General features: G+C 47.6%; 146 protein-coding genes and 1 tRNA gene (1 of these 147 only partly in view). 95 read left to right on the top strand and 52 right to left on the bottom strand.

From position 1 onward, the window contains the following. The 6 genes from GWC95_RS08220 to fusA all read left to right on the top strand — a co-directional run. The coding region (locus tag GWC95_RS08220) for a tail fiber domain-containing protein (RefSeq protein WP_161818204.1) at positions 1 to 1865 on the top strand (1865 nt) is incomplete at its 5' end. Positions 1866 to 1887: 22 nt separating this feature from the next. Next, a complete protein-coding gene (locus tag GWC95_RS08215; protein WP_161818203.1) occupies positions 1888 to 6774 on the top strand; it encodes a beta strand repeat-containing protein in 4887 nt (1628 codons plus the stop codon). A gap of 106 nt (positions 6775 to 6880) precedes the next feature. Then, a complete protein-coding gene (locus tag GWC95_RS08210) occupies positions 6881 to 7570 on the top strand; it encodes an FKBP-type peptidyl-prolyl cis-trans isomerase (protein WP_161818202.1) in 690 nt (229 codons plus the stop codon). A 54-nt stretch (positions 7571 to 7624) separates the two neighbouring features. Continuing rightward, positions 7625 to 8311, top strand: a complete 687-nt coding sequence (locus GWC95_RS08205; protein ID WP_161818201.1) for an FKBP-type peptidyl-prolyl cis-trans isomerase — start codon at positions 7625 to 7627, stop codon at positions 8309 to 8311. Positions 8312 to 8500: 189 nt separating this feature from the next. Next, positions 8501 to 9181, top strand: a complete 681-nt coding sequence (locus tag GWC95_RS08200; RefSeq protein ID WP_161818200.1) for an FKBP-type peptidyl-prolyl cis-trans isomerase — start codon at positions 8501 to 8503, stop codon at positions 9179 to 9181. Between the two features lie 282 nt (positions 9182 to 9463). Further along, complete coding sequence (gene fusA, locus GWC95_RS08195) at positions 9464 to 11614, top strand: elongation factor G (protein ID WP_161818199.1); 2151 nt, start codon at positions 9464 to 9466, stop codon at positions 11612 to 11614. Positions 11615 to 11813: 199 nt separating this feature from the next. Here fusA and GWC95_RS08190 read toward each other — a convergent pair whose 3' ends face one another. After that, the gene (locus tag GWC95_RS08190; RefSeq protein ID WP_161818198.1) at positions 11814 to 14324 is read right to left on the bottom strand and encodes an O-antigen ligase family protein; all 2511 of its coding nucleotides are present in this window, start codon (positions 14322 to 14324) and stop codon (positions 11814 to 11816) included. A 262-nt stretch (positions 14325 to 14586) separates the two neighbouring features. On the opposite strand from GWC95_RS08190, the gene rpsJ reads away from it, so the two are divergent. The 25 genes from rpsJ to GWC95_RS08065 all read left to right on the top strand — a co-directional run bounded on the left by rpsJ (position 14587) and on the right by GWC95_RS08065 (position 31623). Further along, positions 14587 to 14892 (top strand): 30S ribosomal protein S10, encoded by a 306-nt coding sequence (gene rpsJ, locus GWC95_RS08185; protein WP_068242832.1) that lies wholly within the window; start codon positions 14587 to 14589, stop codon positions 14890 to 14892. 300 nt (positions 14893 to 15192) lie between these two features. After that, positions 15193 to 15810, top strand: coding sequence for a 50S ribosomal protein L3 (gene rplC / locus GWC95_RS08180; protein WP_161818197.1), 618 nt, complete (start codon positions 15193 to 15195; stop codon positions 15808 to 15810). A 21-nt stretch (positions 15811 to 15831) separates the two neighbouring features. Next, complete coding sequence (rplD, locus tag GWC95_RS08175; protein ID WP_161818196.1) at positions 15832 to 16464, top strand: 50S ribosomal protein L4; 633 nt, start codon at positions 15832 to 15834, stop codon at positions 16462 to 16464. A gap of 27 nt (positions 16465 to 16491) precedes the next feature. Beyond that, the gene (gene rplW / locus GWC95_RS08170; protein WP_161818195.1) at positions 16492 to 16791 is read left to right on the top strand and encodes a 50S ribosomal protein L23; all 300 of its coding nucleotides are present in this window, start codon (positions 16492 to 16494) and stop codon (positions 16789 to 16791) included. 45 nt (positions 16792 to 16836) lie between these two features. Beyond that, positions 16837 to 17676 carry a 50S ribosomal protein L2 gene (gene rplB, locus GWC95_RS08165; RefSeq protein WP_161818194.1) on the top strand — a complete coding sequence of 280 codons (840 nt, stop codon included), beginning with the start codon at positions 16837 to 16839 and terminating at the stop codon, positions 17674 to 17676. Positions 17677 to 17728: 52 nt separating this feature from the next. Beyond that, positions 17729 to 17998 (top strand): 30S ribosomal protein S19, encoded by a 270-nt coding sequence (rpsS, locus tag GWC95_RS08160; RefSeq protein ID WP_161818193.1) that lies wholly within the window; start codon positions 17729 to 17731, stop codon positions 17996 to 17998. An 86-nt stretch (positions 17999 to 18084) separates the two neighbouring features. Beyond that, entirely contained in the window at positions 18085 to 18429 is a 345-nt protein-coding gene (gene rplV, locus GWC95_RS08155; protein ID WP_161818192.1) for a 50S ribosomal protein L22, read from the top strand. Between the two features lie 13 nt (positions 18430 to 18442). Beyond that, on the top strand, positions 18443 to 19252 hold the full coding sequence (gene rpsC / locus GWC95_RS08150) for a 30S ribosomal protein S3 (RefSeq protein ID WP_161818191.1): 810 nt from the start codon (positions 18443 to 18445) through the stop codon (positions 19250 to 19252). Between the two features lie 66 nt (positions 19253 to 19318). Continuing rightward, positions 19319 to 19738, top strand: coding sequence for a 50S ribosomal protein L16 (rplP, locus tag GWC95_RS08145; RefSeq protein WP_161818190.1), 420 nt, complete (start codon positions 19319 to 19321; stop codon positions 19736 to 19738). 21 nt (positions 19739 to 19759) lie between these two features. Further along, on the top strand, positions 19760 to 19975 hold the full coding sequence (gene rpmC / locus GWC95_RS08140; protein WP_161818189.1) for a 50S ribosomal protein L29: 216 nt from the start codon (positions 19760 to 19762) through the stop codon (positions 19973 to 19975). A gap of 97 nt (positions 19976 to 20072) precedes the next feature. Beyond that, positions 20073 to 20333: a 30S ribosomal protein S17 gene (rpsQ, locus tag GWC95_RS08135; RefSeq protein WP_161818188.1), complete on the top strand. Its 261-nt coding sequence runs from the start codon at positions 20073 to 20075 to the stop codon at positions 20331 to 20333. 110 nt (positions 20334 to 20443) lie between these two features. Then, positions 20444 to 20812 (top strand): 50S ribosomal protein L14, encoded by a 369-nt coding sequence (rplN, locus tag GWC95_RS08130; RefSeq protein WP_116849282.1) that lies wholly within the window; start codon positions 20444 to 20446, stop codon positions 20810 to 20812. A gap of 104 nt (positions 20813 to 20916) precedes the next feature. Then, positions 20917 to 21255, top strand: a complete 339-nt coding sequence (gene rplX, locus GWC95_RS08125; RefSeq protein ID WP_161818187.1) for a 50S ribosomal protein L24 — start codon at positions 20917 to 20919, stop codon at positions 21253 to 21255. Continuing rightward, the gene (gene rplE, locus GWC95_RS08120) at positions 21255 to 21830 is read left to right on the top strand and encodes a 50S ribosomal protein L5 (RefSeq protein ID WP_161818186.1); all 576 of its coding nucleotides are present in this window, start codon (positions 21255 to 21257) and stop codon (positions 21828 to 21830) included. The genes rplX and rplE overlap by 1 nt, the downstream gene beginning before the upstream one ends. Positions 21831 to 21836: 6 nt before the next feature. Then, positions 21837 to 22106, top strand: coding sequence for a 30S ribosomal protein S14 (gene rpsN, locus GWC95_RS08115; protein ID WP_161818185.1), 270 nt, complete (start codon positions 21837 to 21839; stop codon positions 22104 to 22106). A 137-nt stretch (positions 22107 to 22243) separates the two neighbouring features. Further along, positions 22244 to 22642, top strand: coding sequence for a 30S ribosomal protein S8 (gene rpsH / locus GWC95_RS08110; protein WP_161818184.1), 399 nt, complete (start codon positions 22244 to 22246; stop codon positions 22640 to 22642). A 153-nt stretch (positions 22643 to 22795) separates the two neighbouring features. Next, positions 22796 to 23350: a 50S ribosomal protein L6 gene (gene rplF, locus GWC95_RS08105; protein ID WP_161818183.1), complete on the top strand. Its 555-nt coding sequence runs from the start codon at positions 22796 to 22798 to the stop codon at positions 23348 to 23350. A 113-nt stretch (positions 23351 to 23463) separates the two neighbouring features. Further along, complete coding sequence (rplR, locus tag GWC95_RS08100) at positions 23464 to 23814, top strand: 50S ribosomal protein L18 (RefSeq protein ID WP_161818182.1); 351 nt, start codon at positions 23464 to 23466, stop codon at positions 23812 to 23814. Between the two features lie 30 nt (positions 23815 to 23844). Continuing rightward, on the top strand, positions 23845 to 24366 hold the full coding sequence (gene rpsE, locus GWC95_RS08095; protein ID WP_161818181.1) for a 30S ribosomal protein S5: 522 nt from the start codon (positions 23845 to 23847) through the stop codon (positions 24364 to 24366). A 50-nt stretch (positions 24367 to 24416) separates the two neighbouring features. Next, a complete protein-coding gene (gene rpmD / locus GWC95_RS08090) occupies positions 24417 to 24596 on the top strand; it encodes a 50S ribosomal protein L30 (protein WP_202630238.1) in 180 nt (59 codons plus the stop codon). Between the two features lie 166 nt (positions 24597 to 24762). After that, on the top strand, positions 24763 to 25212 hold the full coding sequence (rplO, locus tag GWC95_RS08085) for a 50S ribosomal protein L15 (RefSeq protein ID WP_161818180.1): 450 nt from the start codon (positions 24763 to 24765) through the stop codon (positions 25210 to 25212). Between the two features lie 72 nt (positions 25213 to 25284). Further along, positions 25285 to 26631: a preprotein translocase subunit SecY gene (gene secY / locus GWC95_RS08080; RefSeq protein WP_161818179.1), complete on the top strand. Its 1347-nt coding sequence runs from the start codon at positions 25285 to 25287 to the stop codon at positions 26629 to 26631. 82 nt (positions 26632 to 26713) lie between these two features. Next, the gene (map, locus tag GWC95_RS08075) at positions 26714 to 27517 is read left to right on the top strand and encodes a type I methionyl aminopeptidase (protein WP_161818178.1); all 804 of its coding nucleotides are present in this window, start codon (positions 26714 to 26716) and stop codon (positions 27515 to 27517) included. A gap of 113 nt (positions 27518 to 27630) precedes the next feature. After that, positions 27631 to 28884 carry a BaiN/RdsA family NAD(P)/FAD-dependent oxidoreductase gene (locus GWC95_RS08070; protein WP_161818177.1) on the top strand — a complete coding sequence of 418 codons (1254 nt, stop codon included), beginning with the start codon at positions 27631 to 27633 and terminating at the stop codon, positions 28882 to 28884. A gap of 147 nt (positions 28885 to 29031) precedes the next feature. Beyond that, positions 29032 to 31623, top strand: coding sequence for a zinc-dependent metalloprotease (locus GWC95_RS08065; RefSeq protein WP_237722099.1), 2592 nt, complete (start codon positions 29032 to 29034; stop codon positions 31621 to 31623). A gap of 79 nt (positions 31624 to 31702) precedes the next feature. On the opposite strand, the gene GWC95_RS08060 is transcribed toward GWC95_RS08065, so the two are convergent. The 12 genes from GWC95_RS08060 to GWC95_RS08005 all read right to left on the bottom strand — a co-directional run bounded on the left by GWC95_RS08060 (position 31703) and on the right by GWC95_RS08005 (position 48822). Then, positions 31703 to 32827, bottom strand: coding sequence for an endo-1,4-beta-xylanase (locus GWC95_RS08060; protein ID WP_161818176.1), 1125 nt, complete (start codon positions 32825 to 32827; stop codon positions 31703 to 31705). A gap of 11 nt (positions 32828 to 32838) precedes the next feature. Further along, a complete protein-coding gene (locus tag GWC95_RS08055) occupies positions 32839 to 34155 on the bottom strand; it encodes a gluconate:H+ symporter (protein WP_161818175.1) in 1317 nt (438 codons plus the stop codon). Between the two features lie 35 nt (positions 34156 to 34190). Then, the gene (locus tag GWC95_RS08050) at positions 34191 to 35021 is read right to left on the bottom strand and encodes a fumarylacetoacetate hydrolase family protein (protein WP_161818174.1); all 831 of its coding nucleotides are present in this window, start codon (positions 35019 to 35021) and stop codon (positions 34191 to 34193) included. Positions 35022 to 35036: 15 nt separating this feature from the next. Further along, the gene (locus GWC95_RS08045) at positions 35037 to 36041 is read right to left on the bottom strand and encodes an SMP-30/gluconolactonase/LRE family protein (RefSeq protein WP_202630237.1); all 1005 of its coding nucleotides are present in this window, start codon (positions 36039 to 36041) and stop codon (positions 35037 to 35039) included. A 48-nt stretch (positions 36042 to 36089) separates the two neighbouring features. Next, positions 36090 to 37163, bottom strand: coding sequence for an alpha/beta hydrolase (locus GWC95_RS08040; protein ID WP_161818173.1), 1074 nt, complete (start codon positions 37161 to 37163; stop codon positions 36090 to 36092). A gap of 18 nt (positions 37164 to 37181) precedes the next feature. After that, positions 37182 to 39797, bottom strand: a complete 2616-nt coding sequence (locus GWC95_RS08035; protein WP_161818172.1) for a glycoside hydrolase family 3 C-terminal domain-containing protein — start codon at positions 39795 to 39797, stop codon at positions 37182 to 37184. A 33-nt stretch (positions 39798 to 39830) separates the two neighbouring features. Continuing rightward, on the bottom strand, positions 39831 to 41351 hold the full coding sequence (locus tag GWC95_RS08030; RefSeq protein WP_161818171.1) for a TolB family protein: 1521 nt from the start codon (positions 41349 to 41351) through the stop codon (positions 39831 to 39833). A 55-nt stretch (positions 41352 to 41406) separates the two neighbouring features. Further along, entirely contained in the window at positions 41407 to 42945 is a 1539-nt protein-coding gene (locus GWC95_RS08025) for an alpha-N-arabinofuranosidase (RefSeq protein WP_161818170.1), read from the bottom strand. A gap of 34 nt (positions 42946 to 42979) precedes the next feature. After that, positions 42980 to 44032 carry a glycoside hydrolase family 43 protein gene (locus GWC95_RS08020; RefSeq protein WP_161818169.1) on the bottom strand — a complete coding sequence of 351 codons (1053 nt, stop codon included), beginning with the start codon at positions 44030 to 44032 and terminating at the stop codon, positions 42980 to 42982. Positions 44033 to 44056: 24 nt separating this feature from the next. Then, positions 44057 to 46624: a glycosyl hydrolase 115 family protein gene (locus GWC95_RS08015; protein WP_161818168.1), complete on the bottom strand. Its 2568-nt coding sequence runs from the start codon at positions 46622 to 46624 to the stop codon at positions 44057 to 44059. 83 nt (positions 46625 to 46707) lie between these two features. Next, positions 46708 to 47739, bottom strand: coding sequence for a LacI family DNA-binding transcriptional regulator (locus GWC95_RS08010; protein ID WP_161818167.1), 1032 nt, complete (start codon positions 47737 to 47739; stop codon positions 46708 to 46710). A gap of 54 nt (positions 47740 to 47793) precedes the next feature. Further along, positions 47794 to 48822, bottom strand: coding sequence for a LacI family DNA-binding transcriptional regulator (locus tag GWC95_RS08005; protein WP_161818166.1), 1029 nt, complete (start codon positions 48820 to 48822; stop codon positions 47794 to 47796). 660 nt (positions 48823 to 49482) lie between these two features. Between GWC95_RS08005 and GWC95_RS08000 the strand changes: the two genes are divergently transcribed. The 12 genes from GWC95_RS08000 (at position 49483) to uxuA (ending at position 68907) form a co-directional block, all read left to right on the top strand. Beyond that, on the top strand, positions 49483 to 52593 hold the full coding sequence (locus tag GWC95_RS08000) for a SusC/RagA family TonB-linked outer membrane protein (protein ID WP_237722098.1): 3111 nt from the start codon (positions 49483 to 49485) through the stop codon (positions 52591 to 52593). A 12-nt stretch (positions 52594 to 52605) separates the two neighbouring features. Then, the gene (locus GWC95_RS07995; protein WP_161818165.1) at positions 52606 to 54585 is read left to right on the top strand and encodes a RagB/SusD family nutrient uptake outer membrane protein; all 1980 of its coding nucleotides are present in this window, start codon (positions 52606 to 52608) and stop codon (positions 54583 to 54585) included. Positions 54586 to 54874: 289 nt separating this feature from the next. Next, entirely contained in the window at positions 54875 to 56356 is a 1482-nt protein-coding gene (locus GWC95_RS07990) for a xylulokinase (RefSeq protein ID WP_161818164.1), read from the top strand. Positions 56357 to 56396: 40 nt separating this feature from the next. Further along, positions 56397 to 57725: a xylose isomerase gene (gene xylA / locus GWC95_RS07985; protein ID WP_161818163.1), complete on the top strand. Its 1329-nt coding sequence runs from the start codon at positions 56397 to 56399 to the stop codon at positions 57723 to 57725. A gap of 133 nt (positions 57726 to 57858) precedes the next feature. Next, on the top strand, positions 57859 to 58527 hold the full coding sequence (locus GWC95_RS07980) for an HAD family hydrolase (RefSeq protein ID WP_161818162.1): 669 nt from the start codon (positions 57859 to 57861) through the stop codon (positions 58525 to 58527). 3 nt (positions 58528 to 58530) lie between these two features. After that, positions 58531 to 60255, top strand: a complete 1725-nt coding sequence (locus tag GWC95_RS07975; RefSeq protein ID WP_161818161.1) for a ribulokinase — start codon at positions 58531 to 58533, stop codon at positions 60253 to 60255. Between the two features lie 99 nt (positions 60256 to 60354). After that, positions 60355 to 61053 (top strand): L-ribulose-5-phosphate 4-epimerase, encoded by a 699-nt coding sequence (locus GWC95_RS07970; RefSeq protein WP_161818160.1) that lies wholly within the window; start codon positions 60355 to 60357, stop codon positions 61051 to 61053. 27 nt (positions 61054 to 61080) lie between these two features. Further along, entirely contained in the window at positions 61081 to 62208 is a 1128-nt protein-coding gene (locus tag GWC95_RS07965; protein WP_161818159.1) for an aldose epimerase family protein, read from the top strand. Between the two features lie 52 nt (positions 62209 to 62260). Continuing rightward, the gene (locus GWC95_RS07960) at positions 62261 to 64261 is read left to right on the top strand and encodes a glycoside hydrolase family 127 protein (RefSeq protein ID WP_161818158.1); all 2001 of its coding nucleotides are present in this window, start codon (positions 62261 to 62263) and stop codon (positions 64259 to 64261) included. An 18-nt stretch (positions 64262 to 64279) separates the two neighbouring features. Continuing rightward, entirely contained in the window at positions 64280 to 65770 is a 1491-nt protein-coding gene (araA, locus tag GWC95_RS07955; RefSeq protein WP_161818157.1) for an L-arabinose isomerase, read from the top strand. Positions 65771 to 65869: 99 nt separating this feature from the next. Beyond that, a complete protein-coding gene (locus GWC95_RS07950) occupies positions 65870 to 67543 on the top strand; it encodes a sodium/sugar symporter (protein ID WP_161818156.1) in 1674 nt (557 codons plus the stop codon). A 203-nt stretch (positions 67544 to 67746) separates the two neighbouring features. After that, on the top strand, positions 67747 to 68907 hold the full coding sequence (uxuA, locus tag GWC95_RS07945) for a mannonate dehydratase (RefSeq protein WP_161818155.1): 1161 nt from the start codon (positions 67747 to 67749) through the stop codon (positions 68905 to 68907). Between the two features lie 112 nt (positions 68908 to 69019). Here uxuA and GWC95_RS07940 read toward each other — a convergent pair whose 3' ends face one another. Beyond that, positions 69020 to 69895 carry a 3-keto-disaccharide hydrolase gene (locus tag GWC95_RS07940; protein WP_161818154.1) on the bottom strand — a complete coding sequence of 292 codons (876 nt, stop codon included), beginning with the start codon at positions 69893 to 69895 and terminating at the stop codon, positions 69020 to 69022. 147 nt (positions 69896 to 70042) lie between these two features. Between GWC95_RS07940 and GWC95_RS07935 the strand changes: the two genes are divergently transcribed. Beyond that, positions 70043 to 70435, top strand: coding sequence for a hypothetical protein (locus tag GWC95_RS07935; protein ID WP_161818153.1), 393 nt, complete (start codon positions 70043 to 70045; stop codon positions 70433 to 70435). Here the strand turns inward: GWC95_RS07935 and GWC95_RS07930 are convergent. Further along, positions 70432 to 71085 (bottom strand): class I SAM-dependent methyltransferase, encoded by a 654-nt coding sequence (locus GWC95_RS07930; RefSeq protein WP_161818152.1) that lies wholly within the window; start codon positions 71083 to 71085, stop codon positions 70432 to 70434. The two genes, GWC95_RS07935 and GWC95_RS07930, sit on opposite strands and share 4 nt — an antisense overlap. Before the next feature lie 228 nt (positions 71086 to 71313). Here GWC95_RS07930 and rpsA point away from each other — a divergent pair, with 228 nt between their 5' ends. From rpsA to GWC95_RS07880, 10 genes are all read left to right on the top strand, one after another. After that, positions 71314 to 73218, top strand: coding sequence for a 30S ribosomal protein S1 (rpsA, locus tag GWC95_RS07925; RefSeq protein WP_161818151.1), 1905 nt, complete (start codon positions 71314 to 71316; stop codon positions 73216 to 73218). A gap of 180 nt (positions 73219 to 73398) precedes the next feature. Further along, complete coding sequence (locus GWC95_RS07920; RefSeq protein WP_161818150.1) at positions 73399 to 74226, top strand: outer membrane protein assembly factor BamD; 828 nt, start codon at positions 73399 to 73401, stop codon at positions 74224 to 74226. Next, entirely contained in the window at positions 74195 to 74539 is a 345-nt protein-coding gene (locus tag GWC95_RS07915; protein ID WP_161818149.1) for a DNA-directed RNA polymerase subunit omega, read from the top strand. Before GWC95_RS07920 ends, GWC95_RS07915 begins: the two co-directional genes overlap by 32 nt. A gap of 118 nt (positions 74540 to 74657) precedes the next feature. Next, positions 74658 to 75860, top strand: a complete 1203-nt coding sequence (gene coaBC, locus GWC95_RS07910; protein ID WP_237722097.1) for a bifunctional phosphopantothenoylcysteine decarboxylase/phosphopantothenate--cysteine ligase CoaBC — start codon at positions 74658 to 74660, stop codon at positions 75858 to 75860. Then, positions 75850 to 76773 (top strand): type IX secretion system protein PorD, encoded by a 924-nt coding sequence (porD, locus tag GWC95_RS07905; protein WP_161818148.1) that lies wholly within the window; start codon positions 75850 to 75852, stop codon positions 76771 to 76773. Before coaBC ends, porD begins: the two co-directional genes overlap by 11 nt. Then, positions 76770 to 77126, top strand: coding sequence for a DUF4296 domain-containing protein (locus GWC95_RS07900; protein ID WP_161818147.1), 357 nt, complete (start codon positions 76770 to 76772; stop codon positions 77124 to 77126). The genes porD and GWC95_RS07900 overlap by 4 nt, the downstream gene beginning before the upstream one ends. An 81-nt stretch (positions 77127 to 77207) precedes the next feature. Then, positions 77208 to 77900 (top strand): CoA transferase subunit A, encoded by a 693-nt coding sequence (locus GWC95_RS07895; RefSeq protein WP_161818146.1) that lies wholly within the window; start codon positions 77208 to 77210, stop codon positions 77898 to 77900. Positions 77901 to 77972: 72 nt separating this feature from the next. Further along, positions 77973 to 78629 (top strand): CoA transferase subunit B, encoded by a 657-nt coding sequence (locus tag GWC95_RS07890; RefSeq protein ID WP_161818145.1) that lies wholly within the window; start codon positions 77973 to 77975, stop codon positions 78627 to 78629. Between the two features lie 69 nt (positions 78630 to 78698). Then, entirely contained in the window at positions 78699 to 79172 is a 474-nt protein-coding gene (locus GWC95_RS07885) for a redoxin domain-containing protein (protein ID WP_161818144.1), read from the top strand. Between the two features lie 114 nt (positions 79173 to 79286). Beyond that, on the top strand, positions 79287 to 79634 hold the full coding sequence (locus GWC95_RS07880) for a T9SS type A sorting domain-containing protein (RefSeq protein WP_161818143.1): 348 nt from the start codon (positions 79287 to 79289) through the stop codon (positions 79632 to 79634). Between the two features lie 100 nt (positions 79635 to 79734). Here GWC95_RS07880 and GWC95_RS07875 read toward each other — a convergent pair whose 3' ends face one another. Beyond that, entirely contained in the window at positions 79735 to 80910 is a 1176-nt protein-coding gene (locus GWC95_RS07875) for a class I SAM-dependent rRNA methyltransferase (protein WP_161818142.1), read from the bottom strand. A gap of 224 nt (positions 80911 to 81134) precedes the next feature. Between GWC95_RS07875 and GWC95_RS07870 the strand changes: the two genes are divergently transcribed. Both GWC95_RS07870 and dnaJ read left to right on the top strand, forming a co-directional pair. Then, positions 81135 to 81704, top strand: coding sequence for a nucleotide exchange factor GrpE (locus tag GWC95_RS07870; RefSeq protein ID WP_161818141.1), 570 nt, complete (start codon positions 81135 to 81137; stop codon positions 81702 to 81704). A 79-nt stretch (positions 81705 to 81783) separates the two neighbouring features. After that, complete coding sequence (gene dnaJ / locus GWC95_RS07865) at positions 81784 to 82953, top strand: molecular chaperone DnaJ (protein WP_161818140.1); 1170 nt, start codon at positions 81784 to 81786, stop codon at positions 82951 to 82953. A 50-nt stretch (positions 82954 to 83003) separates the two neighbouring features. On the opposite strand, the gene GWC95_RS07860 is transcribed toward dnaJ, so the two are convergent. The 5 genes from GWC95_RS07860 to GWC95_RS07840 all read right to left on the bottom strand — a co-directional run bounded on the left by GWC95_RS07860 (position 83004) and on the right by GWC95_RS07840 (position 89000). Then, positions 83004 to 84758: a vWA domain-containing protein gene (locus GWC95_RS07860; protein WP_161818139.1), complete on the bottom strand. Its 1755-nt coding sequence runs from the start codon at positions 84756 to 84758 to the stop codon at positions 83004 to 83006. A gap of 245 nt (positions 84759 to 85003) precedes the next feature. Next, positions 85004 to 85546: a hypoxanthine phosphoribosyltransferase gene (hpt, locus tag GWC95_RS07855; RefSeq protein ID WP_161818138.1), complete on the bottom strand. Its 543-nt coding sequence runs from the start codon at positions 85544 to 85546 to the stop codon at positions 85004 to 85006. 29 nt (positions 85547 to 85575) lie between these two features. Then, positions 85576 to 86679 (bottom strand): glucosaminidase domain-containing protein, encoded by a 1104-nt coding sequence (locus GWC95_RS07850; protein ID WP_161818137.1) that lies wholly within the window; start codon positions 86677 to 86679, stop codon positions 85576 to 85578. After that, positions 86680 to 87321 carry an O-methyltransferase gene (locus tag GWC95_RS07845; RefSeq protein WP_161818136.1) on the bottom strand — a complete coding sequence of 214 codons (642 nt, stop codon included), beginning with the start codon at positions 87319 to 87321 and terminating at the stop codon, positions 86680 to 86682. A 128-nt stretch (positions 87322 to 87449) separates the two neighbouring features. Then, positions 87450 to 89000: a sodium:solute symporter gene (locus GWC95_RS07840; protein ID WP_161818135.1), complete on the bottom strand. Its 1551-nt coding sequence runs from the start codon at positions 88998 to 89000 to the stop codon at positions 87450 to 87452. Positions 89001 to 89140: 140 nt separating this feature from the next. Between GWC95_RS07840 and GWC95_RS07835 the strand changes: the two genes are divergently transcribed. Continuing rightward, positions 89141 to 89680, top strand: a complete 540-nt coding sequence (locus GWC95_RS07835) for an LOG family protein (RefSeq protein WP_161818134.1) — start codon at positions 89141 to 89143, stop codon at positions 89678 to 89680. On the opposite strand, the gene GWC95_RS07830 is transcribed toward GWC95_RS07835, so the two are convergent. After that, positions 89661 to 90260, bottom strand: a complete 600-nt coding sequence (locus GWC95_RS07830; RefSeq protein WP_161818133.1) for a hypothetical protein — start codon at positions 90258 to 90260, stop codon at positions 89661 to 89663. The two genes, GWC95_RS07835 and GWC95_RS07830, sit on opposite strands and share 20 nt — an antisense overlap. Before the next feature lie 376 nt (positions 90261 to 90636). Between GWC95_RS07830 and pckA the strand changes: the two genes are divergently transcribed. Next, positions 90637 to 92223 carry a phosphoenolpyruvate carboxykinase (ATP) gene (pckA, locus tag GWC95_RS07825; RefSeq protein WP_237722096.1) on the top strand — a complete coding sequence of 529 codons (1587 nt, stop codon included), beginning with the start codon at positions 90637 to 90639 and terminating at the stop codon, positions 92221 to 92223. 259 nt (positions 92224 to 92482) lie between these two features. Here pckA and GWC95_RS07820 read toward each other — a convergent pair whose 3' ends face one another. The 3 genes from GWC95_RS07820 to trpS all read right to left on the bottom strand — a co-directional run bounded on the left by GWC95_RS07820 (position 92483) and on the right by trpS (position 94915). Next, positions 92483 to 92848 (bottom strand): hypothetical protein, encoded by a 366-nt coding sequence (locus tag GWC95_RS07820; protein WP_161818131.1) that lies wholly within the window; start codon positions 92846 to 92848, stop codon positions 92483 to 92485. Positions 92849 to 93168: 320 nt separating this feature from the next. Further along, entirely contained in the window at positions 93169 to 93804 is a 636-nt protein-coding gene (locus GWC95_RS07815; RefSeq protein ID WP_161818130.1) for a deoxynucleoside kinase, read from the bottom strand. Positions 93805 to 93907: 103 nt separating this feature from the next. Further along, on the bottom strand, positions 93908 to 94915 hold the full coding sequence (gene trpS, locus GWC95_RS07810) for a tryptophan--tRNA ligase (protein WP_161818129.1): 1008 nt from the start codon (positions 94913 to 94915) through the stop codon (positions 93908 to 93910). Between the two features lie 330 nt (positions 94916 to 95245). Between trpS and recG the strand changes: the two genes are divergently transcribed. From recG to GWC95_RS19970, 5 genes are all read left to right on the top strand, one after another. Beyond that, entirely contained in the window at positions 95246 to 97336 is a 2091-nt protein-coding gene (gene recG / locus GWC95_RS07805; RefSeq protein ID WP_161818128.1) for an ATP-dependent DNA helicase RecG, read from the top strand. 173 nt (positions 97337 to 97509) lie between these two features. Beyond that, the gene (locus tag GWC95_RS07800) at positions 97510 to 101193 is read left to right on the top strand and encodes a DUF7948 domain-containing protein (protein WP_237722095.1); all 3684 of its coding nucleotides are present in this window, start codon (positions 97510 to 97512) and stop codon (positions 101191 to 101193) included. 10 nt (positions 101194 to 101203) lie between these two features. Then, complete coding sequence (locus GWC95_RS07795; RefSeq protein WP_161818126.1) at positions 101204 to 102229, top strand: PorP/SprF family type IX secretion system membrane protein; 1026 nt, start codon at positions 101204 to 101206, stop codon at positions 102227 to 102229. A gap of 172 nt (positions 102230 to 102401) precedes the next feature. Beyond that, positions 102402 to 103010, top strand: a complete 609-nt coding sequence (locus GWC95_RS07790) for an outer membrane beta-barrel protein (protein ID WP_161818125.1) — start codon at positions 102402 to 102404, stop codon at positions 103008 to 103010. A 337-nt stretch (positions 103011 to 103347) separates the two neighbouring features. After that, the gene (locus tag GWC95_RS19970) at positions 103348 to 104826 is read left to right on the top strand and encodes a T9SS type A sorting domain-containing protein (protein ID WP_161818124.1); all 1479 of its coding nucleotides are present in this window, start codon (positions 103348 to 103350) and stop codon (positions 104824 to 104826) included. Positions 104827 to 104978: 152 nt separating this feature from the next. Here GWC95_RS19970 and GWC95_RS07780 read toward each other — a convergent pair whose 3' ends face one another. After that, on the bottom strand, positions 104979 to 105752 hold the full coding sequence (locus GWC95_RS07780; protein ID WP_161818123.1) for a hypothetical protein: 774 nt from the start codon (positions 105750 to 105752) through the stop codon (positions 104979 to 104981). A 275-nt stretch (positions 105753 to 106027) separates the two neighbouring features. On the opposite strand from GWC95_RS07780, the gene GWC95_RS07775 reads away from it, so the two are divergent. From GWC95_RS07775 to rsmI, 4 genes are all read left to right on the top strand, one after another. After that, a complete protein-coding gene (locus tag GWC95_RS07775) occupies positions 106028 to 107326 on the top strand; it encodes an aminopeptidase P family protein (protein ID WP_161818122.1) in 1299 nt (432 codons plus the stop codon). A 71-nt stretch (positions 107327 to 107397) separates the two neighbouring features. Continuing rightward, entirely contained in the window at positions 107398 to 108162 is a 765-nt protein-coding gene (locus tag GWC95_RS07770) for a CDP-alcohol phosphatidyltransferase family protein (RefSeq protein ID WP_161818121.1), read from the top strand. Then, positions 108159 to 108407 (top strand): phosphoribosylformylglycinamidine synthase subunit PurS, encoded by a 249-nt coding sequence (purS, locus tag GWC95_RS07765; protein WP_161818120.1) that lies wholly within the window; start codon positions 108159 to 108161, stop codon positions 108405 to 108407. Before GWC95_RS07770 ends, purS begins: the two co-directional genes overlap by 4 nt. Before the next feature lie 66 nt (positions 108408 to 108473). Continuing rightward, the gene (rsmI, locus tag GWC95_RS07760; protein ID WP_161818119.1) at positions 108474 to 109139 is read left to right on the top strand and encodes a 16S rRNA (cytidine(1402)-2'-O)-methyltransferase; all 666 of its coding nucleotides are present in this window, start codon (positions 108474 to 108476) and stop codon (positions 109137 to 109139) included. Positions 109140 to 109198: 59 nt separating this feature from the next. Here rsmI and GWC95_RS07755 read toward each other — a convergent pair whose 3' ends face one another. Next, positions 109199 to 109618, bottom strand: a complete 420-nt coding sequence (locus GWC95_RS07755; RefSeq protein ID WP_161818118.1) for a hypothetical protein — start codon at positions 109616 to 109618, stop codon at positions 109199 to 109201. 229 nt (positions 109619 to 109847) lie between these two features. On the opposite strand from GWC95_RS07755, the gene GWC95_RS07750 reads away from it, so the two are divergent. Beyond that, complete coding sequence (locus GWC95_RS07750) at positions 109848 to 111707, top strand: M1 family metallopeptidase (RefSeq protein ID WP_161818117.1); 1860 nt, start codon at positions 109848 to 109850, stop codon at positions 111705 to 111707. A 148-nt stretch (positions 111708 to 111855) separates the two neighbouring features. Here GWC95_RS07750 and rsmG read toward each other — a convergent pair whose 3' ends face one another. Next, positions 111856 to 112500: a 16S rRNA (guanine(527)-N(7))-methyltransferase RsmG gene (gene rsmG / locus GWC95_RS07745; protein WP_237722094.1), complete on the bottom strand. Its 645-nt coding sequence runs from the start codon at positions 112498 to 112500 to the stop codon at positions 111856 to 111858. Beyond that, positions 112470 to 113594, bottom strand: coding sequence for a glycosyltransferase (locus tag GWC95_RS07740; RefSeq protein ID WP_161818116.1), 1125 nt, complete (start codon positions 113592 to 113594; stop codon positions 112470 to 112472). Before GWC95_RS07740 ends, rsmG begins: the two co-directional genes overlap by 31 nt. Positions 113595 to 113755: 161 nt before the next feature. Here GWC95_RS07740 and tgt point away from each other — a divergent pair, with 161 nt between their 5' ends. The 10 genes from tgt (at position 113756) to GWC95_RS07690 (ending at position 120302) form a co-directional block, all read left to right on the top strand. Further along, positions 113756 to 114895, top strand: a complete 1140-nt coding sequence (gene tgt, locus GWC95_RS07735; RefSeq protein WP_161818115.1) for a tRNA guanosine(34) transglycosylase Tgt — start codon at positions 113756 to 113758, stop codon at positions 114893 to 114895. An 89-nt stretch (positions 114896 to 114984) separates the two neighbouring features. Beyond that, positions 114985 to 116076, top strand: coding sequence for an LptF/LptG family permease (locus tag GWC95_RS07730; protein ID WP_161818114.1), 1092 nt, complete (start codon positions 114985 to 114987; stop codon positions 116074 to 116076). 180 nt (positions 116077 to 116256) lie between these two features. Next, the gene (locus GWC95_RS07725; protein WP_161818113.1) at positions 116257 to 117579 is read left to right on the top strand and encodes a citrate (Si)-synthase, eukaryotic; all 1323 of its coding nucleotides are present in this window, start codon (positions 116257 to 116259) and stop codon (positions 117577 to 117579) included. A 197-nt stretch (positions 117580 to 117776) separates the two neighbouring features. Then, on the top strand, positions 117777 to 118283 hold the full coding sequence (locus tag GWC95_RS07720; protein WP_161818112.1) for a DUF1801 domain-containing protein: 507 nt from the start codon (positions 117777 to 117779) through the stop codon (positions 118281 to 118283). 18 nt (positions 118284 to 118301) lie between these two features. Next, a complete protein-coding gene (locus GWC95_RS07715; RefSeq protein WP_161818111.1) occupies positions 118302 to 118718 on the top strand; it encodes a DUF4345 domain-containing protein in 417 nt (138 codons plus the stop codon). Positions 118719 to 118788: 70 nt separating this feature from the next. Further along, positions 118789 to 119106 (top strand): hypothetical protein, encoded by a 318-nt coding sequence (locus tag GWC95_RS07710; RefSeq protein WP_161818110.1) that lies wholly within the window; start codon positions 118789 to 118791, stop codon positions 119104 to 119106. Positions 119107 to 119122: 16 nt separating this feature from the next. Then, a complete protein-coding gene (locus tag GWC95_RS07705) occupies positions 119123 to 119374 on the top strand; it encodes a hypothetical protein (protein WP_161818109.1) in 252 nt (83 codons plus the stop codon). Between the two features lie 16 nt (positions 119375 to 119390). Beyond that, positions 119391 to 119873 (top strand): YdeI/OmpD-associated family protein, encoded by a 483-nt coding sequence (locus GWC95_RS07700; RefSeq protein ID WP_161818108.1) that lies wholly within the window; start codon positions 119391 to 119393, stop codon positions 119871 to 119873. A gap of 48 nt (positions 119874 to 119921) precedes the next feature. Beyond that, a complete protein-coding gene (locus GWC95_RS07695; protein WP_161818107.1) occupies positions 119922 to 120170 on the top strand; it encodes a hypothetical protein in 249 nt (82 codons plus the stop codon). 58 nt (positions 120171 to 120228) lie between these two features. Continuing rightward, positions 120229 to 120302, top strand: a tRNA-Ala gene (locus GWC95_RS07690). A gap of 182 nt (positions 120303 to 120484) precedes the next feature. Here GWC95_RS07690 and GWC95_RS07685 read toward each other — a convergent pair. The 9 genes from GWC95_RS07685 to GWC95_RS07645 form a co-directional block, all read right to left on the bottom strand. Then, the gene (locus GWC95_RS07685; RefSeq protein WP_161818106.1) at positions 120485 to 121489 is read right to left on the bottom strand and encodes a YncE family protein; all 1005 of its coding nucleotides are present in this window, start codon (positions 121487 to 121489) and stop codon (positions 120485 to 120487) included. 11 nt (positions 121490 to 121500) lie between these two features. Then, entirely contained in the window at positions 121501 to 122472 is a 972-nt protein-coding gene (locus tag GWC95_RS07680; protein ID WP_161818105.1) for a DUF1259 domain-containing protein, read from the bottom strand. Between the two features lie 17 nt (positions 122473 to 122489). Next, the gene (locus tag GWC95_RS07675; RefSeq protein ID WP_161818104.1) at positions 122490 to 124646 is read right to left on the bottom strand and encodes a carbohydrate binding family 9 domain-containing protein; all 2157 of its coding nucleotides are present in this window, start codon (positions 124644 to 124646) and stop codon (positions 122490 to 122492) included. Between the two features lie 7 nt (positions 124647 to 124653). Next, positions 124654 to 125742 carry an efflux RND transporter periplasmic adaptor subunit gene (locus GWC95_RS07670; protein ID WP_161818103.1) on the bottom strand — a complete coding sequence of 363 codons (1089 nt, stop codon included), beginning with the start codon at positions 125740 to 125742 and terminating at the stop codon, positions 124654 to 124656. A 4-nt stretch (positions 125743 to 125746) separates the two neighbouring features. Further along, complete coding sequence (locus GWC95_RS07665; protein ID WP_161818102.1) at positions 125747 to 128893, bottom strand: efflux RND transporter permease subunit; 3147 nt, start codon at positions 128891 to 128893, stop codon at positions 125747 to 125749. Between the two features lie 4 nt (positions 128894 to 128897). Next, entirely contained in the window at positions 128898 to 130250 is a 1353-nt protein-coding gene (locus GWC95_RS07660; RefSeq protein WP_161818101.1) for a TolC family protein, read from the bottom strand. 38 nt (positions 130251 to 130288) lie between these two features. Next, entirely contained in the window at positions 130289 to 131542 is a 1254-nt protein-coding gene (locus tag GWC95_RS07655; RefSeq protein WP_161818100.1) for a sensor histidine kinase, read from the bottom strand. Then, positions 131539 to 132213 (bottom strand): response regulator transcription factor, encoded by a 675-nt coding sequence (locus tag GWC95_RS07650; protein ID WP_161818099.1) that lies wholly within the window; start codon positions 132211 to 132213, stop codon positions 131539 to 131541. Before GWC95_RS07650 ends, GWC95_RS07655 begins: the two co-directional genes overlap by 4 nt. Positions 132214 to 132282: 69 nt before the next feature. Continuing rightward, complete coding sequence (locus tag GWC95_RS07645) at positions 132283 to 133452, bottom strand: chromate transporter (protein ID WP_161818098.1); 1170 nt, start codon at positions 133450 to 133452, stop codon at positions 132283 to 132285. Between the two features lie 162 nt (positions 133453 to 133614). Between GWC95_RS07645 and GWC95_RS07640 the strand changes: the two genes are divergently transcribed. The 8 genes from GWC95_RS07640 to GWC95_RS07605 all read left to right on the top strand — a co-directional run bounded on the left by GWC95_RS07640 (position 133615) and on the right by GWC95_RS07605 (position 138548). Next, entirely contained in the window at positions 133615 to 134349 is a 735-nt protein-coding gene (locus GWC95_RS07640; RefSeq protein ID WP_161818097.1) for a hypothetical protein, read from the top strand. Positions 134350 to 134453: 104 nt separating this feature from the next. Beyond that, positions 134454 to 134762 carry a helix-turn-helix domain-containing protein gene (locus GWC95_RS07635; RefSeq protein WP_161818096.1) on the top strand — a complete coding sequence of 103 codons (309 nt, stop codon included), beginning with the start codon at positions 134454 to 134456 and terminating at the stop codon, positions 134760 to 134762. Between the two features lie 9 nt (positions 134763 to 134771). Beyond that, on the top strand, positions 134772 to 135689 hold the full coding sequence (locus tag GWC95_RS07630; protein WP_161818095.1) for a toprim domain-containing protein: 918 nt from the start codon (positions 134772 to 134774) through the stop codon (positions 135687 to 135689). Positions 135690 to 135789: 100 nt separating this feature from the next. Further along, positions 135790 to 136185 carry a plasmid mobilization protein gene (locus GWC95_RS07625; protein WP_161818094.1) on the top strand — a complete coding sequence of 132 codons (396 nt, stop codon included), beginning with the start codon at positions 135790 to 135792 and terminating at the stop codon, positions 136183 to 136185. Then, entirely contained in the window at positions 136175 to 137137 is a 963-nt protein-coding gene (locus GWC95_RS07620) for a relaxase/mobilization nuclease domain-containing protein (RefSeq protein ID WP_161818093.1), read from the top strand. Before GWC95_RS07625 ends, GWC95_RS07620 begins: the two co-directional genes overlap by 11 nt. Positions 137138 to 137146: 9 nt before the next feature. After that, positions 137147 to 137650: a hypothetical protein gene (locus GWC95_RS07615; protein WP_161818092.1), complete on the top strand. Its 504-nt coding sequence runs from the start codon at positions 137147 to 137149 to the stop codon at positions 137648 to 137650. A 19-nt stretch (positions 137651 to 137669) separates the two neighbouring features. Continuing rightward, on the top strand, positions 137670 to 137855 hold the full coding sequence (locus GWC95_RS07610; RefSeq protein WP_161818091.1) for a hypothetical protein: 186 nt from the start codon (positions 137670 to 137672) through the stop codon (positions 137853 to 137855). Next, positions 137856 to 138548, top strand: coding sequence for a hypothetical protein (locus GWC95_RS07605; protein WP_161818090.1), 693 nt, complete (start codon positions 137856 to 137858; stop codon positions 138546 to 138548). 22 nt (positions 138549 to 138570) lie between these two features. On the opposite strand, the gene GWC95_RS07600 is transcribed toward GWC95_RS07605, so the two are convergent. After that, the gene (locus tag GWC95_RS07600) at positions 138571 to 139350 is read right to left on the bottom strand and encodes a nucleotidyl transferase AbiEii/AbiGii toxin family protein (protein ID WP_161818089.1); all 780 of its coding nucleotides are present in this window, start codon (positions 139348 to 139350) and stop codon (positions 138571 to 138573) included. Beyond that, positions 139334 to 139960 carry a type IV toxin-antitoxin system AbiEi family antitoxin domain-containing protein gene (locus GWC95_RS07595; RefSeq protein ID WP_161818088.1) on the bottom strand — a complete coding sequence of 209 codons (627 nt, stop codon included), beginning with the start codon at positions 139958 to 139960 and terminating at the stop codon, positions 139334 to 139336. Before GWC95_RS07595 ends, GWC95_RS07600 begins: the two co-directional genes overlap by 17 nt. 171 nt (positions 139961 to 140131) lie before the next feature. Here GWC95_RS07595 and GWC95_RS07590 point away from each other — a divergent pair, with 171 nt between their 5' ends. Together GWC95_RS07590 and GWC95_RS07585 are read left to right on the top strand one after the other, a co-directional pair. After that, a complete protein-coding gene (locus GWC95_RS07590; RefSeq protein ID WP_161818087.1) occupies positions 140132 to 140794 on the top strand; it encodes a hypothetical protein in 663 nt (220 codons plus the stop codon). 3 nt (positions 140795 to 140797) lie between these two features. Further along, positions 140798 to 141118, top strand: coding sequence for a helix-turn-helix domain-containing protein (locus GWC95_RS07585; protein WP_161818086.1), 321 nt, complete (start codon positions 140798 to 140800; stop codon positions 141116 to 141118). A gap of 91 nt (positions 141119 to 141209) precedes the next feature. On the opposite strand, the gene GWC95_RS07580 is transcribed toward GWC95_RS07585, so the two are convergent. Continuing rightward, positions 141210 to 142442, bottom strand: coding sequence for a site-specific integrase (locus tag GWC95_RS07580; protein ID WP_161818085.1), 1233 nt, complete (start codon positions 142440 to 142442; stop codon positions 141210 to 141212). A gap of 204 nt (positions 142443 to 142646) precedes the next feature. Next, positions 142647 to 145193 (bottom strand): cation-translocating P-type ATPase, encoded by a 2547-nt coding sequence (locus GWC95_RS07575; protein WP_161818084.1) that lies wholly within the window; start codon positions 145191 to 145193, stop codon positions 142647 to 142649. 633 nt (positions 145194 to 145826) lie between these two features. Here GWC95_RS07575 and GWC95_RS07570 point away from each other — a divergent pair. Together GWC95_RS07570 and GWC95_RS07565 are read left to right on the top strand one after the other, a co-directional pair. Beyond that, the gene (locus GWC95_RS07570) at positions 145827 to 147482 is read left to right on the top strand and encodes an ArnT family glycosyltransferase (RefSeq protein ID WP_161818083.1); all 1656 of its coding nucleotides are present in this window, start codon (positions 145827 to 145829) and stop codon (positions 147480 to 147482) included. Between the two features lie 54 nt (positions 147483 to 147536). Then, on the top strand, positions 147537 to 148841 hold the full coding sequence (locus tag GWC95_RS07565) for a hemolysin family protein (RefSeq protein ID WP_161818082.1): 1305 nt from the start codon (positions 147537 to 147539) through the stop codon (positions 148839 to 148841). Between the two features lie 70 nt (positions 148842 to 148911). On the opposite strand, the gene GWC95_RS07560 is transcribed toward GWC95_RS07565, so the two are convergent. Further along, on the bottom strand, positions 148912 to 150249 hold the full coding sequence (locus GWC95_RS07560) for a S41 family peptidase (RefSeq protein ID WP_161818081.1): 1338 nt from the start codon (positions 150247 to 150249) through the stop codon (positions 148912 to 148914). Positions 150250 to 150352: 103 nt separating this feature from the next. Continuing rightward, on the bottom strand, positions 150353 to 150841 hold the full coding sequence (locus GWC95_RS07555) for a DUF6702 family protein (protein WP_161818080.1): 489 nt from the start codon (positions 150839 to 150841) through the stop codon (positions 150353 to 150355). Positions 150842 to 150895: 54 nt separating this feature from the next. Here GWC95_RS07555 and GWC95_RS07550 point away from each other — a divergent pair, with 54 nt between their 5' ends. The 3 genes from GWC95_RS07550 (at position 150896) to GWC95_RS07540 (ending at position 154837) form a co-directional block, all read left to right on the top strand. Then, positions 150896 to 151474, top strand: coding sequence for a HupE/UreJ family protein (locus GWC95_RS07550; RefSeq protein ID WP_161818079.1), 579 nt, complete (start codon positions 150896 to 150898; stop codon positions 151472 to 151474). Positions 151475 to 151489: 15 nt separating this feature from the next. Beyond that, positions 151490 to 153913 carry a M1 family metallopeptidase gene (locus GWC95_RS07545; RefSeq protein ID WP_202630236.1) on the top strand — a complete coding sequence of 808 codons (2424 nt, stop codon included), beginning with the start codon at positions 151490 to 151492 and terminating at the stop codon, positions 153911 to 153913. Between the two features lie 105 nt (positions 153914 to 154018). Then, positions 154019 to 154837, top strand: coding sequence for an alpha/beta hydrolase (locus GWC95_RS07540; protein WP_161818078.1), 819 nt, complete (start codon positions 154019 to 154021; stop codon positions 154835 to 154837). Positions 154838 to 155008: 171 nt separating this feature from the next. Here the strand turns inward: GWC95_RS07540 and GWC95_RS07535 are convergent, their stop codons facing one another. The 3 genes from GWC95_RS07535 to GWC95_RS07525 form a co-directional block, all read right to left on the bottom strand. Continuing rightward, positions 155009 to 156346 (bottom strand): outer membrane beta-barrel protein, encoded by a 1338-nt coding sequence (locus GWC95_RS07535; RefSeq protein WP_161818077.1) that lies wholly within the window; start codon positions 156344 to 156346, stop codon positions 155009 to 155011. Further along, positions 156339 to 156920, bottom strand: a complete 582-nt coding sequence (locus tag GWC95_RS07530; RefSeq protein ID WP_202630235.1) for an RNA polymerase sigma factor — start codon at positions 156918 to 156920, stop codon at positions 156339 to 156341. The genes GWC95_RS07535 and GWC95_RS07530 overlap by 8 nt, the downstream gene beginning before the upstream one ends. A 96-nt stretch (positions 156921 to 157016) precedes the next feature. Then, positions 157017 to 157703, bottom strand: a complete 687-nt coding sequence (locus tag GWC95_RS07525; protein ID WP_161818076.1) for a toxin-antitoxin system YwqK family antitoxin — start codon at positions 157701 to 157703, stop codon at positions 157017 to 157019. A gap of 97 nt (positions 157704 to 157800) precedes the next feature. Here GWC95_RS07525 and GWC95_RS07520 point away from each other — a divergent pair, with 97 nt between their 5' ends. Beyond that, entirely contained in the window at positions 157801 to 158022 is a 222-nt protein-coding gene (locus tag GWC95_RS07520) for a hypothetical protein (protein WP_161818075.1), read from the top strand. Here the strand turns inward: GWC95_RS07520 and GWC95_RS07515 are convergent. From GWC95_RS07515 to ggt, 5 genes are all read right to left on the bottom strand, one after another. Next, positions 158015 to 159097, bottom strand: a complete 1083-nt coding sequence (locus tag GWC95_RS07515; protein ID WP_161818074.1) for a PepSY-associated TM helix domain-containing protein — start codon at positions 159095 to 159097, stop codon at positions 158015 to 158017. The two genes, GWC95_RS07520 and GWC95_RS07515, sit on opposite strands and share 8 nt — an antisense overlap. A 17-nt stretch (positions 159098 to 159114) precedes the next feature. Then, a complete protein-coding gene (locus GWC95_RS07510; RefSeq protein WP_161818073.1) occupies positions 159115 to 159954 on the bottom strand; it encodes a maleylpyruvate isomerase N-terminal domain-containing protein in 840 nt (279 codons plus the stop codon). 3 nt (positions 159955 to 159957) lie between these two features. Next, entirely contained in the window at positions 159958 to 160428 is a 471-nt protein-coding gene (locus tag GWC95_RS07505; RefSeq protein WP_161818072.1) for a DinB family protein, read from the bottom strand. 190 nt (positions 160429 to 160618) lie between these two features. Continuing rightward, entirely contained in the window at positions 160619 to 161146 is a 528-nt protein-coding gene (locus GWC95_RS07500; RefSeq protein ID WP_161818071.1) for a DUF1572 family protein, read from the bottom strand. Positions 161147 to 161253: 107 nt separating this feature from the next. Further along, a complete protein-coding gene (gene ggt / locus GWC95_RS07495; RefSeq protein ID WP_161818070.1) occupies positions 161254 to 162975 on the bottom strand; it encodes a gamma-glutamyltransferase in 1722 nt (573 codons plus the stop codon). 153 nt (positions 162976 to 163128) lie between these two features. On the opposite strand from ggt, the gene GWC95_RS07490 reads away from it, so the two are divergent. Continuing rightward, positions 163129 to 164658, top strand: the 5' portion of a protein-coding gene (locus GWC95_RS07490; protein WP_161818069.1) for a M14 metallopeptidase family protein. The gene runs 963 nt beyond the window's last position; only the first 1530 of its 2493 coding nucleotides appear in the window; its start codon is at positions 163129 to 163131; its stop codon lies off the right edge, out of view.

Here is a 164658-nt window from a genome sequence, read left to right as displayed (position 1 = left end):
GAACATTCAGCGGCGTTCTTGGTGCAGGAGCTTTATCGAGCATCACAAGTCTCTCATTGAGCGCTTTAACCGTTACCGGAAACATCACAACGCAATCGCTCAGTGCAATCACTGCAACGGTTAACAACGCGAACGTTAACGGCAACCTTACATCTACCGGTACCGTAACATCGCAGGGATTGAGCACCGTAACCGGATTGATCGGTAACCTCACCGTTCCGGGTACATTAACTACTGCCAATGCAAGCATCAGCGGTAACATCACCTCTACCGGCACGATAACAGCACAGCGTTTCAGCGCCGTGGGCGGTATCAGCGCTAACAATGCATCTGTAGGCGGCAACCTTACCGTTACCGGCAACACCACTACCAGAACGCTTTCCGTAACCTATGGTGCTGAAGTGGGCAGCCTCACTTCGTCAGGCAACATATCAGCAGCATCGGCCAACATAACAGGAACGGTTGCGGCGGGTGTATTGAGCGGTGCGGTGATCAATGTTGGTAACATGGCACTGGGTGGTGTGTTAACGGCTACAGAAGTATCTGCCACAAGACTCATTACGGCGCCGTACGCAAGCATCCAAAGGATCTTCGTTAACAACCGTATCGATGGTGGTATCTTCTCCGGTAGCTTCGTGGGTGCGGTGAATAACACCGATACCGTCGCATTGTTAAGCGGTGATGTTAAACTCAACTACCAAAGCGCCGGCAACGTGCCGCTGGTTCAGGGCGATCCTGGTATTACCGATTCGAAAGGCTACGCACGATATGGTGAAGTGGTTAAATACAAGGATATCACTACCGAAGAATTTGCTGCAGAATACGCCGGCGCGCGTGAACTGGGTGATGTCGGAAAAATGGCGCCTAGAGCGGGCGGACTCCTTCCATTGATCGTGGGCGGAACCATCACAGCCAAAAACTACTTAACGTCGGGCGGAGCCATTGCTGCGGCGGGAACCATATCCACTACCGGGGTAACACTCGGAACGGGCATCTCAACAACGGGCGGCATATCCGCTACGGGAAGTATATTGGCGGCAGGGTATAAGGTTCACGGCGGAGCATCCACAGGTTTCCTTAAAGCAGATGGATCCGTTGACAATACCACCTACCTCTCTGGCAGTGGCGGCGGCGCCACGTTCGCCAACCTTTCTGTAACAGGTGGCTTCGAACTCGGCACATCGGCCACAACCAATACAACAACGATCGGGGGTGCATCGCAAACCTCTAACATCATACTCGGTCAGTCAAACTCCGGGCAGTCTGTAAACATTGCAACAGGCTCGGGTGCAAACGCGGTGAACATAGGAACCAATACAGGTAACACCGGTAAGATCCAGATCGCGGGTACGAACAGCAGCCAGGTGGTGGTGATCGGTGGCGCAGGCGCGGGCGGTACCACTTACAAACTCGAAGTAGTTGGTAAATTCAAGTCAACCGGTATCAACGAAACATCCGATATCAGGTACAAAAAAGACATCCATACACTTACCAATGCGTTGAGTAAAGTAAACGCGCTGCGTGGGGTAAGCTACCTGTGGAAAACAGAAGAGTTCCCGAACAACGGATTTGATTCGTTGAAACAGATCGGGTTCATTGCACAGGAAATTGAAAAAGTGCTTCCTGAAGTGGTTCGTACTGATGAGAAAGGATTCAAAACCGTTGAGTACTCCAAGATCACCGCGGTATTGGTAGAAGCGATCAAAGAACAAACCAGGATCATCGACGAGCTGAGGGCCGAGATCAAAACGTTGAAATCTGACTCTGAAAGGATCAATAAACTGGAAAAAGAAATGGCTTCGCTGAGAGCGTTGATCGAAGACATGGGTAAATCTGCGGCATCACAGAAAAAAACGGGAGAGTAGTTCCCCGTTTTAAAAAGACATTATGCAACCGGGCAATTCACCATATCCATTTTCTCCTTCGGAACAAAAAACAGGATCATTGCGTCGTGTGGTTGCCCTTTCGTTGTGTATGCTCTTTGCCATTTTGTTTTCGGGTGAAGCGTTTGCCATTACTTATACATGGACCGGCGCATCGGGCACAGCATGGGCGCTGGCGGGCAACTGGACCAACTCCGGCGGCGGAACTTTCCCCGGCACCAATGCAGCGGATGTTGTGATCATTCCGCAAACCACCAATGCGCCTACGATCAGCTCAACCCCTGCAACGGCCATCGCATCACTCACATTCAATTCTACCGGTACCTCCAAAACACTTACGATCAGCGCGGGTGTGGTGCTCACCGTTTCCGGTGCCGTGACACACAACAGTACCGTCAACAGTGCCTCCTTATGGACGCTCGCCGGAACAGGTACACTGAACTGCCAGTCGCTCGCAGTGGGCTCCGCGGGAACCGGCGCAACAGGATCGGCACGTGCCACCACGTTTACGATCACGCAGGTTACCCTGAATATTACAAACGGAATAACGCTCACCAGCAGCAACTCTACTTTTGCCAACAATGCAACCATTACGCATACCAGCGGTACGGTAAACGTAGGAACATCCATCACCACAGTAAATGCGGCCGCAGGCAATACATCAACTTATACATTGGGAGCCACCGCGCCCTATCTTAAAATTTCGGGCAGCACCCCTGTTGTAAAATCGGGAACAGGCACAAGCACCCTCACATTCAACGGCGCCACTTCCACGGTTGAGTACGCGGCCAACGCATCCTATACTTTCCTTACTACCCCTGCTGCCTATGCCAACCTGGTGATCAGCGGCGGCGGCGGAACAAAAACATTAGCTGCCAATACAACCGCAACCACTTTAACCGTGAGGGCAGGAACAACATTGGGACTGAATACATTTACCCTGGGCAGTCCGACCGTAACCCTGGAAAACGTAGGTGGCGGAACCGGCGCATCCATAACAGGCAGCGGTGCGATGACACTGGGTGGAACGCTTACGGTAAACTATACAGGTAGCGGCGCCATCACATCGGGGTGTACAATCTCATGCCCGGTTGCACTCGGTGCCAACCGTACGATGCTGGTCAATGAAGACGGAAGCGGAACACCATCCGTAGATCTGAATATTACGGGCCTTGTAAGCGGTGCGTTTACGCTTTTGAAAACAGGCGGAGGAGAGCTCAAACTGTCCAACGCAAACAGCAGTTTTTCCGGAGCCATCACTGTTGAGAACGGAACGCTGGTTGCCGGCGCCAATGCGCCCTCCGGTGCGGTAGGTGCTTTTGGTAATGCCACATCAACCATCACGCTTGGCAATGCCAATACAGCCACCAACAACTATCCCGTAGGATTGTGGATCGACGGCGCATTTACCGTAACCCGTACCATAACAATCGCCAACCAGGCCACCGCGGGCGGATACACGGTAGGTGGTATCGCAGATGCGAACGCAATTTATGCAGGGGCGATTACCTATAACCAATCGTTCACCGTTAACCAGGTAGCAACAACAGGTGCCAACAAACTAACTTTCACAGGGGGAATGGTATCGGCCACGAATGCCGCCAAAACCATCACGTTTGATATTACGGGCGATGCCACGATGACAACCACGGCCATTACCCAGCCAGCCAGTACCGGTGCAAACAGTCTTGTAAAACGGGGCAACGGTGCGCTTACGCTGAGCCTCGCCAACGCTTATACAGGCAATACGACGGTAAGCGGCGGTACATTGATCGCCGGGGCAAACGTGGTTGCTTCAACCAACGGGCCCTTTGGCAACTCTGCCAATGCAATAATCATGGGAGATGCGACCACCACTGCAAACAATGCAAACGTGGCGCTTTTAACAGGCGGTGCATTTTCAATAGGAAGAGGCGTGACGGTTACCGACAATGCCACATCCGGCACCTACAGCATTGGTGGAAACGCGGCAAGCACCTCATCTTTCACGGCCTCCATTGTGATCAGCCAGCCGGTCTCTGTTACACAGGTGAACGGTGGAACGACCAATATTACCGGTGGCATTACAGGGGGAACATCGGTTGTTCCGGCCAAACTCGTTACGTTTGATAATGTTGGTGCGGTAGTGGTATCTACAGGTTTGATCTCTAATGGAACGGGTACATTGTCGCTGCGCAAAGCAAATTCCGGCGCACTCACCCTTTCTTCTGCCAACACGTTCACCGGTTCTGCAACGCTGGATGCAGGAACACTGGGTTTTGGTATAGCGGGAGCAATAGGTACCGCAAGTTCACTGATCATCAATGGAGGGAACCTTCAAAATACAACCGCAGCGGCGCTCACCCTCACTTCGATACCGCAAACATGGGCGGGCAATTTCGGCCTCACGGGAACACAGCCATTGTACATGGGCGGTGCCATTACCATGTCTACCAGCGTAACGGTAACCGTTGCGGCCAACATCGGCTTGAGCAACACCGGAACGATCAACGACGTTACGAACGATCTTACCAAGGCAGGAACAGGCGTACTTGCTTTTGTGAGCCAGGCGATACAACTGCATGATCTCAACATCAGTGCAGGAACATTCTTTTCCACTTCCAACGACCTGAGCATCGCGGGCGATTTCAGCAACAGCGGAACCTTTACCCACAACAGCGGCACCGTATCGTTCAACGGAAGTGGCGCGCAGGCCGTTTCAGGATCGTCGACCACTGCATTTAATAACCTCAACACCGACCTGGGTGCCGTAGTAACCATGGGTGCGAACGCAACCGTTGCAGGAACCTTTACAGTGAACAACGGAACATCGATGACACTCGGCGCATTTAGTTTTGCCGTAACGGGAGCAACAACGATCGGCGGCGGATCATCCGGAACACTCACGATCAATTCCGCCACCGGCGCTAAAACTTTTACAGGCGATGTTACCGTGGCCGCGGGCGCTACATGGGACAATACAGCAGCCACCGTTAACATAGGCCTTTCCGGAAGTCTCACGAACAACGGCACCTTCAACGCAGGCAATGGCGTATACACATTCAGCGGAACAGCCAAGAACATCAGTGGTGCGCTCATTATACCCAACCTCACCGTTTCAGGAACAACAACAAACAACGCAGTACTCACGGTTACCACCGCCCTTGCCGGCGCCAGCACATTAACCCAGGGCACCAATGCAATACTTGCCTACAGCGGAACCACCATCGTTCCTACACTGGCAGCTTCGGCCAATGTGAATACCGTGAACTATTTCAACAACGGGGCGCAGACCGTAAAGGCAACAAGCTACAGCACGCTTATACTCAGTGGTACCGGCACAAACACCAAAACACTGGGAAGCATACCAAACATTGTTGACCTGTACGTGAGGGGTACGGCAGTAGCAGTTACAACGGCTACAATGGCCATCAGCGGCGACCTGGTTATCGAAGACGCGGGCGACTTTACCGCTGCAGCTTTTGCGCTGACGGTATCGGGCAATACAATTGTAGGAAACGGCGCCACCGGTAAACTCACCATCAGCAGCGCCACCGGAACAAAAGCCTTCAATGGCGATGTAACCGTAAACGCGGGCGCCACCTGGAACAACTCAGGTAATGCGGCATTGACATTGCCGGGCAACCTTGCCAACTACGGCCTCGCAACAGACTTTACCGCAGGTTCGGGCGCCTATACTTTCAGCGGAACAAATAAAACACTTAGCGGCTTATTGATCATACCGACCGTGAGCGTAAGCGGCGCTGTATCCAATACAGGAACACTTACCGTTACCACATCACTGGGTGGTGCGGGCACGTTGCGGCAGGATCCGGGAAGCACATTGAGCCTGGATGCGGCCGTAACCATCACCAACTTACTTGCAGAAGCGGTTGGCAATTACGTAAACTATACCAGCGCCTCTGCGCAGAACATCAAACTCGGAAATTATTACAACCTCGGTTTTTCAGGAACGGGAAATAAAACAACGGCAGCCGGCACATACAACGTAGCGGGAAACTGGAGCACATCGGGCGGAACCGCTTTGCTGAATACAAACAATACAAACCTTGCGGTAGCGGGCGATATCGTGGGAAGCGGCGCCATCACCATGGGATCAGGCACACTTTCTGTTGGCTCCGACTGGTTGAACAACGGAACCTTTACCGCCAACACAAGCACCGTAAACTACAACGGAACCGCGGCGCAAACCATTGGCGCGGTAAACTATAACAACCTCACCGTTTCCGGTAACAAAGGCGGCGGCGCGATCACACTCGCCGCGGGAACCATCGGCGTTTCGGGAACGTTCCTCACATCCGGCGCGAGCAATATCGGCAGTTATGTTACCACCGGCAACACCGTTAACTTTAATGGAACAGGTGCACAGACGATACCAACCTTCGGATTCAACAACATCACCATCTCCGGTAGCAAAGGTGGAAACGCAACCACCTTCCTGAATGGCGGAACCATTGGCATCGCGGGCGCATTAACCGTTTCAGGCGCATCAAATACATCGTTCGTATTTACAGGCAGCATCGTTGATTACAACGGGTCTGGCGCCCAGCAGATCGAAGCATTCAATTATGCAAATCTCTCCATCACAGGTGCACGCGGCGGCGCTACGGTTTCTTTTTCTACAACAGGAACCATCGGTGTGTCGGGTATATTTACTGCAACAGCATCGGGCGCTACATGGAGCGTAACCAACAGTACATTTGATTACAATGGTTCAGTGGGACAAACCATCTACGCTCCCTTTACTTATTATGCCCTGGTGGTGAGCAACAGCGGATCCAAAAGCATTGCATCGGGAACGGTAGTTACGTGCCGCACACTCGCCATCAACAACAGCGCTGTGATCACGGTGCCATCTGCATCTAATTCGCTCGTGGTCAACATACCTTAAACAACGCGTTAAAAATTACCCTATTAACCTTAATTAACTTCGTTGCGCGGCAACAGGCACTGCGATCTTGTTCATTTTTGTAAATTGCTGTATCAAATTTTTGTTGATGAAAAAATTGTTGCCCGCTCTTTTATTGTTCACCGCAAATGCATTCGGCCAGAAACCAGCTGTAAAAACGCCGGGTGCTCCTGTTGTTAAACTGGTTACGCGCAGCGACAGCATCCAATACACCATCGGTGCGTTCATGGCGTTGTGGATGACTAACAATGGCCTTACGTTCAGCAGCAGCTCGCCATTGTTTTTACGCGGACTGGATGATGTGTTGCTGAACCGCACGCGCACCATCCCGGACTCGCTCATCACGCCCAACCTGAACGGCTATGCGGAAGTTGCGTTGAAAGGGAAAGCGATGGCCGACGAACAGAAATTATTTTCATCGCTGAAAGAAAAGCCCGGCATGGGTATGTTTCCGAATGGTGTAAGGTACGCGGTGCTGAAAGCAGGCGCGGGCCCGCGGCCGTTGCGCACAGATTCGATCACCCTGCACATGATCGCAAAACTGGCCAATGGGAATATTGTAGAAGATACTTATCAATCAAAAAAACCATTCGAAACAAGAACCACCGCATTCTTTCCCGCATTGAACGAGATCCTGGAGATGATGCCGGAAGGATCTAAATGGCAAATCTATTTTCCTGCAGCACTGGCCTACGGAGAAGCAGGTACGGCAATGATACCACCCAATGCGCCGCTGGTGCTCGAAGTTGAAATGGTGAAGGTGCGTAGCATAAAATAAAAAGTATTGCCTGGTGGTGATCATTTTTTAAGTGATGATCAAATTACATTTCATATGAAAGGATCTCTGCTCACAATATGCACGATACTGTCTTTTTCCACCGCGGCCAACGCGCAGCAGAAAAAAGACGTGGTGATGCCCGCCGTAAAACTCGAAACAAAAGAAGATTCCATACAATATGCACTCGGCACCTACATGGGCAACTACCTCCTGCGTGGCGGGTTTTCGTCGATCAACCTCGAATTGTTTTTGGCAGGGCTGAACGATGTGTACCGGAGCAAGCCGCGCCTCATGAAAGACAGCCTCGCGTATGCAATGCTGTCTGCCTACCAGGACGAAACATCCATACAGCGAAGCAAATATTTAGAGGAGCAGATGTTTCTTGCGCTCAAAGACAAACCCAATGTGGGCCGGCTGCCGAGCGGTGTTCAGTTCATCGTGATCAAACCCGGAAAAGGGCCGAAGCCTTCGGATACAGACACGGTGGTGATCCATTACAAAGGCAGTTTACCCGGTGGCGAAATTTTCGAAAACACTTATCCCGCATCACCGCTTACCGCGGTGGTTGGCAAACTCGTAACAGGATTAAGCGAAGCGGTTCAGCTGATGCAGGCAGGCGCAACCTACCAGGTCTTTGTTCCATCGGCACTCGCCTTCGGCTCAAAAGGCGCAGCGAATATACCGCCCAACAGCGCGCTGATGGTAACCATTGAATTACTGGAGATCAAACGCCGCCTTTGATTTTTTTCTGACCTGTTAAAACGATCCTATACCGGAACGGTTTAATGTGCCGCAATCTTCTGAAAGAAAGATCCTGCGGCTTTTGCGCCGTGTAATGTGTATTCTTCAATTAACCTTAATTAACTTGAAATAACCAGCCATACCCCGTGTTTTTTCTATCTTTGCCACACTTATAAACAAAACAGTAACATGAAAAAAATTGTGGTTCTTTTTACGTGTCTTTTAATGCTTGTGTGTGGGGCCTCGTTCGGCCAGGGTAAAGGAACTGCGAGGCCGAGCGCGGTAGAAGACACGATCCAATATAGCCTTGGTGTGTATATGATGCAGCAGTTTTTTGCGAAAACGGGATTTGTGGTGAACAATCCTGCACTTTTTACCAAAGCCATCAACGATGTGCTTTCGAATAAAAAACTGATGGTGGATCCGGAAAAAGTACAGGCCCGCCTGTTTCAGTACCAGGCCACTTTCCAGAAAGAAAAAAACAAACAGCTCGAAAAGATCCTGTTCGATAAAGTGAGGGCAGAAAAAGGCTTCCAGGTATTGACAACAGGTGTTTATTTCTCTGTTCAGAAACCCGGCTCCGCGGTCAAGATCACCACAAAAGATACCGTGGTGCTCAATGTGATCATTACATTGCCTGAAGGGAAGGAGATCGAAAACTCCGAAAAGTCCGGTTCGTCCTACATGACACTCGTTGGAGAAGTGATACCCGGGTTGCGCGATGTATTGGTTAGGGTGGGAGAAGGGGCCATATTCCGCGCCATCATTCCTGCCGCGCAGGCTTACGACGAAACAGGCACCGCAACCATACCTCCGCATTCAGCGCTCATCTACGATGTGGCGGTGGTAAGTGTGAAGGCTAAAAAATAGCTGATTATCAATGATATAGGGTTTGAATTCAGGTAAAATAGCTTGAAAGGGATCAGGATGGTTAACAGGCAGGGAAAGCTTTTTAACCGTCCTGGTCCCTTTGTTCATCGAGGGCCTGTTCAAGGGTTTTGTCGTATATAACCTCAAAGGTGGTAAACCAGCGCCTATCTTTTTTTCCACAACATAATTTTATCATTTCCCAATCGCTATAATTCCTACCTTTGCCGCTCGAAAATTGGGCTTAAAAATCCAGGACAAAAAAACTTAAACGATAACTTTTTTATGGCGGACCTTAAATTACAACGGAACTTTGGTATTGCCGCGCACATTGATGCCGGTAAAACCACCACTACCGAGCGTATCCTGCGCTACACAGGTATGATTCACAAGATCGGGGAGGTGCATGATGGTGCGGCTACCACCGACTGGATGGAACAGGAAAAAGAGAGGGGTATCACCATTACCTCAGCCGCAGTAAGCTGCCAGTGGAACTTTCCAACTGTAAAAGGTAAAGCTGACGCGAATACCAAATCTTATTATTTCAATATCATCGATACTCCGGGCCACGTTGACTTTACCGTTGAGGTAGAGCGTTCCATGCGCGTACTGGATGGCCTGATCGCCCTTTTCTCAGCGGTGGATGGCGTAGAACCACAGTCTGAAACCGTATGGCGCCAGGCAAACCGTTACAAGGTTCCGCGTATCGGGTTCGTAAACAAAATGGACCGTTCAGGTGCAGACTTCCTCATGGTGGTTAACCAGGTAAAAGAAATGCTCGGTGCGAAAGCCGTTCCGCTGCAGTTGCCGATCGGTGCCGAAGATAATTTCAAAGGCGTGGTTGACCTGATCAAAATGAAAGGGATCATCTGGCACATGGAAACAGAAGGAATGACCTTTGATGAGATCGATGTTCCCGAAGACATGGTACAGGAAGCCAACGAATGGCGCCAGAACCTCGTGGAAGCCGTAGCTGAATACGATGATTCATTGATGGAGAAATTCTTCGATGATCCGAACAGCATCACAGAAGACGAAATGCACGCTGCGATCCGCAAAGCATGTATAGACCTGAGCATCGTTCCGATGATGTGCGGTTCTTCATTCAAAAACAAAGGCGTACAAACCGCGCTCGACGCAGTTTGCCGCTACCTGCCTTCACCGGTAGACGTAGAAGATACAGTAGGTACAGATCCAGACAGCGGTGAACCATTGGTTCGCAAACCGGATCCGAAAGAGCCGTTTGCTGCGCTGGCATTCAAGATCATGACCGATCCTTTCGTGGGACGTCTCGCGTTCTTCCGTTGCTATTCAGGACACCTGGATGCGGGTTCTTATGTATTGAACGTAAGAAGCGGAAAGAAAGAGCGTATCAGCCGTATCATGAAAATGTTCGCGAACAAACAGAACCCGATCGATTTTATCGAAGCAGGTGATATCGCGGCAGCGGTTGGTTTCAAAGAGATCAAAACAGGAGATACCTTGTGTGATGAGAACCATCCGATCACACTCGAAAATATGTTCATTCCTGAGCCGGTAATCGCAATCGCGGTTGAACCGAAAACGCAGGCAGACGTAGATAAAATGGGTATGGCCATCGCCAAACTGGTTGAGGAAGATCCAACCCTGCGTGTGAATACAGACGAAGACACAGGACAAACCATCCTCCGTGGAATGGGAGAGCTTCACCTTGAGATCATCATCGACCGTATGCGTCGTGAGTTCAAAGTGGAAGTGAACCAGGGTGCGCCGCAGGTGGCTTACAAAGAAGCATTCGGAACAACGATCGAACACCGCGAAGTGTTGAAAAAACAATCGGGTGGTCGTGGTAAGTTCGCAGATATCCAGTTCTCGATCGGCCCTGCTGATGAAGAATGGCTGAAAGAAAACGAAGGAAAAACCTTCCAGTTTGTGAACGACCTGTTTGGTGGATCTATCCCTAAAGAGTTTGTTCCGGCTATCACCAAAGGTTTTGAAACAGCAATGTCAACCGGTGTACTGGCAGGTTTCCCTGTCCGCGATATGAAGATCCGCGTATTCGATGGTAGCTACCACGATGTGGATTCTGATGCAATGAGCTTCGAGCTTTGCGCAAAAGCAGGTTTCCGCGAAGCGGGCCGCAAAGCAAAACCAACCCTGCTCGAGCCGATCATGAAAGTAGAAGTACTTACACCAGATCAGTACATGGGAGATGTTACCGGTGACCTTAACCGTCGTCGCGGTATGCTCGAAGGTATGGACAGCCGTGCCAACCTCCAGGTGATCAAGGCCAAAGTTCCGTTGAGCGAAATGTTCGGTTATGTAACCCAACTGCGTTCATTGTCTTCAGGCCGTGCAACTTCAACCATGGAGTTCAGCCACTACAACCCGGCTCCAAACAACATTGCCGAAGAGGTAATGGCGAAGAGCAAGGGCAAGGTGAAGATTGAAGAATAGTGTTTAATTGATAATTAGTAATTAATAATTGTCGATTCGGAAATAACAGGAACCCCGCGCAGCAATGCAGCGGGGTTTTCTTTTTTGTCCAATCAGAAGGAAAATAAGGTTGCCGTTTTGTGCAGGTTGGCCCCGATAGAAACAGGCTGCCTCACTTACATGAGACAGCCTGTTCCAACGGCCTGTTAACAGGCGATCGTTATTTCCCGCAATTCGCTTTCAACAGCACTTCAGGGGATTTTGTAGGATCGCCGGAATTGTATTTTTTGTTGGCGGCAAGCTGCAGGAACTTACAGCCATCTTCTTTTTTCCCGAGATTGATCAATGCAATGGCCTTGTAATACTCAGGCTTACCATCGCCCGATAAATTGAGCGCAAGCTCCCTGTCAAATAAACTGATCGCCTTTGGATATTGCCGAAGGTTGAAATAACAGATCGCTGCATTTTCAAGTGCGGCGAGATTGGAAGGATTGAGATCGGCCGCCTTCAGAAAGGCCTGCCCTGCTTTTTCAAGCTGGCCGCTGCCGAACGCGGCAACCCCCGCCGCGTAGTGCCGTGCAGATTCGTTGATCACGTTGAGGTTGCTGCCTGGCATCCGGTTGAAGATGGCGAGGTTGGCAAGTATCTCCTGTCTTCTCTTCACCAGGTCGCTGTCGTGCGGGAAAATGGTCAACCCGCTGTCTACGATCCTGAGCATTCGCGAAGGCATTCTTCCCAGATTCACCTCGGCATTGATCATTCCCAACAGGTACATGTTCCAGCCAAACGGGTAGTGGCGGTACTTGTCGAACTCAAGGAACGCTTTTTCAATGCCCGTCGTATCCCTTCTCTTCGCCAGGATGGCAATATAGGTCTGGTAGTAAGTCTTTGCCTTCGGCCTGAGGTTGAACGAATAAGCACCGTTGCGCACCGCGCTGTCGAGCCAAACTTTCTCGTTCGCCGTATCGGTCAGCGCTTTTTTATAGTAAAGACCGGCTTTGAGGAACTCGCTGTAACCGATCACCGGGTTGGCTTTGGTGCCTTTGTCGAACAGCACCAGCGCTTCTTCCCATTTACCTGCTTCATACAAATATCTTCCCTTGATCGCCTCTATCGGCTGGGCCGTGGCGGAAAGGTTGGGGATAGAAGGAAAATCGCGGGTCACTTCCTTCCAGTCGAGCTTAAGCGGTTCATTGTTCAGGTCTCCCAGTACCGTTTTCTGAACGATGAGCGATTTATAGGTCTGGTACGTAACATAAAAAGAAGGGAGCAGTAAAAGGATCGATACAAAAGCAAACACGGCCTTGTAATTGGCGGCCTTGCTGGTAATAGGTTTTTCATCGCCCAGCTCTTCTCTTCCTTTGAAATAGGCGCCTATATTGAGTGCTACCACGAACGCAAAGAACATCTGGCTCACCGGGCGCTCTATGGGGAAGTTGAACATCGCATCCACCATATAGGTCACAAATGCGAAGAAAGAGAATACCGAAACCAGCTTGGTTTCTTCGGAAACGGTGGAAAAAAACGTTTTCCAGGTAAATACGATGATGCAGACGAACATCGCAATGTAGAGCAACCCGCCGGGTATACCGAGTTCCGCAAAAACCTCGAGGTAATCGTTGTGCGCATGGATCGGCACAAACAGGTCATTGGTAATGGTACGCTGGTAGGGGATGGAAGCGATCTTCCAGTTGCCGATGCCACAACCCATCAGGGGATTTTTAGTGGTGTAATCAACCGCGTGCGACCATAGCCTGAAACGTACCTGGTTGCTTTCATCGCCCGTAGCGGCGATAGAGGCCACCCTTTCGGTAACCGACCCGAAACTCTGCGGCTCCTGCTGTGCGCTCAATGTGTTGGAAAGTTCGATCTGGGAAATGAAGAATGCGATCACCAGCGGCACGATCACGATACCTGCACGCAGCAAAGCCTGGTCCAGTTTTTTGTCTTTTACATAAAGGATCACACAAAACGCGAGGTACATAACCAGCACCAGCACCAGGCTCAGGTAGGTTGCACGCGCGTTGAGGATGAGAATGGCCCAGGCGGCAAAGAAAAGGATCAGCGTATTGACCAGTTTACCCACCAGTTTGAACCGGTGCATGCAATAAAGCAGGAAGGGGATCTTGATGGCCAACCCCGCGGCGAAGATATTCTTGTTACCTGCAGTGCCCTTGATGCTCATGATCAGCGCGGTCAGGTCCGTATTCTCGTTACTTCCCTTGATGAACTGGGAAATGGTTTGAACGGATTCTATGAACAGCAGTACCGCAATCAGTTGGGCGATGACCTTCATCAGGTCGGTACGCCCCTGCAGCAGGATACCCATATTAAAGTAAGCTATCACCGTGGCGATCATCCGTACGTAGCAAACCCAGCTTTCGGTAGGATTGATCGCCGTAATGATCGATACCCCTGCCAATACAAAAAAGGCCAGGTAGAGCTTTGAAAACATATTTCCGAACTGTTTGGCCGTAGCAACCGCGTAATCGTTCCTGCGGGCCAGCAATACGGCGATCACGCCAAGATCGAGCAGTACCATGTAGATCCACTGTGCACCCATGGCGTCGTAAGCGCCCCAGTCGCCGATAAAATGGACCATGAAATACAGTCCGCAAGCCACCAACGGAAAAACATTCTTAAATCCCGAAGCAGAATAACCCGGTTCTTTGGCCTTTGCGGCCGCGGCGGGAGCCGCATTTTTCTCTTTGCCTTTGTAGTTTTTTGCCATGTTTCGATTCTTGCGGTAAATATACTTCGGGGAAGGTTAATTACCGTTAAAAGCTGCTTTAAGGGCGGTGCCGCAACACCCCGGCAAAAAAACTTCCCATACATTTGAACGGCCGGAGCCACGGCTGGCAACGGAAAGCGGCCATTTGGGGATAATTTTAGCCCAAAATCCCAGAAATACACAAAAAAACTTTCAAAATACTTGTCTGTTCGGTTACAGGCTCTTACCTTTGCAACCCCAATCAGAAAATTGGGTTTTGACTATGTCTCAACGAATCAGGATCAAATTACAATCATACGATCACAACCTGGTAGATAAATCTGCCGAGAAGATCGTGAAAACGGTACGCAGTACAGGTGCAGTGGTAACGGGGCCTATTCCTTTGCCTACACACAAGAGAATCTTTACTGTTTTGCGTTCACCGCACGTGAATAAGAAGAGTCGTGAACAGTTCCAGTTGTGTACGCACAAGCGTTTGCTGGATATCTACACTTCCTCTTCAAGAACAGTGGATGCGTTGAGCAAGCTCGATTTGCCATCGGGTGTTGAGGTTGAGATCAAGGCTTGATAAAGAAAGCTTTCAGCCGCAGGCTGATGGCAATAGTTCTTATAAAATTTTTCACCTGCCAAATCCGCGAAGCGGGCCAAAGCAGCTCTGATTCAGAAACAGTTCCGGAACAGCAGGTTGATACAACCGGCAGATCCGGGATTAACATATAAACAGGCCCTTCGAGGTTTGTTTGCTAACAGTACTTCCCCTCCCGCTACGGCAGGGAAACAACGGAAAAGGTTGTTAGAAAACAAGGATTGAATCCCGATTCATCGTCGGGATGTCCTCATAACCACGCGGGGCTATAAACCGCAAAAGATGAAAGGTATTATTGGTAAAAAGATCGGGATGACAAGCATCTTCGAAGCAGATGGCAAGCAGACAGCCTGCACCATCATCGAAGCAGCTCCCAACACGGTTACCCAGGTAAAGACGGTTGAGTCTGACGGGTACACCGCTATTCAATTAGGATTCGGCGACAAGAAAGAAAAGCACTCCACGAAGTCCGAATTAAATCACTACGCAAAAGCGCAGACCGCAGCTAAGAAATTCGTAAAAGAATTCCGCAATTATTCCATAGAAAAAGCATTGGGTGAGACCGTAACGCTCGACATTTTCGCTGAAGGCGATAAAGTTGAAGTGATCGGTACAACCAAGGGTAAAGGTTTCCAGGGTGTTGTAAAACGCCACGGATTCTCTGGTGTGGGTGAAGCATCCCATGGTCAGCACGACCGCCAGAGGGCGCCGGGTTCAATCGGCGGATCATCATATCCTTCACGTGTATTCAAAGGAATGAGGATGGCCGGCCGTATGGGTGGCGATCGCGTGAAAATGAAGGGTTTGAAAGTGGTTAAGATCTTCCCTGAAAAGAATTACATCCTGATCAGCGGTTCGGTTCCTGGCCATAACGGTTCAATCGTTTTAATCCAGAAGTAATCACACTTTAATTGAATTATCATGCAAGTAGACGTATTAGATATAAAAGGACAGAAAACAGGCAGGACGGTAGAATTACCAGCTGATGTGTTTGGTGTAGAGCCAAACGATCACGTGATCTACCTCGCTGTTAAACAGTATCTCGCTGCAGGCCGCCAGGGTACACACAAAGTGAAGACCCGTGCCGAAGTAAAAGGTGCGAGCCGCAAACTGCACAAACAGAAAGGAACCGGTGGTGCACGTAAAGGTAACATCCGTAACCCTTTGTACAAAGGTGGTGGTACCATCTTCGGGCCAAAACCACACTCTTACGCTTTCAAACTGAACCGTAAAGTGAAGGACCTGGCGAAGATCTCCGCACTCAGCTACAAGGCGAAAGACAATGCCATTTATGTGATCGAAGACATCAACATGGATGCACCGAAAACCAAACAGGTGGCAGAAGTAATGAACAACCTGAAAGTTGCGGACAAGAAAACATTGATCGTATTGCCGGAGTACAACGATAACCTGTACCTGAGCACACGCAATATTCCAAACATCACAAGTTCATTGCTCGCAGATGTGAATACATACGAGATCATGAATGCGGATGTACTGGTGATCACCGAGAACACGGCAAAGATCTTTACAGAAGAAGAAGCAACAGCATAATTTAAGTAACGTTTCAAACATATTCAGATGAAACTGACTGAAGTATTAGTAAAACCCATTTTAACTGAAAAGGCAAATGCCCAACAGGAAAAATTACGCAGGTATGCTTTCAGGGTAGACCGCAGGGCCAACAAACTGGAAATCAAAAAAGCGGTAGAAGAATTCTACGGAGTAAACGTAATAGATGTGAACACCGCAGTGGTTCCCGGAAAAAACAAAACACGTTACACCAAGGCGGGTTTCATACAAGGTATGAAGGGCGCTTATAAGAAGGCACTGGTAACCGTTGCCGAAGGTGAAACGATCGACCTGTATTCAAACATTTAATTATAGTTCGCGGAGCTGAAAATTCCGTGGTAAAAGAAAAAAACAATGGCACTTAAAAAGTACAAACCAATCACAGCAGGAACACGTTGGAGAATTGGAAATGCTTATGCTGAGATCACCACACACGATCCTGAGAAAAGCTTGCTCGAGCCGCAGAAGAACACTGCGGGCCGCAACTTCCAGGGCCGCCGCGTATCACGCTACATGGGTGGTGGAAACAAGCATCACTATCGTATCATCGATTTCAAAAGGAACAAAAGGGATATGTCCGCTACGGTTGTATCCATCGAATACGATCCGAACCGTACAGCGTTCATTGCACTTGTGCAATACACCGATGGTGAAAAACGATACATCATTGCGCCACAGGGATTACAGGTTGGTACAACCGTAGTTGCCGGCGACAATGTGGCTCCTGAAGTTGGTAATGCTTTGTTGATGAAGAACATGCCTTTGGGTACGATCATTCACAACATTGAGCTGCAACCCAACCAGGGTGGCAAAATGGTAAGAAGCGCAGGAGCCTCTGCACAGCTTGCGAACAAGGAAGAAAAATACGCAGTATTGAAAATGCCTTCAGGCGAATTGAGAAAAGTATTGATCAACTGTTATGCAACGGTAGGAGTGGTTTCAAACAGCGACCACAACCTCGAAACCGCAGGTAAGGCAGGTAAGAACCGTTGGAAAGGCATCCGCCCACGCGTACGTGGTGTTGCGATGAACCCGGTAGATCACCCGATGGGTGGTGGTGAAGGTAAAGCTTCAGGAGGCCATCCACGCAGCAGAACAGGTAAATATGCGAAAGGTGAGAAAACCCGGACAAAAGGAAAGGGAAGCGATAAACTGATCATCCAACGCAGAGACGGAAAAAAATTAGCCAAATAAGCAGTAAAGGCTGATCAACAAATAAACAACTAGACCAGTAAACTAAAATAATATGGGTCGTTCGATTAAAAAAGGTCCTTACGTAGACGCCAACTTAGAAGGTAAAGTGTTTGCAATAAACGACGGTAAATCAAAGAAAGGTGTAATCAAAACCTGGAGCCGCCGCAGCACCATCACTCCTGATTTTGTTGGTCACACATTTGCTGTGCACAACGGAAACAAATTCATCCCTGTTTATGTAACAGAGTTCATGGTAGGACACAAACTCGGAGAGTTTGCACCAACAAGGAACTTCAGAGGACATGCAGGATCTAAAAAGTAAAAACAGTTAGAAGTTAAAGGTTAGAAGTTAGAAGTGAAGAACTCCAACTCCAGACTCCAAACTCCAGACTCCAAACTAGATAAAAAATGGAAGCAGTAGCTAAACTGAACAATTACCCCACGGGCCCGCGCAAAATGCGTTTGCTGGCTGATGTGATCCGCGGAATGGAAGTAGAGAAAGCCCTGGCTATTCTCGAGTTCCACCCACAACACAATGCCGTTCCATTGGCAAAACTGTTGAAAAGCGCGATCAGCAACTGGGAACAGAAAAACAGCGGCGCGAGCGCAGCTGACAGCAGCCTGGTGGTAAAAACAGTATTTGTAGATGGTGGCCGTGTTCTGAAACGCATGCGCCCGGCTCCACAGGGCCGCGGATACAGGGTTCGTAAACGCAGCAACCACGTAACATTAATCGTAGATTCTAAAAACTAATTGAAACCATTATATGGGTCAGAAAGCAAATCCAATTGGTAACAGGTTAGGTATCATCCGCGGATGGGACAGCAACTGGTATGGTTCTAAAAAAGACTATGCAAACAAGCTGATCGAAGATCATAAGATCCGTACCTACCTGAGTGCCCGTATCAACAAAGGTGGAATCGCTAAGATCGTTATCGAGCGCACGCTCGGCAAACTGATCGTAACCATCCACACCTCTAAACCAGGTATCATCATCGGTAAAGGTGGTGGGGAAGTTGACCGTATCAAGGAAGAATTAAAGAAATTAACCGGTAAAGAAGATGTTCAGATCAACATCCTCGAGATCCGTCGCCCCGAACTGGATGCTACCATTGTTGGTGATACCATCGCAAGACAGATCGAGAACCGTATCAATTTCAAACGTGCCACTAAAATGGCGATCGCTTCTACACTCCGCATGGGCGCAGAAGGGATCAAAGTGAAACTCAGCGGCCGTTTGGGTGGATCAGAGATCGCACGTAGCGAAGAGTTCAAACAGGGACGTACGCCTTTGCATACCTTCCGTATGGACATCGACTACGCCAACGTTTTTGCACAAACCGTTTACGGAAAGATCGGTATCAAGGTATGGATCTGTAAAGGAGAAGTACTGGGCAAACGCGAACTGAACCCGAATTTCGTTGGTGGCAAGAACGACATGAGCGACAGGAGAGACGGTGGCGGACGACCAGGCGGTGACGACAGGAGAGCTGGCGGCGACAGGAGAGATGATCGTCGTGGCGGCGGAGACAGGGGCGGCCGTGGTGGAGACAACCGTGGCGGTGGACGCAGATAATTAATAATTATTAATTAGTAATTAGCAATTGATAATTACTAAGGATCATGGATTAAAAAATAAGAAATGTTACAGCCTAAAAGAAGTAAACATAGGAAGCAGCAAAAAGGACGTATCCGCGAGGTAGCAAAACGTGGAACTTCGATTTCGTTCGGATCATTTGCTTTGAAAGCGCTTGAGCCGATCTGGTTAACAAACCGCCAGATCGAGTCGGCCCGCCAGGCAATGACACGTGCGATGAAACGTGAGGGAAATGTATGGATCCGTATCTTCCCCGACAAGATCATTACCCGTAAACCAGCCGAAGTAAGGATGGGTAAAGGTAAAGGTAACCCTGAATTCTGGGCGGCTGTAGTGGAACCAGGACGTATCATTTTCGAATGTGATGGTGTTACAGAAGCTGTTGCAAAAGAAGCAATGGGACTGGCCGCACAGAAATTACCTATCGCAACCAAATTCATCGTAAGAAGAGATTTGCAAGCCTAATTTTTATAAACCGAATTTGCAATGGCAAACAAACAGACATACGAATTTAACAAGACGATCAAGGATTTGAACATCGCTGACCTGAAGACAAAGATCCAGGAAGACGAGTTGAGGATCAAGAAGCTTGAATTCGCACACGCGATTTCTCCGCTCGAAAACCCGATGACCATCCGCGGTCTCCGCAGGGACATCGCCCGTTTGAAGACGGAACTGAAGAAAAAAGAATTAGGCCTGTAAGAAGGCTGCGAGCTACGGGCCATGCGCTACGGGCTTTTATAAAAAACATTTGGCTCGCAGCTTGAAGCTTGCAGCTAAACGCTTAAAACACACAACAATGGCTGAAGTAAGAAATTTGCGTAAAACTAGAACAGGTGTTGTAACCAGCGACAAGATGGATAAGACCATCACCGTTGCGGTTGAAAGAAAAGTAAAACACCCGATCTATGGTAAGTTCGTAAAGAAAACCACCAAGTTCCATGCACACGATGAGAAAGGCGAGTGCACAATTGGTGACATCGTTAAGATCATGGAAACCCGTCCGCTGAGCAAAACAAAGCGCTGGAGACTGGTGGAGATCGTAGAGAAAGCAAAATAACCTGGCGAAAAGCCACATGCTGCAAGCTGCACGCAAACGCACAGTTTCAGCCTCTGTAATTAATAACTTCCCCGGTGCAGACCGGGGCTAACAGCTAAAAGCGAAACAAAATGATTCAGCAAGAAAGCAGGCTCAACGTAGCTGATAACAGTGGTGCAAAGGAAGTTCTTTGTATCAGGGTTCTGGGTAACAGCGGACAGGATTATGCAAAGATCGGAGACAAGATCGTTGTAACTGTAAAAGATGCCATCCCTGCAGGTGGTGTAAAGAAAGGTACTGTATCAAAAGCAGTTATCGTTCGTACAAAAAACAAATTGCGTCGTAAAGATGGTTCTTATATCCGTTTTGATGACAACGCCGTTGTGTTGTTGAACAACTCGGATGAGCCACGCGGTACACGTATCTTCGGACCGGTTGCCCGCGAATTGCGTGATAAGGGGTACATGAAGATCATTTCACTGGCGCCGGAAGTATTATAAAAACAAACCGCTTCCCCCGGGCCTCGCGCTGCGGGTAAAACGGAAGAAAGCATAAACAAAAATGGTTGGCTCGCAGCTCGCAGCTAACCGCTAAAAGCTAAAAGATGAGTACAAGATTTAAACCCAAATTCAGCATCAAAAAAGGCGATACAGTTGTTGTGATCGCCGGTGATGACAAGGACTTGAAAAAGCCGCGTAAGGTGTTGGAAGTTATCGTTGACAAAGGCCGTGTGGTTGTTGAAGGCGTTAACATTGCTACCAAGCACACCAAACCTTCTGCATCAAACACAAAGGGTGGTATCGTGAAAATAGAAGCGCCGATCGCGATCAGCAATGTAATGTTGTGGGATGCGAAAACAAGCGCTCCAACGAAGGCTAAACGCACTCGTGAAAACGGAAAATTAGTACGTGTATCTAAAAAATCAGGGGAGGTAATCAAATAATGAGTACAGCAAAATACACTCCGAGATTAGCAGACAAATACTCTAAAGAGGTTGTTCCTGCTTTAATGAAGAAGTTTGCTTACAAAACCGTAATGCAGGCTCCTAAACTGGAAAAGATCTGTATCAACCGTGGCGTTAACGGCGCGGTAACAGATAAGAAATTGGTGGATATCGCAGTAGAAGAACTGAACATGATCACCGGTCAGAAAGCAGTTCCAACCCTGTCTAAAAAAGATATCTCAAACTTCAAACTCCGTAAAGGCATGCCGATCGGCGCACGCGTTACGCTGAGAGGTGAGAAGATGTTCGAATTCCTCGACAGGCTCGTATCTGTGGCGCTCCCACGCGTACGTGATTTCAAAGGGATCAGCGACAAAGCCTTCGATGGCCGCGGTAACTACACTTTGGGCGTGACCGAACAGATCATCTTCCCGGAAATCGATATCGATAAAGTGAACAAGATCACCGGTCTCGACATCACATTCGTTACCACTGCGGGCACCAACGAAGAAGCTTACGAGCTCCTGAAAGAACTGGGTATGCCTTTCAAAAATGCTAAAAAAGAAAACAACTAATATCACATGGCAAAGAAATCAATAACAGCCAGGCAAAACAAGCGTGAAAGAATGGTTGCCCAATTCGCAGAAAAACGTGCGGCCCTCAAAGCAGCAGGCGACTATGCAGGTCTGGACAAACTGCCTAAAAACGCTTCACCTGTAAGGTTGAAAAACCGTTGTCAGTTAACAGGCCGCCCAAGAGGCTACATGCGTTACTTCGGTCTGTCAAGGATCATGTTCCGCGATATGGCGCTGAACGGACAGATCCCCGGTGTGAAAAAAGCAAGCTGGTAATATTGTTTATTCGTTTGCAGGTTGCATGGGTAATCCCATGACCAGGTAAACAAATGAACCAAAAACAAGACATGTTTCAAGGTGCTGCAAAGCAAACCGGTAACAAACAATTTTTGAAAAAGAAATAATTAATAAACATGGTAACTGATCCTATAGCAGACTTCTTAACCAGAATCCGTAATGCTCAGATGGCTGGACACAGGCTCGTTGAAATACCTGCTTCTAATTTGAAGAAACGTATGACCGAAATTCTGTACGAACAAGGTTATATCCTGAAATACAAATTTGAAGACGACAGCAAACAGGGATTGATCAAGATCGCATTGAAATATGATCCGCAAACCAAACAGGCTGCTATCCGTTCACTCGAAAGAGTTAGCCGCCCGGGTCTGCGCCAATACGCAAAGCCTTCAGAAATCAAACGCGTGATCAACGGTTTGGGTGTTGCCATCCTCTCTACATCTAAAGGTGTATTGACAGATAAGCAAGCCAAAGCGCAGAACGTGGGTGGTGAGGTTCTTTGCTACATCTACTAGAACAACATGCAGCTTACGGCCCCTGGCCGCAGCTGAAGAAAACGCCTCGTCTGACAATTAAGCTTTTTAGTCGGAGCTGAACACGGAGAGGAATATTAATAACATCGATCCACCTTCGCTGAAGCTTTGGTGGATACAAAAAACGAAACGACTATGTCACGTATTGGTAAAGCACTCATCGCAGTTCCTGCAGGAGTAACCGTTACGGTTAGCAACGATAATGTTGTAGCTGTTAAAGGTCCTAAAGGAGAATTGAAAGAAACAATCGACAGGGATATCACGGTATCTGTTGCAGACGGCCAGATTTCATTGGCGCGCCCTACAGACCAGATCCGCCACCGCGCAATGCATGGCCTGTACCGCTCCCTGGTGAACAACATGGTAAAAGGTGTAACAGAAGGATATACAAAGAACCTCGAGCTGGTGGGTGTGGGTTACAAAGCGGCAAACACAGGAAACACACTGGATCTTGCCCTGGGTTACTCGCACAACATCATTTTCGAAGTTCCGAAAGAGTTGAAAGTAACAACCGTTACAGAAAAAGGACAGAACCCAAAGATCTCGCTTGAAGGTATCGACAAGCAATTGATCGGACAGGTGGCGGCCAAACTCCGCAGCTTACGTAAACCTGAACCATACAAAGGAAAAGGTGTGAAATACGCTGGTGAGATCCTGAGAAGAAAAGCAGGTAAAGCAGCCGGTAAATAATAAAAGTTAAGGGCCGGGATCCGGGCGGGGTTGAAAAACTTCGCATTGGTTGCCAGGCTTACAATACCAAACTTAAACAAGCTCCGGCCGTATCGGGGTCAAAATAGAAAACAATGGGTAAATTAATTCAAAGACAGAAGATCCGCTACCGCATCCGTAAGAAAGTTGCAGGCACTGCAGTAAAGCCACGTCTGTCTGTATTCAGGAGCAATGCAGAGATCTATGCACAACTGATCGATGACGACAATGCCGTAACACTGGCCTCGGCATCATCACGTGATAAAGATATCGCTGCTCAAAAAGTAACCAAGACCGAAAAATCAAAACTCGTTGGTGAGGCGATCGCACGCAAAGCCATCGCGTTGGGTTTAGCTACCTGCGTATTCGACCGCGGTGGTAACCTGTACCATGGCCGTGTGAAAGCAGTTGCTGAAGGTGCAAGGGAAGGTGGTCTTCAATTCTAATTTTACGAACAACAATCAATCGTTAGATCAATGTCTAAAGTAAACGTAAATAAAGTAAAATCCGCTGGTGACATGGAACTGAAAGAGAAAGTGGTTTCCATCAACCGTGTAGTGAAAACTACCAAAGGCGGCCGTACTTTCAGCTTCTCAGCTCTCGTGGTAGTTGGTAACGACAATGGCGTAGTAGGCCATGGCCTCGGTAAAGCAAAAGAAGTTCAGGAAGCTATTTCAAAAGGTATTGAAGATGCTAAAAAGAACCTCGTAAAAGTTCCTGTGATGCACGGTACCATTCCCCACGACCAGTGGGCGAAAGATGGTGCAGCGAAAGTGCTGATCAAACCAGCTGCGCATGGAGCGGGTGTGATCGCGGGAGGCAGCATGCGTGCCGTTCTGGAAAGCGCCGGCGTTACCGACGTATTGGCAAAGAGCCTCGGTTCTGCCAATCCGCACAACGTGGTAAAAGCGACCATCAAGGCACTGGGGCTCCTGAGAGAACCGGTACAGGTTGCCAAGAACCGCAGCTTGAAACTGAGCAAAGTATTTAACGGATAATTTTTCGCGGGAGACGGTAAACGTTGATCGTGGATCAAATGACAGATATCATGAAAATCAAAATCACACAAATAAAAAGCGGTATTGACAGGTCAGAGCGTCAAAAGCAAACTTTGATCGCATTGGGTTTGAAAAAACTGAATGCAACCAAAGAAGTGGAAGCAACGCCACAGATCCTCGGTATGGTTAACAAAGTTAGCCACCTGGTGAAGGTTGAAGAGATCGCTTAGTCATTTAATAATTAGTAATTCATAATTAATAATGAATGATTGAAAAAGATGTTCGCATCCTTCTCAATGATTCATTTTTAATTTACCACAATTACTAATTACTAATTCCTGATTATTAATTAACACTGCGAGGGGTGATTCCCCGTAAGTTCAAAATCAAAATAACATGAAACTACACACACTCAAACCTGCAGAAGGTTCAACGCACAAAGAGATCCGTATCGGCCGTGGTGAAGCATCCGGTAAAGGTGGTACTTCAACGAAAGGTAACAAAGGTGGACAAAGCCGTGCCGGTTACAAAAGCAAAATGGCACACGAAGGTGGCCAGATGCCTATCCAGCGCCGTATCCCTAAACGTGGATTTAAAAACCCGGGCCGCGTAGAATACAAAGTGTTCAACCTCGGTCAGATAGACCAGCTCGTGGAAAAATACGGATTTACAGAGATCTCCCTGGAGAACCTGTACATCAACGGGCTGATCAGCCGCACAGACAGGGTTAAAGTATTGGCTACAGGCGAACTGAAGACCAAACTTTCCTTCAAAGTGAACGCTGCAAGCGATAAAGCAAAAACCGCTATCGAAGCAGCCGGCGGTACCGTTGAAATTGTAAAGTAATTTTGACGTAAATTGCCAGACGCACACCGTGCGTCTTTTTGGTTTTTACATTAACGTTATCAATTGCATTAAGTGAAAAAATTACTTCAGACTTTAAAGAATATTTGGGCCATCGATGAGCTGCGCAGCAAGATCCTTGTTACGCTTGCACTGGTTTTCACCTACCGTTTCGGTAACCACATCGTATTGCCGGGCCTCGATCCGAACCTCATCGAATCGGCACAGAAAAATGCAAAGAGCGGTGGACTGCTCGGCGTATTCGATATGTTCGCAGGTGGCGGTTTCTCGCAGGCCTCTATACTCGCATTGGGTATCATGCCTTATATCTCTGCATCGATCTTCATGCAGCTCATGACCATCCTCGTTCCGCAATTGCAGAAAGTTCAGAAAGAAGGGGAGAGTGGCCGTAAGAAGATCAACCAGTGGACACGTTACCTCACAGTAATCGTTACCATCTTCCAGGCCGCTGCTTATGTAGCGTACCTCAACAGCCCCGGCTACCAGGAAGCGATCCTCCCTGAATTCAGCAGGTGGTTTGGATTCTCAACCGTAGTTACATTAACGGCAGGTACCCTGTTTGTAATGTGGCTCGCAGAAAAGATCCAGGACAAAGGATTGGGTAATGGAACATCTATCATCATCATGGTAGGTATCTTATCACGCCTCCCGATGTCTATCCTCCAGGAATTCACCGCGAAAGAACAAAGAGGCGGCGGTGGTTTGCTGATCTTCCTCGTGGAAGCGGCAGTGTTGATCATGATCATTATGGGATTGATCATACTCGTACAAGGAGTGAGGAAAATACCTGTTAACTACGCAAAACAGATCGTTGGCAACCGGCAGTTTGGCGGTGCGCGGCAGTTCCTGCCGGTGAAAGTAAACAGCGCGGGTGTTATGCCGATCATCTTCGCCCAGGCGATCATGTTCCTGCCTACACTCGTATCGTTCACCAACATCGATTCGGCACAGGGTATCGTCAAGATATTCAACGACCACAGCAATATCTGGTACATGGTCATTTATTCAGTGATGGTGATCGGGTTTACGTTCCTTTACACCGCATTGATCTTTAACCCGAAACAAATCTCTGAAGACCTGAAACGCAACAACGGGTTTATCCCGGGTGTGAAACCGGGCCAGCCAACTGCAGATTACATCGGGTCCATCATGGACAAGATCACTTTGCCAGGCGCCATATTCCTTGCCCTTGTAGGTATCATGCCGGGCTTCGCCCAGCGTTTGCAGGTAACACAGGGATTCAGTTCATTCTTCGGAGGAACCTCGTTGCTGATCATGGTAGGTGTGATCCTCGATACGCTCCAGCAGATCGAAACCTATCTCCTGATGCGCCAGTACGACGGCTTGATGAAAAGCGGCCGGGTGCAGGGAAGACAAACAGTTTCTACGACGACTATTTAATACAAATAATATTTTCGAACTTTGTGAAACCTGCTCTCCGCACAGAAGCAGGTTTCTTTTTACAATGACACGCCGAATAAATATGATGATCCATAAAACAGATGCCGAGATCGCGATGATGAAAGAATCAGCAACGCTGGTCAGCAAAACATTGTCGGAAGTTGCAAAGGTTTTAAAACCGGGCATGACCACCTTGCAGATCGACAGGCTTTGCGCAGATTTCATCAGGGATCACAAAGCTGTTTCCAATTTTCTCAACTACCGCGGTTATCCATTTACCGTTTGCGCATCTGTGAACGATGTGGTGGTGCATGGCTTTCCGAACAATACAGAATTGAAGGAAGGGGATATTGTTTCAATAGACACGGGCGTGATATTGAACGGCTGGCATGGAGACCATGCTTATACATTTGTCTTGGGAGAAGTGGCGGACGATGTATTGCAGCTCGTTAAAGTAACAAAAGAATCGCTGTACAAAGGCATTGAAAAGGCCATCGTAAACAACCGCGTTGGCGACATCGCTTACGCGATACAGGAGCATACGGAAAAAAAATACGGTTACGGCGTTGTACGCGAACTCGTGGGCCATGGCATCGGCAGGAGCATGCACGAAGACCCGCAGGTGCCCAACTACGGGAAGAGGGGTAGCGGGCCCAAATTGAAAGAGAACCTGGTTCTCGCCATCGAACCGATGATCAACCTCGGTACGCGCGAAGTATTTACAGAAGAAGACGGATGGACCATCCGCACACGCGATGGAAAACCTTCCGTGCATTTTGAACACGATGTTTGCATCAAAAAAAACCAGGCGCTGGTACTTTCTGATTACAGCATCATCGAAGCAGCGGAAAAAGCGAATCCGAACCTGAATACGAATTACTACTAACCAAAGGATGGCTTCGCGGCAAAAAGGTTTGAGTCCGGGCTTCTACCCGGGCTTTTATATTTTAGCACATGTTGCGCACGCACATGGCACAGGCAACAAAACGACGGGTGTTAATGCAAAATGGCAATCAAAATAAAACACAGTCACAGTTACTCGTGATCGGTGGCGGCGCGGCGGGTTTTTTCTGCGCGGTGAATGCGGCGCGTATGAACCCCTCGCTTCGCGTAACCATCATCGAAAAATCAAACAAGCTTCTTTCCAAAGTAAAAATAAGCGGCGGTGGACGGTGCAACACAACGCATGCCTGCTTCGAGATACAGGAGCTCTCGAGAAAATACCCGCGCGGGCAAAATTTTCTCAAGAAAGCATTTCACTGGTTCAACACCAACGATACGATTGAATGGTTTGCCGAACGCGGCGTTGTACTGAAAACGGAAAGCGATGGACGCATGTTCCCCAACACAGACGATTCGCAAACGATCATCAATTGTTTGCTGAAGGAAGCAGACCGGTACAACGTAGAGATCATGCTGCAGTCGGAGGTTAAAGAGATCACCTTTGACGAAGCCGGAAAATGCAGCGTACATGTGTCGAACGGAAAGCCACTCGCGCCGGATTTTCTCTGCATTGCTTCGGGAGGATACCCAAAATCGTCCATGTTCGACTGGCTGAAAAAAATCGGGCATACCATCGAGGAGCCGGTTCCATCCCTGTTCACATTCAACGTACCCGGAAATGAGATCACTTCGTTGATGGGTGTAAGCGTAGAGAGAGCAGTTGTAAAAGTGGCAGGAACAAAGATCAATGAAGAGGGCCCGCTGCTCATCACGCACTGGGGCATGAGCGGGCCGGCAATATTGAGGGCCTCTGCCTGGGGTGCGCGCCAACTGGCGCTGCTCAATTATCATTTTACATTGTTGGTGAACTGGTTGCCCGATCACAAAGAACAGGAACTGAGATCGGAGTGGCAGTCTTACCGCGAAGAATACGCTGCACAAAAAGTCGGCAACCGCAATCCGTTCCACCTACCCAACCGTTTGTGGTTGTACCTGCTCCAGGCAAGCGGCATCCCGGCAGATACACGTTGGGCCGAGATCCCATCCAGGGAGCAGAACCGGCTCATCAAAAACCTCACCGCGCAGGAGTTTGCCGTGAAGGGCAAAACCACATTCAAAGAAGAGTTTGTAACCTGCGGCGGTATCAAGCTGGCAGAGATCGATCCCAATACCATGCAAAGTAAAATTCGGACAAACCTGTTTTTTGCAGGTGAAGTAATGGATATTGATGGCATCACCGGGGGCTTTAACTTCCAGAATGCATGGACCTGTGGATTTATTGCCGCAAAAGCCATCAGTTCAGCGGTTTAGAAGGTAGCAAGTGTTTGCAAATGTTTGAAAAACGTTTCACAATCGTTTACCGCTCGTAAGCCGTTTCCTGCTTTTTACATAAAAAGGACATTAACCCTTCCGCGTTTTCTGATTTATTGTTTATTTTAAGACACTCAAAACACTGCTATGAAAAAGATATTATGTGCCGCAACGGCGTTGATGATTGTGTCTTTGACTGTGGATGCACAGCAACCGAACACAACAGTGGTTAAACCGCAATCGGACAAGGACACTGTAAAAGTGGTTCCCCCGGCTCCTCCTAAAAAACAAACGGTGGCCGACAAAACAAAGGGCCAGAAAAAAAATGAAGGGCTCTTCACTTTGTACCAGGACACAGCCACCGGTTCTTTGCAGATGTACATCCGCAAAGACCAGCTCGGAAAAGAATTCATCTATGAAAGCTTTTCGATCAATGGCCCGAATGCATTGTTCCTTAACCAGAGCATGCACAGAACGAATCTCGTGTTCAAGATCAACAAGGCTTTCGACAAACTTGAATTCGATATCGTGAATACCGGGTTGTACTACGACAAAAACAATCCCGTAAGCAAAACAGCGGAGGTAGACAAGCCTGTTGCTGTATTCTTTTCAGACAAATACACGCTCGAGGATTCGGTTGGATACCTCATCAATGCGGATGGATTGTTCCTCAGCGAAAAGCTCGACCCGGTAAAACCAAACATTCCGCCGAGCCCGTTCTCTTCGCAGATCTTCAACCTCGGTAATCTGAATCCTTCAAAATCCAAATACGCAGCGCTGCGTTCTTTCCCCGACAATACAGATGTTGTAGTGGATCTTTCTTACGATAATCCTTACACACTCGCCAGCGGCGGCCCTGATGTTGTTGATCCGCGTTATGTACGCGTGCGCATGCAGCACAGCTTTATCGCCATGCCGGCCGCAAACGATTTCTGGGCGAGAAGGGACGACCCGCGCGTTGGTTATTTCTCTGAAGAAAGAAACGACCAGACCAGCATCAGCCCTGTGCCTTACAAGGATATGATCCACCGCTGGAACCTTAAGAAAAAAGATCCTACGGCCGCATTGAGCGAACCGGTAGAGCCACTCGTATACTGGATCGAAAACACAACACCGGTTGAATACCGTCAAACCATTTTCGACGCAGGTATGAAATGGAACGAAGCGTTTGAAAAAGCCGGTTTTAAAAACGCGCTCGTGATGAAGATCATGCCCGATGATGCAACATGGGATCCTGCCGACATACACTACAACGTGATCCGCTGGGTTTCTTCTGCACAACCTACCTACGGCGCAATCGGGCCAAGTTTCGTTAACCCGAGAACAGGCCAGATCCTTGGCGCCGACATCACCGTTGAATGGTACTCAGGAAGCGCAACGCCGATCTTCGACGATCTTTACAACGGTTCAACGGCACAGCAACCTGAAATGAGGTGGCCGGGCATCAACATGAACCATTATGCAACCTGCACGCTTGCAGGAGAATTGAAAGCGCAGTATACAGCCGGTTTAACAACATTGGAAATGAGCGGCGCTTCTGCAGCAGAAGTAAAAGAAATGCACAAGCAGTTCCTCACTTACCTCATCATGCACGAAATGGGGCACACACTCGGCCTCAACCACAACATGAAGAGCAGCCAGATGCTGTCGCCCGCCGAGATCAACAACACAAGCATCACACACAGCATTGGCCTGATGGGATCGGTGATGGATTATCCCGCGATCAATGTTTCGCTCGACAGAAGCAAACAAGGCGACTACTACACAACCAAAGCGGGCCCTTATGACTTGTGGGCGATCGAATATGGTTATTCGCAATTCAACCCAACAGAAGAAGAAGCGGGTCTGAACAAGATCTTGTCGCGCAGCAATGATCCGAAACTCGCTTTCGGAAACGATGGCGACGACATGCGTTCTCCGGGTAAAGGGATGGATCCGCGTGTGAACGTGAACGATCTTACCAGCGATGCGATCGGCTACGCCGAAGACCGTTTCAAACTCGTGAACAACCTGATGGGCAACCTCGTTAAAAAATACAGCAAACAAGGACAGTCGTATGCCATGCTCCGCAGCCGTTACGGAATACTCAACAGGCAACGCAGCGATATGACGAATGCCGTGAGCCGTTACATCGGTGGTGTGTACGTAGACAGGTCGTTCCCTGAACAAAATTCAACAAGCAAGCCATACACACCTGTGCCACTGGCAACGCAGAAAAAAGCGATGGATGTGTTGACGAAATATGTGTTTGCTCCAAATGCCTTCGATGCAGATGCACAGGTGTTCCCTTACCTGCAGATGCAGCGCCGTGGTTTTAACCAGCCGGGCAATGGCGAAGATTACAAGATCACGAACACTACACTTGCCATCCAGGTAGGTGGTGCATTGGCGCAGATCCTTAATACGTCTACATTACAGCGTATCACCAACACACGTTTGTATGGCAACCAGTACAGCGCCGCAGATGTGATGAATGACCTGGTGAAGGGTATTTTTGATGCCGACCTCAATACCAACGTAAACGTTTACCGCCAGTACCTGCAAACTTCGTTTGTAAGAGGTTCTTCACAATTGATCGCTGACAATTCACCACTCGATAACGTATCGAAAGGCGCAGTGATCTACTCGTTGAAAAAACTGAAATCAAAATTGGCTGCAGCACCATCAACCACAGAAGAAACAAAAGCCCACAGGGCGAATATGATCTTTATGATTGATAAGGCGCTGAAAACGGATTAATATTGATCGGTACGGAATATAAAAAGCGGCTGCAATCATTGCAGCCGCTTTTTCATTTATACCCGTGAACCTGCTGTGTTTATTTCAACGTTCCCACCACTTCCCAGAATGCTTTCTTGGGTTGCAGGTTTTTGTCGAACAGGAGCGGGTAGTCTTTTCTACCGCGCACCGGGAAGTTGTCGAGCCAGCTGCTCCTGTCAGAAATATTCCAGAACGTGATGCCTGTAACCACGTTCCTGTATTTTTCAAAAACGCGGAAACAGCGTTTGTACATTTCTACCTGTGCATTTTCTTTTTCGGCGGTAAATTCGGTATTAACATCTTCGGCCTTTCTTTCCCTGGCACTGTGCTCTTTGGGGTAAACGGAAATATCGAGCTCCGTAACCTGGACCTTCAGTTTTAATGCTGCAAATGTTTTGATCGTGGTAACCAGTTCTTCTTCCGATGGTTCGTTCACGGCCCAATGCCCTTGCAGGCCAACTCCATGGATGGGAACGCCGGCATCTTTCAGGCTTTTTACGAGCCTGAAAATTTTTTCCCGCTTAACAGGATCGATCTCGTTGTAATCGTTGTAAAACAGCAACGCCTCCGGATCCGCCGCATGCGCATATTCAAACGCTTTTGCAATGAATTCTTCGCCGCAGATGCGGTACCACGGCGAGTTGCGGAGGTATTCGCCGGGTTTGTCTGAAATCGCTTCGTTCACTACGTCCCATGCATATATCTTTCCTTTGTACCGGTTTACAACGGTTGTGATGTGTTCTTTCAGCCGCTGCAACAAGATCTCTTTTGAAACCGTATCGCCTGCGGCATTCGTAAAGATCCAGCGCGGCGCCTGGTTGTGCCAGCACAAATTATGGCCACGGATCTTGAGATGGTTGGCTTCCGCAAATGCAACGATCGAATCGGCATCGCGCCAGAAGTATTCGTTTTCTTTCGGATGTATCGGCCCCATCTTCATCGCATTCTCCGGCGTTATGCTTGAGAAATGTTTCAGGATCAAACCTGCCTCATCTGTTTTCAAGGACCGCGGAGACACCGCCACTCCCATGGTAAAATATTTTTTGAAATGATCTTTCAATCCTTTGCTGCTGTCTGTTTCGTAAACAAGGGCAGTGGAATGGACAGCAGATGCAGATCTGCCGTAGAAAAAAAGACACACCACCAGTACAAAAAGCAATGAGGATAAAATTCTGTTGACCATATGCGTAATTTTTATTGGATAAATAGGTGAAGCAGCAAAACACCGGCAAGGCCCAGGATGGAGATCATGGTTTCCATCACGGTCCACGAGAGGAAAGTTTGTTTAAGCGACAGCTTGAAGAATTCCTTATACATCCAGAAACCGGAATCGTTGATATGCGAGCCGAACACACTTCCCGCGCCGACGGCCAACACCATTAACTCCGGCGAAACGGTTCCGGCCACTACCAGTGGCGCAACGATACCGGCTGCCGTCAAACCCGCTACAGTAGCGGATCCCAGCGTTACGCGAAGCAATGCGGTAATGATCCATGCAAACAACAAAGGCGGCATCTGCAGTTTTGTACTGAAGGATGAAATATAACTTCCCGTGCCGCTGTCGATCAGCACCTGTTTAAAAACACCGCCGGCCGTAATGGTGAGCAGGATCATCGCAATACCTGATATGGCGCCGGTTACCCATGTCATGATCTCCGGCATTGCCTTTCCTGCTTTCATTCCAAAAAAATAAACAGCGGCAAAAACAGCGATCAGCAAAGCGATGGTTGAATCCCCTGTAAAGAATGCGATCTTGCGGATGATGTTCTCTTTGGGCAGCAGGATATTCGTAACCACTGAGATGGTAATGAGCAAAACCGGAAGCAGTGCAATGGAAAAACTTGCGAACGAAGATGGTAATTTCGACGATGGCGTAAGTTGTGTATCACCAAACAACCCCGATGTATCTACTTTAACCCGTTTCAGCATTCTTCCTAAAAATGGGCCCGCGAAAATCACGGATGGAATGGCAATGATGATGCCATACACCAGTGTTTTTCCCATGTCTGCATGAAATGCATTTACAAGTACAACAGGGCCGGGATGCGGCGGCAGGAAACAATGCGTTGTTGAAAGCGAGGCTGCCATTGGGATAGCAATGTATAACAGCGGTAAACCGGTTCGTTTTGCAATAGAGAAAACGAGCGGCACCAGTATCACAAAACCTGCATTGTAGTACAAAGGGATGCCGATCAAAAAACCCGTTAGCAATACCGCCCACTGGATGTTTTTTTCACCGAACGAATTGATCAGTGTTGATGAGATCTGCTCTGCCGCCCCGCTTACTTCCAATATTTTTCCGAGGATGGCGCCGAGACAAAGTATCAGTGCCAGGCCGCCGAGTGTGCTGCCCACGCCCTTTTCGATGGATGCGAGCAGGGCCTCAGGTTGCATCCCCAATAACAGGCCGCATACGATCGCAACGATCAACAGCGACAGGAAAGGGCTCAACTTTTTCACTGTCAAAAAAACCTGTAACGCAATTGCGAAGAGTATGATGAGAAATGTCATTTGTAAGCCGGTTTAAATTTTTCAGAAGTTGAATCCTAGCGGACGGTATTCACCAATGTCCCGATATGATCGATCGTGATACTGATCTCATCACCCGATACCAGTGTAAAATCGCTGCCCGGAACAATGCCTGTTCCTGTCATGATCAAACAACCGTTGGGGAAAGAACATTCACGGAACACAAAAGATACCAGTTCTTCGGGTTTTCGTTTCATCTGGTCGAGCGCAACTGTTCCTTCAAAAACAACCGCATTGTTTCTTGCAATGCTGAGATGGATCTTCGTATCGCCTGCGATGGGCGTTTCCGTTACATAAATACAAGGGCCAACCGCTGCACATGCATCGTATGTTTTTGCCTGCGGCAGGTACAATGGATTTTCTCCTTCGATGCTCCGGCTGCTCATGTCGTTACCGATGGTATAACCCACAATTTTTCCGGATGAACTTGCCACCAATGTCAGTTCCGGTTCCGGCACGTCCCATGTAGAATCCTTGCGGATGTTCACCTTGCCGCCATTGCCCACTACGCGGTGCGGTGTTGATTTGAAAAATACTTCCGGGCGATCCGCTTCATACACCTTTGCATAAAAATCGCTGCCGCCCGATGCTTTTGATTCTTCCTGTCTCCCTACTTTGCTTCGCAGGTAAGTCACGCCACATGCCCATAATTCCTGGTTGCCGATCGGTGCGAGGATCTCATCAACGGGCACGGGTTTGCCCGTTGGCGTTAATGTAGTGGTGAGCCTTTGCATTTTCTGGTGCAACGAATCGTCGTTGATGAATGCATCCCAATTGTTTTCTTTAAGCAGGTAACAGGTCCCGTCTTTGTCGATAACGATGCCCTGCGTGGTTTTATACAGTTTCATGGTATGGTTACAGTTTTATTTTCTCATGGTTAAACGAAGAACATACATGTCGTTGGTGATGTACAATGTTTTCTCATCGCCAGACAAAGCGCAATTGGATGCGGCCTCGGGAACGCTGATCTTGCCAACCAGTTTTCCCGAAGGGTCGAAAACCCAGATGCCTCCCGGCCCGCTTGCAAACAAGTTTCCTTTTGAATCTACTTTCATTCCATCCGGGCCGCCTTTTAATTTTCTATCGCTGCCCATTGCAGTGTAGTAGATTCTTGGATTGGTAAGGCGGTCGCCAACAAGATCATAGGCATACCAGTTTGCTTTTTGCCCATCGGAATTCGCGATGAGTAATGTTTTTTCACCGGGCAACAGCAGGATGCCATTGGGGCGGGTGATGGTATCCGTAAGCAATACAACCTCACCATTTGTTTTTACTTTAAAAACACCCTGGTAGGGTAGTTCTTTTTTTGGGTCGCTCATGTATTTTTCCAGTCCATAAGGAGGATCGGTAAAAAAATATTCGCCTTTGCTGTTAACGATCACATCATTGGGACTGTTGAATTTTTTTCCTTTGTAGTTGTTGGCGATCGAAATAAATTTTGGAGCCGGCCGGTCGATCGCTGCATCCATTCTTGCGATCTGCCTGTTGCCGCACTGCGTGAGGATGAGGTGCCCATTGTTATCGAGCGTCAATCCATTCGATCCTGTTTCGCCACCACGTTTGGCCGTATCGGTGTAACCGGAAGGAGTGAGGTAAACTTCTTTGCCTTTGGCCTCTGTCCATTTATAGATCGTATTTTTTGGAACATCGGAAAAGAGCAACATTTTGTATTTCTCGATCCACAACGGCCCTTCTGTCCAGTCGAAACCCTCCGCGATGATCTCTGGCTTGGCACCGGGCATGATGATCTGGTCCAATGCCGGATCGATCCTTTCAACAGACCCGGTAACAGGATATTTTTTTTTGGCGGATTTTTCCTGGCAACCCGCCATCACGGGGATCAGCAAAAAAATAAAGTATTTTTTCATAAAATAAATTGATCAGAAAATGCAGCCCCGTTTCGGAGCTGTTACCTGTTATTGTTTTATACCGGTGTCTGTTCTGCCATATCTTCTTATTACTGATTCTGTGTTGCTGTTGAAATGTATTTTCAGGAACTCGCTCTTTGCATAGTAATCAGATTCACTGGCCGCAAACAAAACATACCGGTTACCTGGATTGGGATAGAACACCAGTGTTCCATTCTCTACTTTAAATGCCACATCTGCCGTTCCTATTTTGTAAGTGCCTGCGTACCTGTTTAAAACGGACTGGTCCAGTTTCAATTCCGGCCGTTCAAAAACATACTGCATCCCGCGGCCGAAACCTTCGGTCTTTGTTCCGGAGTGCCCAGTGTTCTCAAGTACTTTGGAGCGGATAGCAAGGTTTTTGTATTTCCTGTCTGAAAGATGTTTGGCAAATTTTTCAAAACCCGGTAAACCTCTTTCCACCTCACCCATCGTCATGTACAACCTTGCGGGAAGCGTGGGGTTGCTTTCGGAATATTGTTTTTCGTACTTGTACAAAACCTCGTTGTCCCATCCATAAGCCGGACTTGCTGCTATATAACCTGTAAACATATCCGGGTGTGTAAACAGTGTATACATGGTAAACAATCCGCCCAGCGAGCAACCCATTAATATGCGTTCCCTGGGGTCGGCCTTATAGTTTGCTTCGATGAACGGGAACAATTCATTTTTCAGGAACGAAAGAAATTGATCGGCGCCGCCGCTCTGTGGCAAACGCTTTTCGTTTGTAGGTGTGTAATCCCTTGCACGAAGACTATCCGGGTTGGGGTGATTGCCGCCCCAGGTAACGCCTACAATGATCAGTTCGGGAATAAAGCCATCAAAATAATGCTGCCCATACAATGATTTTGCCAGCGGGAAATCCCATTGCGAATCCATCAGGTAGAGAACAGGATATTTTTTATTGCCTGTTTTGTGATCGCCCGGTAACAGCACATGTAATTCGTATTCCTGCCCTTGCACGTTTTTGGAAGTGATCTTACGCACCTCCGATCCTGGGATGTTAACTGCGGGGAAATTCTGCGCGGGCAACACAACATGCAGCGCAGTAACGGCTATCAGCAACAACATTATTTTTTTCATGGCGAAATTGTTTTGAGGTTATTTTGATACCAGCAGGTCTTTCCGCACAACACCTGAACTTGTTTTGATCTTTAGATCAGGCTGTCCGCCGCCGATGCTGATCGTTATTTTGCCAGACATCGGTATCGTTTTCCCGCTTGTACTCATCGTTGAAAGGTCCTGCGGTGTCAGGGTGAATGATACCACTTTGCTTTCGCCTGCCTTAAGTGCAATGCGTTTGAAACCTTTTAACGCTCTTACCAGTTGCGGCTCGTTTTTCGGGGCCACATACAGTTGTACCACTTCTTCACCATCTTTGGCGCCTGAATTGGTTACCCTTGCACTCACCGTTACGTTTTTGCCTGGTGAAAGTGTTGCAGCTGTTCTGAGATCGCTGTAGGTGAAATTTGTATAGCTAAGTCCATAACCAAAAGGATAGAGGGGTTCGCCTTTGAAATAACGGTAGGTCCTGTTGTTCATCGAGTATTCCTCGAACGAAGGAAGGTCGTTATCGCTTTTGTAAAAAGTTACCGGCAAACGGCCCGCCGGATTGTAATCGCCAAACAAAACATCCGCAATCGCAGTGCCGGCAGATTGTCCGCCATACCAAGCATTCACGATCGCCGGGATGTTCTCGTTCTCCCAAGGGATGGCTATCGCGCTACCGGTGAGCATTACAAACACGATGGGTTTACCGGTTGTTTTTAATGCTTTCATCAACTCGGTCTGCACAGCGGGTAATGCGATCGTTGTCCGGTCGCCGCCATTGAAGCCCGGGTAGTTCACACGCATCTCTTCTCCTTCGAGTTGAGGAGAGATACCTCCTGCATAAACGATCACATCCGCATCTTTGATCCGGTTGGTCAACGCGGCAAAATCTGATTTGATAAAGTTGCCCGCGCGCAGTCTCACGTTCGCTTTTCCTTCCGTTTGCAGGTATTCTACAACGATGCGGTATTTTTTTCCTTTTTCGATCTGCAGCTTGTGCGAGCGCGCGCCGAAGCGGTTGCGTTGCCATGCATTGATCACTTCGTTGCCATCGATCAGCAGGCGGTAGCCATCGTCTGCATCCATTTCAAATGTAAGATCGCCGGTAGTTGGCGCTGTATAGTCCGTGGTATAACGCGCGGTAAAATTCAATGCTTTCATCTGGTCGGTAACCGCTTCCCCTTCCTGCCAGAAATGGTCGATATCGCTTTCGGTACGCGTGAACAAGGGGTCACCGGCCAGTTCTTTGTTGTTGAAGTATTCGGCCTTAACGCCTTTTTTTCCGTCGATCGAATACTGGCTGCTCACATCCGAATATACCAGCAAGGTATCGTTGGTGAACTGGATCGCTTTTTCGTATACCACTTCTGTATTGCTCCCTGCTTTGTCTTTGATGCCTTGTAAAACCGTTACCAGCCTGGAAGGCGTTCCGTTGTAGTTGCCCAGTATCGCTATGCCATTGTCTGCATTCGGCCCAAGCACCACGATCTTTTTTAGATTTTTACGGAGTGGTAAAGTATGGTTCTCGTTTTTCAAAAGAACGATCGATTGCCTCGCCATTTTAAGTGCGTGCGCCGCATGCGCCGGGCTCTCCAGTTCCGATGTTGGTGTGTTCGCATATTTAACCATGGATGGGGGATCGAACATACCAAGACGGAAGCGGATCATGAACAGTCTTCTCAGCGAAACATCAAGTTGTTTTTCACTGATCTTTCCCTGCTTCACCGCATCCACCAATGCTTTGTACGATTGGTTGCCGCAGTCTATATCGGTTCCGTGTAAAACCGCATCGGTGGCCGCGCTCACGGCATCGGCGTGCGTTTTGTGAAAGCGGTAGAAGTCATCGATCGCCCCGCAATCAGAAGTAACATAGCCTGTGAATTGCCATTGATCGCGGAGGATGTGCGTCATCAGCTCATCGCTTCCGCAGCAGGGTTGTGTTTTAAAGGCATTGTATGCACACATTACGCCCGCCACTTTTGCATTTACAACGAGCTCTTTGAATGCTGGCAGGTACGTGTTCCAAAGGTCGTAATCGCTTGTAACAGCATTGAACGAATGCCTTGATGGCTCGGGGCCGCTGTGCACCGCATAGTGTTTTGCGCATGCTGCGGCTTTCAGGTATTTCGGGTCGTTGCCCTGTAAACCATTTACAAAAGATTTTCCCAGCATCGCTGTCAGGAAGGGGTCCTCACCGTAGGTTTCCTGTCCACGGCCCCAACGCGGGTCGCGAAATATATTAATGTTGGGCGTCCAGTAGGTGAGCCCTGTATACCTTGATCCTGCTTTGTTTTGTTTTGTGTTCTCGTTAAAGATCGCACGACCTTCGATCGCCGAGTAATCGGCCATCGTTTTCAGTGAATTCGTATCGAATGTTGCGGCCATACCGATCGCCTGCGGATACACGGTTACCTTGTATTGTGTACGCGCAACACCGTGCAGTACTTCGTTCCACCAATCGTATGCGGGAATGTTGAATCGTTTGATCGCCGGCGTTGCATTCAGCATTTGCGCCACTTTTTCTTCGAGTGTCAGACGGCTCACAAGATCGTTTACACGCTGCTCAAAGCTGAGCGCCGTATTCTGAAAGGGAAACTCCGGTTTGTTCTGCTGTGCGTTAAGTGCCGTGCAGAACAGCAACGAAAAAGAAACAAGAATGTTTTTCATTTTACTTTGAATTGAATAGGTAATGATCTGTAACTATAATTTTGAATTACTCACAAACGCGATCTTCCGGCTATCGGGCGACCAGCTCGGTACGTTGATGCTGCCCTGCCCGCCATACACATAACCAATGGTTTTAGGAACGCCGCCGGCTACCGGCATCAAACGCAGGTAAATGCGTTTGTAGAACGGGTGCGTCAACGGATCAATTTCCTTGGGAAAAGATTCGTACACGATCCATTTTCCATCGGGTGAGATATGCGGGAACCAGTCGTTGTATTCATCAAACGTTACCTGTTGTTCTTCACTGCCATCTGCTTTCATTCTCCAGATCTTCATCGTTCCCGTTCTTGCAGAATTGAAGTAGATGTATTTGCCGTCGGGTGTGTATTCAGCGCCATCGTTCAGCGGCGGCGCCTCGGTGAGTTGTGTTTCTTTTTTTGTATTGACATCGATGCTCCAGATGTTCCATTCCTTGTTTCGGTAGCCTGTAAAGAGCATCTTCTTTCCGTCTGGCGAAAATCCATGGAAATAGGAGTGTCCCGAATCCTCTGACGTGATCTTGACCGGGTTGTCTGAGCCGGTAACAGGCAATGTATAAATGGTTGAAATACGGCCGGCGCCAACATAATGACTGATGCCAAGTGTTTTTCCGTCAAACGACAAAACATGGTCGTTGTTGTTCTGCGTTGCAAAACCCGTGTTCAGTTTGCTGGTGTTGCCGCTCGCCAATTCGTACCGGAACATAGAGCCGTCGGCATTGTACACCAGGTATTTGTTGTCTGGTGTCCAGTTGGGCGCCTGTAAAGAATTGGGTGCACTGTGGAGGATTTTGCTGAGACCCGTTGATACATCCATCACTTCTATATGACTGCCAATGTAATCACGATAGGGCCTGAAGTCTTTTGCCGCGGGAATGATGATGCGGACATTGGTGAACACTGCTTTTTCAACCACGTTCTCATCGTGTGAACAGATGAACAGGCCGGCATATACTTCATCGTTCAATTTGATCTTCCTGGATACCGATTTGTATGTTTCTCCAAACGTTGCCGCAGAAAATGTAAAGGTATCGCCCGAGCGTTCCAGTTCTATTTCTGTTGGATGATAGGATGAAACAATAACCTGCCCGGTTGTATCACTTTCTTTTTCGCGGTACTGAAGCGAAGTGAGCACATCTCCATGAACGCATGCGTCTGCATAACGCGAACCGGTAGTAAGCTGGTCGCGAGCGATGATGCCGATCTTCCTGTGGTCAACCGTTCCTTTGCCGATAAAACGTACCGTGGCCTTGATAATGAAGTCGCCCTTTATTTTTTTCCATGCAAAATGAAACTGGTCCGCGGTTGCCCACATGTTTTTTCCTGCGCCGCTCATTGTATAGGATTGGTCCTCTTTGTTGTAAACAATGCTGCCTTTGATCTTCGGATCGCCGATGTCTTCGTGATGATCAAAAATACCTGTGGGCTGCAACTGCGCGTTTGATGCAAACGGAACGAACAACAACAAAATGCAAAACCATTTCCTGAATGTGTAGGGTAGTGAGCGATTTTGCATTTTGTTGGTATTTATGAATGAATCGTTTTTGGTTGACCGGATGTACACAACATTTTTATTTTACTTCCAGTACCACAACAGAGAACGGCGGCAGTTTTAATTTCAATGTAGTTCCGCTGAGCGTTGCACCGTTGAATGGCATTGGCTTTATTTTTTCAGGGTTCTCAAAACTGTTGTAGTTCTGTAATTTGTCGGATGCCAGTATCCTCCCCGAAACCGCCGAATAATTTGCGCCGCTTACGTTGATGGTTATGTCCTGCTCCTTGCTGGCATCAATGTTCACCAGGGAAATGTGTGTTAAACCGTTCTTGTCTTTCGATGCAGATGCAGAGATCGCGCTCAGTTTTTCTTTTCCCATTTTGTAATCGTTGCTCTTTACTGTCAACGGCAGCATTGTTGCATCCTGGTGCACGTTGTACATTTCCATTACATGATAGGTTGGGGTGAGCAGCATTTTTTCTTCGTTGGTGAGGATCACGGCCTGCAGCACGTTTACGATCTGTGCAAGGTTGGCCATCTTTACGCGGTCGCAATGATTGTTGAAGATGTTAAGCGATGTTCCCGCGATCATCGCATCCCGCATTGTATTTTGCTGGAAGAGGAACGCGCCGTTTGTACCTGGTTCAACATCGTACCATCCGCCCCATTCGTCTACGGCAATGGAAACCTTTTTGTTGGGATCATATTTGTCCATCACCGCCGCATGCCTGGTTACCAATGTTTCCATTTCGAGTGCGCGTTGCATGGTTGTATAATATTCCTCTTCATTGAAAGCGGTTGCGGAGCTTTTCTTGTTCCAGTTGATTACGGAGTAGTGGTGCACGCCAACCGCGTCAAGCATGTTGTGGGGTATGTCGCGCATCAATACTTCCGTCCAGTTGTAATCGTTGTCGCTTGCGCCCGATGCGATGCGGAATATTTTTTCTTTCGGATCGCCATTCGTCATGAACGTTACGTATTGACGGTAAATATTTGCATAATACTCGGGCCTCATGTTGCCTCCGCAACCCCATGCCTCATTGCCGATGCCCCAGTATTTCACGTGCCATGGGTTTTGTCTTCCATTCTGTGCGCGCAATTCGGGCATCGGGCTGCTGCCATTCGGATGGATGGTGTATTTAACCCAATCAGACAGCTCCTGCGGTGTGCCGCTTCCTACATTGCCGCTGAGATAGGGTTCTGCACCAAGTACCTCGCACATGTTGAGAAATTCATTGGTGCCAAAGCTGTTGTCTTCTTTCACATTGCCCCACCACACGTTGAGCATCGATGGCCGTTTGTCTTTGGGGCCTATGCCGTCCTTCCAGTGGTAAGTATCCGCAAAACAGCCGCCCGGCCAACGCAGAACGGGCACTTTCAGTTTCTTCAATGCATTGATCACATCAAGGCGCACACCGTCTTTGTTGGGGATCTTCGTGTTGCCTTCGCCCACATACATTCCGCCGTATATACAATGCCCGAGGTGTTCAGCAAAATGCCCGTAGATATTCTTGTTGATGATGTCTTTTCCTTTGTCCGCCTGTAGCGTGATCTCGTTTTGTGCGAATGCGGTATTGCCTAAACAAACTCCCGCGATGAGGATCCATTTCTTCATTGCATTTGATTTTGGTGGGTGATCTTCCTGGAGATTAATAATATGCGTTTATGGTTTGTATTGTTCCGTCGGCGTTGTATTTCAATTCGGCCACTTTTACGTTGCGCAGATGCGTTTTACCGGAGAGCTGTACATCGTGGTAAAAAAGATACCATTTGCCTTTGATCTCTACAATTGAATGATGGTTGGTCCATCCTTCTACCGGGTTCAACACTACGCCTTTGTATACAAAAGGCCCGTACGGACTTGTACCTATCGCGTAATTGATGAAATGCGAATCGCCCGTAGAGTAAGAGAAATAATATTTCCCCTTGTACATGTGCATCCACGACGCTTCAAAAAAACGTTTGTCGTTGTTTGCTTCCAGGAATGTTTTTCCATTTGCATCAACGATTTTTATTGTCCGGGGCGCTTCCGCGAAGCTTTTCATGTCTGCGCTGAGTTTGGCCACCCTTGGAAGGATCGCTTCTTCTTTTGCGGTCCGCAATTTTGCGTTCGCGTCGTACTTGTTGTTATTGTCCCAGCGCTGCAGTTGCCCGCCCCATATTCCGCCGAAATACATGTAATAACTTCCGTCTTTGTCTTTGAAAACCGCGGGGTCAATGCTATAGCTGCCCTTGATGGGTTCTTTCTCTGCCTTGAAAGGGCCTGCCGGGTTTTTACTGGTGGCAACACCGATACGGAACACATCCGATTTGTCTTTTACAGGAAAATACAAATAATAGGTGCCGTTTTTATACGCCGCATCGGGCGCCCACATTTGCCTGCCGGCCCACGGAACATCCTTGATATCGAGGGCAACACCGTGGTCGGTCACTTTTCCGCCGATCGAGTCCATGGAAAGGATGTGGTAGTCGCGCATTCCAAAATGGCTGCCAAGGTCATCTTCCTTGATGCCGGCTTCAAAATCGTGTGAAGGATAGATGTAGATCTTTCCGTTGAATACATGTGCAGATGGATCCGCGGTAAAAATGTGTTTCACAAGCGGCTGCGAGATGGGCCTCTTTTTCAAAGTGCCTTTCTCCTGGGCCGAAGAGAACAATGCTGTAGCTGACAGTGCAGTTGCAATCAAGATCTTATAGGTCATAGCAATCGTTTTTATGATAGGTGATTATTTGGTGTTGGTTAGTCTTGTTTCGGGCGGGCCCAGGTAACTCGGTTTAAGGCCCCCCATATCGCCCACAATTTTTTGGAGCACAACTGCCGGGCTTACCATCCAGTATTTGATCGTATGTGTGCCCGGTGTTTTGATGTGGTGCGATGTTGTTTTGGTGATGATGTTGTTGCGCATCCATTCTTCCCAGGTACGGGTATTGTTATCGTCTTTGTTGATGGAAACGATCTGCGGCATTTCTTCATCCACAGACACCGCGTATTTCAGTCCTTCGTTGTTGTGAAAATTCAGGGAAGGAGAGAAGTACAGATGCAGTTTTACAATGCCGGTATCTGAGAAATGAACCGTGTATTCAAGGTGTGCGCCATGGTTGCCAGGAACCTGTTCAGGAGCCGTAACGGGCGTGGTTGTAACGGACGAGCCCGTTCGGCCGAGATCCGGTAATACCTGCCATTGAATTGTATTTGTGGATACAGCTTTGCTGAAATGTTCCGCGTCTATCGAAAGCATTTTTCCGGTTTCTATAAAGTCAGTGCCTGTTGGAGCAGATGTGGCATCGCCGTGCTCATCCCTGCTTACGCTTGTTTTAGCGATGGCTGAATCTGCCGGTATGTATCTTACCGCCGGCATCCGGTTGAAAGGAGGATCGAACCATGCTGTGTAGCCGATATGCGATTGATCCATCATATGGTTCCATTTCCCGTTGGCGAGTGTATTGTATGTTTTGGAGATCAGCGAGTCTTCGATAAATAGGCGTTTCACCTCATCTGCATGTTTGTTCGCTGCGATATCGTAATTGGCGGCCAGGTGTTTGTTCTGCGCAACATGGTAATACAGGTTCTGCAGGTTTGCGCAGGCCTTAACAGGATGCAAAACGAGCTGGAAATAGGCGTCTTTGTATTGCGTGGGGAGTAGCTTGGCGATGGCATCTGCCTTTGCAAACAATTGGTTGTATTCGCTGGTTACACGTTCGAGCTCGTTGTAATTGAACAATGAATACGTGTTTGCGTCGAGCAGCTCTGGTTTTCTTCTGCCATTGTACTTTGCATATTTCGAAAGTATACCGGCGATCTCAACGGCATGTTCGTTTCCAAACTGTTCGGCCGCCCATTGCTCTGTATATTCCTGTATCTCGGTTACGTTTATGCGGCCGGGGTTCCATGCATAATCAAGAAAAAATGAAATGGGCAGTTCCATTGGTTTGATATCGCCCACATTTACGATCCATATGTTTTTCACGCCATATTCATAAGCCAGGTGCATCTGCTCCCACACGCGCGGCAATGGATTTGTGTTGAGCCATTTGTAATTTCTCGGCCCGCCTACATAATCGAAATGATAATAGATGCCATAACCACCCTTGCGCGGAGCATCCGTTAATCTGGGAAGCTTGCGGATGTTGCCCCAGTTGTCGTCGCACAACAACAACGTAACATCGTCGGGAACACGCATTCCTTTATCGTAGTAATCCTGCACTTCTTTGTACAGTGCCCACGATTGTGGTGTGGCGTACGCCGGTTTCTTTGTTACCTCTTCGATGATCTTTCTTTGATCGGCCACAATTCTTTCGAGCAATGCAATGTTGCTGCCCTGTGTCATGGGCATATCGCCATCACCGCGCATCCCAATGCTGATCACGCTTTCATGGGTTCCCATGTTCTCGATGCCCTTTTTCCAGAAGGCCCTCAGCACAGTATCGTTTGTCTGGTAGTTCCATGGCCCCTTGCCATATTTTTTCCATTCCTGCTGCGCGCGCAGCATGGGCTCGTGGTGCGAGTTACTGATCACGATACCATATTGATCGGCAAGTACGGGGCTCAATGTGTCGTCGTCTGCGAACGATTTGCCCCACATGGCGGGCCACAAATAGTTTGCTTTGTTGCGAAGGATCAGTTCAAACACCTTTTCATATACAAGATGGTTCACGCCGCCGAATTTTTCCTTCGCCCAATTGGTGAATGCAGGCGCTTCGTCGTTGATGAATATGCCTCGGTATTTTACCATCGGGCTGTCAACAATGTTTGTTCCCCTTATCGCGTATACTTCTTTCTTTTGTTTTGCCGGCACATCTGCCCACCAATACCAGGGCGATACACCGAGTTGCCTTGCCAATTCAAAAACACCAAAGGCAGCGCCGCGTTTGTCGCTGCCTGCGATCACCAGCGCATCATCAACACCACGGAAAGGATTGGCCACAACCTGTATTTGGTAAGCTTCCCATTTTCCTTTGAGTTGGCCGGTGTTTATTTTCTTATCCTTCGCCAATGCATCGATCGCCTTTGAACGGCCGATGGTTCCGATGATGATCAGGTGTCTGCCGGCCAACGCCATGCTGTTTACCCTTGTTGGTATTTTGCCGGTTACGGCCTGTATATCTGTTCTTAAAAGATCCGCGGCTTTCTGCACGAGCCATGCGTCGTTGTCGTCAACAACAATGGTAGCAGCGGTAGCAGTGGTTGCAATGGGAAAATTTCCATTCCCGCTTTTCCCGGAAATGAAATGCTGCGCGAACGGATGTCCGAGGGAGAGGACCGCGCATAAAAAAAGTACCCATTTCTTCCGCATGAAAAATTGCTTTATGGAATGATACTGAAAGCTTGTTATCCCTAAACCTGTTACCTGAATTTGTTCCCTTTATTCTCTCCGCGTTATTTTTTCTTCCGCAACGATGATGCCCGTACGATCAGGTCCGACTTGATGATGATCGTGTTCGTCAAATGAATATTTGAATTGCCCTGAAGGTGATTGATCAGGTTCCGCGCAACGATCTCGCCGATCTCGATGCCCGGGTAATTGATCGTTGATAATTTCGGTTCGATGATCTTGCTGATCACATCGTTGTTAAAACCAACAATGGCTATGTCTTCCGGAATGCGGACGCCCGCTTCTTTGAGTGTCTGGATCACTACGGCCGCACAAAAATCGTTTGTAATAAAAATGCCATCGGGCATCGGCCGCATGGCGAGGATCTTTTTGGCAGAGAGAATGCTGGCTTCCTCACTCAGGTCGTCTACGATCACGTTCTTATCTGAATATTTCAGCCCGCTTTCTACCAATGCCAATTGATAGCCTTTCAAACGTTCTGCGTAAACATTACGTTTCAGGTTCGCGGTAATATGCGCAATACGCTTGCAGCCTTGTTCTATCAGGTGCCTGGTGGCGTCGTAACCTGCTTTCTGGTTGTTGATCACCACTTTGGTTCCTTCCTTGTCTTCAAACACGCGGTCGAAGAATATCACGGGGATGCCCTTTCTTTCAAAGGGTTCAAAGTGGTCCAGGTTCTCCGTATCAAATGCAAGTGAAGCGATCACCCCGTCTACGCGTTTGTGAAAAAGGTTGAGTGCGTTCGCTGATTCCTTGGTAAAGGTTTCGGAGGAGTGTGCAATGATGAGATCGTAGTTTGCCTCCGTTGTTATTTTTTCGATCCCCGCCAATACAGAGGTAATGAACTGGCTCTTCAATTCGTGAACGATCACGCCAATGGTATTGGTTCTTTGCTTGCGTAAGTTACTGGCGAAGTTATTGGTGCGGTAACCGAGCTTGGCGGCCAGGTCGGCGATCTTTTTTTTCGTGTGTTTGTTGATGGCGGGATGATCTTTCAACGCACGGCTCACCGTTGCAGCCGAGAGGTCCAGCTGTTTGGCAATATCGTAGATGGTGATCTCTTTTTCCCGGCTCATAAAAATTTCAATCGGTTGCAATATAGGGGTTAAATGAAAAAAAGATCACTCTTTTTATCTTTTTTTCGGCGATGAGGCCCGTACAATAAGTTCGGATCGCAGTATGATAATATTGGTGGCGGTAAGGTTCGTTACGCCGTTGAGGTGATTGATGAGTTGTGTTGCGGCGGCTTCTCCCATTGCATACCCAGGGTAATTGATCGTGGTGAGATTGGGTTCCACCACTTTGCTCATCGGGTCGTTGTTGAACCCCACAAATGCAATATCGCCCGGTATCCTGATGCCTTCTTTTTTCAGGGTGCGCATACAATATACAGCGCATGCGTCGTTGGCCGAGAAGACGGCATCGGGCAGGTGTTTCATTTTTAAAATGTAACGGGCCGATTCCACGCCGGCTTCTTCGCTCATGTTCTTGGTGAGTACCAGTTTAGGATCGGGTGCGATCTTGTAGTCCTGCAGCGCCTGTTTGTAACCACGCAGCCTTTCTGCATATACATGGCTCACGGTGCTGCCGCCTATGTGCATGATCCTCCTGTAGCCGTTGTCCAGCAAGTGTTTGGTGGCGTCGTAGGCAGCTTTGTAATTGTCGATCACAATGCCCATGCACTGGCTGTGTTGTTTGATGCGGTCGAAAAAGATCAGCGGGATGCCCTTCTTGATGAACGGTTCAAAATGGTCGATGTTCTCCGTTTCAAAGGAGAGCGACACAAGCAGGCCATCCACGCGGCTGTTGAACAGGGTATCTGCATTGGCGATCTCTTTCTTAACGGTTTCGAGCGATTGGGTGATGATCAGGTTGTAACCTTCGGCGCTGGCGATGTTTTCCATACCGGCGATCACGTTCGACATAAAATAACTGCTGAGCCTGGGCACGATCACGCCGATGGTATTGGTGCTTTTCCTGCGGAGGCTGCTCGCAAAGGTGTTGGAGCGGTAGCCAAGTTCTTTGGCGAGGTCCTGTATTTTCTTGCGGGTGGCCTTGTTAACCGAATCGTGGTTTTTCAAGCCGCGGCTCACGGTTGCGGCTGAAATATCAAGCTGGCGGGCAATATCGTAAATGGTTACTTCTTTCTGTTGCGACATTCTGGTGGTCGTTTTGCAGCCATCAAGATAACTATTTTAAAAAAAATATTATGCAATCGGTTGCAATTACAAAAAATCTCCCGATATTAGTTTGGCGAAGCAGGATCCTGTTCTGCCTGGCAGCCATAAACCGATTGTTTCCATGCAGAAAATGTCATTCATATTTCTCAGCAAACGCAGTTGCCGTAAGCTTTTCAGCGCGCGGCGTTTGTATACTGCCGCTGGAAATGCTTACCTGCACTGGTTATCAGCCCACCGCCCGCAAGACGGTTTTCCCTGTAATTATTCTGAAGCCCTGAAACTTTTTGGTTCCTTATTTACAGGGATCAATGCCCGGCCTTTTGCCGTTACAAATCCCGATCTGATCACCATCAAACAACAAATGAGGATAAACACGCAATCCAGTTAAATTTGATTTTCGTGTATGATATTGATAATGAATATATTAAGTTATGCAACCGATTCCAAAAACCAAAAGGATAAGTTGCAGCGCACAAAGACCGGTAGTGAACAAACCGGTCGGCTGATTCAGTAAACAAACATTGCCATATAAACCCAATTACCCAATAACGATTGCATTATGAACACTAGCTGAATTTTCAACCAACTCACCATTTGCCGTCCATCGGCGTTCAATCCTTCATTTTAAAAACTATTGCTATGAAATTATTGCTTGCGCAGCACCCAGGGAAACTGGCCGGCCGGATGTGCCTGCTCTTCCTGGTGGCAACTGCACTCCTGGTTATTTTACCACAGAACAATTTATTGTCGCAAACCGGGCAACGTAAAACGGTGAAAGGACATGTTACCAACGACAAGGGCGAGGCGGTACCAAATGCTTCCGTTCAGGTCAAGGGTACCACCACCGGTACCACAACAAACGCTTCGGGCGATTATTCCGTTTCAGTAACGGGCAATGCAACGCTTGTGATCTCTTATGTTGGTTACGAAGACAAAGAGGTTCGCGTTGGCAACAGCACCACGATCGATGTCCAGCTCTCTCCTTCGAACAAAGAGCTCGACCAGGTAATCGTAGTGGGCTACGGAACACAACGCAAAGAGGCCATCACCGGCTCCGTTGCTTCCATCAACGGAAACGCGATGCGCGAAATTCCTTCTGCGAACATTTCGCAGGCGCTGCAGGGAAGGCTTGCTGGTGTTGAGATGTCGCAGGTTTCTACGCGGCCCGGCGCCGCCATGCAGATCCGCATCCGCGGTACGCGTTCATTGAGTGCCGACAACAACCCGTTGATCGTTCTCGATGGAATTCCTTTTATCGGATCGATACAGGACATCAACCCAAATGATGTAAAGAGCGTGGAGGTTTTGAAAGATGCCTCTGCCACTGCCATCTACGGTTCACGCGGTGCAAACGGTGTGATCCTGGTTACTACCGATAAAAGCGGTCGTGGCAGGAAGCCGCAGATCAACTACAGCACGTATACCGGCACACAACAGGTGTTTGCCAAATACCCGATGATGAACGGGCCGAAATTTGTGGCACTGCGCAAAGCGGCAGGTATGTACACAAACGGTACGGACGAGGCAGATGATGTTAATGTTGACTGGCAGGACCTGTTTTACCAAACCGGTGTTGTATCAGACCACAACGTGAGCCTGTCTGGTGGTTCGGAAACCAGCAATTACAATTTCGGCGGTGGTTATTACACCAACCAGGGTGTGATCCCAACGCAATTATACAGGCGTTATTCCCTGCGCGGTTCACTGGACCAGCAGATCGGTAAATTGTTCAAGTTCGGTTTTACCACCAACATGAACTATAACGAAAGCAAGGGAAACCAGGTGGGTATCTACAGCGCTTTGTCGAGCACGCCTATCTCGTCGCCGTTTAATGCAGATGGTAGTGCAAGACGCTCCATCCGCATGATCCTGGACAACCAGTACGTGTTTACAAAAGACGTGATCAAAAGACTGACGAACGATGGCCAGTGGCTCAATGAGACACGCGGCTTCGCTACTTATAACGCGATCTATGGTGAAGTAAAAGCGCCATTCCTCGATGGACTGAAATACCGTGTGAACCTCGGCGCTGATTACATTCAATCAAACAACGGCGCCTATACAGGGCAGGGTGTGGGAGATGGTTTGAACCCCAACACGGTGTCGAATGCATCGGTAGACAACAGGTCTACCTATCACTGGACACTCGAGAACATCCTTTCTTACGATCATACATTCGGTGGAAAACACACGATCAATGCAGTGGCATTGTATTCTTCCGAACAAAGTACTTACAACAGATCGAACATGTCTGCACAGGATATTCCTGCAGATGCGTTTCAATTCTACAACCTGGGCCAGGCAGCCGGCCAGATCACGGTGAACCCCGCCAACCAGGATTACCAGAAATGGGGACTGATGTCGCTGATGGGCCGTGTGATGTATTCTTACGAGAACAAGTACATGCTGTCTGCAACCGTGCGTTCCGACGGTTCATCCAGGCTCGCTCCCGGTAACAAATGGTTTACTTACCCTGCGGTTTCCGTGGGATGGAACATTGCCAATGAAAATTTTGCAAAACAATGGACATGGCTGAGCAACCTGAAGCTCCGCGCGGGATACGGGCAAACGTCGAACCAGGCAGTGGGTGTTTATTCAACGCTGGGAAGACTTGATACAAGGCCCTACAATTTCGGCCCTACCTCTTATGGAACGGGTGTTTACGTATCTGCACTGCCCAACCCGAACCTGGGATGGGAGTTCTCAAAAACATGGAACGTAGGTCTCGATTTCTCGATACTGAAGAACCGTATATCAGGTACGGTTGAGTATTACATCACCAATACGGAAAATGTTTTGCTCGGTCTTACACTGCCTCCAACATCAGGTGTGAGCAGCATCACTTCAAACATCGGTGCTACGCAGAACAAAGGTTTCGAGTTCAGCCTGAATGGTACGATCATCCAGACCAAAGATGTAACATGGGAAGCGGGCGTTAACTTTTACACCAACAAGAACCAACTGGTTTCACTGGCTTCGGGTCAGACCAGGGACGAGGGCAACTGGTGGTTCGTGGGCCACAACATCAACGCGATCTTTGATTTCAAGAAAGTGGGACTGTGGCAGGATAAGGAACCTTACCTGAGTGTGCTCGAACCAGGCGGAAACCCGGGTATGATCAAGGTAGAATATACCGGAACCTATGCACCGGACGGAACGCCAACACGTGCGATCGGCGCGGCCGACAGGCAGATCTTTGATGTGGACCCTAAGTTCCAGGGTGGTTTCAATACACGTCTTGCATACAAGGGATTTGACCTTGGCATCGTTGGAATTTTCAGAAGCGGTGGTATCCTGTTCAGTACCGTACACGGCTCGAACGGTTACCTCAACCTGCTCACAGGAAGAAGGAACAACATCGATGTTGATTACTGGACGCCAACCAACACAGGTGCAAAATATCCTAAGCCGGGCGGCATACTCTCGGGCGATAACCCGAAATACGGAAGTACGCTGAGTTATTTCGACGGGTCGTTCCTGAAAGTCCGCACCATCACCTTAGGCTACGATTTCAACAGGTATGTGCTGAAAAATTCTTCTGTTAAGCTGCGTATGTACTTCACTGTACAGAATCCTTTCGTGTTGTTCTCTGAGTTTACCAGGGAATCGGGCCTGGATCCTGAAACCAATTCATACGGAAACGAGAATGCATCGGTTAACCTCAGCCAGAACCTCAGGCGTATCCTTACCGTTGGTTACAACACGCCATCAACACGAAACTTTATTGTTGGTTTTAATTTGACATTTTAAAAACGCACAGACATGAAACAGATAAGAATAAAATTACTGGCTACAATGGCGCTGTCTACGCTGCTGTTTTCAGGATGTAAAAAATTACTGGTGGAAGAGCCGCGCAGTTTTTACGAACCCGGTTTCTTTAAAACGGAGAAAGGTGTACTGGGCGGTATCACTTCACAATACGCCCACCTGCGTTTCATATACGGGCAACCTTATTATTACAGCACGATGGAAACAGGTACGGATGAGTATACCTGGGGACAAAGTGCCGATAACAATTTCAAGGATCCTGATATGAGCGGTGTAGGTAATGTACAGGCATTGACGTTTCCTGCCGGCGCCATATGGGGTGTTTGCTTTTCAAACATCAACACGGCGAGCGGTATCATCGAAAATGCGGCCGCTGTAGGAACGATCTCCAATGCATTGATTGCAGAGGCAAGGTTCTTCCGTGCGTTCGATTATTTTTTATTGGTGCAGAACTTTGGCGGTGTTCCGCTGGATCTCGGTGCGGGCGACCTGAAGTTCAACACCTCTGCGGTGAGAACATCAAAGCGCAACACCGTTGCCGAAGTATATTCAAAAGCGATATTTCCTGACCTGCTCACCGCTATCAACGACCTGCCCGCAACACCACGTGTTACCGGCGGCGTAAGTAAAACAGCGGCGCGCCTCTATCTCGCAAAAGCTTACCTGACCTATGCATGGTGGCTGCAGAACCCGAACAACATTCCTACTTATCCTGCGGTTACAACAAGAACGGATCCCGATGGAAAAGATGCGGCTTACTATTTCCAGCAGGCATACAATACCGCTGTGGCTGCAATAGATAACCCGGGTCCGTTCGGACTCGAAGCATCTTTCTATGACCTTCATGTGGGCGGCAACGACCGTAACAAGGAAATGGTATTGTATGCAGACCACACACAGGAAAGCGAGTTCTACAATGGCAACTGCCTGAACTGTTTCGACAGTGAATTGGGCAACGGCCGTAACTCAGCCGTATGGATGGTAACGCCAAACTACACCGTACTCACCAGCGCCTCAAACCCTGATGGAACCGGTAGTGCCGTAAACTCTGTTCAGAGAGAAGCAATGCAGTTCCTCGGTCGCCCGTATGTACGTATGGCCCCTACAGTTGGTGCACTTTCAAACACGTTTACAGACAAATCGCTTGATTCACGTTTCGACGGAACCTTTACCACTGCCTACCGCGGCAACTGGCCAAAAGGTGGTGCAACCAATACCACTTTGTACAACGCAAACGATCTCCCGGTTACACCGGGTTCAACGATCCTCAGTTTCCTGGATGATGAAACGCTTGCGCCAACCATCGCTTATCCTTCGGGAAACAGGTTCCCGGGAAAAGTTTCAAACAGCGTTGGTGCAGGACAGATTCCGGGCAGGTCGGATTTTGTGATCACGCCACGTGCAGTGAGCAGGATCATTTTCCCGGGCCTTTGGAAAATGGGTGTGTACCGTACAGACAACGGAACAGGGCTTGGCCAACCGAATGCAACAAGCACGCGTCCTTATAAGATCGCTAAATTCTCAGAGTTGTACCTCATAGCAGCAGAAGCAGCTGTAAAAGGTGCAACAACCGTAGCAGGAAAAAGCGCAAGGGAACTTGTAAACGTATTGCGGGCTCGCGCAGGTAAATGGAAATTCTCCAACAGGAACAATGCGGCACTGGTAGCAGACAACAGCGCGGCGCTTACAGCGCTGACGCCTGCAACAATCGACATCAATTATATTCTTGCGGAACGCTCAAGGGAATATTTTGGAGAAGGTGTACGTTGGCTCGACCTGGTGCGCACGCAAAAATGGAACGAGCTCGCGGGCAGTTTCCAGATAGCGAGTGCAACTTATGGAGACCATACACCGGCCACCGTAACACGTACCATACAACCGTTCCATTACCTGCGCCCGATACCACAGGCACAGCTGGATGGAATGGAAGGAACAGCGGCAGAAAAAGCAGCGTACCAAAACCCGAACTATTAACGTTTTTTGGATAGGATAATTTGATACAGCAAGGGGGGAAGAGTCGGGAGCCGGGAACTTGAAATTTGCAATACTGTTATTCCAAATTCTGTTTCCAGCTCCTGGCTCCAAACCTTTCAGTAAAACTAACTGTCGGTAGTTTTTCCGGATAGGTTTTTAGGCAAGCGTTGGTATATTACCACCGGGAAGCGATTCCTGGTGGTTTTTAAACAATATGCGTATATTGAAAAATTGAAACGGTGCGCAAGTGAGAAAGGAAGGTGTGCATCCGCACAAACAAAAATAGAACATGTTATTATTAGGTATAGATGTTGGCACCTCGTCTGTAAAAGTTTCCGTGGTTGATGCAAACACGCAGCAATGCATTGCATCCGCTCAATACCCCGAAACCGAAACAGGCATTACCTCTCTTCAACCGGGTTGGGCAGAACAGTCGCCCGAAATGTGGTGGCTGCACGTACAGGAAGCGATCCTGAAAGCACACGCGCTAAAAAAATACGATCCAAAAGAAATCGGTGCGATCGGTATCGCGTACCAGATGCATGGGCTTGTGCTGATCGACAAGGAACAAAAAATATTACGCGACTCGATCATCTGGTCAGACTCACGCGCCGTGGAAATCGGCAACGAAGCTTTTCACGCGATCGGTGAAGAAAAATGTTTGTCGCGTTTGCTGAATTCGCCCGGCAATTTCACTGCATCGAAACTGGCATGGGTGAAAACGAATGAACCCGCGGTGTACGAAAAGATCCACCAGGTGTTGCTGCCCGGCGATTTTATCGCGATGAAGTTCAGCGGGCATACAACCACTACCATCTCGGCCCTGTCTGAAGGCATCTTCTGGGATTTTGCAAACAATGAACTGTCGAAAGATGTTTTCGGTTATTATGGTTTTGATACATCCATCGTTCCCGAAATAAAAAAAGTTTTTACAACACACGGCGCTGTAAAAGAAGATGTGGCTACGACCTTGTCTTTGAAAACAGGAATCCCCGTAACTTATAAATCAGGCGACCAACCCAACAATGCACTTTCATTGAATGTGCTGCAACCGGGTGAGATCGCTGCAACGGCCGGCACTTCGGGCGTTATTTACAGTGTGAGCGATACGCTTGCCTACGACCGGCAATCTCGCGTAAACACATTCGCGCATGTGAACCATACAGAAGAAAACAAAAGGCTGGGCATACTGCTTTGCATCAATGGCACGGGCATCATGAACAGCTGGATCAAAAATACAACCGGCGGCCACCTGAGCTACCCGCAAATGAACGAAGCCGCCAAACAGGTCAACCCAGGCAGCGACGGCCTTTTTGTTCTTCCTTTCGGAAACGGCGCGGAGCGGATGCTGGGCAACAAAACGGTGCATGCGCATTTACACAACATCGATCTCAACAAACATACAGCATCACATCTTTTCCGCGCTTCGCAGGAGGGGATCGCATTTTCATTCCGCTACGGGCTGGATATCATGCGCGCCAATGGGTTAACGCCAAGCGTGATTCGCGCAGGAAGGGCCAATCTTTTTTTAAGTGATGTGTTTGCGGATGCATTCGTGAACACCACGCACGTGCCCGTTGAATTGTACCAGTGCGATGGGAGCGTAGGCGCAGCCATCGGCGCGGGCATCGGCGCGGGTGTGTATGCAGGTGAGAGAGAAGCGTTCGCCAATATGAAGCGTTTGCAGCTGATAGAGCCGTCAAATGCAAAACGCTATGATGAACTGTATCTTGAATGGAAAAATATATTGGATCAGCAACTGCATACATAACAGGCAATCAAACGAACATAAATTTCTAAATTTTAATAAAATGAAAGTTGTAACAGGCGACAAAGAATTTTTCAAAGAGATAGGACAGGTAAAATATGAGGGCGTGGAAAGCGATAACCCGCTTGCGTTCCGCTGGTATGAAGAAAACAAAGTGGTAGCGGGAAAGCCGATGAAAGAATGGCTCCGTTTTGCCTGCGCATACTGGCACTCGTTTGTTGGCAATGGCGGTGACCCTTTTGGAGAGCCCACACATGTTTATCCCTGGGATGCGAAGCAGGATGCTGTTGAAAGGGCCAAAGACAAAATGGACGCGGCCTTCGAATTCATCACCAAGATGAACATGCCTTATTACTGCTTTCACGATGTGGATGTGGTTGATTATACCAATGATATTGCAGAGAACGAAAGAAGATTGCAGGCGCTCACAGAATATGCAAAACAGAAACAGTCCGAAAGTGGTGTTAAGCTGCTCTGGGGCACTGCCAACCTGTTCAGCAACAAACGCTACATGAATGGCGCCGCCACCAATCCTGATTTTCATGTGCTCGCGCATGGCGGTGCACAGGTAAAAGCGGCGCTTGATGCAACCATCGCACTGGGTGGTGAGAATTATGTGTTCTGGGGTGGACGTGAGGGATACATGAGCCTGCTCAACACAAACATGCAGCGGGAGAAAGAACACATGGCCCGTTTCCTGCACACCGCAAAAGACTATGCGCGTAAGAACGGTTTCAAAGGATCATTCTTTATTGAACCGAAACCCTGCGAGCCCAGCAAACACCAATATGATTACGACAGCGAAACCGTGATCGGTTTCCTTCGCCAATACGACCTTTTGAACGATTTCAAACTGAACATCGAAGTAAACCACGCAACGCTTGCCGGCCACACTTTCCAGCACGAGTTGCAGGTTGCGGCAGACGCGGGCATGCTGGGAAGCATTGATGCAAACCGCGGCGATTACCAGAACGGATGGGATACCGACCAGTTCCCGAACAACATCAACGAGCTCGCAGAAACCATGCTCATTATTCTGGAAGCCGGTGGTTTCGGCGGCGGCGGTATCAACTTCGATGCAAAACGCAGGCGAAACTCAACCGATCCCGCGGACCTGTTCTATGCCCACATCGGCGGTATGGATGTTTTTGCACGTGCATTGATCGTTGCCGACAATGTTTTACAAAAATCAGATTACAAAAAGATCCGCACAGACCGGTACGCATCGTTCGACAGCGGCAAAGGAAAAGAATTCGAGGAAGGCAAACTCACGCTCGAGGCATTGAGGGATTTTGCCGCATCCAACGGAGAACCAAAAACAGCGAGCGGCAAACAGGAATACCTCGAGAACCTGGTCAACCGTTATATTTAGCAATACTGGTTTTTATGATGGAGTATATGGTTTTTTATGATTTTGTATCTAAATCATGGAAAATCATATATTCATTTTAGGCAGGCAGGTGCAGGGGAATGGTAAACGGTAATCAAAATCATAAAGATCAAAAATGGATGTTATTAAACCGGGATCGGCTTTTTTGTTTGATCTCAATGGAACGATGATCGATGACATGGAGTTTCACATCAACACATGGCACGGCATACTGAACGGGCTTGGTGCAACGCTTTCGCTTGAACGCATGAGGGAAGAGTGTTACGGAAAAAACGATGAACTGCTCGAACGCATTTTCCCTTCGCGTTTTACGACGGAAGAAAAAACGAAGATGAGTTACGATAAAGAAACCGCGTACCAGGCAGCATTTAAACCCTTGTTGAAACTGCTGGACGGCCTCGATGATTTTTTGGCGCGTGCATCTGAACACAACATCAGGATGGCGATCGGCTCTGCCGCGATATTGTACAATATTGATTTTGTACTCGACGGGTTGAACATAAGAAAATATTTCCCTGTTGTTGTTGCGGCAGAAGATGTGGTGATGAGCAAACCCGACCCGGAAACATACATCAAGTGTGCAGACAGGTTAGGTGTTGCTTACAATGAATGTATCGTTTTCGAAGACGTACCAAAAGGAGTGGAAGCGGCGCGCAATGCAGGCATGCGATGCGTGGTGCTTACAACAACGCATACCAAAGAAGAATTCAGCAAATACGATAACATCATCTGTTTTGTGAAAGATTTTACCGATCCGCAATTAAACAGCTTGTTCGAAAAATAAAACATGCAATCACCTGCCCCAACTTCAAACAACCAGCTCCACGATGCCTACGTGATCGGCGTTGACTTCGGCACGGATTCGGTCCGCTCGATCATTGCCAATGCCGCAAACGGGGAAGAAGTAACCGCCTCGGTTTTTTATTACCCGCGATGGAAGAAAGGGTTGTACTGCGATCCTGGAACAAACCGTTTCCGCCAGCATCCGGCAGATTATGTAGAGGGGCTCGAGTTTACCATCAGGGAATGTTTAGAGAAAGCCGGGCCGGGTGTCGCAAAAAACATAAAAGGGATTTCTGTAGATACAACGGGATCGACACCGGTGGCCGTTGACAAAACAGGAACGCCGCTTGCGCTGTTGCCCGGGTTTGAAGAGAACCCGAATGCCATGTTCGTTTTGTGGAAAGACCATACCTCTGTTAAAGAGGCCGCTGAACTGAACCAGCATGCGACAAAATTCCCCGTGAATTACCTGCAATTTGTTGGCGGTATTTATTCTTCCGAATGGTTTTGGGCAAAGCTCCTGCATGTATTGAGGGAGGATGAGAAAGTGCGGACGAATATTTATTCGTGGGTGGAGCATTGTGACTGGATCCCGTATTTGTTAACGGGCGGAAACGATGCGGCGCAGATCAAACGCGGCGTATGCAGTGCCGGGCATAAAAGTTTATGGGCAGAAGCGTTTGATGGATTGCCACCCGACGAATTTTTTTCTTCCTGGGATGGCTTGCTGAACGGATTTACCGGGCGATTATTCAAAGAAACTTATACCTCCGCGCAAGCCGCGGGAAACCTCTCACCGGCATGGGCGCAGCGTTTGGGGCTATCGACGGATGTAGTGGTTGGCATTGGTGCGTTCGATTGCCACATGGGCGCAGTAGGAGGACAGATCGAACCTTACCATCTTAGTAAAGTGATGGGAACTTCTACCTGCGACATGCTCGTAGCGCCCGTTGATGAAGTAAAAGGCAAACTTGTAAAAGGAATCTGCGGTCAGGTGCCCGGCTCGATCATTCCAGGTATGATGGGAATGGAAGCGGGCCAGTCGGCTTTCGGCGACGCATATGCCTGGTTTAAAAAACTCATCGAGTGGCCGCTTGACAACCTGCTGACGGATACAACCGTCGTAGACCGCAGCACAGCGGAAAAGGTACGCGCCGGGCTCAGCGATAAAATAATGGAGGCGTTGAACAAACAGGCGGCAGCATTGCCATTGAAAGAAGATGATGAGCTCGCCGTGGATTGGCTCAACGGCCGCCGCACACCGGATGCGAACCAGATGCTCAAGGCGTCTTTTACGGGACTGGATCTCGCGAGTGATGCACCACGTGTTTTCAAAGCATTGGTAGAGGCCACCTGTTTTGGCGCAAGGAAGATCGTGGATCGTTTCCGGGAAGAAGGCATACCTGTGATCGGGCTGATTGGGTTGGGGGGTGTGGCAAAGAAATCACCTTTCATCATGCAAATGATGGCGGATGTGATGAACATGCCCATCCGCATCCACAAAAGCGAACAGACCTGCGCTTTGGGAGCAGCCATGTTTGCAGCCACCGCCGCCGGTCTTTATCCAAAAGTGGAAGATGCGATGAACGCCATGGGCCAGGGCTTTGATGCAAACTACGAGCCCGACCCGTTAAAGGTTCCGCTCTACGAAAAACGATACAGGCGTTACACAGAACTGGGCGCATTTATCGAAGGGCAAACTGTATTATATTGTGAGCAGGATATTTGAGTGAGTGTTTTATGGCAGACGGGCAGGAGGGGATCAACCTCTTTGGCCATTTTGTTTATTTATCGTTTAACCCGGTTTAACAGCAGAACCAACAACCACATGAGCTACCAACACATCCAGCAGGCCGCCTACGAAGCAAACATGCAGTTGCCGAAACTTGGCCTGGTGTTGTTTACGTTTGGTAACGTAAGCGTGGTTGACAGGTCGCTGAATGTTTTTGCCATCAAACCGAGCGGTGTGCCTTACGGGGAATTGACACCGGAAAAAATGGTGATCGTAGATCTCGACGGAAAAACAGTGCACGGTGCGCTCCGCCCTTCTTCCGATACGTTGACACATGCCGTTCTGTACAAACACTGGACAAACATCGGCAGCATCGTTCATACACATTCAACCTATGCAACGGCATGGGCGCAGACGCAGCGCGACATACCGGTGTATGGCACAACGCATGCGGATCATACAACAGCAGATATACCCTGTGCAGCGCCAATGAATGATGAGATGATCAAAGGGAACTACGAATACGAAACCGGCATCCAGATCATCGATTGCCTGCAGCAGAAGGGATTGAATTATGAAGACGTTGAGATGATGCTCGTTGGCAACCACGCGCCGTTTACCTGGGGAAAAACACCCGCCAAAGCCGTTTACAACAGCGCGGTGCTGGAAAATATTGCGCAGATGGCTTTTCTAACGGAACAGATCAACCCGCAGGCGCAGCGGTTGAAAGATGCACTGGTAAAAAAACATTTTGAAAGAAAACACGGGCCGGACAGTTATTACGGACAATCTTAAAAGCTAATGCCATATAAAATCAACCACATGAAAAAACAACTCTTTTTATTGTTGACCGCCTGCGCCGCTTTGTTCACGGCCTGCAACGATGATAAAACAAAAGACACGACCAACATGAAACCAACCATAACAGAAAAACCTTTCGGCGTTCTGGGGAACGAACCCGTTACACAGTATACGCTTACCAATGCGAATGGCATGCAGGTAAGCATCATCAACTATGGGGGAACCGTTACCAGCATCATTACACCCGACAAGGATAAAAAAATGGGAGATGTTGTATTGGGCTTCGATTCGCTTGCGGGATACCTGCAAAAAGAAAACCCTTATTTCGGTTGCCTCGTTGGCAGATATGGAAACCGCATTGCCAAAGGAAAATTTACGCTCGATGGAAAGACCTACCAATTGCCGCTCAACAACAACGGCAATACCTTGCACGGTGGTTTGAAAGGCCTCGACAAAGTGATCTGGCAGGCAAGCAAACCCGCGGGAGACAGCAGCCTCCAACTCACCTACACGAGCCCGGATGGAGACCAGGGTTTTCCCGGGAACCTGAAAGTGGAGGTGGTGTACACGTTAACGGCAGACAATGCCTTACAGATCGCTTACAGCGCCACAACGGATAAAGCCACACCGATTAACCTCACCAACCATTGTTATTTTAATTTGTCTGCAGGAAAGGAAGGAACAATACTGAACCATGAGGTAACGATCAATGCCGCAAAATACACTGCAGTAGACACTTTGCTGATCCCTACAGGTTTGTTGCCGGATGTTAAAAATACGCCGATGGATTTCACATCGGCCAAAGCGATCGGTAAGGAAATCGCGGCGGTGCCGGGCGGATACGACCACAACTGGGTGCTCAATAAAAATGGAACAACGCTTGAAAAAGTAGCAACCGCTTACGATCCAACCAGCGGAAGGCTGATGGAAGTGCTCACTACCGAACCCGGGCTCCAGTTCTACACAGGCAATTTCCTTGATGGAACGTTGCATGGGAAAGACAACCGCGTATATGCCAAACACGCGGCGTTCTGCATGGAAACACAACATTTCCCGGATGGTCCCAACCAACCGGCTTTCCCGAATACGATCTTAAAGCCGGGAGAGAAATACACCTCTGTAACGCAGTATAAATTTTCGGTGAAATGATTTGAACGAGTGGGGAGGGTCCCCACTCACAGTTAACGAACGCTGCCGTTATATGAAAACACTAATGCTCCTGGTTGCCCTGTCTTTGTCTGCTGCATTGCCTGCGCAGCAGAACGATTATGCCATCCAGGGAGTGCCGTTTACAACAGTTAAGCTGAAAGATAATTTCTGGTTGCCGAGAATACTCGTCAATAAACGTGCAACGATTCCGGCATCCTTCAAAAGATGCGAAGCAACCGGGCGCATCGACAATTTCAAAAAGGCCGCGGCCAGGAAGGGAAAGTTTGGAACAAAATTCCCTTTTGATGACACCGATATTTACAAGACCATTGAGGGCGCTTCGTATACCTTGGCCTTGTATCCTGATGAAACAGAAGAAAGATACATCGACCATCTCATCGAATACATTGCAAATGCACAGGAGCCGGATGGATACCTGTATACGGCGCGGACGATCAATCCAGACAGCGTACATCCATGGTCCGGAAAAGAAAGATGGGAGAAAGAGCGCGAGCTCTCTCACGAATTGTACAACGCCGGACATTTATACGAGGCCGCTGTTGCGCACTACATGGCCACAAAAAAAACCAACCTGTTAAACATCGCTGTAAAAAATGCGGACCTGGTTTGTTCTGTTTTCGGGCCGGGAAAAAAGCACGTTGCGCCGGGTCATGAGATCGTGGAAATGGGACTGGTGAAAATGTATCGTGTTACAGGAAAGAAAGAATACCTCGCTACCGCGAAATTTTTTATCGAAGAACGCGGCAGGTACCAGGGGTATGATCCCAACAACAAGGACCCATGGAAAAATGGAGCCTACTGGCAGGATCACCTGCCGGTGAAACAACAGGAAGAAGCAGTAGGCCACGCGGTGCGTGCCGGTTATTTGTATTCCGCTGTTGCGGATATCGCTGCGTTAACGGGCGACGATAGTTTGCTCAACGCCATTGACAAAATCTGGACAAATGTGGTTGGCAAGAAAATGTACGTACAAGGCAGCGTAGGCGCCATCGGCAACGGAGAACGCTATGGCGAAAATTACGAACTGCCCAACGCAACCGCATACAACGAAACCTGCGCGGCCATCTCGAATGTATATTGGAACTACAGGATGTTTTTGCTCCATGGCGAATCAAAATACTTTGACGTGCTGGAGAAAACTTTGTACAACGGTTTGATCTCGGGTGTTAGCCTGGATGGAAAATCATTTTTCTATACCAATGCAATGCAGATCACCAATAATTTCAAACACAAGGATATTGAATATACACGGTCCGGGTGGTTTGAATGTTCCTGTTGCCCCACCAACCTTGCGCGCCTCATCCCTTCTGTGCCAGGATATGTGTATGCGCAGAAAGACGACCAGGTTTTTGTAAACCTTTTCATCAACAGCAACACCCGCTTAACAGTAAAGAACACGGCGGTTGAACTCGTGCAGCAAAACAATTATCCATGGGATGGTGGGCTTTCTTTTACGGTTGTTCCTGCAAGGGAACTTTCATTTGCGATGCTTATACGCATTCCCGGATGGGCGCAGGATGAAGCGGTGCCTTCTTCGTTGTATCGCTTTACCACCAGCCAGGTGCAGCCTGTTTCCATTAAAGTGAACGGCGTTGCAACACAGTATACAATGCAGCACGGTTATGCGGTGATCAAAAGGGACTGGAAGAAGAACGACAAAATAGAAGTAATGCTTCCCATGGAAATAAAGCGTGTTGCAGCGGGTGAACAACTCGCTGAAAATGCAGGAAAGATCGCACTGCAACGCGGCCCGATTGTGTATTGCGCAGAATGGGTTGACAACAACGGTTCTACAAGCAATCTTTTTATCCCCGACAACACGGTGTTTACAACGAAGTTCAAACCGGGTTTACTGAAAGGCGTAACCGTGCTTCGTGCAGATGTTGCGGCGATCGATACAAACACCGGCAATGTGATCAAACAAAAATTTACGGCGATACCTTATTACAGCTGGGCAAACCGCGGCCAGGGAGAAATGGCAGTATGGTTTCCTACGGCGATAAAAGGCGCTGCATCAACAACCAGGCATTAACAGCTTAAACAGAGTGATATGATCGATCTCAAGAAAAAAGAAGTATGGTTCATCACCGGCAGCCAGCATTTGTATGGCGACGAAACTTTGCAAAAAGTAGCGGAGCATTCGCAAACCATCGCCGCATCATTGCATGCATCGGCGCTGATACCCGTGAGTATTGTGTACAAACCGACCGTGAAGTCTGCAGAAGAAATCTATGCGGTATGTATGGAAGCGAACACGGCCGAAAACTGTATAGGCGTAATTGCATGGATGCATACTTTTTCCCCTGCAAAAATGTGGATCGGCGGTTTGAAAATACTGCAGAAACCAATGCTTCATTTTCATACCCAATTCAACCGCGACATTCCCTGGGCAACCATCGATATGGATTTTATGAACCTCAACCAGTCGGCGCACGGCGATCGCGAGTTTGGGTTTATCATGAGCCGCATGCGGTTGAACAGGAAAGTGGTGGTGGGTTATTGGGAAGACCCGGAATCGCTCGGCAAGATAGATGCATGGGCAAGGGCCGCTGCTGCATGGAACGATTGGCAGTCTGCCAGATTCGCACGCTTCGGAGACAACATGCGCAATGTTGCCGTAACAGAAGGCGATAAAGTGGAAGCCGAAATTAAATTCGGTTACAGTGTAAACACATATGGTGTTGGCGACCTGGTAAAAGTGATCGATGCAACAACCGATGCGCAGATCGATGCGCTTGTTGAAGAGTATGCAGACAAATACCTGCTGATGGATACGTTGCTGAGAGGAGGTGCGCAGCACGCATCGCTGCGGGAAGCAGCAAAGATCGAAATAGGGATCGAAACATTTTTACGCGACGGAAACTTCAAAGGATTCACAGACACATTCGAGGATCTGCACGGCATGGTACAGCTTCCGGGTATTGCGGCGCAACGCCTGATGGGCAAGGGTTTTGGCTTTGCCGGCGAAGGCGACTGGAAAACGGCTGCGCTCGTTCGCGCGATGAAGGTGATGGGAGCGGGTATGAAAGGCGGCAATAGTTTTATGGAAGATTATACCTATCATTTCAATCCCGACAACAGGCTGGTACTGGGAAGCCATATGCTCGAGATCTGTGAAAGCATCGCGGATGCAAAACCATCGTGCGAGATACATCCGCTGGGTATTGGCGGTAAGGCCGATCCGGTGCGGCTGGTATTCAATTCGGCGCCGGGCCCTGCACTGAATGCATCTATTGTAGACATGGGTAACCGCTTCAGGTTGCTCGTAAACGAAGTGATCGCCGTAGCGCCGATGCAGAGCATGCCCAAACTTCCTGTTGCACGGGTGCTGTGGAAGCCATACCCTAACATGCACACCGGCTGCGCCGCGTGGATACTTGCCGGGGGAGCGCACCATACCTGCTACAGCCAGAATTTAACAACGGAGCACCTTACAGACTTTGCAGAGATGGCAGGCATCGAACTGGTATTGATCGATAAGGAAACGAAGATCCACCAGTTTAAAAACGAGTTGAGGTGGAATGAACGGTATTACCAGTGAGCTTACCTCGTTAAGGGCAAGCGGCAATCGTAAATGCATCAACCGATCAACAGCACATAAAAAACAACTACTCACAATCACAATCAAACAATTGCTCTTATGAAATCATTGCAAACCGCCGATTACATTGTGTTCCTGATCTACTTTGTTATCGTTGCCACGTACGGGTATTGGGTTTACAGGAAAAAGAAGAAGGCGAGCACAACGGCTTCGCACGATTATTTTTTGGCAGAGGGATCGCTCACGTGGTGGGCCATCGGTGCATCGTTGATCGCATCCAATATCTCCGCGGAACAGTTTATCGGGATGAGCGGAAGCGGTTTTAAAATGGGGCTCGCCATCTCTACTTACGAGTGGATGGCAGCGGCAACATTGATGATCGTTGCGATATTTTTTATACCTGTGTATCTTAAAAACAAGATCTACACAATGCCCCAGTTTCTCAGCCAGCGCTACAATGGAACCGTGGCGATGATCATGGCCGTGTTCTGGTTGCTGCTGTATGTGATCGTGAACCTCACTTCCATATTGTACCTCGGTGCACTCGCCATCAACAGCATCAGCGGCATCAATATCTATCTCTGTATGTATGTGCTGGGGATCTTTGCCATCATCATCACACTCGGTGGTATGAAGGTGATCGGGTTTACAGATGTGATACAGGTGTTCTTCCTGATCCTCGGCGGACTTGTAACCACCTATCTCGCACTGAACCTTGTAAGTAAGGAGTATGGCACAACCGGCACCATCAACGGGTTTAACCTGATGATGCAGCATGCCGACGATCATTTCCACATGATCTTCAAAAAAGACAATCCCAATTACCTCGATCTCCCGGGGCTCACGGTGTTGGTGGGTGGTATGTGGATCGTTAACCTGAATTACTGGGGTTGTAACCAATACATCACACAACGCGCACTGGGTGCAGACCTTCCGACTGCGCGCAAAGGAATTCTTTTTGCTGCGTTCCTGAAATTGCTGATGCCTGTGATCGTGGTATTGCCGGGTATCGCGGCGTTTGTGCTCAACCAGAAAGGATATTTCAACAACAATGAACTGGTGGATGCAAGCGGCCAGGTTGTTGGCGACAAAGCATATCCATCCCTGCTGAACCTTTTACCGGGCGGCCTCAAAGGATTATCCTTTGCGGCCCTCACAGCGGCGATCGTTGCATCGTTGGCGGGTAAGGCGAACAGTATCTCAACCATCTTCACACTTGATATTTATAAAAAGAAGATCGCGCCGGATGCAAGCGAGAAGAAAATGGTTTGGATCGGTAAGATAGTGGTCGTTGTTTCCATGCTCATCGCCATATTGATCGCCCCATACCTTGGTATCGAGAAAGGTGGGTTCAAATACATACAGGAGTATACAGGCTTTGTGAGCCCGGGTATTTTTGCGATGTTCATTTTAGGGTTTTTCTGGAAGAAAACAACTTCCAATGCGGCCCTTTTTGCAACCATCGGCGGTTTTATCTTTTCGATCATTCTTAAGTTCCTTCCAAAATTTGCGGACCTTTCCTTTCTTTCACCGATGGGTTTTGCAGCGCAGGAAGATGGTATTTACACCATTCCTTTTCTCGACAGGATGGGCTTTGTGTTCATACTCTGTATCGTGGGCATGTGGATCATCAGCACCATCGAGAACAAGCGCGGCGTAAAAACCAACGGCCTCGAAGTAGACAGCTCAATGTTCAAAATGAAACCCGGCTTTGCCGTGGGCGCTTTGATCGTGTGCGGACTGCTGGCTGCTTTGTATACTTTGTTTTGGTAATTTGATGGATGTAAAGCCGCAACGGCGATTCATCATTCAAAATCCACGAAATAAATCTTCGCCATCGATTTCGCAGTTTTTTTCAAACGACTGCGAAATCTTTGGCGAATTATTTTAGGTTTGTCCGGGGAAGGAACAGAGCTTCCTCCTTATTCATCAAACAAGCTATCAGCCAGGAGCGGATAGCCAAAAGCTAAGAAAAAATGGAGCATACCATGCGTTGGTACGGGCCGGATGATCCGGTTAGTCTTTGGGACATCAGGCAATCAGGTTGCACAGGCGTTGTAAGCGCACTGCACCAGATCCCGGTAGGAGAAATATGGACCGTTGAAGCCATCAATGAAAGAAAAGCGTTGATTGAAGCCGCGGGCATGACCTGGACGGTGATCGAAAGTTTACCCGTTCATGAAGACATCAAAAGACAGTATGGGAACTTCCAGGAATGGATAGAGAAATACAAGGTCAGCCTGCACAATGTTGCCCAATGCGGGTTAAAAGTGATCACTTACAACTTCATGCCGATTCTCGACTGGGTGCGTACAGATATTGCTTACGAGATGCCCGACCGCAGTCGCGCTTTATATTTTGAAAAAGCGGCATTCATTGCGTTCGACCTGTTTTTGCTCAAACGCCCTGGCGCAGAGAAGGATTATACGCCCGAAGAAATTGAACGCGGGAAAAAGAAACTTGCATCCATGTCGCAGGAAGAAAAGGACCTGCTTTGCAAAAACACATTGCTCGGGTTGCCCGGCAGCCGTGAGCAGTTTACACCCGAACAGATATTCGAGGCGCTCAAAAAATACGAAGGCATCGATCGCGCAAAATTAAAAGAGCACCTGTTTTATTTCCTGCGGGAAGTGGTACCGGTTGCAGAAGCGCTTGGCCTGAAAATGGCCATACACCCAGATGATCCGCCGTATTCGGTTTTGGGATTGCCGCGCATCATGAGCACGGAAGAAGATGCCAACGACCTGCGCAATGCAGTTGCATCGCCCGCAAACGGGTTTTGTTTTTGCACAGGGTCATTTGGCGTTCGCGCAGACAACGACCTGCCCGGTATGGTTAAACGCCTCGGCGATTACATACACTTCCTGCACCTGCGCTCTACCAGGCGTGATGCCGAAGGGAATTTCTTCGAGGCCGATCACCTTGATGGCGATGTGGATATGTACGCGGTAGTAAAAGAGATTGTAGCGGTGCAAAGAAGAAGGAAGATCTCAATACCCATGCGTCCCGACCACGGCCACCAGATGTTGGACGATCTGAAAAAAACAGATGCCTACCCGGGTTATACGGCGATTGGCCGTTTGCGTGGTTTGGCGGAGTTGCGTGGACTGGAACTGGGAATCGAACGATCAATGTAAACCTGTCTAAACCCGTTGTTGTTCTCAAAAAACAGGGGCCAAAGTTTGTGTCAGATATTTTTCTTAAGAAACTGGTGTATATGCAGGAGTTGTCCAACCGGATGACTCCTGTTTATTTACAAAGCCCCGCATTCCCCTTCACAAAATAACTCCTGTAGCTTTTCGACGCTTTGTCCATGCAACCTTCCAGGTTCAGCAACTTCACATTCCTGAAATCCACGGGTTGCCCTTCGCTCTGCAAAGCGATAAAGCCGTGATCGAGTATGGTGCCGTCTATCTTTTGTTTGGGATCGTAGCGGTTTACCACATCTCCACCGATCTGCGGCTTTGAATATTGAAGCACCGTATCTCCATTGATGATGTGCGTGATCAGCGAATCGCCAAGCACAATAAGCTCGGCCCTGATCCAGTCGTTATTGGCGGGGTAGGTTTTGGAGCTGGAGTTGATGCAATGCCTGGTATCGAGTTTCCCTTTGTAAACAATATTGGTTCCGGGAGAACACATATTGCCGGTGGGTCTTGGTTTGCCATCGGGCAGACCTGCCAGCAGCTGCATTTCGATGGAGATGGGCCAGTCCTGCTCCTTCGGCATTGTACGCGGATCCTGTGAATGATACATCACGCCGCTGTTGAGCTCGGTATAGCCCGGTGCATCTTTTCTCCATTCTCCGGTAAAACGGTATTCAAATTTCAAATGGTAATAAGAGTAAGGCTGTTTGAAATACAAATGGCCAAACTGCTCGTTGAACTTGTCATATCCATCGTACCTCACCTTGATGATCCTGTCTTCCGCACGGAAAGTATTCGCGTAATTATCACCCGTTTCGTGGTGCTGGATCTTAACGATCCAGTTGTTGATGTCTTTGCCGTTGAAGAGATCGATCCAATCCTCCGTAACGGTTCCGCGATTACTGGCGCCACTGCATAACACAAGCAGTAGCGAGAGAGCGGCACAATGCCGTGTAAAACGTGAAAAAGATGTTTTCATAAGCGGGGGCGAAGTAAAGATTTTCAGCCGTTTTAAATATAATGAAGAATTAAGGAACCTGGAACGGTTTATCCTGTAAAACAACAGATCTTTCGGGCGGCAGAAAAAAAGCTCCGGTATCCATCCAGGTGTTATTTTTAGCAACGCATGTTCAATTTACGAACCAGTCATAAGGTCATTATTCTTGTTACCTGTTTTGTCTTTGCTGTGATCGGCTTCCTGGTCAAGATCCCGGTTCCCCTGCGCGGCAACGACAAACTATTGCACACGCTTTTCTATTTCGGCGCCGCGGCTTTCCTGCATGTTCTTTTTGGGAGGGGACTGGTGTTCATCCTCGCTGGCCTGGCCCTGTTTGGTGTGATGATCGAATACCTGCAACCGCTGTGCAATAAAATTTTTCACACACGGGTGCACGGGAGGTTCGACAAGGAAGACATTTATGCAAACCTGAAGGGGCTCGCCTTTTATACCGCAATCGCGGTTGTATTTTTATCCGTCCGTTACCTGGTGCGTGGGAAAAAGAACGATGTGGGCGGTTAAAAACGATACGCCACAAACGATTTGTTCAACCCGAAGAATTTCTCTTCATAGAGATCAGCACCGGGAAAAAGCGACTTCATTTCTTTTTTGGTAAGCAGGCGGATCTCGTTCACCTGTTCCGTTGCTTTTTGCTTGTCAGGTGTTTTGGGGATATGGCCGAGTGAAAAATTCCTCGTCAGGAAGATCCGGGCGGGAACCGGCAGGTACTGGAAGAAGGGGAACATCCAGTGCGGTTCGAGCGGGAACCAGTAATTGGGCGTTTGCACGAAATACCGCTTGCCCACGCGTGCCACTTCAGCGGCCATTTTCTGCTGGCTGTTCTTATCGAAAAGATGTTCGATCACCGAGTTGGAAAAAACAATATCGAAAGATTGGTCCTCGAACCCAAGTTTTGTCGCATCACCCGAAACACTGCTGAAACCGGGTTTGCCGGTGGGTTCGCTGTAAAGATTGAGCAGGGTAATGTGAACGTCTTTTTCGTTAAAACCCATCGCCTCCCAATAACCGATGGTTCCGCCGATATCGAGGATCGACAAGGGCCTGGGAAGGTCCCGGATCAGCGAAAGAAAAAAGCCAAACCGGCGGCTGCGCATTTTGTGCGACAGCGAAGTTTTGTCTTTGTTGTCGGATAATTTTTTAACGAGGCTCATACGGGCCGGCTTATCGGGTTGAACGCCGAAGATAAGGGAAAGGGCAGAAACACGATTTTCGGCTGAAGCAAAACGTTAGTAATTAATTATTTATGAATATGATAATGATTTCATTGAAATCGGTGTACAGCGCCGGCCGGTAAAAACTTTTGCGGGCCTGCTTTGGCGGGTAAATCCTATATATTTCCTACCTTTGCTCCCCCGAAATAAAAACCATCGGGAGCTTATATGAATTTATTTAAAAAACAACTAAACGCAGATGCACAGGATAACTCCGGCGCTCAAGACAGCCCTGAGGTTACTACTGCGACAACAAATGCACCTGTAGCTGAAGCCGCCCCGGTGGTGGAAACAGCGCACGATGATTTCGATTGGAGTATCGACAAACGCAATGTGAGTCACTACAAGGAATCAGAAAGAATGAAATACGATAAAGTGTATGACGACACTTTCGTACAGATCGAAGATGGCGAGATCGTAAAAGGATCAGTTGTTGCCTTGACCAAAACAGATGTGGTTGTAAACATCGGTTTCAAAAGCGACGGACTGGTTTCTTTGAACGAGTTCCGCGATGTTCAGGGTCTGAAAGTAGGAGACGATGTGGAAGTAATGGTGGTAGAGAAAGAAGACCGCAGCGGTAACCTGCACCTGAGCCGCAAATCTGCCCGCATTTACCGTGCATGGGAAAGGATTGTGGAGGTTCACAAAACAGGCGAGGTTATTACCGGTACCGTTACCAGCAAAACAAAAGGTGGCCTGATCGTGGATGTATTTGGCATGGAAACCTTCCTGCCAGGTTCACAGATCGATGTGAAACCGGTAACTGATTACGATCAGTTCGTTGGTAAAACAATGGAATTCAAAGTGGTTAAGATCAACGAAACCATCAAGAACGCCGTTGTATCGCACAAGGCACTGATCGAAAGCGATATCGAAGCACAACGTGCAGAGATCATGAGCAAACTCGAGAAAGGCCAGGTATTGGAAGGCGTGGTGAAAAACATCACGGATTTTGGTGCTTTTATGGACCTCGGCGGTTTGGATGGTTTGCTGTACATCACGGATATTTCATGGGGACGTATCTCTCACCCGAGCGAAGTGGTGAAGATGGACCAGAAATTACAGGTGGTGGTATTGGATTTCGACGACGACAAAAAACGCATCAGCCTCGGCTTGAAGCAACTTACACCGCATCCATGGGATGTGCTGCCTGAAGGTTTGGCAGAAGGTTCTGTTGTGAAAGGCAAGGTGGTAAATATCGAAGATTACGGCGCGTTCCTGGAAATTCAGCCTGGTGTTGAAGGACTGGTACACGTTTCTGAGATCACATGGGCGAACACACCGATCAATGCGAAGGAATTCTTCAAATTGGGCGATGAGTACGAAGCCAAAGTGGTTACCCTTGACAAAGACGCACGTAAAATGAGCCTGAGCATCAAACAAATGAGCCAGGATCCATGGAACACCATTGAGAACAAGTTCCCGGAAGGAAGCAAGCACAAAGGATTGGTGAAAAACATCACTCCGTACGGTGTATTTGTTGAGCTGGAACCAGGTATCGGTGGTATGATCCACATCAGCGACCTGAGCTGGTTGAAACGTTTCAATCACCCTACAGACTATACAAAAGTTGGTGAGCAGATCGATGTGATCATTCTGAGCATCGACAAAGAAAACCGCAAACTGCAGCTGGGACACAAACAACTCGAAGAAGATCCATGGAACGCCCTGGAAGATACATTCGCAGTTGGTTCCATCCACGAAGGCACTGTTACCCGCAAGGACGACAAAGGCGCCCTGGTGCAATTGCAATATGGTCTCGAAGGGTTCGCGCCTAACCGCCACCTCGATAAGGAAGACGGCAAACAGGTTCAGGCTGATGAAACTGCACAGTTCATGGTGATCGAGTTCGACCGCAACGAAAAACGCATCGTGTTGAGCCATTCACGCATCTGGCAACAGCAGGAAGTTGAAACCAAGGAAGCTGCTAAAAAAGAAGCCAAAGCTGAGTCTGACAACACTAAAAAAGCTGTCAAGAACATCCAGGCTAAGGTTGAAAAAGCAACTTTGGGAGATCTGGGCGCCCTCGCCGAGATCAAGGCCAAATTACAGGAAGGAGAAGACGGGAAGTAATTTTCCGGTCTTGTGGATATTGGAAAGGCCGCCATTTGGCGGCCTTTCTGCTTTTGGGCGCCTGGTTAACCGATTTGAGCCCTGCGCCACCGGTTTTGAGGGTTCAGCAGGGCCTTTTTGTACTTTTCTTAACTTAACCCGCACTAAATTGCCCGCAAATAACTAATTTTGCCAACTTGTATGAATAGGATCGTTCTGTTATTATTATCGGTAGGGTTGTTCGCCTCTTCGTGTTCCAACAAATTCGGGAAGATCATGAAGAGCAAGGATTATGAGTATAAATACAAGATGGCCGAGCAATACTACGCGAACAAGAACTACGTGTATGCCCAGCAGCTCTTTGAAGATATCTTTCCATATGTAAAAGGAACCACGCGTTACGAAGACATGTACTATAAGTTCGCGTACTCTTATTATTACCAGAAAGATTATCTCAATGCAGAACAGCTTTTCAAAAGTTTTGTTGAAAATTTTCCTACCAGCCCCAAGGGTGAAGAGTGCGATTACATGCGCGCTTACTGCTTTTACAAGCAATCACCCAAGGTAGAACTGGACCAGACCAATACCAACAAGACCATGCAGCTGATGCAGGCCTTCATCAACACGCACCCCACATCCCCACGCGTGAAAGATGCAAGTGAACTGATCGATGTGTGCAGGGAAAAACTGGAACAGAAAGAATCCAACGCGGCGGAACTGTACTATAACCTCGGTTATTACAAAGCAGCAGCCATCGCGTATTCAAATGTAGCCGAGAACTTCCCCGATTCTAAAAAAGGGGACGAGTATAAGTATCAAACCATCAAAGCATACTATAAATATGCAGAGATGAGCTACGAAGAAAAACAACCGGAACGCTTCGGAAAAGTATTGGCAGAATGCAATGAGTTCAATGAACGGTTTGCAGACAGCAAATACCTCGCCGATGTGAACAAAGTAAAAACACAAACAAATAACGCCTTAAAAAACCTGAGAAATGAGCAAGTTACGAAGACAAATGAGCGCTAATACCGCAAGTGTTGTTGAAACAAAAAGCCTGATCGATATCAAAGGCAAGACCGGCAACCTGTACGAGTCGATTGCGATCATTGCCAGGAGAGCGAACCAGATCAATATTTCATTGAGGGAAGAGCTGCACAACAAACTGGAAGAATTTGCGAGCCATACAGACAGCCTCGAAGAAATCCACGAAAACAAAGAGCAGATCGAGATCTCGCGCGCCTACGAGAAAATGCCAAACCCGGCCATCCTTGCAACACAGGAATTCATGGAGGGCAAAGTATACCACCGCCGCAACGATGAAAGCGATCTCTTCAGATAAGCTAAATGTTTCAGAAATGATTGCAGAACGACAGTGATGAGCTGTCGTTTTTGTATTTTTAGGGCATCCGCGGAACGTGGCATTGCGCTGTTTTCACTTTCTTAGCCTGTAGCTGAATATGATGTTACAAAACAAAAAGATACTGGTAGGCATCACCGCCTCCGTCGCCGCCTACAAATCCATTTTGCTGGTGCGCCTGCTGGTAAAGGCCGGGGCCGAAGTAAAAGTGGTGATGACCCCCGCCGCAAAAGATTTTGTGTCGCCTCTGGTACTCTCTACCTTATCTAAGAACAACGTTGTTGTTGAACTGGCAGAAGGAACAGAATGGTCGAACCATGTAATGCTCGGCCGCTGGGCCGATGTGTTCGTGATCGCACCGCTGAGCTGCAACACACTGGCAAAAATGGCCCATGGGCTCTGCGACAATGTTTTGCTCGCCGTCTACCTGTCTGCAACCTGTCCCGTGGTGTTTGCGCCTGCCATGGATGAAGACATGTGGAAACATCCTTCTACACAAAAAAACATCGCTACCCTCCGGGAATATGGCAACCGCCTTATCATGGTAAACAATGGCGAGCTGGCCAGTGGTTTGTTTGGCGAAGGAAGGATGGCGGAGCCGGAAGACATTGTATCGTACCTGGCAGAAACATTTTTTCGTTCCGGTGAGCTGAAAAACAGGAAAGCGCTGGTAACCGCGGGGCCAACCTATGAAGCGATAGATCCCGTTCGTTTTATCGGCAACCACTCTTCTGGTAAAATGGGATTTGCCCTGGCGGAAGAACTGTACATGCGTGGCGCCGATGTGGAACTGGTAACCGGCCCTACGGCGCTGGTTCCGGCATTCAGGGGCATCAAAATAACAAAAGTGGTCTCTGCGGGTGATATGTTTGATGCGTGTGTTCCCGCTTTCGCATCGGCAGATATTGCGGTGATGTCGGCCGCAGTTGCGGATTTTACACCGGCAAATGTAGCCGACCAGAAAATTAAAAAACAATCCGGTAACTTAGAATTGCAATTGGTGCAAACCAAAGACATATTGAAGGAACTGGGGGGGCGCAAGAAAAGCAATCAATACCTTGTCGGCTTCGCCCTCGAAACCAACAATGAAAAAGAGAACGCACTGAAAAAACTGCAATCGAAGAATGCCGATTGTATTGTTTTGAATTCACTGCGTGATGAGAAAGCGGGTTTTGGCATTGATACCAACCAGGTAACCATACTGGACCGGTCGGGCAAAGAATTCCGGTATGGCCCTTCTTCAAAAAAAGAGATTGCAAAAAATATTGTTTCATTTATCGTAACACAGTTAGATGCGAAATAAAATATTCCTGGTCATTTTAACAGCATGCCTGCTGTGGCAAACCGCAGGCGCGCAGGAGTTGCAGGCGAGGGTGAACGTGGTGGCATCGCGGGTGAATTCGACCGTTGATAAAAAAATATTCACAACGCTGCAAACCCAACTCAACAACCTGCTCAACAACCGCAAGTGGACGAACGACCAGTTTCAGCCCAACGAAAAAATAGAATGCAGTTTCCTGCTCAACATCGAGAGCGTGCTGGAAACGGGTGTTTACAAGGCAACACTAACGGTGCAGGCCGCCCGCCCGGTATTCAATTCATCGTACAATGCGGCGCTGATCAACTACATCGATCCGGATGTTGCGTTCAAATACGTGGAGTTTCAACCCGTCGAATTCAATGAGAACCGCGTGCAGGGAACGGATGCGCTGGCGGCGAACCTTACGGCCATCTTTGCTTATTATGCCTACATGATCATTGCGATGGACTACGATTCGTTTGCGCCAAAGGGTGGGGAAACGTATTACCGCAAAGCGCAGAACATCATCACCAATGCGCCTGAAGGAAAAAATATTTCGGGCTGGCGCGTATTTGATGGGTCGCGCAACCGCTATTGGCTCAACGAGAACCTGATCAATACGCGTTATAATATCCTGCACGATATCTTGTATACCTATTACCGCAATGGTTTAGACAGGATGTTTGATGCCGAAGAAGAGGCCCGCCTCGGGGTAACACAGGGCCTCACGCAATTGCAGGCCTTTAACAAAGAAAATTCAAACACGATGTTCGTCCAGTTTTTCCTGCAGGGAAAAGCGCAGGAGCTGATAGGGATGTTTAAGAAAGCGCCCGCCGAACAGAAATCGAGGATCGTAGAGATCTTAAGCGAAATAGATGTGATCAACGCAACGCGTTACAAACAGGAACTGAGATGAAAAGATCCGTAGCCGTTCTTGTATTGTTTTGCCTGGCCGCAACCGCGTGCCGCTCCGACAAAAAAAGACTGGAGCCCGAAACCATGAAAGTAGTGATGTGGGACCTTATGAAAATAGACGAGCTCTACACCCGCATGGCCGCACAGGACACCACACTAAGAAATACCAAAGAATTCCTGCGCTTATACGAAGAGGTGTACGCACTTCACCACATCACCAAAAAGCAGTTCGACGACACTTACCACTATTACGAATCCCGCCCGGTAGAAATGAAAGCATTGCTCGATTCCGTTGATGCTTATGCGAACAGGGAAAGAATGTTGCTCAACTCAACGCCGCCGCCCGAAAAATAGTTGCTGAACATCCATCCGCACCCGGCATGCATCGTTCGCGCCCGGTGTTTTTACTAACGCTTATTAGCTTAACTTTATTCCATGAACAAAGTATTCACCGATGCGGAGGCAGCCATCCACGACATCGCCGATGGCGCCACACTGATGCTGGGTGGTTTTGGATTGAACGGCATTCCCGAAAATACCATCGCGGCGCTTGTTAAAAAAGGCGTGAAGGAGCTCACCTGTATTTCAAACAACGCCGGGGTAGACGGTTTTGGTTTGGGCCTGTTGTTGCAAACGCGCCAGATCAAAAAGATGATGAGCAGTTATGTTGGAGAGAACGCCGAGTTTGAACGCCAGCTCCTCAGCGGTGAGCTTGAAGTGGATCTCATCCCGCAGGGCACGCTTGCCACGCGCATACAGATGGCAGGCATGGGTATACCTGCTTTCTTTACCCCGGCCGGCTATGGCACAGAGATCGCCGCAGGCAAGGAAACACGCGAGTTTGATGGTAAAATGTACCTGATGGAGCACGCGCTCCACGCCGATTTCGCCATCGTAAAAGCATGGAAAGGAGATACGCTCGGCAACCTCGTGTTCAGGAAAACCACGCGCAATTTTTCCACCTCCATGGCAAAGGCCGGCAACACCACGATCGCTGAAGTGGAACAGCTGGTACAGCCCGGAGAGATCGACCCCGATGATGTTCATGTGGCCGGCGTTTATGTACACCGCATTTTTGAAGGAAAGCAGTACGAAAAAAGAATCGAGCGGAAGACCGTGAAATTATAAATGTAGATCGCATACCATTAGTGGCGGTGTTGTGACACTTTGCGGTACGGTATAATCAATAAAGAAAACATTATGGCCTTAGATAAATTCGGAATCGCAAAACGCATTGCACAGGAATTGAAGGATGGGATGTATGTGAACCTTGGCATTGGCATTCCTACATTGGTATCGAATTACATTCCTCCCGGTATGACCGTGATCTTCCAGAGCGAGAACGGGATACTGGGCATGGGGCCTTACCCGGAAGAATCTGAGGTGGATGCAGACCTGATCAATGCCGGCAAAGAAACCGTAACACTGGTTCCGGGCGGTGCATTTTTCGACAGTGCCGAAAGCTTCGGGATGATCCGCGCCGGTAAGATCGATCTCACCGTTCTGGGCGCCATGGAAGTAAGCGATACCGGCGACATTGCGAACTGGAAGATCCCCGGCAAAATGGTAAAAGGAATGGGCGGCGCGATGGATCTTGTGGCAAGCGCAAAAAACATCATCGTGGCCATGATGCATACCAATCCGAAAGGCGAAAGCAAATTATTGCCACAATGTTCACTCCCGCTAACAGGGGTTCACTGCGTAAAAAAGATAGTGACCGAACTGGCGGTGCTCGACGTAACGCCCCAGGGATTTGTTCTGAAAGAACGCGCACCCGGCGTAAGCGTGGAAGAGATCAGGTCAAAAACCGCGGGACGGCTTGTTGTGGAAGGAGAGGTGCCGGAGATGAAGCTGTAACTGGCGAATACTGCTCCGCAAACCATCCAAAATCATCTATTTTCGCAATTCAATCAAAAAAGATACACCATGTCAATTCAAACCGGCCAGCAGGCTCCTGATTTTACTTTATTCGATACAGACAAAAACAAAGTGTCGCTTGCCGATCAGAAAGGAAGCAATGTTGTTTTGTTGTTCTTCCCGCTCGCCTTCACCGGTGTTTGCACGGCAGAACTATGCAATGTGCGCGATAACATCGGCATTTACAACAACACCAATGCGAAGGTGTTTGGCATTTCTGTAGACTCGTTGTTTACACTCGGCAAATTCAAGGCAGAGCAGAACCTCAACTTTCCTTTGCTGAGTGATTTCAATAAAGAGGCAGCCAAAGCATACAATGTGCTTTATGAAACCTTCCCGGCATTCGAAATGCAGGGCGTAAGCAAACGCGCGGCTTTTGTCATCGACAAGGACGGCGTGGTTCAGTACGCAGAGATTTGCCCTACACCCGGCGATCTGCCCAATTTTGACGCCATCCAGCAAACCCTGAACGGATTAAATTAAAATACGCTGAAAAAACGCCCCTGTTCCAATAGAGCAGGGGCGTTTTTTGTTAAAAAACCGTTGCGGTAGTGTTATCAATGGATAGATTCAGTAATTTTAGGTTGATTTTAACCTATGCGAAAACTTTATTCAATCGGATTGGTGTTGTTAACGTTCCTCATCAACAGTTATGTTGTTGACAACACTTCGTTTGATAATCCCGCAGAAACGGCAAAGATCACCAGCTTTTATCCCAACCCCGCAACCAGTTACATCAATTTCTCTTTTGATAAGACCGTTGATAAAAATTATACGCTCCAGGTGTACAATTTCATTGGTAGAAAGATGAACGACATACGCATCACCGATTCCAAACTCACCATCAATTTCGATGATAATTATTTCCGCGGGTTATATGTGTTTCAGCTGCGTGACAATACGGGAAGGATCATCGAATCAGGAAAGTTCCAGGTGAACAGGTAGTTTGCATTATTCATTTTTAGCTTGCGCTTTTAAATAATTGGTAAAAAAAATCCCGGTACATTATTACCGGGATTTTTTATTGACAGTATCAGCAACTCAATCAGCGGTCCTCCACCTCTACGATCAGGAACTTCAGATAATTGGTATTTTCCATGCCCCAGATGATCGGGTGATCGCTGGCCTGTGCCTGGAAGGTCACCTGTCTTATTCTTTTGCGGGCGTCTTTTGCGGCGAGCTCTATGGTTTGCAGGAATTGTTCGGGCGAAACCAGGTTGGTACAACTCGATGTTACCAGGAAGCCTCCATTGCGTATCAGCTTCATGCCGCGCAGGTTGATCTCTTTGTAGCCCGTTAATGCTTTCTGGATGTTTTCCCGGCTCTTGGTGAATGCCGGCGGATCCAGCATCACAACATCGTATTGCCTCCCGTCTTTGCCCCATTGTTTCAGTACATCAAATGCGTTCACTGCCTCGAAATGAACGATATCCTGCAGGCCGTTCAGGGCCGCATTGCGGTTGGCCTGTGCCACTGCATTTTCTGAAATATCGAGCCCAAGCACAGATTTCGCACCATAGTGGGCGGCATGGATTTCAAAAGTGCCGGTATAGGTAAATACACCCAGTACTTCTGCGTTTTTTACAATGTGCCGGATGGCGCGGCGGTTGTCTTGCTGATCGAGAAAATACCCGGTCTTTTGCCCGTTCTCTATGTCTACCACAAACTTTAACCCATTCTCATTGATCAGCACATTGGTATCAAACGGTGCGGATAAAAAACCTTTTTGTTGCGGCAAACCTTCGAGTTCCCTTACCGGCACATCGTTGCGCTCGTAAATTCCCTTGGGAGAAAAAATGGACCCGATGGCCCGTACAATGGCGTCTTTCCAGGTATCGATACCCAGCGACAAGGTTTGTATCACGAAATAATCGTTGAACTTATCGATAACCAGCGCCGGCAGTTGGTCTGCTTCGCCAAATACGAGGCGACAGTTTTCTGTATAGCCGATCTTTTTCCTGTATTCCCATGCCCTGGCAATGCGGTTGTGAAAGAACTGCGCATTTATCTCCTCCTGTTTGCGCGTGAGCAGCCTTACGAGGATCTGTGATTTCGGGTTGATGTATCCTTTCCCTGCAAATTTTCCGTCGCCATAAAAAACATCCACAATATCGCCGCCGGTCACATCTCCTTCTATCTTTTCAACCTCGTTCCCATAAACCCACGGGTGCCCGTTGGCAATACGGGGGGCGATCTTTTTTCTAAGGGTTACTTTCGTCATGGCGCGAAGATAGGGCAGATGGAATTAGGCGGTAAACCGCATAAATGCCCGGCGGCCCAGAGAGGCCTGGAAGTTGGCCCCGGGGTCGCATTTCTGCCCTGTTTTAACCGGGTGGCCGTTTTACCGCCAATTCCCCACCCCAAACGCTCACGCCCTGTCATTTTTTCCCTTTCTTTGCCCCGGCAAAATATTTGCCCTGTATAGCCGTACAACGAATTAATACTATGGAAGAGAAAGAATCGATGCAAAACCCGGAAACCACCGACACAATGGGTGGAATGGATATCAATACTGACGAAAATGCAGCCGGCACCTCGCACCTCAATGAGCCTGTAATAGAAGAAAATCTATTGGACAAACTGGAAGCAGAGGTCAGGGAGCAAAAAGACAAGTACCTCCGTCTGATGGCCGAGTTCGATAATTTCCGTCGCAGAACGGCCAAGGAAAGACAGGAGTTCATGCAGACCGCAGGCAAAGAAGTGATCGTGGCGCTGCTCGATGTGCTCGATGATTGCGACCGTGCCGAAAAACAACTCACCGGTACCGATGATATTGCCAAACAGAAGGAAGGCATCCAGCTGGTGTTTAACAAACTCAGGTCCACGCTCCAATCGAAAGGCGTAAAAGCAATGGAAAGCATCAACACCGATTTTGACGTGGAGAAACACGAGGCGATCACAGAGGTTCCGGCACCCACACCGGACCTGCAGGGCAAGGTGATCGATGAAGTTGTAAAAGGGTATTACCTGAATGATAAGATCGTTCGTTTTGCAAAAGTTGTGGTGGGAAAATAAGCCGCGAGCTACGAGCCCCGAGCTGCGAGCGGGGCCGGTGGTGTTTATTGTTTTTCTTGCAGCTAAAAGCTAATAGCTAATGGCCAATAAAAGAGATTATTACGAAGTTCTGGGCGTGGGCAAATCAGCCTCTGCAGATGAGATCAAAAAAGCTTATCGCAAAGTTGCTATGCAATACCATCCCGACCGCAACCCGGGCGATAAAGAAGCGGAAGAGAAATTCAAAGAGGCCGCTGAAGCTTACGAGGTATTGAGCAACGACGACAAAAAAGCGAAATACGACCGTTTCGGCCACCAGGCATTTGCACCCGGTATGGGCGGCGGCGGTGGATACAGCAACATGAATACCGACGATATCTTCAGCCAGTTTGGAGATATTTTCGGCGACGATATGTTCGGCAGCTTCTTCGGCGGCGGCGGAAGCCGTCGCGGTGGCGGTGGAAGGGCGGCGCGCGGCCAGCGTGGCAGCAACCTCCGCATCAAGATGAAGCTTACCTACGAAGAGATCGCCAAGGGCGTTACCAAAAATGTAAAGGTTAAAAAACACGTGGTTTGTACCACATGCTCCGGCAGCGGCGCAAAAGACAAAGGCAGTGTGCAAACCTGTTCTACGTGTAATGGCAGCGGACAGGTGCGTAAAGTAACAAGTACTTTCCTCGGTCAGATGCAGACGGTAACAACCTGTCCTACCTGTAATGGCGAAGGCACAACCGTAACCGCAAAATGTACCGCCTGCAAGGGCGAGGGCCGTGTATACGGCGAAGAAACCATCAGCATCGATATTCCTGCGGGTGTGCAGGAGGGCATGCAGCTCAGCATGAGCGGCAAAGGAAATGCGGGCGAACGCGGGGGTGCGCCGGGCGACCTCATCATCCAGATCGAAGAGGAACAACATCCGGAGCTGCACCGCGACGGGCTCAATGTGGCATACGATCTTCACATATCTTTCCCTGATGCCGCATTCGGCACGTCAGTGGAAGTGCCTACGATAGACGGGCGCGCCAAGATCAAGATCCCACCGGGCACACAGAGCGGCAAGATCTTCCGCCTCAAAGGAAAAGGATTTCCTGAAGTGCAGGGATATGGTAAAGGCGACCAGCTGATCCAGGTGAATGTGTGGACCCCCCAGCACCTGAATGCAGAAGAAAAGGAGATGCTCGAAAAGATGAACAGGAGCGAACATTTCAAACCGAACCCGAACAAAGGAGACAAGAGCTTTTTCGACAGGGTAAGGGAGGCGTTTAATTAACTTCCGGTAATGATATTGCAGACAGATGCGGCCTTGGCCGCATCTTTTTTTTACCGCTTTTTTTTCTTTTTCACCGGCCGGTAGATCTTGAATGCTTTCTCCACCAATGATAAAAATTCCGCCTGGCGGGGATCGGTAACATCAACCGCAGTGGAAGCAAATTGGAAAACATCTTCCGGTTTTTTATCACTGAAGAATTTTGATTGACGCAGTACGGAACCGAACATCGCAACCGCTGCTGCAAAACGGTACGAAGAATCTGCCTCGTTTATCTTTCGCGGTTCATACAGCACTTTGAAATTCTGTCTGCGTGCGCTGTCTGTTACAGGCGTACGGTACTGAAGCGAAACATCGGCCAGTGTTTTGTGAAGGAGCAATGAATCTTTGGCAACGGGCCTGATCTCGAAGATCGCCATCATCGAATGACCGCTTCCTACTTCGCCGCCCTCGAGTTCGCTGGAGCTGTCTGCCGCTGCATTTTTTTTGTTATCGAAACCGATCAGCCTGTATTCTTCGATCATACCCGGTTTAAAAGAAACTTTCAGGAACGCATTGTTGGCAACCGCATAAATGGTTTGTGTAAATTCCTTCACCAGTATTTTCTGCGCTTCCTGCAGGTTATCGATGTATGCGAAATTGCCGTTTCCTTTTTTGGCCAGCAGTTCGAGCTTGCTGTCTTTGTAATTGCCCATGCCCACGCCAAGACAGGTAAGGTAGATGTTGGTTTGTTTGTAACCCACGATCATTTCTTCCAACTCTTTTTCTGATGTCTGGCCGATGTTGAAATCGCCATCTGTTGCCAATACCACGCGGTTGTTGCCTTCTTTGATGAATGTCTTTTTCGCCATCTCGTATGCAATGCGTATCGCGCCCGCACCGGGTGTATCGCCGCTTGCAACGAGCGAGTCGATCACATCCTTGATCTTCTTTTTATCTGCACCGCTGGTGGGTTGTAATGCAATGCCCACACCGCCTCCATAGGTTACAATGGCGATCGTATCTATGCTGCGGAGATTGTCTGCTAGCAGTTTGAAAGCAGATTGAAGCAAGGGCAGCCGGTTGGGTTTGTCCATCGACCCCGAAATATCGATCAGGAAAACAAGATTGGAGGGTGGTATTTTTTCAAGATCGAGTTTGGGTGCAGAAATGTTCAGGAACAACAGTTGGTTGCCTGTTTTCCAGGGGCAGGTGGTTAACTGCGACCTGCAATGGAACTCATTTCTTACAGTGGCATCGCCGGGTTTTGTAAAATCAAAATAGTTCAGCATTTCTTCAATGCGTACCGCGTCTGTGGGCACCAGCATTTCGTTGCTGAGAAAACGGCGGATGTTGCTGTACGATGCCTTGTCTACATTCAATGCAAACCCCGTTTCGGGATAAAGGTCTGCGGTGATAAATTTGTTTTCTACAAGATTGCTGTAACTTTCACCCATTACAGAAAAAGCGCCGCCGGATTCTGATCTCAAATTGGTAGTGAAAGAAGAGAGTTTTTTATTGTATAGATGTGCAGTGGTGGGGAGCATCTTTAAAACAAAATCCTGGAACCTCCTGGTGTCGATGCGTGCGCGGAGGATCTCGTATCCATCCTGCACCAAAGTGATCGTATCGTTTGTTACAGCGGTTGAGATACCGAAAGTGCCCCCGTTGCCGCTGTAATAAGGAAAACTGCCTTTGGAGGCAAGCGTGATCTTTACACCCTCCAGCAAACGCCCCCGCTCATCCCTGATCTCGCCACGTAAATAAAACTGGCCAGAGGAAGTTTTTGCAAGCGTGCACAATAAAATAACCCAAATGACCTTGTTCATTTGTCAGCAGGATTTCAGGTAGTTTTATGGTTGATGGGTTGCCCGGATCAAGGGCTTCACAGGTATTGAATTTCGGGGCCCGTCAGCCCGCTGCCTCATGTGAAACCGTTGCTGTGCAGGAAGCGCGCGGAAATGGCAAGTCCGTCCGGTATTCCCCGTTTGAAACATTCCGAACGGGAATAATCAATTCAATATAACCTGGAATACCGGCATATCAAATAGCGAACGGTAATATTTGCACAACTTTAGGCTTCTTCACTCAACTGGTACAGCTCACGGATGTTCCTTCCCAGGCCATCGTAATCGAGGCCGTAACCAAGTACAAATTTGTTGGGGATCGAAAAACAGCAGTAGTCGATGGGTACTTCAAAAACAGTTGCCTCCGGTTTGTGCAACAGCACGGCAACTTTCAGGGAGGCAGGGTGCTGGTTCAGCAACTGTGGTAAAAACTCATGCAGCGTTTTACCGGTATCGATGATGTCTTCTAGAATAACGACGTGCCTGCCGCTGATGTCCATATCAAGACCGATGGCCGTGATCACCTGCCCGGTAGATTTTGTTCCTTTATAAGATGCAAGCTTGATAAAACTGATCTCGGCCTCAATGGAAACCGATTTGAAAAGATCAGCGGCAAACATGAACGACCCATTCAGCACAGCGATGAACAATGGTTTTTTACCTGCATAATCCTTGTCTATCTCAACCGCCAGTTCTTTGATCTTTTCAAGAATGACCGCTTCCGGTAAATAAGGAACAAATGTTTTGTCGTGTACTTTGATCACTGGCATGTAGTTTAGGCCGCTGTAAAATAAGGAAATTATTTTGGTGCTTTTACGGATGCTGTGGCGATGGGATGTAAAAAGAGCTTATCGCCCGGCTTCACCGTTGCATTTTTGGAAAGGCGGTTGTATTCCGCCAGGCTCTCGAGGCGCACACCTTCTACCTGGCTCACATCGTGCAAGGTTTCTCCCGTCGTTACAATATGAAAATCGCCCGCGCCTTTTTTCATTTTCTTTTCGATGAAGAGAAGTCGGTCCGTATCCAGGATGTCCATCTCCGGGAGGTCATTGAATTCGATCAGCTTGCTCAACGAAATATCGTATTGGTTGGCGAGCGATAAAAGGGAGATCCCTTCGTTCGCATAGATCACTTTTGTATGGTTGATGGTAAATACACCGGCCGGGTATGTTTTTTTTGCCACTGTTCCGGGCTCTATGGCCGTATTTTTTACAAGCGAATCTGTCAGTACAGCCTGCTTCGCCGTTTCCGTTTCAATGGCTTTGGCGATGGGTTCCGAAGGTTGGGCAGTGGTGTCTTTTGCGTCGAGCGCGATCTTGTTTGGTTCGAGCGCCGTTTCTTTTACCAGCGCAGCGGTTGATTCGATCACGGGTGTTAGGGGTGGGTTTTTGATGCGGGCCAATGCTTCAAGACTGTATTGCTGCAGGTTGTAATCGTTGATGATCTTCATCAATCGCTGCGGATAGGTGGGCAGCGTGGCATAACCTGCTTTTTTCAAACCCTTTGCCCAGCCATCGTAATCGGTAGGATCGAGCTTGAACAGAAATGCATAATGCGGTCGTGTCTTTAAAAAATCAGAGTGATCGCGGAAAGATTCTTCCGGTGTGGCATACACACGGAAGCATTCGCCTTTTTCATCGTCGTCGTGGTACACTTTGGGCCCGGTCCATTCTGTTTTGCATTTGATCCCGAAATGATTATTGGAACTCTTAACCAGTTCGCTCTCTCCATACTGCGATTCAAGGATGCCTTGCGCAAGGGTAATGGAAGCAGGAACGCCGCTGCGGATCATTTCAGCAATGGCGATCTCTTTGTAAGTATTGATGTAGGCTTCTCCTTTTTCTTTCTGGGCCTGCACCGCAACAGCGGTGAGCAGGGAGAAAAACAAGATGAGTTTTTTCATTTATCCTTTCTTTTTGATCATGAGTACGCCGTCCCTGATCGTTACAAATACCTGTTCTGTGCGTTCATCGTTCCGTACGTGTTCGTTGAACGCCTGTATGGCTTTGGCATTTTTGCCTTTCAGCGGTTTTTCAAAAACCTCCCCGTGAAACAGCACATTGTCTGCCAGGATCACGCCACCCGGCCGCAAACGCGGCACCACGAGTTCGTAATAATCGATGTATGCTGTTTTATCGGCGTCGATAAAAACAAGATCCCATGGCAGCGACAAGCCCGGGATGATGTCCCTCGCATTTCCGAGGTGCAAATGTATCTGCTTATTCCTATCGGATTTGCTAAAATTGGCCCTGGCCGTTGCCGCGTCTTCCCCGCGCAGTTCTATGGTGTGCAGTTCGCCGCCGCTTATCAGCCCTTCCGCCAGGCACAGCGCACTGTATCCCGTAAAAGTGCCTATCTCCAGAACGTATTTTGGCTGCAGGATAGTACTTATGAACGAAAGAAATCTGCCCTGCACATGCCCGCTGAGCATGTGGGAGTGGGGATGGTTGGCCATCGTATGCCTGTTCACCTCGGCCGTAAGGGCATCTTCCGGTGAGGTAAAAAGGGCCGCGTAGGCCTCTACCTGGGGATTGATGAGTTCCATTTGGCAAAAATACGGTTTGGGAACCGGACTTGTATGGTCTGCTACCCGCTGCTATCCAATCACGATACTGATTCCAATAAACACAACCGTACCGGAATTCTTATGAAACGTTCTTTCTGAAACGGCTGCTAAACAGTTGTTGTATAATCAACCTTGTCGCCAGGTTTCGAGATCGCCCATAAACCAAGGAACGTGATCAACCCGTTTATGATCAGCAGTTCGATCCCGATCTGGTAATTGTGGAACCACACCTTTGCATTCTTGCTGATGATATATGAGATCGTTGGCGCCAGCAAACAGATCAGCGTAATGAGCCATGTGTTGGGCAGTTTCCTTTTCGAAAAAATACCAAAGGCAAACAGGCCCAGCAACGGGCCATAGGTATAGCCGGCGAGGTCAAGGATGATGTCGATGATGCTGTTGTCGTTGAGCTTGTAAAAGAACATGATGCACATCAAAAAGACGACTGCGAAACAAAGGTGCACGGTTAAACGTGTGCGTTTTTTTTGCTTCTCATCAAGGTCAACACGGTCGCGCAGGCCAATAATGTCTATGCAGAAAGAAGAGGTAAGCGCCGTTAATGCGCCATCTGCACTCGGGAACAATGCAGAGATCAGTGCGATGATGAATATGATGCCCACCGCCGGCGGGAAATAATTGAGTACGATGGAAGGGAAGGCCTTGTCGCCTATGATGTTGGTGTTGTTGAGCACGAGTTGTTTCACCATCTTTCCGTTCACCATTACATCCTGGTATTGTGCGCCGTTGGCGTTGGCGAAGAGGTAGAGCAACCCGCCAAGCAGCAGGAACAGGGCAAGCACGCTCACCAGTACGATGGCCAGTGTGATCACGTTCTTCTGCGAATCGCCAAGCCTTTTGACGCTGATGTTCTTTTGCATCATTTCCTGGTCGAGGCCCGTCATGGCAATGGTGATGAACGCACCGCCGATGATCTGTTTCAGGAAAAACCCTTTGCTGTTCACATCGGTGTTGAATACGTTGAGGTAGCCCACTTCACGCATTTTATCCATCGCACCGCCAACGGAAAGGTGGAGGTTGTTGAGGATGTATACCACGCAGATCACCAGCCCAGCGATCATGAGCGTGGTTTGCAGCGTATCTGTATAAACGATCGTTTTCACACCACCTTCAAAAGTATACAGGAGTATCATCAGCAAAATGATCGCAGCGGTAACCACGAACGGCACGCCCATTTTATCGAGGATGAAGAACTGGATCACGTTGATCACCAGGTACAGTCTCGCGGTAGCGCCCAGTGTTCTGCTGATGATAAAGAACAATGCACCTGTTTTGTACGCCACTTTTCCAAAACGCTGTAATAAATAATTGTAGATGGAAGTGAGGTTCATCCTGTAATAGATCGGCAGTAATACGAATGCGATCACGGCGTAGCCGATCAGGTATCCGAAGGCAACCTGCATGTAAGCAAACCCTTTGAACGATCCGCCCGCCACATCGCCCACGCCGCCCGGTACGCTTACAAACGTAACGCCGCTGAGCGAAGTGCCGATCATACCGAATGCCACCAGCATCCAGTTGCTGTTCTTGTTCCCGATGAAGAAGGATTCGTTGTTGCTGTTCCGGCCCGTATACCAGGCAACGGCAAGCAGAATAACAAAATAAGCGATCACGAAAGAGAACAGGAGCATCGGCGACATAGACAATAATTAAATCATTAAGAAAACGAGTTGGAAAAGTAATAAAAATATTTAAGGTAATTTGCGGGAATCGTGGCAAGTGGTGAGCGGTGATCGCCCGCGATCATGTTCAACACCCACGGACCACAAACACACGAACCATGCAAATCAGCGCCATAACTATTTTCTGCGGATCAAGACCGGGTAACCATCCTTTGTACGAAGCACATGCCGCTGCGCTGGGAAAAATGATGGCGGAGCAAAAGATCTCGCTGGTGTATGGCGGGGGAAACAAAGGGCTGATGGGGGCCGTGGCCAATGCTGCAATGGACAATGGCGGAAAAGTGATCGGCGTGATCCCGAAAATATTGCTCGAATGGGAAGCACAGCACGAGGGCATTACCGAACTGCGCGTGGTAGACGATATGCACGTACGCAAACGCATGCTCTACGAATTGGGCGATGCCGCGATCGTACTCGCCGGCGGCAACGGCACGCTGGATGAACTCTATGAAATGGTTACCTGGAACAACCTGAAGATCCACAACAAAAAGATCATCATTCTCAACACCGCAGGGTTTTACAACAACCTGATTGCGCACATGGATACAATGGACCGCGAAGGTTTTTTATATGGCAACTGGCGCGAACGCATCATCGTTTGCGAAACGCCGGAAGATGCTATTGGCGCCTTGGTTTAAGATACAATCCAAACCCCGCACGCAATACAGGAAGCGGATCCCTGTATTGATCGCGGTAAGGGGAACCGTCGTTCTGCAAAACATCTATCATCAATGTGAAGTAGGAATAATGCTGGCCAAGTATCCTGGTACCATACCCGATGCCCACCAGTAAACTCCCCGTGCCATACCGGTTTGTTACCTGGTAATTGGTCTGCATGTTTTTTTCATTCGAGCTCGTCCAGTTGTATTCGGGCTGGATCTGCAGGTGTAAAAAACTCAGGGGCCAGACACGAAGAAAAGGGCCGCCGCCATAATTGAAATTGCGGTAGCGGTACGGACTGTAATCCGTTGCGCGCTGAGAAAAATAGTTTATGTTGAACGACATGCCGCCGTCGAGCCACTTGTTGATGCTGTAACCGATCTCGGGGTTAAGTCCTACGTTGAAAGAATTGTTGGCGAGCCCAAGGTTCAGGCTCGTTCCCAGGAAAATATTTTCACGCTTGAATTTTCCATTGCCGCGGTCGTTTTCTTCCTGCGAAAAAACACCGGTGCAGGTACAAAAGAGGGCAAAAGTGATGACTATTTTGAGATTCTTCATAGATGCGTTTAAACACTGGCCAAACGGGAACAAGCATAAAAGACCCACGAAAAAATAGTTGCTGCATGGCCCGATTTCCTTACAAACCTAACCACAAAGCCACCAGGCAATTGGTAAAGTATTGTTAGATATACATCAAAAACCATTTTACTATCTCTTGACTGCTTTCCAGTTTTACAATTCATTCAACAGATCACGTGATCATCAAAAACTTGCGCAGAAGGAACCGATAACTGTTTGATGTTTTACAAAAATACACGCTATCCATTAACAAAGTCTAAAGTGTAGGGTCTACACAAAGAAATATCCGAATAAAGTAAACAGCTATTTTTGCCTCATAACTAACGTTTGTTTGTTTATGATCGCAACTACCATTATGATTCCAACAGAAAAATTAAAGGCACTTGGGCTTTCCGGTAACAATGGTATCCACTACCAGCTGGGTCCTGCGGAACTTACAGAACAGGCCGTTTTACGTGGCCAGGGTATTTTGAATGATACGGGTGCATTGTGTATCCAGACGGGCGAGTTTACCGGCCGGAGTCCGAACGATAAATTTATTGTGAAAGATGCGGGCACGGAGGGTACGGTAGACTGGAACAAGTTCAACATTCCTATTGAAGAAAAATATTTTCACCAGTTAAAAAAGAAACTGCTTGAATACCTCGGTGCGAAAGAAGAGATCTGGGTGCGCGATGCGTATGCGTGTGCCGACCCCGCGCATCGTTTGAACATACGCGTGATCAACGAAAACCCCTGGAGCAACCTGTTTGCCTATAATATGTTCCTCCGCCCTTCGGAAAGAGAGCTTGAAAATTTTGAGCCCGAATGGCACATCATACAGGCGCCTGGTTTCAGGGCAGACCCTGCGGTGGATGGAACAAGGCAACACAATTTTGCCATCATCTCTTTCACCCACAAAACGATATTGATCGGTGGCACAGGTTATACGGGGGAGATGAAGAAAGGGATCTTCAGTGTGCTCAACTACATCCTGCCACACAACAAAAATGTTCTGAGCATGCATTGCAGCGCCAATATGGGTAAGGATGGCGATGTGGCCGTGTTCTTTGGATTGAGCGGCACAGGGAAAACCACGCTCAGCGCAGACCCGAACCGGAAACTGATCGGTGATGATGAACATGGCTGGACCGATGATTCCGTTTTCAATTTCGAAGGCGGGTGCTATGCCAAAACCATTGACCTGAGTGAGGAGAAAGAACCCGAGATCTTCCAGGCAATACGTCCTGGGGCACTGGTAGAAAACGTTCATTTTTTTCCGGGCACAACACAGATCGATTTCAGCTGTAAAGACACCACGGAAAATACCCGTGTAAGTTACCCGCTCGGTTTTATCAGCAACGCGCTGGAGCCAAGCATTGGTGGGTTGCCCAAAAATATTTTCTTCCTTACCTGTGATGCCTATGGCGTGTTGCCGCCGGTGAGCAAGCTTACTCCTGGGCAGGCCATGTACCAGTTCATCAGCGGTTATACTGCAAAGGTGGCGGGTACGGAGGCTGGTGTTACGGAACCAAAATCAACGTTCAGCGCCTGTTTCGGTGCGCCGTTTTTGCCGCTGCATCCCGGTAAATATGCGGGTATGCTGGGTGAGAAGATGAAGAAGAACAAGGTAAATGTATGGATGATCAATACCGGCTGGAGCGGCGGCCCTTACGGCATCGGCAGCCGGATGAAACTGGGTTATACACGGGCCATGATCACCGCGGCCCTCGACGGAAGGTTGGACGTTGCAGGCTATACAGCGCACCCCGTTTTCGGGATGATGATGCCCGACAGCTGCCCGGGTGTTCCGTCAGAAATTTTAAACCCACGCAGCACTTGGGCCGATACTGCTGCCTATGATGCAAAATCAAAGGACCTGGCGGCACAGTTCGTACAGAATTTTGAAAAGTATGCCTCCGGCGTAACGCAGGAAATACTCGATGCCGCACCCAAAATCTAACTGCTTATTTCCCCTGGCCATGGGGATTAAACCTGGTCTCTTCGATTGCTTTGTCTGTTACGGAAACTCCGCCTTCGGGTGGAGTTTTCATTTTCGGACCAGGAACTTTGGTGTATTTGGTTTTTCTCTTCACCAGAGAAAAGTACTCGGTTGCAAGGAGAATATTCTTCCGGGCAATTGCCGGGTAGTCAGGAAAGGATAGGGTCAACTTTTATTAATGTTGAAAACAGAGCGGCTCACTTTTGCGAGCCGCTTTGTTTTATAGTTTCTCTTTGCCCGAAAGAAAATTATGGCCGTATTTTTTTAACAGGGCTATATTCTTTTCCAACGCTGGTAAGAAATCGTCTCCTTTTGGCATTAAATCAGGCCAGTAAAGGAGTGATGGGTCATATTTGCCGAAAAAATCATGAAACGTAAGGCGTTTGATTCCATCATTCAGAAAATAGTAAAACATTTGATCGCGGTATTCGTAACCAAGGTTTAGCACAATTTTTTTTTCTTTATTGCCGTAGATCAGGAAGGTGCCGTAATTTTCGCTGCGCACCTCCGTTAGCTCGAAACCATAGTCAGTGACCAGGAAACTAAATTTTTCTAAAGCAATGGGTTTGTAGTCAAGAAACGGCATTTTTACTATTTTGAATTAGGATCCAAATCATTTCAATCAAGTAATATTCCCAGCAGTCATCTGCATCGTTGCCCAAAATCGCGTAGAGAGAATCGCCACCCTCGTCATAGCCAAGGCCGATTTTTTTAATGATGGTTGTTTGGGTTTTAAAACTCAGGTACAGGTATCAAAACGAGCACAGCCGATTAACTGTGATGCCAAACTTTTCGTGAAAAAATGATTTTTCACGAAAAGCGGAACGTAAGGTTTTCGCAAATTTGCGTATGCAAAACATCCCGTCAAAAAAGGCGGGTATTACAAAAACAGAACTCCCCAGCGTTTTAAAACAACCCGAACAAAGTACTATCCACTTTGCTGATGATGTCTCCAAAATGCTCATCCGTTTCCGCGAATTTATTTTTGTCGCAATCGATGATCAGCAACGGGCCCTCTTTGTAAGAGTCGATCCATTTGTTGTAGTATTCGTTGAGCCTTTTTAAATAGTCGAGGCGTATGTTCTCTTCGTATTCCCTTCCGCGTTTCTGGATCTGTGCCACAAGCGTAGGCACGGATGCTTTCAGGTAGATCAGCAGGTCTGGCGGCTGTACCATTGATTTCAATGTCTGGAAGAAAAGATAATAATTGTCAAAATCGCGTTTGCTCATCAACCCCATTTCATGCAGGTTGGGCGCGAAGATGTTGGCATCTTCATAGATGGTCCTGTCCTGTATGATGGTTTCCGTTCCATGATGGATCTCGAGCAACTGGTTGAGCCTGCTGTTCAGGAAGAAGATCTGCAGGTTAAAGCTCCAGCGTGGCATGTCCTCATAAAAATCCATGAGGTAAGGGTTGTGGTCCACATCTTCAAACTGCGGTATCCATCGGTAGTGCTTGCTCAGCATCTCTGTCAACGTGGTTTTCCCCGCGCCGATATTGCCGGCCACTGCTATATGTTTTGGTTTTCTTGCTTTTGCCATGATGTGTTGAATGTACGATTTTTTTTAAGCTGCCGGCTGCCGGCCTTTCGCTTCGTGCTTTTTTGTTTTATAAGGTTGTTTTGCCCGGCCCTCCGCGCAAAGCTCAGTTCATTCCCACTGCCTCCCGCACGAGCTGCAAGGTGGCCGATGCACTGGCACGGGCCTTGTCGGCGCCCTGGAGAATGATGCGCGACAACAATTCTTTGTTGTGCTGTATATCTGCAGCTTTTTCGCGGATCGGGCGGATGAACCGCGCCATGTCTTCGGCCAGCTGTTTCTTCATATCGCCGTAGCGGATGATGCAATTGCCGGCACTGCTGGCATTGAAATCGTCTTCGAACTTTTTAACGGTATCTGGTGTACTCACAAGTCCCATCAGGGTAAAAAGATTCTGGATATAATCAGGCTTTGCCGATCCCGGTGTTTCGGGCCCCTGGTCGGTCTTTGCCTTCATGATCTTTTTGCGGATCGTGTCCTCGTCGTCTGCCAGGTACAAAGTGGCCATCTGGTTCTCGCTCTTGCTCATCTTACCTGTTCCGTCCAGACTCATGATCCGCACCAGCTCACTGTCGTAGTTGAATGCATAAGGCAACGGCAATACTTCTCCGTAACGGTAATTGAAACGCTCGGCAAAGTTCCTCGCCATTTCGAGGTGTTGCTCCTGGTCTTTGCCAACCGGTACCTTTACCGCCCGGTGGATCAGGATGTCTGCAGCCTGTAATACAGGATAGGTAAGCAAACCCGCATTCACATTGTCTGGCTGCTGGCGAACCTTGTCTTTGAAGGTAACTGTTTTTTCCAGCTCGCCCTTGTAGGCAAGCATGTTCAGGTACAGGTACAGTTCCGCTATTTCCGGAACATCGCTCTGTATGTACAAGGCCACTTTTTCAGGATCGAGGCCGCATGCGATGTTCTCCGCGATCACGCGGTGAACGCTGTTCTTCAATTCTTTTGTATCGGGGTGCGTGGTGAGGCTGTGCCAGTTGGCCACGAAGAAATAACAGTTGTAATCATCCTGCATGCGCACATAATTACGCATCGCGCCAAAATAATTGCCCAGGTGCAGGAAACCTGTAGGGCGGATACCACTAAGAACAACCTCTTTTTCCATAGGGGGCGAAGATAGGGAGAGAAGACGGAACATTGCACATCCCGCAACGAACAATGGGCGCGGAACAGGACCGGTATTTACAAGGGATGAGCCACCCGCCTGGAGCGCTGGCCGGGTCGTAAATGTCTGATCTAACCAGTATTTATACCGGTGTGTGACCGCCTTATGTCAAACAGGTGATCCCCATAACATGTTCCCGGCGCTTTTTGGTTGCCGTTCTCTGCACCTTTCGCCATTAACCTGGTGCTCATCGCCTGCCCTTCGTAGTTCGATGGTGCTTTTTATTATTTTGCAGCTTAAATCAACATCATCTCCGATCTCGCATCCATATTGCTGAACCCCATCGAATACCTCAAAGGTGTAGGGCCGATGCGTGCCGATATGCTGAAGAAAGAGCTGGAGATCTTCACTTTCGGCGACCTGCTGGAACATTTCCCCAACCGGCACATTGATAAAACAAAAGTGAACCGCATCCGCGAGATCACGCCGCAAACGGATTACATACAGGTGGCCGGAACTTTGCTGGGCTATGACACGGTTGGAACAGGGCGTGCCAAACGATTGTTGGCCCAGCTGCGCGACAGCACCGGCATACTGGAGCTGGCCTGGTTCCAGGGCATCCATTACGTGGTAAAGAACCTGAACATAGGGAGCGATTACCTCGTGTTCGGCAAAACAGGTTTTTTCAATGGCAAGCCGCAGATGGTTCATCCCGAAATAGAACCTTATGCGCGGGCAAATGCAGATGGAAAAAATTTTCTCGAGCCCGTTTATCCAACAACAGAAAAATTAAAGGCGCGCGGCTTCAATGGAAGGCAACTGGGCAAACTTACGTATGCGCTTCTTTCGCTTGTGCAGCCAAAAGACATCCCGGAGAACATTCCCGAAGAAGTGTTGCGGCGATTAAAACTCCTTGGGCGTTACGAAGCCTACCGGAACATCCATTTTCCCGCAAGCGCGGCTTTGTCTGAGGAGTCGATGCGCAGGATCAAGTTCGAGGAATTTTTTATCGCCCAGGTAAGACTGAACCTGGTTCGTCTCCAGCGCCACAAAGCAAGCCGCGGCGTGGTGTTTGAAAAAGTAGGCGAGCTTTTCAATACGCTTTATTCAAAATATTTACCCTTCGAGCTTACGGGCGCGCAAAAACGCGTGGTCAAGGAGATCCGGGCCGATACGGGCCGCGGCCACCAGATGAACCGTTTGCTGCAGGGAGATGTGGGCAGCGGCAAAACCATCGTTGCACTACTGAGCATGATGCTCGCCGCCGACAACGGTTTCCAGAGTTGTATGATGGCACCCACAGAGATCCTTGCCCAGCAGCATTACGCCGGGTTAAGCGAACTGCTCAAAGAAATGCCGGTGGAGATCGCGCTGCTCACGGGCAGTACAAAAGCAAAAGAACGGCGCAGGATCTTACAGGGACTGATGGATGATACGATCCATTTTGTGGTAGGCACCCATGCAGTGATCGAGGATGCCGTACAGTTCAGGAACCTGGGATTGGTTATCGTTGACGAGCAACACCGTTTTGGTGTGGCCCAGCGGGCGCGCCTGTGGGAAAAAGCAGCGGTACCGCCGCACGTGCTGGTGATGACGGCGACACCGATCCCGAGAACACTTGCCATGACTGCCTACGGCGATCTCGATTACAGCATCATGGATGAATTGCCGCCCGGCAGGCAACCCATCACCACCGTTCACCGTTCAGAAACGGCAAGGGCGAACGTGATGGATTTTGTGAGAACAGAAATTGACAAGGGCCGCCAGGCTTATTTTATTTACCCGTTGATCGAAGAAAGCGAAAAACTCAGTTACGAAGACCTGATGCAGGGTTACGAGCAGGTCAAAAGTTTTTTCCCTGAACCTAAGTTCCGCATCAGCATGGTGCACGGGCGGCAACCGGCCGAGCAGAAAGAAACCAATATGCAGCGCTTTGTAAAAGGCGATACGCAGATCATGGTAAGTACAACGGTGATAGAAGTGGGTGTGAACGTTCCCAATGCCTCGGTTATGGTGATCGAAAGCGCGGAGAAATTCGGCCTCTCGCAGCTGCACCAGCTCCGCGGAAGGGTGGGAAGAGGCAGCGAAAAAAGTTTTTGCATTTTATTAACTGGTGTCAAAGCCAGCAAAGAGGCCCGCGAACGTATCAAGATAATGTGCGCCACGAACGATGGTTTCAGGATCGCCGAAAAAGACCTCGAGATCCGCGGTCCGGGCGACATTGAGGGCACCCGGCAGAGTGGGGCACTGAACTTTAAGATCGCAAACATTGTTAACGACAGGGCGCTGCTCGAACTGGCCAGGGCCGAAGCGGAGCGCATTGTGGAAGAAGATGTGGAGCTTAGTATGGCAAAGAATTTGCAGCTGAAAACATACCTGCAATCGCAGCGCCGCAGAAACGGATGGGGGAAGATCTCATAAAGGTTCTCGATGGTATACGATAAAGGGAGGCTGAACTGTTTTTTTCCCGCCTGTAAAGACCGGCGATTCAGCATTTACTTTTGATGACTCCGGGAGCGGCTTTCAAGCAAAACATTAACAACCACTACCATAAAACAGACGTATATAAATCGTACCTTTTAAAAAAAACAAGATTGGGAGTTTTAAAAACATTGGGAAAGATTGTCGCACTGCTTTTAGTGTGTGGCCCGTCTTTTTCGCAAAACTATCTGGAGTTTATTGAGAACAGGGGGCAGTGGGATAAGCAGATCAAATTCAGAGGCGATCTTTCTACCGGTTCCTTCCTTTTACAGGCAACAGGTTACCGCGTGGCGCTGTATAACCACGAAGACCTTAACCGGGTAAGCAAAGTCGGACACGCACACGGCAACACAACTTCCTCCGGTGCAGATAAACAAACACAGTCGAACAGGCTGCCCGATGTATTGACGCCCGGTAAAGACGACGGCGGCGGTGCCAATGCTGTTTCAGTGATCAGGGGGCACATGTACGAAATGCGTTTCCTGAATGCGAATACCAACCCGCAGATCGTTCCCGACAAGGCGCAGGTTACGCTCAACAATTTTATTTACGGAACGGACTCGACCAAATGGGTGAGCAATTGCAAAACCTATCTTGGTGTAACGTACAAAAACGTTTACCCGAATATCGACGTGCGTTATTATACGGCCAATGGCGTTCTCAAATACGATTTCATTGTTCATCCCGGCGGCGATCCATCGCGCATAGCGATGTATTTCGATGGCGCGGATGAATTGAAAGTGAAAGACGGCATACTCAACATCAAAACATCTGTTGATGTGGTAAAAGAGATGCAGCCTTATACCTACCAGCTCGCCAACAATACGCGAACCGAGATCCAATGCAGTTATGAAGTGAAGGGCAACATCGTCCGTTTCCGTTTATCGGATTATGCAAGGAACGCGACACTGGTGATCGATCCATCCGTTGTGTTCTCAACGTTTACCGGCAGCCGTGTAGACAACTGGGGTTATACTGCAACCTACGATGGCGCAGGAAATTTTTATGCGGGCGGCATCGCTTTCGGAACGCCGAATTCAGGTTTCCCTGCAAGCAACGGCGCGTTCCAGACAAGCTACCAGGGTGGAACCAATACGGGCGAGGGAAAAGGGTTTGACCTTGCGATCATGAAATTCGATCCTACAGGCGCCAACAGGATCTACGCAACCTACATTGGTGGCAGCGGCAACGAGCAGCCACATAGCATGGTGGTGGATGCGGCGGGTAACCTTGTTATTGCGGGTCGTACCACCTCAACAAATTACCCTGTGCGCGGCGCGCTCCAAACGTATGGGGCCGGCGGGGGATGGGATATTTTTGTGACCAAGCTCAATGCCAACGGAACCGACCTCGTGGGTTCGGTAAGGATTGGTGGAACGGGAGACGATGGCGTGAACATCAAACACAAATATTCAACAACACGTACCGCCGGTGTGGAATCGATCAACCGCAACTATGGCGATGATGCGCGCAGTGAAGTGATACTGGATGCTGCGGGAAATATCTATTTTGCTTCCTGCACACAATCTGCCAACTTTCTTACCACTGCCGTATCCCCGCAAACAACCCTGGCCGGCGCCAATGCCGGGGGAAGGGCGCAGGATGCGGTTGTGCTTAAACTAAGACCCGATCTGTCGGCCGTGTTGTTCAGTGTTTTGTTTGGCGGTACGGACGACGACGCTGCCTTTGTACTTGCCCTCAGCCCGCTTACCGGGAACCTTTTTGTAGCCGGTGCAACGGCAAGCAGTAATTTCCCGGGTAACAAAACCGGCGTAAAATATTCAACGCTCCAGGGCGGTGGCGGAGACGGGTTTGTTACCGAGTTCACACCAAACGGGAACATGGTGCGCACCGGCTATTTCGGAACGGCAGGTATGGATGTTATTTATGGGATCCAATTTGATAAACTCGGTTTTCCTTACATCGCCGGAACCTCAACCGGTTCCTGGCCCGTTGTGAACGCGGCGTTCAGTCAACCATCCGGCCGGCAGTTCATCGCGAAGCTGCGGCCCGATCTTTCCGATTTTGTGTATTCTACCGTTTTCGGATCGGGGCTCGCCGTTCCAAACATCTCACCAACAGCGTTCCTCGTGGACCGTTGTGAAAACGTATATGTATCGGGATGGGGCGGATCGGCCAATACATCAGACAATTTTCCAAGCGCCGGAACAAAGGGTCTTTCCGTAACACCGGATGCCTACCAGAAATCGACCGATGGAGATGATTTCTATTTCTTTGTGCTTGCCAAGAATGCACAATCGCAACTCTATGGAAGTTTCTTCGGCGAGAACGGCGGGTTTGGGGAACACGTTGATGGCGGTACGAGCCGCTTCGACCAGAACGGTGTGATCTACCAGTCTATGTGCGCCAACTGCGGAAACAGCGGCGGTTTTCCAACCACACCAGGCGTGTGGGCAAGCCGTAATGGAACGGTGGAGGGCTGTAACCTCGCGGCGATCAAGATCGCGTTCAACCTGGCAGGGATAGGAGCAGGGCTGCGTGCCTCTGTAAATGGTGTTGCACACGATACCTCGGGATGCGTTCCGCTAACGGTGGATTTTTCTGATACGCTGGCAATGGGACAAAAATACATCTGGGATTTTGCCGATGGCACAGCGCCTGTTACCACCACCACGCCGAGTGTATCCCATACCTTCAATGCCGTAGGTGTTTACCGCGTAAAACTGACCGCGGTAGACTCAAACAGTTGCAATGTTGCCGATTCTGCGTACGTGACCATGCGTGTGCGGGATGATGAGGTGGCGATGGGATTCAATGCAACCAAATTACCACCCTGCTCATCGCTCGGATACCAGTTCACCAATACATCCACTGCAAAAAAACCTTTTACCGCAACCAGTTTTATCTGGGATTTTGGCGATGGCACGAGAACCGCGGGTGGTGGCGGATCGGTTACACATACCTATGCGGCACCGGGAACCTACAATGTGAAGTTGGTGCTTGTTGATACCAATTATTGCAATGAACCCGATAGCCTCATCAAACAGATCAGGATCTCCACCAATGTGAAAGCGCAGTTTACTACACCGGCGTTCGGTTGTGCGCCGTACAACGCGAAATTCACCAACAGCTCGTTGGGTGGCGAACAGTTTATCTGGGATTTTGGTGATGGCACCACATCCACCCAAACCGATCCGGAACACCTGTATCCCAATACAGGAACCTACCAGGTTTACCTTATCGCCATCGATCCGAACACCTGTAATGTGCGCGACACATCGGCCGCATTTACGATAACCGTAAGCGGTAATCCTACGGCATCGTATACCTATACACCCAATCCTACACAACCCAACACACCGGTCAGCTTCCTTAACGCCTCGGTTGGTGGCACGCGTTTTAAGTGGTTGTTTGATGATGGGGATTCATTGGTTACCATCAGGCCCGATACAACGGTCCGTCATTTTTACAATGCCACCGGAACCTACAATACCTGCCTGGTTGCATACAACAATGCCGGTTGCACAGATACAACCTGCCAGCCTATTTCGGTAACCGTGAACGCACTGGTAGACGTGGCCAACTCGTTCACACCAAACGGGGATGGCATCAACGATAAGATTTATGTACGTGGGTACGGCATCGCAAAAATGACGTGGACCATTTACAACCGCTGGGGTGCCATCGTGTACCAGAGCACCGACCCGAATGAGGGATGGGACGGAAGAACAAACGGACGTTTACAGCCACAGGAAGTATACCATTACGCATTAACGGTTGAATTCGGAAGCAAGGAAAGGGCAATCAAAAAAGGCGACATCACATTACTCAGATAGAGCGATAGATATGAAGTGGAAACAGAAAATAGTATTGATTTTGTTACTTGCCACCGGCGTGGCAACGAATACGCGTGCGCAGGATCTTAACTTCTCACAATATTTCAACGCACCGCTGATCGTTAACCCCGCAAACACAGGGTTCAATCCTGATTTTGATTTCAGGATCGGCGGTAATTACAGGAACAAATGGGGCCTGAGCCCAAGCAATCCTTACAGGACCATGAGCGTATGGGCGGATACCAAACTGTTCCAGGACAGGTTTGAGAACGGGTGGCTGGGCCTGGGCGGATACCTGCTCAAAGATGCAGCGGGCGCAGGAAGTTTGTCGGCCACCAGTGGTTTTGCCACCATCGCCTACCACCAGATGGTGGGCTACAACAGCCTGCTCAGCGGCGGTTTTGGTTTGGGTTACACGGCAAAACGGATCGACATCAGCAAACTCACTTCGGATAATACATGGAACGGAAGTTTCTTCGATGCAAACATTCCCTCCAATGAACCGTATGCAAACAGCCAGGCATCCTTTCTAGACCTGCAGGTGGGATTGAACTATGCTTACTTCGCATCAGACAAAGTTTATTTCAATGCCGGCGTAAGCATCGGCCACATCAACACCCCGCGTGAAAGTTTTTTCGATCCTTCGGTATCCGACGGAAGGATCGACCGCAGGTATTCTGCATTTGTGAACGCAAGCATCAAACTGCAGGATGTATGGATCGTAAACCCAAATGTGTATGTAAGCAAAATGGGAGGCAACTGGGAAACGGTTGTTGGCTTCAACGCAAACCGCGATCTTACCGGCAACGGGGTGAGCCAGTTGATACTCGGCCTGTACTACCGCAATAAAGATGCGTTCATACCCATGGTAGGTTACCAGGTAAGCGATCTTAAATTCACCATCAACTACGACGCCACCGTTTCATCCATGGCCGCCAACGGCACACGCGGGGCCTATGAATTGTCTATTGTAAAGAGCGGGATCTTCCCTTCCAGCGCGGGAAGGGCGGTGAAGTGCCCAACGGTTAAATTCTGATGTAAAATAAGAATAGGATCAGTAGGTGTTGTGCTTTCGACATTGTTCCTGAGAAGTAGCTATTCTGATGAGAGGCGCCAAATTACCCGGCGCTAATTACTGTTCATACAGGTTTTTACCCCTGGATAAACAGTATCAATTTGTTTATATTCATCGGAAAAAATCTATGAACATGAAAGCAACGAAAGCGCCTGATTTATCGAATTCGCGATTTACACATTTTTTTGTTTTTTCTTTATTTTTCTTCACGATTCCCTCAACAATCAACGCTCAACTAGGTAAAGGCAATTGGTTAATTGGCGGTAACGCCAGTTTTTCTAATACCAGTTATACAGGTTCAAGCGTACCTAACTACAACCAATCCTACTTACAAATTTCACCTGCGGCGGGACTTTTCCTTGGTGAAAAGCTAGCTGTTGGCCTGCGACCAGGATACTCTCATGTGTATACAAATACAGGTTCGTCAAAGACCAGCGCTGACATTTTTAACATCGGGCCTTTTTTACGTTATTATTTTCTGGAAGCTGCCAATCGGACAAACATTTTCGCCGAGGTTGGCTACTTGTTTGAATCAAGCAAAGAGTTAGGCAACCCCTCTTCAAATTCGAGTGGGTTTAATATTATGGCAGGCCCCGTTGTTTTTCTAAATCCGAATGTCGGAATTGAATTTACTGTCGGTTATAAAAGGATGGCATACACCGGCGGGGGGAACATGGCATCAAACGTTGTGCAGGTGGGTGCTGGTATCCAGGTATACCTGGAAAGGAGCAAGTCCTTATAACCAAAATATACAAACTATGAAAAAACCTCTCCTGCTCATCGCATGTTTGACGTGCGTTATCGGCAATCTCTGTGCCCAAGTATCAACGGTCATTGATTACAGTGCATGGAATCCTGGCTCCCCTGCTTGTAATCTGTTTGGAAGTACAGCAGCTGTTCCGTGTACAGTCGGCGGCTCTAGCTCCACAATTAACCACATTACGAACGCCGGGCAGCCAGTCTAGAACTCCGTCGAAAAAACGGTTGATCTTGAGTGTACAACTTCTGGCGGAAACACGACGGGAACACAGTTTGAGATTTTTTATTCATTTAAACCCGGTCATAAATATGTGATAGCGGTGAACGCTACTTACATAAGTAGTACGGGAACAGGCACACCAACACTGGTTTTTACCCCAAATAATAGTGGTAATGGAAATAACAATGCATGCGGGGGACAGCAAGTAGTTGACCCTTCTACAAGCGGCAACCTGGTTTTTGGAGCTGGTATTAACCTTTCCGGTTATGCCAATTATACCGTTGGTACCGGACGGATTACGAGTAGCCTTTCATCCATGACGGTTCGTGCTGTATCTCCCAGTGGATATAAGACCATATTGATTAAGAAAATCACGATCAGCGAAAACGAAGATCCGGTCTTTATAATTTCTCCGGCATCAAACACATTATCGTGTGGGTCTGGGGCACAGACTTACACTGTAAGTAATATTTATGGGAATACTGGGACGATATCTTATAGCTGGAGTCTTGGACCCAGCAATGGCTGGGAGCATTCCGGGAGCGCAGCCCCTTCGACTATTTCGACATCGACTAATTCGATCTCTTTGACCCCGGGCTCAAGTAGTACATCGCTTTCAAATGTGAGTTGCACCGTTTCGCTCAACGGACACAATTACAGTGCCGGTACAAGCGTCACAACATACAATACAGATTTAAATATCACAGGATCAACTGAAGGCATGTGCTCGGGAGAAACGCGCGCTCTTTCCGTTCCAAGCATTCCTGGTGTAAGTTATTTATGGTCAACGACAGCAAGCCTAAGTTCAAGAACGCCTACTTCAAGCTCAACAATCATTGACTATGTGAGCGATGATGCAAATGGTGCGGTGTATGTGATGATCACCGGTGCATGCGGCGCAGCACCGTTCACAAAAACCGTTGGCCTTGTCGCAGGGTTTGCCCCTTTCTGGTCGTCTCTAACACCTACCTGGGTAACCGGGCCAGATACCGTTTATCCCTATAGTTATGCGCCTTTTGAATTCCATACTCCTCCCGGGTATCCACCAGTTACATTCTTCTGGCGTTTCCCTTCAGGATCATCTTGGTCGCTAAACTATGGACAGTACTCTGGTGCGATCTCTACAACTTCGGGGCCGCTTGGCTCGGGACAAGCTATTACCGTCGATGTTACCGGCTGCGGGGTGACAAGAGACATATTTAAATATTGTGAAGTCGCTTATGGTGGTGATTGGGAGCCTGACGCGATTATCAAAGGGAGCTCCAAAGCTACTGCGCGGAAGGAAGAGTCCGATGTTGACAAAACGAATTCACTGAGAACTGTTTCGATTACACCGAATCCTGCCGGCGATTATGCAGTTATCACCCTTAAACAACCACCTGGAACAGTAGAGAAATTCAAATACATCAGGGAAGTACGCATTATTTCTAGCGGCGGAAGCGTTATTAAAGCGATTCCGTTTCATGGAAATTTATCCGTTCAGCGCATATCACTATCCGGAGTTCATTCGGGAATATATATGGTTCGTGTCTTCGACGGAAGATCAAGCCACAACGCGAAGTTGATCGTTGCGAAATAAAGTTCGGGAGATAGCACATGAGGCTGTATCAAAAGTCCGATACAGCCTCTTTTTATTCGGGTACCTGATGGGGAAGATTTTCATTTACGCGATTCTCAGCGCACTTCATTTTACTTTTGATACCGCGTCTTCTTATTTTATTATAATATACACTAATCTTCATCATCGTCGTCTCCATCGCTCCGCAGCGTGTAGTTTCCATCCTTGAAATATTTCCTGTATTTATCGTTTACTTCCTTTGACTGTTTCTTTCCGTTGATGAACATTTCGTGATCCTTTATCTCGATCCTGAACCGCTCGTTTTTGTTGATGAGTTTGTCTTTCTCCAGTTCATCCGTAAATTCTTTCAGTTGCTCCAGTTCTTTCTTTGCTTTATCGATGCCAAGCTTTGCAGCCTTTAAACCCAGCGCCACACTGTTTTTGATTAAATCGCCGTTCATAAGTGAACTTGCTTTCGCAGCTTCCACTTCTGCACGAATGGATTCTTTGTTGATCTTTTTCAGTTCTTTTTCAACTTCCCTGCCTGCGTGCCGGATGTCGGCGTTCACGCCGTCCCAGTCCACTTCTTTGAGCGCTGTCTTAACTTCTTCGTTGATCTTGTCGAAATTGATGTTTTTGATCTCATCCATGGCCGCCTGCAGTTCTTTGTTCATTTTGCCGAGGTCGATCTTGAGGCTCTTGTCGAGTTCCGCCATCGCACGGTCCACTTCCTGCATCGCTTCATCGATGTCTTTGATCTTATAATCTCTTTTGTACGAATACGACCGCTTGCGTACCGGGGTGGTATCGGCATCGTCTGCATATTCGAAGCCCGTTGAATACTGGTGAACCGAACGCATGGAATCCGATTTTTTCCATGCCACAAAAGTTACGGCAACGCAGGCGAGGAGCGCGAGCGATAGCCACCGGGTGTTTGCTTTTTTCATAGTGTGTTTTATTTGGTGATCTTAGATAGACGAATAATTTCGTAGTAAATGTACGATCAAGTTCGTATTAATGGTTACCGTTCATCAACTTTTTTTCGGTGACTGAACTGGGGAGATGGCATTGAAGCAACAATTCATCCGGTCTGACCCCTGTTATTCTTCGTGACAATCCTTTACGGATCACAACAGCCCTTACCCGGGGGCCACCAAATTTTTACACACTATTCACCACTCGCTATTCACCATTCACTATATTGCAGCACAACGCCTTTAACATGAAATACCTGCCTTTGAACCCGGCAATTTTTATCAATAACAGGAAACGTTTTGTAAAAGAAATGCTTCCCAACAGCATCGCTGTTTTTGTGAGCAACGACGAGTTTCCTTCCAATGGCGATGCGCTTCACCCGTTCAAACAGAACACCGATCTTTTCTGGCTCAGCGGCATCCGGCAGGAAGATTCGATGGTTATTCTGTTCCCGGACAACCCCGACCCCAAATACCGCGAAGTGCTGGTACTGGTTCGCCCGAATGAACTGAAAGAAAAATGGGACGGCAAGCGCCTGCGCGCCAAAGAGGCCACGGCCACTTCGGGTATCTCAACCATTGTGTGGCTCGATACCATCGATGCGCTGTTGCAGGCATGGGTACACCTGGCAGACCATATTTACCTCGACACCAACGAAAACGACCGCAAAGCGGCGCACGTGCGCACCCGCGATTACCGCTTTGTGGATGAAATGGGTGCCGCCTACCCGCTGCACTCTTTCCAGCGCGCGGCCAGGATCATGCGGCAGTTGCGGGCCATCAAAACAAAAGAAGAAATAGAAGTGGTGCAGAAAGCCATCGATATAACCGAGGTTGCCTTTCGCAGGCTGCTGAAATTCATCAGGCCGGGCGTAGCGGAATACGAGATAGAAGCGGAGATCTTCCACAGCTTCCTCAGCCAGCGCGCAACGGGGCCCGCTTATGGAAGCATCATCGCTTCGGGTGATAATGCACGCACGCTGCACTATGTATCCAACAACGGTACCTGTAAAGACGGCGAATTGATCTTGATGGATTTTGGTGCCGAATACGGTTATTACAACGCCGACCTTACCCGTACCGTTCCTGTTAACGGCAAATTTTCAAAACGCCAGAAAGAAGTATACAACGCCTGCCTGCATTTGCACAATTATGCAAAAAGCATTTTAAAGCCGGGGATCTCTATTGTTGATTATACGGAAAAAGTGGGAGAGGAAGCCACCAAACAATTCATCAAAATTGGCCTGCTCGATAAATCGACCGTGAAGAACGAAGACAAAGACAACCGCGCTTACCGCAAGTACCTGTACCACGGCATTTCCCATCACCTCGGGTTGGATGTGCACGATCTTGGAACAAGAACCGAACCGGTAAAAGCAGGCATGCTCTTTACCATCGAACCCGGCATCTACATCGAAGAAGAACAAATGGGCATCCGCATTGAAAATAATTTCTGGATCACCAAGAACGGCAATATCGACCTGATGAAAAATATCCCGATCACGGTAGAAGAAATTGAGCGCCTCATGAAGAAACGTGAAGCCTGAATTGGCCGCCGAGGCCGGTGAATAAATAATACGAACCAATCACCGGTAAACACCCACCAAAAATTCAATCCATGAAACAGATCCCGAACCTATTCACCCTCCTCAACCTGTTCTGCGGATGTATTGCCATTGTGTGCATCATGCAAACGGGGCTTACCATTTCGGTTGACGGTTACGGAGAAAATTTAGTGGTGATCCCGGAAAAGATCTACGTGGCCAGCATCTTCATCGGCGCCGCTGCGGTGATCGATTTCCTCGATGGGTTCGTGGCGCGCCTGCTCAAAGCCTCTTCGGAAATGGGCAAACAACTCGATTCGCTCGCAGACGTTGTGAGCTTCGGCGTGGCCCCCGGCCTGATCGCTTACCAGTTCCTGCGCCTGTCTTTTGCGCAACAGGCAGACGGGCTCGACATAAACCTGCTGTGGCTGCTGCCCGCATTTATTGTTCCCTGCGCCGGGGCCTACCGCCTGGCGAGGTTCAATATAGATACCACACAGTCGCACGGCTTTAAAGGCGTTCCCATACCGGCGGTGGGCTTGCTGATCGCTTCATTGCCATTGGTGTACTGGTATTCCGGTCGCGATGCCGTTACGCTGCTGCTGATGAACAAATGGTTCTGGTATGGCGTGGTATTCATCACCAGTTACCTGATGGTTTCAACATTGCCGATGCTGGCGATGAAATTCAACGGGGTATCGGTAAAAAAATTATTGCCTTTCCTCATACTTGCAGGTATTTTACTGGTATCGGCCATTGTTTTCGGATGGCTGGCGGTGCCCGTCACTTTTATTGCGTATGTAATTCTATCTTTGCTGTTCAAACAACCAGAACCATGACCTATAATGTTCAGATCAAAGTAATGCCGTTGAAAGACCTTCTCGACCCACAGGGTAAAGCTGTATTGGGCGGCTTACAGAATTTAGGCCTCGGCGCAGTAACGGATGTACGCGTTGGTAAGCACATTACCCTGCAGGTAGATGCCGACACCGAAGCCCAGGCCAAATCGATCGCCGAAGAAGCCACCAAAAAATTACTGGCCAACCCGGTGATGGAGTTTTTCGAGATTGAAATGATCAATTAATAAAGTGTGGAGTGAGGGCGTTTGATCCAGCTCCAGGCACCCACTCCTCACCAAACGACAAACTCCTTGCTCTATCTTGTTCCCACACCGCTCGGAAACCTCAAAGACATCACCCTTCGGTCGCTCGAAGTGTTGCAGCAGGTGGATGTGATATTGTGCGAGGATACACGTACCTCTTCGCGGCTGCTGCAGCATTACAATATCCAGAAACCTGTTTCGCCGTATCACCAGCACAACGAGCACAAAATTGTTACGCATATTGTTGACCAGCTCCGCGCCGGCAAAACAATGGCGCTGGTTACCGATGCGGGAACGCCCGGTATTTCAGATCCTGCATTTCTCCTGGTACGCGAGTGCATCAAACAGGAAGTGAAAGTGGAATGCCTTCCCGGTGCCGCCGCTTTTGTTCCCGCATTGGTGAACAGCGGCATCCCCACCAACCGCTTTTGTTTCGAAGGATTTCTTCCGCTCAAAAAAGGAAGACAAACACTATTGAAAAAACTGGCCGAAGAAGAGCGTACCATGGTTTTTTACGAGAGCCCGATGCGCCTGGTAAAAACACTCGAAGAGTTCATACAGTATTTCGGCCCCGAAAGGGAGTGTTGCGTGAGCCGCGAGCTTACCAAAATGTTTGAGGAAAATGCGCGCGGCACACTGGCAGAAGTGGCTGCACATTTTAAAGCGAAAACTGTAAAAGGGGAGATCGTGGTTGTGGTGGGTGGAAAACCTTAAAGAACAACCCCGGAAATTTAAACGGCGGTTCGGGGTATATTCAACAATCAACCGTTGTTCTACTTCAGCTCGATCACTTTCAGGTCGTCAAACAAAAAAGACACGGTACCCGCTTTCCCGAATGCGGTCTGTTTGAACCGCATCATGTGCAGGAACGATTTGACCTGGGCCTGCAACTTTTCTATAACCTGCCTTAGATCCAGGCCCTTGTATTCCTCTTTCTTCAACTGCACATATTGGTAACCCTTCGGTCCGGCGCTTTTGTTTTTCCATTCGCCAATGCCGATGAAAAGGTGTTGCATCGGGTCTTCATCGCCCGAACCGGATCCAAACACCGTCACTTTGTATTGCACGGGTTTACCGGTAACAGGCGTATTGGCAAACGTAAAGAACCAGTTGCTGAGGCTTACCGGTGGTTTTTTCTCGTCGGCCGATGAGGGTGGCGGAACATCTTCCTCTTCATCAATGATTACATTCATCTTTTTGGTTTTGTGGGTTTGCGCATCAGCCGCGTGGAGGGCAAAAATTGCGGCCATCGTTAACAGCACCGGGATTATTCTCATAGCATATTGTCTGTAACGAATATACAAATAATTTCATGTATGCTTTTGCCGCGCTGCATTTTGTTCCCCACCCGCCAGTCATTTTTTCTGCTTGTTTTCAGGATAAATTCCTGAACTTGGGCAACACAAAAACTCCCGGAATACCATGAGAAGATTTTCGAGCTTGCTATTATTGTCGTTGTTTGCGGCCATCTCTGTGTCGGCACAGGCCGACCGCTGGCAGCAACGCATCAAGTATGCGATCAATGTTGACGTGAACGTGAACACCAACCGTTTTACAGGAACGGAAAAGATCGATTACACCAACAACTCTCCCGATACGCTTACACGCGTATTTTTTCACTGCTACTGGAACGCGTTCCAGCCCGGCAGCAGCATGGATGTGCGCAGCATGGAGCTTGGCAAAACGAGGATCAACGAACCTTCGAGAAGAGGCGACGGACTGGATTGGGATGCGCGTGTAAAGGACCGCATCAGCAAACTGAAACCCGACGAGATCGGGTACCAGCACGTGCGCAGCATTAAGATCAATGGTGTTGAGCAACAGATGAAGGAGCATGAGACCATTCTCGAAGTGGTGCTCACCAAACCCATTCTTCCGAAAAGCAAGGTAACGATGGACCTCGCGTTTGAAGCGCAGGTGCCCGTGCAGATCCGCAGGAGCGGGCGCGACAACGCAGAGGGCATCCGTTACAGCATGAGCCAATGGTATCCTAAAATGGTGGAATACGATTACCAGGGATGGAACGCCAATCCGTACATCGCCAGGGAATTCTATGGCGTATGGGGCGATTTTGATGTGAACATCACCATCGACAAATCATACATGGTAACGGCGGGCGGCGACCTGCAGAACGGCAACGAAACCGGTTTTGGATACGAATCGCCGCAGGCAAGGATCAAAGCGCCAACAGGGCCCACGATCACCTGGAAATGGCAGGCATACAATGTGCACGATTTTGTGTGGTGCGCAGATCCGAATTATAAAATGATCACACGCACCACCGCCAACGGCCCGTTGATCCGCGTGGTATACAAAGCGGTCGACTCGCTTGAAGCAAGATGGCAGAAAGTAGCAGACTCAACAGCGCTTGCGTATCCCATCATCGCAAAAACATTCGGCGCCTATCCATACAAAACATACACCTTTATTCAAGGTGGTGATGGTGGAATGGAATACCCGATGGCTACGCTTATCAAATCTGCCAGCATCGGAACGGCATTGCACGAGTGGATGCATACCTGGTACCAGATGCTCATGGGCTCCAACGAATCGCTGTACCCGTGGATGGACGAAGGCTTCACCGATTACGCAAGCACAAGGGTGATGGCCGAAATGCGCAAGTCTACCGGCTTTGCATTCAGGGGTTCTTACAACGGTTATTTCAACCTCGTGAAAAGCGGGCTGGAAGAACCTGCAAGCACGCATGCCGATCATTATAATACCAATTTCGCGTACAGCAATGCTGCATACAGCAAAGGCGCAGTGTTTATGTCGCAGCTGGGTTACATCGTAAGCGACAGCATCCGCGACAAGATCCTGCTTGCGTATTACAACACATGGCGCTTCAAGCACCCGAACCCGAATGACTTCATCCGTGTGGCGGAGAAACTAAGTGGCATGGAGCTCGACTGGTACAAAGAATACTGGATCAATTCTACCAAAACAATTGATTATGGTGTGGGTGATGTGAGCATCAAAGACGGCAAGCCATCCATTCTCATCAAACGCATTGGTAAAATACCGATGCCTGTTGATGTGCTGGTTACGTACAAAGACGGATCACAGGAAATGCACTACATCCCTTCGAGTCTTATGTTCGGCATCAAACCCGCCGAGGGCACGGCGCCAAGAACCGTTCACGAAGAATGGAAATGGACGCATCCCGAATACTCGTTCCCCATCGGCAAATCCATACAGAACATCAGATCCATCGAGATCGACCCCAGCATGCGGATGGCGGATGTGAATAGGGCGAATAATAAAGTTGTTATACCCGAATGACATTTTAATTAGGAATTAGAAATTAGGAATTAGGAATTAATAGTAAGCCGCTCGTTTGAGCGGCTTACTGTTTTGTTGCAGGCTATGATTTATTACCAATTCATCATTTGACGCCGCCAATTCCTAATTCCTAATTTCTAATTCCTAATTATTTGGCTGTGTGTAGTACGTATTTTTCCTCAAAATATTCTTCCGGGAAGATCTTACTGATCGGCATCATCTTGGGGCGGAGGCCGCTTTCGAAAATTTCCTGGGCAAGATCGCCGCCTTTGAGGCAGATGAGTCCGTTGGGTAGTGTTTTGGTGTGGTCTTTTTTGAGAAGCGGTGCGGCCCAGGTCCAGAGATCTTTCAAAGGTGCAACCGCGCGCGATACGGCGTAGTCGAACTTCCTGTTTTTGATCTCCTCTGCGCGTGTATGTTGCGTGGTGATGTTTTTGATCTGTGCGCCCTCGCAAACGGCGTCTACTACTTTTAATTTTTTTGCGATGCTGTCTACCAGGTGAAATTTTACGCCCGGGAAAAAGATCGCCAGGGGCACACCGGGAAAGCCACCGCCGCAGCCGATATCGATCACCTGCGTACCCGGTGCAAAATCCGCGATGGCCGCAATGCTCAGCGAATGCAATACATGGTGCAGGTAAATGCTGTCGATGTCTTTTCTTGAAACCACGTTGATCTTCGCGTTCCATTCTTTATACAGTTCTTCCAGCGCCGCAAACTGTGCCAGTTGTGCGTCTGTGAAATCGCCGAAGTATTTCAGTATCAGGCCCAGTTTTTGCGTGGCGCTTTCCATATGGCAGGTAAGGTGAAAATATAATAAAAGAACATCCAGATATCAAAGAAAAGGAACCAGGGCCAGAGATCTGCCTCGTTGAGTTTCTTCATGCTTTTGTAAAACACAACCGCCTGTATGATCAGCCTTACGCCATACACTGCAAGCGCGATCCACCAGTTGAAGAACACGATCGACAAGGCCAGCAGTGGATAGATGAGGAACAGGCTCAACGAATACAACCCCAATAAAAATTTATGCAACGGTTTGTAATAATTAGCTGTTGTATAGTGGCGGTATTTCTGCGTCATCCAGTCGCCCCAGGTTTTCTTGGGCTCACTCAATGTATGCGTTTCAGGATCGATCACGATGGCCGTGTTGTGCGCATTGGCAACCTGGTTGATGAACAGGTCGTCGTCGCCACTCGGTATCTGGTTGATCGATGAAAAACCCTTGTTGCGCAGGAATACATCTTTCTTGTAACTCAGGTTCCTGCCCACACCCATATAAGGTTTACCCGCCAGCGCATAAGACAGGTATTGAATGGCAGTGTGAAACGTTTCAAAACGGATCAGCTTGTTGAGCAGTCCCGGCCGCTTGTGGTATGCGCCGTAACCCAGAACGATCTCTACATTGTCGCTGTAAGCCCCCTGCATTTCCTGCATCCAGAACTCCGAAGCGGGTGTGCAGTCGGCATCGGTGAGGAGGAGGATCTCGTGTTTGGCGCTGCGTATGCCCATCGACAATGGAAATTTCTTGCCACTGATCATCTTTGCCTCCTGCGTAAGATGAATGTGGTTGATGTTTTTGAATGATTTCTGGAACTCTTCAATAATGTACCTGCCTTCGTCGGTTGAATTGTCGTTCACCAGCACGATCTCGTGGGTGGTTTTATAATCCTGCACCAATACGCCCGGTAAATTTTTGGTAAGGTTATCGGCTTCGTCGCGCGCGCAGATCACAACAGACAACGGGTGCTCGGTGGTGGTTTCGCGGAGCGGCTTTTTGAAAACGGCGAGACGGGCAAAAAAATAGAGATAATAAAAGACCTGGATCGCGATCACCGCACAAAAAACGGCGAATACTATGGTCCAGACAATGGGTGGTATGATCATGGGGCAAAAATAGGGGTTTTGGGAGTTGAGCGTTACCGGTTTGGAGCAGGGTGAAGAAGTTCCTTGTAGCCCGCAATGTTTTCAACCCCGTTTACCCCGTATCAGCGGAAGCTGCAAAAGCCAATTTCTAACGCTCGGCTTCAAAGGCCTATTTTTGCGCCATGGCAAGTTTGCATTTTGATTTAGAAACAACCGCAGCCGGCTCAAAAGCGCGTGCAGGTGTGATCACTACCGATCACGGTAAAATTCATACACCCATCTTCATGCCCGTTGGCACGGTGGGAAGTGTGAAAGCAGTAACCCAACAGCAGCTTAAACAGGATGTGAACGCACAGATCATTTTAGGGAACACCTACCATCTCTACCTGCGCCCCGGAACCGAAGTGCTCGAAGCGGCGGGTGGTTTGCATAAATTCAATCGCTGGGACAGGCCCATCCTGACCGACAGCGGTGGATACCAGGTTTTTTCACTTGCGGCAAACCGTAAGATCAAGGAAGAGGGAGTGATGTTCCAGTCGCACATAGATGGCAGCAGGCATTTATTCAGTCCTGAGTCGGTAATGGATATTCAACGCAGCATCGGTGCCGACATCATCATGGCCTTTGATGAGTGCCCGCCATACCCGAGCGATTACAACTACGCAAAAAAAAGCATGGAGCTTACGCACCGCTGGCTCGACAGGTGTTTCGATAGGCTGGCGGACACGCCCGACAAGTATGGTTATACGCAGAACCTGTTTCCCATTGTACAGGGAAGCACATACAAAGACTTACGGACAGCATCCTGCGAATACATCGCCTCCAAAAATGCGGCGGGCAATGCGATTGGCGGACTGAGCGTAGGCGAGCCGGAAGAAATGATGTACGATTTTACGGCGCTCTGCTGCGATATCCTGCCAAAAGAAAAACCGCGCTACCTGATGGGAGTGGGCACGCCATGGAACATCCTGGAGGGCATCGACCTGGGCATAGACATGTTCGACTGCGTAATGCCAACGCGAAACGGCAGAAACGGCATGTTGTTTACCACGCAGGGCGTGATCAACATACGCAATAAAAAATGGGCATCCGATTTTTCGCCCATTGATCCCGGTCTTCCCTGCGAGCCGAGCCAGTACTACAGCAAGGCCTACCTGCGCCACTTGTTTGTAGCAGATGAATTGTTGGGTCTTACGCTTGCCAGCATCCAGAACCTTTCTTTCTATCTCTGGCTGGTGGCCGAGGCGCGCCAGCACATCATTGCCGGGGATTTTAAAAGCTGGAAGGCAGGGTTTGTAGAGGTGGTGAAGCAAAGGCTCTGACCATAACCCGGACGCCAGGTGACGGGCCTCGTTAAAAAAGCGCATGGCCCGCAACGCATAGCTTGCAGCTTTCCTATCTTTACCCCCGAATGAAAAAACTCGACTGGTACATCCTTAAGAAATTCCTAACGGTTTTCTTTTTCTCTATTTTCCTGTTCGCCATTATCGCGGTGGTGGTAGACATCAGTGAGAAGACGGATGATTTTGTAAAGTCGCAGTTGGGGGTGAGGCGCATCATTACTGAGTATTATTTTGGATTCATCCCGCACATCATCGCGCTGCTTTTTCCTTTGTTCGTATTCATTGCCGTGATCTTCTTCACTTCTAAAATGGCCAACAAAACGGAGATCGTGGCCATTCTCGCGAGTGGCACTTCTTATCCAAGATGGCTGCGCCCCTATGTGATCGGTGGTTTGTTTTTATCGGTAACCCTGTTCTTTGCCAACCAGTTCCTCGTGCCGCGCGCCAACCAGGTTCGCGGTGCATTCGAGGCGCGGTATATCGATGGCAACAACTCCTACAATGCACTGGTGGCCCGGGGGAACAACATTTACCTGCGTGTGGACTCATTTACCTACGCGGGTATTTACGGATACGATACCATGACCAAAAGAGGCGGGCCCGTTTTCTTCTACAAAGTGGAGAACAGCAAGGTAACCGAAAACATGCGCGCCGATGCGATCGGATGGGACACGGCCACACGCAAATGGCGGCTCGAGGCTTTGGTAGACCGTAAACTGCAACCGCTGGAGGAGACCGTAGGCATGGAAGCGCTGCGGGTGATGAATTTTTCTTTCAAACCCTACGACCTCGCCCGCGATAAATACACCAAAGACAAACTCACTTCCCCCGAACTCAGTAATTTCATCAAACTGGAGGAGCTGCGCGGGTCGGAGGGTTTGAACGATCTGAAAGTGGAACTCTACCGGCGCGTGGCCACCTGTGTAACCGTATTTCTTCTTACCCTGATCGGCGCCATCGTGGCCGGCCGCAAAGTGCGGGGCGGGAGCGGTGTGCACCTGGCGGTAGGGTTTGCCGTGGCGGCGCTGTTCATCATCACCGACCGGTTTTCAACGATCTTCTCAACAAAAGGCAACCTGCCCCCGCTCATAGCGGCGTGGATCCCAAATGCGGTGTTTGTTTTTGTGGTGGTGTACCTCTATAGAAAGGCTCCGAAATAGCGTTCTTTCCCGGGAGCAGCGCCGATAATTCAGCCACCGGCTTATGTTTTTGTTACCAAAAAGGCCGGGTCTCACAGCAGGCCGCCCGCAGCTGAAAAAATCCCTCAAAACCTTCCCTTTAAAAGCTAACGGCTAGCAGCTTTTCCGTACCTTTAGCCCTTCAAAAAAATCAGCTTAGTCATGGGAGTAGTTAAAGACAGGTTCAAAGCAAAAGCAGATGCTTCAAATGTGGAGATCAAGGATCTGATCAAGGAACATGGTAATAAAAAGATTGGCGAGGTTACCCTGGCGCAGGCTTACCAGGGCATGCGCGGTATCACAGGATTGGTTACTGAAACAAGCCTGCTCGATGCACAGGAAGGCATCCGTTTCCGCGGCTATTCCATTCCTGAACTACAGGAAAAATTACCGAAAGCACCGGATGGCGGGGAGCCTTTGCCCGAAGGGCTTTTCTTCCTCATGCTGCTTGGTGAACTGCCAACGGAAGATGATGTGAACCACATCACCAATACCTGGCAGCGCCGCAGCCATGTGCCCAATTACGTATTCGCTACCATCGATGCGCTGCCGATCAGTGCCCACCCGATGACGATGTTCGTAACCGCCGTGATGGCACTGCAGACCGAAAGCAACTTTGCAAAAGAATACGCAAAAGGCATCAGCAAAAAAGATTACTGGAGCTCTATCTATGATGATACGATGGATCTGATCGCGCGCCTGCCACGCATCGCCGCATACATCTATCGCAGAAAATACAAGAACAACGAACACATCCAACCCAATGGTCTGCTCGACTGGGCCGGTAACCTGGCGCATATGATGGGTTATGAAGACGAGAGCTTTAAAGAGCTCATGCGTTTGTACATGACCATCCACGCCGATCACGAAGGCGGTAACGTTTCTGCGCATACCACGCACCTCGTTGGTTCTGCCCTGAGCGATCCTTTCCTGAGCTATGCCGCTGGCATGAACGGCCTCGCGGGCCCGCTGCACGGACTGGCAAACCAGGAAGTGATCAAATGGATCTTTGAAATGCAGGAAGAACTGGGTACGGATGATCCGACCAAAGAACAGATCGCCGATTACGTTCAGAAAACATTGGCCGCAGGAAAAGTGGTTCCGGGTTACGGACATGCCGTTCTTCGCAAAACCGACCCGCGTTTTACGGCGCAGATGGAATTCGGGAAGAAGCATATGCCCGATGATAAACTCGTGAACACGGTTTGGAAAATTTACGAAACCGTTCCGCCGATCCTTCAATCGCTCGGCAAGGTCAAAAACCCATGGCCAAACGTTGATGCACACAGCGGCGCATTGCTCGTACACTTCGGGCTGGTTGAATACGAATTCTATACCGTACTCTTTGCCGTGAGCCGCTCACTGGGTGTACTCGCCAGTCTCTGCTGGGACAGGGCCCTCGGCTTCCCGCTGGAACGGCCAAAATCTGTTACCACAGAGTCTGTGAAGTTGTGGCTGGAAGGGAAGGGGCAGATCTGGGATTGATTTCATGGGTGATTGATAATGATATTGATATTAGTCCGTTGAGAGATCAACGGACTTTTTTGTTGCCACAGATTTCACGGATTAACACAGAAGGCGTTCTATAGTTTCAACGATTCTCTGTGTCAATCCGTGAAATCTGTGGCCATAAATTGGGTTGCGCTTTTTTTTATTTCCTAACTTGATAAAAATTCATCCTCATGGGCAAAGCAACCAAAACCCCCGCGAAGAAAGCCACACCGAAAAAGGCCGCACCGAAAAAAGCCGCACCGAAAAAGGCTACCGAAAGCAAATCCATCAACCTCAAATACACCGACAAATCTGCGGGGCAGCCCGAGCTTGTCGAGATCTTTGAGAACATCAAAAAAATGATGGAGCCCTACAACAAAAAGCGTTCGCTGGTGCTGCACGCAGACAAACCCTCGCAGGCCGTTCTGGTAAGCCACAAGGCCGTGGAAATAGAGGGCCGTAAGCGCGATGAGCTTTGGTTCGTGGCAGCATTGGTGCAGAAAGGATACGTTGGATTCTATTACATGCCGGTATATGCGCACACTGACCTGAAAAAAGAATTCAGCGAAGCGTTTGTAAAAGCATTGAAAGGAAAAGCCTGTTTTCACATCAAAAAGAATACCCCAGAGATGATGGCCGACATCAAAAAGGCGATCAAACTCGGTTACCAGGCATACATCGACAAAGGATTTATCTGATAAACACCACCGCCGCCCATGAGTGCCCTCGCCACAAGGAACACAAGAAAGCTTCACCTGAAATTATCTGTATTGATCATACTGGTGGTTGCATTTGCGTATGGTATTGATCCCGCAGGTTTCTTGTCAAAACGCTTTGATTTTTCTGTAGACACTGTAGGATTGAAAAATGTTTTCAGGGCAACCATGGGGTTGTACATCGCCATGTGCGCGCTTTGGGTGACGGGGATTCTAAACGATAAATACTGGTTCGCCGCTACTTGCTCCAATGTTTTTTTTATGGGTGGATTGGCAGCGGGAAGGTTGATCAGCCTGGTTGTTGACGGCTATCCCGGCGTTTATTTTTTTGCAGGATGCTTTGTTGAACTTTTGTTGGCGTGCTGGGGTGTCATTAACCTTAAAAAATATTTGCCAGGTTACGGACGGGAAAGATAAATTCGTCAAAAAGTCGGTTTTGTAAACCATTATCGTTCATACAATGTTTCCGGGAAAGTTTATATCCATTGTGAAAAGCAACAGCGTGAAGCGGCTGCTCGCTGCTTGTCTTGTATTGTTTTGTTTCTCTTTCCTGTTGCAGGAAGATGCGCCCATTTTATGGAAGAAGAAAAACCTGCGCTGGAAAAATTTCAAGGGTGCGCCGGCAACCTCGGGGCCTTTTGCGAAAGCACTTGCTGTTACCAACTCAAAACTAGATCAATGTTATTACCGGGTGGGAGATGAGATCCATTTTGTGATCACGGCCTGGTTCAACCCTGGGCTTTCGTGGGTAAAGGAAGAAGTGTTGCGCGCCGATAGGCGCACAGGCGCAGGTACTGGATCATGAGCAGCATCATTTTGATATGTGCGAACTCTACGCAAGAAAGATCAGGAAATTTCTCAGCGCCGCAGTATTCAAACAGGATACGTACCGCGATGAGATAGCAGATCTTTTCAAAAGTTTTCACGAACAATACCGTGCACAACAAAAGAGGTTCGATAACGAAACAAAAGAACACACTTACACGCAGGACGAATGGACGGAATCGATAGACAGGGAGATGAAAGAGCTTGCCAAATATTCCGACACGGCATTGGTTGTAAAACTTCAATAGATCCTCATTTATACTCATGGCCCTCAAACCCATCATCAACCAGGTTTTTAAATTAAAATGCATGCAGGGCAAAGGCGGGTGGACGTACATCAACATCCCCAACCCACCCCATGCGAAGAGATCGGCTGGTGGGTTGCTGCGCGTAAAGGGATCGATTGATTCGTACGCATTGAAACAGTATAATCTCATGCCAACAGCAGACGGAAACCTATTCCTGCCTGTGAAGGCGGAGATCAGGAAAAAGATCGGGAAGCAGGAAGGCGATACAGTGAGGGTGATTTTGTACGAAGACGCATCCCCGCTCGATATACCCGCCGAATTATTGATGTGCCTGGAAGACGAACCCGAAGCGGGCCGGAAGTTCCACCAGCTTACAGAGGGATACCAGCGAGAGTTCATATCATGGATCAACGCGGCCAAACGAATGGAAACAAGGATTGAGCGCATTGCCAGAACGGTGAACCTTGTTGCGCAGGGAAAAACATTGAGCAAACGCTGAGTGCAATGATCGTTTTTGAATATATTTAAATGATCAATTCCATTACGCATGACAAAAGCCCTGGTCTTACGCATAGCCGGCATCGCCTTCATTATTTTTCAGGTTCTCGGTTATTATGGGAGCATGGGAGTGGACCATGCCCAGGTGCGCGGCTCCGAAAACAGGTTTGCCTATTTTGTCGGTTTCAATTTTTTCCTGATCATTGGTATAGCACTGTTGATCATTTCGTTTTTTGTGAAAAAGAAGAGCCCGCCCGGGAAAGACAATGATGAGGCCGGGAAAAAAGACCCCGAATAATTATTTGCGCCGCATTTTTTGGCTTGGTTTACCGGAAACAATACATTTGTGCTCCTTTGGGGGGTTAGCTCAGTTGGCTAGAGCGCTTGCATGGCATGCAAGAGGTCGTCGGTTCGACCCCGATACTCTCCACTTGATAATCAAAGGCTTACATATAAAATGTAAGCCTTTTTTGTTGCAGGATAAACTTGGGTAAAACCAACTTCAATTTTGGTTAATTCGGTTTAAACAGGGTTAAACTGAAATTATTTTTTTGCAAGGATTTTTTTTCAGTTATTAAGAAGTCGTCTAACTGAGTTAGAATTTTATCATCATTAATCTTTGATGGCATACACGAGTAATGCAGCGCCTGCCATTATGTTTTTTGGTGAAGCCACTACCAATCGGTTTAGTTGCGGTATCCACAAAGAAGTTCGTGCTCCGGATTTGGAAACAATTTTTTCACTTAGTTGATAATTGTCATTAGATAGCCGTTTAAACACATCAATGTTTCCACCTCCGCAGCTCAAATAAAGATTACCGGTTTTCACATCACAAAAAATGTCATCTACATCACTGCTTGTTTCAACAGATGTTTTTGTCTTTCCTGTTTCCGTGTCTATTACTAAAAGCTTTACCGGTCGCCTGCAGCCAATCACCAGGCGGCGATTGACTGCATCTAAATACATTGGAAAATTTGATTTGGCCTCTGTAATTTTCCACCGGTCTGTTACCTGCTGTTTTTCCAGGTCAATGACTTCTATTTGCTGCTTGTCCGGCACGTTTACATATATCTTTTTATGTGGAATATCCAGTTGAAAGGATTCGGGGTGCCCCTCCAGTTTAATATCACCTAATTGCTTAAAAGTATTTGCATCAATGATGGCAATACCTCCATCACCATAACCTACATAAATCATTTTGTTGATAGCATCATAGCGGACATTATCAGCATCGCCTGATAATTGAATAGAAGTTATTTTTTGATAATCTTCTGAACTAAACACGTCACATCTGCCATTACCGCCATTTGCAACAAGTATTGCCTTTCGCTCAGGAATAAAAGCAATTCCCTGCGGCTCGTTCAGGTTTGTTATACTATGAATAGCCTTATTATTTTTTAAGTCAACTACTTCAACAGTATTATTACCCAAAGCGGCAACAAAAATCTTTTGGGCAAAATTGTCAAAAGCCATGTGATCGATGCGCCCATTTACACCGGGTAATTCAACTGATGTGACGAGTGACATAGATTTACCTTGTACCTGCGGCTGCGACTGACATCCCTGTATGCACAATAAAAAAATGCAGGCGGTAATTAGAAGCTTTTTGAATTGCATAGTCACTGTTTTTAATGAGTGTTTGGTTGCTGTCCTTTCCCTGTCTGATCCAATGCAGTGCGTAACCCTTTTGCCAATTGTTCAGCAGGGCCTACACCCCAATAGTGCAAAAAGAATATTTTTGGTTCTTCATGTACCATGTGATTATGCACCGCTACCACTTCAATACCACTTTCCACTAACGCTTTTATAACAGGTGCCACTTCATTTTCCAACATAGTGAAATCTCCGGCTACTGCTGCTTTTTCAGGCGTACCCTGCCAGGCTGCCCATGTATTGAATCCCATAAATGTACTGATGGGGACACCATGTTCGCGAAGAGAAACATCCGGTCTGCCAATAGTATACTTATACACTCCTTTACTCAATTCACCTTTACTTCCGATTATCGCATCGAGCGCGGGAATATTCAGGGTATTGATAACACTATCCGCTTTTGCTGATTTCGGATCTTTTCCTCTTACTTCTTTCACTTTGTCAAAAATGGCTTTGGCGATGGAAGATACTTTACGGACATTTCCAAAACCATCGATATGCATGTACATTACATTCGGCCTGTTGCGCACAAAATGATTGTGAATGGCTGTTATAGATAATCCCTGTGCGATCACTTCTCTTTGCACGGGTGCCAGATCAGTTTCGGATAAAATAATGTCTCCCATCATCATTACGCTATCTGCACATGGAGTAAACGCGATCCAGCTACCCAACCCCATCGCCGGAATGATCTTGAAACCATCTACCATAATGTTCAGGTCGTTTTGTGGGACGGTAATTTTATATTCACCGTTTTTTTCAGCGCCTTTCATGCCTGTTATCTGTTCGATCTGCTGGATATCGAGTTTACTGCCTGGCGGACAGGCAAGCGCCTGCATTTTTGCATCCTGTACACTGCTGGCATTTTTACCACTGTTGCATGTGGCCAGCAATAAACCAGTTAATGCAACAGCCAGAACGATCATTGTTTTAAATAAGGGTTTCATATTGTTTGATTATAGGTTTAGAATACAAATCGCCATACCAGTTTTGCGGCTCCTGCCGAACTCACCGGTTCTGAAAATCTAAAATTGTTTAATTTATCATAGCCCCTGTTATACACGATATACAGGTCCTCACCGATACGGGGTATCCAGTGAAGCCGGAAATTTCCAAACAGCAGGTCATCTAAAGAATTCCATTGGGTGAATACAGAAAGATCTAAACGGGGATCGAATGCGTAGTTAAAAAACTGTGCCAATTGATGGATCGTTGTATTCCCCTGTGGTAAGGTAATTCCGTTGTATATGTAGTCCGTTCGAAGGTTAAAATGTTTGTTGACATTGATCCCAAGTGATCCTGTAAAACTCTTTATCCTACCTGTATAAAACTCTCCCCAGGCATATACCATATCTATCCAAAACCGCCTGCCCTGGAAACTACCAGCCTGCAGTGCCTGCCGGTGCATCCAGTATTTACCAACCGGGATTTTAATAGAACCTGTCAAATCAAAAGGAGCGTCAAGTCTTTCAAACTGTTGTCTCAGATCATACTCAAATCTTTCGCCGCTTTTAGTAAAAAAACCGAAGGGTCTTGATTCATTATAAAAAGATTCCAATTCACCTGTAGTGTGCGTTCGATACATGCTGAACTCCCAGGGTTTGAGGTACATTCTTCGTATACCATATTTGCCGAACCATCTTGGTGAAATGCGGAAGTTCCAGGTGAGGTTATCAAAGTTTTTCCTTTCAAGAAATCCCAATTCCGGATTGTAGTCGTTTTGTATACTTCCAATAGCAATAAAGTGATCAATAAAATCATTCGGATAATCTATAAAAAAACGCCACGCATACGCATTGTTACTATTGACTCCTTTATCAAAACTCTTACTGATGAGTCCGGTTATCACGAGGTTTTTATTTTTCAGGAATTTTGAAGTTGTATAAGAGCCATCAATGCCAGCCACCTGGTTACTGATGTTACTGTTATTTTTTGAAGTGAGGATAGCACCGATATAAGATTGACTCCCGATATCTTTTTTATAACGAACCACTGTATTGTTGGTGGCTGCCGCAGTGCCTGATGCTGCGGTTTGAATATTAAGTATACCGATATTACTTCCTCCTATCTTTCCAAACAACCTGCCACCGGCAACGATTGGTACCTGCTCGAAATTTTCGATGCCGATTTTTCTTGTATAGAAGATTTCGTTGCTGGCGCCAAGGTTAAACTGGTAGTTTTGATAACCTTCTAAAAAGAACTCTCTTTTTTCAGGATAGTATAAATTGAAACGGTTCAGGTTTACCGCGATCCTGTCTACTTCCACTTGTGCAAAATCTGTATTGGCCGTTAGGTTCAGTTTTAAAGTAGGGGTAAGATTCACATTCAGATCTGCACCAATTTTTCCGGGCCAGTTGGTTGATTGATTTTTTTCTTTTTCAAATCCGCCGAGCGTATAAGGTTTTAATTCAAAATATTTAGCGTAGCCAATATTAGTAAGTCCAGTGAGCGTACCGGCATTTGCCAAACAATAGATAGAACAGTCTCTTGTCCATCCCTGCCAGGACACCTGCTCGTTTTTTGAACGGATATTACGTTCAAAGTTGATCGCCCAATTGTAAATGGAATCTTTCTTAAACTGTAAACTATTGAACGGTATACGGATCTCAGCAAACCAACCTTCATTTGTAACAGAAGTTCTCGCATCCCATACACCGTTCCAATCCTGGTTAGCTTCTTCATTTCCTGATATCAATAGATCTGCTCTTGCCCCATTGGGATTAATGACGAACAGGTAACCATTTCTTTTATCATTAAAAGGTGAAAGTGCAACCTGGAAATTATCGTCCTCGCTGTAAAAAAAATCCCGCTGCATATATTTCGCGCGTATGCTGCCTGGTTGCTGGTAACACCAAACTCCGATATACAGGGCGAGCTTATCATACACGATGGCTACCCTTGTAGGTTCAGTGGAAGGTTTACCAAAATCAAGTTCCCGCTGTGTGAAGTTGGTTATGGCTGATGCACTCTGCCAACTGGTTTCAGTCAGTTTTCCGTCAAGAGCCATTGTTTCATTGGTGAAGCTGGTGCGGATAGTATCAATAAGACTATGCTGTGCAGAAACAGGTTTATATAACAATATGACGATCGTAATTAAAGCTAAGTGAAGATTGATTTTCATCTACGACTTATTTTGATATCTTAATAACCAGCTTTGTGTCTGCTTTTAATTCTTCGTTTGCTTTTAGTACCAGTGTGTCACCTTCTTTCAGGTTCCCAAATATTTCTGTTTTATCCGGCAGGCCGACTCCCTGACTTACATCCACCCATTTGGAAATATTATTTTCAGACCTGATCACGAACTTCTTTTCAAGTGTTGTTACAACTGCTGAATAAGGTACAAAAAATGATTTGCCTTCACGCAGGATATTTAATTTGCAATCTGCGAACATGCCTGACTTTAGCAAATGATCGCTATTGTTAACTGCAAACTCCCATACTTCGCTTCTTGAATTCGGATCAAGGCTCCCGGATTTGCGTGACAGGTTCCCCTCGAATTTTTTTCCGGGAATGGCTTTCAGCGTGAACTGTACTTTTCCTTCTTTGACTTTTGTACCTGTCAATGCCTCCGGTATTGCAATGTGCAGGCGTAACGTTGCGTTATCTTCAATTTCAAATAAAGGCGTTTCGCCGGGCTTACCCACATAAGCGCCCGCATCCACATTTCTTTTAATGACAGTCCCGCTGAATGGTGATTTTAAAGTAAGATAGCCAGCTGTTTCTCCTTCAGCGTTTACTCCCGACTGCGCAGCTCGTATCAATGCCTCATCTGAACTTACCTGGTTCTTTGCTTTCTCAAGATCTGCTGGTGCAATCACGCCATCGGTTTTCGATGCTTCCAATAGTCTTTTATACAGATCATTGCTGGTAATAAGTCTCGCTTTTGCTGATTCCAGTTTTTGTTTGCTTTCCGCGATCCTTGACTGCAATTCAGGAGCCTCAAGTATTGCAATTACCTGTCCTTGTTTTACCTGTGAGCCGATATCGACATAGATCTTTTTTATGTAGCCGCTTACTTTACCGAAGACCTGTACTTTTTCCTGTGCAAGCAACTCGCCGGGAAGCGAAACAGTTTTATCGAGCGAGCCGCTTTGTAATAGAAAGACAACCGTTGAATCAATAGTTGGCTTAACGGGTTCTTTTGGCTTGTTGTTCTGGTTACAGCTAATGGTAGCGGCAACTACTAATAATGCTATGATATTTTTTATCTCTTTCATGTTGTCATTTTTGGTTGTCATAAAACCTGCTGGCTGTATCATCCGGGTCAAGTGAAACATCACGGTATATTTTTTTATTAATGACGGCATTGTAAACAAGCGGCAATACAAAAAGTGTGGTAAGTGTTGAAAACAAAAGACCACCAATTACGGCAATACCCAATGGCGATGTTTGCTCACCACCTTCTCCTAAACCGATAGCCATCGGTATCATCCCGGCTATCATGGCAAAGCTTGTCATTAGGATCGGTCGCAATCTTGATCGTGCAGCAAGAAGACCTATGTTGGATAGGCTGCCATCCTGCTTCCGGATCGTTTCAGCTTTTGTTACGAGAAGAATAGCATTGGCAACTGCTACACCTATCGCCATGATACAGCCCATGAATGATTGTATGTTTAGCGTTTTGCCTGCCAGAAATAATAACAGGAATGAACCGGCAACCACCGCAGGAATAACTGACAGGATAGTAAATGATAATCGGAACGATTGAAAATTAGCAGCCAGCAATAATAAAATAACAAGGATGGCCAAGAGCAGCCCAGAACCCAGTTCGCTTTGTGTTTGCTGCAGGATCTCTGATTGCCCCCGCACATATACTTTCACGCCTTGTGGTAACGAATCTAATTTGCTGATCGCAGTTTGAACATCTTTAACTGCCGTACCTAAATCTTTTTGATGCAGGTTAGCAGAGATTGTAATAAAGCGTTGTTGATTTAAGCGGTCGTATTCTCCCGGCGTGTTTAACTTTTTCCATGTAGCCACATCACGCAGGAAAATATTTTGATTGCTGGCTGATACAGGAACCTGCTCCAAATCTTCCGGTGATTTCATTTGGTATTCGGGTAACTCTACCTGAACCTGGTAGGCATTTCCTGCATTTTTATCCAGCCAGTAATTTAACAGGATGTTTCGGCTGGATGAAGTAGCCGCTGAAACGGAACGGCTCATTTCATCAATGGTCAGCCCCAATTGTCCTGCACGAACCCGGTCATAATCTATCTGTAAGGAAGGATAATCAAGAGGAAGCGTGTATTGAATATCGCGCATGTAAGGCAATGCCTCCATTTGCTTTTTTAATTTATCGCCGATCTCTTTGCTTTGTTTCAGATTTTTCCCCTGCACCACTACTTCGACAGGGTTGTTCGTTCCCTGGCTCATGACCTGTTCAACAAGATCGGCGGGTTCAAACGAAACCTGCATCGAAGGAATTTCTTTTTTGACAGCGGACCTCAATTGTTCTTTTAAGTCGTCCAGTTTGATACCTGCGTTATCAGTAAATCTAATTTTCACAATCGCTTCATGCGGCCCGCTTGTCCATGTAAAGATCGAGTTGATGGCATAGGTAGGCGGTTGTAATCCAACATAGGCAGAAGTAATCGACACCTGTTGTTTGCCTACTTCTTTTTCAAGCAGCGCCAATACTTTTTTGGTATTATCTTCTGTCCTTTCAATGCGCGTGCCTGCAGGCATACGAAGTCTCACTTGTAACTGTCCTGAGTTTACTTTCGGAAATATTTCCTGCCCTAAAAAATGATAATTACTCCAGAGCAATAAACCACATATAACCAGGTACAAAGAAATAATCACGCCACGGGCCCCTGCTATTCTATTTTGAAAAGATGTATAACGGTTAGTCAGTTTTGTGAACCATTTCCTTTCTGTGAAATGCCCGGCATCTTTTAACCACCAGTTTGAAAGAATCGGCACCACTGTTTGTGAGATCAGAAAAGAAGCGATCATAGCAAAAGCCACTGCAAGCGATAATGGCATGAACATCCCTTTAGGTATGCCGGTCATAAAAAGCGCCGGGACAAATACTGCAAGGATACTTAATAGTATCAGCAGTTTTGGCAAAGCAATTTCTTTCGCAGCATCTGCGATGGCTCTTGGTTTTTTCTTGCCATCTTCAAGATGGCGATGTATATTTTCAATAGTTACTGTTGCCTCATCCACCAATATACCAATAGCAAGCGCCAAACCTCCAAGGGTCATAATATTGATACTTTGCCCCGCGAGGTATAAACATACGATCGCAGATAGCAGGGCAAGTGGAATGGTAATCACAACGATCAACGAACTTCGCCTGTCGCTTAAAAAAAGCAATACCATCAACCCGGTAAGTATGGCCCCCAATCCTCCTTCAAACAAAAGACTTTTTAAAGAATTGACAACATAAGTTGATTGATCAAATTCATAAGATACATGTATGTCGGCAGGAATCGCGGCCTGCATATCCGGCAAGGCCTTTTTAATGTTCTGTACCACTTCCCAGGTGGACGCATCTGCGCGTTTGGTTACCGGTATATAGATGGAACGTTTACCATTGACGAGTGCATAACCGGTTGTGATGTCCGCACCGTTTTCTACTGAAGCTACGTCACGGACATAGGCTGTCGTCCCGCTTTTTGCCTGTAAAGGAATGCTTTCAAACTCTTTGATATTATCGATCACTGTATTCTGTGGAGTGATCAGTGTTTGATCGCCCACCCGCAGGTTACCGGCTGGTGAGATCATATTCCCTTTCGCAATGGTAGCTGCCAGCTCATCGGGTGTAACGCCATAGCTGCGAAGTCTTTCAGGATTCGCGCGTATAATGATGGTTCGCTGATTACCCCCGAGTGGCGGTGGTGCTGACACGCCCGGCAAGGCGGCAAACATGGGCCTTACTTTAAAGAGAGCAAGATCCTGTATCTCATTTAAAGATTTACTATTGCTCGTAAACACCAATTGTCCTACAGGTACGCTACCCGCATCGTAACGCATGATGAATGGTGGTAAAGTTCCTGGTGGCATAAAAGAACGGGCGCGGGTAGCATAGGATACTACCTCAGCCATAGCAGCGCCCATATCTGTCCCTTCATGAAACTGCAGTTTGATCAGCGATACGCCCTGAACAGATTTGCTCTCTACATATTTAATGCCTGTTATGTAGAGAAAGTGGTATTCATAGTAAGAAGTAAGAAACCCTTCCATCTGTTGTGGCGATAAGCCCCCATAAGTTTGCGCCACGTAAATGACAGGCGTTCCTAACTTTGGAAAAATATCTATCGGCATTTTTCGCACGGCCAGCCATGAGAAAAATACGATACCCATTACGATCACCATAACGGTAACGGGTTTTCTGAGTGCAGCGATGATCAGTTTTTTCATGTGGCTATTTCACCTGGTTGACAAATAAATTAATATCGCCATAAACGGCTGCTTTATATAATAAGGCTTTCCATAATTCTGATTGCGAGTTGGCTAAATCGATCTTCGCTTTCAGCAATACCGTTTGCGTCTGCAATAATTCTGTGTAATTGACAAGACCGTTTGTATAACGTACCTGCATTGACATGAACGCATATTCTGCAGCACGCACCTGCAGCGGTGTCTCTAAAGCGATGGATCGGGTGTTGGAGAAATTGACATCCGCATATTTCCTTTGTTCTTTCAATGCTGATGAAACCTGGTTCAGTTTTTCCTGCTCTGATTTTATGAGCCAATCCTGTTGCTGCAATTTTGTTTTTATCTCCGCCTGTTTTAATAATGGAACTGACAATTGCACACCCAGGCCATAGTTAAAACGGTTTAAGGCAAATCCATCAAAGGTTTTAACAGCGCCCGTATAGTCTACGCCTGAACCTCTTGCATAGGTAGTACCCCAGATCGATAGATGCGGAACAGACAGTTTGCTGATGGTTATGCGTTTTGTATTTGCTTCTTCAATACTAAGCCGCGCTGTTTTTACAAGCGGGTGCTCTATTGTATCGGTAAGCTGTTGTTGTGGAACAGAAGCGTACAATAAGGTGTCTTTTCCAACGATCACAGAATCGGTAGCAAGTGATTCCTGCAAAGCAGTTATTGTTCCTGCAAAAGCATTTTTTATTTTTAACCACTCGATGCGGCTGCGGGAAAGCTCAGATTGTATAAGTGCAGTATCTACACCTGGTCTTAAGCCTGTTGTAGCAAGCACTCTGACCTGGCGCAATTGGTTTTCTGAAATCCGGATATTTTCTTCATAGAGCTTTGATAATTTCTGCACATATACCAAGTCTATATATTGGCCACTAACTTTTATCTTATGCGCAAAAATATCCTGTTCATTTTTCGATTGCAATGTTTGTGAAGTAGCTGTGGCAAGGTTGATATTGGACGTACGTTCTCCGAATACCCCTGGTTGCCATTGAAGCAATAAGCTCGCAGCAGAACCGGTAACCGGACCATAATCATTATTTGCTGAAGGAGGCCCGCTAATGGGTAATGTATATTGCGGGTAAAACATGCCCGCAATATTATTATGCGTGGCGAGGTTAGCCTGGTAGGCTGCATCCAGTTGGGGAATAAGCGTTTGCTGCTGAAGTTTAATACCCGCTTTCGATGCTTCTAACTGGTAGCGATTTGATTTTAATTTAGGGTAATTGTTTTCGGCTATGGAAAGTACATCGGCCAATGACAGCCGTACAGTATCCTGTGCTTTTAATGCAGGTACAAAAAAGCAAAATCCTATAAATAATATCCATCTCATGTGCATCAGTTTGCTATGAAACAAACCTAACAAGAGATTTAGGATAAATTTGGGAGGTTACCTGTGCCGAAAGTTACCTTAATGTGATGTATTCCGTTTTGGTGTGTATACAATACCTCCAATCCATATAATTGGGCTATCTGTTTTACCAAGGCGAGTCCTAAGCCGGTTGTTTTTATATCCGATGTACCCTTTCTAAAACGTTCAAACAAGTAGCCAGGCTCAATGGTTAAGGACATTCCGGAGTTCTCAATACTGAATTCACTACCGTTCAATGTAACACGGATATATCCACCCGGAAAATTATGGACAACCGCATTTTTTATAAGGTTACTAAAAAGAATCTCTATGAGTGCAGGATTGGCTGTCAGGTAAATATTATCGGCTATCAGTAAGTCTGTCACCGGAAAATTGTCGTAGTGTTCCTGGTAATTGGAAATAATACTGCTTAGAAGCTGAGAAATATTGATTCTTTCCTGATCTGGAAACTGGTTATTATCAATTTTTGCAAGAAGGAGCAGGCTTTTATTTAGTTGGCTTAACCTGTCATTTGCCTGGGTAATGTCAGCCAGTAACAAAGCGGTTCCTTCTGTCAGCCCAGGTTCATTGATCAGAAGGTCGAGTTTGGAACGGATAATGGCAAGCGGGGTTTGTATTTCGTGACTCGCATTCTCAACAAACTGTTTTTGATTGCTATATGCCCTATTATTCTTTGCTGCAAGATCAGTGAGTTCTTTATTCAACTGGTTAAATTCCGTGATCCCTGTTTCCGTAAGAGGTGCGAACGAATTATTTTTGGCGATATCGTAATCAGATGCAGCCTGTAGTGTTTTATAAAAAGGTTGCCATAACCGTTTTGAGGTTTTTCGGTTAATCACAACAATCGAAAATAACAGCAACATAAAAACAAAAATCTCTGTAGCAAACACTTTTACCAAAAGATGCGAATATTCTTTTGATGTGACCAGCGTTGTGAGCAGGTAATGATCTCCGTTTAGTTCATATTGCTTTGACAAAACCGTGTAACCGCTATCAGTATCCTGGATTTTGCCAACATCGTTTACAGGCAGGCTGAGTTTTGTTATAGTGTATTCACCTTTGATCTGCGTTGGCAGCGCACCTGTGGCGAATGCCTGCCAGATATTTTGCTGTTTAAGTTCCAGTTGCTTTTCCTGCATATGACGCGCATGACCGGTAAGGATCACATAAAATAACACAGAACCCAGTAACAGCACAAGCGGTAACCAGGTAAGCAGGTAACGGGTATTTTTCTGTTCAAGTGTTTTACTCATACCACCAATTTATAGCCAAGGCCATATACAGCCTGCAGCATATCGCCGCAGCCTTTTTCTTTCAACTTCTTTTTTAGGTTCTTGATATGCGAATAAACGAAATCAAAAGAAGCAAGGTTATCTGTTTGTTCACCATATAAATGTTCTGCAATTGCCTGACGGCTTACCACCCGGTTTTGGTTGGTAATTAAAAACAGTAACAGTTCAAATTCATTCTTGGTAAACGATACCAGGCTATCTTGTACCAAAACGGTTTTTGCGGCGAGGTCAAGTTTCAGGCTGCCTGCTTCTAATACACTGGAGCCCGAACCATATTTTCTCCGGATGAGTGCCTTTACCCTCGCATTCAGTTCTGATAAGTGGAAAGGTTTTGTCAGGTAGTCATCTGCGCCGAGATCAAGTCCCGCGATCCGGTCTTCTACTGCATCGCGTGCGGAGATGATAATAACACCATCTGTTTTTTTATCCTTGCGTAAATGATCGAGTAACTGCAACCCATTGCCACCGGGTAAATTGATATCAAGGATAATGCAGTCGTACTGAAAATCATCAGCTTTTTGTACTCCTTCCTGGAAAGTACCTGCCTGTTCGCACAGAAATCCGGATTGCGTAAAGTAGTCAACGATACTTTGACGCAAGCTTATTTCATCTTCTATGACCAATAGCTTCATGAAAGGGATTTAACGCTAAGCTAAGTTTGCATTTAGGAGAAATTTAGGATAAAACTGGTTTGATCTATCTCAATATGCCAGATTCTTTATCAATAACCCAATCAAAGCAGCAATAAATATAAGATATGGTTCGGGGAGTTTTTTTATGTAGATCAATACCAGTAAGGCAGCAACTGCGATCAGTAAAGCCGGAATGTCTCTTATGCTTCTTATTCCAATTAAGATGGCTGCCCCAACCAGGGCTCCTATAACAGCAGCAGTGATCCCTTCCACAAAAGCTTTGATGGAAAGATTCTTCGCTATTTGCTTAAAATATGGAGCGGGTATGATGGTGAAAAGATAACAGGGAAGGAATGTGGCTAAAGCTGCAACTGTTGCTCCGGGAAATCCCGCTACCAGGTACCCGATAAATCCGACAGTGATTACTACCGGACCAGGAGTGATCATGGCAACGGCTACCGCATCCAAAAATTGTTGTTCGGTAAGCCAGTGATTTTCCACAACTACACCCGAATGTAAAAAAGGAACGATGGCAAGCCCGCTTCCAAAGACAAATGCACCCGCTTTTGTAAAGAACCAGGCGATCTTAGCGAGTGTGTTCCACTCGAATTGCCAAAAACCGATGGCCCCCAGAAATATAGTGCCTAAACTTTTATTTTTTTTGATCCATTGTGGCGGTGCTTTGACAAGCATATACAGAAATCCGGCAGTAACAAACAATAATATTTCTTCGGATTGCGTAATAATTGTCACCACTACAGCAACTATATAGAATACCCATAAAAGCCAGTTTTCTTTAATGGAAGCGACTGTTAGTTTGCCAACTGACTTTGTGGTCAGCTTATAACTACTCATAATGATAATCGCCACCACTGCTGCACTCACTCCGTAAAAAACGGCCTGCATCCATGCAAGACCGCCAAACTGCTGGTACAACATTCCAAGCGCAACCACCATACAAAATGAAGGAAGTACAAAAGCAATTCCTGCAAGCGTTGCGCCAAGAACACGATAACGAATAAAGCCAATGTAAATAGATAGTTGTGCGGCCAATGGACCTGGTGCCAGTTGGGCAAGCGCCAATCCTTCTTTGTATTCTTCTTCTGAGATCCAGTTTTTTTTCTCAACCAGGTCCCTATGCATATAGCCGACCAACGCAACAGGCCCACCAAATCCGGTAGTACCTAAGCGCAAAAAATATATAATCAGTTGTTTGAGTGAATAAGCCGGTTCAGTCATTGTATTATGGTATTGGATTCCAGGTATGTTTTTCTTTTCGTAAGGTATTGGAGATACAAAATATGCACTCGGAAGAGAAATTCTAAATTTTTCTTAAAACAGGTTAATTCAGAACATACCCTTCTTAATAGGCAGTAATTTTATATGTGGTAAAGCTTGCTTATGAAGAACTTAAAATCGGTAGTTGATTTTTTTACATTGTCGGAATTTTCATCTTTAACCTCCATTGAAGGGCTTGCCAAAAGGCATCATAAAAAATGGTCTGAAAATTATGCGAAGTGGAGTTATGAATCGACAAAACAGAAACTTCTTTCCGCGTACTGGACCCGTGTTGTACCCGTACACATTTTTACTCTTTTTTGTATAGGCTTAACTGCCTGTTTTTTCTTTGTATTTCGGCAGCAGAAAATAACCGAATCATTGACCGTCATTTCAATAGCAGCAGTAATCGTTTATTTCAGCTTGTGGCTTTGGGTTTATAAGCCAGTTTATATGAATGAATTTGTACCGCTGTTAAATAATGCAATTGAAACTTTAAGCGGTGCTTATTTAAAGGAACTTGATGATGTGAAAAAAGCCCAATACAGTTCCATTACAATTGTATTAATTCATATCGTGACCAATAAACTGGCAGGACTCATTGGTCAGAACGGCTATAAATTTTCCAAAGAGGAAATGGCCAGGCTATATGGGATTTCAGAAAGGAGCTTTCATGACGCATTGAGCGCTGTACTTAACGCTGATTGGAAAGAAAGCACACGGATGAATACCGAGATGGCTGATGCTTTTAGAAAGGCAGGTCATTATTTTTCTGCCACTGGCAATATGAAAGCTGTCAGTTTGTTAAGTGACATTCAGGCTGATCTGCTTGTATCAAAGAAACCGCCTGCCATCTAATGCCAGAATAGCGGAATAATGTTAATGAATACAAAACAGGTAAGATGATGTATACATAAACGCATCCTGTCACCTGAATTGCTACTGAATTGGAAACATTTCTTATGACAGAGTTTCCAATGATGGTTCCCATGACTCAAGCTGAGTTTTGGGACAAAATGAAAAGTGTAGTGGAAAATGTAGTGGAAGCTAAACTAACTACTGCACCTTCTTCAAATTCCACCCTGATACCGGAAAAGGCGCTTCTAAAAGCCTCAGAAGTCTGCACTATTTTCCAGATCTCCAAGCCCACCCTTTATGAGTGGTTAAAGCAAAACAAGATTGCGAGTTTCAAGATCCAATCCCGCCGGTATTTTTCCCGGCAGGATATTGAAGCAATTATCCGGCAAGACAACAAGATCTCCAACCTTTAATTCTTTGCCATGAACTGCAGAGAATTTAATCAACAGGACATCGTGGACTATCTTTTATTCCTTGGGCACAAACCGGCGAAAATAAATGGCAATGATCATTGGTATTTATCGCCGTTCAGGAATGAACAGACCCCATCCTTTAAGGTCAACAGAAAATTTAATGTCTGGTATGATCATGGGCTTCAGAAAGGAGGAAAGCTGGTTGATTTTGGTGTGCTGTTTTATAACTGCACAGTAAATGAATTACTGCACAAGTTAACGCATCAAGACAATTTTTCTTTTCAACAGCAAAATCCCCATGAACGAGTCGCCTCTTTTTCCGGGGCGGGTGAAAAAGAAAAAATCATTGTTGTGGATGCCCGTCACCCGATCAGGTTGCTGTCTTTGCAAGAGTATCTACAATTCCGTAAAATTCCTTTGGAAATCGCCAACCGGTTTTGCAAAGAAGTTGACTTTAATTTATATGATCGGAAATATACCGTAATCGGCTTCCAAAACAGCGCTGGTGGATATGAATTAAGAAGCGCAAATTTTAAAGGCAGCAGCAGCCCAAAAGAAGTGACATTAATTGGTAAAGATATCTCTAAAGAAATTGCAGTTTTTGAAGGCTTTATGGACTTCCTTTCCTACCAGGCAATTCACTGGCGCAAGTTTATCATGCTGCCAAAACAGCAGCCCAATTTTTTGATACTGAACTCGATTGGATTCCTTGAAAAGATTAAGCCGAGACTGGAGCAGCATCCTTCCATTCATCTATATCTGGACCGGGATAATAAAGGGTTGATGGTTACTAAAGAAGTGGTGGCGCTTGGCAGAAAATACCGGGATGAAAGTACGATCTATAAGAATCATAAGGATCTGAATGAGTTCTTGATGAACCAGAATCCCGAACAAAGGCAATCACAAAGAAGCGGTATGAGGTTTTGAGTTTTAGTAGCCAGCTATGTTTCGGTTAAACCGAAACGGCTGGCTCTATTCATGCTTTGCATTCATAGAGAAATTTTGAGAGACATGTAAATGAAGAGAGATGGCAGTCAAAACAGATAACAGCACCGGTAAGCGAAACAAAGGTGGCAGGCCAAGGAAGGAAATAAAGAAGGATCAATTCTTAGGGGTGAAGTGTTCATTGGTTGAAAGAAAAGTTATTGAAAACAAAGCAAGGCAAGTTGGTGTAAGTGTTTCGGAGTATCTAAGGAAACTGGGACTTAGCGGAAAAATTGACATGAAGCTTAAAATCGTTTCCAAGGAAATTCTTTTGTTTACTGCGACACTAAATCACCTCGCTGCCAACCTGAATCAGATCGCTAAAAAGCGCAACAGCAATGATCAATTAAATGCTTTGGAAAGAGCGCAATTAGAACAGTTATCAAAGGTGAATAAACAGCTCGCACAGGATATCAAAAATTGTTTGAATGATCGGTAAATTTTTAACAGGAAAATCCTTCAGAGGTTGTCTGCTGTATTGCCTCAACGACAAGCAGCAGAAACCAAATCACGAACTTGTAAAAAAAGATCGCGCTGAGGTCATATTATTCAACCAATGTTTTGGGAATCAGAAAGAGCTGATTAACCAGTTCAATGAAGTACGGCAGTTAAATAGCAAGTTGGCAAAGCCCGTTTTGCATATTACCCTTAGTCCGTCCACCGGTGATAAATTGGTAAAAGAGGAATGGCAAAAATTGGCGACTGACTGCGCGGCTGAATTTGGATTTGACAAGAACCAATTTGTAGCCGTTTTACATAACGATACGGCACACCACCACCTGCACCTTATTGCCAACCGGATTGGGTTTGACAGAAAGACTGTGAGCGACAGCAATAGTTATAAAAAAATGGCGGCGTACTGCCGGAAAATGGAACTCAAATATGATTTGGAACAGGTGCTTTCCCCTAAGCAATTTTTATCAAAAGAATTGAGAAATATCCCAAGAATAGATGAGAGAAAATCTGCTATCAAAAGTCACATTCGGGAAGCCATACTGGCATCAAAAAATTACAGCGAGTTTGAGCTATACATGAAGCAAAATAAATACGAGGTAATTAAAGGTCGGGGTATTGCTTTTATTGATCCGAAAAAAGTATACGTAAAGGGCAGTGAAGTAGGTTATTCGTTATCAGTAATTGAAAAGATATTAAGCCAATCACTTGCAGAAAAACAACGATTGTTTGACATGCAAAAGGTGCAAGAAAAATCGCAACGATTGTCTTATTCACCGAATATGAAAGACAAATCTAAAAGCCAAATTCATGAGGTAAAACAGGATTTTTCAAAAGCAATTGAAATCTTGCTTAGAGCAGAAGAAATGCGACAACAAACCCCGCATGAATTGTTACCGAAGAAGAGGAAGAAAAAACGTCAATCACTTCACTTATAAATTCATTTTATGGATCAGGATGTATTAGAACCCGTGCTACAGGAAATACTGGAGGAGTTAAAGCAAACAAACAAGTTAAACCGGGAAAACACCCGCGTTTTAATCGAGTTGGAAAAACGGATAGCAGCTATTGAAAAAAGGCTCGATCAGAAATTACTTTCTCCGGCGAGTAGCGACAATAAACAAATAGAAAGAATAGTGTCGGAAAACACTGATAACATAATTAGATTTATTGCTGAACAGCCAAAAGAATTCGTGCAGAATAAAAGGATTTTATTGTTTCCAGAACATAACGCTGCCGAGTTCTATAAAGTTTTTTACGGCCGGTTGTTTAAGTGGCTTGCCATTTTGTTTATCGCATGTTTCCTGTATGCGCTCGGAAGGGACTATATCGGAGCATACCAGGAGAAAAACTGGTATAGGGACGGGTATGAGCAATTACTCAAGGAAAAAGAAGAAAACAGCCGAAAAGTGAAGCAGAAACCGCGGGTTTCGGCAGGCATCTCTCATTAAATCATCGTAAATTTGTATCATGGAAAAAAGGCTCGTAAATATTGACCCAAAGAGGGCAGGTATTGCAGTCGCTAATTACGTGCGTGAGCAGGCGCTCAAAACGGGTTCCTTTATCACATATAAAGAGAATGGTAAAATCATTCGCGAGAACCCACGCACCGGGGAAAAATTTGTCCTCGATTCCCAATCAGCCAAACAGAAATAAATGCCTGTCCTTTATATTCTCGGCGGAGCCAATGGTTCCGGTAAAACTACCTGGTATAATGCGCAGGTAGTCACTGGCGATATTGACCTCACCATTCCTTTTATAAACATAGATAACATCGTGCTATGGGAGTTGGGTAGCTATACCCCTGAAAACCTTCTTTTGGGAGAAAATATTGCAAAAGAACGAATGAGCGGTCATATTGAAAGAAAGGAAAGTTTTATGATAGAAAGTAACCTCTCCAAGAAAGCCGACTATGAGTGGATCGAAAGGATGCAGCGTCATGGTTATGATACGGTTTTATATTTCTTCGGAACAGATAATGTAGAGATTAATAAGGACCGTGTACTCAACAGGGTTGCCCAGGGTGGACATGATGTTGCGGTTCCAATTATTGAGCAGCGTCACAGAATGGGATTGACTTATTTAAAATCCGAAGTTTTGAATTTTACCGAAGCTTATTTATATGACAGTTCTGAAAAGATTCCCCAACAAATGGCGGTGTTAAAAAAAGGTAAGATTATTGAACAGGTTAATGAGCCTGAACTTTGGGTAAAGGAAACTTTATTTATCGCTGAAAAATTACAACAGAAACAGCAGCGGCTGGAACAGTCGCAACGATTAAAACCAGATGATATTCAATTGCTGAAAAAATTAAGAAATGTGCCTAAGAATAAAGGGCGTCGTTTATAATTCCTGTTTATCAGATGGAACTTTACAATTTGGCCTGTTTAATCAATTCTGGAAATAGCAACACCTTTTGTACATCTCTTGGGTTAAACAAAAATGGCTGGACATCCTGTGCCATTTCCTCCATACTTAAACTGTTGCATCTCTCGATTATTCTTTCCTTAAGTTGCTTCTCATTGGACACGCCCATTTTAAACTCCAGGTAGTTATAATCCGGCCGGTCAATCAGTGACAACAGGAATGCAATATCAAAGAAATCTCTTCCTTTATTTCTTTCGCGATTGCAGACAGCATAGAACTTTTGCGCGAGTAGTAAGTTTAGCGGTGTAATTAAGATCTGGGTGAACACGTCAAACCGATTCAGAATATATTTTTCCGGTACAAAAGCAAAATGCTGGGGTTCGGTATCCAGTTGTATTAATATCTTTTCCTCCCGATGGCCCGATAACCCTTCCTTATATAATATTTCCGGGAAACGGATATAACAATGGTACGCCCCACGGAAAACCGTTTTCATTTCCACTTCATAACCTTCCTGTTCCAGTTCTTTTTTTAAAACACCTGATACTTTTTCAAAGGTATCTTCTGCTATTGTAAAATTGTCAAAATCGAGATCTTCTGAAAACCGGGTGTTGCCATGAACTATCCGTAAACAAGTGCCTCCTAAAAAACATAATTCATTGGCATACGCGCTGTCAAAAAGCAGCTGCAGTAATTTATGCTGTAGGTATTCCCTCAAAATAAACCGCTTGAACCCGCGCAGGTTTTCAGGATAATTTTTTTCTATTTCAGATAGTGTCAGCATGATTTTTAATTTTACTTAACAGCTTAAGCCGCTTATTGAGTGTTTTACTCTCAAAACAAGCAGCGTAAGAAGTTAACCGGTCGTTATTGATGATTTCATTAAAAGTCGTCAGGTTTAACCTCATCGCTTCAATATCTTCTGTTGTGTTTAATTGATGATTGAGGTATAAGTAATCCAGGATCGCCTTTTCGGGCGAAGCTATTAATAAGGGTATTGTTTGAGTGTTGTCAATTTCATATCCAAAAAATAAATGCGCTTTAATACTCCTGTAATTAAATGTACCGGCGACTGTTTCGTAGGCTATAGTTTTTCTTGTTGTGATATTCTGAACAGAATACACAGCCTCCGGTATCAGTCCGTAATGTGAAAGGGCGGACTCCAGTGATACATACGATGGGCGGTGCAGGCAATTGCTGATCCGGTAACGGAGCTTGTCATTCATAGGTAGATCAGCAAATAAATACCACTTATTGATCAGCTTCCGGATATACCCCTTCTGTTGCCATTCTACCAGGCGTCTTGTGTCAAAACCGGGGAACACCTTTTCTATGTCCCTGGTTGAGAATACTTCAAAGCTGTACATAGCACCTCTAAAGTCTAAATAAGTCATTATGTTTCCTATTATTGTTAATATTAACAAATATAAGAAATAAAATAACATAATTTGCCAATTATTTCAAGTCAGGGTAAGCAATTGAAAACCAAACGACTGTAACATTTGCAGTTTTAAGTCGTACAGTAGTTATACTAGTGGGAGTCCAATACAGGAAAATAAAGGACTATGGAAGACGCTTATCACGAAGAAGAAAAAATAAGAAAAGCACTTGAAGAGATCAATAAACGGCCACTTACAGATCAGGAATCTAAACAGGCGATTTCTTTAATAAAAATGCTCGCTGAAATGGCAATGGAGGCAGCAGAAATGATGATAGAACGAGAGGAGCGATTAAAAGCTTCGCCAAATGGATTCCATCTGGACGGCGGCGGGCATAAATGCGCGGTGTGCCGCAGTATAGTTGCCGGCGAAGATTCCTGGTATGATGTATTTGGCATAAAATGTATGAATTGTCAATCCGCCATAAACAATAAAATTATTCCACCCACTTTATGTCAAAAGCAGGATAGTTATTACACAGAACTCGAGCTGGAAAGATATTTCTCATTAAAGGGGAAGGTATTGAACAATTGGATCCAGGCAGGACTTCTTATTGCGCGCGTAATTCCTTCATTAAAGAAAGGAAAACATACAAGGCTATTCCTGATTAAAGACAACAAAGAATTTTTACCTCCGAAGCACCTTGTCGAATCAAAGGAAGCTATCGAAGAAGTGGACGGAAGAAAAGAATATCTATTTGGGATACCATGGTACCAAATGGTAAATGCCCCGATTGACTATTTAAAAGAATATGGTATCGCTAAATATCTAAAAAGAATAGAATTATAAGCTATGGATAAAACGACCAGCATGCCAATACTTATTCCGTATGCGCCGGAGGAGTTTTGGGCGGAGATGCGCAAAATTATCAGCGAGGAGTTAAAGAATATAAAGGGGCCAGATAAACCGCCGGTCAATTACAAAATTGAAGGACTTAACTATAAGCCATTGTTTAAGATCGAAGAGGTTTGCAGAATATTCAGTATTTCCAGACCTACTATCTACGAATGGACAAAGGATGGTAAACTGAAACCATTTAAGATCCGATCACGTGTTTATTTTCTTTGGGATGATATACAACGTCTATTGTCTGGATCAACGTTGGAAAAATGATAAACTAGCCAACGGATACTGATTAAACCAGTCCAACAGCCTGTTGGACTATTTCTACTGTTGGGTAAAAGTGAATAGCTTCTTTTTGTTGCTATAGTGCCTCCTCAATACATTTGGCAACTAAAGAATCATCAATCTCATCCAGATATGTCATTGTCTGTAATTGGGTTTCATGACCCATCGCTTCCTGGATAATATTCAGATCAACATTTTTCTGCCTGAGATTGGTCGCAAAAGAATGCCTGGCTACATATGAGGTAAGGTCTTTTTCCAGTTTAATATCTTTTGCCATTACTTTCAAATCTTCATTTAGGTCTTTAAGACCACTATCTATTCTCGCATCGATCTTTTTCGGAGTATCATGAATTTTCATGAGAAGAGGGAAGACATATCCTGCATCACTTTGTAACTCGCATGTTTTAAACCATTCAATGATAGCAAGTGCCTTTGAATGCAATTGATAATCATACTTACGTTTGTTCTTAGACCGGATATAATTAATCTCATTTCCTCTGATATTAGTCTTATGCTTTAACTGCGCAAGATCAATAAAATTTATCCCTCTGGCGTAATAACTGAATAAGAATAATTGTTGTGACCTAAACATCCTGGTGTCCTTGTCATATTCAAGTTTAGCGATGGCATGAATGACGTCTGCGGATACGGCACGTTTCTTCGTTTTAATCCTGCGGTAGGGTTTGAATGTAAAGTATTTGGAAGGGTGGTGTTCCTTCGGACAATAACCTCGTTGGATTGCAATATTCCAAAGCCGGTTGAAGGTTCTGATGTAAAGACTCATCGTACTTTCGCTTGGCACGTTTGTTCTCAGGTAATGCTCATAGGCTTCAAAGTCAGTTTTGGTAAAAGCCCAGAATGTTTTATCACCCAATAGGTATTTCTTCAACTTGATTTTTCCGGAATAAAATACACCGGCATATCCTATGCGCCCTTGCTCTTCCATTTCTTTAATAACAATATCAAAAAGCTGGAGAATTTTAACCGGCTGAACACGCTGGCTCACCTTGCGAACTTTATCTTTTAATTCTCTCAGTGAAATCATTTCAACACCATTCCGGTGCATGGTCTTAATTTCATAGTCGATCTCCGAAACCAGTGAATTAATTTTTTTAATAATCGCTTTAAACTTAGGATGAGATGATTTGGGGCACTCATTCAACTCATCCCAATTCTCCACCAGCGAGGTAAAACCGGTATTATAATAACCAACCTCCTTATATTGTGTTACACGAACCCTGATCTCGAACTCTCCATTTTTAGAGGTTTTATGTTTCCAGAGAACAGGTTTTATTTTAATTTCTTGCATAGATGCTACCGGTCTTTTTTTGGTTTTTAGGTAAAACTGAGGTAAAACCAAAGGTAGTATTTTTTTGATTTCAAGTAATTAATGAAATTCGCTGAAATCCTTTACCACAAAGGATTTCAGCGTTTAATTAAGTTCAGGTGAGTTAGGGTAAAACAAGGCATTTTTCGTTATGGCACGCAAGAGGTCGTTGGTCCAACCCCTAAATTAGCGCTTTAATACACGCTTCAACACCTCCAGCACCAACACACTCGCCACCGCCGCAATTACCGTAGCCAATACAGCCTTCCAATCAATATCCCCTGTTTTAAATATTACCTGGAGAAAAGAAACATTGATCAATGCGAACTGCAAGGCCACCGTTCCGCCGATCACGAACCACATGGATTTGTTGGCGAACATGGCTCTTGAAAAAACAGAATGCTGTGCCGAACTCACAGACAATGCGTTGCCCAATTGCACAAAGCACAAAGTTGTAAATACCATTGTTTGCTGTGCCTTCACATCGTATCCGTTCCGGATGCCCCAATACTGTACGAGAAGACAGCTCACCGTCATTACCACGCCCGACCATACCAGCTTTGGGATCATACCGCCGGCAAACAGGTTTTCTTTCGGGCTGCGCGGTGGGCGGCCCATGCTTTCGGGTTCTGCAGGCTCGGCCACCAGCGCCATGCCGGGCAGGCCGTCTGTTACCAGGTTGATCCACAGAATATGAATGGGCAATAACGGGATGGCGAAACCGAGTATCGGCGCAAAGAAGATAACAAGGATCTCTGCAAGGTTACACGATAAAACATACAGGATGAACTTCCTGATATTGTCGTAGATCCTACGGCCTTCCTTGATGGCGTTAACGATGGTGGCAAAATTATCGTCCATCAGTATCATGTCCGCAGCCTCTTTAGACACATCGGTGCCCGTGATGCCCATCGCTATTCCAATATCGGATTGCCTGAGCGATGGTGCATCGTTTACTCCATCACCGGTCATGGCTACAAATTCTCCATTGGCCTGCAGGGCTTTTACAATATCCAGTTTTTGTTGCGGCGAAACCCTTGCATAAACAACTATGTTTTTTACGGCTTGGCGGAAATCTTCTCCGGATAAATTAACCAGGTCTGCGCCCGTTTTTACAACGCTATTGCCCTCGCTTAACAAACCCAGGCGGTTTGCAATTGCTGTTGCGGTGAGCGGCTGATCGCCCGTGATCATTACGGTGCGTATGCCGGCGGCCTTGCATCGTTTGAGCGCCTCGATCACTTCTTCTCTTGGTGGATCGATCATGGCAACGGCACCGAGAAAATCCAGGTCTTTTTCCATTGCAGGTGCAATCTCACCGGGATCGGTTTCAAATATCTTGAACGCAAAAAATAAAACCCGCAGTCCTTCCGATGCCCACTCCCTGTTTTTATCGAGCCATTCCTGGTTTTTGTCTTTGTAGCCGGGCGATAGTGCTTCGATCAATTTTACGGGTGCGCCTTTTACAAGTAAGATCCATTTGTTTTCCCAGCGGTGCAAGGTGCTCATCAACATTCTTTCAGAATCGAAAGGCAGTTTTGAGATGAAAGGAAGTTGCCGGTCTGCTTCTTCTTTCGTGATCCCGTTTTGTAAAGCATAATCTACCAGCGCGGTTTCAGTTGAATCGCCCAAGAGCCCTTCTTTCGAAAACCTTACTTCGTTGTTGAGCATCATGGCCTGTAACAGCAAGGTTTGTTTATCGGGAACGGCTTCCATTTTCTCAACCGTCATGGTGTTCTTCGTCAGTGTCCCGGTTTTATCGGTGCAGATGTATGTAACGGAGCCCAAGGTTTCTACTGCGGGCAGGTTTTTCATGAGCGCCTGTTGCTTCGACATCCGCCTGGCGCCCTTCGCCAGGGCAATGGTGATCACGGCAGGCAAAGCTTCGGGAAGCGCCGCCACAGCGAGTGAGAGCGCCGTGAGGAAGGTTTGGAAAACTGGATTGCCCTGCCAGATCCCGAACCCAAAAATAATGGCGCAGATAATGATCACGATAACGGCCAACTGTTTACTAAACAGGGCCAACCTTTTTTGTAACGGCGTTTTCTGTGTTTCGCTTTTTAACAAGGTGGCGATCTTGCCGAGTTCGGTCTGCATCCCGATGGCGGTAACAATGGCTTTCGCAGATCCCGCAGTAACATGTGAGCCCTTAAATACCATATTGGTTTGATCGCCGGGCGAGAGGGCATTGCCTTCTATTGCATCGGTTGTTTTATCGGTCGACTGGCTTTCGCCCGTAAGCGATGACTCATCTGTTTTAAAGGAGTGCAGGCTGATGAGGCGTCCGTCTGCAGGCACCACATCACCCGCATTCAGTATGATGATGTCACCGGGAACGATGGCCGATGTTTCTATTTTTTCGGTGTTGTTGTTGCGCAGCACCAGTGCAAATTGCGGCGATAATTTTTTCAGCAGTTTTACCGATTCTTCTGCGTTGCTTTCCTGCGAAAAACCCATCCACGCGTTTGCAACAATGATCGCGAGGATCACATAGGCGTCTGTATGCTCGCCGGCAATAAACGAAATAACTGCGGCGATGATCAATATCAGGATCATCACATCCGTAAACTGTGAAAGCAGGATCGACAGCTTGCTTTTCTGTTTCGTTTCTGTCAGGATGTTTTCACCAGACTCTTTCCGGATCGCAGGAATGGCATCGGGTTGTAAACCTTGCGGAGACGAGTGCAGCTGTTCCATTACCTTTTCGGTGCCTATCTGGTAAAATGCGGCCATCTCTTAATGATTGTTGATACAGGTTGATTGGGTAAGTTACTGAAAGATTTAAGGTTTCCGGATGGTGATTTACATTTACCGCATATGACAAACACACATAAACAACTTTTCAAAGGAGGATTTATACAGGCTGCGACCGTTGGTGGGATTTCAGCAGTGGTAAGCCTGATTGATTAACTTTAGGAATATGAAAAAAAGTTCGCAATACGTTATTATTGGAATTTTGTTGTCCATCTTTGTCTGGGTAAATTTTTATCGGTGGATAAGTACATGGGATGGAGCAAGGTCATTTCAGGAAAACCTGTCTGTCTTTTTAACACGCTATCCGCGTTTTTTACAGGACGGCACCACTATTGAGGTAATAAACCTGATCTTATCAGCTCTGTCCATTTACTGTTTTCTTAAGGCTCGAAAATATGGAGCGCATAAGGTTCTTATCCTCGTGTTGATCATTGTAAATTCCCTATTGTTGCTTTGCAGTTTGTTTTCTTTATCTTGATCATAGGCCCGGGCGATCCGGCACATGATTCGAAGGTATTCCCCGTCGCATATGCAAGGAGGAGATAGTCTTACCCCAAATAATCTGCCCGCAATCACCCACCGCCCCGATTTGCTTCTTATTTTTGACCCCGTATGATCTCCAACCGTTCCTTTTATACCGTCATCGGCCTGTGCATCGTTACCTACCTGGTCGGTATGGTCATGATCCCGCTGATGGACATCGATGCCTCCCAATACGCTTCCATCAGCCGCGAGATGATGGAGAACAGGAGTTACCTGCAGGTGTTCGATCTCGGGATGGATTACATCGATAAACCGCCGATGCTTTTCTGGCTCTCCTCCCTGAGCATGCGTGTTTTTGGTGTGCACGATTGGGCGTACCGTATCCCTTCCTTCCTGTTTGCCCTGCTTGCGGTGTATGCAACCTACCGCCTCGCTTTGCTTTTTTACCGGAGGGAAATTGCGCAACTAAGTGCAATGGTGCTGGCCAGTTGCCAGGCCCTGTTTCTCATTACACACGATGTGCGCTGCGATACGATGCTGCTTGGCTGGGTGGCCCTCAGTCTCTGGCAGATGGCGGCATGGTACCAGACAAATAAGTGGAAACATTTCTGTATCGCCTTTATTGCCATCGCCTGCGGTATGATGACGAAAGGGCCCATCGCCCTGATGGTTCCTGCATTCGCTTTTGTTCCGCATTTTGTGCTCAGGAGAGAATGGAAACAGTTGTTCCGCTGGGAATACATTGCCGGCCTGGCCATCATAGCGGTGATGCTGTTGCCGATGAGCATCGGTTTGTACCAGCAGTTCGATCTGCATCCCGGTAAAATTGCCAGTGGCGTAAAGATCGATTCGGGTCTCCGTTTTTATTACTGGACACAAAGTTTCGGCCGCTACACAGGAGAAAATACCTACAACGAACTCAACTACTTTACTTTCCTGCTTGAAAACATGCTGTGGAGTTTTCTCCCGTGGATCGTTTTCTTTTTACTGGGATTGGTATTTGCCGTGCGCGAGCTCGTTCTCAAAAAATTCAAACTCAATGCCGGCGAAGAATGGTTCTCAGCCGGCGGCTTCATCATCACGTATTGCATACTGGCAAGGAGCCAGGCGCAGCTGCCGCATTATATTTTCGTGGTGTTCCCGCTTGCGGCCATCATTACTGCAAAATTCCTGTTCAGGTTGTTCTTTACCGGCGAACTTGCCGCATGGAAAAAACCATTGTCTGTTTTTCATACCGTGGTCTTTGCATTGCTCTGGCTCGTATGTATCTTCCTCATGGCCTGGCCGTTTAAGGTCCCGGTTTTCGTGCCCGTACTTGCTGCATTGTGTTTGGTTGCTTTTTTCGTGATCCTTTTCTCCAAAAACATTGTTCTGCCCAAAATATTGCCGCTTGCTTTTTTCACGGTAATAGGGGTGAATGTGTTTCTTGGCACGGGTTTTTATCCCAATGTTCTCAAATACCAGCTCGGCAACGATGCGGCGGCGTTCATGAAACAGCGTTCCATTGAAAAGGAGCGGGTGAAGATCTATGGCATTTACGAGGGAAGGGCTTTGCATTTTTATGCACAGCATATTTTCCCGAAAGTATACAGCAGGGAGGAACTGGGCCCGGCAGATATGGTGATCACTTTGAAAGACAGCCTCCCATCGTTGCGAACTTCCTTCCCCACACTGAAGGTTTTGCACGAAGGCGGCAATTTTGGCGTAACCTCGCTCTCGCTGCCCTTTCTCGACCCCGCAAAGCGCGACGCGGAAGTGCCAAAATATGTGCTGCTGGAGCTGTAACAAAGGCCTGCAACGGTTTGGCGGGTATTGATTAGATTTGCCGTACCATTTACTATGACAGAGATAATTATTTTAATCATACTGATCCTCATCAACGGCCTGTTCTCTATGTCTGAGATCGCCCTCGTATCGGCCCGCAAGGCACGCCTTGAGGCACAAGCCGCTAAGGGCGATGGGGAGGCAAAACGCGCGCTGGCGCTGGCCAATCACCCGGAAACCTTTTTGTCAACGGTGCAGATCGGCATCACACTGATCGGTGTTCTGACGGGGATCTATTCCGGCGACAGCTTCAAGGAACCGCTTACCGCATGGCTGCAGAAATTCGATTTCCTGAAAGATTATGCCAGCTCGGTGGCAACCACACTCATCGTTGTGGTGCTAACGTACCTGTCGCTAGTGCTGGGTGAGCTGGTTCCGAAAAGGATCGGCCTCAGCAACCCCGAAAAAATCGCAAAGAAAGTAGCCGGGCCCATGCGTATCGTTACCTGGGTAACCTTTCCTTTTACCTGGGCGCTGAGCATCACCGCCAATTTCATCATCCGCTTGTTCAATGTTAAAACGAGTGATAACCAGGTTACAGAAGAAGAGATCAAGGCCATTATTTCCGAAGGAACAGAGCACGGCGCCATCGAAGAAGCGGAACAGGATATTATTGAACGCGTGTTCCACCTCAGCGACCGCAACATCACTTCGTTGATGACGCACCGCAGCGACATCACCTGGATAGACGGAAACAAAACAGTGGGAAGCATCAAAGCAGAACTGGAAAACGTGCTGCATTCGGTATATCCTGTTTGCGAAGACAATATCGATCACATCAAAGGCGTGGTATCGATCAAGGATCTTTTTGCCGCCGATCCTTCAACCACCGTTTTCTCGATCATGAACAAAGCGATGTATGTTCCTGAGAACATCACCGCCTACCAGGTGCTCGAAAAATTCAAGGAAACAAAAATGCACGAGTGTTTTATTGTTGATGAATACGGAACCGTAAAAGGGTTGATGACATTGAACGATATACTCGAAGCCATTGTGGGCGATATTCCCCAGGAAGAAGACGATCCGTACGAGATCACCGAGCGCGCAGACGGCAGTTACCTGGTAGACGCACAGATCCCTTTCTATACCTTCCTTACCCGCTTCAACCGCACGGAATGGATGATGGAGGGCGACCAGGATTTTGATACGCTTGCCGGGTTCATCATTCACCAGCTGGAAAAGATCCCGGTAACAGGCGATACGTTGACCTGGAAAATATTTACGTTCGAGATCGTGGATATGGATAACCACCGGATCGATAAGATACTGGTAACCGCCAAAGAAAAACGGAGGATGGACAACGACGATGACGAAGACTGATGAATTTTATTGCAGCTACTCACGATAAAAAAAACGGAAGCTTTTATGGCTTCCGTTTTTTTTATGGGGATCATTTGTTTTCAAGAAAAGCCAAAACCTTTTCTGCGGTGGGGGCTGCGATCAGCACATCGGGCTCGAGCCGGTTGGCGATCTTTTTTCCCGCGGGGCGGATCCATTCCTTCACGCCAAAACGCAGCGGTAGCCCTGTGTTTGGCAGCTTTGTGCTGTAGAGTTCGCCAAAATGCGTGGGATGCCCCATCGAAGGCGATTCCCCTATCAAAATTGCCATCCGATTGTCTTTGATGATACTGGCAAACATGATCGCACTTGAAAACGTACCATTGCCAACAACAACATACACCTTGCCTTTGAATTTTGGTGTTGATTCCGATGGCCTTTCCTGGTGTGAATCCCTGTGCAGCACCTTTCCAGGTGCGAGGTTCGCGTATTCGTCGTCAGTTGAGCCGTACGACCTGGCTACCGCAAGGTATTCATCGCTTCTTCGCCAGTTCATCTGGTAAGATTTGTACGGTTTGCTGTAGAAATGATCGATCAGTACAGTGCCCACCGCAGAATTGCCCCCGCCGTTCCGGCTCACATCGATCACCATCCTGCTCACGCCATCGTTTGCGGCCAGTGCGAAGAAGCTGTCGATCTTGTGCCGCCACTGGTCCAGACCACCATCCCTTTTCACCGAGAAATCCGGTACAGTGAGATAACCTGTTTTGCCCGATGTTTTATAACTGAGCGTCTGCTTATTCTGTCCCGTGCCGTAAACGTTTTTCAGGTAATCCATCCAATCCCTGGAAGCGATGGGTTGGATGGAGAGCTTTTTCCCGTCGGCAAGTGTAATGTTCCATGTATTTTCAAACGGGTGCGACAACCCATACAAATAGCCAAACTGCACCAGGGTTTTTTCTTTTCTTTCATCGGGGAATCCCGTTGTGTAAGTGTTGAGTTGCTGCAGCAGTTCGGCAACCGGGACATTGTTTACCGCTGCGATCCTGTCGCCTTTTTTCAAAACACTGTTACCCCAAACAGTATCTGTCATAAACCCCGCAGGCGTTGCCTTCAGTGAAAAAGGAAGGAACAGGGCACGATTGGTAAAATAGCCAGGCGCGGTCAGCTCTGCGTGTTCGTCTGATAAATAAGAGATCGCGGGTTTAACGATCTTGTAAAAAGCGGCGGCCGTCATCGAGTCTTTCAGTTGCGTGCGCATGCGTTCAAAAAGGCCATCCCATTTCTTCTTGTCTAGCTCGCTGTATGGGTCTGCGTGCACATTGTACAACTGTTGTTGCAGGTAATCCAGGTCGGCTGTCAATGCTTTGAGGCTGTAGTTCCGTTCCTGCGCGGTAACGCTGCCGCAGAGCAACAGCAGCAGTAGGGCCATCGATCCAATGGTTCTCATGAAGTTTGTTTTGCATGAAACGCGTAGCGTGCAGAAAATGTTACAGCCCGGCAGAAATTTGCTGCAAACATTAAAAGTTGCCTGTTAGTACCAACCATTACCGCTAAAAATCGAACACCGCATTGTTCTTCGGGTAATCCAGTTTGAAACTCTTTTCGGCTTTCCCGTTTTTTACATGAATGATGTTGCTCTGGGCCTTTTCATAATCGTAAAGCAGTGAGCAATCGAGCTCGATCTTTTTCACATTGGAAATTTTGGGGATCTCGAGGTAACTCCATACGCTTTCATTCTGCACCTCGTGGCCGAGGTAGGAGAGCGTTACGGGCTGGCCGTTTACCTTGAGCTTTATTTTTTCGGTGAGGTAGTTGCTGATCTGTTTGTCGAGAAATGCATTGTCTGCCGGCTTGATCACATCCAGCCTGGTTGTTGTTCTTTTCTGAAGTGTTTTCTCAAAATCTTCCGTAAACACCCGTACGCTGATCTCCACCGTTGCGTCTTTGGCGTTGTGGTTGATCTCCACCATGGAAATATAAAACGGGTGTACCAGTGATACGATGCCCATCGTGAGCCACTGAATCAGTATATTTACCATTCAAACATCACTTTTGTTTCAGCACAAATATCCTGATTAATTCAATTGCCGCACATGAATGATTTCGGACTCTTTTTTCAGATGGGCTACAAACACATTGCCGATCTGAATGGCATCGATCACATCCTTTTCGTGGCCGCGCTTTGCATCCGCTTCCAGCTGGCCGACTGGCGCAAGATCCTGGTGCTGGTAACGGCTTTTACCATCGGGCATTCCATAACACTGGCGCTGAGCGTTTTCAATGTGTTGACCTACCCGGTAAAATGGATCGAGTTCCTCATCCCCGTAACCATTGTTATTACGGCAATCAGTAATGTGTTTGTAAAAAAGTTCGTATTCCGGACCCGGTTCCCGCTCGTTTATTTCTTTGCCTTGTTCTTCGGGATGGTGCACGGCCTCGGGTTCAGCAATTACCTGAAAAGCCTGCTGGGGCGCGACCAGAACGTGGTTCCGCAGCTGCTGGCTTTTAACCTGGGGCTGGAGGTGGGCCAACTCCTCATAGTAGCTGGAATTCTGCTTATTTCCTTTATATTCGTGTCCGTTCTGAAGCTCAACCGCAGGGAGTTCCTGCTCTATGTATCCGGTGGCATTTTTGCGCTGGCGCTTCAGATGATGCTCGAACGATTGCCTTAAATTTTAAAGATCAACATGAGAAAACTACTACTCGTCTCAATGTTAAGTTGCACTGTAGCATTGAACGCACAGGACATCCACAACAACCCCGGATCAAACCACGGAAACAAATTTGAACAGTTGGGCACGATCCTTCCAACGCCTAATGAATACCGTACGGCAAGTGGTGCGCCAGGACCCAAATACTGGCAGCAGCGCGCAGACTACGATATCAAATGCGAGCTCGACGAAGCCAACCTGCGCCTGAAAGGAACAGAGACCATCACTTACTGGAACAACTCACCCGATCCACTTACCTACCTGTGGCTGCAACTGGATGAGAACGAACACAGCAATGTGAACAATGCCAACTACCAGGACAGGAACACGCTGGGCAGAACGCTTACCACTACGGCGATCGAAGCGATGATGAACAAAAACGTGGACAATGGGTACGGCGACCAGATCACAAAGATCACCGATGCTATGGGCAAGGCCCTGAAATACACGATCAACAAAACAATGATGCGTGTAGACCTCCCGGTAACATTGAAACCCGGACAAAAATTCGTATTCAACATCGAATGGTTTTACAAGATCACCGATAAGAACGCTTTTGGCGGAAGAGGCGGCTATGAACTGTTTCCTGAAGACGGCAACAGCCTTTTCACGATGGCGCAATGGTACCCGCGTTTGTGCGTGTACAGCGATTTCCAGGGATGGCAGAACCACCAGTTCACCGGCCGCGGAGAGTTTGCGTTGACATTTGGAAATTACAATGTGTCGATCACCGCACCAGGCGACCATGTTGTGTTGGGAACAGGGCAGTGCCAGAACTATGCGGCTGTTTTGTCTCCTACACAGTTATCACGCTGGAACCAGGCGCAGAACACGAAAGAGCCGATAGAGATCGTAACGCTTGCAGAAGCAACAGCTGCTGAAAAACAAAAAACAACAAAAACAAAAACATGGGTGTTCAAGGCAGAGAACGTAAGGGACTTCGCGTGGACATCGAGCCGTAAATACATATGGGATGCCATGCCAGCCTACGTAGAGGGCAAGAAAGTGATGTGCATGAGCGGCTACCCGAAAGAGGCATATGGCCTGTACCGAAAGTTCTCAACCAAAGTGGTTGCGCATACCATCAAAACCTATTCTAAATTCTCCATCCCGTATCCATACCCTGTGGCACAAAGTATTGAAGCGGCCAATGGCATGGAATACCCGATGATCTGTTTCAACAACGGACGTACGCAGAAAGACGGATCTTACAGCGAATCGACCAAATTCAGTATGCTGGGTGTGATCATCCACGAAGTGGGACACAACTTCTTCCCGATGATCGTGAACAGCGATGAGCGCCAGTGGACATGGATGGATGAGGGCGTGAACTCTTTTGTAGAATACCTCACCGAAGAACTGTACGATAGCAAATACCCTTCACGCAGCATGGGTGCGGGTTATACGATGGCGAGATACATGGGCCTTCCAAAAGACCAGCTCGAGCCGATCATGACCAACAGTGAGAACATCTCGAACTTTGGTGCGAATGCCTACTCTAAGCCGGCAACCGGGTTCAACATCCTTCGTGAAACGATCCTGGGCCGCGAACTTTTTGATTTCTCATTCAAAGAATATGCAAAACGCTGGGCATTCAAACATCCAACACCTGCTGATCTTTTCCGTACAATGGAAGATGCAAGCGGCGAGGACCTGGATTGGTTCTGGAGGGGATGGTTCTACAGCACAGATGCCTGCGATATTTCGATCGACTCGGTTAAACATGCTGTTTACGATCCGAATGCAACACCGCAGGCCGGCGGTGCGCCCGGATTCAGGGGTGGTTTTGGCGGCGGTGGAAACAACAACATGTTGCCACGCCCGCAGGTAAGCACGTTTGAAGATATTTCAAAGATCAGGAACAAGGCCGATAAGAACATTGTGTTTGCAACAGATGCAGACACAAGCCTCCGCGATTTTTACTGGAGGTACGACAGGGGAATTGAACCCTACGATTCCATCACCAAACTCCCTGCACCCGCGCCATTTACAGCGCCTGCATCAGAGCCGTTAACGGCAGAGGAAAAAGCAAAATACGGGGATGTTCACCTGTATGAACTTTCGCTGAGCAACAAAGGCGGATTGGTAATGCCGGTTATCGTTGAGTTTACTTTCGAAGACGGTACCAAAGAGGTGCAGCGCATACCGGCGCAGGTTTGGAGACACAATGAGAACAACACGGTGAAAGTGTTCCTCACAAAGAAAAAAGCAGTGAGCATCAAGCTCGATCCTTATGGAGAAACAGCAGATATCAACAGCAACAACAACAGCTGGCCAAAAGCCGGCGCTGCCGATGAGCCGAGCAAATTCTCTATTTTCAAAGCAGGTGCGAGGGCATCAAGGGGCGCAGGCGGTTCAACGCTGAACCCGATGAACAATGCACAGCAGAAAGGAAAATAAGTAAGAAAATAATGATCATCTTAGAGCCACTTGAATTAATTTCAAGTGGCTTTTTTGATCGCCGTGATCCATTCAGGATCCGCGATCCGCAAAAAAAAATACTTTATGAAACCAATTGTCGTTTTTTCTTTTTTACTGATCGCCCTCTCAACAAAAGCGGCCAGCGTTGATACACTCGAGATCTTCAGCAACAGCATGCACCGCAAAGTGAAAACCGTTCTGGTAAGGCCATCGGGTTATAACAATGGCGATAAAAGATATCCTGTTGTGTATTTGCTGCACGGAGCCTTTGGCAGTTATTCAAACTGGATCACCAAAGTGCCGCATATACAGCAGCTTGCCGACCAGTACCAGTTGATGATCGTTTGCCCGGATGGAGGGTACACGAGCTGGTATTGGGACAGCCCCATCGATTCAACCTACCGGTTTGAAACCTTTGTGGGCACAGAAGTTCCACAATACATCGATGCCAATTACAGGACCATTGCAGACCGCAAAGGCAGGGTCATCACGGGTTTGAGCATGGGCGGTCATGGCGGATTCTTTCTTGGCTTCCGCCATGCAGAAACGTTCAGCGCCATCGGCAGCATGAGCGGTGCGCTGAATTCAACCGTGATCACACAGGGATACGGGGTAGAAAAAAGATTGGGAGATACTGCGGCGAACAGAACCTACTGGAGAGACTGGAGCGCGCTTGCCGCTGTGGAAAAATACCCCAAAGATTCCGTGGCCATTATTTTCGATTGCGGCACCGAAGACGGTGTTCTCTTTATGAACCGTTCCATGCACGAAAAACTCAGCAAAATGAAAGTGCCGCACGAATACACCGAACGCCCCGGTAAGCACGACTGGAAATATTGGGAAAACGCGATCGATTACCAATTGTTGTTTTTCAGGAAGCATTTTGACAAGGTGCTCAGGTAGGAGAGATACCGTTTAATTTATTGCCGCATTAAAATAAAAGCAACTCAATAGAGTTGCTTTCTTTTAATGCGGTTCGATGCAATGAGGCCCCGTTAAAATTTTCACTGCACCTGGCCATGCATTAAATGTGGTTCATCTGTAATCAATCTATGACTCAAGTAAGATACGTTGCTATCTTTTTGCCGGTTGCCTGTATTGCACGGAAAAATTCAAACCAAAACTACTCAGCCTGATGCTTCCAAAACCAACGCCTGCCAATGGAAGTTTGGCATAGGGTTCTATGATGAGCGAGAAATTCTTACTCATGCGGCTTTCAAAACCTGCAGACAAATGCAGGATAGACATGAAGTAGGAATCGCCTGTATAATACTCCGCATAACGCGAAGTGAGCACACCTGAGCCGTTGTAAAATCTGTAGTAGTAATCTTCGCTCGTCATGAGGTAAGACGAAAGCCCAGTACTTGCAAACACGCTGTTCTTCTTGCCCTGGCTGATGGTATAGCGGGCGAGCAAAGGAAACTCCCACATGTTGCACGAACCGTTTACGTCCTCTATTTTGTAATAGCTGATCATGGTGCCTTTTGGTGCGGTAAAATCAGCTCCTGCCACCTTGTATTTTTTCTGCGTAAAGATGGCGCCGGTATGAACCGATAATTTATCGTTGAAATGATAACCCAGAACCAACCCGGCATTGAAGCCTGCATTGTTTCCGTATTTGAACTTTACCGTGCTCTGGTCAACACCCGCCAACGCGCCAAAACTGAAACCTTTGCCCCTTGGTTTCAAAGGCGCCGCCTCTTTTTTTACCGGGGACGTGGGTTCTGCAGCAGCCGATGTATCAGGAGGTGTTGTTTCCGTTTTATTTTCTGTTACGGACGTAGTGTTGTTATTGTTTTTTTGTTGATCAGGGCTTGTTTGCGTTTTGGCCTCAGCCGTTTCAACTGCAGCAGAAACCGGAACTTCTTTTGAAACGTTCATGGCAACCGTTTCTTTTTCTTTTACAGCAGTTGTTTTGGTTTCATCGGTGTTTGATGAAGTTGTTTTTGCAGCAATCGTTTTACTGGCCGTAATCTTCGGCGCCGCGTTACGGGGCGTAGCAAGGTTTGCTGCCGTGGTTCGGTTTAATGCGTTAGAAGGCGCAGGTGAATTTGATCCTTCCTGTACAGATGTTGTTTCTTTTGAAGGTGTTTGTTTGACGGCATCTTTGCCCGCATCCGTTGCCTTACTGGTTGCAGTGGTATTTTCTTTTGTTGAAGAGGGAACAACAACGGCGCGCTCAACGGCTGCGTTGTTGTTGTTCTGTGTAAGCCAATACGCGGTTGCCCCGCCTGCAAGCAGAAGGGGGAGGAGCCACCAGAAAATGATGCGGCGCTTTTTTTCTTCAACCGGCATCACTTTGTCCAGCTCGCTGCTGAGTGCGTTCCAGTCGGGCGCACCCGGCGGTGTGTATCTCCCGGCAGCTTCGCGGCTTAGTCGGTCCAGCTCTTTATCGTCGCCAAGATTATGCATATAATTTGTACTCGGTTTGTTCGGTAATTATTTTTCTGAGGTTGTGCCTCGCTTTCGACAGGTTTGATTTTGATGCACCCACGCTGATGCCAAGTTGTTTGGCGATCTCTTCGTGACTGAATCCTTCAATCACAAACAAGTTGAACACCGTCCGGTAAACAGGTGTCAGTTTTTTGATGGCATCGATGATCTCGAGGTACATCAATTTATCGATCCCGCTTTCCTGCGAATCCGCAAAAGTTTCGCCTTCTTCGTTGATCTCCTGGCTCACCAGTTTCAGGTGCGTTCGGCGGAGATGGTCGATACAGGTATTCACAACGATCCTTTTGAACCATCCCTTCAGCAGGGCCTCTGTTTCGCCACCCCGCGTTCCATCGAACTGCTGGATGTTTTTAAACAGCTTGATAAAGGATTCATTCGCCAGTTCCTCCGCCTCTTCCTGCCGGCTCACGTAACGGTAGCAGATCTTCATGGCATAGTCGTACAGCCAGTGATACAGGTCACGCTGGCTGTTGCGGTCGTTTTTACAGCAACCGCTGATCAGGCTTGATATATGATGTATCTCCCGGGGCAATGGTTCGTTATGGATACAATACAAAAATAGTCGGTTCGGGAGGATATACGACGGAGGGAGGGCCCGGGTTGCCTGTAACAAGGGGAAAATAGCGTCTTACCCGCCTCCTGTGCTCCCTGTTCTTACCGCTTTTTTCTTGCCCGAAGTCTTCTTTTCAAAATCGAGTACTTCTTTGGGCTTGGGTTTTTCGGCTGGTTTTGCCTTGGCGGTGTCGGGGGCGGCCACTTTGGCGAGGCCGGTTATAGGGTCGGGTTCATTGGGATCGCGCAGGCGGTCGAGAAAATAGCTCTCGGTGCTGAGCAGGCGGCCTTTCGTGGGATCGTAGTATTTCCAGGTACCGTGCCTGAGCGAATTTCCTTCGTTCTTTACGATCACTTTTTCGTACTTGTTCGGGTCGATGGGATCGCGAACATCTATCGTATCAAACCCTTTATCCGGGTTAATGGCGCGCCAGCTCTCCTCGCGTTCAATGCCAAAAGGGGTGAAATAACGGCAAATGCCATTCTTGTTCCCCCATTTGTAGTTTTCCACCGCCAGCGGGTCGCCCATCAGGTTGTAACGCATCCAGGTGCCTTCTTTCCGGTCGTTCACGTAAACGCCCTCTTCTTCGTAAGCGGGTTGGCCACGAAGGGCAGGCATGCGTACGCTCCACTTGCCCTGTTTCTGGCCCTTCAGATCTATCGCATTCAACGTATCTCCCTTGTCGCTCAGCCGGTAGGTCTTATACTGCGCCCCGGCAGTAAGCGAAATCAACAACAGGAAGAGAACGGGCCGAGCATACATAGGTGGTGATTGTAGGATAAAATTACAATTGTTGGGTTGAGTGAAGAAGTTAAAATGAAAGGAACGATTTTTGAATCAAACCATAAAAACAAGCAGCATGAGCAGTGCATTTGTTAAAGAGAGCAGCGACCAGGACTGGCTCCACGAAGTGGAGGGCACCGTTGCGGCCCTGAAAATGTACCTGACAAGGGAAACCGGCATGCGTGTGTTCGAGCAACGTTCTTTCGTGGATCCGAAAACACAGAAAGAGGTCCACAGGATGAGCAATGGCCTCGATTACGCCAAAGACGCAGAAGGGAAATGGTACGTTGTTATTTAGACCGCCGCCCCGTTCTGCCCCGGCGCAGCCAGAGTAAGAAACCGGTGATGCTGAGCAATCCGCCCGTCAATCCAAAAATACTGTACAATGCTTTCACCGGCCACCCGCCAAATCTTCCATAATGTATTTGCGCATTGATGATGTCGTAGCGGCTGGACGGTTCTATTTCATTTACAAACGCTGTTTTTGCAATGCCGCCCACACTATCGAGATAAACCACGTCGGCGAATTTTTTGGAGTGGATGAAGCTGTTGGTAAGCCGGCTCCCGTAAACCGCCGTTTTCCGGCTCTGCGTTGGCGCGAAATAAATGATATAGCCCGTGAATGAAGGATGCTGTTTCTTCACGCCCTGCAAGGCGCTGTCGATGTTGAAGAACAATGCAGGCGATGGCTTGATCACCGGCGTATAAGGCTGCATGGTTTGGTAAAATGATTTTTTGAAAACATACCGCTGCATCCAATACCCCGTAACGCCGATCATGAGGTTGAACAACAGGGCATACACGCCGATCAGCTGGTGTATGTTTGCCCGCCTGAACATTTCTTTCCTGAACCGTAAAACAGATGCGATGTTTTTCCGGTAAAGAACAACACCCGTAAGCAGGCTGATCACAAACACCACGGCAAAAAAGCCAAGCAGCCATTCTCCTTTTTTCTTCAGGTGAAATGAATTGTGAAAAACAGTGAGCCAGCTCATAAAATTATTGCGCATGTCTTTGCTTCCGCCCCGCACCCACAATATTTCTGCCGTTTGCGGATGCACAAAAACCTGCATCGTTTGTTTGCCTTCCGCAAAAGAAGAATCGTATGCCGAGAAAACATAAGGATGGTGAATGTCTTCCGCCAGGTTGCAACTGCTTACCTGCGCATGGGGATATTTCTTCTGCAGGCTCCTGTAACAGCTGTCTACAGGAAGCAGGGTTTTATTTTCAGCCACAGCAACCGGTGGATGTTGCAGCGCATCCAGTTCTTCGTGAAACACAAGCGCCGCGCCCGATAGGGACATCAACAAAATAAACAACCCCGACAGCAGGCCGGCAAAAGAATGGATCGTAAAAAAAATACTTTTTCTCATTTGTGTTTTGGGTTGGGTCAGGCCATGAACGAAACCATTGTCAATGCTTTTTCTCCCAATGCCTGGTCACCAATGATCTCTACAACATCCCTCACTTGCTCGGTACGGATGCTTTTCGAGAACAGTTTCCATGCGGTGTCGGGATCGATCTTTACCTGTGTTGCAGGATCATTGACCGGGTCTTTTGTAAGCAGCCATTTGCTTTTGTCAGCTTCAAGGAACCATGACCCGGCTGCATCACCGGTGATGGTCATCTGCAGGGTGGTTCCGGGTGTTGCTTCCACTTCGCGGAAGGTGAAGGGCAGCGCCATCATCAATGTATCTATGAAAGGGTAGAAGAGCTCCCTGGTAAAAAGCGCCTGCCTGCCAACCGCATCGCGGATCTGTTGCTGGTGCAGCCATTTTTCTGTGTACTCGCGCGCTATGTGCATCCAGTTTTTACTTTCGTCCTCGCCGGCCCAGTTTACCGCGTAAGGGGATTTGCCAAAGGGATCGAGCGACATATAATAATCGCAATACGGCTTGCCGGTTGTTTCATGCAAGAGCACAAGCATGGCCGGGCTCACTCTTTTCATTGCTTTTACCCAATCGGCATTTAACCCGTTCAGGTAATCGAGCAGGTCCTGGTACGACCGGATCTCTGGTACATCACCCTGGTGCTGGTCGCGCAGCGCCGATAAGATCCTGATGTTTCCATCAAGCAGGTGCGCAACCACGTCTTTCACCTTCCACAATTTTGCAACGGTTTGTTTCTGCCATTCTTCGGGTGATAAGGAATAGAGCAGCTCCATGAATTTTTTGTCAAGAACAGGAAGCATGTGTGCAAGGTCGAGCGGTATGTTTTTTCTTTCTTCCATGCATTAAGAAGTTGCGCCGTGCGCGAGTTTGAATATGGTAAAGAGATGATGCGCCTCATGCAAAAGAAAAAATTCTGTCCACTCGATCATCTTCATTTCGCCAAAACGCTGGTGCCTGCCTGTTGTCTCAACCTGCGTGCACGATAAGCCATTCACCAGGTCGAAAATATATTTCCTGTCTGCATACAACCTGTCGAGTAAAATCGGCAGGTCCCATTTTTGCCAGGCCGGGAAATCTGCATCGTGTTCTGCCACATAACTTTCAAACAAAGGCCTGCTGCCCGATGCGATGCGGTTGATCCGCTCTATGAAAACCGCCTGGTACCGAGCAAGATGCGCAATATTGTCTTTGATGCTCCACTTACCGGGAACAGGCGCCGCCACCAGTTTTTCGTGTGGAAGGGTTCGGATGATAACGTCGATGGATTCGTGTTGGGTGTGCAGCCTGTCTAACAACGACCTGTACGGGAGCATTTGTTCTTTGTTTTGGATTTGGATCGGGTTGCCATATTTTGCGGGGTAACTTTCAAAATATGTGGGAACTAAACTACTGAATTATTCCGAGGCAATTGCATCGTACAGGCACGGAAGCAATTTATTAATACCACCTGCCGATTGACCGGCATGGATTGCCTTTCCATCCACTCACAACAACAACAGCGTACTATTTTTTCTGCGAAGCTTTCATTTGCTCGAGGAAATTTGCGCTGCCGCCTTTGGGTATGCTCAGCGATTGCCATTCCTTGTCTTTTATGATCCTGCCGATGTAGGCGATTTGTCCAACATGGTAGGGATGATGCGCCAGCTGTCTTAAGATCGCATCATACACAACCAGCGGTTCTGTACGGATGAGGATGGTTTTTTGCAGGTCTTCTTCTTCCAGGCTTTCCAGTGTATCGAACATGCATTGCCAGCCTTCTTCCCACAGGGCCAGCAGGGCATCTTTGCCGCGGCGAACCTCTTCAAACTCGGCATCGCGCCGGCGCCATTCTTTTTCGCCGTCTTCGGTGAGAAAGTTGGTCCAGCGGCTCAGCATGTTGCCGTGCAGGTGCTGAATGATCACCGCGATGCTGTTGCTTTCTCCGGATGGCTTATAGAAAAAGTCTTCTTCATTGAGTTGTGAGAACGTTCTTTCACCAAGTTCCTTGTAGTAGCGTAAACGTTTGATGGTATCGGCTAAAAATCCTTTCATAGAAGTGGATGGTTAGTGATTAGAAATAATTGCGCGGGATCGCAAAACCCGCACTAAAAAATCTTTCGCAATTTCTGTTTGTCATTTTTTGAAACATCCCCAACGGATCAAAACCCCGCAACAGAATCATCGCCTCTTTTGTCTGCCACGGTTTCTTTTTTCCCATTGCTCAACACGCGTATCGCTTCCGTACGGCCGATGCCGCCGCGTTCGGTGATCTTGTAGCCCATGGATTGCAATTGCTTTTTTGTTTCTGCATTGAAATCCCTTTCTACTGCAACCTCATCGGGCAGCCACTGGTGGTGGAATTTTGGTTTGTTGATGGCATCATCTGCATTCATGTTAAAATCAACCAGGTTAACAATGGCCTGGTAAACCGAAGTGGGAATGGTGGTTCCGCCGGGTGTGCCCACTACCACATAGGGTTTGTTGTTTTTCAGGAGCAGTGTGGGTGTCATCGAGCTTAACATTCTTTTGCCGGGAACAATGGCATTTGCCTCGCCGCCGTAAGCGCCATACATATTGGGTACGCCGGGTTTTGCGCTGAAATCGTCCATCTCGTTGTTCATAAGAAAACCCGCGCCGCCAACTACTGTGCGGCTACCGTATCCACCGTTGAGGGTGGTTGTAACCGATACCATATTTCCTGCAGCGTCCATCACACTCAGGTGCGTGGTCTGTTCGCTTTCCTTGATCTGGCCCGCTTTGATGGAAGAACTAACGCCGGCTTTATCAGGGTTGTAATCTGCCATTCGCTCCGCAGCATACGCCTCGCTCATCAGGGTCTTTACCGGTACTTTGAAAAAATCAGGGTCGCCCATGAACTCGGCGCGGTCTGCATAGGCGCGGCGCTCTGCCTCTATCATAAGCTGTACTGCTTTTGGTGATTGAAATCCGTATGAACCCACAGGGTATTTCTCGATCATCTTCAGCATCTGCGCGATCAACAATCCCCCGCTGCTCGGCGGTGCGAAGCTGATCACCTGGTGGCCACGGTATTCGAACTGCAAAGGGATCCTGAGTTTGGCCGTATAATTTTTCAGGTCGTCGAGGCCAATGATCCCATTGCCCCGCTGCATTTCTTCAACGATCAGTTTCGCCGTTTCCCCACCGTAAAAACCTGAGGCGCCGTCTTTCTGCATGCGTTTCAGCGTAGCCCCCAATTCTTTTTGTACCATCGTATCGCCTGCTTTCCATTTCCCTTCTTTTACAAGTGCGGTTGGCCTTGTGCTGTTTTTCAGAAAAGCTTCGCGCGTGCCGTTTAAGCTGGAAGCTTCTCTTTCCGTGATCACAAATCCTTTCTCTGCAAGATCAATAGCAGGTTGAACGAGCTGGCGGAAGGGCAGCTTCGCATAGGTCATGGTTGCAAACAAACCTGCCACGGTGCCTGGAATGCCGGAAGCCAGGTGGCCGGCCAAAGAAAGTGTGGGAGAAACATTCCCGTTCTTATCGAGATACATATCGCGCGTGGCTTTTTCGGGTGCGGCCTCGCGGTAGTCGATGCCGATCAGCTCGCCGTTTGGTTTGCGCGCGAGTAAAAATCCCCCGCCTCCTATATTGCCCGCAGCGGGATATACCACCGCAAGCGCAAGCTGTGTGGCCACTGCCGCATCAAACGCATTGCCGCCCGCCTTCATAATGGCCGCGCCTACCTGGCTCGCCAATGGATGCGCACTGCTTACAGATGCTTTGCTGTAATCTGCTTTTTTCACAATGGTATAATGGTAAGGATCGATGGCCTTGCCCGCGCCCACGATCGAAGGAACGGTCTGCGCCTGCGCCACCACAAATGCAATGGCCAATAAGGAAAGAAGGATGGGTTTTCTCATGGCAGAAAATTACAGCTTTTTACAGGAACAGGAAAAAAGGAGGGAAGAAAACAACCTGCAGGTAACCACGATTGCTGCCACCCGTTCGCTCATCCTTGTTTTCTTGTTCCATCTGCGCTTGTGTCTTATATTCACCTGCTAATTTTACTACTTATGAAGAAAATATGTATTGCGGCAGCCTTCCTGTTGTTTGGTATGACCACTTTTGCGCAGGGATTGCAGAGCCCGGAGCAGTTTATGGGCTACAAGATCGGTACCCGCTATACACGCCATCACCGCATTGTTGAATATTTCCGTTCGGTGGCGCAGGCCAGGCCGGATATGGTGAAGTTTGAAAAATACGGGGAAACCAATGAGGGGAGAGAGCTGGTGCTTGCTTATATTTCTTCTGCAGAGAACATTCAGCGGCTGGAGTCCATCAGGACCAACAACCTGGGACTTGCGGGTATTGCCAATGCAAAAGGTTCTGTTGACAATGCACCGGCCATCGTTTGGCTGAGCTACAATGTGCATGGGAACGAAACCTCTTCTTCGGAGGCGGCATTGATGACGTTGTGGTCGCTGGTAGATCCCAACAATACACAAACAAAGGAATACCTGAAAAATACCGTTGTAGTGATCGATCCCTGTATCAACCCGGATGGCCGCGACAGGTACGTGAACTGGTTCAATGGCGTGGTGGGCGTGCATTACAATCCCGATCCTGCTTCAAGGGAACATACAGAACCATGGCCGGGCGGAAGAACGAACCATTACAATTTTGACCTGAACCGCGACTGGGCCTGGCAAACTCAGGTAGAGACCCAGCAACGCATCAAAAAATACAACCAGTGGCTGCCACAGGTGCATGTTGATTTTCATGAGCAGGGCGTAGACAACCCGTATTATTTTGCGCCGGCGGCGGACCCTGTGCATGAAGTGGTAACGCAATGGCAAAAGGATTTCCAGGTGTTGATCGGCAGGAACAACGCAGGGTATTTCGACAAAAACGGTTGGCTGTATTTCACGAAAGAGCTGTTCGACCTGTTGTATCCTTCTTACGGCGATACTTACCCGCTCTACAACGGCGCCATCGGTATGACCTTTGAACAGGCAGGCGGCCCGCGCGGCGGTTTGGGTGTGGTGAATGGCATTGGCGATACGCTTACACTGCTCGATCGTGCCACGCACCATTATACCACGGGCTTGTCCACCATCGAAACGGCATCCCGTAACAAAAAGAAATTGATGGATGAGTTCAGGAAATATTTTGACGATGCGAAGTCTGGTAAAATAGGAGAGTACAAAACCTATGTGCTCACCTCAAAAGACGAGAACAAGATCAGGTCGGTAATCGATCTGCTCGAAAAAAATGGAATTGAATACGGAACCGTAAACAACAGGTCCTTCCGTGGTTTCAACTATACCACCGGCAAAGACGATGCTTTCAGCGATGAGGGTTATTCACTCGCAGTGAGCGCCTACCAGCCAAAATCGGTGCTGGCAAAAGTACTGTTTGAACCGAAGACGGTGGTTACCGATTCAAACACGTATGATATCACGGCATGGTCGCTGCCCTATGCCTATGGCATCAAAGGTTATGCGGTAAAAGAAAAAATCGACATCGCTCCGTGGAAAAGCGGCACGGCGGTTACCGAAGTAAATGCTGCGTATGGATTGCTGATCCCGTACCAGTCGCTCAAC

Source organism: Sediminibacterium roseum, assembly GCF_009939005.1.
GTDB lineage: Bacteria > Bacteroidota > Bacteroidia > Chitinophagales > Chitinophagaceae > Sediminibacterium > Sediminibacterium roseum.
The sequence above is the reverse complement of the archived record's forward strand: the minus strand, read 5'-3'. Positions and strand labels throughout refer to the sequence as shown.

Bases quoted from the DNA above. Each gene is read 5' to 3' on its own strand.
- GWC95_RS08020 (WP_161818169.1), bottom strand. From the start codon at position 44,032: ATGACCTATAAGATCTTGATTGCAACTGCACTGTCAGCTACAGCATTG.
- rpsC (WP_161818191.1), top strand. From the start codon at position 18,443: ATGGGTCAGAAAGCAAATCCAATTGGTAACAGGTTAGGTATCATCCGC.
- rplV (WP_161818192.1), top strand. From the start codon at position 18,085: ATGGAAGCAGTAGCTAAACTGAACAATTACCCCACGGGCCCGCGCAAA.
- GWC95_RS08050 (WP_161818174.1), bottom strand. From the start codon at position 35,021: ATGAAACTGTATAAAACCACGCAGGGCATCGTTATCGACAAAGACGGG.
- GWC95_RS08200 (WP_161818200.1), top strand. From the start codon at position 8,501: ATGAAAAAAATTGTGGTTCTTTTTACGTGTCTTTTAATGCTTGTGTGT.
- rsmG (WP_237722094.1), bottom strand. From the start codon at position 112,500: ATGGAAAGCGCCACGCAAAAACTGGGCCTGATACTGAAATACTTCGGC.
- tgt (WP_161818115.1), top strand. From the start codon at position 113,756: ATGGCAAGTTTGCATTTTGATTTAGAAACAACCGCAGCCGGCTCAAAA.
- GWC95_RS08045 (WP_202630237.1), bottom strand. From the start codon at position 36,041: ATGAAAAAATACTTTATTTTTTTGCTGATCCCCGTGATGGCGGGTTGC.
- GWC95_RS07705 (WP_161818109.1), top strand. From the start codon at position 119,123: ATGTGCGAACTCTACGCAAGAAAGATCAGGAAATTTCTCAGCGCCGCA.
- ggt (WP_161818070.1), bottom strand. From the start codon at position 162,975: ATGAGAAAACCCATCCTTCTTTCCTTATTGGCCATTGCATTTGTGGTG.
- fusA (WP_161818199.1), top strand. From the start codon at position 9,464: ATGGCGGACCTTAAATTACAACGGAACTTTGGTATTGCCGCGCACATT.
- GWC95_RS08060 (WP_161818176.1), bottom strand. From the start codon at position 32,827: ATGGTCAACAGAATTTTATCCTCATTGCTTTTTGTACTGGTGGTGTGT.
- GWC95_RS07505 (WP_161818072.1), bottom strand. From the start codon at position 160,428: ATGCTCCCGTACAGGTCGTTGTTAGACAGGCTGCACACCCAACACGAA.
- rpsH (WP_161818184.1), top strand. From the start codon at position 22,244: ATGGTAACTGATCCTATAGCAGACTTCTTAACCAGAATCCGTAATGCT.
- GWC95_RS07820 (WP_161818131.1), bottom strand. From the start codon at position 92,848: ATGCCGTTTCTTGACTACAAACCCATTGCTTTAGAAAAATTTAGTTTC.
- uxuA (WP_161818155.1), top strand. From the start codon at position 67,747: ATGGAGCATACCATGCGTTGGTACGGGCCGGATGATCCGGTTAGTCTT.
- GWC95_RS07570 (WP_161818083.1), top strand. From the start codon at position 145,827: ATGATCTCCAACCGTTCCTTTTATACCGTCATCGGCCTGTGCATCGTT.
- GWC95_RS07590 (WP_161818087.1), top strand. From the start codon at position 140,132: ATGGAAGACGCTTATCACGAAGAAGAAAAAATAAGAAAAGCACTTGAA.
- porD (WP_161818148.1), top strand. From the start codon at position 75,850: ATGCGAAATAAAATATTCCTGGTCATTTTAACAGCATGCCTGCTGTGG.
- GWC95_RS07990 (WP_161818164.1), top strand. From the start codon at position 54,875: ATGTTATTATTAGGTATAGATGTTGGCACCTCGTCTGTAAAAGTTTCC.
- rplN (WP_116849282.1), top strand. From the start codon at position 20,444: ATGATTCAGCAAGAAAGCAGGCTCAACGTAGCTGATAACAGTGGTGCA.
- GWC95_RS07645 (WP_161818098.1), bottom strand. From the start codon at position 133,452: ATGACTGAACCGGCTTATTCACTCAAACAACTGATTATATATTTTTTG.
- map (WP_161818178.1), top strand. From the start codon at position 26,714: ATGATGATCCATAAAACAGATGCCGAGATCGCGATGATGAAAGAATCA.
- GWC95_RS07550 (WP_161818079.1), top strand. From the start codon at position 150,896: ATGAATGATTTCGGACTCTTTTTTCAGATGGGCTACAAACACATTGCC.
- GWC95_RS07525 (WP_161818076.1), bottom strand. From the start codon at position 157,703: ATGTATGCTCGGCCCGTTCTCTTCCTGTTGTTGATTTCGCTTACTGCC.
- GWC95_RS07600 (WP_161818089.1), bottom strand. From the start codon at position 139,350: ATGCTGACACTATCTGAAATAGAAAAAAATTATCCTGAAAACCTGCGC.
- GWC95_RS08190 (WP_161818198.1), bottom strand. From the start codon at position 14,324: ATGGCAAAAAACTACAAAGGCAAAGAGAAAAATGCGGCTCCCGCCGCG.
- GWC95_RS07655 (WP_161818100.1), bottom strand. From the start codon at position 131,542: ATGAGTAAAACACTTGAACAGAAAAATACCCGTTACCTGCTTACCTGG.
- rplB (WP_161818194.1), top strand. From the start codon at position 16,837: ATGGCACTTAAAAAGTACAAACCAATCACAGCAGGAACACGTTGGAGA.
- GWC95_RS07860 (WP_161818139.1), bottom strand. From the start codon at position 84,758: ATGAACAAGGTCATTTGGGTTATTTTATTGTGCACGCTTGCAAAAACT.
- GWC95_RS07970 (WP_161818160.1), top strand. From the start codon at position 60,355: ATGAGCTACCAACACATCCAGCAGGCCGCCTACGAAGCAAACATGCAG.
- GWC95_RS08040 (WP_161818173.1), bottom strand. From the start codon at position 37,163: ATGAAAAAAATAATGTTGTTGCTGATAGCCGTTACTGCGCTGCATGTT.
- GWC95_RS07720 (WP_161818112.1), top strand. From the start codon at position 117,777: ATGGGCAAAGCAACCAAAACCCCCGCGAAGAAAGCCACACCGAAAAAG.
- GWC95_RS07775 (WP_161818122.1), top strand. From the start codon at position 106,028: ATGAAATACCTGCCTTTGAACCCGGCAATTTTTATCAATAACAGGAAA.
- GWC95_RS07640 (WP_161818097.1), top strand. From the start codon at position 133,615: ATGAAGAACTTAAAATCGGTAGTTGATTTTTTTACATTGTCGGAATTT.
- GWC95_RS07915 (WP_161818149.1), top strand. From the start codon at position 74,195: ATGAGCAAGTTACGAAGACAAATGAGCGCTAATACCGCAAGTGTTGTT.
- GWC95_RS07685 (WP_161818106.1), bottom strand. From the start codon at position 121,489: ATGCAATTCAAAAAGCTTCTAATTACCGCCTGCATTTTTTTATTGTGC.
- GWC95_RS07715 (WP_161818111.1), top strand. From the start codon at position 118,302: ATGAGTGCCCTCGCCACAAGGAACACAAGAAAGCTTCACCTGAAATTA.
- GWC95_RS08000 (WP_237722098.1), top strand. From the start codon at position 49,483: ATGAAATTATTGCTTGCGCAGCACCCAGGGAAACTGGCCGGCCGGATG.
- rpsS (WP_161818193.1), top strand. From the start codon at position 17,729: ATGGGTCGTTCGATTAAAAAAGGTCCTTACGTAGACGCCAACTTAGAA.
- GWC95_RS07695 (WP_161818107.1), top strand. From the start codon at position 119,922: ATGACAAAAGCCCTGGTCTTACGCATAGCCGGCATCGCCTTCATTATT.
- trpS (WP_161818129.1), bottom strand. From the start codon at position 94,915: ATGGAAAAAGAGGTTGTTCTTAGTGGTATCCGCCCTACAGGTTTCCTG.
- GWC95_RS07975 (WP_161818161.1), top strand. From the start codon at position 58,531: ATGCAATCACCTGCCCCAACTTCAAACAACCAGCTCCACGATGCCTAC.
- GWC95_RS07935 (WP_161818153.1), top strand. From the start codon at position 70,043: ATGTTCAATTTACGAACCAGTCATAAGGTCATTATTCTTGTTACCTGT.
- GWC95_RS07665 (WP_161818102.1), bottom strand. From the start codon at position 128,893: ATGAAAAAACTGATCATCGCTGCACTCAGAAAACCCGTTACCGTTATG.
- pckA (WP_237722096.1), top strand. From the start codon at position 90,637: ATGATTCCAACAGAAAAATTAAAGGCACTTGGGCTTTCCGGTAACAAT.
- GWC95_RS07560 (WP_161818081.1), bottom strand. From the start codon at position 150,249: ATGAGAACCATTGGATCGATGGCCCTACTGCTGCTGTTGCTCTGCGGC.
- GWC95_RS07500 (WP_161818071.1), bottom strand. From the start codon at position 161,146: ATGAAAGGATTTTTAGCCGATACCATCAAACGTTTACGCTACTACAAG.
- GWC95_RS07610 (WP_161818091.1), top strand. From the start codon at position 137,670: ATGGAAAAAAGGCTCGTAAATATTGACCCAAAGAGGGCAGGTATTGCA.
- GWC95_RS07980 (WP_161818162.1), top strand. From the start codon at position 57,859: ATGGATGTTATTAAACCGGGATCGGCTTTTTTGTTTGATCTCAATGGA.
- rpsN (WP_161818185.1), top strand. From the start codon at position 21,837: ATGGCAAAGAAATCAATAACAGCCAGGCAAAACAAGCGTGAAAGAATG.
- GWC95_RS08065 (WP_237722099.1), top strand. From the start codon at position 29,032: ATGAAAAAGATATTATGTGCCGCAACGGCGTTGATGATTGTGTCTTTG.
- rplF (WP_161818183.1), top strand. From the start codon at position 22,796: ATGTCACGTATTGGTAAAGCACTCATCGCAGTTCCTGCAGGAGTAACC.
- GWC95_RS07875 (WP_161818142.1), bottom strand. From the start codon at position 80,910: ATGACGAAAGTAACCCTTAGAAAAAAGATCGCCCCCCGTATTGCCAAC.
- GWC95_RS07575 (WP_161818084.1), bottom strand. From the start codon at position 145,193: ATGGCCGCATTTTACCAGATAGGCACCGAAAAGGTAATGGAACAGCTG.
- GWC95_RS07670 (WP_161818103.1), bottom strand. From the start codon at position 125,742: ATGAAAGAGATAAAAAATATCATAGCATTATTAGTAGTTGCCGCTACC.
- GWC95_RS07790 (WP_161818125.1), top strand. From the start codon at position 102,402: ATGAAAGCAACGAAAGCGCCTGATTTATCGAATTCGCGATTTACACAT.
- purS (WP_161818120.1), top strand. From the start codon at position 108,159: ATGACCTATAATGTTCAGATCAAAGTAATGCCGTTGAAAGACCTTCTC.
- GWC95_RS07630 (WP_161818095.1), top strand. From the start codon at position 134,772: ATGAACTGCAGAGAATTTAATCAACAGGACATCGTGGACTATCTTTTA.
- GWC95_RS07635 (WP_161818096.1), top strand. From the start codon at position 134,454: ATGACAGAGTTTCCAATGATGGTTCCCATGACTCAAGCTGAGTTTTGG.
- GWC95_RS07960 (WP_161818158.1), top strand. From the start codon at position 62,261: ATGAAAACACTAATGCTCCTGGTTGCCCTGTCTTTGTCTGCTGCATTG.
- rpsA (WP_161818151.1), top strand. From the start codon at position 71,314: ATGAATTTATTTAAAAAACAACTAAACGCAGATGCACAGGATAACTCC.
- GWC95_RS07920 (WP_161818150.1), top strand. From the start codon at position 73,399: ATGAATAGGATCGTTCTGTTATTATTATCGGTAGGGTTGTTCGCCTCT.
- hpt (WP_161818138.1), bottom strand. From the start codon at position 85,546: ATGCCAGTGATCAAAGTACACGACAAAACATTTGTTCCTTATTTACCG.
- GWC95_RS08035 (WP_161818172.1), bottom strand. From the start codon at position 39,797: ATGAAAAACATTCTTGTTTCTTTTTCGTTGCTGTTCTGCACGGCACTT.
- rpsQ (WP_161818188.1), top strand. From the start codon at position 20,073: ATGGCTGAAGTAAGAAATTTGCGTAAAACTAGAACAGGTGTTGTAACC.
- GWC95_RS07510 (WP_161818073.1), bottom strand. From the start codon at position 159,954: ATGGAAGAAAGAAAAAACATACCGCTCGACCTTGCACACATGCTTCCT.
- GWC95_RS07885 (WP_161818144.1), top strand. From the start codon at position 78,699: ATGTCAATTCAAACCGGCCAGCAGGCTCCTGATTTTACTTTATTCGAT.
- GWC95_RS07850 (WP_161818137.1), bottom strand. From the start codon at position 86,679: ATGAAAAAACTCATCTTGTTTTTCTCCCTGCTCACCGCTGTTGCGGTG.
- GWC95_RS07770 (WP_161818121.1), top strand. From the start codon at position 107,398: ATGAAACAGATCCCGAACCTATTCACCCTCCTCAACCTGTTCTGCGGA.
- xylA (WP_161818163.1), top strand. From the start codon at position 56,397: ATGAAAGTTGTAACAGGCGACAAAGAATTTTTCAAAGAGATAGGACAG.
- GWC95_RS07730 (WP_161818114.1), top strand. From the start codon at position 114,985: ATGAAAAAACTCGACTGGTACATCCTTAAGAAATTCCTAACGGTTTTC.
- GWC95_RS08025 (WP_161818170.1), bottom strand. From the start codon at position 42,945: ATGAAGAAATGGATCCTCATCGCGGGAGTTTGTTTAGGCAATACCGCA.
- GWC95_RS07565 (WP_161818082.1), top strand. From the start codon at position 147,537: ATGACAGAGATAATTATTTTAATCATACTGATCCTCATCAACGGCCTG.
- coaBC (WP_237722097.1), top strand. From the start codon at position 74,658: ATGATGTTACAAAACAAAAAGATACTGGTAGGCATCACCGCCTCCGTC.
- GWC95_RS07520 (WP_161818075.1), top strand. From the start codon at position 157,801: ATGAGCAGTGCATTTGTTAAAGAGAGCAGCGACCAGGACTGGCTCCAC.
- GWC95_RS07845 (WP_161818136.1), bottom strand. From the start codon at position 87,321: ATGGAACTCATCAATCCCCAGGTAGAGGCCTACGCGGCCCTTTTTACC.
- dnaJ (WP_161818140.1), top strand. From the start codon at position 81,784: ATGGCCAATAAAAGAGATTATTACGAAGTTCTGGGCGTGGGCAAATCA.
- GWC95_RS08005 (WP_161818166.1), bottom strand. From the start codon at position 48,822: ATGTCGCAACAGAAAGAAGTAACCATTTACGATATTGCCCGCCAGCTT.
- GWC95_RS07815 (WP_161818130.1), bottom strand. From the start codon at position 93,804: ATGGCAAAAGCAAGAAAACCAAAACATATAGCAGTGGCCGGCAATATC.
- GWC95_RS07585 (WP_161818086.1), top strand. From the start codon at position 140,798: ATGGATAAAACGACCAGCATGCCAATACTTATTCCGTATGCGCCGGAG.
- GWC95_RS07620 (WP_161818093.1), top strand. From the start codon at position 136,175: ATGATCGGTAAATTTTTAACAGGAAAATCCTTCAGAGGTTGTCTGCTG.
- GWC95_RS08010 (WP_161818167.1), bottom strand. From the start codon at position 47,739: ATGAGCCGGGAAAAAGAGATCACCATCTACGATATTGCCAAACAGCTG.
- GWC95_RS07740 (WP_161818116.1), bottom strand. From the start codon at position 113,594: ATGATCATACCACCCATTGTCTGGACCATAGTATTCGCCGTTTTTTGT.
- GWC95_RS07835 (WP_161818134.1), top strand. From the start codon at position 89,141: ATGCAAATCAGCGCCATAACTATTTTCTGCGGATCAAGACCGGGTAAC.
- GWC95_RS07840 (WP_161818135.1), bottom strand. From the start codon at position 89,000: ATGTCGCCGATGCTCCTGTTCTCTTTCGTGATCGCTTATTTTGTTATT.
- rplW (WP_161818195.1), top strand. From the start codon at position 16,492: ATGAAACTGACTGAAGTATTAGTAAAACCCATTTTAACTGAAAAGGCA.
- GWC95_RS08030 (WP_161818171.1), bottom strand. From the start codon at position 41,351: ATGCAAAATCGCTCACTACCCTACACATTCAGGAAATGGTTTTGCATT.
- rpsJ (WP_068242832.1), top strand. From the start codon at position 14,587: ATGTCTCAACGAATCAGGATCAAATTACAATCATACGATCACAACCTG.
- GWC95_RS08215 (WP_161818203.1), top strand. From the start codon at position 1,888: ATGCAACCGGGCAATTCACCATATCCATTTTCTCCTTCGGAACAAAAA.
- rpmC (WP_161818189.1), top strand. From the start codon at position 19,760: ATGGCAAACAAACAGACATACGAATTTAACAAGACGATCAAGGATTTG.
- GWC95_RS08210 (WP_161818202.1), top strand. From the start codon at position 6,881: ATGAAAAAATTGTTGCCCGCTCTTTTATTGTTCACCGCAAATGCATTC.
- GWC95_RS07795 (WP_161818126.1), top strand. From the start codon at position 101,204: ATGAAGTGGAAACAGAAAATAGTATTGATTTTGTTACTTGCCACCGGC.
- rpsE (WP_161818181.1), top strand. From the start codon at position 23,845: ATGTCTAAAGTAAACGTAAATAAAGTAAAATCCGCTGGTGACATGGAA.
- GWC95_RS07900 (WP_161818147.1), top strand. From the start codon at position 76,770: ATGAAAAGATCCGTAGCCGTTCTTGTATTGTTTTGCCTGGCCGCAACC.
- GWC95_RS07780 (WP_161818123.1), bottom strand. From the start codon at position 105,752: ATGAAAAAAGCAAACACCCGGTGGCTATCGCTCGCGCTCCTCGCCTGC.
- rplX (WP_161818187.1), top strand. From the start codon at position 20,917: ATGAGTACAAGATTTAAACCCAAATTCAGCATCAAAAAAGGCGATACA.
- GWC95_RS07880 (WP_161818143.1), top strand. From the start codon at position 79,287: ATGCGAAAACTTTATTCAATCGGATTGGTGTTGTTAACGTTCCTCATC.
- rplC (WP_161818197.1), top strand. From the start codon at position 15,193: ATGAAAGGTATTATTGGTAAAAAGATCGGGATGACAAGCATCTTCGAA.
- GWC95_RS08015 (WP_161818168.1), bottom strand. From the start codon at position 46,624: ATGCGGAAGAAATGGGTACTTTTTTTATGCGCGGTCCTCTCCCTCGGA.
- GWC95_RS07595 (WP_161818088.1), bottom strand. From the start codon at position 139,960: ATGACTTATTTAGACTTTAGAGGTGCTATGTACAGCTTTGAAGTATTC.
- GWC95_RS07580 (WP_161818085.1), bottom strand. From the start codon at position 142,442: ATGCAAGAAATTAAAATAAAACCTGTTCTCTGGAAACATAAAACCTCT.
- GWC95_RS07995 (WP_161818165.1), top strand. From the start codon at position 52,606: ATGAAACAGATAAGAATAAAATTACTGGCTACAATGGCGCTGTCTACG.
- rpmD (WP_202630238.1), top strand. From the start codon at position 24,417: ATGAAAATCAAAATCACACAAATAAAAAGCGGTATTGACAGGTCAGAG.
- GWC95_RS07555 (WP_161818080.1), bottom strand. From the start codon at position 150,841: ATGGTAAATATACTGATTCAGTGGCTCACGATGGGCATCGTATCACTG.
- GWC95_RS07890 (WP_161818145.1), top strand. From the start codon at position 77,973: ATGGCCTTAGATAAATTCGGAATCGCAAAACGCATTGCACAGGAATTG.
- GWC95_RS07660 (WP_161818101.1), bottom strand. From the start codon at position 130,250: ATGAGATGGATATTATTTATAGGATTTTGCTTTTTTGTACCTGCATTA.
- rplP (WP_161818190.1), top strand. From the start codon at position 19,319: ATGTTACAGCCTAAAAGAAGTAAACATAGGAAGCAGCAAAAAGGACGT.
- GWC95_RS07930 (WP_161818152.1), bottom strand. From the start codon at position 71,085: ATGAGCCTCGTTAAAAAATTATCCGACAACAAAGACAAAACTTCGCTG.
- GWC95_RS07615 (WP_161818092.1), top strand. From the start codon at position 137,147: ATGGATCAGGATGTATTAGAACCCGTGCTACAGGAAATACTGGAGGAG.
- GWC95_RS07540 (WP_161818078.1), top strand. From the start codon at position 154,019: ATGAAACCAATTGTCGTTTTTTCTTTTTTACTGATCGCCCTCTCAACA.
- GWC95_RS08070 (WP_161818177.1), top strand. From the start codon at position 27,631: ATGCAAAATGGCAATCAAAATAAAACACAGTCACAGTTACTCGTGATC.
- GWC95_RS07870 (WP_161818141.1), top strand. From the start codon at position 81,135: ATGGAAGAGAAAGAATCGATGCAAAACCCGGAAACCACCGACACAATG.
- GWC95_RS07725 (WP_161818113.1), top strand. From the start codon at position 116,257: ATGGGAGTAGTTAAAGACAGGTTCAAAGCAAAAGCAGATGCTTCAAAT.
- GWC95_RS07515 (WP_161818074.1), bottom strand. From the start codon at position 159,097: ATGAGAAAAAGTATTTTTTTTACGATCCATTCTTTTGCCGGCCTGCTG.
- GWC95_RS07625 (WP_161818094.1), top strand. From the start codon at position 135,790: ATGGCAGTCAAAACAGATAACAGCACCGGTAAGCGAAACAAAGGTGGC.
- GWC95_RS07940 (WP_161818154.1), bottom strand. From the start codon at position 69,895: ATGAAAACATCTTTTTCACGTTTTACACGGCATTGTGCCGCTCTCTCG.
- GWC95_RS07755 (WP_161818118.1), bottom strand. From the start codon at position 109,618: ATGAATGTAATCATTGATGAAGAGGAAGATGTTCCGCCACCCTCATCG.
- GWC95_RS07675 (WP_161818104.1), bottom strand. From the start codon at position 124,646: ATGAAAATCAATCTTCACTTAGCTTTAATTACGATCGTCATATTGTTA.
- GWC95_RS07830 (WP_161818133.1), bottom strand. From the start codon at position 90,260: ATGAAGAATCTCAAAATAGTCATCACTTTTGCCCTCTTTTGTACCTGC.
- GWC95_RS07950 (WP_161818156.1), top strand. From the start codon at position 65,870: ATGAAATCATTGCAAACCGCCGATTACATTGTGTTCCTGATCTACTTT.
- araA (WP_161818157.1), top strand. From the start codon at position 64,280: ATGATCGATCTCAAGAAAAAAGAAGTATGGTTCATCACCGGCAGCCAG.
- rplE (WP_161818186.1), top strand. From the start codon at position 21,255: ATGAGTACAGCAAAATACACTCCGAGATTAGCAGACAAATACTCTAAA.
- GWC95_RS07535 (WP_161818077.1), bottom strand. From the start codon at position 156,346: ATGCATAATCTTGGCGACGATAAAGAGCTGGACCGACTAAGCCGCGAA.
- rplO (WP_161818180.1), top strand. From the start codon at position 24,763: ATGAAACTACACACACTCAAACCTGCAGAAGGTTCAACGCACAAAGAG.
- GWC95_RS07605 (WP_161818090.1), top strand. From the start codon at position 137,856: ATGCCTGTCCTTTATATTCTCGGCGGAGCCAATGGTTCCGGTAAAACT.
- GWC95_RS07700 (WP_161818108.1), top strand. From the start codon at position 119,391: ATGGCCCTCAAACCCATCATCAACCAGGTTTTTAAATTAAAATGCATG.
- rplR (WP_161818182.1), top strand. From the start codon at position 23,464: ATGGGTAAATTAATTCAAAGACAGAAGATCCGCTACCGCATCCGTAAG.
- GWC95_RS07545 (WP_202630236.1), top strand. From the start codon at position 151,490: ATGAGAAAACTACTACTCGTCTCAATGTTAAGTTGCACTGTAGCATTG.
- GWC95_RS07895 (WP_161818146.1), top strand. From the start codon at position 77,208: ATGAACAAAGTATTCACCGATGCGGAGGCAGCCATCCACGACATCGCC.
- GWC95_RS07965 (WP_161818159.1), top strand. From the start codon at position 61,081: ATGAAAAAACAACTCTTTTTATTGTTGACCGCCTGCGCCGCTTTGTTC.
- GWC95_RS07750 (WP_161818117.1), top strand. From the start codon at position 109,848: ATGAGAAGATTTTCGAGCTTGCTATTATTGTCGTTGTTTGCGGCCATC.
- rplD (WP_161818196.1), top strand. From the start codon at position 15,832: ATGCAAGTAGACGTATTAGATATAAAAGGACAGAAAACAGGCAGGACG.
- GWC95_RS08055 (WP_161818175.1), bottom strand. From the start codon at position 34,155: ATGACATTTCTCATCATACTCTTCGCAATTGCGTTACAGGTTTTTTTG.
- GWC95_RS07680 (WP_161818105.1), bottom strand. From the start codon at position 122,472: ATGAAACCCTTATTTAAAACAATGATCGTTCTGGCTGTTGCATTAACT.
- GWC95_RS07650 (WP_161818099.1), bottom strand. From the start codon at position 132,213: ATGAAGCTATTGGTCATAGAAGATGAAATAAGCTTGCGTCAAAGTATC.
- GWC95_RS08205 (WP_161818201.1), top strand. From the start codon at position 7,625: ATGAAAGGATCTCTGCTCACAATATGCACGATACTGTCTTTTTCCACC.